The organism is Couchioplanes caeruleus (genome assembly GCF_003751945.1).
GTDB lineage: Bacteria > Actinomycetota > Actinomycetes > Mycobacteriales > Micromonosporaceae > Actinoplanes > Actinoplanes caeruleus.
Genome location: NZ_RJKL01000001.1, coordinates 8110490 through 8304475, shown reverse-complemented (window position 1 = coordinate 8304475; position 193986 = coordinate 8110490). Strand labels below are relative to the sequence as shown.

Annotated in this window: 180 protein-coding genes, 6 pseudogenes and 1 riboswitch (1 of these 187 running past the window's edge); of the genes and pseudogenes, 87 read left to right on the top strand and 99 right to left on the bottom strand. The window is 72.1% G+C overall.

Translation table 11 applies throughout. The annotated features are described in order from the left end of the window. The 4 genes from EDD30_RS37480 to EDD30_RS37465 all read left to right on the top strand — a co-directional run. A partial coding sequence (locus EDD30_RS37480; protein WP_483400371.1) for a Rossmann-fold NAD(P)-binding domain-containing protein occupies window positions 1-403 on the top strand: 403 nt, incomplete at its 5' end. Between the two features lie 80 nt (window positions 404-483). Further along, complete coding sequence (locus tag EDD30_RS37475; protein WP_071807060.1) at window positions 484-1398, top strand: GNAT family N-acetyltransferase; 915 nt, start codon at window positions 484-486, stop codon at window positions 1396-1398. A 47-nt stretch (window positions 1399-1445) separates the two neighbouring features. Further along, entirely contained in the window at window positions 1446-1991 is a 546-nt protein-coding gene (locus EDD30_RS37470; RefSeq protein WP_071807061.1) for a TetR/AcrR family transcriptional regulator, read from the top strand. Continuing rightward, window positions 1991-2656: a lysophospholipid acyltransferase family protein gene (locus EDD30_RS37465; RefSeq protein WP_071807062.1), complete on the top strand. Its 666-nt coding sequence runs from the start codon at window positions 1991-1993 to the stop codon at window positions 2654-2656. Before EDD30_RS37470 ends, EDD30_RS37465 begins: the two co-directional genes overlap by 1 nt. Here the strand turns inward: EDD30_RS37465 and EDD30_RS37460 are convergent. Continuing rightward, window positions 2653-3609, bottom strand: coding sequence for a TIGR03885 family FMN-dependent LLM class oxidoreductase (locus EDD30_RS37460; protein WP_071807063.1), 957 nt, complete (start codon window positions 3607-3609; stop codon window positions 2653-2655). The two genes, EDD30_RS37465 and EDD30_RS37460, sit on opposite strands and share 4 nt — an antisense overlap. A gap of 32 nt (window positions 3610-3641) precedes the next feature. Further along, window positions 3642-4283 (bottom strand): response regulator, encoded by a 642-nt coding sequence (locus EDD30_RS37455; protein ID WP_071807064.1) that lies wholly within the window; start codon window positions 4281-4283, stop codon window positions 3642-3644. Between the two features lie 82 nt (window positions 4284-4365). On the opposite strand from EDD30_RS37455, the gene EDD30_RS37450 reads away from it, so the two are divergent. From EDD30_RS37450 to EDD30_RS37430, 5 genes are all read left to right on the top strand, one after another. Then, a complete protein-coding gene (locus EDD30_RS37450; protein WP_071807065.1) occupies window positions 4366-6015 on the top strand; it encodes a GAF domain-containing sensor histidine kinase in 1650 nt (549 codons plus the stop codon). A gap of 128 nt (window positions 6016-6143) precedes the next feature. Continuing rightward, window positions 6144-7121 (top strand): Acg family FMN-binding oxidoreductase, encoded by a 978-nt coding sequence (locus EDD30_RS37445; RefSeq protein ID WP_071807066.1) that lies wholly within the window; start codon window positions 6144-6146, stop codon window positions 7119-7121. 2 nt (window positions 7122-7123) lie between these two features. Beyond that, the gene (locus tag EDD30_RS37440; RefSeq protein WP_071807067.1) at window positions 7124-8077 is read left to right on the top strand and encodes an Acg family FMN-binding oxidoreductase; all 954 of its coding nucleotides are present in this window, start codon (window positions 7124-7126) and stop codon (window positions 8075-8077) included. A gap of 349 nt (window positions 8078-8426) precedes the next feature. Then, window positions 8427-9989: a hypothetical protein gene (locus EDD30_RS41295; protein ID WP_244945542.1), complete on the top strand. Its 1563-nt coding sequence runs from the start codon at window positions 8427-8429 to the stop codon at window positions 9987-9989. Window positions 9990-10328: 339 nt separating this feature from the next. Beyond that, window positions 10329-10931 (top strand): class I SAM-dependent methyltransferase, encoded by a 603-nt coding sequence (locus EDD30_RS37430; protein ID WP_071807068.1) that lies wholly within the window; start codon window positions 10329-10331, stop codon window positions 10929-10931. A 429-nt stretch (window positions 10932-11360) separates the two neighbouring features. Here the strand turns inward: EDD30_RS37430 and paaE are convergent, their stop codons facing one another. The 9 genes from paaE to paaN all read right to left on the bottom strand — a co-directional run bounded on the left by paaE (window position 11361) and on the right by paaN (window position 19650). Beyond that, window positions 11361-12419: a 1,2-phenylacetyl-CoA epoxidase subunit PaaE gene (gene paaE, locus EDD30_RS37425; RefSeq protein WP_071807070.1), complete on the bottom strand. Its 1059-nt coding sequence runs from the start codon at window positions 12417-12419 to the stop codon at window positions 11361-11363. Window position 12420: 1 nt separating this feature from the next. Continuing rightward, window positions 12421-12912 (bottom strand): 1,2-phenylacetyl-CoA epoxidase subunit PaaD, encoded by a 492-nt coding sequence (gene paaD, locus EDD30_RS37420; protein ID WP_071807100.1) that lies wholly within the window; start codon window positions 12910-12912, stop codon window positions 12421-12423. Window positions 12913-12929: 17 nt separating this feature from the next. Beyond that, window positions 12930-13862, bottom strand: coding sequence for a 1,2-phenylacetyl-CoA epoxidase subunit PaaC (gene paaC / locus EDD30_RS37415; RefSeq protein WP_071807072.1), 933 nt, complete (start codon window positions 13860-13862; stop codon window positions 12930-12932). A 10-nt stretch (window positions 13863-13872) separates the two neighbouring features. Continuing rightward, window positions 13873-14169: a 1,2-phenylacetyl-CoA epoxidase subunit PaaB gene (gene paaB, locus EDD30_RS37410; protein ID WP_071807074.1), complete on the bottom strand. Its 297-nt coding sequence runs from the start codon at window positions 14167-14169 to the stop codon at window positions 13873-13875. Beyond that, entirely contained in the window at window positions 14166-15092 is a 927-nt protein-coding gene (gene paaA / locus EDD30_RS37405) for a 1,2-phenylacetyl-CoA epoxidase subunit PaaA (RefSeq protein WP_071807101.1), read from the bottom strand. The genes paaB and paaA overlap by 4 nt, the downstream gene beginning before the upstream one ends. After that, complete coding sequence (locus tag EDD30_RS37400; RefSeq protein ID WP_071807076.1) at window positions 15089-15955, bottom strand: 3-hydroxyacyl-CoA dehydrogenase family protein; 867 nt, start codon at window positions 15953-15955, stop codon at window positions 15089-15091. The genes paaA and EDD30_RS37400 overlap by 4 nt, the downstream gene beginning before the upstream one ends. Before the next feature lie 101 nt (window positions 15956-16056). Then, window positions 16057-16791: an enoyl-CoA hydratase/isomerase family protein gene (locus EDD30_RS37395; RefSeq protein ID WP_071807077.1), complete on the bottom strand. Its 735-nt coding sequence runs from the start codon at window positions 16789-16791 to the stop codon at window positions 16057-16059. Continuing rightward, window positions 16791-17969: a thiolase family protein gene (locus EDD30_RS37390; RefSeq protein ID WP_071807078.1), complete on the bottom strand. Its 1179-nt coding sequence runs from the start codon at window positions 17967-17969 to the stop codon at window positions 16791-16793. Before EDD30_RS37390 ends, EDD30_RS37395 begins: the two co-directional genes overlap by 1 nt. Continuing rightward, entirely contained in the window at window positions 17962-19650 is a 1689-nt protein-coding gene (paaN, locus tag EDD30_RS37385) for a phenylacetic acid degradation protein PaaN (protein ID WP_071807079.1), read from the bottom strand. Before paaN ends, EDD30_RS37390 begins: the two co-directional genes overlap by 8 nt. Before the next feature lie 84 nt (window positions 19651-19734). On the opposite strand from paaN, the gene paaI reads away from it, so the two are divergent. From paaI to paaK, 3 genes are read left to right on the top strand one after another with little or no spacing between them, the layout of a single operon-like run. Further along, window positions 19735-20139: a hydroxyphenylacetyl-CoA thioesterase PaaI gene (paaI, locus tag EDD30_RS37380; protein ID WP_244945541.1), complete on the top strand. Its 405-nt coding sequence runs from the start codon at window positions 19735-19737 to the stop codon at window positions 20137-20139. Beyond that, complete coding sequence (locus EDD30_RS37375; protein ID WP_071807080.1) at window positions 20136-20768, top strand: TetR/AcrR family transcriptional regulator; 633 nt, start codon at window positions 20136-20138, stop codon at window positions 20766-20768. Before paaI ends, EDD30_RS37375 begins: the two co-directional genes overlap by 4 nt. 21 nt (window positions 20769-20789) lie before the next feature. Further along, window positions 20790-22097: a phenylacetate--CoA ligase PaaK gene (paaK, locus tag EDD30_RS37370; RefSeq protein ID WP_071807081.1), complete on the top strand. Its 1308-nt coding sequence runs from the start codon at window positions 20790-20792 to the stop codon at window positions 22095-22097. A gap of 1 nt (window position 22098) precedes the next feature. Here paaK and EDD30_RS37365 read toward each other — a convergent pair whose 3' ends face one another. Then, window positions 22099-23097 carry a LacI family DNA-binding transcriptional regulator gene (locus EDD30_RS37365; protein ID WP_071807082.1) on the bottom strand — a complete coding sequence of 333 codons (999 nt, stop codon included), beginning with the start codon at window positions 23095-23097 and terminating at the stop codon, window positions 22099-22101. A 100-nt stretch (window positions 23098-23197) separates the two neighbouring features. On the opposite strand from EDD30_RS37365, the gene EDD30_RS37360 reads away from it, so the two are divergent. From EDD30_RS37360 to EDD30_RS37320, 9 genes and pseudogenes are all read left to right on the top strand, one after another. Then, window positions 23198-24367 (top strand): Gfo/Idh/MocA family protein, encoded by a 1170-nt coding sequence (locus tag EDD30_RS37360; RefSeq protein ID WP_211277874.1) that lies wholly within the window; start codon window positions 23198-23200, stop codon window positions 24365-24367. 12 nt (window positions 24368-24379) lie between these two features. Beyond that, on the top strand, window positions 24380-25396 hold the full coding sequence (locus EDD30_RS37355) for a sugar phosphate isomerase/epimerase family protein (protein ID WP_071807083.1): 1017 nt from the start codon (window positions 24380-24382) through the stop codon (window positions 25394-25396). Window positions 25397-25766: 370 nt separating this feature from the next. Continuing rightward, a complete protein-coding gene (locus EDD30_RS37350; protein WP_071807084.1) occupies window positions 25767-26009 on the top strand; it encodes a glycosyltransferase family protein in 243 nt (80 codons plus the stop codon). A 102-nt stretch (window positions 26010-26111) separates the two neighbouring features. Next, window positions 26112-27178 (top strand): annotated as a pseudogene (locus tag EDD30_RS37345) (TadA family conjugal transfer-associated ATPase); the annotation flags it as partial. A gap of 2 nt (window positions 27179-27180) precedes the next feature. Then, window positions 27181-28107: a type II secretion system F family protein gene (locus tag EDD30_RS37340; RefSeq protein ID WP_084556619.1), complete on the top strand. Its 927-nt coding sequence runs from the start codon at window positions 27181-27183 to the stop codon at window positions 28105-28107. Between the two features lie 267 nt (window positions 28108-28374). Then, complete coding sequence (locus EDD30_RS41290) at window positions 28375-28803, top strand: type II secretion system F family protein (RefSeq protein ID WP_244945540.1); 429 nt, start codon at window positions 28375-28377, stop codon at window positions 28801-28803. 224 nt (window positions 28804-29027) lie between these two features. Beyond that, window positions 29028-30767, top strand: coding sequence for an NHL repeat-containing protein (locus tag EDD30_RS37330; protein WP_143162803.1), 1740 nt, complete (start codon window positions 29028-29030; stop codon window positions 30765-30767). A gap of 28 nt (window positions 30768-30795) precedes the next feature. Next, window positions 30796-31743, top strand: a pseudogene (locus EDD30_RS37325) (glycosyltransferase family 2 protein); the annotation flags it as partial. 48 nt (window positions 31744-31791) lie between these two features. Further along, the gene (locus EDD30_RS37320; protein ID WP_123678735.1) at window positions 31792-32076 is read left to right on the top strand and encodes a hypothetical protein; all 285 of its coding nucleotides are present in this window, start codon (window positions 31792-31794) and stop codon (window positions 32074-32076) included. Window positions 32077-32091: 15 nt separating this feature from the next. On the opposite strand, the gene EDD30_RS37315 is transcribed toward EDD30_RS37320, so the two are convergent. Further along, window positions 32092-32349, bottom strand: a complete 258-nt coding sequence (locus EDD30_RS37315) for a hypothetical protein (RefSeq protein ID WP_071807087.1) — start codon at window positions 32347-32349, stop codon at window positions 32092-32094. Between the two features lie 219 nt (window positions 32350-32568). Between EDD30_RS37315 and EDD30_RS37310 the strand changes: the two genes are divergently transcribed. Continuing rightward, window positions 32569-32883 carry a hypothetical protein gene (locus EDD30_RS37310; protein ID WP_211277875.1) on the top strand — a complete coding sequence of 105 codons (315 nt, stop codon included), beginning with the start codon at window positions 32569-32571 and terminating at the stop codon, window positions 32881-32883. 101 nt (window positions 32884-32984) lie between these two features. Here the strand turns inward: EDD30_RS37310 and EDD30_RS42225 are convergent. Beyond that, window positions 32985-33161, bottom strand: a pseudogene (locus tag EDD30_RS42225) (hypothetical protein); the annotation flags it as partial. Window positions 33162-33243: 82 nt separating this feature from the next. Between EDD30_RS42225 and EDD30_RS37305 the strand changes: the two are divergent. Beyond that, entirely contained in the window at window positions 33244-33768 is a 525-nt protein-coding gene (locus tag EDD30_RS37305) for a GNAT family N-acetyltransferase (RefSeq protein WP_071807089.1), read from the top strand. 180 nt (window positions 33769-33948) lie between these two features. Here EDD30_RS37305 and EDD30_RS37300 read toward each other — a convergent pair whose 3' ends face one another. The 11 genes from EDD30_RS37300 to EDD30_RS37250 all read right to left on the bottom strand — a co-directional run bounded on the left by EDD30_RS37300 (window position 33949) and on the right by EDD30_RS37250 (window position 43739). Next, window positions 33949-34317, bottom strand: coding sequence for a Tn3 family transposase (locus EDD30_RS37300; protein WP_211277876.1), 369 nt, complete (start codon window positions 34315-34317; stop codon window positions 33949-33951). A 271-nt stretch (window positions 34318-34588) separates the two neighbouring features. After that, complete coding sequence (locus EDD30_RS37295; RefSeq protein ID WP_143162804.1) at window positions 34589-35356, bottom strand: hypothetical protein; 768 nt, start codon at window positions 35354-35356, stop codon at window positions 34589-34591. Between the two features lie 165 nt (window positions 35357-35521). Then, the gene (locus tag EDD30_RS37290) at window positions 35522-36145 is read right to left on the bottom strand and encodes a carbonic anhydrase (RefSeq protein WP_071807091.1); all 624 of its coding nucleotides are present in this window, start codon (window positions 36143-36145) and stop codon (window positions 35522-35524) included. Window positions 36146-36232: 87 nt separating this feature from the next. After that, window positions 36233-36946 (bottom strand): adenylate kinase, encoded by a 714-nt coding sequence (locus EDD30_RS37285; RefSeq protein WP_084556620.1) that lies wholly within the window; start codon window positions 36944-36946, stop codon window positions 36233-36235. After that, the gene (locus EDD30_RS37280; protein ID WP_244945690.1) at window positions 36931-38478 is read right to left on the bottom strand and encodes a SulP family inorganic anion transporter; all 1548 of its coding nucleotides are present in this window, start codon (window positions 38476-38478) and stop codon (window positions 36931-36933) included. The genes EDD30_RS37285 and EDD30_RS37280 overlap by 16 nt, the downstream gene beginning before the upstream one ends. Before the next feature lie 217 nt (window positions 38479-38695). Beyond that, a complete protein-coding gene (locus EDD30_RS37275; RefSeq protein ID WP_071807093.1) occupies window positions 38696-39034 on the bottom strand; it encodes an ArsR/SmtB family transcription factor in 339 nt (112 codons plus the stop codon). Between the two features lie 288 nt (window positions 39035-39322). Continuing rightward, complete coding sequence (locus EDD30_RS37270; protein WP_071807094.1) at window positions 39323-39787, bottom strand: hypothetical protein; 465 nt, start codon at window positions 39785-39787, stop codon at window positions 39323-39325. Between the two features lie 72 nt (window positions 39788-39859). After that, window positions 39860-40513, bottom strand: a complete 654-nt coding sequence (locus EDD30_RS37265) for a hypothetical protein (RefSeq protein WP_071807095.1) — start codon at window positions 40511-40513, stop codon at window positions 39860-39862. Window positions 40514-40654: 141 nt separating this feature from the next. Further along, window positions 40655-42319: a hypothetical protein gene (locus EDD30_RS39635; RefSeq protein ID WP_170047428.1), complete on the bottom strand. Its 1665-nt coding sequence runs from the start codon at window positions 42317-42319 to the stop codon at window positions 40655-40657. After that, on the bottom strand, window positions 42316-42639 hold the full coding sequence (locus EDD30_RS37255) for a helix-turn-helix domain-containing protein (protein WP_071807096.1): 324 nt from the start codon (window positions 42637-42639) through the stop codon (window positions 42316-42318). The genes EDD30_RS39635 and EDD30_RS37255 overlap by 4 nt, the downstream gene beginning before the upstream one ends. Beyond that, entirely contained in the window at window positions 42636-43739 is a 1104-nt protein-coding gene (locus EDD30_RS37250; protein ID WP_244945539.1) for a tyrosine-type recombinase/integrase, read from the bottom strand. Before EDD30_RS37250 ends, EDD30_RS37255 begins: the two co-directional genes overlap by 4 nt. A 387-nt stretch (window positions 43740-44126) precedes the next feature. On the opposite strand from EDD30_RS37250, the gene EDD30_RS37245 reads away from it, so the two are divergent. Beyond that, on the top strand, window positions 44127-44666 hold the full coding sequence (locus EDD30_RS37245; protein WP_071807098.1) for a DUF2306 domain-containing protein: 540 nt from the start codon (window positions 44127-44129) through the stop codon (window positions 44664-44666). A gap of 147 nt (window positions 44667-44813) precedes the next feature. On the opposite strand, the pseudogene EDD30_RS41860 reads toward EDD30_RS37245, so the two are convergent. The 4 genes and pseudogenes from EDD30_RS41860 to EDD30_RS37220 all read right to left on the bottom strand — a co-directional run. Further along, window positions 44814-44981: pseudogene (locus tag EDD30_RS41860) on the bottom strand (NF041680 family putative transposase); the annotation flags it as partial. A 28-nt stretch (window positions 44982-45009) separates the two neighbouring features. Continuing rightward, entirely contained in the window at window positions 45010-46566 is a 1557-nt protein-coding gene (locus EDD30_RS37235; protein ID WP_071809438.1) for a transposase, read from the bottom strand. Between the two features lie 67 nt (window positions 46567-46633). Next, window positions 46634-47918: pseudogene (locus tag EDD30_RS37225) on the bottom strand (NF041680 family putative transposase); the annotation flags it as partial. Window positions 47919-47996: 78 nt separating this feature from the next. Continuing rightward, on the bottom strand, window positions 47997-48728 hold the full coding sequence (locus EDD30_RS37220; protein WP_071804367.1) for a class I SAM-dependent methyltransferase: 732 nt from the start codon (window positions 48726-48728) through the stop codon (window positions 47997-47999). A 642-nt stretch (window positions 48729-49370) separates the two neighbouring features. Here EDD30_RS37220 and EDD30_RS37210 point away from each other — a divergent pair. After that, window positions 49371-49574 carry an SMI1/KNR4 family protein gene (locus EDD30_RS37210; RefSeq protein WP_071804368.1) on the top strand — a complete coding sequence of 68 codons (204 nt, stop codon included), beginning with the start codon at window positions 49371-49373 and terminating at the stop codon, window positions 49572-49574. Window positions 49575-49621: 47 nt separating this feature from the next. Here EDD30_RS37210 and EDD30_RS37205 read toward each other — a convergent pair whose 3' ends face one another. Next, entirely contained in the window at window positions 49622-50293 is a 672-nt protein-coding gene (locus tag EDD30_RS37205; RefSeq protein ID WP_084556253.1) for a GNAT family N-acetyltransferase, read from the bottom strand. 67 nt (window positions 50294-50360) lie between these two features. Further along, window positions 50361-50759: a transposase gene (locus EDD30_RS37200; RefSeq protein WP_244945689.1), complete on the bottom strand. Its 399-nt coding sequence runs from the start codon at window positions 50757-50759 to the stop codon at window positions 50361-50363. A 54-nt stretch (window positions 50760-50813) separates the two neighbouring features. Between EDD30_RS37200 and EDD30_RS37195 the strand changes: the two genes are divergently transcribed. Further along, on the top strand, window positions 50814-51005 hold the full coding sequence (locus tag EDD30_RS37195) for a hypothetical protein (protein WP_143162614.1): 192 nt from the start codon (window positions 50814-50816) through the stop codon (window positions 51003-51005). Continuing rightward, window positions 50996-51304, top strand: coding sequence for a hypothetical protein (locus tag EDD30_RS37190; RefSeq protein WP_071804371.1), 309 nt, complete (start codon window positions 50996-50998; stop codon window positions 51302-51304). The genes EDD30_RS37195 and EDD30_RS37190 overlap by 10 nt, the downstream gene beginning before the upstream one ends. A gap of 350 nt (window positions 51305-51654) precedes the next feature. Here the strand turns inward: EDD30_RS37190 and EDD30_RS41690 are convergent, their stop codons facing one another. Beyond that, on the bottom strand, window positions 51655-51783 hold the full coding sequence (locus EDD30_RS41690; protein ID WP_280526207.1) for a hypothetical protein: 129 nt from the start codon (window positions 51781-51783) through the stop codon (window positions 51655-51657). A gap of 147 nt (window positions 51784-51930) precedes the next feature. On the opposite strand from EDD30_RS41690, the gene EDD30_RS37185 reads away from it, so the two are divergent. From EDD30_RS37185 to EDD30_RS37175, 3 genes are all read left to right on the top strand, one after another. Beyond that, a complete protein-coding gene (locus EDD30_RS37185; protein WP_071804372.1) occupies window positions 51931-52884 on the top strand; it encodes a GlxA family transcriptional regulator in 954 nt (317 codons plus the stop codon). A gap of 162 nt (window positions 52885-53046) precedes the next feature. After that, on the top strand, window positions 53047-53769 hold the full coding sequence (locus EDD30_RS37180; protein ID WP_143162615.1) for a hypothetical protein: 723 nt from the start codon (window positions 53047-53049) through the stop codon (window positions 53767-53769). Window positions 53770-53940: 171 nt separating this feature from the next. Beyond that, window positions 53941-54984, top strand: coding sequence for an alpha/beta hydrolase (locus tag EDD30_RS37175; RefSeq protein WP_143162616.1), 1044 nt, complete (start codon window positions 53941-53943; stop codon window positions 54982-54984). Window positions 54985-54992: 8 nt separating this feature from the next. Here the strand turns inward: EDD30_RS37175 and EDD30_RS37170 are convergent, their stop codons facing one another. From EDD30_RS37170 to iolC, 11 genes are read right to left on the bottom strand one after another with little or no spacing between them, the layout of a single operon-like run. Next, on the bottom strand, window positions 54993-55853 hold the full coding sequence (locus EDD30_RS37170) for a sugar phosphate isomerase/epimerase family protein (RefSeq protein WP_071804375.1): 861 nt from the start codon (window positions 55851-55853) through the stop codon (window positions 54993-54995). After that, the gene (locus EDD30_RS37165) at window positions 55850-56863 is read right to left on the bottom strand and encodes a Gfo/Idh/MocA family oxidoreductase (RefSeq protein ID WP_071804377.1); all 1014 of its coding nucleotides are present in this window, start codon (window positions 56861-56863) and stop codon (window positions 55850-55852) included. The genes EDD30_RS37170 and EDD30_RS37165 overlap by 4 nt, the downstream gene beginning before the upstream one ends. A 14-nt stretch (window positions 56864-56877) precedes the next feature. After that, window positions 56878-57693 carry an ATP-binding cassette domain-containing protein gene (locus tag EDD30_RS37160; protein ID WP_071804379.1) on the bottom strand — a complete coding sequence of 272 codons (816 nt, stop codon included), beginning with the start codon at window positions 57691-57693 and terminating at the stop codon, window positions 56878-56880. After that, window positions 57690-58754: an ABC transporter permease gene (locus EDD30_RS37155; protein WP_071804380.1), complete on the bottom strand. Its 1065-nt coding sequence runs from the start codon at window positions 58752-58754 to the stop codon at window positions 57690-57692. The genes EDD30_RS37160 and EDD30_RS37155 overlap by 4 nt, the downstream gene beginning before the upstream one ends. A gap of 60 nt (window positions 58755-58814) precedes the next feature. Next, on the bottom strand, window positions 58815-59795 hold the full coding sequence (locus EDD30_RS37150) for a sugar ABC transporter substrate-binding protein (protein WP_071804382.1): 981 nt from the start codon (window positions 59793-59795) through the stop codon (window positions 58815-58817). Further along, window positions 59792-60715, bottom strand: coding sequence for a TIM barrel protein (locus tag EDD30_RS37145; protein ID WP_071804384.1), 924 nt, complete (start codon window positions 60713-60715; stop codon window positions 59792-59794). Before EDD30_RS37145 ends, EDD30_RS37150 begins: the two co-directional genes overlap by 4 nt. Window positions 60716-60726: 11 nt before the next feature. Next, entirely contained in the window at window positions 60727-62223 is a 1497-nt protein-coding gene (locus EDD30_RS37140) for a CoA-acylating methylmalonate-semialdehyde dehydrogenase (RefSeq protein WP_071804386.1), read from the bottom strand. A 14-nt stretch (window positions 62224-62237) separates the two neighbouring features. Further along, window positions 62238-64091, bottom strand: coding sequence for a 3D-(3,5/4)-trihydroxycyclohexane-1,2-dione acylhydrolase (decyclizing) (gene iolD / locus EDD30_RS37135; protein ID WP_071804388.1), 1854 nt, complete (start codon window positions 64089-64091; stop codon window positions 62238-62240). Continuing rightward, a complete protein-coding gene (iolB, locus tag EDD30_RS37130) occupies window positions 64088-64966 on the bottom strand; it encodes a 5-deoxy-glucuronate isomerase (RefSeq protein ID WP_071804390.1) in 879 nt (292 codons plus the stop codon). Before iolB ends, iolD begins: the two co-directional genes overlap by 4 nt. Further along, entirely contained in the window at window positions 64963-65832 is an 870-nt protein-coding gene (locus EDD30_RS37125; protein WP_071804392.1) for a Cgl0159 family (beta/alpha)8-fold protein, read from the bottom strand. The genes iolB and EDD30_RS37125 overlap by 4 nt, the downstream gene beginning before the upstream one ends. Then, window positions 65825-66778: a 5-dehydro-2-deoxygluconokinase gene (iolC, locus tag EDD30_RS37120; RefSeq protein ID WP_071804394.1), complete on the bottom strand. Its 954-nt coding sequence runs from the start codon at window positions 66776-66778 to the stop codon at window positions 65825-65827. The genes EDD30_RS37125 and iolC overlap by 8 nt, the downstream gene beginning before the upstream one ends. A 223-nt stretch (window positions 66779-67001) precedes the next feature. Here iolC and EDD30_RS37115 point away from each other — a divergent pair, with 223 nt between their 5' ends. Beyond that, window positions 67002-67766 carry a GntR family transcriptional regulator gene (locus EDD30_RS37115; protein WP_071804396.1) on the top strand — a complete coding sequence of 255 codons (765 nt, stop codon included), beginning with the start codon at window positions 67002-67004 and terminating at the stop codon, window positions 67764-67766. Between the two features lie 37 nt (window positions 67767-67803). Here the strand turns inward: EDD30_RS37115 and EDD30_RS37110 are convergent, their stop codons facing one another. From EDD30_RS37110 to EDD30_RS37100, 3 genes are read right to left on the bottom strand one after another with little or no spacing between them, the layout of a single operon-like run. Further along, a complete protein-coding gene (locus EDD30_RS37110; RefSeq protein WP_071804398.1) occupies window positions 67804-68388 on the bottom strand; it encodes a GNAT family N-acetyltransferase in 585 nt (194 codons plus the stop codon). After that, window positions 68385-69872 carry an APC family permease gene (locus EDD30_RS37105; RefSeq protein WP_071804400.1) on the bottom strand — a complete coding sequence of 496 codons (1488 nt, stop codon included), beginning with the start codon at window positions 69870-69872 and terminating at the stop codon, window positions 68385-68387. The genes EDD30_RS37110 and EDD30_RS37105 overlap by 4 nt, the downstream gene beginning before the upstream one ends. 33 nt (window positions 69873-69905) lie before the next feature. Continuing rightward, complete coding sequence (locus tag EDD30_RS37100) at window positions 69906-70553, bottom strand: GOLPH3/VPS74 family protein (protein WP_071804402.1); 648 nt, start codon at window positions 70551-70553, stop codon at window positions 69906-69908. A 324-nt stretch (window positions 70554-70877) separates the two neighbouring features. Here EDD30_RS37100 and EDD30_RS37095 point away from each other — a divergent pair, with 324 nt between their 5' ends. The 4 genes from EDD30_RS37095 (at window position 70878) to EDD30_RS37080 (ending at window position 75268) form a co-directional block, all read left to right on the top strand. After that, on the top strand, window positions 70878-72128 hold the full coding sequence (locus tag EDD30_RS37095; protein WP_071804404.1) for a DUF1800 domain-containing protein: 1251 nt from the start codon (window positions 70878-70880) through the stop codon (window positions 72126-72128). A 12-nt stretch (window positions 72129-72140) separates the two neighbouring features. Then, the gene (locus EDD30_RS37090; protein WP_123678733.1) at window positions 72141-73349 is read left to right on the top strand and encodes a DUF1501 domain-containing protein; all 1209 of its coding nucleotides are present in this window, start codon (window positions 72141-72143) and stop codon (window positions 73347-73349) included. 59 nt (window positions 73350-73408) lie between these two features. Next, window positions 73409-74179 carry a dioxygenase family protein gene (locus EDD30_RS37085; protein WP_211277913.1) on the top strand — a complete coding sequence of 257 codons (771 nt, stop codon included), beginning with the start codon at window positions 73409-73411 and terminating at the stop codon, window positions 74177-74179. A gap of 81 nt (window positions 74180-74260) precedes the next feature. Next, window positions 74261-75268 (top strand): TerC/Alx family metal homeostasis membrane protein, encoded by a 1008-nt coding sequence (locus EDD30_RS37080; protein ID WP_071807863.1) that lies wholly within the window; start codon window positions 74261-74263, stop codon window positions 75266-75268. Between the two features lie 67 nt (window positions 75269-75335). On the opposite strand, the gene EDD30_RS37075 is transcribed toward EDD30_RS37080, so the two are convergent. Both EDD30_RS37075 and EDD30_RS37070 read right to left on the bottom strand, forming a co-directional pair. Beyond that, the gene (locus tag EDD30_RS37075) at window positions 75336-75581 is read right to left on the bottom strand and encodes a hypothetical protein (RefSeq protein WP_071807864.1); all 246 of its coding nucleotides are present in this window, start codon (window positions 75579-75581) and stop codon (window positions 75336-75338) included. A 166-nt stretch (window positions 75582-75747) separates the two neighbouring features. After that, the gene (locus tag EDD30_RS37070; protein WP_071807865.1) at window positions 75748-76194 is read right to left on the bottom strand and encodes a hypothetical protein; all 447 of its coding nucleotides are present in this window, start codon (window positions 76192-76194) and stop codon (window positions 75748-75750) included. Window positions 76195-76319: 125 nt separating this feature from the next. On the opposite strand from EDD30_RS37070, the gene EDD30_RS37065 reads away from it, so the two are divergent. The 4 genes from EDD30_RS37065 to EDD30_RS37050 all read left to right on the top strand — a co-directional run bounded on the left by EDD30_RS37065 (window position 76320) and on the right by EDD30_RS37050 (window position 80213). Next, complete coding sequence (locus tag EDD30_RS37065; protein ID WP_071807866.1) at window positions 76320-77258, top strand: methyltransferase; 939 nt, start codon at window positions 76320-76322, stop codon at window positions 77256-77258. After that, entirely contained in the window at window positions 77255-78328 is a 1074-nt protein-coding gene (locus EDD30_RS37060; protein WP_071807867.1) for a carboxylate-amine ligase, read from the top strand. Before EDD30_RS37065 ends, EDD30_RS37060 begins: the two co-directional genes overlap by 4 nt. 67 nt (window positions 78329-78395) lie before the next feature. Next, entirely contained in the window at window positions 78396-79232 is an 837-nt protein-coding gene (locus tag EDD30_RS37055; protein ID WP_071807868.1) for an NmrA family NAD(P)-binding protein, read from the top strand. A 30-nt stretch (window positions 79233-79262) separates the two neighbouring features. After that, a complete protein-coding gene (locus EDD30_RS37050; protein ID WP_071807869.1) occupies window positions 79263-80213 on the top strand; it encodes an AraC family transcriptional regulator in 951 nt (316 codons plus the stop codon). A 9-nt stretch (window positions 80214-80222) separates the two neighbouring features. Here EDD30_RS37050 and EDD30_RS37045 read toward each other — a convergent pair whose 3' ends face one another. The 7 genes from EDD30_RS37045 to EDD30_RS37015 all read right to left on the bottom strand — a co-directional run bounded on the left by EDD30_RS37045 (window position 80223) and on the right by EDD30_RS37015 (window position 88782). Continuing rightward, window positions 80223-80792: a histidine phosphatase family protein gene (locus EDD30_RS37045; protein WP_071807870.1), complete on the bottom strand. Its 570-nt coding sequence runs from the start codon at window positions 80790-80792 to the stop codon at window positions 80223-80225. 25 nt (window positions 80793-80817) lie between these two features. After that, complete coding sequence (locus tag EDD30_RS37040; protein WP_123678732.1) at window positions 80818-81429, bottom strand: FMN reductase; 612 nt, start codon at window positions 81427-81429, stop codon at window positions 80818-80820. Between the two features lie 61 nt (window positions 81430-81490). After that, window positions 81491-82582, bottom strand: coding sequence for an LLM class flavin-dependent oxidoreductase (locus EDD30_RS37035; protein WP_071806416.1), 1092 nt, complete (start codon window positions 82580-82582; stop codon window positions 81491-81493). A gap of 170 nt (window positions 82583-82752) precedes the next feature. Next, window positions 82753-84087: a carbohydrate-binding protein gene (locus EDD30_RS37030; RefSeq protein ID WP_071806415.1), complete on the bottom strand. Its 1335-nt coding sequence runs from the start codon at window positions 84085-84087 to the stop codon at window positions 82753-82755. Between the two features lie 66 nt (window positions 84088-84153). Further along, complete coding sequence (locus tag EDD30_RS37025) at window positions 84154-85227, bottom strand: winged helix DNA-binding domain-containing protein (RefSeq protein WP_071806417.1); 1074 nt, start codon at window positions 85225-85227, stop codon at window positions 84154-84156. Between the two features lie 98 nt (window positions 85228-85325). After that, window positions 85326-86957 carry a glucose-6-phosphate isomerase gene (gene pgi, locus EDD30_RS37020; RefSeq protein WP_071806414.1) on the bottom strand — a complete coding sequence of 544 codons (1632 nt, stop codon included), beginning with the start codon at window positions 86955-86957 and terminating at the stop codon, window positions 85326-85328. A gap of 166 nt (window positions 86958-87123) precedes the next feature. Further along, the gene (locus EDD30_RS37015) at window positions 87124-88782 is read right to left on the bottom strand and encodes an FAD-binding dehydrogenase (RefSeq protein WP_071806413.1); all 1659 of its coding nucleotides are present in this window, start codon (window positions 88780-88782) and stop codon (window positions 87124-87126) included. Between the two features lie 84 nt (window positions 88783-88866). Between EDD30_RS37015 and EDD30_RS37010 the strand changes: the two genes are divergently transcribed. Beyond that, the gene (locus EDD30_RS37010; RefSeq protein WP_071806412.1) at window positions 88867-90081 is read left to right on the top strand and encodes a PucR-like N-terminal domain-containing protein; all 1215 of its coding nucleotides are present in this window, start codon (window positions 88867-88869) and stop codon (window positions 90079-90081) included. Here the strand turns inward: EDD30_RS37010 and EDD30_RS37005 are convergent. Next, the gene (locus tag EDD30_RS37005) at window positions 89985-92705 is read right to left on the bottom strand and encodes a putative bifunctional diguanylate cyclase/phosphodiesterase (RefSeq protein ID WP_071806411.1); all 2721 of its coding nucleotides are present in this window, start codon (window positions 92703-92705) and stop codon (window positions 89985-89987) included. The two genes, EDD30_RS37010 and EDD30_RS37005, sit on opposite strands and share 97 nt — an antisense overlap. Before the next feature lie 186 nt (window positions 92706-92891). Then, window positions 92892-94538: a CBM96 family carbohydrate-binding protein gene (locus EDD30_RS37000; RefSeq protein ID WP_123678731.1), complete on the bottom strand. Its 1647-nt coding sequence runs from the start codon at window positions 94536-94538 to the stop codon at window positions 92892-92894. A 157-nt stretch (window positions 94539-94695) separates the two neighbouring features. Here EDD30_RS37000 and EDD30_RS36995 point away from each other — a divergent pair, with 157 nt between their 5' ends. After that, window positions 94696-95886, top strand: coding sequence for a dipeptidase (locus EDD30_RS36995; RefSeq protein ID WP_244945537.1), 1191 nt, complete (start codon window positions 94696-94698; stop codon window positions 95884-95886). 206 nt (window positions 95887-96092) lie between these two features. Here the strand turns inward: EDD30_RS36995 and EDD30_RS36990 are convergent, their stop codons facing one another. The 3 genes from EDD30_RS36990 to EDD30_RS36980 form a co-directional block, all read right to left on the bottom strand. Next, a complete protein-coding gene (locus EDD30_RS36990) occupies window positions 96093-97004 on the bottom strand; it encodes an AEC family transporter (protein WP_071805161.1) in 912 nt (303 codons plus the stop codon). A 106-nt stretch (window positions 97005-97110) separates the two neighbouring features. Beyond that, on the bottom strand, window positions 97111-97815 hold the full coding sequence (locus EDD30_RS36985) for a response regulator (protein WP_071805160.1): 705 nt from the start codon (window positions 97813-97815) through the stop codon (window positions 97111-97113). Between the two features lie 362 nt (window positions 97816-98177). After that, a complete protein-coding gene (locus EDD30_RS36980) occupies window positions 98178-99440 on the bottom strand; it encodes a sensor histidine kinase (RefSeq protein WP_071805159.1) in 1263 nt (420 codons plus the stop codon). 131 nt (window positions 99441-99571) lie between these two features. On the opposite strand from EDD30_RS36980, the gene EDD30_RS36975 reads away from it, so the two are divergent. The 4 genes from EDD30_RS36975 to EDD30_RS36960 all read left to right on the top strand — a co-directional run bounded on the left by EDD30_RS36975 (window position 99572) and on the right by EDD30_RS36960 (window position 104655). Then, the gene (locus tag EDD30_RS36975) at window positions 99572-100471 is read left to right on the top strand and encodes an ABC transporter ATP-binding protein (RefSeq protein ID WP_071805158.1); all 900 of its coding nucleotides are present in this window, start codon (window positions 99572-99574) and stop codon (window positions 100469-100471) included. A 74-nt stretch (window positions 100472-100545) separates the two neighbouring features. After that, window positions 100546-101274 carry an ABC transporter permease gene (locus EDD30_RS36970; protein WP_123678730.1) on the top strand — a complete coding sequence of 243 codons (729 nt, stop codon included), beginning with the start codon at window positions 100546-100548 and terminating at the stop codon, window positions 101272-101274. 852 nt (window positions 101275-102126) lie between these two features. Continuing rightward, window positions 102127-102393, top strand: a complete 267-nt coding sequence (locus EDD30_RS36965) for a hypothetical protein (RefSeq protein ID WP_071805156.1) — start codon at window positions 102127-102129, stop codon at window positions 102391-102393. 291 nt (window positions 102394-102684) lie between these two features. After that, window positions 102685-104655 (top strand): M6 family metallopeptidase, encoded by a 1971-nt coding sequence (locus tag EDD30_RS36960; protein ID WP_244945688.1) that lies wholly within the window; start codon window positions 102685-102687, stop codon window positions 104653-104655. Here EDD30_RS36960 and EDD30_RS36955 read toward each other — a convergent pair. Continuing rightward, window positions 104631-105338, bottom strand: coding sequence for a cyclase family protein (locus EDD30_RS36955; RefSeq protein WP_071805154.1), 708 nt, complete (start codon window positions 105336-105338; stop codon window positions 104631-104633). The two genes, EDD30_RS36960 and EDD30_RS36955, sit on opposite strands and share 25 nt — an antisense overlap. A gap of 64 nt (window positions 105339-105402) precedes the next feature. On the opposite strand from EDD30_RS36955, the gene EDD30_RS36950 reads away from it, so the two are divergent. Then, window positions 105403-106173, top strand: a complete 771-nt coding sequence (locus tag EDD30_RS36950) for a MerR family transcriptional regulator (protein WP_123678729.1) — start codon at window positions 105403-105405, stop codon at window positions 106171-106173. Beyond that, window positions 106170-108677, top strand: coding sequence for a VIT domain-containing protein (locus tag EDD30_RS41685; protein ID WP_123678728.1), 2508 nt, complete (start codon window positions 106170-106172; stop codon window positions 108675-108677). Before EDD30_RS36950 ends, EDD30_RS41685 begins: the two co-directional genes overlap by 4 nt. A 43-nt stretch (window positions 108678-108720) precedes the next feature. Here the strand turns inward: EDD30_RS41685 and EDD30_RS41275 are convergent, their stop codons facing one another. From EDD30_RS41275 to EDD30_RS36900, 9 genes are all read right to left on the bottom strand, one after another. Next, window positions 108721-109548 carry a DUF4232 domain-containing protein gene (locus EDD30_RS41275; protein ID WP_170208307.1) on the bottom strand — a complete coding sequence of 276 codons (828 nt, stop codon included), beginning with the start codon at window positions 109546-109548 and terminating at the stop codon, window positions 108721-108723. Continuing rightward, complete coding sequence (locus tag EDD30_RS36935) at window positions 109511-110167, bottom strand: protein kinase domain-containing protein (protein ID WP_123678726.1); 657 nt, start codon at window positions 110165-110167, stop codon at window positions 109511-109513. The genes EDD30_RS41275 and EDD30_RS36935 overlap by 38 nt, the downstream gene beginning before the upstream one ends. 72 nt (window positions 110168-110239) lie before the next feature. Then, window positions 110240-110992: an SWIM zinc finger family protein gene (locus EDD30_RS36930; RefSeq protein ID WP_244945536.1), complete on the bottom strand. Its 753-nt coding sequence runs from the start codon at window positions 110990-110992 to the stop codon at window positions 110240-110242. Then, window positions 110985-114002, bottom strand: a complete 3018-nt coding sequence (locus EDD30_RS36925) for a DEAD/DEAH box helicase (protein ID WP_084556498.1) — start codon at window positions 114000-114002, stop codon at window positions 110985-110987. Before EDD30_RS36925 ends, EDD30_RS36930 begins: the two co-directional genes overlap by 8 nt. Then, a complete protein-coding gene (locus EDD30_RS36920) occupies window positions 113999-114442 on the bottom strand; it encodes a DUF5990 family protein (protein ID WP_071806273.1) in 444 nt (147 codons plus the stop codon). Before EDD30_RS36920 ends, EDD30_RS36925 begins: the two co-directional genes overlap by 4 nt. 49 nt (window positions 114443-114491) lie before the next feature. Then, the gene (locus tag EDD30_RS36915; protein ID WP_071806272.1) at window positions 114492-115757 is read right to left on the bottom strand and encodes a cytochrome P450; all 1266 of its coding nucleotides are present in this window, start codon (window positions 115755-115757) and stop codon (window positions 114492-114494) included. Then, window positions 115750-116985, bottom strand: coding sequence for an ATP-grasp domain-containing protein (locus tag EDD30_RS36910; RefSeq protein ID WP_071806271.1), 1236 nt, complete (start codon window positions 116983-116985; stop codon window positions 115750-115752). Before EDD30_RS36910 ends, EDD30_RS36915 begins: the two co-directional genes overlap by 8 nt. Window positions 116986-116996: 11 nt before the next feature. Then, window positions 116997-118019 carry an alpha/beta hydrolase gene (locus EDD30_RS36905; protein WP_071806270.1) on the bottom strand — a complete coding sequence of 341 codons (1023 nt, stop codon included), beginning with the start codon at window positions 118017-118019 and terminating at the stop codon, window positions 116997-116999. A 28-nt stretch (window positions 118020-118047) separates the two neighbouring features. Then, complete coding sequence (locus EDD30_RS36900) at window positions 118048-118398, bottom strand: STAS domain-containing protein (protein WP_071806269.1); 351 nt, start codon at window positions 118396-118398, stop codon at window positions 118048-118050. A gap of 331 nt (window positions 118399-118729) precedes the next feature. On the opposite strand from EDD30_RS36900, the gene EDD30_RS36895 reads away from it, so the two are divergent. Further along, window positions 118730-120190, top strand: a complete 1461-nt coding sequence (locus EDD30_RS36895; RefSeq protein ID WP_071806268.1) for an amino acid permease — start codon at window positions 118730-118732, stop codon at window positions 120188-120190. Next, on the top strand, window positions 120187-121056 hold the full coding sequence (locus EDD30_RS36890; RefSeq protein WP_071806267.1) for a universal stress protein: 870 nt from the start codon (window positions 120187-120189) through the stop codon (window positions 121054-121056). The genes EDD30_RS36895 and EDD30_RS36890 overlap by 4 nt, the downstream gene beginning before the upstream one ends. 29 nt (window positions 121057-121085) lie before the next feature. On the opposite strand, the gene EDD30_RS36885 is transcribed toward EDD30_RS36890, so the two are convergent. The 4 genes from EDD30_RS36885 to EDD30_RS41270 form a co-directional block, all read right to left on the bottom strand. Further along, the gene (locus tag EDD30_RS36885; RefSeq protein WP_071806266.1) at window positions 121086-122063 is read right to left on the bottom strand and encodes a serine/threonine-protein kinase; all 978 of its coding nucleotides are present in this window, start codon (window positions 122061-122063) and stop codon (window positions 121086-121088) included. Between the two features lie 111 nt (window positions 122064-122174). Then, window positions 122175-123026 (bottom strand): hypothetical protein, encoded by an 852-nt coding sequence (locus EDD30_RS36880; RefSeq protein ID WP_084556497.1) that lies wholly within the window; start codon window positions 123024-123026, stop codon window positions 122175-122177. A 3-nt stretch (window positions 123027-123029) separates the two neighbouring features. Beyond that, a complete protein-coding gene (locus tag EDD30_RS36875) occupies window positions 123030-123380 on the bottom strand; it encodes an S-adenosylmethionine decarboxylase (protein WP_071806265.1) in 351 nt (116 codons plus the stop codon). Window positions 123381-123929: 549 nt separating this feature from the next. Next, window positions 123930-124091, bottom strand: a complete 162-nt coding sequence (locus EDD30_RS41270; RefSeq protein WP_244945535.1) for a hypothetical protein — start codon at window positions 124089-124091, stop codon at window positions 123930-123932. Window positions 124092-125101: 1010 nt separating this feature from the next. Between EDD30_RS41270 and EDD30_RS36865 the strand changes: the two genes are divergently transcribed. The 6 genes from EDD30_RS36865 (at window position 125102) to EDD30_RS36840 (ending at window position 133508) form a co-directional block, all read left to right on the top strand. Continuing rightward, window positions 125102-126043, top strand: coding sequence for a glycosyltransferase family 2 protein (locus tag EDD30_RS36865; protein ID WP_244945534.1), 942 nt, complete (start codon window positions 125102-125104; stop codon window positions 126041-126043). Window positions 126044-126115: 72 nt separating this feature from the next. Then, window positions 126116-127081: a glycosyltransferase family 2 protein gene (locus EDD30_RS36860; protein WP_071805356.1), complete on the top strand. Its 966-nt coding sequence runs from the start codon at window positions 126116-126118 to the stop codon at window positions 127079-127081. Then, window positions 127078-128469, top strand: coding sequence for a glycosyltransferase family 2 protein (locus EDD30_RS36855; RefSeq protein ID WP_244945533.1), 1392 nt, complete (start codon window positions 127078-127080; stop codon window positions 128467-128469). Before EDD30_RS36860 ends, EDD30_RS36855 begins: the two co-directional genes overlap by 4 nt. Before the next feature lie 115 nt (window positions 128470-128584). Further along, window positions 128585-131575 (top strand): hypothetical protein, encoded by a 2991-nt coding sequence (locus tag EDD30_RS36850; protein ID WP_143162675.1) that lies wholly within the window; start codon window positions 128585-128587, stop codon window positions 131573-131575. Window positions 131576-131580: 5 nt separating this feature from the next. Then, a complete protein-coding gene (locus EDD30_RS36845) occupies window positions 131581-132465 on the top strand; it encodes a DUF1616 domain-containing protein (protein ID WP_143162676.1) in 885 nt (294 codons plus the stop codon). 61 nt (window positions 132466-132526) lie between these two features. Beyond that, window positions 132527-132608, top strand: a riboswitch (ZMP/ZTP riboswitch). A 15-nt stretch (window positions 132609-132623) separates the two neighbouring features. Continuing rightward, window positions 132624-133508, top strand: coding sequence for a bifunctional 5,10-methylenetetrahydrofolate dehydrogenase/5,10-methenyltetrahydrofolate cyclohydrolase (locus EDD30_RS36840; RefSeq protein ID WP_071805359.1), 885 nt, complete (start codon window positions 132624-132626; stop codon window positions 133506-133508). A 129-nt stretch (window positions 133509-133637) separates the two neighbouring features. Here EDD30_RS36840 and EDD30_RS36835 read toward each other — a convergent pair whose 3' ends face one another. The 3 genes from EDD30_RS36835 to EDD30_RS36825 form a co-directional block, all read right to left on the bottom strand. Continuing rightward, window positions 133638-134714, bottom strand: coding sequence for a glycoside hydrolase family 26 protein (locus EDD30_RS36835; RefSeq protein ID WP_071805360.1), 1077 nt, complete (start codon window positions 134712-134714; stop codon window positions 133638-133640). Next, window positions 134711-135523 carry a polysaccharide deacetylase family protein gene (locus EDD30_RS36830; protein WP_084556388.1) on the bottom strand — a complete coding sequence of 271 codons (813 nt, stop codon included), beginning with the start codon at window positions 135521-135523 and terminating at the stop codon, window positions 134711-134713. Before EDD30_RS36830 ends, EDD30_RS36835 begins: the two co-directional genes overlap by 4 nt. Before the next feature lie 124 nt (window positions 135524-135647). Beyond that, a complete protein-coding gene (locus tag EDD30_RS36825; protein WP_071805361.1) occupies window positions 135648-135878 on the bottom strand; it encodes a hypothetical protein in 231 nt (76 codons plus the stop codon). A gap of 198 nt (window positions 135879-136076) precedes the next feature. Here EDD30_RS36825 and EDD30_RS36820 point away from each other — a divergent pair, with 198 nt between their 5' ends. Both EDD30_RS36820 and EDD30_RS36815 read left to right on the top strand, forming a co-directional pair. Then, complete coding sequence (locus EDD30_RS36820; RefSeq protein WP_143162677.1) at window positions 136077-136319, top strand: hypothetical protein; 243 nt, start codon at window positions 136077-136079, stop codon at window positions 136317-136319. Between the two features lie 66 nt (window positions 136320-136385). Next, window positions 136386-137036, top strand: a complete 651-nt coding sequence (locus EDD30_RS36815) for a hypothetical protein (protein WP_071805363.1) — start codon at window positions 136386-136388, stop codon at window positions 137034-137036. Window positions 137037-137055: 19 nt separating this feature from the next. Here the strand turns inward: EDD30_RS36815 and EDD30_RS36810 are convergent, their stop codons facing one another. Both EDD30_RS36810 and EDD30_RS36805 read right to left on the bottom strand, forming a co-directional pair. After that, complete coding sequence (locus tag EDD30_RS36810; protein WP_071805364.1) at window positions 137056-137334, bottom strand: hypothetical protein; 279 nt, start codon at window positions 137332-137334, stop codon at window positions 137056-137058. Window positions 137335-137370: 36 nt separating this feature from the next. Then, window positions 137371-137631: a hypothetical protein gene (locus EDD30_RS36805; protein ID WP_143162678.1), complete on the bottom strand. Its 261-nt coding sequence runs from the start codon at window positions 137629-137631 to the stop codon at window positions 137371-137373. 109 nt (window positions 137632-137740) lie between these two features. On the opposite strand from EDD30_RS36805, the gene EDD30_RS40140 reads away from it, so the two are divergent. The 4 genes from EDD30_RS40140 (at window position 137741) to EDD30_RS36785 (ending at window position 140624) form a co-directional block, all read left to right on the top strand. Next, a complete protein-coding gene (locus EDD30_RS40140; protein WP_211277779.1) occupies window positions 137741-137995 on the top strand; it encodes a hypothetical protein in 255 nt (84 codons plus the stop codon). After that, the gene (locus EDD30_RS36795) at window positions 137992-138657 is read left to right on the top strand and encodes a nucleoside/nucleotide kinase family protein (RefSeq protein ID WP_071805366.1); all 666 of its coding nucleotides are present in this window, start codon (window positions 137992-137994) and stop codon (window positions 138655-138657) included. The genes EDD30_RS40140 and EDD30_RS36795 overlap by 4 nt, the downstream gene beginning before the upstream one ends. Before the next feature lie 67 nt (window positions 138658-138724). Next, on the top strand, window positions 138725-139369 hold the full coding sequence (locus tag EDD30_RS36790) for a DNA alkylation repair protein (RefSeq protein ID WP_211277782.1): 645 nt from the start codon (window positions 138725-138727) through the stop codon (window positions 139367-139369). 61 nt (window positions 139370-139430) lie between these two features. Beyond that, window positions 139431-140624 (top strand): metallophosphoesterase, encoded by a 1194-nt coding sequence (locus tag EDD30_RS36785; protein WP_071805368.1) that lies wholly within the window; start codon window positions 139431-139433, stop codon window positions 140622-140624. A 58-nt stretch (window positions 140625-140682) separates the two neighbouring features. Here the strand turns inward: EDD30_RS36785 and EDD30_RS36780 are convergent, their stop codons facing one another. Next, complete coding sequence (locus EDD30_RS36780; protein ID WP_071805408.1) at window positions 140683-141258, bottom strand: acetoacetate decarboxylase family protein; 576 nt, start codon at window positions 141256-141258, stop codon at window positions 140683-140685. Between the two features lie 10 nt (window positions 141259-141268). Next, on the bottom strand, window positions 141269-141697 hold the full coding sequence (locus tag EDD30_RS36775; RefSeq protein ID WP_244945532.1) for an aminoglycoside phosphotransferase family protein: 429 nt from the start codon (window positions 141695-141697) through the stop codon (window positions 141269-141271). A 111-nt stretch (window positions 141698-141808) separates the two neighbouring features. On the opposite strand from EDD30_RS36775, the gene EDD30_RS36770 reads away from it, so the two are divergent. The 3 genes from EDD30_RS36770 to EDD30_RS36760 all read left to right on the top strand — a co-directional run bounded on the left by EDD30_RS36770 (window position 141809) and on the right by EDD30_RS36760 (window position 146284). Next, window positions 141809-145267, top strand: a complete 3459-nt coding sequence (locus EDD30_RS36770) for an ATP-binding cassette domain-containing protein (RefSeq protein WP_071805369.1) — start codon at window positions 141809-141811, stop codon at window positions 145265-145267. A 130-nt stretch (window positions 145268-145397) separates the two neighbouring features. Next, complete coding sequence (locus EDD30_RS36765; protein ID WP_071805370.1) at window positions 145398-145880, top strand: DUF732 domain-containing protein; 483 nt, start codon at window positions 145398-145400, stop codon at window positions 145878-145880. Between the two features lie 116 nt (window positions 145881-145996). Beyond that, entirely contained in the window at window positions 145997-146284 is a 288-nt protein-coding gene (locus EDD30_RS36760; RefSeq protein ID WP_071805371.1) for a peptidoglycan-binding protein, read from the top strand. A 25-nt stretch (window positions 146285-146309) separates the two neighbouring features. Here EDD30_RS36760 and EDD30_RS36755 read toward each other — a convergent pair whose 3' ends face one another. Beyond that, complete coding sequence (locus EDD30_RS36755; RefSeq protein WP_071805372.1) at window positions 146310-147263, bottom strand: lytic polysaccharide monooxygenase; 954 nt, start codon at window positions 147261-147263, stop codon at window positions 146310-146312. Between the two features lie 155 nt (window positions 147264-147418). On the opposite strand from EDD30_RS36755, the gene EDD30_RS36750 reads away from it, so the two are divergent. Then, window positions 147419-147787, top strand: a complete 369-nt coding sequence (locus EDD30_RS36750) for an FKBP-type peptidyl-prolyl cis-trans isomerase (RefSeq protein WP_071805373.1) — start codon at window positions 147419-147421, stop codon at window positions 147785-147787. Between the two features lie 120 nt (window positions 147788-147907). Here EDD30_RS36750 and EDD30_RS36745 read toward each other — a convergent pair whose 3' ends face one another. The 5 genes from EDD30_RS36745 to EDD30_RS36725 all read right to left on the bottom strand — a co-directional run bounded on the left by EDD30_RS36745 (window position 147908) and on the right by EDD30_RS36725 (window position 152476). After that, window positions 147908-148762 carry a hypothetical protein gene (locus tag EDD30_RS36745; RefSeq protein ID WP_244945531.1) on the bottom strand — a complete coding sequence of 285 codons (855 nt, stop codon included), beginning with the start codon at window positions 148760-148762 and terminating at the stop codon, window positions 147908-147910. A gap of 133 nt (window positions 148763-148895) precedes the next feature. Then, on the bottom strand, window positions 148896-149780 hold the full coding sequence (locus tag EDD30_RS36740) for a carbohydrate ABC transporter permease (protein WP_071805378.1): 885 nt from the start codon (window positions 149778-149780) through the stop codon (window positions 148896-148898). Then, a complete protein-coding gene (locus tag EDD30_RS36735; RefSeq protein ID WP_071805380.1) occupies window positions 149777-150736 on the bottom strand; it encodes a carbohydrate ABC transporter permease in 960 nt (319 codons plus the stop codon). Before EDD30_RS36735 ends, EDD30_RS36740 begins: the two co-directional genes overlap by 4 nt. A gap of 9 nt (window positions 150737-150745) precedes the next feature. Beyond that, window positions 150746-152119: an ABC transporter substrate-binding protein gene (locus EDD30_RS36730; RefSeq protein WP_071805381.1), complete on the bottom strand. Its 1374-nt coding sequence runs from the start codon at window positions 152117-152119 to the stop codon at window positions 150746-150748. A gap of 147 nt (window positions 152120-152266) precedes the next feature. Then, complete coding sequence (locus tag EDD30_RS36725; RefSeq protein ID WP_071805384.1) at window positions 152267-152476, bottom strand: RNA-binding S4 domain-containing protein; 210 nt, start codon at window positions 152474-152476, stop codon at window positions 152267-152269. An 81-nt stretch (window positions 152477-152557) separates the two neighbouring features. Between EDD30_RS36725 and EDD30_RS36720 the strand changes: the two genes are divergently transcribed. Beyond that, entirely contained in the window at window positions 152558-153376 is an 819-nt protein-coding gene (locus EDD30_RS36720) for a DUF1775 domain-containing protein (RefSeq protein ID WP_071805386.1), read from the top strand. A 145-nt stretch (window positions 153377-153521) separates the two neighbouring features. Here the strand turns inward: EDD30_RS36720 and EDD30_RS36715 are convergent, their stop codons facing one another. Beyond that, entirely contained in the window at window positions 153522-154463 is a 942-nt protein-coding gene (locus EDD30_RS36715; protein WP_071805387.1) for an exopolyphosphatase, read from the bottom strand. A 158-nt stretch (window positions 154464-154621) separates the two neighbouring features. Here EDD30_RS36715 and zwf point away from each other — a divergent pair, with 158 nt between their 5' ends. Beyond that, a complete protein-coding gene (gene zwf, locus EDD30_RS36710; protein ID WP_071805389.1) occupies window positions 154622-156115 on the top strand; it encodes a glucose-6-phosphate dehydrogenase in 1494 nt (497 codons plus the stop codon). Here the strand turns inward: zwf and EDD30_RS36705 are convergent. Continuing rightward, window positions 156112-156591, bottom strand: a complete 480-nt coding sequence (locus EDD30_RS36705) for a peroxiredoxin (RefSeq protein WP_071805391.1) — start codon at window positions 156589-156591, stop codon at window positions 156112-156114. The two genes, zwf and EDD30_RS36705, sit on opposite strands and share 4 nt — an antisense overlap. A 125-nt stretch (window positions 156592-156716) precedes the next feature. Here EDD30_RS36705 and EDD30_RS36700 point away from each other — a divergent pair, with 125 nt between their 5' ends. From EDD30_RS36700 to EDD30_RS36685, 3 genes are all read left to right on the top strand, one after another. Further along, window positions 156717-157049, top strand: a complete 333-nt coding sequence (locus tag EDD30_RS36700) for an STAS domain-containing protein (protein ID WP_071805393.1) — start codon at window positions 156717-156719, stop codon at window positions 157047-157049. Window positions 157050-157608: 559 nt separating this feature from the next. Continuing rightward, on the top strand, window positions 157609-158412 hold the full coding sequence (locus tag EDD30_RS36690; protein ID WP_211277780.1) for a GntR family transcriptional regulator: 804 nt from the start codon (window positions 157609-157611) through the stop codon (window positions 158410-158412). Further along, window positions 158412-159104: a PP2C family protein-serine/threonine phosphatase gene (locus EDD30_RS36685; protein WP_071805397.1), complete on the top strand. Its 693-nt coding sequence runs from the start codon at window positions 158412-158414 to the stop codon at window positions 159102-159104. The genes EDD30_RS36690 and EDD30_RS36685 overlap by 1 nt, the downstream gene beginning before the upstream one ends. Window positions 159105-159236: 132 nt before the next feature. Here EDD30_RS36685 and EDD30_RS36680 read toward each other — a convergent pair whose 3' ends face one another. Then, entirely contained in the window at window positions 159237-159668 is a 432-nt protein-coding gene (locus EDD30_RS36680) for a hypothetical protein (RefSeq protein ID WP_071805398.1), read from the bottom strand. 387 nt (window positions 159669-160055) lie between these two features. Between EDD30_RS36680 and EDD30_RS36675 the strand changes: the two genes are divergently transcribed. Further along, window positions 160056-160568, top strand: coding sequence for an SRPBCC family protein (locus EDD30_RS36675; protein ID WP_211277781.1), 513 nt, complete (start codon window positions 160056-160058; stop codon window positions 160566-160568). A 49-nt stretch (window positions 160569-160617) separates the two neighbouring features. Here EDD30_RS36675 and EDD30_RS36670 read toward each other — a convergent pair whose 3' ends face one another. Beyond that, complete coding sequence (locus EDD30_RS36670; RefSeq protein WP_071805402.1) at window positions 160618-162564, bottom strand: PPC domain-containing protein; 1947 nt, start codon at window positions 162562-162564, stop codon at window positions 160618-160620. Between the two features lie 138 nt (window positions 162565-162702). Beyond that, window positions 162703-163743 (bottom strand): ROK family protein, encoded by a 1041-nt coding sequence (locus EDD30_RS36665; RefSeq protein ID WP_244945530.1) that lies wholly within the window; start codon window positions 163741-163743, stop codon window positions 162703-162705. A gap of 115 nt (window positions 163744-163858) precedes the next feature. On the opposite strand from EDD30_RS36665, the gene EDD30_RS36660 reads away from it, so the two are divergent. Together EDD30_RS36660 and EDD30_RS36655 are read left to right on the top strand one after the other, a co-directional pair. Continuing rightward, the gene (locus tag EDD30_RS36660; protein WP_084556390.1) at window positions 163859-165403 is read left to right on the top strand and encodes a DUF1800 domain-containing protein; all 1545 of its coding nucleotides are present in this window, start codon (window positions 163859-163861) and stop codon (window positions 165401-165403) included. Between the two features lie 5 nt (window positions 165404-165408). After that, the gene (locus EDD30_RS36655) at window positions 165409-166674 is read left to right on the top strand and encodes a DUF1501 domain-containing protein (RefSeq protein WP_071805414.1); all 1266 of its coding nucleotides are present in this window, start codon (window positions 165409-165411) and stop codon (window positions 166672-166674) included. Here the strand turns inward: EDD30_RS36655 and EDD30_RS41260 are convergent. Next, window positions 166667-166810 (bottom strand): annotated as a pseudogene (locus EDD30_RS41260) (sugar ABC transporter permease); the annotation flags it as partial. The gene EDD30_RS36655 and the pseudogene EDD30_RS41260 overlap by 8 nt on opposite strands. A gap of 93 nt (window positions 166811-166903) precedes the next feature. Continuing rightward, window positions 166904-168511, bottom strand: a complete 1608-nt coding sequence (araB, locus tag EDD30_RS36640; protein WP_071807404.1) for a ribulokinase — start codon at window positions 168509-168511, stop codon at window positions 166904-166906. A gap of 165 nt (window positions 168512-168676) precedes the next feature. On the opposite strand from araB, the gene EDD30_RS36635 reads away from it, so the two are divergent. From EDD30_RS36635 to EDD30_RS36615, 5 genes are all read left to right on the top strand, one after another. Then, window positions 168677-170107: a DUF2252 domain-containing protein gene (locus EDD30_RS36635; RefSeq protein WP_084556732.1), complete on the top strand. Its 1431-nt coding sequence runs from the start codon at window positions 168677-168679 to the stop codon at window positions 170105-170107. Next, complete coding sequence (locus EDD30_RS36630) at window positions 170104-170511, top strand: pyridoxamine 5'-phosphate oxidase family protein (protein ID WP_071807403.1); 408 nt, start codon at window positions 170104-170106, stop codon at window positions 170509-170511. The genes EDD30_RS36635 and EDD30_RS36630 overlap by 4 nt, the downstream gene beginning before the upstream one ends. Before the next feature lie 49 nt (window positions 170512-170560). Then, the gene (locus EDD30_RS36625) at window positions 170561-171868 is read left to right on the top strand and encodes an acyltransferase family protein (protein WP_071807402.1); all 1308 of its coding nucleotides are present in this window, start codon (window positions 170561-170563) and stop codon (window positions 171866-171868) included. A gap of 10 nt (window positions 171869-171878) precedes the next feature. After that, window positions 171879-172841 carry a pirin family protein gene (locus tag EDD30_RS36620; protein WP_071807401.1) on the top strand — a complete coding sequence of 321 codons (963 nt, stop codon included), beginning with the start codon at window positions 171879-171881 and terminating at the stop codon, window positions 172839-172841. Window positions 172842-173704: 863 nt separating this feature from the next. Further along, window positions 173705-178303: a hypothetical protein gene (locus tag EDD30_RS36615; protein ID WP_123678721.1), complete on the top strand. Its 4599-nt coding sequence runs from the start codon at window positions 173705-173707 to the stop codon at window positions 178301-178303. A gap of 76 nt (window positions 178304-178379) precedes the next feature. Here EDD30_RS36615 and EDD30_RS36610 read toward each other — a convergent pair whose 3' ends face one another. Genes EDD30_RS36610 through EDD30_RS36600 form a run of 3 tightly spaced genes read right to left on the bottom strand, consistent with a single transcriptional unit; the run spans window position 178380 to window position 181584 of the window. Beyond that, the gene (locus tag EDD30_RS36610) at window positions 178380-179564 is read right to left on the bottom strand and encodes an ABC transporter permease (protein ID WP_071805251.1); all 1185 of its coding nucleotides are present in this window, start codon (window positions 179562-179564) and stop codon (window positions 178380-178382) included. After that, window positions 179561-180247 (bottom strand): ABC transporter ATP-binding protein, encoded by a 687-nt coding sequence (locus EDD30_RS36605; protein ID WP_071805250.1) that lies wholly within the window; start codon window positions 180245-180247, stop codon window positions 179561-179563. Before EDD30_RS36605 ends, EDD30_RS36610 begins: the two co-directional genes overlap by 4 nt. Then, window positions 180244-181584 carry an efflux RND transporter periplasmic adaptor subunit gene (locus EDD30_RS36600; protein ID WP_071805249.1) on the bottom strand — a complete coding sequence of 447 codons (1341 nt, stop codon included), beginning with the start codon at window positions 181582-181584 and terminating at the stop codon, window positions 180244-180246. The genes EDD30_RS36605 and EDD30_RS36600 overlap by 4 nt, the downstream gene beginning before the upstream one ends. A 300-nt stretch (window positions 181585-181884) precedes the next feature. Here EDD30_RS36600 and EDD30_RS36595 point away from each other — a divergent pair, with 300 nt between their 5' ends. Continuing rightward, the gene (locus tag EDD30_RS36595) at window positions 181885-182103 is read left to right on the top strand and encodes a hypothetical protein (protein WP_244945529.1); all 219 of its coding nucleotides are present in this window, start codon (window positions 181885-181887) and stop codon (window positions 182101-182103) included. A 68-nt stretch (window positions 182104-182171) separates the two neighbouring features. On the opposite strand, the gene EDD30_RS36590 is transcribed toward EDD30_RS36595, so the two are convergent. Then, window positions 182172-183092, bottom strand: coding sequence for a CAP domain-containing protein (locus EDD30_RS36590; protein ID WP_170047250.1), 921 nt, complete (start codon window positions 183090-183092; stop codon window positions 182172-182174). Between the two features lie 291 nt (window positions 183093-183383). Between EDD30_RS36590 and EDD30_RS36585 the strand changes: the two genes are divergently transcribed. From EDD30_RS36585 to EDD30_RS36550, 8 genes are all read left to right on the top strand, one after another. Next, a complete protein-coding gene (locus tag EDD30_RS36585; protein WP_084556376.1) occupies window positions 183384-184577 on the top strand; it encodes an acyltransferase family protein in 1194 nt (397 codons plus the stop codon). A 78-nt stretch (window positions 184578-184655) separates the two neighbouring features. Further along, window positions 184656-185147: a chemotaxis protein CheW gene (locus tag EDD30_RS36580; RefSeq protein ID WP_071805246.1), complete on the top strand. Its 492-nt coding sequence runs from the start codon at window positions 184656-184658 to the stop codon at window positions 185145-185147. Further along, window positions 185144-186586 (top strand): CheR family methyltransferase, encoded by a 1443-nt coding sequence (locus EDD30_RS36575; protein WP_244945528.1) that lies wholly within the window; start codon window positions 185144-185146, stop codon window positions 186584-186586. The genes EDD30_RS36580 and EDD30_RS36575 overlap by 4 nt, the downstream gene beginning before the upstream one ends. Further along, a complete protein-coding gene (locus EDD30_RS36570) occupies window positions 186583-187119 on the top strand; it encodes a chemotaxis protein CheW (protein WP_071805245.1) in 537 nt (178 codons plus the stop codon). Before EDD30_RS36575 ends, EDD30_RS36570 begins: the two co-directional genes overlap by 4 nt. Beyond that, window positions 187119-188585 (top strand): methyl-accepting chemotaxis protein, encoded by a 1467-nt coding sequence (locus EDD30_RS36565; RefSeq protein WP_084556375.1) that lies wholly within the window; start codon window positions 187119-187121, stop codon window positions 188583-188585. Before EDD30_RS36570 ends, EDD30_RS36565 begins: the two co-directional genes overlap by 1 nt. Further along, entirely contained in the window at window positions 188582-190723 is a 2142-nt protein-coding gene (locus EDD30_RS36560; RefSeq protein ID WP_071805243.1) for a hybrid sensor histidine kinase/response regulator, read from the top strand. Before EDD30_RS36565 ends, EDD30_RS36560 begins: the two co-directional genes overlap by 4 nt. After that, entirely contained in the window at window positions 190720-191823 is a 1104-nt protein-coding gene (gene cheB, locus EDD30_RS36555) for a chemotaxis-specific protein-glutamate methyltransferase CheB (RefSeq protein ID WP_123678719.1), read from the top strand. Before EDD30_RS36560 ends, cheB begins: the two co-directional genes overlap by 4 nt. Beyond that, window positions 191820-193778: a response regulator gene (locus EDD30_RS36550; protein WP_071805631.1), complete on the top strand. Its 1959-nt coding sequence runs from the start codon at window positions 191820-191822 to the stop codon at window positions 193776-193778. Before cheB ends, EDD30_RS36550 begins: the two co-directional genes overlap by 4 nt. A gap of 40 nt (window positions 193779-193818) precedes the next feature. On the opposite strand, the gene EDD30_RS36545 is transcribed toward EDD30_RS36550, so the two are convergent. Then, window positions 193819-193986, bottom strand: the end of a protein-coding gene (locus tag EDD30_RS36545; RefSeq protein WP_071805630.1) for an ABC transporter permease. The gene runs 2403 nt beyond the window's last position; only the last 168 of its 2571 coding nucleotides appear in the window; the start codon falls outside the window, past its right edge — the gene reads right to left on this strand; its stop codon occupies window positions 193819-193821.

Below are 193986 nucleotides of genomic sequence, written 5' to 3'. Positions count from 1 at the left end.
GCCGTTCATCCTGGTCAGCCGCCTGCGCGCAGCGATGACCCGGTCGACCTTCCCCCGCCGGTACGTCGTCAACGTCTCCGCGATGGAGGGCGTCTTCGAGCGCGGCTACAAGGGTGCCGGGCACCCGCACACGAACATGGCGAAGGCCTCGCTGAACATGCTGACCCGCACGAGCGCGGAAGACATGTTCGCCGACGGCATCCTGATGACCAGCGTGGACACCGGTTGGATCACCGACGAGCGCCCGCACCCGACCAAGATGCGGCTCGCCGACGAGGGTTTCCACGCCCCCCTCGACCTGGTCGACGGCGCGGCCCGCGTCTACGACCCGATCGTCCGCGGCGAGCGCGGCGAGGACCTTTACGGCTGTTTCCTCAAGGACTACGCGCCTTTCGCCTGGTGAGCCCGGGCGCAACTCGGGTCACAGCACACCCCGTGGACCCAAGGGGCGGCCCCGGTCCGGCGACGACGGATAATGGCGGGGTGCAGATCAGCGCGTGGCGCGAGCCCGAGGCCGGACCGTCGTCGTACCGGCTCGCCTGGGTGGCAACCGGCGAGGGCGGGCATCCGCTCGGGATCGCGTACCTGCGGGTGCCGACCGCCGTCGGTACGCTGCACCGCGCCGAGGTCGAGGTGCAGGTGCACCCGGCCGAGCGGCAGCGCGGCGCCGGCAGCGCGCTGCTCGACAAGGCGGTGGAGGCGGCGCGCAAGCTCGGACGCCGCACGCTGATCACCGGGCCGGTGACCGCCGGCCCGGTGACCGGCGGACCGGTGGCCGGCGGACCCGTGGCCGGCGACGCGTCCTTCCTGATCGCCCGCGGGTTCCGGCCGGTGCTGAACCTGACCTTCTCCAGGCTGCCGATGGCCCGGGCCGGCGACCCGCGGCTGGCCGCGCTCGCCGGTGAGCCGCATCCCGGCTACCGGTTGAACAGTTGGGAGGGCACGGTCGCCGGCGACCTGGCGCCGACGTTCGCCGCCTCCCGGCGGGCGATGGACGACATGCCGATGGACGAGGCGGACGTCGCGGCCGAGGAGTGGGACGTCGACCGGGTCCGCGCCATCGCGGCCGCCGTGACCGAGCGCGGCGACATCCTCTGCACCGTCGCGGCGATGCACGAACCCGACGGCGCCATTGTGGGCTTCACGGAGCTGGTGGTGCCGGGCGACGGCACCGGCGACGCGCAGCACTACGGCACCGGCGTGCTGCCCGGCCACCGCGGGCGGGGCCTGGCCCGGTGGATGAAGGCGACCGCGGTGCTGCACGTGCGCGACGCCCACCCGGGCATCGAGGGGCTGCTCACCGACACGGCGGAGAGCAACGTGGCGATGCGGCGGGTCAACGACGACCTCGGCTACGAGCCCACCCACCGGTCGGTGCTCTACCAGCTCGACCTCTGAGAGGTTCGTCGTAGACACTGTCTACACACCGATGGTAGACAGTGTCTATGTCCGATGACCTGAGAGCCCGGCTCGTCGCGGCCGGCGTCGAGCTGGTGGCCGAGCGGGGCACCGCGGCGCTGACGCTGCGGGAGATCGCCCGCCGCGCCGGGGTCTCCCACGGCGCGCCGCGGCGCTGGTTCCCGGCCCACCGCGACCTGATCGCCGCCGTCGCGCGGGTCGGGTACGAGCGGCTGTCCGCCCGTCTGACCGCGCTGGTGCCACTCGGCGAACCGCGCGCCGACCTGCTCGCCCTCGGCAGGCTCTACCTCGGCTTCGCCCGCGACGAGCGCGGCATGTTCGAGCTGATGTTCCGCCACGAGCTGCTGCGCGGCAACCAGGAGGGCCTGCGCGAGGCGGGCCGGTCGGTGTTCGCCGTGCTGGTCGGCCTGTTCGGCCCCGGCCGGTCCAACACCGCGACGGTCGCGGCCGCGTTCTGGGCCAATCTGCACGGCATCGCCCAGCTCTGGGCGTGGGGCAGTCTGGGAGTGATCGGCGACGCCGACGCCGACGCCCTGCTGTGCACCGCCGTCGACGCATACCTGGAGCACTGATGCTGCTGCCCCGCCTGGCCCGGGCCATGCTCGTTCCGCTGACCCACGCCGCCTTCCGCCCCGACGTCGAGGGCCGCGAGCACATTCCCCGCGACGGCGCCGTCATCCTGGCCGCGAATCACCTGTCCTTTCTGGACAGCTTCCTCATCCCCCTGGTGGCGCCGCGCCCGGTGGCGTTCCTGGCCAAGCAGGAGTACTTCACCGGGCAGGGGCCGCGAGGATGGCTGACCCGGACCACGCTGACCGCTGTCGGCGCCGTCGCCGTGCCCCGCGGTGCGCACCGGGCGGCGCAGGAGGCGCTGGAGACCGCCCTGCGGGTCCTCAAGGACGGGCGCGCGTTCGGCATCCACCCCGAGGGCAGCCGGTCCCGCGACGGACGGCTCTACCGCGGGCGGACCGGGGTGGCGTGGCTGGCGCTCGCCTCGGGCGCCCCGGTCGTGCCCGTCGCCGTGCTCGGCACCGACCGGGTGCAGCCCGTCGGCGCCCGGCTGCCGCGGCCCGGCCGGGTGACCGTCCGCTTCGGCGAGCCGCTGCGCTTCGGCCCGCCGGTGGGCACCGCCGCGCGGGCCCGCCGCGAGGCGACGGACCACATCATGGACGCGATCGCCGCCCTGTCCGGCCAGGAACGGGCCGACGAGTACAACGCCCTCTCCGGTACGCACTAACGCAGAACGGGCAGGACCTTGGCACCGAAGGTCTCGACGAACCCGGTCAGGTCCTGCCCCACGTGGTGCAGGTAGATCCGCTCGAACCCCAGGGCGGCATAGTCGCGCAGCCACTGCACATGGCGGTCCAGGTCCGCGGAGATGTTGACGACCTCACGCACCCGCGCGAGCGGGACCTGCTCGGAGATCACGTCGAAGTGCTCGGCCAGCTCGAGGTCCCAGCACACCGGCGGCGCGAAGACGTTGCTGCGCCACTGCTCGTACGCGATCGCCTCGGCCTCGGCCTCGGTCGGCGCCCAGCTCAGATGCACCTGCAGGCAGAGCGGCCCGCGGCCACCGGCGTCCCGGTACGCCGCGATCATGGCACGTAGCTGCTCCTCGGGCGCGTTGACCGTGACGAGCCCGTCGGCCCAGCCGGCGCACCAGGCGGCGGTCTCGGTGCTGACCGCCGCCCCGATCAGCGGCGGCGGAGTCTCGGGCCGCGTCCACAGGCGAGCCCGGTCGACGGTGACCAGCCCGTCGTGGCTGACCTCGGCGCCGTCGAGCAGGTCGCGGATGACGCCGACGCATTCGAGCAGCCGGGCGTTGCGCACCTCCTTGCGCGGCCACGGCCCGCCGGTGATGTGCTCGTTGCTGTACTCGCCGGTGCCCAGCGCCGCCCAGAACCGGCCGGGGAACATCGCGCCGAGGGTCGCGACGGCCTGAGCGATGATCGCCGGGTGGTAACGCTGGCCGGGCGCGTTCACCACGCCGAAGGACAGGTTGGTGGCCTGCAGCGCGGCGCCGAGCCACGACCAGGCGAAGGCGGACTGGCCCTGCCGCTCGCTCCAGGGCGAGAAGTGGTCGGAACACATCGCGGCGTCGAAGCCGGCCCGCTCCGCGGCGACGACCGCGGCGAGCAGCTCGGCCGGCGGAATCTGCTCGTGGGAACAGTGGATGCCGTAGTCCGTCATGGCCGCCTACCTACCCCGCCAGACCCCCGGTCCTAACGTGGGTGCTCGCCGAGCAGCCGGGTGGCCAGCACCGCCGCCTGGGTTCGCCGCTCCAGGCCCAGCTTGGCGAGCAGGCTGGACACGTAGTTCTTCACCGTCTTCTCGGCGAGGAACATCTTGCCCGCGATCTCGCGGTTGGTGAGCCCCTCCGCGACGTACTCGAGGATCCGGCGCTCCTGGTCGGTGAGCGACGCGAGCTCACGCGGCTGCTCCACGCCGTGTCGGATGCGCTCCAGCACCCGCTGCGTCACGGCCGGGTCCAGCAGCGACTGGCCCGCCGCGACCCGGCGCACCGCGTCCACGAGGTCGGTGCCGCGGATCTGCTTGAGCACGTAGCCCGAGGCACCCGCCATGATCGCGGCGAACAGGGCCTCGTCGTCCTCGTACGAGGTGAGGATCAGGCCCTTGATCGACGAGTCCACCGCCCGGACGTCCCGGCACACGTCGATGCCGCTGCCGTCGGGCAGGCGGGCGTCCAGGACGGCGACGTCGGGGCGCAGGGCCGGGATCCGGCGGGCCGCCTCCGGCGCCGACCCGGACTCCCCCACCACCTCGATGTCGCCGGCGGCGTGGAGCAGGTCGGCGAGGCCCCGGCGGACCACCTCGTGGTCGTCGAGCAGGAAGACACGGATCATGTCTCCTTATTACCCTCATCCACCCGGTGCACCCAGGGTCCAAGGTCCCGTGTCGGACGCCGACGCTCGCTAGCATCGGCGCATGAACGAGCCGCCCTCGCTCGGGCTCACCCCGCTGTCCCGGGTACGCCTGGACGAGCTGTTGCAGGAGATGCTCGACCGGGTCGGCGAGGTCGTCGCCAGTCGCGAACGCCTGCGCGCCCTGCTCGACGCGGTCGTCGGCATCAGCACCGACCTCGACCTGCGCAGCACCCTGCAGCGCATCGTCGAGTCCGCGTGCGCGCTGGCCGGCGCCCGCTACGGCGCGCTGGGCGTGCTGGCCCCGGACCGCCGGCAGCTCTCCGACTTCATCACCCACGGCATCGACCCGGCCGACCGGGCGAAGATCGGCGACCTGCCGCACGGCCGGGGCGTCCTGGGCCTGCTCATCAGCGACCCCCATCCGGTACGGCTGCCGGACATCACCCGCCATCCCCGCTCGTACGGCTTCCCGCCGCACCACCCGCCGATGCACAGCTTCCTGGGCGTGCCGGTCCGCACCCGTGACCAGATCTTCGGCAACCTGTACCTCGCCGAGAAGCAGGGCGGCACCGAGTTCACCGACGACGACGAGGAGCTCGTGGTCGCGCTCGCGGCCGCCGCCGGCGTCGCCGTCGACAACGCCCGGCTGTTCGCCCTCGCCCGGCGCCGGGAACGCTGGCTGTCCGCCGCCGCCGAGATCACCTCGGTACTGCTCGGCACCGTCCGCCGCAAGGAGGCCCTGCAGCTCATCGCCCGGCGCGCCCGCGAGATCGCCGAGGCCGAGCTGGTGCTGGTCCTGCTCGCGGACCCGGGCGACGGCCGCTACACCATCGAGGTCGCCGACGGCGCGGACGCCATGGTCGGCCGGGTGCTCGACGTCGACGTCGACGCGCTGGGGGACATGAGCCTGGCGGAGGTCGCCGACTGGCCGGCGCCGGTGCCGGACGGCCCCGCGCTGGCTGCGCCGTTGGCCGGCGCCGACCTGCCGCAGGGTGTGCTGATCGTCGCCGGGGCCTGGTTCGGCGGCCACGACGACGCGGCCCTGCTCGAAAGTTTCGCGGGGCAGGCCGCGCTGGCGTTGGAACGCGCCCGCGCCCAGGAGGAGCGCGAGCTGCTCGTGGTCCTGGAGGATCGGGAGCGGATCGCGCGCGATCTGCACGACGTCGTCATCCAGCGGCTCTTCGCCACCGGCATGCAGTTGCAGGGCGTCGCGCCGCACGCGCTGCACCCCGAGGCCGCCGCGCGTGTCAACGCCGCCGTGGACGACCTCGACGCCACCATCCGCGACATCCGCCGGTCGATCTTCGAGCTGCGCGCGCCGGCCGGCGCGTCGCTGCGCACCGAGCTGCGCGACGCGGTCGAGGCGGCGGCCGGCGCCCTCGGCTTCCGGCCCAGCCTCGACGTGTCCGGCCCGGTCGACAGCGCGGTCCCCGACGACGTGGTGCCCGAGCTGCTCGCCGTGCTCCGCGAGGCGCTGTCCAACGTCGCGCGGCATGCCCGGGCGTCCGCCGTACGCGTATCCGTGCGCGCCGCCGGCGGCGAGGTGACGATCCGGGTCGAGGACGACGGCGTGGGCACCGACCCGGCGGCCGCCCGCGGCGGCCTGGTCAACATGGGCGAGCGCGCCCGCGACCTCGGCGGCACCTTCGATGTCGCGGCCGCTCCCGCCGGCGGCACGGTGCTGACCTGGCGGGTGCCCTTGGGGCCCTGAAGCCGGGACCTTCGGCGCGGGTGCCATCGGGGCCCTGAAGCCGAGACCTTCGGCGCGGGTGCCCTTGGGGCCTGAGGTCGGGACCTTCGGCCCTGACCGGTGCGGCCGCCGCCCGCGACGGTGGTGGGGTGACTATCACCTCTCCGTCCGAGGCGCTGGCGGCCGCGGCCCGCACGGCGCTGCACGCCCCGTCGGTCTTCAACACCCAGCCGTGGCGCTGGCGCATCAGCGGCGACACGATGACCCTGCACGCCGACCGGTCCCGGGCCCTGCCGGTCACCGACCCGGACGGCCGCCTGCTCCTGCTCAGTTGCGGTGCGGCGCTGCACCATGCCCGCATCGACCTCGGCGCGGCCGGGCACCAGGCGGCGGTCGAACGGCTACCCGAGCCGGACGAGCCGGATCTGCTGGCCCGGATCACCTTCACCGGCGGCAAGCCCGCGGATGCCACGGCGGCGCGGCTGGTGGCGGCCGTGCCGCGGCGGCGCACCGACCGCCGGGCGTACGGCGACCAGCCCGTGACCGACGGCCAGCTCACCGCCCTGCGCCGGGCGGTCGAGGCCGAGGAGGCGTACCTGCACGTGGTGCGCCGCGACCAGATGCCGATGCTGGCGATCTCCGCCGACCTGGCCGGCGAGGCCGAACGACTCGATCCGGAATACCTGCGGGAACTCGCCCGCTGGACGAACCGGCCGGCGGACGCCGGGGACGGTGTGCCACCCGCCACCGCGGTACGGCCCGCGCTGCGCCGCGTGCCGGTCCGCGACTTCGTGCCGGACGGCGAGGCCGGTCTCGAGGCCGGCGCCGGATACGACGCCGGCGCCGCGTACGTGATCCTCTTCGGCCTCTCGGACCAGCCCGGCGATCTGCTGCGCGGCGGTGAGGCGCTGTCGGCGCTGCTGCTGGCCGCGACCGCGGACGGCCTGGCCACCGATCCGCTGAGCGACGTGGTCGAGGTCGAATGGCCCCGCCACCTGCTGCGCGGACTGCTCTCCGATGTGGGCGAGCCCTACGTGACCGTACGCCTGGGCTATCCCGAGTCGACCGACCCGCTGCCCGCCGCCCCCCGCCGCGACCCGGCCGGCGTCATCGAGATCGAGCCCTGATCATGGCCGGGTACGCCGACGCCGACCTGCGTCTCGCCGCCGAGGCGGCGGTCCGCGCGCCCTCGCTGCACAACTCGCAGCCGTGGCGCTTCCGGCTGCGCGAGGGCGCGATCGAGGTGCTCGCCGACCGTTCCCGGCAGTTGCGCGTCGCCGACGCCGGCGGCTGGGCGGTCCGGATCGCCTGCGGCGCGGCGACCTGCAACGCCCGGCTCGCGCTGGCCGCCGCCGGGCGCCCCGCCGACGTACTGCTGCGCCCGCACGGCGACCTCATCGCCCGGCTCACGCCGGGACGGCCGCGCCCGGCCACCTACGCCGAGACGGATCTCGCGGCCGCGATCCCCCGCCGGTTCAGCAACCGCCGGCCGTTCTGGCCCGACCCCGTGCCGTCGGAGATCCGGGTACGGCTGATCGAGGCGGCGCGCGCCGAGGCGGCGTGGCTCGACCTGCTCGTGGGCGCGACGGCGCTGAACGCCTTCGGCGAGATCGCGCGCGGCGCCGACCGGGTGCTGCGCCGGGACCCGGCGTACCAGGCGGAGTTCTTCGGCTGGGCACACGCGGACGCGGCGCCCGACGGCGTACCCGTGGCCGCGGGCGCGCCCGCCGTCGAACCCCAGGACCTGCTGCCGCAGCGGGCGTATTCCGAGCGCCGCCGGGCGGCGGGCCGCGACTTCGAGCCGGAGCCGCTGCTGGCGGTGCTCGGCGCGGGCGCGGACCGCCCGGTGGATCAGGTCGCCGCGGGCCAGGCGCTGCAACGAGTACTGCTGACCGCCACCGACGCCGGCCTGGCGACCTCGCTGATCTCCCAGCCGATCGAGGTGCCGCCCGCGCGCGAGCAGCTGCGGCGGTCCCTGGGACGCTCCGGGATGCCGCAGATCGCGCTGCGGATCGGGTACGGCCAGGCCGGGCACCCGGCGCCGCGCCGGCCGGTGGACGAGGTGCTCCAGCCGGACTCCTGATCCACTCCTCTCTCGCTGTCTCGCACTTTCTGAAAGAAATCCGGGCGGGCGTTGAACCCTCCGGCATCATCCGTTCGGAGGATGCCCCCCGGATCGGGGTGCCTCACATATTTCTTCTTTAATTCGGCCATAAGAATGCCTGAAGAATATGGCGGTGAATGGCTTTCCCGACCTCGGACTCTTACCGTCTGGGAGCCAGCTCAGAAGGGGGCCGGAAACGGCGTCGGTCGATCTGCACATGGTCGCTGACGATGAGCGCGAGACTACAGAAGAGGTATCACCCATGCGAAGGTCGTCTTACCGTCGGGCCGCTACCCGCCGGGGCCCCGACCGTCGTGTCATCGCCGCCGTGGCGGTTCTCGTCGCGTTCGGTGGTGTCATCGGCATCACCCAGATCTCGAACGCGGGAGAGACCGAACTCGCGGCGTGCGCACCCGCCGCCGGAGGGCCGGCGCCGGCGGGCACGAAGGCGGCGACCGACCCGAGGGTCGGCACCTACACGGACAAGGACGGCGACGTCCAGCACAAGGGCGACGGCCAGCTCGCCAAGGGTGAGCAGGCCAAGGCGCCGGTGCCGGCCGCCGAGTGCAAGGAAGGCAACACCGTCAAGAAGACGGTCAACAACCTCGAGATCACCACCGACACCTGCGCGGACAGCCGGCTGCAGCCGCACGACGGCTTCCAGAAGGGCGACCGCTGCGTGTCGACCGAGTTCGGTGAGGTAGGCGAGGCGGCGAAGAACCCGACGCTGCTCATCACCGAGTTCCCGGAGCGGGTGCAGGTCGGCCAGCCGTTCACCCTCAAGGTGAGCACCCGCAACCTGGTCCGCGACCGCTTCCTGGCGGCCGGGCAGGGCGGTTACTACGTGGAAAGCTCGGTACTCACCGCGGAGGGCCTGGTCCGCGGCCACTTCCACACCGCCTGCCGGATGCTGCAGAGCACGTCCGAGGCCGTCGACCCGTCGCCGGTGCCGGCGTTCTTCGTGGCCACCGAGGACAAGCAGGGCGGCGCGCAGCCGGACACGGTGACGATCCAGGTGCCGGGCATGCCGCAGGAGGGCATCGCGCAGTGCGCGTCGTGGGCCGGTGACGGCTCGCACCGCGTACCGATGATGCAGCGCGCCAACCAGACCCCGGCGATCGACGCCGTCCGCCTCACCGTCCAGGGCGGCGCAGGCAACGACAACGACGGTGACAATGGCGACGGCCAGGACGGCGACGGCCAGGACGGCGACGGCCAGGACGGCGGCGACAACGGCGACGGCGGCCAGGACGGCGGCGACAACGGCGACGGCGACCAGGACCAGCCGACCACTCCTCCGGCCGACAACGGTGGCGACCAGGGCGACGGCGGCGACCAGGGCGACGGCGCCGGCCAGGGTGACGGGCAGAACGGCGGCGGCGACGGTGACGGCGCGGCCGGTCCCGGCACCCCGACCACGCCCACCACGCCGAAGACCGACGCCGGCACCACCCCGCCGAAGGCACCGACCGTGACCATCCCGCCGAAGACCGGCGCCGGCGCCGATGACGGCCAGGAAGAGGAGAAGCCCGCCACCGCGCCGAAGCCCGCCAAGACGGCCACCAAGCCGGCGGCGTCGCAGGAGCAGGAAGAGGCGGGAGCGCAGAAGCCACCGGCGCAGACCGTCGCGGGCCGCAACGCCAGCCCGAAGCCGAGCAAGTCGACGAAGGCCGCCGAGGCCTCCGGCGACGAGGACACCGGAGCTCCGGACGAGCCGGAGGCGGCGCAGGACAGCGAGGTCACCGACATCCAGGCGTCCGACGACGACCGGCTCGCCCTCACCGGGGCGAACGTGATGACGGTCGGCCTCGGCGGTGCGGTGCTGATTCTGGGCGGACTGCTGGCGCTGAGCGCCACCCGGCGCCGCCGGGCGGAGACGCACCGGGACTGAGCATCGGAACAAGAGCACGGACGAGACGGTCCGGGTCGTCGAACGACGACCCGGACCGTTCCGCTCCCGGCCGCCATGGGGAAGACGGTCCGGGCCGGTCCACCTGCCGTCGCCGTGGGGAAGACGGGCCGGTCCGCCTGCCGTCGCCTGACAGGAGGACGGTCCGGGCCGGTCCTCCGCCTGGCGCAGCGGACGACCCTGGCCGTCCGCCGATTCGGGGGGGGGCGTCCTTTGTGCCCGCCGGGCCGTTCCGCTGCCGCCGGCGGCCGCCGCACGGCGCGTCCGATGAGGACATCGAGGTGATAGATCTCCGTCGGCGCAGAGGGTAGGTTGCGCCCCATGGAGGCCTTCGACCAGCTCGCCGAGCTCTACCAGGGCGAGCACAGCCACAACCCGCACCAGAGCGCGCTCATCGCGAAGATCGAGTCCCTGGTCCCCGCGACCGCCACGATCCTCGACCTGGGCTGCGGCACGGGCGTGCCCACCGCCAAGATCTTCACCGAGTCCGGGCACCGGGTCGTCGGGGTCGACATCGCCGAGGGAATGCTGCGGCTGGCCCGCGACCAGGTGCCGGCGGCCGAGTTCGTCCGCGCCGACATCAGAGAACTGCCCGACAACTTCGGCACCTTCGGCGCCGTGACCGCGTTCTTCTCCCTGCTGATGCTCAGCCGTGCCGACATCGAGAAGACCCTGGGCCGGATCGCAGGCTGGTTGGAGCCGGGTGGCTACCTCGGCCTGAGCATGGTCAACCTCGACGCCGACAGCCTGCCCGTCGAGTTCATGGGCGTGCCCGTCACCGTATCCGGTTATCCGCAGGACGCCCTCGCCGCACGCGTGACGGAGGCAGGCCTCGAGATCGTGAGCATCGAGACGGTCGAGTTCACCCCGCCGAACGGCCCGGCGGAAAGCCAGATCTTCGTCCTCGGTCGCCGACCCAACTGAGACCGCCACCGACTCACCACGCCTACCTCGCCACGACGTCGCCCCGCCGTCGTGGCGGGCAGAAGCCAGGGTGCTTGCGGGATCCTCGGCCACAAGCGGCGCTCGGCAGCAGTGCGTCCGGCTCGGGCTCCCGCACCACTGGGTCGACGTGGCCGAGTCCATGACATCTGGTGTCGCGAAGAGCCCGGCGCGCCATCGACAAGGGCGGCTCAGTTGGCGCCCGCCCACCCCGCGGCCCGGGCGACGACTGAGCACTGTTCACGCGGCCGGGCCGACGGGGTCCCACGCCGGGTGGCGGCGGCCGAACACCGCCGCCGCTCACGCGGCCGGGCCGACGGGGTCCCACGCCGGGTGGCGGCGGCCGAACACCGCCGCCGCTCACGCAGCCGGGCCGACCGGGTCCCACGCCGGGTGGCGGCGGCCGTCCTGTCAGTCGTCGAAGTCGACGATGACCTTGGCTGAGAGCGGCACCGACTGGCAGGTCAGGATGAAGCCTGCGTCGACCTCGTTCTGTTCGAGGGCGAAGTTGCGCCGCATCTCCACGTCACCCTCCACCACGCGGGCCCGGCAGGTGCCGCACACACCGCCCTTGCATGCGAAGGGCAGGTCCGGGCGGGAACGCTGGGCTCCTTCGAGGATGGTCTGGCCCTCGGGAATGCTGGCGGTCGTCGACCTGCCGTCGAGCACGACGGTGACCTCGCTGCTCGGGCCGGACGGTTCGCGCTCGGCGCGAAGCGGCTCGGGCGGCGCCTCGTCCACCCAGAACAGCTCGCGGTGGATCCGCTCCGGTGCCACACCGGCCTGGCCGAGCACCTCGGTCGCGTCGGTGACCATGCCGAACGGACCGCACAGCCACCAGTGGTCCACGGCCGGTACGTCGATCAGGAGCGGCAGCAGGGTCCGGAGCTTCTCCGCGTCGAGCCGCCCGGTGAGCAGCTCGACCTCGCGGGCCTCCCGGGAGAGCAGGTGCACCAGCTCCAGCCGCGACGGATACTGGTCCTTGAGGTCGGCGAGCTCCTCGGCGAACATGACCGAGTCCGCCCGGCGGTTGCCGTACAGGATGCTGATCTGAGCTCCCGGCCGCTGGAGCAGGGACGCGGCGATGGACAGCAGGGGTGTGATGCCGGAGCCGGCCGCGATGAGGACGTGCCGCCCACCGGCTTCGAGGTCGGGCGTGAAGGTGCCGCTGGGCGGTGCCACCTCGACCTCGTCCCCGACACGCACGTCCCGGACCAGCCACGAGGACACCAACCCGCCGGGCACCTCCCGCACGCCGATCCGCGGCCGGGCTCCGGCGGGCGCGCAGATCGAATAGGTGCGGCGTTCGTCGGATCCGTTGCTGCCGTGCCGCACGGTCACCGACTGTCCGGGCTGGAACGCGTACCGCTCGGCCAGGTCGTCGGGCACCTCGAAGGTGACGGCGACGGCATCGTCGCAGAGCCGTTCGACGGCAGCGACCCGCAACGGATGAAACTCGCGGACCACCACGTCAGATCTCCTTCATATGCTCGAACGGCTCACGGCAGGCCGGGCACCGCCGCATCGACCGGCACGCGGTCGCGCTGAAGGCGGCGATCTCCTCGGTCTCCGGGGTGCCGCACCGGGGGCACGGGATCGCCCGCCGGGTCGTCCCGAGCGTCAGCGGCACCGGCCCGGCGGCCCGGCGCGGCGCCGGCCCGGGCGGCGAGATGCCGGCGGCGGTGAGTTTGGCGCGGCCGGCCTCGGTGATCCAGTCGGTGGTCCACGCCGGGGTCAGCACGGTACGGACCTCGACCCGCGGGAACCCGGCCTCCCGCAGCGCCTCGGTGAGGTCGTCGCGGATGGTCTGCATCGCCGGGCACCCGGAATAGGTGGGCGTGATCGTGACGACCACCCCGTCCGCGCTCTCCCGGACATCACGCAGAATTCCCAGGTCTGCGAGCGTGAGCAGGGGAAGCTCGGGATCGGCGACCCCCGCGGCGACCTCGGCGGCGCTCCGCACGCAGGCACCCGCGCCGATCACCAGACACCTCCGGGAACCGTCCGCGCCAGCCCCTGCAACTCGGCAAGGATCTCGGCCATGGCCGGAGTGTGCACGCCATGGCGCCCACCGGGACCGGAGACACCGGCGGAAGGCGCCGGCAAGTTTGCGTCATCGCCATCGCCATCGCCATCGCCGCCGGCCCCAGCCGTCCCGGCTCGCAACGTAGCGGCGTCGAGGACCTGTGCCCACACGGAGTCGAACTCCGGGCGCAGCGCCGACGGGTCCACCGCGACGCCCGATGCGGCCAGACTCAGTTCGATCTCGTGGGACGCGAAGAGCTCCTCCGCCAGCGGCGTCACGGCGTCCATCGCTGCCTGCATGCGGTCGTGGGACAGGGCGGTGCCGTCGCCCAGGCGGACCACCCACTGGGCCGCGTAGTCGCGGTGGTACGTGACTTCCTTGACGCCCTTGGCGGCGATCGCGGCGAGAACCGGGTCCGCCGAGGCGGTCAGCCGGTCGAGCAGCGCGAGGCGCCAGGTCGCGAAGGCGAGGAGCCGGGCGACGAGATGCGCGAAGTCCGCGTCCGCGCGCTCGGCCAGCCGCACATTACGGAAGTCCGCCTCGTCGCGCAGGTAGGCGAGGGCGTCCTCGTCACGGCCCGCGTCCTCGACCTCGGCGGCACGGGAGAGCAGAAGGCGCGCCTGACCGAGCAGGTCGAGGCCGATGTTGGCGATCGCGAGCTCGTCCTCGAGCTCGGGCGCCCGGGTCACCCACTGCTGCAGCCGGTGCGACATGATCAGCGCATCGTCGCCGAGCATGAGGCAGTACGCCGCCAGCTCGGCCCGGTCCACACCCGCCGGCACGGCGGTGTCGACCCCGGCCAGCGGATCGGTGAATCCGGTGCCGTACGCCCACCGCGCATCGTCGTCGTGGTCGGTCAGCGCCTCGTAGGCGGCGTCGAAGGACATGGTGATCGCCTTAGATGTGCGGTACGGAGTCGGGGATCGCGTAATAGGTCGGGTGGCGGTACATCTTGTCGCCGCTCGGCGCGAAGAACGCGTCCTTGTCGCCGGGGCCGGAGGCGGCCACATCGTCGGAACGCACGACCCAGATGCTCACGCCCTCGTTGCGCCGGGTATAGAGATCCCGTGCGTGGTGCAGGGCCATCTGGTGGTCGGCGGCGCGCAGCGAGCCGACGTGGACGTGGTTGAGCCCGCGCTTGGCCCGGACGAACACCTCGAACAGCGGCCACTCGTGCTTGACGTCGTCGCTCATGCCGCCACTCCCGCCTTCTTCGCCGCGTGCGCCGCGGCTGCCTCGCGCACCCACGCGCCGTCCTCGTCGGCCCGGCGGCGATTCTCGATCCGCAGGGAGTTGCAGGGCCCGTCGCCGGAGATCACCCGCTTCAGCTCGTCCCAGTCCGGCGTGCCGAAGTCGTAGTGGCCGCGCTCGGCGTTCCACGTGAGCTCCGGGTCGGGCAGCGTGACACCCAGGGCCTCCGCCTGCGGGACGCTCATGTCGACGAAGCGCTGCCGCAGCTCGTCGTTGCTGTGCCGCTTGATCTTCCAGGCCATGGACTGCGCCGAGTTCGGCGACTGGTCGTCGGGCGGGCCGAACATCATCAGCGACGGCCACCACCACCGGTTCACCGCGTCCTGCACCATCTCGCGCTGCTGCGGGGTGCCGCCCATCATCGTCATCAGCAGCTCGTAACCCTGCCGCTGGTGGAACGACTCCTCCTTGCAGATGCGGATCATGGCGCGCCCGTACGGCCCGTACGAGCTGCGGCACAACGGCACCTGGTTGCAGATGGCGGCGCCGTCCACGAGCCACCCGATGACGCCGACGTCGGCGAACGACAGCGTCGGATAGTTGAAGATGGACGAGTACTTCTGCCGGCCCTCGATGAGCCGCCGGGTCAGATCACCGCGGTCCGCGCCCAGCGTCTCGGCCGCGGAATACAGGTAGAGCCCGTGCCCGGCCTCGTCCTGCACCTTGGCCAGCAGGATCGCCTTGCGGCGCAGCGACGGCGCACGCGTGATCCACTCACCCTCGGGCTGCATGCCGATGATCTCGGAGTGCGCATGCTGGGCAATCTGACGGATCATCGTCTTGCGGTAGCCGTCCGGCATCCAGTCGCGCGGCTCGACCCGCTGATCCTTCGCGATGGTGTCGGCAAAGACCTGCTCGCCGTTCATCGGCCCTCCCCAGACGGTCCGGATGCCCACTCGTAGAAGCCCTGCCCGCTCTTGCGACCCAGTTCCCCGCGGGCCACCTTCTCGCGCAGCAGCCGGGGCGGCGCGAATCGGTCGCCCAGCTCGCGGTGTAGGTGCTCGGCGATGGCCAGGCGCACGTCGAGCCCGACGAGGTCGGTGGAGCGCAGCGGTCCCATGGGATGCCGGTAGCCGAGCTCCATCGCCCGGTCGATCGCCGCCGCGTCGGCGACGCCCTCCTCGAGCATGCGAATCGCCTCCAGCCCGAGCAGCACACCGAGGCGGCTGGTGGCGAAGCCGGGCGAGTCGCGGACGACGATCGCGGTCTTGCCCAGCGCCGTCGCCCAGGACGACGCGGCGTCCCGGACCGCGTCGCTGGTCTGCGGGCCGACGACGATCTCGACGAGGTCGCTGGCCGGCACGGGGTTGAAGAAGTGCATGCCGACGAACCGTGCGGGCCGCCGCAGGCCCTCGGCGAGGCCGGCGATCGACAACGAACTCGTGTTGGTGGCGAGAACGGCCCGCTCACCGACGAGAGACTCGGCGGCCGTGAGCACGCCGGCCTTCAGCCGCGCGTCCTCGGGCACGGCTTCGACCACCAGCTCGGCATCGGCGGGCAGCGCGCCGGCCAGCTCGACCCGCTCCAGGACGGCCGAAGGCTCTTCGCCGAGCTTGCCGCGCTCGGCCGCCCGGCGCAGCCCGGTGGCGACCCGCTCGCGGGCGGCGGTCGCCGCGGCCTCATCGCGCTCCACGACGGTCACGACGGACCCGGCGGCGGCGAAGACCTGCGCGATACCCGCGCCCATGCGGCCACCGCCGATGATGCCGACCCGCTTCGGCACGCTCATCGCCGCTCCCTCATCGGTCGTAGTCGCTCCCTCCCGGGCCGTCGCCGCTCCCTCGCGGGCCGTCGCCGCTCCCGGGCCGGTCATCGCCGCTCCCGAGCCGGTCATCGCCGCTCTCCCGCCAGGAAGGCGTCCATGCGCGAGCGCTTGTCCTCGGACTCGAAGAGGATCGCCTGCGCCAGGTCGTCGGTGACGGGGTGCCCGCCCGGAGCGTCGGCGACGAGCTTGGTGAGCCGCAGTGCGAGCGGCCCCGAGCGCGCCATCCGGTCGAGCAGAGAGTGCGCCCGCTTGAGCAGCTCACCTGCCGGCACCACCTCGGCGACCAGCCCGAGCCGATACGCGTCGTCGGCGTCGAGACGCCGGCCGGCGAGCAGCACCTGCTTGGCCACGGAGGCGCCGACCAGCTCGCGCAGCCGCCAGCAGGCGCCCGCCGCGGCGAGGATGCCCAGCCCCGGCTCCGGGTTGCCGAACACCGCGCCGGACGAGGCGATGCGCAGGTCACACGCGTACGCGAGCTCGGCGCCGCCGCCGAGCGCGTACCCGTCGACCGCAGCGACCGTGGGCAGCGGCAGCCGCGCGATGCGGTCGAAGAGGCGGCTGTTGATGCCCTGCAGCGCCTGCTCCCGACCACGCTCCCGCAGCTCGCCGATGTCGGCTCCGGCGGCGAAGGTGCCGCCGGAGCCGGTGAGCAGCAGCAGCCGCGGCCGCTCCTCGAGCAGGGAGCACACGTCGTGCAGCTCGCGGACCATGGCGGCGTTGATCGCGTTACGCGCCTCGGGGCGGTGCAGCGTGACGACGACCCTGTCGTCGAGCTCCTCGATCCGCAGGGTTTCCGCCATCAGACCCGCTCCACCAGCATCGACACGCCCTGCCCGACCCCGACGCAGAGGGTCGCGAGGCCGCGCCGGGCGTCCTCCCGCTCCATGCGGCCGAGCAGCGTGACGGCGAGGCGAGCGCCCGAGCAGCCGAGCGGGTGGCCGAGCGCGATCGCGCCGCCGTCGGCGTTGACCCGCTCATCGTCCAGCTTGAGCCGGCGGATGACCGCCAGCGACTGGGCGGCGAAGGCCTCGTTGAGCTCGACGGCGTCGAGGTCGCCGACGCTCCAGCCGGCCCGGGCCAGCGCCTTCTCCGTGGCCGGCACGGGACCGATGCCCATGATGTGCGGCGCCACGCCCGCGCTGGCCGAGACGACGATGCGGGCGCGCGGCGTCAGACCGTACCGCGCGACGGCCTCGCCGCTGGCCACCACGATCGCGGCGGCGCCGTCCGACAGCGGCGACGAGGTCCCCGCGGTGACCAGACCGTCCTTGCGGAACACCGGCTTGAGCGCGCCGAGGCGCTCCAGGGTCGTGCCGCGGCGCGGGCCCTCGTCCTTGGTGACCTCACCGTCCTTGACCGGGACGGGGACGATCTCGGCGTCGAAGCGGCCCGCGTCGACCGCGGCCAGGGCTCGCTCGTGGCTGCGCAGCGCAAAGGCGTCGCTGTCCGCGCGGGTGATGCCGTCGAGGGCGGCGACCTCCTCGGCGGTCTCTCCCATGGACAGCGTCTGCTGCGCGCTGAACGCCGGGTTGGTGAAGCGCCAGCCGAGTGAAGTGTCGAAGATCGCGCCCGGCCGGGCCCACGGGGTGCCGGGCTTGGCCATCACCCACGGCGAGCGGGTCATGGACTCGACGCCACCCGCGACCACGAGGTCGGCCTCGCCGCTGCGGATCGCGCGGGACGCGGAAACGATCGCGGTCAGCCCGCTGGCGCACAGCCGGTTGACGGTGTAGCCCGGCACGCTCTCGGGCAGACCCGCGAGCAGCACGGCCATCCGCGCGACGTTGCGGTTGTCCTCGCCGGCCTGGTTGGCCGCGCCGAGAATGACCTCGTCGATCGCCTCGGCCGGCGCGCCGGCACGGCGCACGGCCTCCCCGACGACCAGGGCGGCGAGGTCGTCGGGACGCACGCCGGAGAGCGCGCCGCCGTACTTGCCCTGAGGCGTGCGGGCGCCGCCGACGAGGAACGCCTCAGGCATGGCTCTGCTCGCTGAGGTGGTGACGCGACTGGAGGGTGAAGAAGCGCCCGGTCACGAAGGCGGAGTCGCTCAGCGACGCCGTGGCGGCCGGATTGGCGGCGGTGCCGTGCAGGTCGCTGAACGCGGCGGTCTGGTTGACGAAGACGCCGCCGAGGAGGTTCTGCGAGAGGTGCACGCCGGCGTCGAGCGCGGCCTCGCGGGCCGCCGCGAGCACCTCGTCGGACGTCGAGTAGACAGAGGCCGTGAGGGCACCGTGGTCACGCACCGTCTCCGTGAACAGGCGGAGGCTGTGCTCGGTCGACTCGGTGGTGATCACGAAGGAGATCGGCCCGAACCACTCCCGGGTGTACGCCTTCTCGTCGGCGGCGTCCAGGCGGGCGATCAGGGGCGTGCGGATGGTCGCACCCGGGAACTGCTCGTCGGCGACCTCGGTGGAGGCGTGCACGACGCTGGGCAGCGAGCCGGCCTCGGCGAGGCGGGCGAGCACGCCGTCGTTGACGATCGCGCCGAGCGTGCCGGCGGCACGCTTCGGGTCGCCGAGCAGCTTGCCGACCGCGGCGCCGAGATCGGCGGCGAACTCGTCGGGGCTGCGGTGCCCGGCGTCCGTCTCGATGCCACCGGCGGGCACGAGCAGGTTCTGCGGGGTGGTGCACATCTGGCCGCTGTAGAGCGAGAGCGAGAAGGCCAGGTTGCGCAGCATGGCCTTGTAGTCGTCGGTGGAGTCGACGATGACCGTGTTGAGGCCCGCTTTCTCGGTGTAGACGACCGCCTGACGGGCGTTGGCCTCGAGCCAGTTGCCGAACTCGCTGGAACCGGTGAAGTCGACGATGCGCACATCGCGGTGGGTCGCCAGGGTGGCGGCGATGCTCTCGCCGGGCTCCTCGACGGCGAGCGTGACCACGTTGGGGTCCTGACCGGCCTCGGCGAGCACCTCACGGGCGATCTGCACCGTGATGGCCAGCGGCAGCACCGCGCCCGGGTGCGGCTTGACGATCACCGGGTTGCCGGTGACGAGGCTCGCGAACAGCCCCGGGTAGCCGTTCCAGGTGGGGAACGTGTTGCACCCGATCATCAGCGAGACGCCGCGCCCCACGACGGTGCTGGTCTTCTCCAGGCGCAGCGGATCGCCGCCGCGCTGCGGCTTGGACCACGTGGTGGTGCCGGGGATCCGGGTCGACTCGGCCAGCGCGACCGCGATGGCCTCCAGGGCACGGTCCTGCGCGTGGGCGCCGCCGGCCTGGAACGCCATGACGAACGCCTGTCCGGAGGTGTGCTGCACGGCATGCGCCATCTCGAAGATGCGCGCGTTGATCCGCCGGAGGATCTCGGCCGCGATGCCCGCGCGCCCGTGCGGGCCGACGGCCCGCCAGCCGGGGAGCGCGGCGCGGGCCGCGGCGATCAGCTCGCCCGGCTCGCCCTTGGGGTAACGGATGCCCAGCTCGATCCCGTACGGCGAGCGCTCCGTCGCGACGTGCGTGGTCGCGCCGGGCACCTCGACCGGGAAGTCCTTGCCGAGCAGGGCCTTGAACGCCTGCTCACCATCGGCGGCCGCGGTCTCGCCGTAGATCGACTTGCTCGGCGACTCGGGATAGGCCGACCAATAGTCGCGAGCGCCGGCGGCCTCGATCGCCTTGTCGAGCAGCTCACGGTGCGTCTCGTAGAACTCGGCGGGGGTTGTCACCGGCGCTCCTTTGCGGTTGGGTGTACCTATTATCTACCGTCCGTTCGGTCGGTAATCAAGCCCTCAGCCGTGATCGGGGGACGGATGGCACAGACGGCGGCGCACGACATGTTCGGGCGCGACAAGGCTTCCCAGGCACTCGGGATCGAGCTCGTTTCCGCAGGCGACGGCACTGCGGTAGTACGGATGAAGGTCACCGCCGCGATGGTGAACGGCCACGGCATGACCCACGGCGGGTTTGTCTTCCTGCTGGCCGACACCGCCTTCGCCTGCGCGTGTAACAGCCTAGGCCCGGTGACCGTCTCCGCGGGGGCCGACGTGGCGTTCTTGCGGCCGACGGCCGAGGGTGACGTGTTGGAGGCGCGGGCGCAGGAGCGGGCCACCAGCGGGCGCAGCGGCATCTACGACGTGACCGTGACGCGCGACGGCGACGTGGTCGCGGAGTTCCGCGGCCGCAGCCGCGTGATCAGCCCCGGACGGCCGCAATGAACCCGGAGGAGACCTTCGGCCTGCTGATCGACCAGGAGATCCGCGCCCGGCGGGGACGTCCCGGCCACGACCTCGAGACGGTGCTGAGGGCGGCCGTCCAGCTCTTCAATGAGCGCGGCTACGACGCGACGAGCATGGACGACCTCGCCAAAAGGCTCAAAATCACCAAATCAAGCATCTATCACCACGTACGCGGCAAGCAGGAGCTGCTGCGGCTGGCGATCGACCATGCCCTGGACGGGCTCGACGACGCCATGGCGCAGGTGCTGCGGATGCACGAGGCGACCGCGCTGGCGCGCCTCGAGTCGCTCATCCGGCTCAGCGTGCACGTGCTGGCTCAGCGCCTGCCCTACGTCACCCTGCTCCTGCGCGTGCGCGGCAACTCCGACGTCGAGACGGAGGCCCTGCGCCGCCGCAGGCTCTTCGACCACCAGGTCACCGCGCTCGTCAAGCAGGCGCAGGCGGAAGGGACGGTCCGCGCGGACGTCGATCCCGCGACCGCGTCCCGCCTGGTCTTCGGCATGGTCAACTCGCTCATCGAGTGGTACAGCCCCGAGCGCGGCGGCGCGGACGAGCTGGCCGCCACCGTCACCGCGCTCGCCTTCGACGGGCTGCGCACGAGGCAGTGATGCTCCGTTAGGAGAGACACGATGCGGGATCGTTCCCCTCGCCCCGAGGACCTCGAACCGATCGAACGCGCCTCCGTCGACGAAGTGCGCGCGCTCCAATGGGAGCGCCTGCAATGGTCGGTGCGGCACGCCTACGAGAACGTGCCGCCCTACCGCACGATGTGCCAAGAGCGCCAGGTGCATCCCGGAGACCTGCGCCAGCCGAGCGACCTGGCCAGGTTTCCGCTCACTGACAAGGAAGTCCTGCGAACCACCTATCCGTACGGGATGTTCGCCGTGCCGCGGGAGCGCATCTCGCGGCTGCACGCGTCCTCGGGGACGACCGGCCGGCCGACGGTCGTCGGCTACACAAGGGAGGACATCACGACCTGGGCAGGCCTGATGGCGCGCTCCATCAGGGCGGCGGGCGGACGGCCGGGCGATCGCGTGCACGTCGCCTACGGGTACGGCCTGTTCACGGGCGGACTCGGCGCACACTATGGCGCGGAGGAGCTCGGCTGCACGGTCATCCCGGTCTCCGGAGGCATGACGGAGCGCCAGGTCATGCTGATCAGAGATCTCGAGCCGGACGTCATCATGGCGACGCCGAGCTACATGCTCGCCCTCGTGGACGAGATGCGCCGCCAGGGAGTGGACCCGCGGAGCACGTCGCTGACGGTCGGCATCTTCGGCGCCGAGCCCTGGACCCAGGGGCTGCGGACGGAGATCGAACGGCAGCTCGACATCCACGCGGTCGACATCTACGGACTCTCGGAGGTGATGGGCCCCGGCGTGGCGATGGAATGCGTGGAGACCAAGGACGGCCTGCACGTCTGGGAGGACCATTTCCATCCCGAGATCATCGACCCGCGGACCGGCGACGTGCTGCCCGACGGTGAGGTGGGCGAGCTGGTCTTCACGTCGCTGACCAAGCAGGCCATGCCGGTCATCCGCTACCGCACCCGCGACCTGACCCGGCTGCTGCCCGGCACGGCCCGCCCGATGCGGCGCATCGAGAAGATCACCGGCCGCAGCGACGACATGATCATCCTGCGCGGCGTCAACCTCTTCCCGACCCAGATCGAAGAGCTGATCTTGCGCACGCCCGCACTCGCCCCGCACTTCCAATGTGTCCTGAGCCGCACCGACCGCCTCGACGCGATGACCGTCCGGGTGGAGCGTCGCCCGGACACGGATGCGCAGACGGCGGCGCAGGCGGGCCAGGAGCTGGCGGCACTGGTGAAGAACACGATCGGGATCAGCGTGGCGATCGAGGTGATCGAACCGGGCGGCGTCGAGCGCTCCGCGGGCAAGATGCGACGCATCGTGGACCAGCGCCCGGCTCACTGACTCACGGCGGGGGTGGCGCGGTGCTGCCCCGGACCACGAGCTGCGGGTGAAGAACCATCTCGACACGTTCTCTCCTGCCTTCGTCGAGCCGCTGCACGGCGGCACTCACCGCGAACTTCGCCTGGGCCGGGGCATCCTGGTTGACCGTCGTCAGGTCGATGTGGGCCAGGCGGGCGAGGCTGCTGTCGTCGTACCCGACGATCGACATCTCGCGGGGAACCTCCCGGCCGGCGCGGATCAACGCGTCCATGAGCCCGACGGCGCAGCGGTCGTTGCTGGCGACGACCGCGGTCGGCGGATCGCCGTCGGCGGCGAGCAGCCGACCGGCGCGGACGCCGCCCTCCTCCGTATGGTCGCCAGGAATGATCCTGATCTCGTCGCGCAGGCCTGCGCGGCGCATGGCGTCGCGGTAACCGCGGCGACGTGCGGTCGCGACCGCGCCGCGACCGCCGTCGAGGAACGCGATGCGCCGATGGCCGAGTCCGATCAGGTGGGTCAGCGCCGCCGAAACGCCGAGGTGATCGGCCGAGCGGACGACGTCGACCGGGGCGTCGGCCACCCGCCGTCCGATCGCGACCACCGGCACCTGTGCCGCGAGCGCACCGAGCCGCTGGTCGGCGAAGTCCGGGCCGAGCAACAGGACCGCCTCGCACCGGAAGTCGAGCAGCGTCTCCACCGCTCGCTTCTCGTCGCGGTGGCGGGTCAGGGTGGAGAGCACGATCTCATAGCCCACCAGATCCGCCTCCGCCTGGATCTCCTCCACCAACTCCGCGTGGAAGGGGTTGCGGATGTCGAGCATCACGCCGAGCAGGTGCCGCCGGCGCCGGGCCAGCATGCTCGCCGTGCGGTCCGCGCGATAGCCCAGCTCCGCGGCCGCCTCGAGCACCCGGCGGCGGGTCTCCGCGCTCGGTCCCGGCGCACCGCGCAGCACCAGGGAGACCGATGCCGTGGAGACGCCGACGCGCGCCGCGACGTCGTCGAGCCGAGGCCTTTGATCCACTTCGACACCCCCTTGACACACCACGAGATCGACTTGGATAGTGCTGGCGATTAAAGCGCTTTAAAGCGCTCCGGGCAACCTCTCCCCCGGAGGTCCTCGCATGAATGACCCGTCCATCGGCGTGGCCGTGATCGGGGCCGGCATGGTCGGCCGCGCGCACGCCAACGCCTACCGCAACGCCTCCACCGTCTTCGACCTCGACCTGCCACCCGTTCGCCTGGTCGCCGTCGCCGACGTCCACGAGCCGTTCGCCGCCGACGCGGCCCGCCGCTACGGATTCGAGCGCGCCGAGACCGACTGGCGCGCCGCCGTCGAGGCGCCCGACGTCCAGGCGGTCAGCGTGGCCGTCGCCAACCACCTGCACCGCGAGATCGTCGAGGCCGCCTTCGCCGCGGGCAAGCACGTCCTGTGCGAGAAACCGCTGGCACCGAGCGTCGCGGACGCGCAGGCCATGGTGGACGCCGCCGCGACGTCCGACCGGATCGGTGCCGTGGGGTTCACCTTCCGCCGCTCCCCCGCCCTCAGCGCCATCCGCGAGGAGGTCGTCAGCGGCCGCCTCGGCCGGGTGCGACACCTCGTCGGCAACTACTGGACCGACTACGGATTCGACCCGCAGCGCCCGATGAGCTGGCGTTACCAGGGCGGTCCCGGCTCCGGCGTGCTCGCCGACATCGGCAGCCACCTGGTGGACCTGGCGGAGTTCCTCTGCGGCCCTACCACCGGCGTGCAGGGAACCTCGATGACCACGCTCATCACCTCACGACCGAAACCCCTCGGCGTCGCGGTGGGTCACGCGGGCGGGGTCCCGCTCAGCGACGAGCGGGTCCCGGTCGGCAACGAAGACATCTGTACGTTCACCGCCGCCTACGACGGCGGGACGATCGGCACGTTCTCGCTGTCCCGGGTCGCCTACGGGCACGCCAACACCCTGCGGCTCGACCTCTTCTGCGAGAACGGCACAGCATCCTTCGACATGACCCGCCCCGCCGAGTTCTCCATCGTCGACGGAGCCCGTCAACGGTGCACGGCAGGTGTTCATCGGGCCGTGGCATCCGTATGTCTCCCGCGGTCTGCCCATGGACTTCCCCACGGTGGGGCACGGGCAGAACGACTTCTTCGTCTACCAGGTCCGAGCGTTCCTCGGTCAGATCGCCGGCGAGGAGAAGCTCGCACCATGTCCCGACATGGCCCACGGCCTGCACAACCTGCGCGTGCTGGAGGCGGTCGCCGCCGCCGACAAGCCGGTCCTGGTCTGACCACGTTTCTTTGAGAGGTCCACCTCATGAAGTTCGGCGCGTACACCGCCTGCCTCCACGACCGCCCCCTCGACGAAACTCTCAAGATCCTCGGTGAGCTGGGCCTGACCGGCGCCGAGATCAACGCCGGCGGCTTCATCCCCGCCCCGCACCTGCCCGTCGACGAACTGCTCGGCAGCGCCGGAGCCCGCGAGGACTACCTCGGCCGGTTCGCCCAGGCCGGCATCACCCTCACCGGACTCAACGTCAACGGCAACCCGCTCAACCCCCACCGCGAGGCCGGCCCGAAGCACGCGGCCGATCTGCATCGCGCGATCGACCTCGGCGCCGCGCTCGGCGTCCGACGCGTCGTGACCATGTCCGGGCTTCCTCAGGGCCACCCCGGCGGCACGGCGGCCAACTGGGTGGTCAACCCGTGGGACAGCCAGTTCCTCGACATCCTCGACTACCAGTGGAACGACGTCGCCGTCCCGTTCTGGAAGGACGTCAACGCCCGGGCGGCGGCCGCCGACGTCAAGGTGTGCATCGAGATGCACCCGCAGAATCTCGTCTTCAACCCACCCACCCTGCAACGCCTCGTGGAACAGACCCGAGCCACCCACATCGGCGCGGAGATGGACCCCAGCCACCTGTTCTGGCAGGGCATGGATCCGGTCGCCTGCGTCGAACACCTGGGCGACCTGGTCTTTCACGCGGCCGCCAAGGACACGCGCATCAACCCGGGCAACGTCAAGCTCTACGGGGTGCTCGACGACCGCTTCACCCGTACGCCTGCCGAGCAGAACCCGCTCACCCTCGGCGGCAGAAACACCCTCAACCAGTGGCCGACCAACCCGTCCTGGGAATTCGTGGCGGTGGGCCGCGGTCACGGCGTCGAGGAATTCTGGGTGCCGTTCCTGCGGGCACTGCACGCGGTGGACCCCGAGATGGCGGTCAACATCGAGCACGAGGACCAAGCGTTCGACCACATCGAGGGCCTCCGCCTGGCCGCCGACAACCTGCTGCGGGCGGCCGCGAAGGCAGGGCTCGGCGGCGACCGTTGACCCAGGCTCACGGCCGTCGGCTGCGCAGATTCGCCGCTGTCAGCGCTGGAGTCCGGGCGGGGTCATCCGAGCCCCGGTCGCGTGGGAGGCAATCCAGTCGGGCACGACGGAAGGAGCATTGTCAGCCCCGCTCAGAAACTGTCTTTGATCCTGTTTTCCCAGCTCAGTAGGTATGTCGAGTGATGTTGCTGGTCGGGGTCGTTCGTGGTGGCGTCACGGTGACGGCAGTACGAACGCCAGCCGTAGACGAATGTGGTCGGCAGAACGATCCTGAGACTGTGGCCGCTGTACAACCCCGGAGACGACGCGTGAGCTGCGGCGTTGCTCTCGCCCGAGATGCCAGTACGCGTCAGCGTTACTGCTCGCCGTCGTGTGTGGCTCGCGCTTAGACACCGTCTTCGAACCCGACGCGGTCGGCCGCCTCGTGCAGCCGCTGCGCGGCCGCCGCGTGGGCGCGGTCTCGGGCGACACCAAGGTGGCGAACCGCGGTGGTCTGCTCGGCCGCTGGCAGCACCTCGAGTACGTGATCGGCTTCAATCTCGACTGGTGCGTCCGCACGTGTGGTTTGCCACCCATCAGCTCGTCCTGGGCGAGCCTGCGCAACCGACATTGAAGGCGGACTTCCATGGCACGGACCCGGTGACCTGGCTGCTGTGCCACTGGGTCGGCGGGCGGGACCTCGACGTGGACGAAGAGGGCCCACGGTTCGTTGTCGACCTTCACCGGCCTCGGCGGGTTGCAGCGGTTGATCGACAACCCGGACTACGAGGACGTGTTCGTCAACGGCTACGACCAGGTGTGGGCGCGCACCACCCGCGGCGAAATGATCCAGGTTGAGCCGGTCGCCGGCTCCGATGAGGAACTCGTCGAGATGATCCGCGTCGCCGCGGCCCGCTCCGGCGCGGAGGAACGCCGCTTCGACCGAGGCTCACCTTTTCGCTGTCGCTGCAACTCGCGGGCGGGCGGCGGCTGTTCGCATTGCGCGACGTGTCCAAGCGGCCGAGCCTGTCGATCCGCCGTAACAGCCTGCACCGGGTCAGCCTGGCCGACCTACAGGCCAAGGGCGAACTCACCGCGGGCATGCGCGAGCTGCTCACCGCGATGGTCCGCGGGCGCAAGAACGAGGTCGTCTGCGGCGGCGTCGGTGCCGGCAAGACCACCCTGGTGCGCGCTTTGGCCGGAGAGATCTCCCCGCTCGAGCGCATCGTCACGGTGGAGGACGCCTACGAGCTCGGACTGGATGAGGACACCGCCGCGCACCCGAACTGCGTCGCTCTGCAAACGCGGGAGCCGAACCTGGAGGGCGTGGGCGGGATCGACATGTCCGCGATGCTGCGCTACGGGCTGCGGATGCGCCCGGACCGGGTCATCGTCGGGGAGTCCCGCGGCGCCGAGGCCGTGCCGATGCTGATGGCGATGAGCCAGGGCAACGACGGTTCCATGTGCACTATCCACGCCTCCAGCTCGAAGCAGGCCATGTCGAGGTTGGCGATGTACGTGCTGCAGGCGCCGGAGAAGGTTTCCTACGAGGCGGCGAACATCCTCATCGGCGAGGCCGTCGACTTCGTCATCTTCATCCGCGACGCCATCGACGGCACCCGGGTCATCTCCTCGATCCGGCAGGTGCTGGAGTCCGACGGCAACCAGATCGCCTCCAACGAGATCTACCGCCCCGGCCCTGACCGTCGCGTCATCCCCGGAGCCCCGATGCGCGCCGACACCTTCGACGAACTCGTCGAGGCCGGCCTCGACCCGGACTACCTCGCCCGGGACCGGTGGTGAGAATGAACGCCCTACCGCTGCTGCTCGGCGTCGGCTGCGCAGCCGGGATCACCCTGATCGCCGACGGTCTGCGCCGCCGCGCACCCGGCCCAGCCCCGGCCCGCCGCACCCCGATATCGGCGGCCGACCGCAACCGGCTGCTGCTCGGCGCCGCCGCCGGGTTCGGTGTCGCCGCCGCCACCCGGTGGCCGGTCGCCGCGGTGCTGACCACCGCCGCCGTGTGGACCCTGGCCAAGGTCCTCGGACCCGACCGAGAGCACGCGATCTCGGTGGCCCGCATCGAAGCGGTCGCGACGTGGACGGAGCTGCTGCGCGACACCCTGTCCTCGGCCGCCGGGCTGGAGCAGTCCATCGCCGCCACCGCCAAGGTCGCCCCCGCACCGATCCGCCACCAGGTCCAGGCCCTCGCCGGCGCGGTCCGCGGCGGCGTGCGCCTGCAGGACGCGCTGCGCGCGTTCGCCGCCGACCTCAACGACCCCACCGCCGACCTCGTCGTCCGCGCCCTGGCGCAGGCGGCCGGCTACCACGGCGGGCAGCTCGCCGAGTGCCTCACCAGCCTGGCCGCCACAGCCCGCGAGCAGGCCCAGATCCGGCTGCGGGTGGCCACCAAACGCGCCTCGACCCGCACCGCGGCCCGGGTCATCGCCGGCACCGCCCTGGTGATGATCGCCGTGCTGGTCGTGTTCCACCAGGGCTTCCTCGCCCGGTATGCCACGGTGACCGGGCAGATGGTGCTGCTGTTGGTCGGCGGCCTGTTCGGGTTTGGTTTCTGGTGGCTGGCGAAGGCGTCCAAGATGCCACAACCGCCACGCATCCTCGCCGAGCCTGACGCCTCCGTGCGGGCAGGTTCCCTGACCGCGCCCGCGGTCAACCTGCGTGCAGGCGCCGTCACGGCACCAGCCGACAGCGTCGCGGCGGTGTCCCGATGACCACCTCCGTGCTGCTCACCGGTGCGATCGCCGGGCTCGGCGCGCTGCTGGTCGTCTCCGGCCTCGTGCCGGCGCGGCCCAGCCTGACCGTCGCGCTGGACTGGCTGCGCCGCGGCCCGGCACCCGCCGAGCCGGATCTCGGCGTGCGGACCCGGGTGCTGTCCGCGCCGCTACGCGCGCTCGGGCTGCCTCGCGCGGGCATGCGCCAGGACCTAGCCGTGCTCGAACGCCCGGGTCGCGACCCATCTGGCCGACCAGGCCGTCGCGATGCTGGCCGGCCTGCTGCTGCCGCCGATCGCGTTGACCGTGCTGGATTCCGGCGGCGCCGCGTTGGGCCAGAGCGCGCCGTTGTGGATGTCGCTGCTCGGCGCGGCGGGCGGCTGGTGGCTGGCCGAGCACACCGTGCACGCCGAAGCGCAGCGCCGCCGCGAGGAACTGCGCCACGCCCTGTCCGCGGTCCTCGACCTCGTCGTCGTGGCGCTGGCCGGCGGTGCCGGTCTGGAACAGGCCATCGACGACGCCTGCGCCGACACCAACGGCTGGGCCGCGCACCGCCTCAACCGGGCCGTCACCACCGCCCGCGTCCTGCGCATCGCCCCGTGGCAGGCCCTGGGCGACCTCGGCGACGAAACCGGCGGGGAACCCAGGCGCCCGCGACTCGGGCAGGTAGCCCCATGGAGAACGCCCGCTGTGTAAGGGTTCTGTGAGCGTTTCGCGCCGATCTCAGCCCGCACTGTGCCCGCTCTGTCGGCGTTCGCCGTCATCCCCCTTGGTGGCGCAGCGGCCGGGTTCGCGGCGACGCCGGGCTGTGGGCAGGTCAAACGGGAATCCGAGCTCCATGAGAAGCCGTTGATCTGGCAGGGTCGGCGCTGTCGTAGCGGTGATCGGGACGGTTTAGGTGACCATCTATCGTGCGGCTCATGAAGCTTGATCGAGTGGATGTCCCGCCTTGGCCCGGGGGACGCGCGGCTCTGCCCGCCTTCGGCCGGACGATGGTCGGCGGCCTCGGCATCGGCGCGCTGGCCGGAATGCTGACCAGTCTGGTCTTCCTCGGCACCGCTGGACTCATGGAAGTGCCGCCCGGCGACCGGTTGAAGACCTTCATCCAGCTACCGCTGGTCCTGCCGATCGGCCTGACCTTCGGGATCGGGTGCGGGTTGATCGGCGGGCTGGCGTCCGCGGTAGTCATCGCGGCGTTCGCCCCGTGGTGGGTGTGGCCTGGATGGCCCGCCCGGCTCGCCGGGGCGGTGATCTGTGCCGCGCCGGTCCTCGTGGCCTCGCGGATCGGCACGGTGCTGGCACCGCACATGGGCTCGTGGTGGCCGCACCCGTTGATGGCGATCCCGGCGGCGATCGGGGCGGCCGCGGGAGGCGCCTGGCTCGGTCCCTGGCTGCTGTCCGGCTCGGCCGCGAAGGTCACCCACCACGGCCGGTACTGGGGCGCGGCAGCCGCCGCCATGCTGCTCGTGGCGGTCCTGCCGGGCGACACCCTGGCGTTCGGGCCGGGCCAGCGGATCGAGGTGGTGGCCGGGGCCGGCACCGGCACGGGCACGTCGGCCGCCGACGCGGCCATCCGCGGCCGGCTCGTCGGCCTGGCGATGGACGACACCGCGGCGCTGCGGGTGCTGACCCGTCAGGGCATCGACTACACCCTGTGGACGGTCCGAGACGGGCAGCTCTCCCGCGTCGCGGTGCCAGACCTGCACGGGACCGCCGTCAGCGGGCTGGCCACCGGTCCGGGCGGCAGCGTCTACATCAGTGGCGCGGGTGGCGTGCTGCGGATCGAGCCGGACGGTCGCACGGTCCGCCGGTTCAAGGTGGACCAGGCCACCTACCGCGAGCCGCAAACCCCGGCCGCCGCCGGCGCCCCGACCGAGAAGACGTACACCCCCTCTCTAGACGGCGTCACAGTCTCCGCCGACGACCGGTTGTCCGTCGTCGAGGGCCGCTTCGACCGGAGCTCGTTCCATCTGGTCCGCACGGTCAGCGACGGCAAGGTCCGCACCGTCCTCGGCCGCGAGCCGGACGGCCACTCCGCCAGCCTGAACAAGGGCTTCGCGGACGGGATCCGCGGCACCGACCTGGCACTGGACTCGACCACCCCCGTTCCGCTCGCGACCGCTCCGGACGGCGGCCTGTACGCGGCGGTCGCCGGACGCGGCGTCGTCCGGGTCAAGCCGGACGGCACCGCCCACGCGGTCATCGGCGACTTCGCCGGCGATCACGGCACCGAACCCGAGGCCGAGTGGCAGGGCCCGTGGAAGGACCGCGGGCCGGCCGCGCGGATGCCAATCGTGATCCGCGGCAACTCCGAGCCGTATCGCGGTGCCGACAACGCCAGCCTGGTGACCGCCGCGAACGGCGACCTCTACCTGACGAACGGATGGATCGGAAAGGACCGCCGGCTGCCGGACTCGTTCGAGTGGGAAGGTGCCGCGAACGACACCCAACAAGCCGTACTCGACGAGGCCCGCAGGGACCGCTGGAAGCAGGCCGAGGAGGAGGTGCTGCGGGTCACGCCGGACGGCCGGGTCGCCACGGTGGCCGGATACGCCGACATGATCGCCGTGCACGGCGACTGGCTCTACCTCGCGCAGGGTTTCCTCGACGAGCGTGACGCGGAGCGGGTGGTGATCGTCCGGACCGCGATCCCGAAATAGGCGCGTCAGAGGGGGTTCAGACACCGTCTTCGAACCCGACGCGGTCGGCCGCCTCGTGCAGCCGCTGCGCGACCGCCGGGTGGGTGCCGTCTCGGGCAACACCAAGGTGGCGAACCGCGGCGGTCTGCTCGGCCGCTGGCAGCACCTCGAGTACGTGATCGGCTTCAATCTCGACCGGCGCATGTTCGACGTCGCCGAGTGCATGCCGACCGTTCCGGGCGCGATCGGGGCCTTCCGCCGTGCGGCCATCGACGACGTCGGCGGGGTGTCGGCGCAGACCCTGGCCGAGGACACCGACTTCACCATGGCGGTGCTGCGGACGGGCTGGCGCGTCGTCTACGAACCCTCCGCCGTCGCCTGGACCGAGGCTCCCGCCTCGCTGCGCCAGTTGTGGCGGCAGCGCTACCGCTGGCGCTACGGCACCATGCAGGCGATGTGGAAGCACCGCCACGCGCTGCGCGAGCGCGGCCCCGCCGGCCGCCTCGGCCGGCGCGGCCTCGGCTATCTGCTGCTCTTCCAGGTCCTGCTGCCGCTCACCGCGCCGATGGTGGACGTCTACGCCGTGTACGGCGCGTTCTTTCTCGAGCCGGCCACCGTCATCGCCACCTGGACGGGCTTCACCGCGGTGAGCGCGGCCACGGCCGCGTACGCCCTGCATCTCGACGGCGAACGCTGGACGCCGCTGTGGAGCCTGCCGTTGCAGCAGATCGTCTACCGGCAGCTGATGTATCTGGTGGTCATCCAGTCGACCGTGATGGCGCTGCTCGGCGGGCGGCTGCGCTGGCACCGGATGGTGCGCACGGGCCCGGCCACGGCTCACGTCTCCGAGCAGGACCGCCCGGGTTCTGCGCGGCCGGTTCCCTCGCAGAGCTCCCGGCACCCCGATCAACCTGCCGACCCGGGCGCTGCCGACCATCGCCGCGCAGCCCAGCCGCGAACGGTGGCCGATCAACTGAGAACCCGTCTCGGCAACTGAGTAGATGTACTCAACCGAGGCCATCGAGCCGGCCGTACGCTCTCGATCATGACGCACCCGTGGAGTCCGCCGCCGGGCGGCGGCCGTCCTGACGTCCGGCCGCCGGTGCCGGCCCAGTTCGCCGGGCCGCACCACCCGCACGGTTCTGGCCAGCCCTGGCCCGGCCACCCCGGCGGTCCGCCGCCGGTGCCGCTGACGCCGGTGCCGCGCGTGATGGCGGGACAGATAGTCTGCGTCCTGCTCGCGATCGCGATCCTGGTCCTCATCCTGGTGCCGAGCAGCAGCCGCTATTTCCTGCCGGGGCCCGGCAGATACTTCGTCCCGGACGCCTAGGGAGCGTCTCTCGGATCATGGTCGGGTCCAGAGCAGGATGGCGGCCAGGTCGCCGACTGCGGCGGCCCCACTTGCATCATCGGGTGACGGCCCGTCGGTGGACAGCCCGATCGCGATGGCCAGGGACACGGCCGTCCCGGCGAGCTGCAGCGCAACGAGTTGGGGCCACACCGTTCGCATGATGCGGACGGTGCGGCGCCACCAGCCGGTGTAGTCGCTGCTGATGAGCGGATCGTCAGGAATCGCCGGGACAGGTTCGGGGAACGGCCGCACGAAACGATCATGACAGTGGCTCCGGTTAGACACGGTAGGAAGCGACATTTCCGGGACAGTGGCCGCCGGCTTCTCCTGATGAACGAGAGACCAGCATCCGCGGGGGCCGGTTCTACGCTGGCGAAGTGAGCAGTACCGGGCGGCTGGGGTTCGGCCGGTTGGTGTTGGTGCCGACGCCGTCGGTGGGTTCGCCCGGCCGGGCTGAGCACCCGGCAACTCGTGACCGCGACCGAGCTCAGCGCGTATCAGGTCCGCGCCGGGGTGACCTACCTGCGCGACGTCGCCGCCGCCGAACACATGACCCCGCTGACCTGGAGCCGCCGCGACGGGTACCGGTTCTCCGCCGAGCCGGGCGACTGGATCGCCTACGAGCGGGCCTGCGTGCGCACCGAGCTGACCCGCATCGCCCGCCTGATCAGCGCAACCGTCGAGCCCCACGCGGCCCGGCTACCCGACGACGACTGGGTGCAGCTCGTGCTGGGCCAGCTCACCGGGGTCAAGTCCGCACTCGGTCTGCTCGTGCGCGCCGGCTGACGGCGATGACCGCGACCGTCACCGCGCTGCCGCGGCGGCGCCGCTACCCCAGCGACACCACCGACGCCGAATGGAACCACCGCAGACATCTGATCCCTCGGCTATCGACCGCCAGCACCCAGTCTGGAGCGCACACGGGACCAATCATCGTTGGTCCGCTTCCGCTCGCGCGCGGACTGTCGGCGGCTGAGCATCGCCATATCGACCATGAAGCAGCCGGCGCTGCCGGTCGCCGTGCGACCGATCCAGACGGGATAGCCTCCGTCACCCCAGCCGGTTTCCGCTGCGACGGACGGAAAGGGTCCGTCAGCGCGGCCGGGTGTCTCCCGGCGCCGCGCATCGGACTGCGATCATGCAGCGGTGACGTGCACCCGGCTCGCTACCCTTGACGATGCCCCGGTCCTTGCGAACCTGCTGCGCGCCAACCGGGAATTCCTCGCGCCGTGGGAACCTCTGCGCGAGGATGACTACTTCACCGTCGAAGGCCAGCGCGCAGAGCTGCAGGCAGCGCTGGACAGGTACGAGCAGGGCACCGGACTGCCCCACCTCATCCTCGACGACTCCGCCGGCGTGATCGGTCGCATCACCCTCAACGGCATCGTTCGCGGCTGCTTCCAGTCCTGCAGCATGGGCTACTGGGTCAGCGCCGCCGCGAACGGGCGCGGCCACGCCAGCGCAGCCGTGCGGGAACTCGTGCGCCTGGCCTTCCGAGAGCTGCGGCTGCATCGCGTCCAGGCGGAGACCCTGCTGCACAACGTCAGGTCCCGGCGCGTGCTCGAGCGCAACGGCTTTCTTCGCTTCGGGACGGCCCCGGCCTATCTCAAGATTGCTGGACAGTGGCAGGACCACGCCATGTACCAGGTGGTGAACACCGAGACCAGGTGAGTGAACCAGTGCTGGTGTCGCTTGTAGGTTTCGCCGGGTGAGGGATCTTCGCCTGTTGCCCAAGGCTCACCCGCGCACACCATCAGCCACCTACGCACCTGCGCCACCCCCCGTCATCACATCATCGTGGACTGACGCAGCTCCACGGCGGTGTTACCACCCGGTCCGGCTTTTCACCGGTCATGGCTGGTGCGGCGCGTTCGCCAAGGTCAGCCGGCTACTCATGTCGAGTTTCACCTCGCCGTACGGGGCGACGTGGGTCCAGAACAGCGGCGTGAGGCCGCGCCGGTCGGCGTCGGTGAGCTGGTCGGCCCAGTCCTCGTCGGCGAGGACGTCCTGGACCATCAGGGTGTTGACGTAGACCAGGGCGGCCTGCAGCACGCGCAGGCACAGCACGGACAGTTCCTGCTCGTCGCGGCGGTTGGTGGCGATGTCGCCGCCCTTGCCGAAGAAGATCACGCTGTTGGCCCGGTTCCAGGACTCGACGACGTTCACCCGGATGGCCGACCCTGCTCGGCGGAACGCTCCCGCCTCGCCCGGGTCCGGCACCGCGGCAAACAGAACACCGCCGACCTCTGCCGTAGCCCTGGGCCGATCTTCAGGCCGAGGCCCTCACTGTGCCGGCCAGATGTTCGGCTGACTGTAGCGTTTAGCCCCCGTTATCCGGGCACTTCACCGGGCGGGTCTTACGGGACGCGGTGAGCTGCAGTGCAGCGGGATGTTCTACGCCAGCCGGGCTGCCCGGTGCAGGACCGCCTATCGGACGCGCGCACGTTTGCGGTGCGGGAGCCGCCGCGGCGACGTCGGTCACCGGGCCGGTTCACCCGCCGCGCGGGTGGCGCAGGGCCTGTCGGACCGCCCAGGCGATGTCGTCTGTCAGCGCCGGGTCGAGCGTTGCCAACGCAAAGCCGGGGGCTGTAGTAGTGGCAAGCATCTGGGCTACCGCGGCCAGGACGTCGACGTGCAATCGCGCGGCCTGGGTGTCCGCCAAGGCGGCGAGGAGCCCCGGTAGGACAGCGAGGGAGTCGGCGGGGGCCGGCAGCGGGACGACCAACGGCCTCGTCGGGCCTGGCGTTCGCGGGTTGTGCACTGGCGCTGGGCGTAGATCTACGACAACGTCGGCGTCGTGGGTGGCCCGGGAAAGCGGGAAAGCTACGTCGGCCTGCCGGCAGAAGACCAGATTGCGGACGCCGATGGCCATCAGGAGAGCACCCATGTCGATCAGCTCGTCGATGTCAACGATCACGACGGCGCTCTGGTCGGTCGGGCGTCGCATGCGGCGAAGTTCTGTCAGCACCCGCGCCGCGACCACGACAGCGCGCAGATCGTTGTCGGTGACCACAGCACGTCCCGCGTCCTCAAGGGCCTGGCGAATCTGCCCGGCGTGTTCGGCTCGGGTGTGGACGAGATGGAAGACGGACACGTCGCCGGGTACGGCGCTGAGGGCGACGGTGGGGGTGTCGCGCCCATCCGTGTTCAGGGCCGCCGTTAAGGCGTCGAACCCGAGGTTGCTGAGCCAACGCGCGTGGCCGGACAGCACGGGGTTGAGGTCGGCTCCGTCGGGCAAGGCGCTGCCGTCGCTGATCACTGCGATCAGTTGCGACCCTGACAACCGGTCCACCGACGGCACACTCCCACAGCGGTCACACAGCGGTATTGGGATGATCGTTCAGCGAGGCGGAGCTCCAGGAACGCCGGATGGTGCGTCATCTCGATCCGGCGGCCGATCAGATCCCCCTGACGGATCCGCCGTTCACGGTTCGAGCCCTTGCTGTGCTACGCGGTGGACCGTTCCCTCGGCGAGCCGGTAGGACAGGCCGACGACCGCGCACCGCCCGGCGGACACCTCCGTGGCCAAAAGCAGTGAGCGTCCCACCAGCCCTGTGACAGTTCGCCGGATGTGTTCGTCCACGAATTGCTCGATGTCGGTGAGGCCCTGTGCCCGCGCGGCGAGCACGCTGGGCAAGACTCGTTCCACCACGTCTCCGAGGTAGCCCGCCGGTGCGGTACCTCCGCGTTCCGCGTCGCTGGCTTCGGTAACGGCGCCGCAGGAGTCATGCCCGAGGACGACGACGAGCGGTGCGCCGAGCACGGTGACCCCGTACTCGATGCTGCCCAGCACCTCGGCGCCCGCGACGTGGCCGGCGGTGCGCACCACGAACAGGTCTCCCAGTCCGCGATCGAAGATGATTTCCGCGGCGAGCCGCGAATCCGAACAGCCGAAAAGCACAGCGAACGGGCGCTGTCCTGGCGCCGACTGTGATCGGCGGTCGGCATCCTGGTTCGGATGCAGCCGCTCGCCGCGCACGAAGCGGGCATTGCCTTCCAGCAGCATGGCGTAGGCCTCAGCTGGTGAGGACGCGCTGAAATCCGGCATATGATCAACCTATCCGAGGGTGGTTGCCGCAGGTGGCCGGGCCGAGCGGTGACCGGCTGCCCGGGCCTCTCGTCCGGTGGGCCGTTGTCAGAGACGGCCTGGACCGGTGTGCCGGCGCGTGGACAGTGCTGCATGAGCGGCTCTGGCCGGCGTGGTGGCTGAGATGGTGGCATCGTGCGTGCGGTGTGTGCCACCGGTGCCGGCGAGGCTGATGTCAGGCATGCCGAGTTGCTGGCGTGCCTGGTCGAGGCGGCGGATCGCGGCTTCGGTGACCTGCGACACCGGCTGGTCTCCGTCGATGGTGATCAGGGTTTCGCGGCGGCTGTAGTAGGCCAGCAGTGGGCCTGCGGCCTCGTCGAACACGTCGAGCCGGTGACTGATGACCTGTTCGGTGTCGTCGGTGCGGCCCGTCTGGGCGCCGCGGGCGAGCAGCCGGCGGATCAGCTCGGCGCGTCCGGCTTTGAGGTAGAGCGCGATACGCACGGCGGCGCCGAGGGGCTCGGCGACGCGGTAGGCGGCTTCGGCTTGGGCGACGGTGCGCGGGAAGCCGTCGAGGACGTAACCGCCGCGGCGGCTGGCGGCCTCGACGGGTTTGCGCAGGATGTCCATGACGATGTGGTCGGGCACGAGGTCCCCGCGCTGCATGCACTGTTCGACGGTGCGCCCGATGGTGGTGCGCTCAGCGACATGGCGGCGCAGCAGGTCGCCGCTGGAGATGTGCTCGATGCCGTAGTGGCCGGCGATGCGCACCGACTGGGTGCCTTTGCCGCAACCGGGCGGGCCGATCATGAGTACTCGCATGGCTGTTCTCCGTGGGTTCGGGGGGACGCGTCGAGGGACGGGGTGGTACGCGGGCTGCGGAAGGCGCCGGCGGGGTCATGCGGACGGGGCAGGGTGTGCACCAGGTGTGTCCGCGCGTACTTGATCGCGGTGGGGGTGTCGGGGAAGACCCGTCCGTCGCGGCGCAGCTGCTCGGCGACGCCGAGGGTGCTCAGGACCTGTTCGTGGTCGGGGGCGATGCCGGACAGCAGCACGGTGATGCCGCGTCGTTGCAGCCGGGTGATGGCGTGACCGAGCACATGCGCGCCGGTCGCGTCGATGGTCGACACGCGTGACATGCGCAGGATGATCACCCGCACGTCGGCGACCTCGGTCAGCTCCAGCAGGAAGTGGTGGGCGGCGGCGAAGAACAGCGGCCCGTCGAGGCGGTACGCCACGATGTGTTCGGCGAGCAACTGGTGTTCCTCGGCGGAGTGGTCGCCCGCTTCCAGCGGCACCTGCTGCAGCCGGGCGGTGCGGGCGACGGCGCGCAGGGCGAGGACGACGGCCACGCCCAGGCCGACGGCGACCGCGGTGACCAGGTCCATCGCGACCGTCACGGTGAACGTCAGCGCGAGGACCAGGGCATCGCCGCGGCCCGAGCGCGCCAGGGCGAGCAGGGCGCTGGCCTCGACCATGCGCACGGTGGTGGCCAGCAGCACCCCGGCCAGCGCCGCGAGGGGGATCCGCCCGACCAGCGGCGCGGCCACCAGCACGATCACGGCCAGGGCGATCGCATGGGTCAGGGCGGCCAGTTTCGAGCCGGCGCCAGCTCGCACGTTGACCGCGGTGCGGGCGATCGCCGCCGTGGCGGGGATCCCGCCGAACACCGGCGTGACCAAATTTGCCAGGCCCTGTCCGAACAGCTCGCGGTCCGGGTCGTGCTGCTCGTTGACGCTCATCGCGTCGGCCACGGTGGCCGACAGCAGGCTCTCCAGCGCGGCCAGGGCCGCGACGGCCAGCGCCGAGGGCACCAGCGCGCCGACGGCGTGCAGGCTGAGGAAATCCAATGACGGGGTGGGCAACCCGACCGGCAAAGCGCCGATGCGGCCTAGCGACAGGGGCGCCAGCTGGGCGAGACCCGTGGCGGCCGCCACCGCGATCAGGGAAAACGGCAGGCCCGGGCGCCACCGGGCGCCGAGCAGCATCACCGCGGCCACACCCAGCGCGACCGCGATCGGGGCAGGATGCGGATCGGCGGCGAACCGGGCGGCGGCGTCGGCGGCCACCGCCCACACCTTCTCACCGTGCGCGCCGGTGACCCCGAGCGCGGCCGGCACCTGCTGCAGGGCGATCACCACGGCGATGCCGGCGGTGAAGCCCTCGATCACCGGGGTCGGCAGATAGCGCACGTAACGGCCGAGGCGGGCCAGCGCCAAGCCGATCAGAACGATCCCGGCCATGACGCCGACCATCAGCACCCCGCTCGCGCCGAACTTGGCGATCACCGGCACCAGCACCACGGTCATCGCCCCGGTCGGCCCGGACACCTGCAGGTTCGACCCGCCGAAGATCGCCGCGACCGCGCCGGCGATCGCGGCGGTGACCAGCCCCGCCTGGGCGCCGAGGCCGGAGGTAACCCGAACGCCAGCGCCAGCGGCAAAGCCACCACCGCCACCGTCAACCCGGCCACCAGGTCCCGGCGTGGGCTACGGCGTACCGCCACCCAGTCCGCACGCTGCGGTAACAGCCCACCCAGCCGTACCGCAGCGACGCGGGCGGCGGCAGCGCTCACCGTTCACGTCCGTCGGCCTGCATCTGCACCAACAACCCGCCCCGGTCGGCCAACACCGACCCGAGGATGCGACGGCCGGCGGCCAACAAGTCCGCCACGTCCGGCGTGCTCAACGCATACATCACCGATGCGCCCTCACGGCTGGACTCCACCAGCCCCGCCCGGCGTAATACCGCCAGCTGCTGCGACAGGTTCGACGCCTCCACCTCGATCTCCAGCAGCAGATCACGCACCGGCTTCGGGCCGTCCTGCAACAACTCCAGCACCCGAATCCGCACAGGATGGCCCAACGTGCGGAACAACTCCGCCTTCGCCTGATACAACGGCACCGACACGCCATCACCACCCCATCACGCCCGCCACCAGGCCAGATGTCGACTTTATCAGTTGCAAAAGTCTTCAAGTCTTGGATGTGGCGACTCTCATGGCAGCCGATGACACATGCCGACCAGGAGCCCAGCGGGGGCAGGAGCCCTACATCAACTGATTAGCGTTGTTTTTGCGCTGGAAGCTACCGGCGGCCCTGGACCTCCGTGGGTTCGGGGAAACTGAAGGGACTTCAGCGGGAACCCGAGGATCGAATGACGTGCTTGGTGGGATCGATCCGTGGGTTCGTCTCTAACTCACAGTGAGGCGTCCGGGTGTGCGGGTGTCATTGCCTCATGAAGATGGGTCTCGACCGGACCCAAGTGCTGGTCGTAGGCCAGGACGATTTCGTCCGCGAGGTTGAGGACGCGGATGCTTCCGCTCGTGAACTGCAGTGTGATGCCGATGGCGAAGTCGAGGTTCTCGCCGCGGTAGCGGATCTCCCGGGTGGAGAGAATCCGTTGGCTGACGAACCGGGTCATGGGGAAGTCCGGCGGATCGTCCTCGACTGTGGTGTGGCCGTATTCGTCCATGTCGTAAGGGCCGTGAGGCTGGTCGATCTCCATAGACAATCCGTCGTTCGGCGTGTGGAACCGGACGGGGCCGAGGCCGTCCAGGTGCAGCCACATGTGCAGGAGAGAGGGCTTGGTCTCCTGGTAGTGGTGCCAGGATGTCGTCACCTTCAGCAGGCGTCTGCCGACCAGGCCCTCAGCGTTGATCATTCACCGACGTTGTCATAGCGCTCAACGACTTGGCACTGGTTTCGGGGAGGCGTGACCGCGGGCCTGGCTGGGTCAGAACAAGCCAAGCTGCCCCGGCATCGGCTCATCCGGGCGAACCGCCGGGGGCGCAGGAGGACTTAGAGACGCCAGGACCACCGGGCGCTCCGCTTCCTCGGCGTCTTCCAGCCAAGCCAGCATCGGCCGGAACCGGTCGCCTTGCTCGTTGATCGGCCGGTAGGTGATGTCCGCGGCCGCGGCCTGCAACGACCGCAGGAGTACGTCATCGACCGGTGGCAGTCCGAGAGCCTCGCGCAGGCGATCACGGTCGTCGTCGAGCTCCGGCCGGTCCTCGCGGATCTCGTCGTCGGTGCGGGCGAGAAAGTCGCGCAGGGCCCTGCCGTCGTCCTCGTCGACGGAGAACGTGGTGGCGTCGTGCAGGCTGGAGACGCCGACGACGAGGGCCAGTGCGTCCCGCAGATTCGTGGCGACCAGGCCGCCCTCGCCCTCCGAGCCGACGTAGAGCACCGGCCGCACGGCACCCGCACCGACAAGCAGAAAGGATCCGCCGGTGCCGTCGCCGGCGATCGTCTCCAGAGGCTGGCCGCCGGGCAGGGTTACCGGCTCGATCGGTCCGTCGGCGGCCCGGGCGACCTCGAAGTCGAAAAGGGTGAGCAGGTCGGCGATCCACGGCGTGGCATCGATTTTGTCGAGCAGTTCCCGGTCCATCACGGCGTCTTGAATACCAGGCCGCGGGTCGTCCCGTCGACGAGAGGGGTGGGCTGAGTCTGAGCGCACGGAATCGATCTTGGTCTAGCGTGAGGTGCCAGCCCGTTGGGTTCAGCCAGATTGAACTTTCTTCAGCAGGATCTAAGGGTTTTCAGGCCTATTGGATGGTTTCCGCCCTTGGGTTCGTGGTGAACCACCGGTGTCGTGGTGCTCGGCGGCGGATTCCAGGAGTCGGCGGGCGGTGGTGGCGTAGCGGATTGCGGTCTTGGCGTCGATGCCGAAGACCGCGGCCAGATGCAGCGGGTCGCCGCCGTGGGTGAGGGCTTCTTCGAGTTGCCGGTCGCGGCGCAGGCCCTCCAGGGTTGCGGCGTGGCCGCGTAGCGCTTTTTTGGTCCAGAAGGTGCTGACTGGGCCGGTCTCGGTCGCGGTCTGCTGGTTGATCAGCAGGTAGGGGTTGGTGGTGGCTGGCCAGCGGTGCTGCCGCTGTTCCAGCCATTGGCGCAGGAGTTGGTGGGTGAGGTCGTCCATAGGCCGGATCCGGCCGGCGATGATGATGCGCCGGTTGCCGAGGTCGACGTCGTCGAGGCGGAGGACGCGGATCTGGCTGGTGCGTGCGGCGTGCACTGCGGCCAGGGCGAGCACGAGCCGGGCCGCGGGGGTGGTCGCGGCGGTGACGGCCTGGTCGACGTCGTCGGGATGCAGCGGCTGGAAAACGCCGTAGACGCGTTGGCCGACCTTGATCCGGATGGTCGCGTTGCGGAAGATCGTCCGGGTCTTGGTGCAGTGGCGGAACAGCGACCGCAGCGCGACCAGCAGGTTCTCCCGCTGCACCCCGTTCCGTGCGTCGAGTTCGGCGATGATGTCGTCACGGGTGACCTCGCGCAGGTGTGCGTACCGGTTCGACCATGCGTGCAGGCTGGGCAGTGCCTTGTTGAGGTAGTTCCAGACGGTGGCCGGGTGGCGGGCGCGGCTGCGGGGGCCGCCGTCGTGCAGGGTGCGCAGCCAGGCCTCGACGGCGCTGCGGATGCCCGGGGTGAGGCCGGTGAGCTTACGCTGGAGCCAGACGTCGAAGCCGGGCTGCCTGTCGTCGACGAGCAGGTCCATGTCGGAGAGGACCTCGCAGACGCGTTCGGCGCCGACGCCGAGCCGCTTGCAGAGCGTATGGATCTGGGTGATCGTGATCGTGTCGCCGGGGATGTGGTCGGACAGCAGGATGGTCAGAATCCGATCGACGCCGGTGAGCAGAGCCGGGTGCCAACCGCGGGCCTCGCTGCGGAGGCGGGCCAGATGTCGGGCCCAGGCCAACCACGGTCCCGGCGGGCCGGCGGGGTAGGCCGTGCTGTCGATGATGCGGGTGTAGTCCCGGCCGATGGTGAACAGCGGTGGCTGGATCCACGCGACGTGCGGCGGCCCGGCCGGTGGTGGTGCCGTCTTGCGGGGCCGGCCCCGTCGGTCGCGGGTGTGGACCGGGCCGCTGGCCCGCCGGTACTTCATTCGGTCGAAGAACAGCTGGTGGTGGCGGATCGGCGCCAACTCGAGCTGGCCGTGCAGGTAGGCGGCGTCGGTGCCGCGGCGGCGACCAGCGGCGTTGCCGTCAAGGACAGCCTGATGCCAGCACATCCGGCAGTAGCCGTTCTTGATCGCCAGGACGCGATCGCAGCCGGCGCATCGGTCCCGGTCGGGGTTGTCGTGGCGGAAGACCGAGCAGGCGATGCACCGCCGGCCACCGAGCCGACCCCAGGCCAGGCAGTCGATGCAGCCCCGCGGCCCGATCATGTCGGCGGTCCGGCGCCCGGCCGGGCTCATGCCGGTGGCAGTGAGCGTCCGTCCCGGCGCCGCGGCGCCACCACGATCGTGGCCCCGACCGCGGCCTGCTGCGTTGCCTGCTCCACCACGGGCCGGGTGACCTTGTCCGGCTCCGGGATAAGCACATCGGCCACGCCGCAACCGAGGACGGCGCAGATTACGTCGAGGTCGTCGAGCTTGATGCTGGCCGGCTGCCCGGACCACAGTCCGGACATCTTCCCGGCGGAGATGCTCAGGCCTCGTTCGGCGAGCATGCGCTGCAGTTCGCTGGCCTTCCATATGCCGCGTTGAGCGGCTGCCAGCCGCAGGTTCCATTTCACGGCGTCACCAGTCCCTTCAGCCGTTCGGCCGCCCGTTGCTGCCCGGCCACCCAGGCGTCCTCCACATGGGTGCGGTGGACATGGACGTAATGCAAGGTGGTGGCGATCCAGGCATGTCCGAGGACCTCCTGGATCGCGATCAGGTCCATCCCGCCGGCATACAGCTGGCTGGCGCAGTAGTGCCGCAACACGTGAGGCGTCAGCGCCTCGGGCCACTCCGGTAGGTGGATGCGCGCGGCCACGGCGAGCGAGGTGCGCACCGCGTCGTCACCGACGCGGGCGGCGCTGCCGTCAGCGCACCGGCGTTCGGAGGGAAACAGTGGGGCGCCGGGCCGGGTGTGGTCGTCGTCGAAGTGGCCCCACACGTCCTCGATGAACCAGCGCAGCGTCGCTCCGGCGTTGTTGATCAGCGGGACCATCCGTTCCCGCGGGCCGGAGCCCCGGGCACCTTTGCCCTTGCGCACGTGCAGCTTGCCGAACCGACCCAGGTCCCACTTCACGTCGGCCAGATCGAGGCTGCGCAGCTCGTTGACCCGCAGCCCGACCTCGGCCATCAGCCGCGCCGCGGTGTAGTTCCGCGCGGTCGGCGCGAACTTACGGCAGGTGGCCAGCTCGGCCCGCCACCCGGCGAACAGCAGCTGCTCGACCTGCTCGGCCGACGGCGGGATCCGCAGCCTGGCCTTGCCGGCACCGCGGGGCCGGTTCATCTCGTCGATCGGGCACTCGACCACCCGGCCGGTCAGCTCGTGAATCTCGACCTTGTGCCGCAGCTCCAGGAACAGGAAGTACGTTCTGAGCGCCTGCGCCCGCCCGAGCCGCGTGCCCTTCGCCGCGTCACGTAGCACCTTGCCGAAGTAGGCATCGGCGTCGGCCGGTTCCATCTCCCACAGCGGACGACCGAACCAGGTACGCACCTGGTCGAGATGGCCGACATCGCCGCGGATCGTGTCGTCGGACAGCCCGGCCGCGGACCGGGCCAGCACGAACCCGGCCAGCACGTCGGTCTCGAAAGCCGCGATCTCGTCGGCTGTCGCGGGTCGCCGTGCCTGACGCAGGTCCCGCACCACCGCCAGGGCCAACCCGAGCCACCTCGCCTTCACCAGAGTCGGAATACCGGCGCTGATAACGACAACGGCTCAGGAATCCTGAAGTTACGTCGGCTTGCTCGATCGAGGGACCTGAGAGAGAAAGCCCCTGGCCAGGACGTCGCCGGGGACCGTGCTACTGCAGGGAACTCGCGGGTTGTTTGTTATCCGCCAACTCGCCAAGATCAACTATTTGCCGGCTGGTGACACGTTCGTTACCGGCACCCCTAGAACTGTTCCCGGAATGCCGCCAGCACATCGATCGCATCCGCCTGGTCCGCCATGACCGCGACAACGACTGTCGATAGGCATCGGACGTGGCATGACGGGCCGGGCAGATCAATGAGGGCGCGCGGCACAGCCGTGTTCTCATGTCCGGCCGGGGTTGACCGATGGTGAAGCGTGTCTCCGCTTATCGCTGCGCATGCCTTCGGGGCCTCGCTGGCCCTGCTACTGGGTGCCTACAACCTTCGCCGCGCGGTCAAGGGTGATTCCCTGCACCGCCGAGCAGGAATGGTGTGGACATGCGCGATGTACTGGACGGTGTTGAGTTCTTTCGCCATCCGTGAGCTACGGCCAGGACATCTGAGCTGGATTCATGGGCTTTCGGTGTTCACCTTTGTGACCTTGTCCGTCGGGCTGTGGGCGGGATACACGGGCCATGGACGTGTGCACGGTCGCATGATGGCGGGGTCCTACTTCGGGCTGGTGGGTGCCTTCATCGGCGCGGTGGCAGTGCCGCAACGCGCCGTTCCGCAAATGGTGCTGCACCAGCCGCTGATCCTGGTCGCTGCGGTGGCCGTCTGTCTGGTAGTTGCCGTCGCTATCGTCCGGTGGGCCCGGACAGGACCAAGGCGCCGCCGCACAATGCCGCGGCAGAAGTCCCGTGTCGAGGCGGTCATCCATGCCACAGCGACCAACTCGGCCGGCAACCAGCCCTGACGGTGGAGCGCCGGGACGATGACGCTGTCACGGCTCAGCCTCCGGGCACGTGGCCCAGCCGCCAGGTAACCAGCAGCGCGTTGGCCCTACTCACCCGGTGGCGCTGGGCTGGATCTGGAGGTTAAACGGCAAGCTCAAGTCTGTTCTTTAACCTCTGGCCTTGGGCTTGCGGCGGGGTGGGCCGCCCAGTGAGGTTTCGCGTTTGACGGTTTTGCCCACGTCGTAGCGGGTCGCGCGGCTGTGGTTTTTCGATCCCGGAGGCCGTCCGGGGCCAGGGCGGGAGGGTTTCGGTGCTGCGGCTGGTAGAGCCGGAGGCTGTCGCACAACGTTCGATCTTGGACTGTCAAGACGGACGTTTCGCGTCGTGGCGGAAGAGCTTGTTCAGGTTGTGCACGGCGCCGAGCAGCTTGATCTCGGCGTCGACGCTGGTCGCGCCGCGGTAGTGCAGATGGCGTCCGAAGCGTTGGAAGAGTTGCGCGAAGCCGGGCTCGACCAGGGCGCTGCGGCGGGCGTAGAGCTCGCGGCCGGCGGGGGTGGCCAGGCGGGCGGCCATGTCGCGCTGACCGGCAGGGACGCTGGCGGGCTGCGGTGGGTGCGGGCTGTGTGTCTGGCGGTATTCCTGGGTGACCGATACAAACAGCGGAAGATCGTTTAGTGCTGCGAAGTTGGCGGCGCTGGCGTACCCGCTGTCGGCTAACCATGCTGCCACCTGGCCGTCTATGCCTGCGGCGGCGCAGTTGTGCTGGGTTCGTTTCACGACCGGGACCAAGGCGGTCATGTCCGAGGGGTTGTCCTGCAATTCGATGGTGAGCAGCAGTTGGTTGCGGGTGGAGGCGATCTGCACGTTGTAGCCCTGCACGTAGCCGCCGCGTTTACCGAGCATGAGCCGTGACTGGGGATCGGTGAGCGAGGCGCGGGTCCTCGGCGAAGGCGTCGGGTGGGGATTGCGGATGTTCTGCAGCCCTGCTTGTGCCCTGGCGAGCCGTTCCCGCTGGCGTAGCACTGAGGCTTTGGCGTGCAACGCCACCGGTGGGCGCCCGTTGGCGCGTTGGCGTCCTACGGCCTGGTCCTGCCGTGTCCGACGGGCGTAGGCCTGCAGCGTTGTCGTGTGAGCGGCGGTGACCGCGGCCAGCCGTTGCTCGGCTCGGGCCACCATGCGTTCGGCGGCCTCGACCTTGAGCTGGATCTCGCCCGACGACGGCAACGCCCGCTCATACAAGTTGTCCCGAGCTGTGCGGGCCCGTGCGATCCGGTCACCGAGGCGTGCCAATGGTCCCCACGACAGTTCGTTGCGACCTACTCGCCGCAAGCCTGCGGGCTGGGCCGACGCCGTCGTCGTATCCGGCGCCAGGCCCGTCATTGATCGGGCGATACGCGCCTCGCCGTCAGCGACAACGGCTTCCAACTGCTGCAGCGTGCGGTTCGACGAGCGGGCAGCGTTGGCGTGCATCGGCGAGCCGTCCACCGCGACCGCGGACAGGTCCACCATTCCTCGCCGGCCGCACAACGCCAGCACCTGAAGAAACAGCGACTCCAGGCGGTGGCGATGCCGACGCAGAAACCGCGCGATCGTGGCATGGTCGATTTGCTGGTTGGCCGCGATGATCCGGCAGCCCACATCGTCGAGGCAGGCAGCCTCAATCCGCCGTGACGAACGGATGCCCTTGCTGTAGCAGTACAACACCAACGACAGCACCACATCCGGTGGATACGCTGCGTGGCCCTGTCCATCGGCACGGTATCCGGCCAGGAACGCCGACAAATCCAGTTTCTGCACCGCCGCGAGCACCTTCCCGCACAGGTGCTGCGGTGGTAACCACTGCCGGACATCGGGCGGGAGCGAGAGAACGCGCTCACGATCGCAAGAGATGAAGTTGAACCTCACCCCATAGTCGACCATCTATGGCCATGAAGGCCCTGCTCCGACACGCCTTGACAGCCCAAGATCGAACGTTGTGCGACAGCCTCGCCGATGTCGGGCGGAGGCTCCGAAACCCGCGCCGGACCCGGGCCGGGGTGAGCCGGTCGGGCGGTGACGGTTGTTCCCATGGGCGGCGTAGATCGATGGCAAGGGGCCGGGCGAGCCGTAGTTGGGTGTGGGCGGCGATCATGATCCAGGTCCAGCGGTCGGCTGCCCGCGGGTTGCGTAGCTTCGGCCTGGTCCAGCCGAGGGTCTGCTTGAACAGGCGGAACGTGTGCTCCAGATCGAAGCGTCGTAGGTATGCCTGCCAGATCCGGTCCACATCCGGTGGATCGGCGCCGGTGCCGGACCACCACAGCCACAACGGTTGCGCGTCGCGGTCACCGGGCAGGTACTCGACTTGAAGCCGGATCAGGGTGCCCTCGACGACTGGGAGCTTGCCCTCGTGATCGAGCCAGGCGGCGCGGTGGGTCAATCTCGGGTGAAGCCGGTTCCAGGCTCTGGTGTCGGCTTTTCCGTAGCTGGCCGTCTCGTTGACTGTCGTCACGGCTGGCTCGGGCCAGGAGCCGGGGTCCTTCAGGTCGAACTCGCCGCCGTGTTTCGGCGGGCGACCGCCGTACGGGTGGTACTCGTACGGCGGGGCCGGTACCCGCAGGACCCGGTCGGCGCGGATGCGCCCGGTCACCTCGACCGGCAGATCGCGCAGGACCCAGGCCAGGCGGGTCACGTCGTGGCCGGCATCGCAGACGATCAGGATGTGCGGGTCGCCGGTTTGCTGCTGGCCGCAGGCGATCAGCCGGTCGATCACGTCGCGTAACTGGCTCGCGGTGACCGCCGTGGCGTCGTCGGCGGGGCCGAGACGTAGCACGTCCGGCATCGCTGTCCACGAGGTGCGCCCGGGTTCCAGAGCCACCACGAACGAGTATGGCCAGCCGGGGATGAACTGCGCGGCGCTCTTGGCGCGCCCGTACACGTGGCAGAACAGCCGGTCCGGGCTGCACGCGGCGTCGGAGCGCAGCCACGGTGACACGTCGACCGCGAGGACGATCCGGCCGTCGGCGAAGCGCGGTAGAGGCAGCGTCGTCAACGCCCGCAGCAGCCGCCTCAGATCGATTCGGCCCTGGTTGAGCGCGTCATACAAGGCGCCCGTGTCCGCGCCGGTGCTCGGCCGTCAACGTCAGATCGACCAACGACTTGACCGGTCCGTCCGCGCACAACACCGCGTCGGTCAGCTCGAACAACGCATCCGCCCCGGCGGTCAAGCAGCGGTACAACTCATCCCGGAACCCCGACAGGACACCGGACCCCAAGACCTCATCTGTCACGACCACTACAACGAACTTCGATATCAGGGGATGCGGCTCCCAGCCCTCGGCCAGCGCCAGTGACCACTGCCAGCCGGGTGCGGCTCACCGCAGCACCAGCAGATCGAGGGCGTCCACGACCGCGCCAGACTGCGTACGGGCGGCCTCGTTCAACCTGGCGACGCCTGCCGCGTACGCCTCGTCGCTGATCAGCTGCAGCGGAGTGTGTGCCTCGCGCCGGAGCCCGGCGGCGGCCTCGGCCACCGAGGCGGCAGAGACCTGTGGAACGGATTCACAGCCCGCGGTGGTGAAACCGGCGGTGGCGAACGCAGCCTCGACACCGGCAATGCTCGGATAGCTTTCGAGCACCTCGACGGCTTCCGGGAACCAGCGGAACAGGCTGATGGCCTCGTGCTGGCCGGCGAACGCAGATCGGATCAGTACCGGGGCGCCCGGTTTCAGCACCCGCCGGATCTCCCTAGCCGCCGCCTGCAGGTCGGCAATGTGATGGATAACGGTGGAGATCCAAATCCCGTCGAGGCTCGCGTCCGCAGCGGGGATGTCGTCGGCGGCACCCGGCAAGACCGGCTGGATCACCGCGCGCTCGCGCATCGCCGCAGAGGGCTCCACCGCCACGACGTCGAGTTCCGGCCACCAGATGCGGAACGCCCGTGTCCAACTGCCGGTGCCACATCCCACGTCGAGCAGACGCATCCCCGGCTGGGGGTCGAAGTAGCGGCCGATCGCCGCGCGCCAGGTAGCTAAATCTTCCTCCCGCAGATGACGGGTCTGCTCGAACGCGGCGGCGTCGGCTTCGTCGTACGCAATAAGCGCCATGCCCCGAGCCAACCGGCGGCGATGCCGCCCCGCAAGAGCGAAATGGATCACCTCACACCACAGTCACGCCGGGTCGCATTCAATGGCCGGACCCGGCCCGCCAGGCACCACACTCGTGCAGGGCCGGTGTCTGCATCCCGAGTCGCCCGTCACAGCTGTTCGAAGCCCAGCACCCGCCGCGCTCGTAGGCTGTGCTCACCACTGCGGCAAACCTCGATCGAACGCGGCTCGAACCAAGCCCCAGCGATGCTGCCAGGTTAAGGAACAGGCTCAAGTGGGAGCCACCAAAGCCAGCCCCGCTCGAGCGGACGACACCAAAGCCAGAAGCCGGCGCCTGGCAGCGGTTGCACGAGGCGCTACTCGCCGAGCAGCGGGCCGCCGGGCTGCTGGACGTGGCGCGCGCCGTGGTGGACCCTCGCACCTGCGCGCTCTGGAAGGGAGGACCTCACCGGCGCGGACCCGGTCGGTCGTGGGCGGCGGAGGATGCGGCGTTCGGTCACGCGGTGGCTGCACCGTGTCGCAGAATGCGACCGTGGTAGCAAGCGTGGAGCCCTCCTGGGCGCGCATCGTGCGGTGGCTGTCTGCCCACGCGCCTGAACATGCGAGAGCACGGCATCCGACGGCCTCGCAGGGGAGTCATCGATGCCGTACCTCGACCTCTTCCTCACGATCGCCGACGACCACTGCGGCGGCTACCTCTACGTAGACCTACGAGACGGCCCGCTCAGAGGTGGTGTCGGCTACTGCAGCGGCGAGGAGAACCACTACGAACCAGTGTGGAACAGCACCGCACAGCTTCTGGAGTCCGTCGCCGACGCCGTGGACGCCGCAGTGCCGTGCATGTAAGACGCGTGGCTACCAGAACCAGGTTCTGGCACAGGAAGTGTGGTGGGTCAGCGATCCCCGTGGCGGCGACTACACCCTTGTTGGTCGGAGGCTCGTTCGAGTCGCGCTTCGAGGCCGCGCTTCACCTCAGTCCAGTCATCGTCCAGGATCGAATAGATCACGGTGTCGCGCCACGATCCGTCAGAGCGACGGCGGTGCTTTCGTAGTACGCCTTCCCGCACTGCGCCGAGGCGTTCGATGGCGTTCTGAGCCCGCTGGTTGCGAATGTCGGTGACCAAGACCACGCGCACCGCGTGCAGGGTCTCGAAGGCGAACGTCATCATCAGCAGTTTCGCTTCCGCGTTCGCACCGCTGCCCCACCATCGTTGTCCTAGCCACGTGTAACCGATCGTCACGGTGCGCAGGACGGGATCCGGGTCGGCGAAGGATGTCGTGCCGATGAACTGCCCTGTCGCGGAGTCGATCTGGGCGTAGGGCAGGCGTTCGGCGCGGGCACGTGCCGCCAGGGCAGTGGTGATGTGCCGGCGCGCGTCATCCGACGTGACTGGTTGCGCTAACGCGCCTCCTGCAGGGCTTTGCCAGCGGAAAATCTCGGCCGCTTCGTCGGGCGTCCCGACGGCCGTCAGGTAGCCCTGGGCGTGTTCCACCGCCAATGGCTCAAGCCGAGTCCGGCCGCCTACGAGGGTCGGCATCGCATACCAAAGATCGTCGTCCGTCACGGCATGCATCATGACATTCGGCGGCCTCAGCAAGCTCCGTGCGCGTCGTCGACCAGCCCTGGCTGGGTCAGCCCTCTTGGGTACGGGCCGAAGTCGTCAGCAGCACCCGCTTGCGGAGCAGGTCGAAGCCCGCGCGCCCGTACATCTGACGCTTGATCCTCTTGATGCGGTCGACGTTGCCCTCGACAGGACCGGAGCTGTGGGGCAGGGTCAGGCCGGCGGCGACGGCGTCGAGGTCGTTGGTCAGGCCGGTAGCGAATCCCGTGAGGCCGGGCGGTGCTGCCTGCTGAGCGGTGGCGATCCAGGTGCCGAGTGGGTTGCCGTGCAGGTTGGTCAGCATGTCGGCGAACGAGCGCACGAGGCCAGTTGCGGTGGCCAGTTCTGGGCAGCGGTCGGCCAGGGCTCGGAGCCGGACGGTGTCCCGCTCGACGAGGTGATCGGGGTGGCGGCAGATCCAGCCGGTCACCTCGCGGACCGACGGCGGTTTGACCACCGCGCTCGGATCCGGGCGGGTGCGGTGGTGCTCGACGAAAGCGCGGACGATGCCGTACCCGCCGGTGAAGCTCTGGGCGGAGACCTCGCGGTGCAGGACGGTGGCTTTGAGGCAGGCATCGTTGATGCGCCGGAGAAGGTGACCTTGAACGGGTCGAGGCTGCGCGGGCGTGGTTTCTGCCCGACGGGCATCTCTTGCCAGGTAGCGGCGTGGGCGTAGCGCTGGACGGTGTGCCGTCCCGAGCCCAGGTGCCGAGCGATCTGCCGAATCCCGGCACCTTCAGCGAGCAGGTCATGAACGAGTTTGTGGTGTTCGCGGCGGCGCCGCGCCATCACCCCGCTGGGTTCCGGCACCTCAGTCCCAGCGGGCAGATCGCCAGCCGGTGCGGTGACGGGTTCCCGCAAGCAGTCCTTGTGTCGGGCGACGCACCGCTCGACGGCCTCGGCGAGGTTCTGCACAGATGGAACCGATCCGCGACCTGCACCGCGAATTTCGGCGTGGAGTGGCGCCACGCCTGACGCTCTGCAGCATCGCGAATCATGGCGAACTGTCCTCTTGGCCGAGCACCGGTCGGCAGCGATCCAGCTCGCCGCCTCGCTCCGTCTCCGAGCGGGGCCACTGATGGACGAACAGGTGCTCCAGGTGGTCCCCTCGATGACTCGCCGGCGTCGCGTGCCGCAGGTGCTGGCGCATCAACGGCGCCCGACCGCCGGGAGCCGGCGCCGGCCCTCGATCTGGGTGCTGGTCGGCAGCGGCCGGGCAAGGAGCCGACGCGGACCGCGCCGACTCAGTGCCCTGGCCCAGCCGACCCAAGTGCCCTGGTCCAGCCGACCCAAGTGCCCTGGCCCAGCCGACTCAGTGCGCTAGTTCAATAGCGTCCGGCCCGGAGGCCATCGGTGGTGGGCTTCCAGTCGGCGCTGTCGCGCGAGTCGGCAATCAGGTCCATAGCCGTGGCCAGCGCGATGAACAGGAAGAGGAGCAGGATTCCGAGTCCCATGACAGTCACACCCTTGTCCGGCGGTTCTGAAGCCGGTGCGCACCGGGTTGCTTACGGTCCCAGTCTGTCGCGGCGGTAGCCCCGCAGACAGTGGCAGTAATGCCATACATCTTTAAGATCCTGCCAACCTCCGGGTACGCTGGCGGCATGTTGCGCAAGGTTGCCGTTCTCGCCCTCCCTCCGGTCGCCGTCTTCGAGCTCGGGGTGCTGTGCGAGCTGTTCGGCTACGACCGGACGGACGAGGGCCTTCCTGCCTACGACTTCTCGGTGTGCAGCGTGGGCGGGCGTCCCGTACGGACCCATGCGGGTTTCTCGATCACTCCGACGCACGACCTGGAGCCGGCCGACGACGCCGACCTGGTCGCAGTCATTCCCAACGACACCGAGGAGGGGCCTCCGGAGGAGGTCCTCGAGGTGTTGCGCCGTGCACACGCCCGGGGCGCGTGGGTGATGAGCGTGTGCACAGGCGCATTCGCGCTGGGCTTCGCGGGCCTGCTCGACGGGCGCCGCTGCACCACGCACTGGCGACACACCGACCGCCTCGCCGCGCATTTCCCGACCGCGAAGGTCGATCCCAACGTCCTTTACGTCGCCGACGGCACGATCCTCACCAGCGCCGGCACCGCCGCGGCCGTCGACTGCGGGCTGCACCTCATCCGGGAGGAACAGGGTTCGGCGGTGGCCACGCAGATCGCCCGGCGCATGGTCGTGCCGCCGCACCGCGACGGTGGCCAGGCCCAGTTCATCGAGACACCGCTACAGCCGGTCCAGTGCGACACCCTGCAACCGGTGCTGGCCGCGGTGATGGCAAGCCTCGACCGCCCGCACACGGTGGACACCATGGCGGCGCAGGCACACATGGCCCCGCGGACCTTCGCCCGTAAGTTCCGGGCCGAGACGGGGGCCACCCCGCACGACTGGCTCACGAACCAGCGCGTGCTGCTCGCCCGCCGTCTCCTGGAGGAATCCCCCCTCGGCATCGACGCGATCGCCGTGCACGCCGGCTTCGGCAGCGCCGCCACCCTGCGTCATCACTTCGGACAACGGCTCAGCACCACGCCCCAGGCCTACCGCGCGATGTTCAAGACCCGAGTCGCCTAGGCGGTCGCCCAGGGAAACAGGCAGCCCAGGGAAGCGGGAGAGCGGAAAGCGGACGGTAGCGGAAGACCGCAAAGCGGAAGGCGCGGCACCGAGCAGTCAAGGAAGCAGGAGGCCGAGGCGACCCCATGCTGCGGCGGCGGCACACCCCCGTAGCATGCAGCGGTGCTGACCAGGGATTTCGCAGCGATCATCCGCCGACGACGGCTGGTGATGATCGGCGTCCTCGTGCTTGCCGTAGCGCTCGGAATTGCCACGGAGACAGACCGGGTGCAGATCTGGCTGCCCGCGGCCGCCACCACGCTGGCGCTGACCGGCGTGGCGGTCGCCCTTTACACGCGCGCCTCGCGCCACCGCCCCGCCGCCCTTGTCGTGTCGCGGCGTGAGCGGGCCTTCGTCGCTCCGCCCTCCGCGCCGCCTGTCTTCCAGGCCGCGGCCTTCACCCTCCTGGGCGGGCCCCTCGTCGGCGACAAGGTCGCCGACGTCATCAGCCGTGAGTACTTGTGGCCTGTCGATGCCGCCCTGGGCGCGACGTGGGTGCTCCTCGTCGCCGTCCAATGGCACGTGGCCGCCGGCCGGCACGGTCTGCGCCTGCGACCCGACGGCGTCCTCAACCGCCAGGCCCTGGGCTCGCACTTCATCCCCTGGGACGCCTTCGACCCCGCTCTTCCCCTCGCCGCGGTCGGCCACGGTCTCGCCGCCTCCTACCACCGGCCCGACCTGGTGCGCCGCCGCGGATTGGGCGGCGGCCGCAGGACCCTGCCCGCCGATGTCGACCCGGAATACCTCATCCGGGTCGTCCACGAGTACGTGAACCATCCCGAGCATCGGACCGCCGTCGGCAGCGAGGCAGAGCTGCACCGCGTCGGTGCGGCCACCGGGAGCTGACGCCGGAAGTCCGGTACGAAGAATGCTCACGGGATCCTGACAATGCGCTCCTACGGTCGTTGGCACATCGAACGATCCGACCGCCGGAGGACCTTCATGGCTCGTAGCCGACGCGTACGCATCGGTGTTGCTGTCTTGTCGATCGCGGCCGTGGCCGCAAGCAGCCTGATGATGAACCGATTCCTGACCGCGGGCGCGGCCACCGGGAAGGGCTCGGGGAACGCACTCGCGGCCGTCGCCGTGGCCGAGTACCACCTCGGCGACAAGGCTTTCACCGATAGGCCGGACTGGCCGGGCTATTCGGAGATGAAGGCCGTCGTCCACTATCCCCGCCGGCTCGCGAAGGAGAAGATTCCCCTGATCGTGCTGCTGCACGGTCAGAACAATGCCTGTTACGTCCCGGACGACGGCCCCTCGGGCTGGCCGTGCCCGAAAGGTGTGAAGCCATACCCCAGCTACCACGGCTACGACTATCTCGGCAGGGCGCTGGCGCAGGACGGGTTCGTGGTCGTCTCGCTCAGCGCGAACGGCATCAACCATTTCATGGGAGTCGCCGAGCAGCGCGCGAAGCTCATCAACCAGCACCTCGGCATGTGGCAGAAGCTGACCTCCTCCGGGTCCGGCCCGCTTGCCGGGAAGTTCACCGAAGCGGTCACCGGCAGGCAGGCCGACGTCGACTTCCGGGGCCGGGTGGACATGACCCGGGTGGGTCTGATGGGGCACTCGGTCGGCGCCCAGGCCGTCATGGTCACCGCCGGTGACGACAATCGCGGCAAGGTTCCCGCCGGTGTCCGGATCCGTGGCGTGGTGACTCTCGCCTCCGCCGGCGGCCGGAGCCCGGACGATGAGTCGATCGTCAGCAGGACCTCGTTCGCGGTCGTCTCGTCCGAATGCTGGCGGGAGGGCGATCGGGAGTTCTTCGACAATGCCCGGGGTAGGACCAAGCTGCCGGCGTTCTTCGTCCGGGTCGCCCGTGCCAACCACAACTTCTTCAACACCGCCTGGACCACGGGACCGGGTTCGGTCGACAAGGACGACACGGGTTGCCCGCAGACGCCGAACCGGCCGACCGCCGCGCAGCAGCAGAACTTCGCGGCCACCTACCTCACGGCCTACTACCGGCTGGCTCTCAAGGACGACAAGGGCGGCATGCCCGTCCTCACCGGCGCCCGCCGGATCGCCGGCGTCGACACCAAGGTCGACAAGCTGCCTTAGAGCAAGGTTCAGAAGGCGTGCTTCCGCAGGTACTGGTGGATCTGCGCGAGATTGTGCCGGCAACTGTCGTCGGCCCGCTCCTCCCAGGCGAACACGCACACGGTGGCGATCCCGTCGAAGCCGACCTCGCACAGCGTCCGGAAGAACAGGTCCCAGTCCACCTCGCCCTGTCCGATGTCGAGATGCTGGTGCACCCTGGCCGTCGATCCGGGCGGGTTCACGATGTACCGCAGGCCGGACGACCCGCGGTGGTCGAACGAGTCCGCGAGGTGCACCTGGGTCAGCAGCGGCCCGGCGTGGCGCATCACGGCCGCGAGGTCGCCGCCCTGGTGGAAGGTGTGCGGGGCGCAGTAGAGGAACGACACCAGGTCCGAGTCGATGCCGCGGACCAGGTTCACCCCGGCGACGCCGTCCTCGACGAAGTCGTCGGGGTGGGGTTCCAGGACCAGCCGGACGCCCTCGCGCTCGAAGATCGGGAGGAGCTCCTCCAGGGAGCGCCAGAACTGGGCCTCGCTCGCCTCTGCGGCCGCCGGGCGGCCGTTGAACTCGGAGTTCATCACGGTGACGCCGAGATCCACGGTGATTTCGATGGCCCGCTTCCAATAGCGCACCGCCGCCTGCCGCTCGCCCTCGTCCGGGCCCGACCATCTGTACAGCGGCAGGACCGACGCGATCTCCACGTCGGCCGCGGCGAGTTCCCGCTTGAACGCCGTAATCGTCGCCCGGTCGGCGCGGGGGTGGAGGAAGAACGGCAGGAAGTCGTCCCGGGGGGACAGTTCGATGTGCCGGTAGCCGAGCTCCGCGACGCGGCGCGGCAGGTCGAGCAGGGGCACCGTACGCAGCATGTACGGGTCGAGTGCGATCTTCACGGAGCCACCTCGTACAGGGCCGGGCGCGGCATCAGCGTCACGCCGACCCGGTCCCCGCCGCGCAGGGCCGCGACGCCCGCGTCCGAGACCACCGCCGCGGCGTAGCCGTCCCAGGCGCTCGGGCCCACCGGTGGCCCGCCCGCGGCGATCGAGTCGATCCATTCCTGCAGTTCCACGTCGTAGGCGCGGATGAACCGTTCCCGCCAGTCCGCCGGCACCGGCATGGCGAGCCGGCCGCCGCCGCGCACCATGACCGGGCTCGGTTCGCCGAGCGCCGCGGTGCCGTCCTCGCCGACGACCTCCCCGCGGATGTCGTAGCCGTAGCGGATGTTGACGGAGATCTCGACGTCGACGATCGCCCCGCCGGCCAGCTCGAGCAGGAAGAGCAGCGGGTCCTGCAGGTCGCCGCCGTTGCGGCTCTTGCGGGGTACGAGCACGCGCACCGCCACGATCTCCTCGCCGAACATCCAGCGCACCATGTCGATCTCGTGCACCGCCGTGTCCGTGATAGCGCTCTCCTTCTCGTAGTACGAGGGCACGCCCGGGTTGCGGTGGGCGCAGTGCATCATCAACGGCGCACCGATCCGGCCGCTGTCGACGACCGCCTTCAGCGCGCGGTACGCGGCGTCGTACCGTCGCATGTATCCGACCTGGACCAACCGGCGGCCGTGACCGACCTCGGCCTCGACGATGCGCCGGCAGGCCTCCTCGGTGGTGGCGAGCGGCTTTTCGCAGAACACCTGTTTGCCTGCCGCGATACAGGCGAGCACGTACTGCTCGTGGGTCGGTCCCCACGAGCAGACGACTACCGCGTCGACGCCGGGGTCGGCGATCAGGTCCTCGCCGCTACCGTGCACGACCGCGCCCGGCAGGGCGTCGGCGACCCTCTTGGCGGTCTCCACGTCCACGTCCGTGACGGCGGTGACCTCGACGCCCGCCAGGACGCTGGTCATGCGCCGGATGTGGTCCTGGCCGATCATGCCGGTGCCGATGACTCCGATTCTGAGCATGCGCACGGGTCCTTTCAACGGCCGAGTTCGTGGGAGAGCTCGGCCAGTTCGTCGCCGCCCGCCATCTGGGCGGTCAGCTCGTCGAGGCCGACCTCCTTGCGGGTCTTGTCGAGGACGGTGGCGCCGAGCTTGAGGATGACGAAGTGGTCCCCGACCAGGTACGCGTGGTGCGGGTTGTGGGTGATGAACACGACCCCCAGCCCGGCGTCGCGGGCGGCGGCGACGTACTTGAGCACGATCCCGGACTGCTTGACGCCCAGCGCGGCCGTCGGCTCGTCGAGGATCAGGACGCGGGCGCCGAAGTAGACCGCGCGGGCGATGGCGACGCACTGCCGCTGGCCGCCGGAGAGAGTGCCGATCGGTTGGTCGATGTCCTTGACGACGATGCCCATCTTGCGCAGTTCCTCGTCGGCGATCCGCCTCATGTCGCGGATCTTGAGCCCGGCCAGGGGGAACCGGCCTGAGCTGATCTCGGAGCCGAGGAAGAAGTTGCGCCAGACCTCCATGAGCGGGACCACGGCGAGGTCCTGGTAGACGGTCGCGATGCCGTGGTCGAGGGCCTCCCGCGGGGACGAGAAGGTCAGCTCTCGGCCGTCGACCCGCAGCGTGCCCTCGTTGTGCGGGTGCAGGCCCGACATGATCTTGATCAGGGTGGACTTGCCCGCACCGTTGTCGCCCAGCACGCAGGTGACCTCGCCGGCGTTGACCCGCAGGCCGATGCCGCGGAGCGCGCGGATCGCACCGTACGACTTGCCGACGCCGTCCATCTCGATGAGCGGCTCGCCCTTCTGCAGTCCGCTGTCGGCGTGGTGCGCGAGGGTGTCGGTCATGACTCAGCCCACCTTCCGGAGGTCGACATGCGCTTGATGTAGAGGTTGACGAGGACGGCGAGCAGGAGCATGACGCCGAGGAAGGCCCGGAACCAGTTGGGGTCCCACCCGGCGTAGACGATGCCGAGGCTGGTCATGCCGAAGATGAAGGCGCCGACGGCGACGCCGATCGCGTTGCCGAAGCCGCCGGTGAGCAGCGTGCCGCCGACGACCGCGGCGATGATGTAGAGGAACTCGTTGCCGACGCCGTTGCCGGCCTGCAGGGTGTTGAACCGGTAGAGCGTGTGCATGCCGACGAACCAGCCGAGGAACGACACCGTCATGAACAGGCCGATCTTCGTCTTCACCACCGGCACGCCGACCGCGCGGGCGCTGTCCGGGGCGCCGCCGACGGCGAAGAACCAGTTGCCGATGCGGGTCCGCTGCAGGATCCAGGCGGCGAGCGCGACGAAGAGGGCCCACCAGATCACGGTGATCCAGACGGTGACCGGGCCGATCTTGAAGCTGGACGCGAAGATCTTGTTCAGCGACCCGAAACCGTCGATCTGGCTGATGTCGGGGCTCGAGACCGATCCGGTGACGAGCTTGGTGAGGCCGAGATTGGCGCCCTGCAGCACGAAGAAGGTGCCCAGCGTGATGAGGAAGCTCGGAATGCCGGTCTTCATCACCAGGTAGCCGTTGAGGAAGCCGACGAGCAGGCAGAAGGACAGCGAGAGCAGCGCGCCGACCCACAGATTGACCCCGAAGTACCAGCAGAACATGGAGTTGACCAGGCCCGCGGTGGTGGTGATGACGCCCGCGGAGAGGTCGAACTCGCCGCCGATCATGAGCATGCCGACGCCGACGGCGACGATGCCGATCGTCGAGGACTGGTAGAGCACGGTGAAGAAGGACTCGGCGGACCGGAAGGCCGGCGCCATGGCGAGGAAGAAGATGAAGATGAGTACGGCGGCGACCAGGGCGCCCACCTCGGGACGGCCGAGCAGCCGCTGGGAGAGGCTCCGGGTTATTCGAGACGGCACCGAGACGGGTGGTGGCGCCGTCTGCACGCTGTGGCTCATGGAGGGGACTCCGTTCGATTTCTCCGCGGAGGCCGCCGCGGCGACCCCCGCGGAGGAGGGTCAGCGCGTGTTGTTCTTCGTGAAGGGCAGGATGGTGGCGATGTTGTCCTTGTCGACGAAGGACGGGCCGGTGAGCACGGGCTTACCGCCGCCGATGTCGTTGCCGTTCTTCAGATAGAGATACAGCGAGGTCACGGCCATGTAGCCCTGGACATAGGGCTGCTGGTCGATGGAGAACTCGATCTTGCCATCCTGGATGCTCTGAGCGATCTCGGCGTTGAGGTCGAAGGTGACGAGTTTGGCGGCGCTGCCGGAGGCGTCCTTCGCCTTGAGGGTGTCCTGCGCGATCTGCGCGCCCAGGGTCACGATGGAGTCGATCGACTTGTCCTGCGACAGCTTCGCCTGCAGGGTGGACACGACGGAGGAGTCGTCGGCGCCGTTGACCTGAATGTTCTCCGTGCCCGGCACGGCGCTCTTGACGCCGGCGCAGCGGGCCTCGAGGGCCACCGAGCCGGCCTGGTGGATGACACAGAGCGGGTGCTTGGCGCCGGCCTCGGCGAGGCGCCGGCCCGCGCTCTGTCCGGCGATTGTCTCGTCGGATCCGAAGTACATCAGCGCGCCGAGCTGCTGGTACTGGTCGATACCGGAGTTCAGGCCGACCACCGGGATCTTCGCGTCGGTGGCCGCCTTCACGGCCCCGGCCAGGGCGTTCGGCGTCACCAGCGTGGTGGCGATCCCGTTGACCTTGGAATCGACCGCGTTCTGGATGAGCACGGCCTGCTTGTCGGCGGCCGGATCGTTGGAGTACTTCAGGGTGACGCCCTGGTCCTTGGCCGCCTGGGTGGCGCCGGCCTTGATCTTGTCCCAGAAGGTGTCGCCCGGCGTCTCGTGGGTGACGAACGCGATCGTGTAGCCGGAGCTGCCCGGTGCGTTGCCACCGCCGCCCGTCGTGTCGTCGGTCTGTTCCCGGCCGCCGCCGCTGCACGCGGTGACCCCGAGGGTCACCACTGCCACCAGCGCGACCATTCGGCGCGTTCTCATCGGTTCGCCTCTTCCTCGAAGGTGGACATGGAGTTCAGATAGGCACGGGTACGGGTGGCGATCGGCAGGGGCACGTCGAAGTCGACGGGATACATGTCCTGCTCGACGACCACGAAGAGGTCAGCGTCGAGTTCCCCGAGCGCCGTCAGCACGGACGGGACGTCGGGCGCACCGGCCGGCGGCTCGACGCTGGCGCCCTGCGCGACGGCCTGGCCGAACGGCAGGTCCTCCCGGGCCGCGCGGTCGGCGACGGCCCGGTCCATCTGTTTGATGTGGACATAGCCGATGCGGTCCGGATGCTTGCGGACGAGCGCCGGCACGTCCGCTCCCCGGTAGGCGAGGTGGCCGGTGTCAAGACACAGCGACACCCACCGCGGATCCGTGTCGGCGAGGAACCGCTCGGTCTGCTCCTGGGTCTCCACGTGGTAGTCGGCGTGCGGATGGAACCGCATCGCGAGGCCGTACTCCTCGGCGAGGATCCGGCCGAGGGTGTTGCTGTTGTCCACCAGGGCGCGCCAGCGCTCCGGGCTCAGCTCGGCGGGCTCGTGGTAGGCGCCGGTCGCGTCGTCGCGGTAGCCGGGCACGGGGACGAAGATCAGGTTCTCCGCGCCCAGGGCGCGGGTCAGCTCCGCCACCTTGCGGGTCTCGGCGACCACGTCGGCGAAGTCCTTGTGCGGGCCGCCGACGCCGGCGACCGTGCCGCCGGCACAGGACAGGTCGCGCTTGGCGAGCTCGTCGCGCAGCCGTGCCGGGTCGGTCGGCAGATATCCGTACGGGCCCAGCTCCAGCCAGCGGTAGCCGGCCCCGGACAGCTCGTCGAGGAACCGCTGCCAGGGCGTCTGCCGCGGGTCGTCGGCGAACCAGACGCCCCACGAGTCGGGGCAGCTACCGAGCCGCAGGCGGCGGATCGAGGTGGTCATGGCACCGTCCTTCAGCTCGACGTGGGGAAGTGCAGGGAGGCGCCGTGTGCGGCCTCGACGTGCGGCCACCGGGAGGTGACGACCTTGCCGCGGGTGTAGAACGAGACGCCCTCGGGGCCGTGGATGTGCTTGTCGCCGAAGAGCGAGTCCTTCCAGCCGCCGAAGGAGTAGTAGGCCATCGGCACCGGGATCGGGACGTTGATGCCGATCATGCCGACGTGCACTCCCCGCTGGAACCGGCGCGCGGCCTCACCGCTGCCGGTGAAGATGGCGGTGCCGTTGCCGTACGGGTTGGCGTTGATCAGTGCGATGGCGGCCTCGGCGCTGTCGGAACGGACCACCGAGAGCACCGGCCCGAAGATCTCCTCGGTGTAGACGTCCATCGAGGTGTCGACCTGGTCGATGACCGTCGGGCCGACGAAGAAGCCGTCCTCGAAACCGGGCACGCGATGGCCCCGGCCGTCGACGAGCACCTTGGCGCCCTGCCGCTCGCCCGCGCCGATGAGGTTCTCGATGCGGTCGCGGGCCGCGGCCGTGACGACCGGGCCCATCTCGCTCTTCGGGTCGCGGCCGGCGCCGACCACGACCTCGTGGGCCTTGCGGGTCAGGATGTCCATCAGCGGATCGCCCGCGCCGCCGACGGCGACGGCGGCGGAGATGGCCATGCAGCGCTCGCCGGCCGAGCCGAACGCGGCGGCGGTCAGGTGGTTGGCGGCGAACTCCAGGTCGGCGTCGGGCAGGATGACCGCGTGGTTCTTGGCCCCGCCGAGGGCCTGGACGCGCTTGCCGGTGGCCGAGGCCCTCTGATGGAGGTAGCGGGCGATCGGCGTCGAGCCGACGAACGACACGGCGGCGACGTCCGGGTGGTCCAGGATCGCGTCGACCGCGGCCTTGTCGCCGTGCACGACGTTGAAGACGCCGTCCGGCAGTCCCGCGCGCCGCCACAGGTCCGCCACGAAGTTCGCCGCGGACGGGTCGCGCTCGCTGGGCTTGAGCACGAAGGTGTTGCCGCAGGCGATGGCGACCGGGTACATCCACATCGGCACCATGGCCGGGAAGTTGAACGGGGTGATGCCCGCGCAGACGCCGAGCGGCTCGCGGAAGCTGAACACGTCGACGCCGGTGGAGGCCTGATCGGAGTACTCGCCCTTGAGAAGCTGCGGGATGCCGCAGGCGAACTCGACGACCTCCAGGCCGCGCTGCACCTCGCCGGCCGCGTCGCTGAGCACCTTGCCGTGCTCGTCGGAGATGATCTCGGCAAGCGGGACGATGTGCGCGTTCAGCAGCTCGCGGAAGTTGAACATGATCTTCGTACGGGCGCTCAGCGAGGCCTGGCTCCAGGAGGCGAACGCGGCCTTCGCCGCCGCCACCGCCGCGTCGACGTCGGCCGGTTCGGCCAGCACCACCTCGTGCTGACGCTGCCCGGTCGCGGGATTGAAGACCGCGCCGCGGCGGGTCGCGGCGCCGGCGGTGAGGCGTCCGCCGATCCAGTGCTCGATGGTTGACAACTCGCAGGTCCCTTCTAGAGGTACGGGCGCTGGCCGCGCTTGGCGGTCTCGTAGGCGGCCCGTGCGGTGCGCGTGCTGTCCAAGGTGGAGACCTCGGCGACGGGGACGTCCCACCACGACTCCGAGGACGGCACCGGCGACAGCGGATCGGTCTCGATGTGCACGACGGTGAGCCGGTCGGCCTCGCGGGCCCGCTTGAGCCCCTCGGTGAGGTCGGCGATCGTGCGGCAGCGGATCACCGCGGCGCCCAGGCTCTCGGCGTTGGCCGCGAGGTCGACGGGCAGCAGGCCGCCGTCGTAGTCGTCGTCGGCGCCGCGGTAGCGGTAGCTGGTGCCGAAGCGCTGCGAACCGAGCGACTCCGACAACGCGCCGATCGACGCGAAGCCGTGGTTCTGCACCAGCACCACGACGAGCTTGACGCCCTCGGCCACCGCGGTGACGATCTCCTGCGCCATCATCAGGTACGAGCCGTCGCCGACCAGCGCATACACCTCGCGGCTCGGATCGGCCATCTTGATCCCGAGGGCGCCGGCGATCTCGAAGCCCATGCAGGAGTAGCCGTACTCGACGTGGTACTGCTTCGGGTCCCGGGCACGCCACAGCAGTTGCAGGTCCCCGGGCATGCTGCCGGCCGCCTGGACCACGACGTCGCGCTCGCCGCAGGCCTCGTTGACCGCGCCGATCACCTCGCTCTGCGCCGGCCGCGGCCCATGCCCGAGGTGGTACGCCCGCTCGACGCGGGCCTGCCACGCGGCCACGTCCGCGGCGAAGTCCCGATCGAACCGAGTGCCGCCGAGCGCCTCGGTCAGGGCGGCGAGCCCCTCGCGGGCGTCGGCCACGAGCGCGGTGGCCGACTCCTTGTGGGCGTCGAAGGCGGCGACGTTGAGGTTCACGAACCGCACGTCCGGATGCGCGAACGCGGTCCGCGACGCCGTCGTAAAGTCGCTGTAGCGGGTGCCGACGCCGATGACCACGTCGGCCTCGCGGGCCAGCGTGTTGGCGACCGGGGTGCCGGTCGAGCCGACGCCGCCGACGGAGTTCGGATGGTCCCAGCTCAGCGCCCCCTTGCCGGCGTGGGTGTCGGCGACCGGGATGCCGGTGGCCCGGGCGAAGGCGTCGAGCTCGGCCGACGCCTCGGCGTAGACCACTCCCCCGCCGGCGACGATCAGCGGGCGCTCGGCGGCCCGGATCACCTCGGCCGCGCGCGCCAGCGCGGCCGGCTCCGGCACCGGGCGGGCCACGTGCCAGACGCGCCGGGCGAACAGGGCGTCCGGGAAGTCGTACGCCTCGGCCTGCACGTCCTGCGGCAGGCACAGGGTGACCGCGCCGGTCTCGGCCGGGTCGCACAGCACCCGCATCGCGGCGAGCAGCGCCGACGGGAGCTGCTCCGGGCGCCAGATCCGGTCGAAGAAGCGCGACAGCGGGCGGAACGCGTCGTTGACCGACACGTCGTACGAGCGCGGATCCTCCAGCTCCTGCAACACCGGTGCGGCGGCCCGGGTGGCGAAGACGTCGCTGGGCAACAGCAGGACCGGGATGCGGTTGACGGTGGCCAGCGCGGCGCCGGTCAGCATGTTGGTCGAGCCGGGCCCGATCGACGCGGTGCAGGCCATCGCGGACAGGCGGTTGCGCATCCGGGCGTAACCGACCGCGGCGTGCACCATGGCCTGCTCGTTACGGGCGAGGTGGTACGGCAGGTCCGCGTCGCCGGTGCGCTGCGCCTGCAGCAGGGCCTGCCCGATGCCGGCGACGTTGCCGTGCCCGAAGATGCCGAACATGCCCGCGACCGCGCGCTGCTCGACGCCGTCGCGCTCGGTCCACTGGCTGGCCAGGAACCGCACGACGGCCTGGGCGACGGTGAGCCTCACGGTCGTCTCCTCTCCGTGGTGGAGGTCAGCGGGAGCCGGGGGTCCGTCTGCTGGTGGCCCCACGCGCCCCGGACCCAGGCGTGCGCCGGATCGTCGGAGAAGAGCCACCGGCGCTCCCCCGGCCCGGCCATGACGTTGAGGTAGTAGAGGTCGTAGCCGGGCGCGGCCATCGAGGGGCCGTGCCAGCCGTACGGGATCAGCACCGCGTCGCCGCTGCGCACCTCGGCGCAGACGTCGATGTCGCGGCCCGGGTTGCCGTACACGCGCTGGTAGGCCGACCCGGGCGCGCCCGAGGGCGAACCGGCGACCTCGAAGTAGTAGATCTCCTCGAGGGCGGTTTCACCCACGCCTGGATCGTCGTGCTTGTGGGGCGGGTACGACGACCAGTTGCCGCCCGGCGTCAGCACCTCGACGGCGATGAGCCGGTCCGCCTCGAACGACTCGGGCGTGCAGAAGTTGTTGACCTGCCGGCTGGACTGCCCGGCGCCGCGCAGCTCGACGGGCACGTCCTCGGCGGCGCCGTAGCGGAACGGCAGCCGCCGGGTGGTCCGCGCCGAGGGCAGCGCGAACCGGCCGCCGTTGCCCGCCCGGATGGTGAGCGTGGAGCCCGCCGGGACGTACGCGAAGTCGGTGACGCGGGAGAAGACCGACCGCCGTCCGGTCAGCGTGATCCGCTCGTCGTCGCAGGTGACGTCGCAGCCGCCGGCGAGCGGCAGCACCAGGGTCTCGTGGTCGCCGGTGGTGAAGCTGACCCGCTGCCCGATCGTCAGGTCGAGTACCCGCAGGCCGCTGAACCCCCAGCCCGCGCTCTCCGGCGTGATGATCAGATCGAACGGCTTGCTTCCGGCCTCGCCGCGGCGCAGCAGGTGGCTCATAGCAGGCTCACCGCCCGGTCCACCGCGCCGGCCACGTCGCCGCCGGGTGGATAGAGCAGGCTGCGCCCGATCACCAGTCCCTGCACGGTGGGTAGGGCCAGGGCCTTGCCCCACCGGGAGTACGCGGCACCGACGTCGGCCGTCACCTCGCCGCCGAGGATCAGCGCGGGCAGGGTGGTCGCCGCCATCACCCGCTCCATGTCGTCGACGACCGGCACCTTCAGCCAGGTGTACGCCGAGGTCGTGCCGAGCCCGGCGGCCACGGTCATGGCCCGGATCATCGCGTCCGGGGTGAGGTCGTTGCGGACCCGCCCGTCGTAGCGGTGCGAGATGAACGGCTCGACCATCGCCATGAGCTTGCGTCCTGCGAGATCGCCCACCGCCCGCGCGCAGCCCTCCAGCGTGGTCGCCGTCCCGGCGTCGGAGGGGTCGATGCGCAGCAGCATCTTGCCGCCCTCGAACCCGCAGGCGGCGATGCTCTCCGCGTCGTACGCGGTGAACCGGTCGTCGATCTCGAAGCTGGTCCCGGCCAGCCCGCCGCGGTTCATCGACCCGATGACCACCTTGTGGTCGAGGGCGCCCAGCAGCAGCAGGTCCTCGAGGATGTCCGGGGTGCCGAGCACACCGTTGACGCCGGGGCGCTCCAGTGCGGTGCACAGCCGCCGGAGCAGGTCACCCCGGTTGCCCATGGCGAGCGCGTCGGCGCCGGCGCGCAGCGCGCCCCGGGCGGGATGGTCCGCGGCGATGACCATCAGGCGGCCGTGCTCACCGCGCCAGGACGGGGGCCGGCGGCGCCGTTTCGCGGCCGAGGCGATCGCGTACGGGCGGTCGACGCGGGCGGCGACGATCTCGTGGAGGTCAGTCACGGCCGGCTCCGGTGCTCAGCAGCTCGCCGACCTCGGCCTCGGTGGGCATGGCGTCGGCACAGGCCAGCCGCGAGGCGACGAGGGCGCCCGCGGCGTTGCAGAAGCGCAGGATGCGCGGCAGGTCCCAGCCGGACAGCAGCCCGTGGCACAGCGCGCCGCCGAAGGCGTCCCCGGCGCCCAGCCCGTTGACCACCTCGACGGGAATCGGCGCCGCGTGGACCTCCTCGCCGTTGCGGGACGCGACCACGCCGTCCGGGCCCCGCTTCACGACGGCGAGCTCGACGCCGAGGTCATGCAGGGCGTCGGCGGCCTTACGCGGCTCGCGGACCCCCACCGCCGTGGCGCTCTCGTCGAGGTTGCCGACGGCGACGCTGACGTACGGAAGGGCCTCCTGCAGCCAGCGTCGCGCCTGCTCACGCGACTCCCAGAACATCGGCCGGTAGTCCAGGTCGAGCACGGTGATGCCGGCGCGGTCGCGGGCGTGCAGCGCGGTGAGCGTCGCCGTCCGCGACGGCTCCTGGCACAGGCCGGTGCCGGTCACCCAGAAGATCTCAGCGGCGCGGATCGCCGCAAGGTCCAGCGAGGACTCGTCGATCTCCAGGTCGGGCGCCTTGGGATAGCGGTAGAAGTACAGCGGGAAGTCGTCGGGCGGGAAGATCTCGCAGAAGGTGACCGGCGTGGGCAGCCCCGGCACCGCGCTCACGTAGCGGTCGTCGACCCCGAAGGACCGCAGGGCCTCGTGGATGTACGCGCCGAACGGATCGTCCCCGGTGCGGGTGATGACCGCGCTGCGACGACCGTAGCGGGCCGCGGCGACCGCGACGTTGGTCGGGCTGCCACCGAGGAACTTCTCGAACGTACGGACGTCACGCAGCGAGACACCGACCTGTTGTGGATACAGGTCGACGCCGATACGTCCCATCGTCAGTACCTCGTCTGCGGGCATGCGTCCCCCTTGGGAAAGCGGTCGGAACGTGTGGCCGGCGATAGCGGGGTCTCCGGGCACGATGCGGCGCCCGGGATGCCGTGCGGATTACGGCGCGAGGAGAAGGTGTGTGGCCGGGCTCTTCACGTGCGGGAGGGGGTGCCACGGCCGGATTCGATGTAATAACGTGAGGGCTTCCACGTCAATACTTTGTCCTGACAAACTCACATGGTGAGGAGGGTCCGTGCCACGTGACCGCTCCGCGTCGCGCGGTCCGGTACGCCCGGTCGAGCTGGACCGGAGCAGCCCGGTGCCCCTGTACTTCCAGGTCGCCAGCCGGCTGCAGGAGCTCATCGAGGCCGGCGAGATCGGCGTCGGCGCCCGCATCGAGAACGAGGTCGACCTGGCCGAGCGCCTCGGCGTCTCCCGCCCCACGACCCGCCGCGCGATCCAGTACCTCGTGGAGCGCGGCATGCTCGTGCGCAAGCGCGGCGTGGGCACCCAGGTGGTGCACCCGAAGGTCCGGCGGCCGGTCGAGCTCTCCAGCCTCTACGACGACCTGGTCAGCGCCGACCGCAAGCCGCACACCGAGGTGCTGCGGCTCGAGGTGATCCCGGCCCCGGCGGAGGTGGCCGCCGCCCTCGAGCTGCCCGCCGGCACCGAGGTCACCTGGATCGAGCGGCTGCGCTACGCCGGCGGCGAACCGCTCGCCCTGATGCACAACGCCATCCCGCTCGACCTCATCCGCCTGGAGGCGGACGACCTCGCCGCGCACGGCCTCTACGAACTGCTGCGCCGGGCCGGCTATCAGCCCCGCGTCGCTACCCAGGTGATCGGCGCCCGCACCGCCGGCGCCGCCGAGGCCCGCATCCTCGCCGAGAAGCGCGGCGCGTCCCTGCTGACCATGACCCGTACGGCCTGGGACGCGGGCGGCCGGGCGCTGGAGTACGGCTCCCACGTCTACCGCGCGAGCCGCTACAGCTTCGAGCTCAACCTTTCCGCGGGCTGAGCGGGGGAGGGCGTTCCCACGCCCTCTCCGAGACCTTTCAGGGTCGCCACATGCGGAAGAAGGGCGTGCCGTCGGGCAGGTGGATGTCGAACGGGGACATGTCGGCGTAGCCGTGGCGGCGGTAGAGGCGGACGTTGTCGTCGTTGGTCGCCTCCAGGTACGCCGGCGCCTCCAGGCGGTCGTGGGTGTGCTGCATCAGCGCGCTGCCCAGCCCGGCCCCCTGATGGGTCCGGTCGACCGCGAGGAAGGCGAGGTGCCAGTGCGGTTCCTGCGGATGGTGCTTCTCGAACAGCTCGTCGAGCGCCGCGAAGTGGGGCAGCCAGCGGCCCGCGACCGCGCGAAGCCGCTGTTCGTAGTCGGGAATCTCGGGCAGGTCACGGGTGCGGTCGAACCACACCGCCGTCGCGACCAGGCTGCCCGACGCGTCCTCGATCACATCGACCGCGCCGGCCTCGCGAGCCGATCCGGACAGCAGCGTGAAGAAGGCCGCCATGACCGCGAGGCGCACGCCGTCGTCCGGGACCAGCGAGCGATTCTGCGGGAGGTGGTCGAAGGCGCGCGCGATGAGGCGGCCGACGGCCGGGATCTCCGCGGCGGTGGCGGGGCGGATCGGCGCCGTCATCGGGTGGCCTCCGTGAACGAGAAGGTGGAGGCGCTGCGCGCGCCGAGGCCGATGCCGGCGTAGACGCGCGCCCGGGTGCGGCGCAGGATCAGGGCCCAGAGCACGCCCGCGAGCATCAGGATCCCGTACGCGAGCGGCACCACCCAGGTCGGCGTCGAGCCGGGCGCGACGCCGAAGAGCACCTCGATGTTCGTCACGGCCAGGTACGACATCACCAGCAGCAGCACCGCGCCGATCGCCGGGGCGCCGAGGCGGTGCCAGCCGTCCTCGCCGCAGGGATGGCGGGCGAAGTAGCCGATCACCGCGACCGAGGTGATGGTGATGAGCAGCAGCACGCCGATGCCGCCCGTGGTGCCGCCCCAGAAGAAGAGCTGGACCAGCGGGTCCCAGCCCATGATCGCGTACCCGAGGATCGCGACCAGGCCGAGCGCCGACTGGGCCAGCGACCCGTTCTTGGGCGCGCCCGTGCCGGGCACCGTGCGCCCGAACGCCCGCGGCAGCACCCCCTCGCGCCCGAGCGAGAAGGTGTACCGGGCGATGATGTTGTGGAAAGAGATCATCGCCGCGATCAGCGACGTCAGGAACAGCGCGTGACCCAGATGCAGGGCGGAGTCGCCGAGCCGGGCGGAGGCGAGGTTGAAGAACAGTTCCGGGCCCTCGGCGCCGGCGCGCTCGACGGCCTGCCCACCGGCGGCGGAGATCATCGCCCAGGCGGAGAAGGCGTAGAGGACCGCGATCATCGCGACGGCGATGTAGGTGGCCCGGGGCACGGTCCGGCGCGGGTCGCGCGACTCCTCGCTGAAGACCACGGACTGTTCGAATCCGACGAAGCCCGTGACGGCCATGACCAGCAGCGCGCCGGCGCCCGCACCGGCCAGGCTGCCCGCGTCCAGCGGGGCCGCCGACGCCTCGAAGGTGGGCGCGAGCAGGTCGGCGAAGCTGAAGACGACCACGAGCACGATCTCGGCGACGAGCAGGGTGGCCAGGACCCTGCCGTTGACCGCGACGTCGCGCACGCCCAGGACCGCGACCAGCGCCCAGGCGGCCAGCGCGATCACCCACCACTGGATCTCGACGCCGAACCAGTCGGCGAACAGCGGGGCGGCGATCGCACCGAAGCCGCCGTACGAGGCGAGCTGGAAGCTGTTGTAGGCCACCAGCGCGACCCACGCGGCGCCGACGCCCAGCGGGCGGCCGAGCCCCTGCGCGATGTACGCGTAGAACGCCCCCGCGTTCGCGATGTGCCGGGCCATGGCGACGTAGCCGACGGCGAAGACGGCCAGCACCACGGCGACCGCCAGGAACGCGATGGAGATCGCGGTGAGCCCGGTGACCGCGAGCCCGGTCGGTACGACCCCGGCGACCACGGTGAGCGGCGCGGCGGCCGACATGACGAAGAAGACGACAGCGGCGACGCCCAGGCGGTCGCGGGCGAGAGCGGTCGACAACTGACTGGTTCCGGCCGGGGTGGTGGTTGCGGACACGGGGACTCCAAGGGGGTGGAGGGGAGGGGGTGTTCAGGCCCGGCGGGCCATCACGGCGTCGCCCACGGCGGCCTCTGCGTGGCCGACGATGTGCTGCAACATCGCCGGCAGGCGCCGGCGGAGCTGGTCGAACAGGTGGTCGCGCTCGCCGGGTTCGAGCGTGACCAGCACGTGCTGGTCGAGGCCGGTGGCCAGCACCAGCCCGGTGAGCACGAGGTCCGAGGTGTCCAGGAGCTCGCCGCGGGTCGCGGCGATGCGGATCCGGGTGCCGGGCCAGCCGGCGGTCGAGGAGTCGGACGGGACGAAGCGGACCTTGGTGCCGAGCAGCCCGCGCTTCTCCTTGCGGTGCACCAGCCCGGCCCGGGCGAGGCGGCGCTCGACCAGGTCGGTGGCGACCCCGGTGGCGAGGAACGAGATCCAGTCGCGAATCCGGCGGTGGCCGGGTTCGCGCAGGAGCTGGCCGAGGACCGCGGCGGTGGCCGGGTCCGGGGTGGGTTCGTCGTCGATCACGATGATGTGGTTGTCGCGCAGGTCGAGGCGCCGCCACAGGACGAGCTCGGCAAGCAGGGCGGCGGCGAGGCCGAGGCCGAGGGTGGCCTCGGTGAGCAGGGAGCGGCCGCGCGCCGAGTCATGGGCGGCGAGGTACAGGTCATCGGCGAGCGGAAGCTGCGATGACGGCACGGGATTCCCCTAGCGCATGACGGAATGACCGCCGGTCGCGGTGACCGCCGGTCACGGGAGTACGGGTACTGGCCGTGCGCATCGACCGCAGACCGTCACGGTGAGCGGCGAATGCACGACTCCGCGTAGCTTGCCAGCGCCCGGCCTCCGGGCGCAATGTCCTCAGTGGGCAAACCTGGAATGCATCGACGGGCATGGACCTGACCTGCGGTGGCGCTCGGACCCACAGTGGACGCCTGCGGCAGGGTCGCAGCGCCGGGGTCCCGCACCCGCACCGAACATCGCCCTTACCCGCTTCTGACATGCCACGCCTAGCGTCGAGGCATGACGGACCGCAGCACGGTTTCCCACCTGCTCCGCCGGTTGACGTTCGGGCCCACCGCCGCCGAGGTCGAGGCGGCACTGCGGGCCGGCGTGCCGGCGACGCTCGACAAGGTTCTGGCCCCCGTCGGCCACCCGGCGTCCCTTCCCGAGGTGGGCGCCTTCCGGCCCGGCAGGGAAGGCCGCGCCGACGCCCGGCGGGACGCCACCGAGGCCACCGGATGGTGGATCACCCGGATGGTCACCGAGCCCGGCGCCGCGGAGAAGCTCACCTTCTTCTGGCACGGGCACTGGGCGACCTCGGTCCGCAAGGTGCGCTCGGCCGAGCTGATGCTGGGCCAGCAGGCGACGCTGCGGCGCTACGGCGCGGGCGGCACCGGAGCGCTGGTCCGGGCGATGCTGCGCGACCCCGCCCTGATCATCTGGCTCGACGCCCAGCGCAACACCCGCAAGGCGCCCAACGAGAACCTCGCGCGCGAGCTGATGGAGCTGTTCACGCTCGGCGTCGGCGCCGGCTACACCGAGGCCGACGTGAAGGCGGGCGCCCGGGTGCTCACCGGCTGGCGGGCGGACCGGACGGGCGGGACTGCGACCTTCTCCGCACGGCGTCACGACCCCGCGCCCGTCACCCTGCTCGGCCGCACCGGCACGTTCGACGCCGACGCGTACGCCGACCTGCTCGTGTCCCACCCCGCCCACCGGCCGTTCCTCGCCGGCCGCCTCTGGGCGCGGTACGGCGCCGACACCCCACCGGACGCGGCCACGACCGCCCGGCTGGTGGCGCAGGGCGGCTCCACGGTCGCCATGCTGCGCGCCCTGGTGGGCGACCCCGCGTTCGCGGGCTGCCGCGGCCGGCTGGTGAAGCAACCGGTGGAGTGGATGGTCGGGGCCGCCCGCCAGCTCGGCATCGATCCGGAGCGCGGCCGGTCCCGGATCCTCGCGGGGCTGCGCGCCCTGGGCCAGGTCCCGTTCCGTCCGCCCAGCGTCGGCGGCTGGCCGGCCGGCACGGCCTGGCTGACCACCTCGTCGGCCCAGGCCCGGCTCGCGTCCGGGCGGGCGCTGGCCGCGCTCGCGCCCGAGGCCGTCGGCACGCTCGGCGACACGGCCCGCGCGGACCGCCCCGACGCGCTGGCCCGGATCCTCGTCGTCGACGAGTGGACGGCGCGGACCCGCGCCGTGCTCGCCGGGGCGGCCGGCGATCCCCGCCTGCTGCTGACCCTGGGCCTGGCCAGCCCCGAGTACGCCGTCCACTGAGGAGGAAACGACATGGACACCATCACCCGGCGCCGGCTCCTGACCGCGGGCGGCGTGGTCGCGGCCGGCGCCCTGGCCGCCGGAGCCACGGCGTACGCCCTGCCGGACATCCTCGGCTTCCGCAGCGAGGAGCCGAACGGCCGCATCCTGGTGCTGGTCACGCTCTACGGCGGCAACGACGGCCTGAACACCGTGATCCCGTACGCGGACCCCGCCTACGCCGCCAACCGGCCGTCGATGGCCTACCCGGCGGACCAGGTCCTGCCCCTGGACGACGGCCTGGCCCTGAACCCGGCGCTGAAGGGCCTGCACCGCCTCTACGGCGACGGGCGCCTCGCGATCGTGCAGGGCGTGGGCTACCCGAAGCCCGACCGTAGCCACTTCCGGTCCATGGACATCTGGCAGACCGCGAGCCCGGAGCGTCCCGGCACGACCGGCTGGCTCGGCCGCTGGCTGGACACCGCCGGCAGGGACCCTCGGCTGGCGGTGTCCTTCGAGCCGGTGCTGCCTCCGCTGCTGGCGGGAGCGCGCAGCGCGGGGGCCACCGTGCCCGGCGGGACCCTCGACCTGCCCGCCGGCGTGACGAGCGACATCCTCACCGGCCTGGGCACCCCGTCGGCCGGCGAGTCGCCGGAGCGGGCCCGCGCCGCCGCGTGCTTCGCCGACCTGGTCCGCGTGCGCGACCTCGTCGCCGGGACCGCGCCGGAGGAGGACGAGGAGCCGGACGAGGAGCCGGCCACCGCCACCGGCGGCCAGGCCCCCGCGCTGGACCGGCAGCTCGCCCTGGTGACCCGGTGCATCGAGGCCGGAGCGGCCACCCGGGTCTACTCCGTCTCGCTCGGCGGCTTCGACGTGCACGCCGACGAGAAGGGCGCCCAGGAGGCGATTCTCGCGAGCCTGGACGGGCCGCTCGCCGCCTTCGTGGAGCGGATGGCGGGTCGCGAGGTGGTGGTGGCCGTCTACTCGGAGTTCGGCCGGCGGGTGCGGGCCAACGCGTCGGACGGCACCGACCACGGCACGGCCTCCCCGGTCCTGCTGCTGGGAGCCGGCATCCCGGGAGGCCTGCACGGCGACCCGCCGAGCCTCACGGACCTCGACGACGGGGACCTGCGCCACACCACCGACTTCCGCGACGTGTACGCCATGCTGCTCGCCGACGTGCTGGGCGCGGATCCCGAACCGATCCTGGGCGGCTGGACGGGGCGCCTCACGTTTAGTTGACAGCTCAAGTAAATGGCCGTACCGTGGTGATATCAGTTGAAGCTTCAACGGAGGTCGCCATGAGCACCATGCCCGCGCTCTTCCTCAGCCACGGCGCCCCGCCCCTGGTCGACGACCCGGTCTGGGTTTCGCAGTTGCGCGAGCTCGCCGCCGGCCTGCCCCGCCCCACGGCGATCCTCATGGCCTCGGCGCACTGGGAATCCGCTCCCCTCATGCTCGGCGCCACCGGGCCCGCGCCGCTGGTGTACGACTTCGGCGGCTTCGCGCCGCGCTACTACGAGGCGCGGTATCCGGCGCCGGGCGCGCCCGAGCTGGCCGCGCGCGTCGAGAAGCTCATGCCCGACAACGAGCACGTGGCCCGCACCTCCCGCGGCCTCGACCACGGCGCGTATGTGCCGCTGAGCGTCATGTACCCGGACGCCGACATCCCGGTGCTGCAGATGTCGCTGCCGACCCTGGAACCCGAGCGCCTGCTGGAGCTGGGCGGCCGGCTCGCCCCGCTGCGCGATGAGGGCGTGCTGATCGTGGGCTCCGGCTTCACCACGCACGGCCTGCCGTTCCTGCGCGACTTCCGCACGGACGCGCCCGCGCCCGGCTGGTCGCGCGAGTTCGACGCCTGGGCCGGGGAGACCCTGGCCCGTGGCGCGGTCGACGAGCTGGCCGACTTCCGCTCCCGGGCGCCGGGCATGCCGTACGCGCACCCGACGATCGAGCACTTCGCCCCGATGTTCCTGACGCTGGGCGCCTCCGGCGACCCCGGGCAGACCCCCGCCCAACCCATCGACGGATTCTGGATGGGGCTGGCCAAGCGCTCCTTCCAGACGGCCTGACGGCGCCGCTGTTTTCAGGATTTTCCCAGCGTAGGCAGGGATTCTGGGTGAATCCCCATGACACCTGGAGGTTGCTCGCCGATGCTGGAGGTCACCGCGCTCGGCTGGACGCTGACCATTGCGCTCATCGTCGCCCTGCTCGCCCTCGACCTGACCCTCGGCGTGCTGCGCCCGCACGCCGTGGGGTTCCGTGAGGCAGGCGTCTGGTCGATCTTCTACATTGCCGTCGCGCTCCTCTTCGGCGTCGTCTTCGCCCAGGTCGCGGGATGGAGCTACGGCACCGAGTACTTCGCCGGCTACATCGTCGAGAAGAGCCTGTCGGTCGACAACCTCTTCGTCTTCGTGATCATCATGAGCACCTTCGCGGTACCGGAGAAGTACCAGCAGGAGGTGCTCACCTTCGGCATCATCATCGCGCTGGCGCTGCGGGTCGTCTTCATCGCCCTCGGCGCGACGCTGCTGTCGCTCTTCAGCTTCATGTTCCTGATCTTCGGCCTGCTGCTGATCTACACCGCGGTCCAGCTCTTCCGCCACCGCGACGAGGATCCCAGCGTCGAGGACAACGCCCTGGTGAAGGCGAGCAGGCGGCTGTTCCCGGTCACCGACGAGTACGCCGGGGGCAAGCTGTTCACCCGGATCGACGGGCGCCGGATGGCGACGCCGCTGTTCATCACGCTCATCGCCATCGGCAGCACGGACCTGCTCTTCGCACTGGACTCGATTCCCGCCGTCTTCGGGGTGACCGAGGAGGCATACATCGTCTTCGTCGCCAACGCGTTCGCGCTGCTCGGCCTGAGGGCATTGTTCTTCCTGGTCAAGGGCCTGCTGGACCGGCTCGTCTACCTGTCGACGGGCCTGTCGCTGATCCTCGCCTTCATCGGCGCCAAGCTGGTGCTGCACTGGCTGCACGAGGACGTGTGGAAGGACGCGCCGCAGATCAGCACCCCGGTCTCGCTCGTCGTCATCCTGGTGGTCCTGGTGATCACGACGGTAGCCAGCCTGGCGAAGACCCGCCGGGACCCGGACGCGCGGGCCCACGCCGGCAGCCTGCGGGCCCGCGCGCCACGGGAGGACCGCGCGGAGCACTGATCCCCTCGGACACGACAGAGGCCCCGGCAACGTCGCCGGGGCCTCTGTCGTGTCCAGGATGGAGTCGTCAGCCGCGGTACCCGCCCACGGCCATCCGCGCGCGCTGACGTTCGTAGTCCTGCCGGTTGAGGATCGCGCGGATCTCCGCGGTCTCCGTCTCATCGTGCCGGCCGAGGATGAGGTCGAGCTCGGCGCGCTCGGCGGGCGTCCGGAAGGCCGCAAGCTCGGCGCTCAACTGCCGGTAGGCCCGCCGCTGGGTGCGCCGGTGCGACAGGGCGACGCGGGCGTCGCGGATCGTGTTCGTGAAAGGCATCGTCCGTCTCCTTACGGAAAGTGATGGCGAAAGCCTCATCGCTTCCGCTCACCAGCTTCCGGATCGCTGCCTACCTCGGCAAATTACGCAGGTATCCCAGGTCACTCTCCGTCGCCTTGTTGCTGGTCAACGCCCTCGGTGTTTTGCACCACAGCAGAGCAAAATCTCACGGCACGTTGAGCCAGCGGTCCGCGAGCTGCCGGCGGCGGCACGCCACCAGGTGGCTCGCCAGGATCGCCGGCTGCCCGCCGCGGACGCAGGCGTCCGCTCCGGCCGTCAGCACGGCGGTCACCAGATCCGCCCCGGCGTCCTCGTCGACCAGGGCGACGATCCGGGTACGCCCGGACAGCACCGCCCTCGCGTCGCGCACGACGTCCTCCCGGGCACCGCTGATCAGGACGATCTCGCCGGGCCGCACGGCGCAAGCGGAGGCGGCGAACCGCACCGACCAGCCCGCGGGCAACTGCGCGGCAAGCGCGGCGACGCGCCCCGAGTGGCCCAGCACGACCACGACGGCGTCGCTCCGCTGCCGGTCGAGGCCGGGGACGGGCACGGTCGTCGAGTTCGGCATGAAGGCCTCGTTCCGGTCGCTGCGGTTCAGTTGCACACGCATGACGGACAGCCTTCACCCCGCGCCTGAACTGTTCTTGTGCCGCACCTGTGCGTCCGATGACAATTCTCCGTACCCGGCACCCGCAGGAGGGAATATCCACCGCCGGGCGGGGCACACAGCGGGCCATGATCACGACGACTGCCGGAGCCGCCCTCCGCGAGCTGGGCACCGCCCTCAAAGACCTCGGGTACTCCTTCACCACCGTCACCCCCGCGACACACGCCCGGGTCAACAGCCGCCCCGAGAACGCGCTGGCCCGCGACCTGCGCGACATCTTCGGCTGGAGCCGCCCGGCCCCACCCGAGGTGCTGCCCGCCGGGATCGCCGCCCTGATGGACGCCGCCGGAGTGTGGGCACGCGATGGCGACCTGGTACGCAGCCGCGTGCGATTCTCCACGTACGACGGTGAGCTGTACGTGCACTCGGCCTTCCCGACCACCGCCGCGGACTCGGTCTTCTTCGGCCCGGACACCTACCGGATGGCGGACGCCGCCGCCGCGCACCTCGCCGGCCGCGACCGGCCCGTACGCCGGGCGGTGGACATCGGGTGCGGCACCGGCGCGGGCGCGATCACGGTGGCCAAGCGTGCCTGCGACGCCGAGGTCCTCGCCGTCGACATCAACCCCGACGCGCTGAGCTTCACCGAGGTCAACGTGGCGCTCGCCGGCACGCCCGGAGTACGCCCGTGCCACAGCGACCTGCTCTCCGGCGTCGACGGCGACTTCGACCTGATCGTCTCCAATCCCCCGTTCATGATCGATCCGGCCGGTCGCGCCTACCGCGACGGCGGCGGCCCGGAGGGTCACGAGCTGTCGCTCGCGATCCTCGACGCGGCCGCCGACCGGCTGGCCCCGGGCGGCTCCCTCGTGCTGTTCAGCGGCACGGGCATCGTCGCCGGCCAGGACCCGCTGCGGGAAGCGGCCGCGGCGCGCCTCAAGGAGACCGGGCTGAGCTGGACCTACCGCGAGGCGGATCCGGACGTCTACGGCGAAGAGCTCGACGGCGAGGCGTACGCGCACGCCGAGCGCATCGCCGTCGTGGTCCTCACCGCCACCCGCCCGTGACCGGCGGGCCCACCCTCGGCGTCGAGGAGGAGTTCCTGCTCCTCGACCCGGACACCGGCGAGAACGCGCCCGTGGTGGAGAAGGTCCTCGCCGCGCTGCCCGACGCCGTGCGCGCGCAGAGCCGGCTGGAGTTCCGGCACAGCATGATCGAGATGGTCACCCCAGTCTGCACGGAACTGCCGGAGCTGGCCGGTCGGCTCACCGATCTGCGCCGGGCCGCGGCCACGGCGGCCACGGCGGCGGGCGCCCACCTCGTGGCGATCGGCGCCATTCCGGTCGCCGAGCCGGTGCGCGAGCCGACCGACGACCGCCGGTTCCACGCGATCGCCCGGCACTACGGCCCGATCGCGTACGACGCGGCCGTGTGCGGCTGCCACGTCCATGTCGGCGTGCCGGACCGGGAGACGGCCGTGCGCGTCTGCACTCGGCTGCGGCCCTGGCTGCCGGTGCTGCAGGCGCTGACCGTCAATTCCCCGCTCTACGCGGGCGCCGACACCGGCCACGCTAGCTGGCGCTCGCTGCAGCTCGCCCGCTGGCCGGCGCTCGGACCCGTCCCGGCCTTCGCCTCGGCCGCGGACTACGACCGCACCGTGGCCCTGCTGGTCTCGTCCGGCGCGATGCTCGACGACAGCATGGTGCTCTGGTACGCCCGCCCGTCGGTGGCCTACCCCACGGTGGAGATCCGGGTGGCCGACGTGTGCCCGGCACCCGCCGACACCGTGCTGCTGGCGGCGCTGGTCCGCTCGCTGGTGGCGACCTGCCTGGTGGACGGCGGCGGACTTCCGGTCCCGGACCATCTCGTGACGGCCGCGCACTGGAACGCGGCCCACTCGGGAATGGACGGCACGCTGCTCGACCTGCACGCCGGCACGGCCCGCCCGGCCTGGGACGTGGTCGCGGACCTGGTGACGGCGGTGCAGCCGGCGCTGCGCCGCCTCGGCGACGCGAGGCTCGTCGCGGCCGAACTGGACCGCGTGCGCGACGAGGGCACCGGCGCGACACGCCAACGCCGCGCCCTGGCGAGAGGCGGCATCCCCGCGGCCCTGGCCGAGGTGACCGTCATGCCGTAGACGCTCGCACATGCCCATGAGCCTTCCAGCTATGGTTCGTCTTCGATCGTCCGGCTTGACTGGGGTCATGACCGATACTTCTCCCACCGCCTCCGGCCGGCTCGAGCCCATCCTCGTCATCGGCGGCACCGGCAAGACCGGCAGCCGCGTGGTGCGGCGCCTCGTGGACGCGGGTCGCGAGGTGCGCGTCGGGTCGCGCTCCGCGCAGCCCCCCTTCGACTGGGAGGACCGGACCACGTGGCCGGCAGCCCTCGACGGGGTCGGCGGCGTCTACATCTCCTACTACCCGGACCTCGGCTTCCCCGGCGCGGTGGACGCCGTCGCCGGTCTCAGCGAGCTCGCGGTGGCCGCGGGCGTCGAGCGCCTGGTGCTGCTCTCGGGCCGCGGCGAGGAGGCCGCCCGCGCCGCCGAGAAAGTGGTGGAGGCCGCCGGTGCCGCCTGGACGATCGTCCGGTGTAGCTGGTTCCACCAGAACTTCAGCGAGAGCTTCTTCCTCGAGCCCGTCCTGGCCGGCGAGATCGCGCTGCCGGTCGGCGACGCCGGCGAGCCGTTCGTGGACGCCGACGACATCGCCGACGTCGCGGTCGCGGCTCTCACCGAGGACGGCCACGCCGGTGAAGTCTACGAGCTGACCGGGCCCCGCCTGCTGACCTTCGCCGACGTCGCCCAGGAGCTCTCCGCGGTCACCGGCCGGGAGATCCGCTACACCCGGCTCACCCGCGAGCAGTTCGCGGACATGCTGCGCGAGTACGGTCAGCCGGCGCAGTTCGCCGAGCTGTTCGACACCATCCTCGACGGACGCAACGCCGGCCTCGCCGACGGCGTCCAGCGGGCCCTGGGCCGGCAGCCGAAGGACTTCGCCGGGTACGCCCGCGCGACCTCGGCCACCGGCGTCTGGGGCTGACGGCCTCACCCGACCTCTACACTCGCTGCCGTGGACGCCCTCGCCGGACTGCTGGATCAGCCGCGCGCCCGTGGGGCCTTCCTGCTCCGTTCGATCCTCGACCCGCCGTGGTGCCTGCGGATCGAGGACCGGGCCCCGCTCTCGCTGGTGACCATGGTCCGCGGCACGGCGTGGATCGTCCCCGACGGCGACCACCCGGTCCGGCTGCACCCGGGCGACGTGGCCATCGTCCGCGGGCCGGACCCGTACACGATCGCCGACGCTCCGGACACGCCCGTGCAGATCGTCATCCACCCGGGACAGCAGTGCACCACCGTGCGTGGCGAGGCCATGGCGGAGGACATGAGCCTCGGCGTGCGGACCTGGGGCGACAGCGCCGATGGCGCGGCCGTCATGCTGAGCGGTACGTACGAGATGCACAGCGAGGTCAGCCGGCGTCTGCTGCGCGTCCTGCCCCCGCTGCTCGTCCGCCCCGCCGGCCCGGCGGAGGCGCCGCTCGTCACCCTGCTCGGGACCGAGATCGGCAGGACCGAGCCGGGTCAGGAGGTCGTCCTCGACCGGCTGCTGGACCTGCTCCTCGTGTCCGTGCTGCGCTCGTGGCTCGCCGACGCCGCGACCGCGACGCCGGGCTGGTACCGGGCGCAGCACGACCCGGTCGTGGGCCCGGCGCTGCGCCTGATGCACGCCGACCCGGCGTACCAGTGGACCATCATGAATCTCGCCGCCAAGGTCGGCACGTCCCGGGCGGCCTTCGCCCGCCGGTTCACCTCCCTGATCGGGGAGTCGCCGATGAAGTACCTGACGGACTGGCGCATGGACCTCGCCGCGGACCTCCTGCGCGAGCCGGACACCACCGTGGCCGCCGTCGCACGGCAGGTCGGTTACGGCAGCGCCTTCGCGCTCAGTACCGCATTCAAGCGCGTCCGGGGCTTGAGCCCGCAGGAATACCGGCGAACCGACGCCGGCGCTCAGACCTGCTGAGCGACCGGCTCAGGCGGCGGCGTTCCAGAAGCCGATGACCGGGTTGCCGTGCTCGAAGGCGAGCGCCGAGAGCGTCGCCGTATCGAGACGGAGCAGGCCGCCGCCGCTGGGCGGCAGGCCGATCCACCGCGCGCCCGCCACCCGCAGGCAGTGCCCGTGCGCGATCAACGCCACGTCGCCCCGGTCGAGGTGGTCCCGCGCCCGGTCCAGCACCCGGTCGAGACGCTCGCCCACCTCGGACGGCGACTCGCCGCCGGGGCAGCCGTCGGTCCAGAGCGACCACGAGGGACGGGTCTCGCGGATGGTCGCGCTCGTGATGCCCTCGTAGTCGCCGTAGTGCCACTCGGCCAGGTCCTCGGTCGTCTCGGTGACGGCCAGCCCGGCGAGCTCGGCGGTGCGTGCCGCCCGGCGGCGCGGGCTGGAGATCACCGCCGCGAACTCGCGTCCCTTCAGCCGCTCCCCCGCGCGGCGGGCCTCCTGCTCCCCCACCGGGGTGAGGTCGAGGTCCGTGTACGAGGTGTGCCTGCGAGCCGCGCTCCACTCGGTCTGCCCGTGCCGGACGAGCACGATCTCCGCCATGGTTCCCCCTGTCGTCCCGCCCTTTCTACCCTGCGAGCAGCTCCTCGAACGAGGTGGTCAGCGCGAACGGATCCGCGGGCCGCGCCGTCTCCCGCCGGCCGATCTCGGTGGCGAGCTCGGCCGCCGCCTGGTCGGCGCGCTGGCGCAACTGGCCCTCGGCCTCGTCGCCGCCCCAGTCCTGCGGGGCCGCGAAGACCGCCGTGGGGACGGTCGCCGCCCGCAGGAACGCGAACATCGGCCGCACCGCGTGCTCGAGGGCCAGCGAATGGCGGGCCGTGCCGCCCGTCGCGGCGATCAGCACGGGCTTGCCGACCAGGACATCCTTGTCGAGCACGTCGAAGAACGACTTGAACAGGCCGCTGTACGACGCGTGGAAGACCGGCGTCACGGCGATCAGGCCGTCCGCCTCCGCCACCGCGTCCAGGACCTCGCGCAGGGCGGCCGGCGGGAAGCCGGTCAGCATGTGGTTCATGAGATCGTGGGCCAGGTCGCGCAGCTCGACGACCCGTACCCGCAGGTCCACGCCGGCGCGGGCGGCGTGGTCCACCGCCGCCGCGGACAGCCGGTCCGCGAGCAGGCGGGTGGACGACGGCTTGCTCAACCCCGCCGTGACGACGACAAGAGTCCGCGACGTCATGCGGCAGCCTCCTCGGTGGCATTGCGGCTCAGCCCAGCAATGACGGCAAGGGTGCGCGACGTCATGCCACGGCCTCCTTGCTTGCGGCCTCGGCCAGCAGAGACGCGTGGGTCGGGGCCTCGGGCACGTGCGCCGGCTTGAGCGCGGCGAACTCCTTGCGCAGCACCGGCACGACCTCCTCGCCGAGCAGATCGAGCTGCTCCAGGACGGTCTTCAGGGGCAGCCCGGCGTGGTCCATCAGGAACAACTGGCGCTGGTAGTCGCCGACGTAGTCGCGGAAGCCGAGCGTACGGTCGATGACCTGCTGGGGGCTGCCCACGGTCAGCGGCGTCTCCCGCGTGAAGTCCTCCAGCGACGGGCCGTGACCGTAGACCGGGGCGTTGTCGAAGTACGGTCGGAACTCCCGCACCGCGTCCTGGCTGTTGCGCCGCATGAACACCTGCCCGCCGAGACCGACGATGGCCTGGTCGGGATCGCCGTGGCCGTGGTGGGCGAAGCGCTCGCGGTAGAGCGCGACCATCCGCTGGGTGTGCGACGCCGGCCAGAAGATGTGGTTGGCGAAGAAGCCGTCGCCGTAGTAGGCGGCCTGCTCGGCGATCTCGGGACTGCGGATCGAGCCGTGCCAGACGAACGGCGGGATGCCGTCGAGCGGGCGCGGCGTCGAGGTGAACGACTGCAGCGGCGTGCGGAACTTGCCCTTCCAGTCGACGACGTGCTCGCGCCAGAGGCGATGGAGCAGTGCATAGTTCTCGACGGCGAGCGGGATGCCGGCCCGGATGTCCTTGCCGAACCAGGGATAGACCGGCCCGGTGTTGCCGCGGCCCATCATCAGGTCGACCCGGCCGCCGGAGAGGTGCTGCAGCATCGCATAGTCCTCGGCGATCTTGACCGGGTCGTTGGTCGTGATCAGCGTGGTGGACGTGCTGAGCAGCAGCGTGGACGTCTGCGCGGCGATGTAGCCGAGCAGGGTGGTCGGCGAGGACGGCACGAAGGGCTCGTTGTGGTGCTCGCCGGTGGCGAAGACGTCGAGGCCGACCTCCTCAGCCTTGCGGGCGATCGTGACCATCGCCTTGATCCGCTCGTGCTCGGTCGGCGTCCGCCCGTTCGTGGGGTCGGGCGTGACGTCGCCGACGGTGAAGATCCCGAACTGCATGCCCGCTCCCGGACTCTCGGTCGGGACCCTCGGCCCCGGACTGCCCCGCACAACCTCTTTGACATAGCAATTATTTCATAGTCAAAGATCTTCGCCAACGGGGTGCCGGTCACAGCAGCACGGCCGGCCCCACTCCGGGCGGAGCGGGGCGGGCCGTGCCGTGCCGTGGATCAGCGACCCTGCAGCGACTTCACGTTGTCGCCGAAGGTCCAGCCGCGGGAGCCGTCCCAGTTGGCCGACCAGGTCATCAGGCCCTTGAGGCTACCGCCGACGCCGTTCCAGGACTGCGACACCAGGGCCGGCTCCATGTAGCCGCCGCCCGCTCCCGGCTGGGCGGGCAGGCCGGGGACCTGCCTGTCGTACGGGACGCGGATCGTGGTGCCCTGGACGGTGAGGCCGCCGTCGAGGCACCGGGTCTGAGCGACGAAGCCCTGCACCGTGCCGGCCGGGTACGAGTCGCCCGAGCAGCCGTACATGCTGCCGTTGTAGTACTGCATGTTCAGCCACCAGAGGCGGCCGTTGTCCGCGTACTTCTTGATGATCGGCAGGTAGGAGCCCCAGATGGACCCGTAGGTGACGCTGCCGCCCGTCACGTACGCCGTCTCCGGGGCCATCGTGAGGCCGAAGTTCGACGGCATCCGGGCGAGCACTCCGTCGATGATCCGGATCAGGTTGGCCTGCGAGGTGGACAGGGTGGTGATACTGCCGCTGCCGGTCAGGCCGGTCTCGATGTCGATGTCGATGCCGTCGAAGTGGTATTGCTGCAGGATCGGCACGATGGTCGCCACGAACCGGTCGGCGACGGCGCCGGAGCTCAGGTCGATTCCGGCCGCCGCGCCGCCGATCGACATCAGCAGCGTCGCGCCGTTCGCCTTGGCCTGGCACATCTCCGCCGGGGTGGAGACTTTCACGCCGACGTCCATCCCGTTCTCCCACAGCACCGTGCCGTCGGAGCGGATCACCGGGAAGGCCGCGTTGATGACGTTGTAGCCGTGCTGCTTGAGCCGGCCGTCGGTGATCGGAATCCAGCCCATGCCCGGGTGCACGCCGTTGGCGGCGCCGTCCCAGTTCTCCCAGTAGCCGACGAGGACCTTGCCGGCGGGCCGCGACTTGACGGCACAGGTGCTGCCACCCGGCGGCGAGGTGGGCGGAGTCGTCGGGGGCGTGGTGGGCGGTGGCGTGGGCGGCGTGGTCGGCGGCGTCGTGCCTCCGGTGCACACGCCGAGGTCGCGCCACAGCGAGGGTGTCGAGGCCGGGTTCCAGTTGGCCCCGACGTGGGCGGTGTGGGCGACCAGGGCCGAGTACAGGCGGCTCCCGTAGGTCACCTGCGCGCCGGCCGCATAGGTGGCGCCCTCGGCCCAGGCCGGCGCGGCACACGCCACGGCGGCCGCCCGGACGGCACCGCCGGAGACGGCGGCCATGCCGTCGGGGGCCGCGAGCACGGCCGTCGTCAGGGTCATCGCGGCGCCGGCTACCAGCGCGCACACGGTACGTCGTCTTCTCATGGCGGCTCCTGACGGATCGATGACCCAGGCAGGTCCCCCACAGCTTGACGTTTATGAACTTAAATATCAAGGGTTGTTAACAGATAACCAGCGGACCCGCGGCGGCAGCCCCACGAACTGGGCATACGGCTCGAGGCAGGCCTCCGCGCGCTCGCGCGCGGCCGGCGCGAAAGATGTCAGCGGTGTGACGTCCACAGTGACCGCCTTCTTGCCGAGCGTGCGCTTCCAGGTCGCCACCACCCGGCCCCGCTCGACCAGGGTGGACTTGAAGATGCCGTTGCCGCCCGGAACGATGGCGTCCAGGTGACGCTTGTCGACCATCATCGTGCGGTCCTGGTAACCCAGCATGTACTCGTCGAAGCCGGGCAGTGCCGCCCAGTCGTCTCGGGTGGTGGTCGCGGCGTCCAGCACGGCCGGATCGGCGAACATCTCGACGCCGTCGACCGCGACCGTGCCCAGCGCCGGGCCGGCCGCCGCGATGCCCGCGCGCACGTCCGTCATGGTGAGCCCGGTCCAGCGGGCGAGGTCCGCCCTCGTGGCCGGGCCGTGGCTGCGGAAGAAGCGGGTCGCGATCAGCCCGAGGGCCTCCTCGCGGGACGGCCGGTTCGGCTTCGGCGCCCACTCGTCGAGCAGCACGAACGACTGCTCCTTGCCGATGTGCGGGGCGATGCAGGTGACGCCGCGCTGGCTCGCATACCAGAGCAGGTGGTAGCCCATCTGACCGCTGAGCTCGACTCCCCCGGCGGCGACGGCCGCCAGGCACTCGGCGCGGGTCAGCCGCTTGCCGCCGGCGAGGGCCTCGCCGAGCAGCTCGACGCCGCGGTCGGCCGCCCGCTCGGACAGGCCGATGGTGGCGCGGCGCTTCGCCGCGCCCGCCAGCGCGCGCACGCCCATCAGGTCGAGCATCCAGCGCGCGTCGGCGGGCGGGACGAGATGCACGGTGCCGCGCATCGGCCAGGTGCGGATCGCCTCGCGGCGCTCGAGGGCCGCCTCGACGTCGCCGACGCCCGCGCCGGGCAGGCGGGCGCCGAGCGACCACAGCCCGCTCGCCATGTCCTGCGCCTGCATGGCGCCGAACCACTGGACGATGCCGGCCACCGTGCCGGGGCGGACCTCGGGCGTCAGCAGCAGGCTGTGCATCCGCAGGGCCAGGGCCTGCTCGGTCGTGATGTCCACGGAATGCAGCCTAGGGCGGCCCTCCGACAGAAAAGGGCCGCCCGCGGTGACGGTGGTGGTGGTCAGCGGCCGCGCTGCGAGCGGTACCGGGCGATCAGCGTGTCGGTGGACGAGTCGTTCGAGGCCTCGGGCGCCGCATCCGCAGTCAGCAACGGGGCGAGCTGGTTGGCCATGACCTTGCCGAGCTCGACGCCCCACTGGTCGAAGGAGTTGACCTCCCAGAGGACGCCCTGGGTGAAGGTGATGTGCTCGTAGAGCGCGATGAGCTGGCCCAGCGTCGACGGGGTCAGCTTCTCGGCCAGGATGGTGGTCGTCGGGTGATTGCCCGCCATCACCTTGTGCGGCACGATCGCGGGCTCCACGCCCTCGGCCTCGATCTGCTCCGCCGTGCGCCCGAACGCCAGCGCGCCGGTCTGGGCGAAGAAGTTCGACATGAACAGGTCGTGCATCTCGCCGGTGTCGTGATTGGGCACGCTGAAGCCGATGAAGTCGGCCGGGATGAGCTTGGTGCCCTGGTGAATGAGCTGGTAGAAGGCGTGCTGGCCGTTGGTGCCGGGCTCGCCCCAGAACACCTCGCCGGTCTGGTAGCCCGCGGCGGAACCGTCGAGCCGCACCTGCTTGCCGTTGCTCTCCATGGTGAGCTGCTGCAGGTACGCCGCGAACCGGTGCAGATACTGCGAGTAGGGCAGCACCGCGTGCGACTGCGCGCCGAGGAACGTGTCGTACCAGACGTTGAGCAGGCCGAGCAGGGCCGGCACGTTGCGCTCCAGCGGCGTGGTGAGAAAGTGCTGGTCGACGGCGTGATAGCCGGCGAGCATCTCGGCGAACTGCTCCTTGCCGACGGCGATCATGACCGAGAGGCCGACCGCGGAGGGCAGCGAGTAGCGCCCGCCGACCCAGTCCCAGAAGCCGAACATGTTCTCGGTGTCGATCCCGAAGTCCGCTACCCGCTGCGCGTTGGTGCTCACCGCGACGAAGTGCTTGGCGACCGCGGCCTGGTCGCCGCCGAGCCCGGCCAGCAGCCAGTTGCGGGCCTCGGTGGCGTTGGTCAGCGTCTCCTGGGTGCCGAAGGTCTTGGAGACCACGACGAACAGGGTGCTCGCGGGATCCAGGTCGCGGGTCTTCTGGTGCAGGTCGGTGGGGTCGATGTTGGACACGAAGCGGCACTCGATGCCGGGGTCCGCATACGCCTTGAGTGCCTCGTACGCCATGACCGGGCCGAGATCCGAACCGCCGATGCCGATGTTGACGACGGTCCTGATCCGCTCGCCGGTGGCGCCCCGCCACTCGCCCGAGCGGACCTTGTCGCTGAACGCGCCCATGCGGTCGAGGACCTCGTGCACGTCGCGGACGACGTCCTGGCCGTCGACGACGAGGGTGGCGTCGCGCGGCAGCCGCAGGGCGGTGTGCAGCACCGCGCGGTCCTCGGTCACGTTGATGTGCTCGCCGGCGAACATGGCCGCGGTGCGCTCGCGCAGCCGGGCCCGCTCGGCCAGCGCGATCAGCGCGCCGATCGCCTCGTCGGTGACCAGGTTCTTGCTGTAGTCGACGTACAGATCGGCCACCTGGGCGGTGAGCCGCTCGCCGCGCCGCGGATCGCTGCCGAACAGCTCGCGCAGGTGCACGCCCGCGATCTTCTCGGCATGACCCTGCACCGCCTGCCACTCGGCGCTGTCGGAAACGTGTTCGCTCATTGCCACTCCCGCCTGAACCGAACTATCGGTGCCATGGTGGCACGGATCGCCGCCACCCGCCGTGAATCGCCGGGGCGTGGTCGGTGGGGACGCGATGAGGCCGGTCGACCGGTCCACCGTCTCGAAGTGCAGGTCGTGATGCCGACGAGCGCGAAGAGATGCCGGCCTAGCTCACCGCCTGTGCGGCGGCGCGACCGGCGGTGCGACCCGAGAACAGACAGCCACCGAGGAAGGTGCCCTCGAGCGAGTTGTAGCCGTGCATTCCGCCGCCGCCGAAGCCGGCCGCCTCGCCCGCCGCGTACACGCCGGGCAGCGGGTTGCCGTCCGCTCGCAGGACGCGGGCGTCCAGGTCGGTGTGCAGGCCGCCCAGGGTCTTGCGGGTGAGGATGTTCAGTCGGACCGCGATCAGCGGGCCCGCCGCGGGATCGAGCAGGCGGTGCGGCGTCGCCACCCGGATGAGCCGGTCGCCACGGTAGCGGCGGGCGCCGTGGATGGCGGTCACCTGGGCGTCCTTGCTGAACGGGTTCGCGATCTCACGGTCGCGGGCCTCGACGGTGCGGCGTACGGCCTCGAGGTCGAGCGCCGGGCCGCCCTCGGCCGCGGCCAGCTTGTTCATGCCCTCGACGAGATCGGGCAGGTCGCGGGCGACGACGAAGTCCTCGCCGTGCTGCTTGAACGCCTCGACCGGCGGGGTGGCGCCCGGGCGGATCCGGCCCAGCACCTGACGGATGCTGCGGCCGGTGAGGTCGGGATTCTGCTCGGAGCCGGAGAGCGCGAACTCCTTCTCGATGATCTTCTGGGTCAGGATGAACCAGCTATAGCCGTGGCCGGTCGCCATCAGATGCTTCAGCGTGCCGAGCGTGTCGAAGCCCGGGAACAGGGGCGCGGGCAGGCGCCGGCCCGTCGCGTCGAGCCACAGCGACGACGGCCCCGGCAGGATGCGGATGCCGTGCCCGGGCCAGATCGGGTCCCAGTTGCGCAGGCCCTCGGTGTAGTGCCACATCCGGTCGGGGTTGATGATCTGGGCGCCCGCCGCCTCGGTGATGGCGAGCATGCGTCCGTCCACATGCGCCGGCACGCCGGAGACCATCCGCTGCGGCGCCCTGCCGAGCCGGGCCGGCCAGGCCTTACGGACGAGATCGTGGTCGCCGCCGATGCCGCCGGAGGTGACGATCACCGCCTGGGCGGCGTACTCGAAGTCGCCGGTCTCGGTGCGGGAGCTGCTGCGCCCGCGCGCGACGTCGCTGGGCTCCAGGACGCGCCCGCGCACGCCGGTGACCGCCCCGGCCGTGGTGACCAGGGCGTCGACGCGGTGCCGGAAGGCGAAGGTGACCAGGCCGCGCGCCGCGGCGTCGCGTACCCGTCGCTCGAAGGGTTCGATCACGCCCGGACCGGTCCCCCAGGTGATGTGGAACCGCGGCACCGAGTTGCCGTGGCCGTCGGCGGCCGCACCGCCGCGTTCCGCCCAGCCCACCACCGGGAAGAGCCGGTGGCCCATCGCGCGCAGCCACGCCCGCTTCTCGCCGGCGGCGAAGTTCACGTACGCCCGCGCCCACTGCCGGGGCCAGTGGTCCTCGGGACGGTCGAAGCCGGCGCTGCCGAGCCAGTCCTGCCAGGCCAGGTCCTCGCTGTCGCGCACGCCCATCCGCCGCTGCTCGGGGGAATCGACGAGGAACAGCCCGCCGAAGGACCAGAAGGCCTGGCCGCCCAGGCTCTGCTCCGGCTCCTGGTCCAGCAGCAGCACCCGGCGGCCGGCGTCGGTCAGCTCGGCGGTGGCGACCAGCCCGGCCAGGCCCGCACCCACCACGATCACATCCGCGTTCATGCCCTCCACGCTAGAAGCGGCGGATGGCAGGATGATGCGTCTGGAGCGCACAAAACGGGGGCGTTCTTATCACCGAGGTGACAAATGTTCCAGGACCTGCCCGACGGCGTCGCCGCGCGGCTGCGAGCGCTCAAGCCGCTGCTGCACGAACGCGTGCTGGACACGATACGAACGGTGATGAGCGCCCAGGGCCGGTCGCTGACCGGCGGGCAGGGCCGGGGCCTGGTCCTCGGGGTCGAGACCGCGGTGGACGCCTTCGTGGAGGCCGCGGCGTCGCCGTCGGCCGACCTGACGCCGAGCCGGGCGGTGTTCACCCGGCTGGGCCGCACGGAGTTCCGCGAGGGCCACCGGGTCGACGCGCTGCGCACGATCCTCACCGCCGGCGGCCGGGACCTCTGGGCCTTCCTCGTCACGCAGGACCTGCCGCCCGCCGCGCTGTACGCCCTGGCCTCGGCGCTGTTCGGCTACGTCGACGAGCTCGCGGGCGCGGCCGTCGAGGGCTACCTCGACGAGCAGGAGAAGAACGCCCGCGACTGGGACACCGTGCGGCGCCGGCTGATCACCCTGCTGGTGCAGCCCGACCCGCCGGGCGGCGCGGCTCTGCAGGCGGCCGCGGACGCCGCGCGGTGGCCGCTGCCGGGAACCGTCGCGGTCGTGAGCGTCGACGGTACGGATGCCGAGCACCTCGCCCGCACGGCGGGCAACGGCGTGATCGCCACCGTCATCGACGACGCCACCCGCATGGTCGTGCCTTCTCCCGGGACCGCCGGACGGCTGGCGCACCTGGCGGCGGTGCTCGCGGGGCGGCGGGCGGCGCTCGGGCCCGCGGTGGCGCTCGCCTCGGCGCGGCTGTCGTACCGGATCTCGCGCCGCGCCCTGCGGATCCTGCCCGGCGACGGGCTCATCCGCTGCGACGACCGGCTGCTGGAGCTCGTCACCGGCTGGGAGCCCGGCCTCATGGACCGGCTCGCCGCCCGGGAACTGGCCGCCGCCGGGGAGCTGCGGGAGCCGGAGCTGGAGACGCTGCACGCCTGGCTGCGCGAGCAGGGCCAGGTCGTGGCGGCGGCCGCGGCGTTGCACGCCCACCCGCAGACGGTCCGGTACCGGATGCGGAAGATCCGCCAGGCGTTCGGCGCCACCCTGGACGACCCGGACGCCCGGTTACGGCTCCAGCTCGCGCTGCGGCACCGGCTCGCCGGTGGTCACCGCGGCGACGCCACCGGCTCGCCGAGCGCCGTGGCGAGGCCCTCCTCCAGCACCCGGCCGGCCTCCGCCGCGGGCAGCGGACGCGACAGGTAGTAGCCCTGCGCGTAGTCGCACCGCAGCTCCTTGAGGACGGCCAGTTGCACGGAGTCCTCGATACCCTCGGCCACGGTGGTCATGCCGAGGCTACGACCCAGCCGCACGATCGTGCTGACCAGTGCCTCGTCCTCGTGCTCGCCGCCGAGCCGGTCGACGAACGAGCGGTCGATCTTGAGAGTGTCCATCGGGAACCGGCGCAGGTACGCCAGCGAGGAGTAGCCCGTACCGAAGTCGTCCATGGCCAGGGTGACGCCGAGATCCTTGAGCCGGTGCAGTTGGGCGAGGTTCTCGTCGGTGTCGGTGAGCAGCACGCTCTCGGTCATCTCCAGGCAGAGCTGGTCGACCGGCATGCCGGTCTCGGCCAGCACCTCCGCCACCATCGCGGCGAGGTCGCCGTGCTCGAACTGGCGCACCGAGACGTTGACGGCCATCTTGAGCCGGCGGGTGGTGCCCGCGCCCCAGGCGACCGCCTGCCGGCAGGCCTCCGTGAGCACCCACCGGCCGAGGGGAACGATCAGGCCGGTCGCCTCCGCCGTACCGATGAAGTCCAGCGGGGAGACCATGCCACGGGTGGGGTGGTACCAGCGGACCAGCGCCTCGAAGCCGGTGATCTCGCCGGTGCGCAGGTCGACGGTCGGCTGGTAGTGCAGCGCCAGCTCGTCGCGGGTGAGCGCGACGCGCAGGTCCGCCTCCAGCTCCAGGCGCTCGACCAGGCCGGCGAGCATCGCGGGGTCGTAGGCGGCCAGCCGGTCGCCACCGCCGGACTTCGCGCGGTACATGGCCAGGTCGGCGTTGCGCTGCAACTGCTCGACGTCGTCGGCGTCCGCGGCGCAGGCCAGCCCGATGCTGACCGCGACGTGCAGCTCGCGCTCGCCGACCTCGAACGGCTCCTCCAGGGCCGCGGCGATACGCCCGGCGACCGCCTCCGCGTCGGCCCGGGCGGCGAGCGACTCGACGATCACGCCGAACTCGTCGCCGCCGAAGCGGGCCACCGTGTCCTCCTCGCGGACGGCGGCGCGCAGCCGCGCGGCCACCTGCACGAGCAGGGCGTCGCCCGCGGCGTGCCCGAGGCTGTCGTTGACCTCCTTGAAGCCGTCCAGGTCGAGGAAGAGGATCGCGACCTCGTCCCGGCCGTCGCACCGGGCGATCGCCTCGACCAGCCGCTCGCGGAACAGGGCCCGGCTGGGCATCCCGGTCAGCGTGTCGTGGTACGCCTCGTACATGAGCCGGTCCTGCAGCTCCTTGGCGTCGTGCACGTCGCGGGTGTTGAGCACGAGGCCGTTCACCGCGGGATCGTCGAGCAGGTTGGTGATGGTCATCTCGGCGAGCCGGACCCGGCCGTCCTGGTGACGCATCGGCACCTCGATGACCGTGAACAGCTCCGGGCCGGCGATGACCGACTCGATGGCGGCGCCGATGCGCGGCCCCGACTTGCGCCCGGCGATCTCGACCAGCCGGTGGCCGAGCAGCATCTGCGCCGGCCAGCCGAAGATGCGCTCCACGGATTCGCTCTGGTAGCGGATGGTCGAGTCGGCGTCGACGACCGCGACCGACTCGGAGCTGCGCTGCACCATCGCGCGGAACCGCTGCTCGCTCGCCTGCAGCTCGGCGGTGCGCTCGAGGACGCGCGCCTCCAGGTGGCGGGTGAGGTGCCGGTTCTCCAGGAGGGTGAGCACCTGACGGCAGACGATCAGCAGGATCAGCACCGAGCGGCCCCACGCGACGAAGGCATCGACGTCACCGGTCATCGCGTACGAGAGCGCGCAGCAGATCAGGGCGGCGAGCACCGCCACGTACGGGACCAGCATGGCGAACGCCCGCGGCTCCGCCTGGCCGGGTGCGACGTCCGGCGTGGCCGCGGTCACGGTCTTGCCGGGGTACCGGGCGGCGAGGAACACCACCGCGAAGCCGAGGAACCAGCCCGCGTCCATCAGGCCGCCGGACGTGTACTCGCTGGACAACGAGGCGTACGCGTAGGCGCTGTCGCAGCCACCGACGATCAGCATGGCCACGCCGACCAGGGTCAGCGGGCCGGAGTCCGGGCTGTCGCGGTGCAGCACGGCGAACATGTGCAGCACCACGGTGATCAGCACCACGCCGCTGAGCGGGTAGCCGAGCGAGACGCCGAGGCTCAGCGCGGTGGCGTCGCTCGCGCCGATCAACGGGTCGAGGACGAGGATCCAGCACACCAGCAGCAGCGAGCAGGCCATCATCGCGACGTCCACGAGGCCGCGGATCCGGTTGGCCGCCGACTTGCGGGGAGTCGGGACGAGGAACAGCGCCGCCGCGAGGACGGGCGTCGAGCCGAGGTAGCCGATGTCGGGCAGGCCGGGGAAGGGAACCGCCTCGCCGCGTACCGTCTCGATCCAGGTCCAGGTGGTCTCGCCGAAGGCGTACGTCACCGAACCCAGGCCGATGCCGGCCCAGGCCGCCCGGAGGCGGCCGCGACGGGCCCGGGCACGGACGAGGCAGGCGCTGCTGGCGAAGACCAGAATGATCACCGTGCCGACGTCCGAGACGAAGGCGCCCGTGGGGCCGCCGACGATCATGAACCCGACGAAGACCGCGGTGAGGAGCGCGACGAGTGCGGTGAGCACTCCCGGGCGGCGGCTGCCGACCATCGCTCATCCTCCCCATCTGTCGTCGGTGGCTTGACGAAGTCTTGAGATCGGGCGTACGGCGGCGCACTTGAGGGAATCGGAGCTCAGGCCGGGCGGACGGGACCATTTCCGCGGGCGGCGCTGCCGGCGAAACGCCGCGACGGGCCGCCCGGCAGTCTGCCGGGCGGCCCGTGGTGCGGTGCCTGTTCAGCCGATCTTGACGTTGAAGATCGGGTTGGCGGCCAGCTTGCGGAACGCGGCGAGGTTGGCCTTGGTGCTGTCGATGCTGATGTCGCGGTCGCCCTGGTCGTCGTGCTTGGTGTCGAAGTAGACGATGGCCTTGATGTTCGGACGCTTGACCAGCTCCGGCAGCACGCTCCGGAAACCCGCGGTCTTGTCGGTGACCTTGCCGACCCGGTGGTAGACGCCCCACTCGGCGACCATCAACGGCTTGGACGGGTGCTTGCTGCTCGCCCAGTCGTAGAAGCCGAGGCCACCGCCGGTGGGCTTACGGTCGAGCAGGTCGGCGAACATGCCGTAGTGGTAGTAGCCCTTCTCCGCGCTGACGTAGGAGTCCAGACCCATCCAGTCCACGACGTCGTCACCGGGGTACAGATCGGCCCACCAGGACTGCGCCATCCACTTCTCGTTACCCATGTACGCCATCACGTTGATCGCGTTCGTCACGCCCTTGGCCCGCAGCCGCACGATGGTGTGGCGGTACATGGCGGCGAAGTCCTTGGCCTCCCAGCCCGACCCCTTACGCGCGATCACGTCGTTCTCCGGCTCGTGGTTGAGCACCAGGAAGAACTTCTCCGGGAAGGTGGCCTTGATCCGGGCGGCGAACCGGTCGATGCGGGCGTCCTGCTCACCTCGGGCGACCTTGGCCCAGGTCGACCCGTAGGCGATCTTCCAGTTCAGCAGCAGCACCCGCGGCCGGGTGGTGTCACGCGCCATGGCCATCTCGGACTTGGTCGGGAACGGCTCGTCACCCTTGTGGTAGGCGTGGAAGATACTCGCGGTGCGACCGGACAGCTTCTCCCAGTCCTTGAGCGCGGCATCGCGCGGCGCGTCGGTGAAACCACCCGCGGCGGCACCCCACAACACCCCACACGACGGCACCAGCCTGGCGTCGGTCACGCACTCACCGGTCGCGGGCGCGGGCGGCGGCATGTCCTCCTCGACCGGGGCGACCGGCGGGACGGTGGCGTCGGCGGGCGGCTCGACCGGCGGGGCGACCGGAGCGGCCGGCGCGGCGAGCGTGACGGCCAGCACCGGGCCGCCCTTGGCCTCGCTGGAACGGAAGCGGGTCACGGCGCCGGTCGACTGGATCGCGAACGTGTACGCACCGGGGCCGGAAACCGCGGCGCCGAGGTCGAAGCTCACCTCGGTGGCGTCGGCCACGGGCTTCGCCTTAGCGGCGACGGCGCCGAGCGCGGGCGCGGTACGGGCGGTCAGCTTCGCCTCGGACCACGTCGTGTCGGCGACCCGGTTGACGGTCAGCCGGCCGCCGACGCCCCCGACCGTGGTCAGCTTCAGCTTGGCGCCGGTGACCTGCGCCCCGGCCGGGACCAGGAACTTCAGGAACGCGATCTTGGAGTCGCGCTCGAGGCGACCGACGGAGAGCTTGCCCTCGGCGCCGAAGCCGGCGTTCTGCCGTCCGCTCGACACGTAGGTGTCGTCGGTGGCGGTCAGCTCCAGGTCAGCAACGGCCGGGGCGGCGGTGGCCGGGGCGGCGGCCAGGACGCTGCCGGCGCCCGCGAACAGGGCGGCCAGGGCGGTCACGGACTTGAGCGACTTCGAGCGACGCAATTCTTCTCCCCCGAGTTGTCCGGCCGCGTCTCGGCCGGGCATGGGAGAGACAATCCGGGGCGGGCGGTGCACGAACCGGTCCCGGTCCGGTGCCGCCCGGTTGCGAACGAGCCGAACGGCGGCACTTGAGGATTTCCGCGGCCTTCCGCGGTCATATGCTTCGATCGCGATCATCGACCGTACGGAGGAGCGAGTGCCCGTGAGCGACGTCGGCGCCGTCCTGGCGGCCATGCCCGTGATCGACGGGCACAACGACCTGCCGTGGGCCCTGCGCGCCCGGGCAGGCTACCGGGTCGGCGGTCTCGCCGCGGACCGGCCGCAGTTCCACACGGACATCGCCCGGCTGCGCGCCGGCGGGGTCGGCGGGCAGTTCTGGTCCGTGTACGTACCGTCGAACCTGCCCGAGCCGGAGGCGGTGGTGGCGACGATGGAGCAGGTCGACGCGGTGTACCGGCTCGTCGCGGCGTACCCGCAGGATCTGGCGATCGCATACACCTCGGTGGACGTGGTGTCGGCCGTCGGAGCGGGCAGGATCGCCTCGCTCCTCGGCATCGAGGGCGGGCACAGCCTGGCATCGTCGCTGGGAGTGCTGCGCACCTTCGCCCGCCTCGGAGTGCGGTACGTGACCCTGACCCACAACCACCACACCGGCTGGGCCGACTCCGCCGCCGAGGCGGTGCGCCACGGCGGGCTGACCGGCGAGGGCCGCGCGATCGTCGCCGAGATGCAGCGCATCGGCGTCCTCGTGGACCTGTCGCACGTGGCGGTGCCGACGATGCACGCGGCCCTGGACGTCGCGACAGCACCGGTGATCTTCAGCCACTCGTCGGCCCGGGCTGTCACCGACCATCGCCGCAACGTCCCCGACGAGGTGCTGCGCCGGCTCCGCGCCAACGGCGGCGTGTGCATGGCGACGTTCGTGCCGCCGTTCGTCTCCGCAGAGGTCGGCGCGTGGAGCGCGGCGGCGGAGGAGGAATGCCGGCGGCTGGGCTTGCCACCGGATCCGGAACCGTGGCCCCGGGCGCCCCGGCCCGGCGAGGAGATCCCGGACACGGCCGTACCGGAAGCACCGGCGGCGCTGCGGCCGTGGCTGGCCGACCATCCCCGGCCCTCGGCCACCGTCGGCCAGGTGGCCGATCATGTCGAGCATCTGCGGGAGGCGGCCGGGGTCGACCATGTCGGGCTCGGCGGCGACTACGACGGATGCGATCGGCTGCCGGAGGGGTTGGAGGACGTGTCGGGCTATCCGCGGTTGCTCGGCGAGCTTGCTTCGCGGGGGTGGGAGGCGAGGGAGTTGGAGAAGCTGACCGGCCGCAATGTGCTGCGGGTGCTACGGGCGGCCGAGGAGCACGCCACCGAGCCGATGTGGCCGGGCGCCGTGACCGCCTGATCTTCCCGGTGCCCTCAGCGCACATCGCCGGAGCCTGCTGCTGGTCGCGGCGGGCGTTCTGACGCTCTCATCCGGGTGCGCCCACATCGTCCCGCCGCCCCGGTCACAGCGCCCTCATTGCATGACGCGCGCCCCTCTGGCCGCGCCGCCTCATCCCGCAACCCGGCACAGCGCCCTCACCCATGACGCCGGCCCTCCTGGCACCCTCACCTCGTGAAAAGGATCGCTGCCAGGAGCAGCACCGGCACCGAGGCGAGCGTGGAGAGGAAGATGGCGTCGCGGGCCAAGACCAGCCCGGTCTGGAAGCGCTGCGCGTACAGAAAGATGTTCTGAGCCGTGGGCAGGGCCGCCAGCACGACCACGGCGTAGGTCGCGTCGTCCGGCAGGCCCAGGGCGATGGCCAGGACGAAGGCGAAGGCCGGCATCACCACCGTCTTGAGGACGACGGCCACGATGGTGGCGACGCGGTCGGTGCCGGGCTCGAGGACCCGCCGGCCCGACAGGGACATCCCGAACGCGATCAGCACGACGGGAACCGCCGCCGAGCCGATCGTGGCGACCGGCGCGGCGAGCAACGCCGGCATCCGCAGGCCGGTCACGCCGACGAGCAGGCCCAGAACGACGGCGACGATCAGCGGATTGCGCAGCGGCGCCGTGACGGTGGCACGCACCGACGTCCGCCCCGTAGCGGCGATCTCGAGCAGGGCGAGCGCGACCGGCGTGACGACGAGAAGCTGCCACATCACGATCGGCACGACCAGCGCGGCATCGTCCAGCACATACGTGGCGACCGGAATGCCGATGTAATTCGCGTTCGTGTAACCGGCGGCCAACGCACCCACGACCTTGGCGCCCCGGTCAAGACGGCGAGCGGTCGCCGCGAACGCCGCGAAACACAGGAGCGCCGCGGCGGCCGAGACGAGTAGGGGTTCACTGAGCAGGACGCGGAGGTCGGCGGCCGCCACCACGGTGAAGAGAAGGCACGGCGTCAAGACGGAATAGACCAGTCGGCCGAGCACCGTCTCTGCGTTCTCCGGCAGAGCACCCCACCGGCCGACACCCCAACCGGTCAGCACGATGGCCCCGATGAGCGCGAAACCGGAAAGAGCAGAGATCACGCGACGACACGCTAGCCGAGCGCCCCCTGCGCCCGCGGTCAGCGCGACACTCACCACGCCTGCCTACCGGGGCGAGCCCGCCCGTGCCGGCTGCGGCCGGAAGCGCCTACACCAGGCCGGCGTCGTGGACGAGCAGGGCTATCTGGACGCGGTTGTCGAGGTCGAGCTTGGTCAGCAGGCGGGACACGTGGGCCTTCACCGTCGCTACGCTCATGAACAGCTCGGCCGAGATCTCCGCGTTGGTCCGGCCCTGGCCGACGGCCAGCGCCACGTCGCGTTCGCGCTCGCTCAACGTCTCCAGCAGCCGCCGCGCACGATGACGGCCGGCATTGCCGTCCGGGGCAGCCACGTGGGCGATCAGCCGCCGGGTAACCGTCGGCGAGAGCGTGGCCTCACCACAGGCCACCCGCCGAACCGCCTGCAGAATGTCGATCGGCGGGGTGTCCTTGAGCAGAAAGCCACTGGCCCCAGCCCGCAATGCCCGAAGCACGTCCTCATCGGCATCGAAGGTGGTCAGCACGATCACCTCGGGAGCACCGGCCCGCGAACGCAACGCCTCAGTCGCCGCCAGCCCGTCGACCCGCGCCATCCGAATGTCCATGAGCACCACATCCGGCCGGTGCTCCGCCACGGCCTGCGGCACCTGCGAGCCATCCGCCGCCTCACCCACGACCCGCACGTCACCGGCCCCGGACAAGATCATCGTGAGCCCGGCACGAACTAAAGCGTCGTCGTCGACGATCAGAACCCGGATCGGCGCGGACTCGGGGAGGCTGTCAGCGCCGGGCACTGCTCCGTCCGACGTCTGCATCGCGGCAACACTCCCACGGGCAAGCTCCAATCCGCCACCAGGGCGGAAAACGTCATTCCCGAGCACCGCATCTCCCATCCCTGGCACCACACCTTCTCTCCCGCCCACCGCGCCACCACTCGGCGTCACGCCACCGCTCCTAACACCCGCCACCCACATCCGGGCGCCACGCCACCGCTCCTAACACCCGCCACCCACATCCGGGCGCCACGCCACCGCTCCCGACACGACGCCACCCACGCCCGGCGTCGGACCAACCACATCCGGCGCCACCGCATCCGCCCCGGCGTCGTATGACCTGGTTCGGGCATCGCAGCACGGCACGCCCGGCACGGCGCCGCGCGTTCTCGGCGCGGTGGTGCTCAGTCCGGCCACGGTAGCCATGCCGCCAGTACGAAGTCGCCCTGGGAATCGTGGCCGTGGGTCAGAGTGCCGCCTGCCAGGGTGGCTCGCTCCGTGAGACCGATCAGTCCGGTGCCCGTGCCCGGGATGACCGAAGGCGGGCGGCCCACCGGCGCCGGGTTGCGGATGTCGACGGTGAGTCCCTCGCCTGCCGCGCCGCTGACGGACACGCGGACCACCGTGCCCGGGGCGTGCTTGCGGGCGTTCGTCAATCCCTCTTGCACGATCCGGTATGCCGTGCGTCCTATGCCGGATGGCGTGTCCTCGGGCCGGTCGACGCCCAGCAGCAGGCACACCTTCACCCCGGCCGCGCGGGACTCGTCAGCGAGGGCGGGCAGCTCGCTCAGAGTTGGCTGGGGACGCTCCGGCAGGGCCTCCGCGGCAGGCTCACGCAGCACGCCGATGACCTCGCGCAGGTCCTGTAGGGCCTGGTGGGCGCTGGCGCGGATCACGCCGGCGGCGTTCGCGACCTCGGTGGGCGGCGCGTCGGGGCGGATCTCCAGGGCACCGGCGTGCAGGCTGAGTAGCGAGATGCGGTGGGCGAGGACGTCGTGCATCTCCCGGGCGATGCGGGTGCGCTCGAGTGCACGGGCCTGGGCGACGCGCAGTTGCTGCTCGGCCTCGGCCCGCTCGACGCGATCGCGCAGCGACACCACGAGCTCCCGTCGCGCCCGCACGATCATGCCCCAGAGCTGCACGATGCTCACGATGGCCAGGCTCCAGGCCAGCGACTCCACGATCGGGGTGCCGTGCTCGGGCCGGATCACGCAGAACGCCGCGTTCATCAGCATCGCACCCACGGTCACCACGCCGTTCACCGCAAAGCGGCGGTGCACCGCCACGGAGAACAGGCTGATCAGGGCGACGACGGTGATGGTGATCGACATGGTCCCGAAGATCAGCACGCCGATCCCGAGATGCACCGGCCATCGCCGACGCCACCACAGCGCCACGGAGAACGCGATGCCGATGGTCAGGTCCGTCGCGATCAGCCAGTCCGGGCTGGAGCTCCACTGCGGGAGCACCGTCGGGACCGGGCTGAGCAGGTCGGCCGTCGCCAGGAGCGTCCAGCCGAGACTCAGCATGAAACAGAGGATGTCGATGAGCCAGTCGCGTGTCGAGCGCGGGCCGGGCGGCGCGTCTGCCTCGTCGCGCAGCACGGCCGGGAGCAGCCATCGATATTCCGGCTGCCCGTACGGGCGTACCGGCGCGAGCTCTCCCATGCCGGCCATCGTAGAGTCGCCGCCACAGGCCGCGATACCGACCAAGGTCGAAGCGCGTTGTAGACCAAGGTTCGCCGGAGCCGACCAGTGGCCGACGCGACGGGCCGGCCGGACACGGCACGCTGAGTCACATGATCACGGTCGAGAACCTGAGCAAACGGTACGGGCCCCACCCGGCCGTCGATGACGTGTCGTTCACCTGCACGCCCGGCACGGTGACCGGCTTCCTCGGACCCAACGGTGCCGGCAAGAGCACCACGATGCGGATGATCTGCGGGCTCACACCACCGACGTCCGGCTCGGCAACCGTGGATGGAGTCCCCTACCGGCGGCTGGGCAATCCCGGTCGGCGCGTCGGCGTGCTGCTCGACGCCTCGGCGCAGCATGCGGGACGCACCGGCCGCGAGGTGCTGACGCTGGCCGCGCTGACCATGGGCGTCGACACGCGGAGGGTCGACGAGAGCCTGGAACGCGTCGGCCTCAACCGCGCTGCCGCCAAGCGGCGGGTCAAGGCGTACTCCCTGGGCATGCGGCAGCGGCTCGGGCTGGCATACGCGCTGCTCGGCGATCCGGGCATCCTCATCCTCGACGAGCCGGCGAACGGTCTCGACCCGGAGGGCATCTTCTGGATGCGCGGGCTACTGCGCGACTTCGCCGACCGGGGAGGCACCGTGCTTCTTTCCTCGCACCTGCTACGCGAGGTGGAGGCGGTGGCGGACCGGCTCGTCGTCATCGGCGGAGGCCGTGTCGTGGCGCAGGGCGACAAGGCGGAACTGCTCGCGTCGTCCGGCACGGTGGTGCGCGCGCTCGACGCGGGAGCGCTGGGGGTGGCGCTGCGGCGTGCCGGGCTCAGCGGAGCCGCGACGACCGACGGGGGCGTCGTGGTGCAGGCGGATGCCGAGACCGTCGGCCGTGCGGCCGCCGACGCGGGGCTGGTACTGCTGGAACTGCGTCCCGCCGGCAGCAGTGGCCTCGAGAACCTGTTCCTGACGTTGACCGCCGGTGAGTCGGCGAAGGAGGCCGCGCGATGACCGCCGTCCAGAATGCACCGACCTCGGCGCCCGGTGTTGCGCCTGGCTCGTCCGCTAGCCGTACGGGAGAAGGGGTGTCCTTGGTCCGGCTCACGCAGGTGGAGCTGCGCAAGCTGGCCGACACCCGATCGGGGTTGTGGCTGCTGATCGCGATCGGTCTGGCCGCGGCCGGCACGGCCGTGATCATGATCGCCGCGGCTCCGGACGCCGAGCAGACGTATCGGGGACTGCTCGCGTTCGGCCTGATACCGGCGAGCGTGCTGCTGCCTGTGCTCGGCATCCTGTCCATGACCAGCGAGTGGTCGCAGCGGACGGCGCTCGGCACGTTCACCCTGACCCCGGCCCGCGGACGCGTCGTTGTGGCGAAGCTTGCCGCGGCGGTGCTCATCGCGGTGGCGGCGACGGCCGCGGCGGCCGTCCTGACCGTGGCGGCGAACCTCGTCGCCATCGGTACGGGTGGTGACGGCAGTTGGGAGATCACCGCCGAGCAGATCGGCCGGCTGCTGCTCAACCAGGTCATCTTCGTGCTGATGGGTTCGGCGTTCGGGGCGCTGCTGATGAACTCCCCGGTGGCCATCGTGCTGTACTTCGCCATACCGACGGCGTGGACGGTGCTCGGCGCGATGGTCAAGTGGCTGGCGCGGGCAGCCGAATGGCTCGACGTCAACGTCACGTCGTTGCCGCTGAGCGAAGCGACGATGAGCGGCGGCCAGTGGGGCCGGCTGGGCGTGGCCTGCGCGTTCTGGGTGGGCTTGCCGCTGGTGCTCGGCACTGTGCGGATGCTGCGACGCGAGGTGTCCTGACCGCGGGCGCGGCGCCTCGCGTCGGTGCCGCGGCCCTGGTGGCTGCGGCACCTCACCCGGCGCCCCGACCGCCGCACCACCCGGGACCCCGACCGCCGCACCACCCGGCACCCGACTTATCCGACATCCCGACTGTCGAGGGAGAAGGTGTTGTTGACCGTCCGCCGATGAGATGACCTTGCGACGGAGGGCCGCGGATCTCGGGACTGCTTCTCCACGATGATTGCCGTATGGAAGATCAGCAGCCCTTCGCCGCGGGGCGGGAGGCCGACGTCTACGCCCTGGACGCCCACCGGGTGCTGCGGGTGCCGGACCAGCAGATCTGGACCTGGCGATGACCGCCCTTCTGATCGCTCAGGTCGCCGCCGACCCGGCGCATCCGGCGGCGGCGTCCGCCGACCTGCTGCTCGCCGCGTTCCTCGACCAGGCCGGCGGAGACGCACCGGCACGGCTGACCGACGCCGTGTCCCGGCGTCGCGCCGACCCGAATGTCACCACCGACGAGGTGCGCCGCCTTGATGCGGCGGCCGAGAGGGGTCGTGGCTTGGTACGCAGGCCCGGTGCATCCCGATCGAACCCACACCGGCAGCCCGCCGGCCCACGCCCGGCGGACGCAGGCATGAGCCCGGGCACCAGGGCGACTCGGCCTCACGGACACCGAGACCCCCGACTCGACCGCCCTGGATTCTGCGAGCCGGGCGAACCCGGCGTTCAGCAAGGGGGCGTGGTCGCCACTTCCTCGAAGGCGTCGGCGTCACTGGCCAAGCCGACATCGATGACGACGGGGCCGGGGTCGTTTGCCGGGTCAGCTCGGTCTGGCCCGGGCGGGGGCGGCGGACTTAGGCTGAGGGCATGCCGATCGGTGCGCAACCTCCTGGCCGTCGGGGAACCGTGGACAAGCCGTACAGCGCGCTCAATTTGCGGCTTGTCCTGGCCTTGTTCGGCGTTGTCGTCTGCACGGGGCTGGCCGTCCTGCTGTTCCGGCGAGGGTGGACGGTGCCCGGGTGGTTGCTGGTCGCGTGGGCGGTGGTCGCCGCCGGTGATGCCGTGGTGGTGCAGTTGCGGCGGCGGGCTCGGTCACGGGCGGAGGGCGGACGACACCACTCACTCTTTGAGTAGTCGCGTCTTGCCGCTTTTGTCCGCTATATGGCGGTAGCGTCCTATGCTGTGCGCGCCTCACTTCGTCTTTCCGCCGCTACCCTCCTGACCGCCCCCCTGCTTCTCACGCCCGCGTCCCCGTCCCACGCGGGAAGAGCCGTCGACGCCGGCCTGACGAGCAGCGCGGGCACGACAGCCAACGCAGACGCGAGAGAAGCCGGCACAGCCAACGCAGACGCGAGAGAAGCCGGCACCACAGCCAACGCAGGCATGAGAGAAGCCGGCTCGGCACACACCCCGGTCACGTCCGTGATGGATGACGTCCGCGAACCCTCCCGCAGGACCTACTCCACCACCGGGCTCGGCACTCGCCCACCAGGCTTCGCGCGGCGTGCCGCCCCCACCCCGCCCACCGGCACCGTGCGGGAGTGGCTCGCTCTCGACGATGTCGAAGGGAGGTTCTACCGCAAGGACTACACCCTGCGCGGCATCGGCGAGCACATCGAGGTCTGGGTGGCGAACCACCTCGCCTTTCCGGCCGGTGACTGCCGGCCGGCCGTCTCGACCGAGGTGACCGACGCCCGGATCGCCGACCTGGTCCGCGAGTTCGACACGACGATCTACCCACGAGAGACCGCGGCCTTCAGCACCCCGCCGGACCGCGACGGCACCGATGCGCTGGTCTCCGGCGACTACACCGGGGCCGGCGGGCGGACGGTGACGCTCATCGACAACATCCGCGACGACAACTACTACGACTTTCCCGAGGCGGCCACGTACATCGCGGGCTTCTTCTCGTCGCAGTTCAATGAGCTCGTCGATCGCAATGTCATGACGATCGACGCGTACGACTGGAAGCACCGCACCGGGGCCGCCCCTCCGAACGAGCCGACCGACGATCTCTGCACCAGCCGCCCGGCCCGTCCGCGGATGTACGAGGGGACGTTCGCGCACGAGTGGCAGCACCTCCTGCAGTACTACACCGACCCGGGCGAGGATCTCTGGGTGAACGAGGGCCTGTCCGACTACGCGCAGAGCCTGGTGGGCTACGCCGACGGCACCGCCACCGTGCACCATCCCGGCGCGGACGCCCATCTGGTGTGCTTCCAGGGCTTCGCCGTGGTGCGGACCGCCTTCAACGCCAATCCGCGCGACTGCGGCGGGGCGCAGAATTCGCTGAACTTGTGGAATGAGGGCAAGCCCGAGGAGGTGCTCGCCGACTACGGGCACGCGTACCAGTTCATGCTCTATCTGCGCGATCGATTCGGCCCCGCGGTGCTGTCCCGGCTGCACCGCGACCGCGAACGCCAGGGGTTGGCCGCGGTGCAGGAGGCGCTCGGGTCGGGCGAACCTTTGTACGGCGTGCTGCACGACTTCCAGACGATGACGCTGGTCGACAAGGTCGTGGGCGACGGGACCATGACCGGCGTGCCCCGGGAGCGGGTCAGCGTGCCCGGCCTGCGTTCCACGATCAACCTGGCCAACCCCGCCTCCTACGACCGGCCGGGTGCCGCCCCCAACGGCGCCGACTACGTGCGGCTGCGCGACGCCGCCGGGCGGTCGCTGACCGGAAACGCCCTGCGGTCCGTGCGGTTCCGCGGCGCCCGCACCCTGCCTCCGCTTCCGCTGACGTGGCGGGTTCGTGACGGCGCCCTGTTCTCCGGTGACGCCAGCGACACCGATGCGACCGCGGTGGTGTCCGTGCGGGTGCCCAAGGGAAAGCCCACCCTGAACCTGCGCGCGAAGTACGGCGCCGAGGAGCGCTACGACTACGGGTACGTGACGGTGTCGACCGACGGCGGTCGCACGTACCAGGCGATCCCCGGCGACCGGACCGTCCCCGGCCCGCTCGGCCCCGGCGTGACCGGGCGCACCGACGGCTTCGTGCCGCATCGCTACGACCTTTCCGCGTACGCCGGCACGACCATCCTTCTCGGTTTCCGCTACGTCAGCGACGGCGCGGTGAACGAGGGCGGCTGGTACGTCGACGACGTAGCGGTGGAGACGCGGCAGGTCAGTGACGGTTCGAGCCTGCGCGGTTTCCGGTCGCCGTCGCAGATCCGGCCGGTGGCGGTGCACGCCTGGCATGTCCGGCTGATCGGACTCGACGACGCCGGGCGGCGGGCGCGGCAGGTGCCGGCCGATCAGTTCGCGGCGCTGCGGTCGTATCCGAAGGTGGTCGCGGTGGTGGCGTACGACGAGCCCAGCGGGGAGCTCACGCAGTACGCCCCCTACACGCTGGTGGTGAACGGGGTGACTCAGCCGGGCGGTAGGACGCCGTAGATCAGTGCGGGCGAGCCCGCGCCGCCCCGGACGATCTGGCCGCCACAGAGCAGGGACGCTCCGGTCGCGGGCAGGGCGGCCAGGTTGGCCAGGACCTCGACGCTGAGGCGGTGCTCTCGGTGGACCAGCCGGGAGACCGCGTACGTCGGATCGGCGCCGGGGTCGGGCCCGAAGGTGTCGGTGCCGGTGCCGCCGCGCCGGCCGAGGCGCCCGGTGCCGATCAGCCACCGCACCGCGTCCACGCCGAAGCCGGGCTGGTGCATGACGCCGTCGCGGTCGTAGCCGTAGTAGGCGTCCGTTCCCCATTTCGCGTCCCAGCCGGTCCAGAGCACGACGATCGACTCGGGCGGGATCGGGCCGTGGGCACGTTCCCAGGCGAGCAGGTCGGCCTGCGACAGCGCGTAGTCCGGGTCGGCGGCGCACCGCTCGCGGACGTCGATCTTGACCGCGGGCCGGCAGAGGTCCTGCACGTCGAGGTCGTCGGCGAGCGCGGCGCCGTCGGTGAAGTGCCCGGGCGCGCTCCAGTGGGTGCCGGTGTGCTCGCCCTGCCGCAGGCGGTGCAGGCGGAAGCCGTCCTCGGCGATGGTCGCGACGATCTCCAGCTCGAAGGCGGGATCGCCGGGATAGAGGCAGGTCGTCGCGGGATCGGCGACGTGCGACAGGTTGACCAGATCGAGCCGCATCCCGCCAGTCTGCCGGTCGTCGGCCCGGGTCGCACATTGACACTGTCACGATGACAGTGTCAGGATGGTCGGCGTGTGGACGATGGACGAGCTCGTCGAACAGGTACGCCGGGCACTCGCGGCGGAGTATCCCGGCGCCCCCAACGGCCGGGTCCGCGACGTGCCCGACCGGCGCGCCATCCGGTGGTACACGACGACGGGACTGGTCGACCGCCCGTCCGGCATGCGGGGCCGCACCGCCCTCTACGGGCCACGACACCTGCTGCAACTGGTCGCGGTCAAGCGCCGCCAGGCTCAGGGTCACTCGCTGGCAGCCATCCAGGCGGAGCTCGCCGGCGCGACCGACGCCGAGCTCGCCACCCTGGCGCGGCTGCCGGTCGTCCCCTCGGCCCCGCTCCCGCCACCCGAGCCGGCCCGCCCCCGCTTCTGGGCGGCACCGCCGGCTCCCGCGGCTCCCCCCACCGCCCCCGCCTTCCCGGCCTCTGCGGCTCCCCCAGCCCCTGCGGCTCCCCCAGCTTTCGCGACTCCTCCGATTCCCGCGGCTCCCCCAGCTTTCGCGGCTCCGCCGGCTCCGCCGGCTCCGCCGTTCCCGGCCCCCGTTCCGGTCCGCGAGGTCGGCGGCGTCGCGCTGGGCGGCGGCGCCATCCTGATTCTTCCGGCACGCCCCCACAGCGCCGATCACGCCGCGATCGCCGCAGCCGCCGCGCCCCTGCTGGACCTGCTCGCCACCCGCGGCCTGCTCGACGCCGGCCCGCACACCTCCGCCGGACTACACAAGGCAACCTGCCCGCGCACCCCCGATGAGCAGCACACCGATGATGGGAGCCCGTCATGACCCTGTCCGTCACGCCGATGGAGCCGGCGGAGCTCGGCCGCATCCGCGTCCTGCCCGGCGCGGGCCTCGGCACCCTGCGCACCGACCGGGGCAACCTCCCGTTGGACCGGCTCGACGTCCAGACCCGGATCAGCGGGCTCGTCGCCCGGACGACCGTCACCACCGAGTTCGTCAACGCCTACGACACCGCGCTGGAGGCCACGTACGTCTTCCCGCTGCCCGACCGCGCCGCCGTCACGGGCATGACGATGACGGCCGACGGGCGGACCGTCGAGGCCGAGCTGCAGGAGCGCGGCGCGGCGCGGGAGGCGTACGACCGGGCCGTCGAGGCCGGTCAGCGGGCTTCCATCGCCGAGGAGGAACGTCCCGACGTCTTCACCATGCGGGTCGGCAACATCGTGCCCGGCGAACGCGTCGCCGTCGAACTCACGCTGGTCGGCCCGCTGCCGTGGGAGGACGGCGCGGCGACGTTCCGGTTCCCGCTCGTGGTCGCACCCCGGTACGTGCCCGGCGTCCCCCTGCCCGGCACGCCGGTCGGCGACGGCCAGGCACGCGACACCGACGCCGTGCCGGACGCCTCCCGGATCACTCCCCCGGTGCTGCTGCCCGGCTTCCCCAACCCGCTACGGCTGTCGATCGGCGTCGACATCGACACCGCCGGGTTGCCCCTGAGCGAGGTGCGGTCCAGCCTGCACACGGTCACCACGGCCGGCACCCGGATCGAGATCGCCCCCGGCGAGCGGGCGGACCGCGACTTCGTCCTGCGGCTGCCGTACGCGGGGGACGGCTCCGGGGCGGTGTGCGTGCCGGACCCGGAGGCGGACGAGCCTGGCGGCACGTACCAGCTCGTGGTCCTGCCCCCGGCCGACGCGGACGCCCCCGCCCGGCCCAAGGACGTCGTCCTGCTGCTCGACCGCTCGGGCAGCATGCGCGGCTGGAAGATGGTCGCCGCCCGCCGCGCCGCCGCCCGGGTGGTGGATACGCTCACCGCCGCCGACCGGTTCGCGGTCCTGACCTTCGACCACCAGATCGACCACCCGCAGGACCTCGGCGACGGCCTGGCGGAGGCGACCGACCGGCACCGCTTCCGCGCGGTCGAGCACCTCGCCCGCGCCGACGCCCGCGGCGGCACGGAACTCCTCGCGCCGCTGCGCGAAGGCCTGACTCTGCTCTCCGCCCCGGCGGGAAGCGACCTGCCCCCGACCCCGACGGCCGGACACGACCAGTCCGCAACCGGCGGGCGCGACCGGGTGCTGGTGCTGGTCACCGACGGCCAGGTGGGCAACGAGGACCAGATCCTCGCCGAGGTCGGCGCGCTCGTCGGCAGGATCCGGATCCACACCGTCGGCATCGACCGGGCGGTGAACGCGGGCTTCCTCGGCCGCCTCGCCACCCTCGGGGCCGGGCGCTGCGAACTGGTGGAGAGCGAGGACCGGCTGGACGAGGCGATGGAGCGGATCCACCGCCGGATCGGCGCGCCGCTGGTCACCGACGTCACCGTGACCGGCGTCGACCCGGTCCGCCCTCAGTCGATCTTCCCGGGGGTGCCGCTGGTCCTCTTCGGCCGGTACACGGGAACCGCTCCGGCGTCGGTGACGGTGCACGGCCGCACCCGCGACGACAAGGGCTTCGCCGTCCAGGTGCCGGCCGAGCTCCGCGAGGAGCCGGCGGTCACCGCGCAGTGGGCGCGCGCCCGGCTTCGGGAGCTGGAGGACCGCTACGCCGCCGGTGAGAACGGCCTGGAGAAGGAGATCGTCGCGACGTCGCTGCGGTACGGCGTGCTGTGCCGGTTCACGGCGTTCGTCGCGGTGGACAGCCGGGTGGTGCACGAGGGCGGCGAGCGGCGACGGGTCACCCAGCCGGTGGAGACGCCGTCCGGTTGGGAGATGGCCGACCAGACGGTCTCGCAGCCGTTCCTGATCGCCGGGGCTGCGGCACCGATGCCGTTCGCGGCGGCCGCTCCCAGCGGACCTCCGCCCGGCGGTTTTCCCCCCGTCCCGCCCGCACCGCCCGCCTACCCCGTGCCGCAAGCGCCCGGCACCCCCGCGCCCCCTCTGCCGCCGCCCCCGCCCGCACCCGGAGTCCCCGCGCCGACCGCGGCGCCCGGCGCTCCGCGGTTCGCGCCGGCCCGGGGATCGGTGCGCGGACCGCAGCCGTTCGCGGCCATGCCGTCGGCGGTCATGGCGCGCGGCGGCGCAAGGACGGCGGGCGCCTCGGGAGTGACGCTCGAGAGCCTGGCCTCGATCGTCGCGGTCGAGGCGGCACGGTTGCGCGAGGCGGACGACCGGCCCGCGGCGCAGCGGCGTGACCTGCTCGCCGACCTGGGCAGCCGGCTCGCCGCCGTGCTCGAGGGCGTGACCGGGCCCGAGGTCGCCGCACTGCGCGAGCTGGTCGAACGGCTCCGTGCGCCCGGCGACCTGACCGCGGACTGGGCCTATGCCCGGCAGGTCCTGGACGGCTTCGCCCCGGCCCGCCCGGGGCGCAAGGCCTTCTGGAAACGGTAGGCCGAGGCGGGGGAGCGACCGGCGGCGACCGTGGCGCCGACGCTCACCACGCCACGGTGCCGTCGGTGGCGGGTTGCAGGGTGCCGAGCTGCAGCGTACGCATGGTGATGTGGTGACCCTGCGGTGAGGAGAAGCCCTCCAGGACGGCCACCACGCCCGGGGACGACGTGCCGAGGCTGCCGCGCAGCGTGTTGCCGGCGGGGCAGTCCGCGGCGGCGAGGTCGCACGCCTGCCACTTGATGCCCTGGAAGGCGGCGTTGCCCGGCCGCAGGACGATCTCGGCGGCCGGGCCCGGCTGGTCGACGCCTTGGGTCGGCACCGGCACCGCCTCGTCGGCGGCGTCGTAGAGCTGGATGGTGACCCGGCCGTCGACCCGGCAGGCGGTGGCCGACTCGTTGACCACCGAGACGATCGCTTTCCGCGTACTCGTCTCGGCCGCATTGTCGTTCTGCGCCGCGACCGACACGCGGACGTCGGAGTTGCGGCACGGCCGGACCGCCGGCGACGCGGAAGGGACGGATGGCTCGGTCCGGGTGACGGCCGGTGCGCCGGCCGGTGCCTCCCGGTCCGGCTCCGCACGTCCGTTGGCCGGGCGGTCGGCGGGCGAGGCGCTACCGGTCGGCGGGAGCGCGGTCGCCGGCGTCGATGCGGCCGTCGCCGGTGCGCCCGGCGATCCGGCGTCGGCGTCCCGGCCCAGCACCAGCTCCCGGCTGGGCCCGAACGTCAGCAAGCCGGCGAGCGCGATGCCGCCGATCGCCGCGGCGGCCAGGGCGGGCGCCAACCGCCGCCAGCGCCGCGGGGTCACCCCGGTGCCGCGGCCGTCCGTGACCTGCTCACGGCTCGGGCCGGAGCGCTGTACAACCTGCGCCACGCGTCGCAGCTCCGGCAGGCCCGACAGACCGGCGGCGCCCGCGGCGGCCTGTCCACCCCCGGCGCCCGCCGCGGCCTGTCCACCCCCGGCGCCCGCGGCGGCCTGTCCACCGGCGGCGAGCAGCCGGTCGAGAAGGTCGGCCGCCGACGGCCGGCGGCCGGGGTCCTTCTCCAGGGTCATCGCGACGAGGTCGCGCAACGACGCAGGAAGGCCGCTCAGGTCCGGCGCCGTGGATCGCGGCCAGCACGGTGGCCACGCCGACCGCGACGCTGTAGAGGTTGCCGCTGCTCAACGGCCCCTGCTGCGCGACGATCTCGGCCAGGCTCGGGCCGTCGACGTACTCGACGACCAGGTACGGCGTCTCGTGGTCGGCGTCGGCGTCGAGCACCTCGGCGGTGCAGAACGGAGGCACCTGCCGGGCCCGGGTGACCTCGCTGCGGAAGCGGGCGCGGAACTGCTCCTCGTAGGCATACTCGGGCTTGATGACCTTGATCGCCACCGGGCGGCCGTCGGGGCCGTAGCCGAGGTAGACGGTGCCCATGCCGCCCTGGCCGAGGCGGCCTTCCAGGCGGTATCCGCCGAGCCGCCGCGGGTCACCCGGCAGGAGCGGGCCCCTCACCTGGTCATCCCCTCGCGGACCGGACAACTGAACACCGCAGCGACGATACCCCGCCGGCCTCAGAGGCCCGGATCACGGCGGCTCCTCCGGAGGGAGCGCGAGGTAGGCCGGCCGCAGCAGCTCCGCGAGGGGCAGCCCGCCGTAGTGCAACCCCGGCGGATCGAGCTGGTCGAGCAGCAGGTCGGGGCGCGTCGCCGGCGGGGACGGTGCGGGTGCGCTCGGCGTACCCGTGCCCCAGAAGTCCGCCAGGTCACCGAGACCCGCGGTCCCGTCCCCGGGGGGCACGACGGCAGCGTCCGCCTCGTGCACCGACGTGCCGCGCAACTGGCTGAGCCGGACCAGCAGCTCGTCGCGGCCCCGGCCGCGCCAGGCGAAGACCCCGAAGGGGTCGGTCTCGAACGACGCGGCGAGGGCGTAACAGGTCGCGGCGAGATGGGCGCACGGCATCGGCCACCGCTCGCAGGTGCAGTCCATCGCGACCTCGTCGAGCGACAGCGGCAGCAGCGTCAGGCCGGCGCCGGAGAAGACGTCGTCGATGTCGTCCGGCATGCGGCCCGCGAGCAGGTCGGCGACGTAGCGGGCCTGCGCGGCCAGGTCGTCCTCGACGCGCGCCCATTGCGCCGCGCCGAAGGCCCGGACCGCGATGCGCGCGCGGAAGGGATGGGTGTCGTCGGGGCCGCGGACCTGGGCGACGACCAGGCTGCTGGAGATCGTGAGGCTCCGGACGTGCCCGGCGCGGGCGTCGCGGCGGCCGCGGGCGAAGGTCGGCGCCATCCGCAGCGCCTCGAACATCGCCACGAACGGCGCGGAATACCGGTCAGTCACCGACGGCCTCCGGGTCCAGCCGGGCCAGGTCGCGCAGCTCGTCGGTGGAGAGCGTGGTGAGCCAGCCCTCGCCGTTGCCGACCACCCGCTCGGCGAGCACGCCCTTGCCGGCGATGAGCCGGTCGATGCGTTCCTCCAGGGTGCCGAGGCAGACGAGGGTGTGCACCCGCACGTCGCGGTGCTGGCCGATGCGGAAGGCGCGGTCGGTGGCCTGCGCCTCCGTCGCCGGGTTCCACCACCGGTCCACGTGCACCACGTGGTTGGCGGCGGTGAGGTTGAGGCCGGTGCCACCCGCCTTCAGCGACAGGACGAAGATCCCGGGCCGGTCGTCGGCCTGGAACGCCGCCACCATCTCGTCGCGGGCGCCGCGCGGCGTGCCGCCGTGCAGATAGCGCACCGGTACGCCGAAGCGGGCGGCGAGATGCGGCGTCAGCATCGCACCGAAGCGGGCGAACTGGGTGAAGCACAGCACGCTCTCCCGCTCGCCGAGCGCGGCGTCGAGGATCTCCTCCAGGCGTTCCAGCTTGCCCGAGCGGCGCGGCAGCGGGGAGCCGTCGCCGAGCAGATGGGCGGGATGGTTGCAGACCTGCTTGAGCTTGGTCATCGCGGCCAGGACGAGGCCCTTGCGGCGGGTCTCGGCGGTCTCCTTGAGCCGCAGCAGCATGTCGTCGAGCACGGCGCGGTAGAGGGTGGCCTGCTCGGCGGTCAGGCCGCACAGGTGGCGGGTGTGGCGCTTGTCGGGCAGGTCGCCGACGACCGCGGGATCGGACTTCACGCGGCGCAACAGGAACGGCCGGGTGGCGTGGCGCAGCCGGGCGGCGGCGTCCTCGTCGGCGTACCGTTCGATCGGCACGGCGTAGCGGTTGCGGAAGGTGTGCGCGCCGCCCAGCAGGCCGGGGTTGAGGAAGTCGAGGATGGACCACAACTCCGCGAGGCGGTTCTCGACCGGGGTGCCGGTCAGGGCGACGCGGTGCCGGGCCGGGAACCGGCGCACCGCCCTCGCCGCGCCGGCCGCGCTGTTCTTGATGTGCTGCGCCTCGTCGAGCACGACCCGGTCCCATTGCACGGCGGCGAGCGCGTCGGCGTCGCGGGTCGCGGTCGCATACGTGGTCAGCACGACGTCCGCGCCGTCGGCCAGGCGCGCCGGGTCCGGCCGGTCGGCGCCGTGCAGCACCCGGACCCGCAGCGACGGCGCGAACCGGGCGGCCTCGCGCTGCCAGTTGCCGAGCACCGACAACGGGCAGATCAGCAACGCCGGGCCGTCGGCGCGGTGCAGCAACAACGCCAGCAACTGCACGGTCTTGCCCAGGCCCATGTCGTCGGCGAGGCAGGCGCCCAGGCCCAGGCCGTCGAGGAAGGCCAGCCACGAGAAACCCCGTCTCTGGTACGGCCGGAGCACGGCGTCCAGCCCCGGGGGCGGGTCCAGCAGCTCGAGCCGCTCACCGAGCCGTCCGGCCAGCAGGTCGGCGACCCACCCGCTGCCGCGCACCTCGGTGACCGGCAGCGGCACCTCCTCCGGCGGCAGCAGCCGCACCAGGCGCAGGGCATCCCCGGCGGTCATCGTGCCCCCGCCGCGCCGCAGGAACTCCAGCCCCGCGCGCAGCCGCTCGGGATCGAGGTAGACCCAGCGGCCCCGCATCCGGACCAGGGGCACCTTGACCCGGGCCAGGTCGGCGAGCTCGGTCTCGGTGAGCATCCGGCCGCCGAGCGACAGCCCCCAGTCGTACCCGACGATCGTGGCGAGATCGGCGGCCTCGTCGCGCAACACCGGCGCGGCGGCCGGCGGGCTGCGTACCTCGAGAGCCAGCCCGAGGCGCTGCGGCTCGCGCCACCAGGCGGGCAGCAACACCCCGAACCCGGCCTGCTCGAGCAGCGCGGCGTGCCCGAGGAACCGGTGGGCGGCCTCGGTGCCGAGGACCAGCTCGGCGGGGCGGGCCAGGCGCAACGCGGCGTCGAGCTCCCCGCACAGCCGCGCGGCCCGTCCGAGCCCGGCGATCAGCCGGTCCTGGGGCCGGTGCGTCCACCGCCGCAGCGGGGCGACGGCATCGCGCCACACGTCGGCGGCGGGGACGAGCAGGCTGGGCTCGTCGACCGGCTGGAGCAGGAATTCGAGCAGCCACTCGCCGGTGCTGCCGAGGGGGCCGGGCGCGGTGGTGGCGTCGGGTGCGGTGGTGGCGTCGGGCACGGTGGTGGCGTCGGGCGCGTCGGGCTCGGGCTCGTCCAGGGCGCTGAGCCGGAACACGACCCGGACGGCGGCGCCGCTGCTCGCCTCGGCATGCCATCCGTCGAGCGCGTCGGCGACGGCCTCGAGCTCCCGGGGCGGGGCCTCGACGACGGGATCGCCGTCCGCGGTGAGGGCCGCCAGCCAGGGCGCGCCGGTCAGGGCGACACGGGACTCGGCCAGCCGGGTGCGTACCAGGCCGTCGACCAGGCGTTCCAGGGCCGCGGGCAGCACGTCGGCGGCGGGCAGGCCGTCGGCGGCGCCGGGGCGGGTCCGCTCGGCGCGGCAGGCCGCGGGCATGGCCTCGACCAGCTCCGCCTGCCGTGCGGCGTCCGGCCCGGTCAGGACGGGACGCCAGAGGACCCGGGCCCGCGCGCCGGCGGGCCGCAGCGCGGGCAGCACGCGCCCGCGCGCGACCAGGTCGGCGGCGAAGCCACAGACCTCGGCGAGATAGGTCAGGGAGGGCGCGGGGCGGGCGTCCAGCTCGTCCGCCAGCTCGGCGGTCACGAACGGCACGACGACCGCGGGCACCCGCCACGGCCTCAGCCGTGGCCTCCCCCGCCGCGGCGCCGCCCCGAGCTGCGGCGACGGCAGCGGCCCGGCGGAGGTCGAGGGCAGCAGCAAGGTCGCCGCCCGCGGCTCACCGGCCGCGGGAACCGCGAAGGGATGCGCGCCCCGCTCGCGCCCCGTGGACCCGGCCTCCGGCAGACCGGCACCCTCCAGCCACACCGCCAGGGCCCCGTCGCGGGCGAGGAACCCGTGCAGCACGGTCACACCGGCGCCGATCATTCGAGCTGCCACGCGATGTCGGGCGGCCGCACCCGGGCGCACCGCGGTCCCCCGTCGGGCCCGGTCAGCCCGAGGCGCCCCACCAGCACGCCGCCGCCGTCGTGGGCGGCCCGGAGCACCGCGGTGGGCACGTCACCGAACATGAGCTTGGCCCGCCGGAACATGGCGAAGGCCGGCCCGTCGACGGCGCCCCAGCTCAGGTAGAGGAACCGGGCGCCGGGACGCCCGTGCGCCCAGGGGCCGCCCACGTCGAGCAGCCCGTCGACCTCGCGGCTGGTGACCTCCAGCTCCCACCGCACCGACACCGCGTCCGCGGGGAACCGATCGACGACGTCGGCCTTGCGCTGCACGCCCACGTGCACGTTGCCGCGCCGCAGGGCGTCGGCCTCGACCCCGCCCCGCAGCCCGGGCAGGTCGTCGCCCTCGATCCGGATGAACACGCCTGCACTCTAGGCGGCCCCACCGACATTTCCCGGCACCGGCCGCGGCTCACCGGGCGGACATGACCTTGGCCGACGTACGGACGGGGAAGCTGATCGGTCCGCGGACCGTGCTCGACACCCGCCGCCGCAGCGGACCGGCCCGGCGCAGGTCCGGCATGCGTTCGGCGAGACGTTGCAGGGCGACCGTCGCCTCCATCCGGGCGAGCGGCGCGCCCACGCAGTAGTGGATGCCACTGGAGAACGCAAGGTGCTCGGCGGCCGGTTTGCGGTGGATGTCGAACCTGTCCGGATCGGGGAACGCCACAGGATCGCGGTTGGCCGCGCCGATGAGCGTGACCACGAACTGCCCCTCGCGGATGAGCCGGCCGTTCAGCTCGAGGTCCTGCTGGGCGCAGCGGGCGGTGCGCTGGACCGGCGGGTCGTAGCGCAGGGTCTCCTCGACCGCCAACGGGGCGAGGGCGGCCGGGTCGGCGCAGAGGGCCGCCCACTGGTCGGCGTTCGCGAGCAGGGCGTTGACCGCGTTGCCGATCAGGTTGACCGTGGTCTCGAAGCCTGCCACCAGCAGCAGCATGCACATCGGGACCATCTCCTCGGCCCGGATGCGGTCGCCCTCGGCCGCCACGACGGCGGTGACCACGTCGTCCGCGGGCGCGGCGCGGCGCAGGGCGAAGAGGCGCTCGAAGAGGTCGTGCAGGTCGTTCCTCGCCGCCTGGAGGCGGGCGGCGTGGGTCAGCGACCGGATGCCGTCGAGGGCGCTGCCGATCACCGCGCCGTAACGGGCGAAGCGGGCGGCGTCCGCGTCGGGGACGCCGAGCAGGTCGGTGATGACGGCGATCGGCAGCGGCGCCGCGAAGGCGGGCACCAGGTCGAATCCCCCTGCGGTGGCCGCGTCGTCGAGCAGGCGGTCGACGGTCGCCTCCACGCGGGCGCGGTAACGGGCGATGCGCTTGGGGGCGAACGCCGGCTGCGCCAGGCGGCGTAGCCGGGTGTGGTCGGGCGGGTCCCGGTCGAGGAAGGACATGTCGAAGCCGTCGGTCGGCGGGGTGGGCACGGTCAGCTCCGCGGAGCGTACGCCGAACCGCCGGTCCCGCAGCACGCTGTCGCACAGGGCGTGGCTGGTCGTCACCCAGTGGCCGAGCCGGGTGGGCCCGAGCACCGGCATGCCGCGGTAGATGGCGTACGGGTCGTCGCGTCCCGGCCGCAGGTGCAGCAGCGACATCGGGTCGCGGCGCACGTACCCGTGGTAGACGAAGCCCAGCCGGCGGCCGTGCAGGGCCGCGGCGAAGCGCAGGGTGCCGGCGAGGTCAGCCATTCTCGCGCAGCCAGGCGTCGATGAGGCCGCCGAAGTGGCCGAGGAAGCGTTCGTGCTCGTGCGGCGGGTACATGGCGCGGACCGTCTCGCCGAGCAGGGACCGGAACTCCGGGGAGCCGACCCATTCGTGCACCATCTCGTCGACGTGGGAAAGGTGCTTCTCGCAGAACTCCTCGTAGCGGGCCGTCTCGAAGTAGTCGTCGGCGAGCCGCCGGTAGCAGCCGAGCTTCTCCGCATAGGACAGATCCGGGTCGTCGGCGACGGCGAAGTAGGCCGAGGTGTCCATGTCGAGGCGGGGCCTGCGGCCGGTCACCACGCAGTAGACGGTCCAGCGCAGCAGCGCCGCCATCGCCCACGGGAAGTAGTAGTGCAGCGAGGTCACGGCCACGTCCGGGCAGGCGTTGGCGTAGTCGATCGGGTGCACGTCGTCGCCCTTGACCAGCGACTCGCAGGAGTTGAACTCCCACCGGAAGAAGGCGTTGACCAGCCGCGAGATGGTGACGACCTCCTCGCCGACCGCGGCGCCGAGGAAGTTGTGGTCGACCGCGTAGCGCTCGTGCATCGGCAGGTCGGGACGGAACTTCATCACCATCGTCTCGGGGCCGATGGTGAGCGAGCGCGCGAAGACGTCGTAGTCCTCGACGGCGGCCTGGAGATGCATGAGCCGCTCCCCCGAGGCGTCGTATGCGGCGTGCAGCTCCGCCGGATTGCGGATCTTGGACACGCCGACCCAGGCGCCGCCGTCGTACGGCTTCATGAACATCGGATAGCCGACCGCCGCGGCCAGCGCGTCCAGGTTGAACGGCTGGTTGTAGCGCGCCGAGGTGTAGGCGTACCGGGAGTTGTCGAGCGGGTTCTTGAACGGGACCAGGACCGTCTCGGGCACCTTGAGGCCGAGCCGCATCATCGCGCAGTACGCGGCATGCTTCTCCATGGACTGGAAGGTGAACGGGCTGTTGAGCAGGTACACGTCGTTCATCAGCGCGACCTTCTTGAGCCACTCGCGCGGGTGGTAGTACCAGTACGCGAGCCGGTCGATGATCAGATCGTGCCGCGGCGAGGCGCGCAGGTTGAACGGCTCGATGGTGACCCGCACACTGCGGATGCGATGGGTACGCCCGGTGCCGTCGGTGATCGCCCCGACCCTGCGCAGCAGGGCCTCGTACGCCCGTGGCCAGTCGTCCTCGGTGCCCAGCAGCAGTCCGATGGTGTGCTCGACGTCGGCCATTGGCGCCTCCTTTAGTTGAACACCTTCTGCAGCAGTGCGGTGAGGTGCGGGTCGAGCGCGTCCCGCCAAGCGGTCCAGTTGTGCGCGTCCGGCACCTGCGCGAACGTCACGGCGTACCCGTGATCGCGCAAAGCACGCGCCATGTCCCGGTTGTTGGCGAGGTTCTCCTCCACGGTGCCGCATGTGAGCGCAACCGGCACGCCGGGACCGTCGGCGGCCCGGACCACCCGGCCGGTGAAGCGCACGATCCGCAGGTAGCGGCGGAAGCCGGACTCCTGCCGGTCGTGGCGCGGCTGGAAGAAGCTGCCCGACTGCAGGAACAGGCCGCCGAACCCGGCCGGGTGCCGGCGCTGGGCGTGCAGCATGGCGAGCCCGCCGAGGCTGGCGCCGACGCCCACCACGGGCCGGGTGGTGCCCAGCTCGGCGGCGATCTTGGGCAGCACGTCGCCGGCGAGCGCGCGGGCGTACGCCGGGCTGGCCGAATACCACTCGAGCCGCTCCCCCGGCGGAAGCAGCACGAGATGGTACGGCGGCACGCGCCCGGCACCGATCATGGCGGCGCTGTAGCGGCCGAGCTCTCCGTGCCGGTGGTAGTCCGGACCGTCGTGGGCGACGACGACGCGGTCGGTGGGCAGGTCCGGCGACCAGATGCGGGCGACCATCTCGCCGTGCACGGGCGGCAGCGGCAGGTAGACGTCACGCCAGCGGCCGGCGCCGTGGGGCAGGCTCAGCCAGCCGGGTTCGCGGTAGTCCGGGCAGCACAGCACCGACGCCTCGCCCTGCCGGCGCGGGTTGTCCGGGTCGGCGACGGTCTCGACGCGGCCGTCGGGGTGGGCGAGCGTCAGCCGGTATTCGACGCGCTGCACCGCCGGCCGGGGCAGGCGCAGCTCCCAGGTACGGATCTCGTCGCGGTAGTGGAAGTCGCCGCCGGTGACGCCGGACTCCAGCCGTGCGCCGGCCAGCCGGTGTTCGTGGTCACGCAGCCGGAACCCGACCTCGGTCGCGGTGCACCATGCTCCGGCCGCTGGCTCCATGTCGGAACCTTAACCGGTATGCGGTCGATCAGGGGGTGTACGTCTGCGGGCTGGACGGGGCGGCGTCCAGCCCGAACATCTCGGCGAGGCCGGTGACGCGGAGCTGCCGGTGCACGAATTCGCTGGGATTGCGCAGCACGAACCGGGTGCCGGTCTCGCGGGCGGTGTTGTAGCCGGTGACCAGCACCCCGACGCCCAGCGAGTCCATGAAGGTCACGAAGGTGAGATCGACGATCATGACGGCGGGCCGTTCCGCGTGCAGGGCGCCGACCAGGGCGTCCCGCAAGGCGTCCACCGTGGCCGCGTCCAGCGTGCCGCGCACGTCGACCACGATGGCGCCGTCCGCCTGGCGCCGGGTGGTCATGACGGCCTCGCCCATGCATCCTGCCTCGTGAAGATCGTGCCCGTATGCCCACGGTACCCCGTGGGCCATCGCGTCCGCAGGCTGCCGCACAACTGGGTGAGCGCAGCGCACAGCCAGTCCGCCGGCACGCCGACGTCACCTACGCCGGGCGGGCGCGGATCGGCAAGCGGAGCGGGCAAGTTTGGAGGATAACGCAGATCATCTTGCGGTCCGCGCAGGTGGGCGCCACGGTGACAGCGGCGGTCGACAATGTACGGCGCCGGCGTCGGCCGCCACCCGGGGGTGCCGCCGGGTGTGGTGACACGCGGCGGACACGGCGCGGCCGCCGCCCTGCGAAGGGTGCGTCATGGCAACGACTCCGGGCCGGAAACCGGGCATCTTCGCGGTGCGCGACGTCCGCTCGCTGATCACCGAGACCGCCGAGGAGGGGCACGGCCTGAAGAAGGCCGTCGGGTCCTGGCAGCTCACCGCCATGGGCGTCGGCGCCATCATCGGCACCGGCATCTTCGTCGTCATCGGCGAGGGCGCCGGGGTGGCCGGGCCGGCGGTGATCCTGTCCTTCGTGCTGGCCGCCGTCGCCTGCGCGTTCTCGGCCCTGTCGTACGCCGAGCTGGCGTCGTCGATCCCGGTCTCCGGCAGCGCGTACACGTACACGTACGCCACGCTCGGCGAGATCGTCGCCTGGATCATCGGCTGGGACCTGATCCTCGAGTACGGCGTCAGCGTGGCCGCGATCGCGGTGGGCTGGGGCGGCAACCTCAACGCCTTCCTGGGTGCCGCGTTCGGCTGGACCCTGCCGGACGCCATCGCCAAGTCGCCCGAGGACGGCGGCGTCTTCAACCTCCCAGCGGTGATCATCGTCCTGGCGATCACACTGCTGCTGGTCCGCGGCGTCACCGAGAGCGCGCGGGTCAACCTGGTCATGGTCGTGGTGAAGCTCGCCGTGCTGTTGTTCTTCATCGCGGTGGCGATGGTCAACTTCAGCACCGGCCACTTCCAGCCGTTCGCACCGTCCGGCGTCGACGGGGTGACCGCGGCGGCCGCGATCATCTTCTTCGCGTACATCGGCTTCGACGCGGTCTCCACCGGCAGCGAGGAGGCGCGCAACCCGGCCCGGGACCTGCCGAAGGCGATCATCGGCTCGCTGGCGATCTGCACGGTGTTCTACGTGCTCACCGCGGTCGGCGCGATCGGCATCGCCAGCCCTCAGACGCTCGAGGGCAGCGACGCTCCCCTGGCCGCCGCCCTCGACCAGGGCGCCGGGCTGAGCTGGGCGGCCGCGGTCCTCGCGCTCGGCGCGGTCGTGGCGATCACCAGCGTGGTCCTGGTCATCATGTACGGCCAGACCCGCATCTTCTTCGCCATGTGCCGCGACGGCCTGCTCCCCCAGCGGCTCGCCACGGTCAACCCGCGCTACGGCACGCCGGCGAAGCTCACCGTCGTGCTGGGCGTGCTGATCGCGATCCTGGCCGCGCTGGTGCCGCTCTCCGAGATCGTCAAGTTGGTCAACATCGGCACGCTGTTCGCCTTCGTCCTGGTCAACATCGGCGTGATCATCCTGCGCCGGACCCGGCCCGACATGCCGAGGCCGTACCGGGTGCCGTGGTCGCCGGTGCTGCCCGTCCTCGGCGTCCTGTTCGCCGTCTACCTGATGAGCGACCTGCCGTGGGACACCTGGGTCCGGTTCGTCGCCTGGCTCGCGGTGGGCCTGCTCATCTACTTCCTGTACGGCTACCGCAACTCCCGGCTGCGCCACGAGGACACCGGCACCCCGGGCTGGGCCCGCGGGGAAGGAAGGAACCCGTGACCGGCCCGGTGATCGTGGGGGTGGACGGGGGTGCCACCGGCCGGGACGCCCTGGTCCTGGGCCGGTGGGCGGCGTCGGTGCTCGGCGTTCCGCTGGTGGTGGCGGTGGTACGCCCGGCGCCCGCGGCGCTGGGCTCGGGCCGGGTGGACGCCGAGTGGATCGCCGACCGCGACCGGGCCGCCGGGGCCGTGCTGGAGGACGCCCGCGCGCTGCTCGCCGGGGCGCCCGAGGACGCGCAGTTCCGGATCGTCGCCTCGAGCTCCGCGGCGCACGGCCTGCACGACCTGGCCGAGGAGCTGCGGGCGGAGCTCATCGTGGTGGGTTCCGGGCGGGCGGGTCCCCGGCACCGGCTCTTCACGGGCAGCACCGCCGACCGGCTCCTGGCCGGCAGCGTGTGCCCGGTGGCGGTGGCCCCGTCGGGCCTGGAGACGCCGCCGGGGGCGTACGGCCGCATCGGCGTCGCGTATGTGGACACTCCCGACGGCCGCGCGGCGCTGGAGGCGGCGGCGCGGCTGGCGGTGCGCACCGGCAGCCGCATCCGGCTCTCGACGGTGGTGGCCGGGGCCGACGCGGCGCTGCCGTTCCTCGTCGGTCAGGACGCCGAGCGCGCCTTCCTCGACACCGCCCGCGAGACCTACGAGCAGTCGCTGGCCCGGGCCGCGGAGTCGGTGCCCGACGCACGCGTGGACTGGGAGATCCGCGTCGGCGACGTGGTCGACCAGCTCGCCGAGCTGGACGACGTGGACGTGCTGTTCTGCGGTTCGCGCGGCTACGGCCCGGCACGGCGGGTGCTGCTCGGCGGCGTGTCGGCGCGGCTGCTGCGCCGGGCCCGCCGTCCGGTCGTCGTCGTTCCCCGCAGCGGCTGAGCCGCCGCGGTGGAGCCCCGGAACGCCGATCAGGCGCGGTGACGGCCGGGGCGTTCCTGCACGATCGTCTCCTGGTCCACCGGCAGCGCCATGTCCGTCGACGCCTGCGCCGCCCGCTCGTCCCACGGCGACAGCGTCGACGGGCGGGGCATCCGGGTGCCCAGGTCGGCCAGCGGGACGTAGACGCGGGCGTCCACCGCCTCGGCCAGCAGCAGGGCCGCGACCAGCGCGGTCGGTCGCTCCGCCGGGTCCTTGTGCAGGCACCGCGAGCACAGGTCGACCACCTCGGTCGCGAGGCCGTCGACGGGCGGCAGCGGGTCCGGGTCGCGGTAGCGCTGGGCGTACACGAGCGCGGTGCCGGACTCGGCGTTCCAGGGCAGCCGGCCGGAAAGGCAGTGATAGAGCAGCACGCCGAGCGAGTACATGTCGGAGGCCGGGGTGGCGGGCAGGCCCTCGAAGCGTTCCGGTGCGACATAGGCCGGCGTACCCATGACCGGGCCGTCCGGATCGGGGTCGGGGGTGCCGGTGGAGGCCGCGATCCCGAAGTCGAGGACCTTCGCCCCGGACGGGGTGAGCATGATGTTGGCGGGCTTGACGTCGCGGTGCACGACCTGCTCGGCGTGCGCGGCGGCCAGCGCCGCCGCGACCTCGGCGCAGATCCGCACGGCGATGCGCCAGTCGAGCCGGCCACCGGCGAGGTGCTCCATGAGGGTCTGCCCCTCGACCAGCTCCATGACGATGTACGGGACCTCCCGGCCCGGCGCCGGCGACGTGCCGAAGTCGTGCACGCCGGCGACGTTGGGATGTGCCAGCCGGGCCGCGGAGCGTGCCTCGGTGCGGACGAGCTCGACGCCGTTCACGTCGCCGAGCGTGCCCTCCACGGCCGGCGCCATGATCTTCACGGCTACCGGCCGGTCCAGCACCCGGTCGTGGCCGCGCCACACCTCGGACATCCCGCCGATGCCGATGCGCTGTACGAGCTGGTACCGCCCGCCCAGCGTGCGCATCGGCCACCTCCTGAGGCTGTTGCACGGCGCCCCGCCCGCGCCGTGATCTCCGTCGGGTACCCCGGCATCGGTGAGCACAAACGCCTCACCCACCGATCGAGGAAGCGGGGGTCACAGGTGTATCGCGCCGTCCGGGACGACGATGAGGCGGTCGAGGTCCTGGCCGGTGCCGACGCGCCGCGAGACCGTCGCGGCGACGCGGCGGGTCAGCATCCGGCGCAGGCCACCCGGGCGCAGCGTGGCCAGGCCGGGCCGGGCCGCGCGGCGGTGCACGGCGGCCTGCGCGGCGACGGCCGGGGCGATCGCCGGGAAGTCCATGTACACCGCGCGGTTCTCGGGCGAACCGAGGTAGGCGAACGGCCCCGATCCGGCGAGCGGGCGCAACGGCGTGCCGAGCATCCCGATGTTGCGGTACGCGCCGCGGTCGAGCATGGCGACCGCGTGCCGGACCCCGCGCCGCCCGCCGATGACCAGGAAGGTGCGGTAGAGCAGGGAGCTGACGATCAGCGACGAGCGGCTGCCGCGGTACTCCGGCAGCACGGCCAGGGTCGCGCAGTCCCAGACGCGTCCGCCGTCCATGCCGTGCGCGGCCAGGATGTCGGCGGTGCCGACGCCGATGTGCCGCGGCGCGTCGTCGATCGTCTTGACGCCCCGGCCGGTGCTCTCGATCATGCGGGCCACCCCGGCCGGGACGCGGCGGCGGCGGTCGAGCACGACGAAGAAGATGCTGTTCGCCTCGTACGGGCCGTACTCGCCCGCCATGACCGCGGCGTCGTTGCCGAAGGTCCGCTCGAAGACCTGCCGTTCCAGCGCCCGTCCGACGTCGGCGAGCTGGGTGCCGGGGCCGACGACCGCGCTGACGAAGCGCCCGCGTGGCGTCGGGTGCGCGTCGAGGAAGTCGGCGACGATCCAGCGTGCCGTGGTGGGGCTGATCTCATAGCGGGTGCCGGTCACGGCGGTCACGGCTCAGAACTCCTTCGCGACGATCTCGGTGGTGCGGAAGTACTCCCGGGTGAAGTCGACGACCGCCCGCGGGTCGAACGCCTTGCAGGTGTAGATGTCGACGCTGAAGAAGGAGATCGGCCGTTCCCAGGAGTAGAAGTGGGCGCCGGAGGTCTCCCAGTGGATCCAGCCGGCCCAGCCGTACAGCTCGCTGACGTGCGTCACCGGGTCGATGATCGTGATCATGTCGGTCACGTCCGAGAGCTGGCGCAGGTAGTCCTTGATGTGCGCGTCCGTGATAACGAACGTCGGGTATCCCTCGACGACCAGGCGCTGACGGGTGATGGCCGGGGCGAGGTCCTTGAAGTCCAGCATCCGCTTCCTTGTCGGGGGAATCAGGGGTCCGATTTGCGTGAGACAGGCGGTACGCCCGCCTCGTACCAAATGTAGCTAGTTACTACGGAGCGTCAACCGGCGTCGGCGCCGCGGCGAGGGCTCAGCGCCTCGCCGAAACGGCCAGGATCGCACCCCTGCGCTCTCAGAAATCCCGGCAGTCCCGGCAGATCAGGACTTCTCACGCTTCGGCGGCATAACAGCGCAGCCGGCAACGGCATGCCCCGACGTCGATGGAGTGGCACAACTCACGTCACCAGGCGTCACAGTGCGTAGCTGATCTTTGACGAAGCGCGATATCGCCCCGGAGGGTCCGGGAACAGGCATGGCGGAGGCCGTCCTTGTGGGACGGCTCCGCCATGGGAGGTCACTCAGGTCGCGGCCCGCCGAAGGGTAGGGGCGGTCGAAGAGAGGACCGAGCGCGATGGGAGCGACGATAGGACGAAGTGGATCAACGCCCGTCGCCGGGGGCGGGCGGGGTGACCGCGCTCTCAGCCGGCGGACTCCGTGCGCAGATCGTGCGCGCCGTCCTTACGGGGTGGCCTCGTAACAACTGCGGCGGCGACCGTCCGGGAGCGTCACCAGGCTCAGACAGCGCAGGCCGCGGGGCGCGTGGGGACTGCCCAGCGGCTCGCCGTCCGCCGCGGCCAGTGCGCCGAAGCTGCCGTCCGGCCGCCGGGCGCCCCGGGACACACCGGTGCGCTCCTCCCAGTTCTCCCCCGCCGTCGCCCGGCCGTCGTACGTGGCCTGGATGGTGTCGCGTCGCCGGCCAGGACCGTCCGGGCCGGCGCGGTAGCCAGGCCCTGCGGGGTGGCCACCCCGACCAGGTCGACGCGCCAGTGCTTGGTGCCGGGGGTGGCGGCGCCGACATAGAGCCGCCACCGACCCTCGGGCGTGCGCACCACGCCGGGCGTTCTGCACCTGCCGGCCGTTACAGGCCGAGGCCGACGTAGTGCCAGAAGTCGGCCCAGCCGGCGGCCTTGCGGCGGCCCTAGGACCGACGCCACCACGTGCGGCGGCGGAAACGCGAGCAGATTTCGGGGCCACAGAGGGCGCAGTCGGTGCCCCGACGGTGGTGCTCGTGGGCCGCCCGCTCATGGCCGCAGACACAGAGCGCTGTCGTGGTCGCCACCGGTTCACCCACCGTGCCGGTGACCTGCTGCGGCGGCGATGAGCCGGCGATTCGTCACGTGATCAGCCTAGGCATCGACGGCCGCTCCGGCCGCCGCCACGCCGATACAACCGTCCGGCAACCGTCACCCTACGCACTGTCACATTACACCGCGTGAGGTGGATCACCACTATAAGTCGGACATTACATTTTTCCGTGAGTACCTTCCCGCGACAATTGCATTCGACGCTAATGCCCATTCTTCGCCATTCTGAGTCGATCACTGCCTCAATGCCCGTTACGGAGTGTGACGGATGAGACTTGTGATCACTGCTGTTGTCCATGGGCATCATCACTGCTCATACGTATGGTGGGGGTTCACCGCACGGGCCTCGTCACCCTGGCCCTTCGGTTAGTTGACGCTACGTAGCGTGCGGCTAGATTTGTCGGCAGAAGCGAACGAGTCGGTTTCAGCCCCCGGAAACCGCACGCTTCCCCCGCATCTGCCGCGCCCGGAAGGACCGACATGCCGCACAACACGACTCCCGGCAATACACCGAGTAATGACAACTCGTCACCGACCGTGAGTGTCGTGATCCCGGCCCTGAACGAGGAGCGGAATCTTCCGCACGTCTTCGCGAAACTGCCCGCCGGCATCGACGAGGTGATCGTGGTCGACGGCGGCTCCAAGGACCGCACCGTCGAGGTCGCTCGTGAGCTGCGCCCGGACGTCGTGATCGTGCAGCAGACCCGTACGGGCAAGGGCAACGCACTGGCCTGCGGCTTCGCGGCCTGCACCGGCGACATCATCGTGATGATCGATGCCGACGGCTCCACCGACCCGGCCGAGATCCCGCTCTTCGTCGAGCAGCTCATCGGCGGCGCCGACTTCGTGAAGGGCTCGCGGTTCTCCAAGGGCGGGCACAGCCACGACATCACCAAGCTGCGCAAGCTCGGCAACGACGGCCTCAACCTCGTGGTGAACGTGCTGTTCGGCACCCGCTTCACCGACCTGTGCTACGGCTACAACGCCTTCTGGCGCCGGGTCGTGCCGGTCCTGGACCTGCCGGAGACCACGCTGCCGCGCCCGACCGACGGCTCCAAGCTGTGGGGCGACGGGTTCGAGATCGAGACGATGATCAACATCCGGGCCGCGGCCGACGGCATGAAGGTCGGCGAGGTCGGCAGCATCGAGCACGAGCGCATCCACGGCCAGAGCAACCTCAACACCTTCCGCGACGGCTTCCGGGTGCTGCGCACGATCTTCAGCGAGTACGGCCGGATGCGCCGGACCCGCCGCAGCGGCGCCCGCCGGGGCGGTGTCGTCGTGCACCAGCGCCCCTCGGCCGTGACCCCCGACGCCCCGCCCGCCCCGACCCGCAACAAGGTCGTCAACCGCGCTCCGGCCGCCGCGGTCAGCCCCGCCGCCGACCGCCAGCACGTCGCGCACCTCAACCGGGGCCTGCGCCGCGACGAGGCCGGCAGCCGCCGCGCCGACGGCGCCCTGCAGAGCCGCGCCACCCGCGAGGACTGACCGGCGCGCAGGTCGTCCCGCCTGCGACCGCCGCCATCCCCCGCTGCCCACCCCGCCCGAGGAGCACCACCCGTGGAAGCCACCCCCCGCCCCGCCGTCAGCATCGTGATCCCCACCCACACCGAGCAGCGCTGGTCGTCGCTCGTCCGCACCGTCGCCGCGGTGAAGTCCCAGCAGTACACGCCGGCCGAGATCGTCGTCGTGGTCGACCACAACCCGGCGCTGTACCGCCGGGCGCGCCGCGACCTGGGCGGGGTGACCGTCCTGGAGAACCTCTACAGCCAGGGCGTCTCCGGCAACCGCAACACCGGTGCCTTCCACACCTCGACGTCGCTGATCGCGTTCGTCGACGACGACGTGATCATGGACACCGACTGGCTGGGCAACCTGGTCGCCCCCTTCGCCGATCCCCAGGTGATCGGCGCCGGCGGCGGGATCACGCCGGCGTGGGAGGGCCCCGAGCCGCGGTGGATGCCCGAGGAGTTCCTCTGGGCGGTCGGCGGCTCGTACGCCGGGCTGCCCACCACCACCAGCCGGGTCCGCAACGTCTGGTCGGCGGGGATGGTCGTGCGCCGCGAGGCGTTCCTGGCGGTCGGCGGCTTCCGGACCGGTTTCGGCAAGCTCGGCAGCCAGAACCGCCCCGAGGACACCGAGCTGTGCCTGCGGATGAGCGGCCTGAACGGCGGCCACTGGATGTACGTGCCCGACGCGGTGATCCGCCACGAGGTGCCCGCCGAGCGGTCCACCTTCGGCTGGTTCGTGCGCCGCTGCTACGCCGAGGGCCGCGGCAAGGTCGCGATGGCCGGCCTGCTCGACGGCTCGGAGAGCCTCGGCTCGGAGCGCGACTACCTGCGCTCGCTACCGAAGGCCGTGATCCGCAACCTGCTCGCCGCCGGTCGCGGCCGGGGGTTGCACCACGCCCTGAAGGCCGGCGGGGTGCTCGCCGGCGTCGCCGCCGCCGGCTGGGGCGGCGTGGTGGAGACGGTGACCGCCCGGCGCGCGCAGAGCCGGCTCGAGACTGTGGGAGCGACCCGATGACCACCGGACTGAACGGCACCGGAGTGAACGGCACCGCGTGGCAGCCGCCGCTGCGGGCCGACGAGATGATCACCGCACCCACCTTCGAGCCCAGCGGGGCCGAGCTGCCCGCCGTGGTCCTCGACGTCGACCTCGCCGAGCCGCTGCCGACGGTCGCCGCGGTCGGGTCCGACGGGCGCCGGGTGCTGCAGGCCTGGGTGCTGGTGCGCCTGTTCACCGAGCCGCTCGGCACCGTGCTGACCGACGTACCCGCCCAGGGCCTGAGCCCGGCCGGCCTGGCCGCCGCCATCGACGGCGAGCTGCGCGCGACGCTGGCGCCGCGCCTCGCCGGCCTGGGGCTGACCGAGATCCCGGTGGACGGCGTCACCCCCGCCACCGAGCCGGCCTTCCTCGCCCGGCGCCGCGAGGTGCTCGCCGACGCCCCGCCGATCACCGTGGTGATCTGCACCCGGGAGCGGCCCGGCGCGCTGGCCCGCTGCCTCGACAGCCTGCTCACCCAGGAGTACCCGGACTTCCGCGTGCTGGTGGTGGACAACGCGCCGGTCACCGACGCCACCGCCGAGGTGGTCCGCTCGGCGGCCCGCCGCGGCCCGGTCACCTACCTGAAGGAGCCGAAGGCCGGCCTGTCGTTCGCCCGCAACGCCGCCGTCGCCGCCGCGCCGGGCGAGATCCTCGCCTGGATCGACGACGACGAGTACGCCGACCCGCACTGGCTCGCCGAGGTCGCCCGGGCGCTGGCCGACCACCCCGAGGCCGACGTGGTCTCCGGAGTGATCGTCCCGGCCGAGCTGGAGACGCAGGCGCAACTCTGGTTCGAGCAGTTCGGCGGGCACAGCAAGGGCCGCGGGTTCAAGCCGGACGTGTTCAGCCCGGCGACGGCGCACATCCAGAGCCCGCTGTACCCGCTGCCGCCGTTCGGCACCGGCGCGAACATGACCTTCCGCCCCGGCGTCATCGAGCGCATCGGCGGCTGGGACACCGCCCTGGGCGCGGGCACCCCGGCCATGGGCTCCGAGGACACCCTCGCCTTCACCCAGGTGCTGGTCGGTGGCGGCACGATCGTCTACCAGCCCACCGCGGTCACCCACCACTACCACCGGCGTGACCTCGAGGGGCTGCACAAGCAGATGGTCGGGTACGGCGCCGGGCTCACCGCCGCGTACACGAGCCTGCTGATGAAGCGCCCCGGCCTGCTGTGGCCGCTGCTCAGGCTCGCCCCGGGCGCGCTGCGGGACCTGACGAGCAAGGACAGCCTGCGCGTGTCGACGCTGCGCGAGGACTTCCCGCGCGAGCTGCTGACCGCCAACCGGCGGGGCATGCTCGCCGGTCCGCGGGCGTACCTGAAGGGACGGCGGGCGGCTCGGGCCAAGGCCCGGAGCGGCCGCTGATCGTGGTGACTCCGCCGTTCCCCGGACAGTCGTCCGCCCACCGGGCATTCTCGGTACATATATGGCGAACGGCGGGTGTCCGGCACGCCGCCGGCTCGCGGGGCGGGGCGGGGGCATGCTGACCGCGCCCGACCCGAGACCGGAGGGGCCGGTGCTGCGGCCGGCCGTACCCACCACGACCCCGCACCCCGCGGCCCCGAGCGACGAGAACCGGTCGTCCGGGGCCCCCGACCACGCCCGGGAGGCCGCAACCATGGCTGACCAGCGCGCGGCCGAGCCGGCGCGAGCCACGGACGACGACCGCTCGCGACCCGCCACGCCTCGGCTCCGCCCCGGCGTGCCCGAGAAGGCGGGCCACCCGGCCGACCTCCAGACCACCTCGGGGGTGCCGAAGAGACCCATCTCCACGGTCGAGGCATCCCAGAAAAAGGACACCGAGGGACAGAAGGGCGCCGACCCTGCACCTGAGGTGAAGGTTGAGGGTGACAAGTCTCCACCTGAAGTAGAGGGTGAGAGCGACCCCGACGAGACCGTCCTGATCACGCTGCCTACGACCCCGGAGAAGACCACACCGCCTCCGTCCGGCGACGGCGACCAGGACGAGCCGGAAACCCCGGACAACGCCGACGAGGCGGACGAGGCAGACCAGCCGGAGGACGCCGACGAGGCGGACAAGCCGGAAGACGACGCCGACGACGCCGACGAGGCGGACGAGGCGGACAAGCCGGAAGACGCTTCCGTAGCCGACGCCGACGACGCCGACGAGGCGGACGAGGCGGACAAGCCGGAAGACGCTTCCGTAGCCGACGCCGACGAGGCGGACGAGGCGGACAAGCCGGAAGACGACGCCGACGACGCCGAGGCGGACGACGCCGGTGACGCGGACAAGCCGGAAGACCCGGACGAGACGATGGTGCTGAGGACGCGGCCCGGGGAGCCGGCGTCCGCCGCGAAGGACACACCGACCGCCTCCGCCGACGACACCATCGTGCTGCCTCCTTCGAAGCCCGCCGCGCCACCAGAGACGGACAAGGCGGCGGAACCGGAGAAGGCCGGCGACAAGGAAGCGCCGCGGAACACGGCCGACGACACGGTGGTCGTCCTGTCTCGGCCCGCCGACGAGACCGTCGCGATTCCCGCCGCGGTTCTCGCCCCGCCCGCCGACCCGACGGTCACCGCGATCATCCCGGTCGTGCCGGGACGCAAGGGCGGCATGCGCAGTTGGCTGCCCGGCGGGCCCAGCCCCGCCCGGGCCCCGAAGCCGGCGCGCCCCCGCCGGGAACCGCTGGACCTCGGCCACGCGCCGGCGGTACTGATGATCTCGGCGCTGGGCGTGCTCATGGTCGCCCTCGCGTACGCCGGCGGCCGGATCGGCACCGGCAACGCGCAGTTCGCGTACTGGGTGGGTCAGGTCGTGGTCTTCACCCCGGTCGTGGTCCGGCTGCTCAGCCGCCGCATGGCCGGCGTGGCCGAGTCGTTCCTGCTGGTCATGGGCCTGGCACTGCACCAGTACCTGCTGAAGTGGATGTACAGCCCGGACCAGTTCCGGTTCCCGGACGAGCTGCAGCACTGGCTCGCGACGACGATCATCGTGGAGTCCGGCGACCTGTTCCGGCCGAACCCCGCCCTGCCGCCGGCGGTGCACTTCCCCGGGCTGGCCGAGATGGGCGCCGCGGTCACCTCGATGACCGGCCTGTCGGTGACGGCGGCCGGGGTCGTCGTCGCGGGCGTCGCGCATCTGGTCTTCGTCGCCGTGCTGTTCGCCGCGGTGCTGCGGGCGAGCAACTCCCCCGCGGTCGCCGGAGTCTGCTGCGTCACGTACGCGACCGCGCTGCACTATCTCTTCTTCAACTCGATGTTCCTGTACCAGACCGCCGCGCTGCCGTTCTTCATGCTGACGATCTGGGCGATCCGGCGGTGGCGCACGGGGGGCGGCCCGGCGTTCGTGGCGCTGGCGGTGGGCTCCATCGCGCTGACCACGGTCAGCCACCACATCACCGCCTTCGCGCTGGTGCTCACGCTGCTCCTGCTCGCCGCGTCCGAGCTGATCGTGCAGCGGCCCCGGCGCTGGAGCGCGCTGATCATGCCCGCGGCGGCGGTGGTCGTGGTGGCGGCGTGGATGCTCACCGTGGCGCAGGACGTGCTCGGCTACCTCGAGGCACCGATCGAGCAGGTCGGGCAGACCATCTCCAACCTGCTCAGCGGTCGCGAGGAGGCCTCCTCCACCACGGCGGCGGTCAGCATCGGGCAACTCGTCGTGCAGGGCACCGGCCTGCTCGGGCTCTTCGTGCTCTACGTCGCCCTGGTCCGCGACATGATCCACCGGCACGACCGGGACCACTGGCGGTGGGCGGCCGTCGTCGGCGGCGCCATCTTCTTCGCCGGCAACGGGGTGCGCTTCCTCGGGCAGAACGGCCCCGAGATCGCCGGGCGGCTCTCCACCTTCACGTACGTGCCGATATCCATCCTGGCGGCGATCGCCCTGGTCCGGGGAGTGCAGCTCATCCCCGCGAAGGACGCCGAGGGGCACCGGTGGCGGGCCGCCGCGCCCGCGATCGACGTGGTCGCCCCGAGTAGCTGGAACCTCTACAGCCGGGTCGCCGCCGGCTCCGCGATGATCACCCTGCTGATGATCGGCGCCAGGGCGGGCGGCTGGCCGCCACTGCAGTCGATCCTGCCGGGGCCGTACCTGGCCGGCGGCTTCGAGCGGTCCGTCGACGCGTACGGGATGGACGCCGCCGAGTGGCAGCGTCGGGCGCTGGGCCCGGGCAACCGGGTCGGCGGCGACGTCACGTCGGTGTCGCTGGCTTCCACCTACGGCCGGCAGGATCCGGTGCGCGAGGTCGGACCGCTCTACTACGCCGACGAGTGGGGCCTGGCGCAGGAGCAGTTCGCCGACGGCCTGGGGCTGCAGTACCTGGTCGTGGACCGGCGGCTGTCGGAGCAGCTTCCGGAGGGCGAGGCCTACTTCGAGAACGACCCGAACGCGGGCTCCATCACCCGGCCGCTGACCGCCACGCAGATCTTCAAGTTCGACGCGCTGCTCGAGGTCGACCGGCTCTACGACAACGGCACCGTTCGCGTCTACCGCATGGGGGTCCAGTGAACGCGATGCTCACCCGCGTGCTCGCGGTGCTGACCGTGGCGGCCGGCGCCGCCGTGCTCGCCGGGCCGGGCCCGCTGCCCGTGGCCGGCGGGCTGCTGCTGGGCTTCGTGCTGCCCGGCATGGCGCTGACCGGGGCGCTGTTCTCCGGCCGTGCGCTCTCCTCGGTCGAGCGCACCCTGCTGGCCCCGGCGCTCAGCCTGGGCGTGCTGGTCGTCGCCGGGCTGGCGATCCATCTGACGGGCGCCGACCTGGACCGGTTGTCGTGGACGCTCGCCACGGCGGGCGTCACGCTGGCGGCCCTGCTCGTGACGGTGCTGCGGCCGGGACAGGCCGCCGTGGCGCCGCCCGCCGAGGAGGAGACCGCGCCGGCAGGCGCGACGGCGCCGAGCCTGCGGCTCTCCGCGCAGGACGCGGAGGCGGCGGCCGAGCAGCACACGATCGTCATGACCGTGGCGCCGGCCGGGACCGAGCTGGAGACGGCCGCGACGGAGAAGTCCCGGCGCCTGCGCCTGGTGCGGCAACTCCTGCCGCTTTCACTGGTGCTGGCGATCCTCGTCGGGGCGAGCTGGCTGTCCTTCGGCACGTCGCGGGAGCTGTACGACACGGCGGTGACCGCGCTGTCGGCGACGCCGTCGGGGCCGGTGGACTCACGAGGCAACCGGACCGTGGCGGTGTCGGCGACGGGGCTGCTCGCCGAGGACGCCCCGTACACGCTGACGGTGACCGGGACGCGCGGGACCGCGCCGTCGCGCCTGGTCGTCACGGTGGGCGCCGACGGCACCTGGAGCGAGAGTCTGAGCCTGCCGGGCGACCAGCGGATAACCGTGAACCTCTTCCGGGCCGGTGACACCACGGCCTACCGGACACTGCACATCAGCGCCGTCGAATAGGGTCTCACCGCCACCGCGGGGTGACTCGTTCCGAGCCGCTCGCCGGGGCACGGCATACTGGTCCGCGTCACGCGACTGGCGGCATCGAGGATGGACCACCATCGGGGAGCTCGTCGTGGGCGCCGTCCGCCTGGGTGCCCACGGTCTGGGAGACGCGCATGTCCGAAACCCCTCCGGCGCCCGCTCACGAGGCACGGTCGCTGCCCGGCAAGCCCGTCGCCGACGCCGTCCTGGCCGACGTGGCACGGCGGGTGGCGAAGCTGCGCGAGGGTGGCGTACAGCCCTCGCTGGCCACCATCCTGGTCGGCGACGACGACGCCAGCGCCGGCTACATCCGGATCAAGCAGCGCCAGGCCGCCGAGCTCGGCTTCGTCTCGCCCCACGAGCACCTTCCGGCCGGCGCCACCCAGGACGACCTGCACCGGGTGATCGACCGGCTGAACGCCGACCCGGCCGTGCACGCCCTGCTGATCCAGTACCCACCGCCGGCCCACATCGACTACGACACCGCGCTGATGACCGTGGACCCCGACAAGGACGTCGACGGCATGCACCCGCTCAACCTGGGTCGGCTGTCCGTCGGACTGCCCGGGCCGCGGCCCTGCACACCGGCCGGCATCGAGGCGCTGCTGGCCCACTACGAGATCCCGGTGGCCGGTCACGAGGTGGTCATCCTGGGCCGGGGCGCCACCATCGGCCGTCCGCTGGCCATGCTGCTGTCGCAGAAGCGCCCGACCGCCAACGCCGCCGTGACCGTGGTCCACACCGGGGTGCCGGACTGGCAGCGCTACACCCGGCGCGCCGACATCCTGGTCGCCGCCGCGGGCGTGCCCGGCATCATCCAGCCCGAGCACGTACGGCCCGGTGCGACCGTCATCGGCGCGGGGGTGCGCTACGAGGGCCGCAAGCTGCTGCCCGATGTGGCGGAGGAGGTCGCCCGGGTGGCGGGCGCGCTGACTCCGCGGGTCGGCGGCGTCGGCCCGACGACGGTGGCGATGCTGTTCCGCAACGCGGTCGAGGCGGCCGAGAAGGCCACCCGCTGAGCAACGCCGGCCCCGGTCGCCGCAAGCTCGGGCCGTCAAGGCCGTCAAGGCCGTCAAGGCCGTCAAGGCCGTCAAGGCCGTCGGGGCCGTCAAGGCCGTCGGGGCCGTCAAGGCCGTCGGGGCCGCTTGTCAGCCGCTGAAGCGGGCGCTCTTCGCCATCGCCACGTACGCGGCCAGCGACGCGGCGTCGGTGTCCACGCGCCACTTCTCCGTGTACCCGGGGTGGGTGTCGGTGTCGAACCAGGCCACGCCGCCCACCGCCGGGTGCCCCTCGACCCAGCGGGCGAACAGCGAGATCCAGTCCGCCTTGGTCCGGCCACCGCGGTCCACCGAGCCCACCTCGGTGATCAGGATGGGCTTGCGGGCCGCGTACGAGCGGTAGATCGGGCTGAACAGCGTCTCCGGCGTCTCGCGACGCAGGTTGTAGCCGGAGACGCCGACCCAGTCGACGTACTTGTCGCCGGGGTACAGCGCCGCGATCGTGTTCCAGTCGGCGATCGGCGAGGAGTTCCAGTTCGGGCTCCACACCCAGGCGACGTTCGTGGCGCCCTCCTTGGCGAAGATGTCGTGCATCCGCCGCCAGGACTGGATGTAGCCGGCCGGGTTCTTGCCGTTGCGCGCGGGTGACCAGTCGTACCAGTCGCCGTTCATCTCCCAGCCCCAGCGCAGGAGCACCGGCCGGCCCAGGCTCTTGAGCCGGCGGGCGGCCCGGGCGATCAGCTCATCGCTGGCACCGGAGGTGATGTCGCTGTATGCGGTCCCCCGCCAGGAGACCATCGGAACCGCCTGGGCGGGCAGCCCCTCGATGGAGGTGGGCAGCAGGTCGGGCCAGTCGTAGAAGACGTGCACGATCCGCTCTTCCCGGCCGGTCTGCTGCCGGCGCAGCGCCTGCGACTGGGTCGCGGTCTTGCCGGACAGGGAGAGGTACGCGCCCAGCATGGCCTTGCCCGGCACGAACGGCACCGGCCCGCCGCCCTCGGTGACAACCTTCGGCGGGGCGCTCGCCGAGGCCGGCGTTCCTGCGGTCCGCCCGGGCGAGGTGGTGGCCTCGGCCGCGGTGTCGTCCGAGCGGAACTGCTGCGCGCCGACGATCGCCGCGGGCACCGCCGCCAGGCCGACGAGGCCGAGCAGGTGCCGCCGGGTCAGCGTGCGGCCGGGGGCGCGGCGTGTGCCGCGGTGGGTGGGATTGCGGTGGACCGGGCTCATGTCAGGTTCCGTCCGGCGGCGCGGGCGATCCGGCGCACCACCCGCCATCCGGGCTGGGCGAGCTGCTTGAGCCGCGGCACCAGCGGCGAGCCGCCCCCGGCCACCAGGGCCACGAGGTCGGCGCCGGTCATGTCCGGGGTCGGCTGCAACCGGGGTACGGCGAACCGCCGCTCGCCCGGCGTGTGCAGGCGCCGGCCCACCTCGGTGGCGTTGTCGTGCCCGGCGGCCAGCACCGCGGCGCGGACCTTGGCGCCGTTGTAGCCGTGCGGGTAGGCGAAGCTGCGCACCCGCCGGCCGAGGCGCTGCTCCAGCTCGTCCTTGCTGCGCGTCGTCTCCTCGCGCAGCTCGGCGGCGCTCAGCACGTCGAGCGGGTGGTGGATCAGGCTGTGGTTGCCGATCTCGATGCCGGCCTCGGCCACCTCGGCCAGCTCGTCCCAGGTCAGCAGCTTGCCGAAGTCGGGCGACCAGCGGCCCAGCCAGTCGGCGTACGCGCCGAGGTGCCCGACCGAGGCGTAGAGCGTGGCGCCCGCGCCGACCTCGGCGAGCACGGGCACGGCCTCGGTGAGGAAGTCGCGGTAGCCGTCGTCGAAGGTCACCGCGAGAAGCTTGTCGGTGCATCCCTGTTCGAGCAGGTCGAGAGCCTCGGTGAGCCCGACGAGCCGGTAGCCGGCCGCGGTCAGCGCGGAGAGCTGCTCGGCGAGACGCTTGCGGGGCACCGCCAGGTCGCGCATCGGACCGGCGACCGCGGACACGGAGTGGTACATCAGCGCCGGCATGGTCTCCCATGCCGGCGGCACCGTGACGGTCACCGCATTTCCTCCCCCACGCGCTGCCGGACATGACCATTATCGGTCTGCTCCCCAGCAAGCTTCGTGGTTCGCCGAACTCTTCCGCGGGGGACGGCGGCGCCACGTGCGCGCCGCTGGCGCCACGTTACGGGGCAGTTTCGGCAGTGTCCAGCACGACTGCAGCGACAACGGCGGACATATCGGCGACGGTCATTCGGACGGTTCCGCCCCGGGTCGCCAGGCCCCGGTCCGCCCCGTACGCGACGACGCCCGCGTGCTCCAGCTCGTCACAGAGCACGGCGAGGCGCCGTTCGATCCGGGCGGCGAGGTGCTCGGCGAGGTCTTCCTGCCGGGCGGAGGGGATCTGCACGGTCATGGGGTCACCTTTCGCCGGTGGCGGGTTGTCGCCGCCGGATAGCGGCGTCCTGTCCCACGCTAGGCGGCTCGCGTGCGGAATGGGGCATTTCACGGTTTTCAACCCCGTGAGACGACCGTCCCTCTGCCGAAAGTCATAGGAGTTGATCCGGCTGCGGAGGGAAGCGCGCACACCGTCGGTGACGGCAGGGTGGGGACCATGACCTCAGACCGCGCGCGCCGGCTCGTCGAGTCCGCCTGCGAGGCGGGACTCGTGCTCGGCGTCACGGCGCTGCCGGCCGCCTGGCGCGCCCTCGACGGCGAACTGACGGCGGTTCTCGCCGGCGTGCTCGCCGCGCTCACCGCCGCGACCTACGCGCTACACGCAGTGACGTTCGACTGCTTCAGACTGACTGCTCAGCGCCAGAAGGGCAGCTTTTCTTATACCCAGCGTAGGGAATGAACCGCCGGACCCTCTGGCTCGTATCCCGGGATGCACCGTCCTTCAACACCCCCGGGAGTGACCAGGATGTTCCGACTCATCCAGCTCCACGCGCAGCACGGCGTCCCGCGCATCGGCGTGGATCCCGACGGCTACGGCAGCGAGCGGGCCGCCCTTGCCCGTTACCGAGAGACACCGGCGATGTTCTCCGGTGTGGGGCGCTTCGACGAGTCGGGACGGCTCGCCGAGATCATTCTGGACACCGCCTGCGGCACCCCCGCCGGATGCCCGCGACCGGCGGCCGTCGTGCATGCCGAAAGCTTCCAGCGGCTCTGCGACAACTGCGCCTTCGGACTGGCGGTGCTCACCCTGCCCGAGCTGGCGCTGCGGCTGGGCGTCGCGGTACGCCCGGCGCCGGTGCTCGCCCCCTCCGGCCGGCACGCCGCACCGGAAGAGGGCTGCCCGGCGGGGAACCGGATCGCCCGGGAGTTCGCCACCCACATCGACGACCCGGTGTGGCGCATGGAGCTCTGCGCGGAGCTGGCCCGCACGCCGAACGCGGTCAACGGACTGCTGATCGGCGTCGGCGCGCTGAGCCACCGCGAGGTGCTCGACCACTACCCGGCGCTGTGCGCGCTCGGGACGCAGCTTCCGGTCAGCATTCACGCGGATCTCGTGCGGGCCACCGCCCGGCCGCTGTCCCCGGCGGGGGTGACCGCCCTGCGGCTCGGGCTGTGACCCGCACGCGGGTCCCGTCCTACAGGCGGATCTTGACCACGGTGCCCGTGCCGGCGCAGATGCCGCAGGTCGTCACGTCGGCGTCGCGCCCGCGGATGGCGACGCCGCCGGGAGCGCACAGCCCGCTCGAGGCCACGTAGAGAGTGCCGTCCTTCGCGAAGGCCAGCCCGCGGGGGGGGTTGTTCAGCCCCTCGGCCACGACGAGCGGCGGCGGCTTCGGCTGATGGCCGGCCGTGGCGAGCGGTGCCGCGCCGCGGGGCGCGGTGGCGACGGGTGCGGACGCGGCGAGGGCCGGCACCGTGGTATCGGGTGGGACCGGCCATGGCCGGGGTCGTCAGACCTGGCCGATCAGGGCACCCACCCGGTCCGGCGCGAAGATACCGTCGGCCAGCAGCAGGGCGGGGCCCACCAGTCCGGAGCGGGTGTGCAGCATGATCATTCCCGCGCCGATGCCGGTGCCGGCCTGGAGCATGAGTAGCTGGCGCACCTCGGGGTAGACGCTGCGATGCTCGCCGAACGCCACCAACCGCTCGCCGTCGGCGTCGTCGTGGTGCTCGCCGCCCTGCTCACGAGGTTCCAGAGTCGTCGCCCTCATCACCGGCGCCAAGAGCGCCTGACCACGAAGGACACGCCATGCAGCTCCGCAATCCCCGCGGCGTGCGCGCCCTGGTCTGGGCCGACAACCCGCCCGCCTCCGCCTGTCGGTGGCCTGCTCGCGCGGGCTCGCCTTCGACGCCGACGTCTCCAGCACCGACCCGGCCGTGGTCGACCGGGGCGCCAAGCTCCAGCACGACTCGCTCGTGATCACCCACGAGCTGGGCGGCACCCATTTCACCGGCGCCCTCTCCAGCGCACGGGGCTACCTCGCGATCTGGCGCAACCTGTGGCACGACGGCGAGGACCTGGCCCGGCACGCCCGCGGCTTCATGGCCCACCACCTCACGGCCCGGCCCGCATGACCGCACACACCCTCGACGATCTGGCGCGGCGGGCCCGGGCGCTGGCCGACGGCGGGCGCCGGGCGATCCTCGGCATCGTCGGCGAACCGGGCGCCGGCAAGACCACCCTCGCCGAGGAGCTCTGCGCGGCGATCGCCGCGCAGAGCCGGCCGGGCTGGGTCGCCCACGTGCCGATGGACGGCTTCCATCTTGCCGACGTGGAGCTCGAGCGCCTCGGCAACCGCGACCGCAAGGGCGCCCCGGACACCTTCGACGCCCTCGGCTACGCGGCATTGCTGCGCCGGCTGCGCGAGGACACCGACGAGATCGTGTACGCGCCCGGCTTCGAACGCGTCATCGAGCAGCCGATCGCGGGCACGATCCCGGTGCCCCGCACGGCCCGGCTGATCGTGACGGAGGGCAACTACCTACTGGTCGAGGACGGCCGGTGGTCGCCGGTCCGGCCGTTGTGCGACGAGATCTGGTACGCCGACCTCGACCGCGCCACCCGCCTCGACCGGCTGATCGCCCGGCACATCCGCTTCGGCAAGGACGCCTCCGCGGCGACCGCCTGGGCCACCGGCACCGACGAGCGCAACGCGGTGATCATCGCGGCGACCCGGGACCGCGCCGATCTCGTCGTCCCGGCACCGCTGATCCGCGCTCTCGGCCGCCCCTCGTAGGCTGGTATCCCCGACGCGACGAGGGGCAGGAGGCCGCCGGGTGACTGACACGACGGTGACCGAGGTGATGGCCGAGCTGTCCGCGCTCGAGGACCCGAAGATCCGCGCGGTGAACGAGCGGCACGGCGACGACCACGGCGTGAACCTCGGCAAGATTCGGGAGATCGCGAAGCGGCTGAAGACGCAGCAGGACCTCGCGCGCCGGCTCTGGCAGACGGCCGACACCGCGGCGAGACTGCTGGCGCTCCTGATCTGCCGCCCGAAGGCGTTCGAGCGGGACGAGCTGGACGCCATGCTGCGCGAGGCACGCACTCCGAAGGTGCACGACTGGCTCGTGAACTACGTGGTGAAGAAGAACCCGCATGCCGAGACGCTGCGCCTGGCCTGGTTCGCCGATCCGGATCCGGTCGTTGCGAGCGCCGGCTGGGCGCTGACCACCGAGCGCGTCGCCAAGAAGCCCGAGGGCCTCGACCTCACGGGACTGCTCGACGACATCGAGACGCGGATGAAGGACGCTCCTGACCGCCTGCAGTGGGCGATGAACCACTGCCTGGCGCAGATCGGGATCGAGCACCCGGGGCACCGCGCCCGCGCCATCGCGATCGGCGAGCGCCTGGAGGTACTCAAGGACTACCCGACTCCCCCGAACTGCACGTCGCCGTTCGCACCCGTCTGGATCGCCGAGATGGTGCGGCGACGGGACGACACGTAGGACGGATACGCTTGCCTGGCCCGCGTCGCACCTGACGATCACACCGTGAGACGGAGCGTCCGTGAGCCAGCCAGCGTCGGTCGGAGAGGCCGTCGAGACCGAGCCGCGACGTCGGCGCGGCCGGGTCGTCCGCTTCGGCCTGATCGTCACCGCCGTCGTGCTGCTGCTCTTCGGCGTACCGTGGTGGACCCTGGTCTGGTCCGGCAACCGCTGGCCCGGCGCCGTCCTCGCCGCCGGCACGGCGCTCTTCGCGGTCCTGGCCGCCGCCTTCCCCGTGCTGATGTTCAGCGGCCACGGCCGCCACCACCGCGACGCCGCCGCGCGCCTCGCCGACACCCTCCTCGGCGTCGTGTGGGTGCTGTTCGTGTGGTCGCTGCTCGGCGGTGTGCTCCGCCTCGGGCTGGCCGTCGCGGGGGTCGCCGATCCGGTCCGCTCGCGGATCGTCACCGCGACGGTCGCGCTCATCGCGCTGGTCCTGCTGCTCTGGGGGTACGCCGAGGCGATGCGCGTCTCGCGGGTCCGCCGCGTCGAGGTGACGATTCCCCGCCTCGGCCCCGGGCTCGACGGCCTGCGCATCGTCCTGCTGACCGACACGCACTACGGACCCATCGACCGGGCTCGCTGGTCACGAGGCGTCGTCGACGTCGTCAACTCGCTGGAGCCGGACATCGTCGCGCACACCGGCGACATCGCCGACGGTGAGGTGGCACAGCGGCGCGAGCAGGCCGCCCCGCTCGGCGACGTCCGTGCCCGCCTGGCCCGGGTCTACGTCACCGGCAACCACGAGTACTTCAGCGGCGCCCAACGCTGGGTCGAGCACATGGCGTCACTGGGCTGGGAGGCGCTGCACAACCGGCACCTCGTCGTCTCCCGCGGCGGCAGCGACCTGATCGTCGCCGGGGTCGACGATCGCACGGCGGCGGGATCGGGCGTACCGGGGCACCACATGGACCACGAGGCCGCCCTGCGCGGCGCCGACCCGGACCTACCGGTCCTGCTCCTGGCCCACCAGCCCCAGCAGCTCGCCGGGGCGGTCGCGCACGGGGTGGACCTGCAGCTCTCCGGCCACACCCACGGCGGGCAGATCTGGCCGTTCCACTACCTCGTCCGGCTGGACCAGCCGGTCCTGCAGGGACTCAGCCGGCACGGCGAGCGCACGCAGCTCTACACGTCCCGGGGCACGGGCTTCTGGGGGCCGCCGTTCCGCATCTTCGCGCCGAGCGAGATCACCCTGCTCACCCTGCGCTCCGGCTGACCAGGCGCGCGCCGGGCCGGGTCTGCCCGGCGGCCTCCCGATCCGGGCATGGCGGCCGTCAGGCGCCGAAGCGCATGCGGAAGTCGGCCAGGGTCAGCGACACCAGGGGGCGGCGACCGGCCAGATAGGAGAGCGGGCTGCCGGGTTCGATCTGCCAGGTCATACGGGCCGGGCGCAGCGTCGCGCGGCCCTGGACCGGCGTGCGCACGAGCGCGCCGTCGCGGCCCTGCACGAGCGACAGCGGGGTGGGCCACCGGCCCGGTAGGCGGCGGCCCGGCGCGACCGTCGCGCGGGCGATCCCGGCCGCGGCCGCCGCGGGTGGCGCGATCGTCAGCTCCGCGAGGTCCTTCGGGATGGCCCAGAGAGCGCGGCCGCCCTCGCACGACTCGGGGCTGTCGACCCAGATGTTCATGATCGTGCTGCGCAGCGAGCGGTTCAGGACGGCGGCGAGCAGCTCGCGGTAGTGCAGCGTGCCGCCCGGCTCGTAGACGACCCACGCCGCGCCGACCAGGGCCCGGCCGGCGACGGTGAGCGGCCGGATGCCGGCCGGCAGCGCGGGCAGCTCCTTGCGGGGTACGGCGAAGACCGACACATGGAGTTGTCCGCGCAGATGCCACGGCGACGGTGGGTACATCAGCCGCACGCTACCCGCCGCTGATCGCGTCCGCCGCCGCCGGCATGTCGTCGCCGACGGGTTGCAGGCCGATGCCCACCGCCAGCAGTCCGGTCGACACGCGCTCGACGACGCCCCACTCCCAGATCGCCGTGACGTCGAGGCCGGTCCGGCCGGCGAGCAGGCGCGCGCGGTCCCACGGGTCGCCCGCCATCAGCTCCCGCGGGTCCTCGCGCATGAGCACGCCGAGGTCGTACTCCGCCTCGGCGAGCATGCCGTCCGGGTCCACGAGCTTCCATCCACCGCTCGCGCGCAGGGCGTTCCACTGGTGCACGTCGCCGTGGACCAGGACCGCACGACCGTCCCCGCTCAGCGCGGTGACCAGCGACGGCAGCCCGGCGAGCCAGTCATCCGCCCCCGCCGCCCGGGCCTTGGCGGCGACCACCGTCGGTATGTCCACGGCCGTGATGGTGGCACGGGCCACCGGGACGGGCCACGTAATTGCGTTGAGCCCTCCCGGCCCGCCCCGCAGGATGGGTGCACCGCTTCCCTCCTGCCTTGAGGATCTTCGATGCTCCTGCTTCGCGACTTATGGGGCGTTTCCCCCCGTCGCACCGCCTTCATCGCCGTCCTCATCGTGCTCGGGGCCGGCGGTCAGGCCGCCTCCCTGGGCCTGGCCGGCGCCGTCCTGGTGGACCGCTCGGAGCCGCTGTTCGCCGTGCTCGCGGCCGCCCTCGTGGTGTCGGTGCTCGGCGACGTCCTGGTCGGCCTGGTCGCCGCGCGGCTGACCGCCGACTGGGCCGCCGCCGCACGCCGGGGGCTGTGCCGGGTAGCCTTCGGCCAGGACGTGCCCACCCTGGAGAACACCCCGGTCGGCGAGCTGCTCGACCGCATCGACAGCGACGTCTACCAGGTCGGCGCCGAGCTGCGCGGCAGCGGCGTCCGGCTGGCCCAGTCGCTGGCCGTGGCCGCCCTGTCGATCGTCACCGCGTTCTTCGCCTGGTGGCCGGCCGCGGTCGCCATGATCCTCGTGTCGTTCCTGCTCGCGGCCGTCATGACCAAGCCGATCCAGCGCATCTCCCCCGCCCGCATCCACGAGGAGGAGGCCTGGTCCGATCTCGCCGCCGTGATGGAGGAGGCCATCCACGGCCAGGACGACGTCCGCACCAGCCTGGCCGCGCCGTACGTGCGCCGCCTCTACGCCCAGCGCGCCCGGGAGGTGCTCGAGCGCGGGCGCCGGGTGTGGCGGATGTCGGCGCGGGTCACGATGGGGGCCGGGGCGATCACCCGCACGCTCATCGCGGTCCTCGTCGTCGGCGGCGCCTGGGCGCTGGCCACCGGGCACATCGACGGCGCCCGGCTGACCGCCGTGTGGCTGCTGGCGCTGGGCTTCGGCGGCACGCTGGAGCACGTCACCCGGATGGTCCCGGAGCTGCAGAACGCGCTCGGTGCCTGGAGCCGGGTGCGGCTGCTGCGCGAGGTGCCCCAGGAGCCGGCCGGCGGCCTCCCTCCCGCCACCGGCGATCTCGTGGTCCGGGACCTGACCTTCCGGTACGGCGAGTCCGACTCCGCCCGTCCGCCCGCGCTGCGCGACATCAGCCTCGCATTCCAGCGGGGTCGCTCGTACGCGCTGATCGGGCGCACCGGATCCGGCAAGTCCACTTTGGCCAAGGTGCTGACCCGCGCCGTCGACGTCCCGCGCGGCACCGTCTTCCTCGGCGGTCACGACATCAACGACCTCGACGTCGAGGGTCTGCGCCGGTGGACGGCGATCGTTCCGCAGCGCACCGAGATCCTGGCCGGCACCCTGGCCGAGAACATCGCGCTGTTCGACGAGAAGCTGCTGCCCCAGGTGGCGGACGCCCTGGCGGAGCTCGGCCTGAGCGGGTGGGTGGACAGCCTGCCCGACGGCGTCGGCACCAAGCTCGGCGAGGGCGGCTACGTCCTGTCCGCCGGGCAGGAGCAGCTCGTCGCCTTTGCCCGCATCCTGGTCCGCGACCCGCACGTGGTGATCCTCGACGAGGCCACCGCCCGGATGGACCCGGTCACCGAGGCCTGGGTGCAGCGCGCCACCGACCGGCTGCTGAAGGACCGCATCGGCGTCATCGTGGCGCACCGGCTGTCGTCGGTCCGCCGCTGCGACGAGGTCGTGGTGCTGGCCGACGGCGAGGTGCTCGAGGCGGGTCCGCTCGCCGAGTCGCGCCGCTTCGCGGAGCTGCTGGCCACCTCCACCGTGGCGGCACCGGCCCGCAGCGGCGGCGGCGTCGTGCTCCTGGAACGCGACCCCGAGCCGGTCGGCACGGAGCTGGGCAACAACCTGCCCCTGGCCGACCCGCCGCCGCTGCCCGAGCCGCCGCCGGCCCGGACGATGCGCGAGATCTTCCGGCTGACCACCAACGACGCCCGGTACGGCCTGGGCGCCGTGGCGCTGTTCGTGGTCCTGATCCTGCTGGGCCTCGACGGCGCGATCCTGCCGCTGCTCTGGTCGCAGGTCGTCGACGGCGTCGGCGACCCGGTGTGGCCGGCGGTGGCGATCGCGGCCGCCCTGATCGTCGCCATCCCGACGCTGTACTACACCGGCGCCTGGTTCCCCGAGTGGTGGGTCCGGCAGATGCTGCGGATCAGCATGCGCCTGGTGCACGGGCAGATCGGGCCCCGCCGGATCAGCAAGCACACCCCGGCCGAGGTGGTGGCGCAGGGCGGCGACACCGAGCGCGTCGTCATGCTCGCCGACAACCTCATCGACACCGCCGTCAGCCTCGTCATGATCGTGGCGATGACGCTGGCGTCGGGGTCCTGGGTGCCCGCGCTGTTCTTCGCCGGGACGATGGTCGTCTCGGGGCTGGCGGCGACGCTGTTCGGGCCCCGGCTGGAGCGGGCGGCCCGGCGTACGGTCGCCGCCCGGGCCTCCTTCGCCACCGCCCTGGTGTCCTCGCTGTCGGCGGCGCGCACGGTGAAGCTGGCCGGTGCGACCGTGCCGGTCCTCGAGCATCTCGCCAGGCTCGACACCGCTCGCAGCGAACTGCAGCGCCGGGAGATCGCCATCCAGGTGTGGGCCCGGTCCACCCCGTCGGTGCTCAGCGGCCTGCTACCGATCGCCGCCTGGGCGATGTACCTGTCCGGCAGTCTGTCGGCGGCGGCCACGCTGATCGCGGTGGCGGTGCTCGGGGCGGCCCGCTGGTTCGCGTGGACCACGGCCTCGCTGGTGTCGCACTTCCCGTCGGCGCGGGTCTGGACCCGCCGGACGGCGGCCATGGCGGGTGAATCGGCGTACTCGTCGTCGGTGCCGGGGGTGGACATCGCCGCCGGCACGGCGGACGCTCCGCCGGTGGCGCCGCGCAACCCGCTGCGCCGGTTGGAGCTCGCCGGCTTCAGCGCGGTCCACGAGAACGGTACGGTCGGCGCCCAGGACATCGACCTGACCGTGGAACGCGGCGAGCTCGTGCTGGTCGTGGGCCCGGTGGGCTCCGGCAAGTCCTCGCTGCTGCGGGCGCTGGCCGGCATCGTGCACCACACCGGCACGCTGGCCTGGAACGGCCGGCCGGTGGACGAGCCGGAGACGTTCCTGCGCCCCAACCAGGTCGGCTACGTCGCCCAGTTGCCCCGCGTCCTGTCCGGCACGGTCGCCGACAACATCGCCCTCGGCCATCAGGTGGACGCCGCGGACGCGGTGACGACCGCCCAGCTCGAGCATGACTTGGCGGCGGCCGGCGGCGGCTTGCAACTGCTGATCGGCCACAAGGGCACCCGCCTGTCCGGCGGCCAGCTCCAGCGCCTGGCGCTGGCCCGGGCCCTGGCGCCGCGCACGGAGCTGCTGATCGCGGACGACGTGTCGTCGGCGCTGGACGTCACGACCGAGCTGGAGCTGTGGCGGGCGCTACGCGAGCACGGGATCACGGTGGTGGGCTCGACGTCGAAGCGGGCGGCGCTGTCGCGGGCGGACCGCGTGGTGGTGCTGATCGGCGGCCGCGCGGTGGCGCAGGGCACGTGGCGGGAGCTCGAGGACCGCTACGGCGACCTGGCGGGCTGAGACGACCCGGGTGTGTCCGCCGAACGTCCGGCGTTCACCCGTGCGGGTAGCGTGCCCGGCGGTCCGTCCCCCCGGCGCGCGTCGCCCGTTGAGCCTGCGGCAGCACAACAGGCGAGAACGGGGTGTACCGATGATGACGAAGTGGCTGGCCGCGACGGCGCTGCTGCTGGCGATGGGCGGATGCGGCGACGACGCCGCGGCGGAGCCGGCGACGGTGCCGGTCCCGGCGACCAGCAGCGGCGGCACGGCGTCGACCCGGACCATGGTGACCGAGAGCACGACGGCCGGAGCCCGGGCCGCCACGACCGCCGCGCCCCGCGCCCCGCAGACGCCCACGCAGGCACGGGCCGCCGCCGGCACCGGCGCCTTCGTCGAAGCCGTCCGCGACAAGCTCCCGCGGATCGCCCTCGACCACCGCGACGAGGAGATCGCCGCCATCGCCGAGCAGGCCTGCTCCTCGCTGGCCGGGGGCGACGATGCCGGCGCGATCGTCGCGGCCACCCGCGATCTGGCCGGTGCCGCGGCGACGGACCGAGCCACCGCCCGCCGGCTGGTCAAGCTGGCGATCGACACGGTCTGCCCGGACCAGGACCGCCGCGTCGACGAGTTCTAGCCCGGATCCGCCGAAAGTCATAGCGAGTGCACAGCAGGTCAGGACCACGGTCCGATGCCAGGCACAGGCAGCTCGCGGATTCTGGGAGACACCGCCGAGATCCCCAGGAGGAACGCATGTCGGCACGAGGAATGCTCAGCGTGGTCGGAACGGCCGTCGGCGGCCTGATCGGCTGGACCGGCGACCCGGCCCCCGCCGCCGACCCGGCCGCGGTCCGCGACCTGTTCGCCCAGCTCGGCCTGACGGTCGCCGCGGACGACGACGCCCTGACCACCGCCGTCCGCCGCTTCCAGGCCCGCGTAGGCCTCGACACCGACGGCGTGGCCGGCCCCCGCACGGTGCATCTGCTCGCCCGCTACGCCAAGGAAGCCCACGAACTACGCCGCTTGGAGTACGCCGCCTGACCGAGCCTTCGACCGTGCGCGAACGTCACCGGGGCCCGCTGTCCGGACCCGGGTCGTCGCGCCGGGTACGGGCCGCGCGCAGGCGCAGGAAGCCGGCGCCCGCCGCCACGCCCGTCATGACGATCAGCGCCGCGATGACGATCTGGTGGGCGGGCTTGACCTCGTCCTCGCTCTCGACAGCGGCCGGGCGCAGCCAGGATTCGCGGGCCGCCACCGGCGCCGCCGCGGACTTCTCGGTCTGGGCGTCCACCGGGGTGGCGACCGCGCCCGGCTCGGCCGAGCGAGTGACCTTCGGGGCGGGCTTCTTCGCCGCCTTCGCCGCCGGGGCCGCCTCCGTCGGCGCCGTGGCCTTCTGGATGACCAGGTCGGAGCACGAGTAGTAGGTGTCCGGCGTGCTCGAGGTTTCCCAGACCGTGTAGAGCACATGCCGGCCCGCGCGGTCCTCGGGCAGCCTCACGCTCATCCGGTATGCGCCGTCGCGCAGCGGTGGGTCAGTGATCTCCGCGAGCGGCGAACCCAGGTCGCCCCAGCCGAGCCGCTTCGCGGGGTCGTAGCCCCGGCCGGTCAGGTAGAGCCGGAAGGTGCCCCGGTGCGGGATCGTTCCGACGTACGCGACCTTCAGCGTGGCTCCCGCGGTGACCTTCGTGGCGGGCCAGTCGTCGCGGGGCAGGTCGAGGCCGCGGAAGTCGGGCAGGCCACCGCTGCAGAGGCGGCCGTCCGGGACGACCTGGCGGTCCCGGCCGCCGACACCGGGCACCCGCAGGTTGTCGAAGCGGCCGAACGGCAGGCCGTTGGCGTCGAGCGCCGCCCGGCACACCGCGGAGCCCGCCCGGTCGCCGCCGGAAGCGCAGGCGGCCGTACGGCTGACCGGCGAGGTCGGCGCGCCGTGCGCGAGGGCCGGCGCGGCCGGGAGCAGGGACGCGGCCGCAACGATCCCGCCGGCGACGGCGAGAGCCGCGGTGCGGCGGACGGAGCTCATGCGACCTCCCGGAGGTACCCGTGTGGGCGCCGGCGGCCCACGCGGAACAGTACGCAGGCCGGTCGCGGATCGTTCATCACGATGGGTGGCGCTGCGGATAAGTTCCCGCCGCTGTGGTTGCATGGCCGTGCAGGCAATTCGACACAGGAGGACACATGGAGAAGCCCGACGTCGGCCCCATCACCGGTGAGCCGCCCGCCGAGCTGGTCACGGAGGACCTCGTCGTCGGCGACGGCGACGAGGCCAAGCCCGGCCACCAGGTCAGCGTCCACTACGTGGGCGTCGCGTTCTCCTCGGGCAAGGAGTTCGACGCCTCCTACAACCGTGGTACGCCGTTCGAGTTCGGGCTCGGCGGGGGCCAGGTCATCGGCGGATGGGATCAGGGTGTGGCCGGCATGAAGGTCGGCGGCCGCCGCAAGCTGACCATTCCCCCGCATCTGGGGTACGGCGCGCGCGGCGCCGGCGGCGTGATCAAGCCGAACGAGACCCTCATCTTTGTGGTGGATCTGCTCGGCGTGCGCTGAGCCACGGACGGCAGGCCGTACGGGCCGGGACGGGTGTCGCCTGTCCCGGCCCGTTGCCGTCTTCCTCCACGGCGGGGCGGGGGGAAAGCTGCGAAGGCTCGAAGGGTTCGCCGATCGGGCTCATCGGGCCGCCTTCAGGTCGGCGCATCCGCTCTCCCCGGGCAGCAGCGGCCGGAAGGTGACGGCCCACCGGTTGCCGCCGGAGACCCACGGGGCGCCGGCCTTCGCGTTCTTCGCGGAGGCGAGGATCGCGTCGCGCTGCGCGCCGGTCGCGGTGACACAGCTGATCTTCTGCACCGTGGTGAGGGGCTCGCCGGGCAGCGCCGGGCCGGGCCACTGCATCTCCTTGGGCCGGGCGGGCAGGTCGTCGCCGGGCTCCACGTACGGCCGGACGACCGCGGCGAGGACCTCCGGCCGGTACGGCCGCGCCTCGGGGCCGGACGCGAGCTGCTCCGCCCGGTCGAGGAAGGCGCGCAGCTTCTCCCGGGCCTGTTTCTGGGCCGGGGTCAGCAAGGGGTCGTTCGCCTGCGCCTCGTGCAGCGCGTTCGCACCGACCGTACGCTCGCCGGCGTCGGTGACGACGGTGACCTCGGTGGTGCTCGCGTCGGCGACGCCGGGCTGGCCGAAGTCGGTGCCCTCGCGCACCCCGGCGGCCTCGGCCTCGCCGGTGAGCTGCTTCACCTGCTCCGGCGGGACCACCCGCTCCAGGACGTTGGGCAGTGCGGGGCCGGGGTAGTCCGCCGTCACCGGGCCGTCGAAGATCACCCTGCCGTCGGCGTACACGCTGAGGCCGGGCAGGCGTGCGGCGATCGCGTCGGGGCCGGCGAACCCGCCGGTCTGTGTGATCCGCAGGACGAGACCGCCGTCGCCGCCGGCCGGCGGCGCGGACGACGGTGAGCCGGCGCCGGGACCCGTACCGGGCTGGGCGCAGGCGCTGAGCAGGACCACCATGGCGGCGGCAGCGGCCGTGGGCAAACCGCGAAGTGTCGTCATAACCGTTCGGACGTACCCTCGCGGCGGCCGGTTCCACCAACTACCGCGGATTTGCGGAAATGCGGTGGCCGGCCCCGGGTCGCGGGGCCGGCCACCTCTCAGGGCGGGGCGGAGGCTATTTGACCGAGCCCAGGGACAGCCCCTGCACGAGCTTGTCCTGGGCGGTGAAGCCGGCGATGAGCACCGGCAGCGAGACCACGAACGCGGCCGCGCAGAGCTGGGCGAGGAAGAGACCCTGGCTGGTGACGAAGCTGGTCAGGAACACCGGGGCGGTCTCCGCGACGGTGGCGGTGAGGACCCGGGCGAAGAGCAGCTCGTTCCAGCTGAAGATGAAGCAGATCAACGCGGTCGCGGCGATGCCGGGCATGACCACGGGCGCGACGACCGAGCGCAGGGTCCTGGTCAGCCCGGCGCCGTCCATCGCGGCGGCCTCCAGCATCTCGACCGGCACCTCGGACAGGAACGAGCGCATCATCCAGACGGCGATGGGCAGGTTCATCGAGGTGTAGAAGACGATCAGCAGCCAGATGTTGTCGAGCAGGCCGGTGCTCTGCGCGAACAGGTAGAGCGGCAGCAGGCCCGCGACCACGGGGAGCATCTTGGTGGAGAGGAAGAAGAACAGGACGTCGGTCCACTTCTTCACCGGCTTGATGCTCAGGGCGTACGCCGCGGGGAACGACAGCAGCAGGACCAGGGCGGTCGACACGATGCTGGCGGTCAGCGAGTTGAGCAGCGGCGGCCACGGGCTCGCGCCGCCGGAGAAGAACTCGCGGTAGCCCTCCAGGGTCAGCGGGGCGAGCACGGACGGCGGGTTCGTGGCGGCGTCGGCCTCGCTGTGGAACGAGGTCAGCACCATCCAGACCACGGGCAGCACGAACAGGATGCCGACGGCCCAGGCGAGCAAGGTGAGCCAGACGCCCGCGCGCTCCTTGCGCTTGACGACCGGTGCGCCGCGTTCGTCGCGGGTGGCCGGGACCGGTGCGGTGTCGGTGATGCTCATCGGCCCGATTCCTCCCTGAACAGCGACGACACGGTACGCAACGCGAATGTCGCGATGAGAATCGTGCCGAGGACCACGACGACCGCCGCCGCGGAGGCCCGGCCGTAGTCGTGCGCCTGGTAGAAGATCTGGTAGATCGTGTACGGCAGGTTCGCCGTACCGAGGCCGCCGGACGTGATCGTGAAGACCGCGTCGAAGTTCTGCACGATGTAGATGGAGCCGAGCAGCGCGCCCAGCTCGAGGTACTGGCGCAGGTGCGGCAGGGTCATGCTGCGGAAGATCTGCCAGTTGCTCGCCCCGTCGATGCGGGCCGCCTCGATCACGTCGAGCGGGCGCCCCTGCAGACCGGCGAGCAGGATCAGCATCATGAACGGGGTCCACTGCCAGACCAGGGCGAAGATCACCGACCACAGCGGCCCGTTGGTGATCCAGTCGGGCTGCGGCGGGTTGTCCGAGCCGAACAGGCCCCAGATCCGGGTGAGGGCGCCGTTGAGCAGGCCGTACTCGGGGTTGTAGAGCGCGTGCTTCCACAGCAGAGCGGCGGCGACCGGCACCACCAGGAAGGGAGCGATCATCATCGTGCGCACCGCGCCGCGGCCGCGGAACCTGCGGTCCAGCAGCAGGGCGATGCCCAGGCCCAGCAGCAGGCTGATCAGCACGACACCGGCGGTGAGCAGGATGGTCGTCCAGACCGCGTCGCGCATGTTGACGTCGGTGAAGACCCGCTTGAAGTTGTCGAATCCGGCGAAGCCCACCTCGTCGGGGTAGTACGCGTTCCAGTCCATGAAGGAGATGACCAGCGTCGCGACGAACGGCAACTGGGTCACGACGATCATGAACACCAGGGCGGGCAGCAGGGGCGCCCGGCGGGCCCAGCCGGCGGCGCGGCGGGCGACGCCGGGCGGGCGCGGGGGCGTGCCGGGGCGAGCGGCGGTCTGTTCGGCGACGGACGTCATGACGACACCTCAGCCTTCCTCGCGCGACCGGTAGCGTTCGGCGACGTCCTCGGCGAGGCGCTGGCCGCGCTCCAGAGCCTCGTCGACGCTCATCCGGCCCGCGATGGCGGAGCTGACGTACTGCGAGACCTGGGTGCCGAGGTCGGTGAACTCCGGGATGTCGACGAACTGGATGCCGATCGCCGGGCGGGGCTGCACGCCGGGATTGCGCGGATCGGCGCTGGAGATGGCCTGCTCGGTCGGTGCGGCGAAGGCGGACGCCTCCTTCAGGTAGTCCGGGTTGGCATAGGTGGAGGCGCGTTTGCCGGCGGGCACCCGGGACCACCCGAGCTCGGCGCCGACGAGTTCCTCGTACTGCCGGCTGGACGCCCAGGAGATGAACTTCCAGGCGTTGTCCTTCTTCTCGCTGGCCTGCTGAATGCTCCAGGCCCAGGCGTAGAGCCAGCCGGAGCTGGCGGTCTTCAGCACGGGGGCGGCGACGTAGCCCATCTTGCCCTTGACCGGGGAGCCGGCGGCCTCGAGGGAGCCGGCGGCGCTGGTGGCGTCGTACCACATGGCGACGTTGCCCTGGATCAGGTTGTTGAGGCACTCGGTGAAGCCGGCCTGCGGTGCGCCGGTCTCGCCGTGCGCGCGGACCAGGTCCACGTAGAACTGGGTGGCCGCCCGGAACTCCGGGGCGTCGACGCGGGCGTTCCAGTCGGCGTCGAACCACGTACCCCCGAAGGTGTTGACGACCGTGGTGAGCGGGGCGAAGATCTGGCCCCAGCCGGGCTGGCCGCGCAGGCAGATCCCCGCCATGCCGGGCTGGACGCCGTCCACCCGGGCGGCGATGTCGGCGACCTGCTGCCACGTCGGCTTCGCGGGCATCGTGATGCCTTGCGCGTCCAGGACGTCCTTGCGGTACATCAGGAACGAGGACTCGCCGTAGAAGGGCTGACCGTAGAGTCTGCCGTCGTCAGCGGTCAGCGACTTCGCCATCGAGGGCAGGATGTCGGCCTGGTCGAACACGGTGTCGGCGGCCACGTACCCGTCGAGCGGCGCGATCCACTTCGACGTGGCGTAGATCGGGATCTCGAAGTTGCTCAGCGAGGCGACGTCGTACTGGCCGGCCTGGCTGGAGAACTCCTGGCTGATCTTGTCACGGACGTCGTTCTCCGGCAGCACCGTGAAGTTGACCGCGATGCCGGTCTGCCGGGTGAAGTTCTCCTCGGTCAGCCGCTGCAGATCGATCATCTGCGGGTTGTTGACCATCAGGACGTCGATGCTGTTCGCGCCCCCGGAGCCGGCGGTGGTGCCACCCCACCCCGCGCATCCCGCCAGGGCCACGGCGAGAAGGGCGGTGACGGTCCCGGACAGGGCCACGCGGACGCGTGCACGAGACATGGGGCCTCCCCGGCGAGGCGGACATCGAAACCGGCATCTGTGACGCCGGTGACACTCCGGACCCAGTAGATGCCTGAGATCGACACGATGTCAACAGCTCGTCACGCACCGCTGCATAAACGGACGTCGAAGCCTGTCCGGGTGTCCTCAGGCGACCACCCGCGCCGCCCGGTCGCCGACGGCGACGACGTCGCCGGGGTGCAACTGGCGGCCACGCCGGGTGTCCACCTCGCCGTTGACCGTCACGTCGCCCACCGCGATCAGCACCTTGGCCTCCCCACCGGTGTCGATGAGATCGGCCAGCTTGAGAAACTGTCCGAGTCTGATCATGTCGCCGCCGATCGCTACCTCACGCATGCGACCATCATGCGCCACGGCCGGAGAAGAAATTTCTCCGCGGTGTTGAACCATTCGCCTCGCTGAAACGAACTACCGGGCGTGAGTCGACTGGAGAAGCACCGCCGGGCGGGGGTCCTGGCCGCCGCCGTCGCCGCCGGCGTGCTCGGCGTCGCGGCGCCCGCGGCCGCCGGCGTGACGGTCAGCCCGCCCAGCGCACCGCAGGGCAGCGGGCAGAACGTCGCGTTCAAGGTCACGAACGCCGCGCGCAGCCCGATCACCAAGATAAAACTCGTGCTGCCGCGGGACATGCCGATCGCCGAGTTCTACGCCCTGTCGGCACCGGACTGGGCGCCGCAGTTGGAGTACCGGAAGCTGGACACGCCGCTGACCAGCATCCACGGCGGGTCGCCGGTCACCGAGGCCACCTCCGCGATCACCTGGACCGCCATGCCGGGCAAGGCCCTCGCCCCCGGAAAGTCCGCCGACCTCTCGGTCGCGATGGGCCCGCTGCCGACGACCGGCGACAAGATGAGCTTCACCCTGTCGCCCACGTACGCCGACCCGGCCAAGGGCGCCCCGATCCCGCCGGTCACGCTGGCGCTGACCCCGGCCACGGCAGGCGGTACGGCGGGCCACCCGGCGCACGGCACCACGCCCGGCGGGGGTACGAGCGCCGACGACGCGGCCATGTTCGCGGCCCTGGCCGAGGCGGCCGACGACGGCCCGGGCTTCTGGACGGTCGCGGGCTGGGTCGTCGCGGGTCTCCTCGCGGCCGCCGGCGCGGTCATGGTGCGGCGCGCGCGCCGCAGGCCCGCCCCGGACGCCGCGGACGAGGCCCCGGCCGGCGAGGCGAAGGAACTGGTTGCGACCGGGCCGCGGGTCACCGCCTGGAGCTACAAGGACGGCCCGGAGGAATAGAGGATGTCCCGCGCAGGTGGGCGCGGGCTGGTCGTGAAGACGCGCGTGGGGCGCTGACCACGACATGCGGGTGGGGTCCAGGGCAAGACCCACGACCTGCGTCCGGCGGGGTGGAGAGGTTCGGCTCTCCACCCCGCCAACATAGTCAGACCGAAACCGTACGGGGCGTCTTGAGGGCCTGGATGATCTCGTACTCGGCGCGCTCGGCGTCCTCGTGCTCGACCTGGCAGGTGCCCGCCGCGAGGTGACCGCCGCCACCCCACTGCAGCATCACCGAGCCGATGTCGACGGGCGAGGTGCGGTCGAGGATCGACTTGCCGCAGGCGAACACGGTGTTCTGCTTCTTGAAGCCCCAGATGATGTGCACGGAGACCCGTGCCTCGGGAAAGAGCGCGTACACCATGAAGCGGTTGCCCGCGAAGATGGTCTCCTCCTCCCGCAGATCCACGACGACGACGTCGCCGTCCACGCGGCTGACCCGCTTCAGTTGCTCGACGAACAACTCGGAGGAGTCGCGGTACATGTCGACCCGCTCGGCCACGTCCGGCATCTTGAGGATCTCCTCGATGCCCATCTGGATGCACGCGTCGATGAGCGTCCGCATGAGGTCGAAGTTCGCGACCCGGAACTCGCGGAAGCGGCCCAGCCCGGTGCGGCTGTCCATGATGAAGTTCAGCAGGGTCCAGCCGCTGGGATTCAGGATGTCGTCGATCGTGTAGTCGGCCGAGTCGGCCTGGTCGACGGCCCGCATGAGGTCGTCGGGGACCTCCGGGAAGCGCTCGGCGCCCCCGTAGTACTCGAAGATCACCCGGGCCGCGGACGGCGCGCTGGCGTTGATGATGTGGTTCGGCAGCTTGTCGACATTACGGAGCGTTTCCGAGTGGTGGTGGTCGAACACCAGATGAGCCTTGGGGTGGTACGGAAGATTGGTGAGAATGTCACGCTCAGTGATATCGGCCGTGCCGTCCTGGACGTCCTTGGGGTGCACGAACTTGATGTCGTCGATGTCGATGACGTTCATGAATTTGAGCAGCACGGCGCAGACCAGGCCGTCCATGTCGCTGCGGGTCACGAGCCGGTACTTCACGGGATCTCCCTCATGCGGATCGGCGGCTTAGGCCCTAGTTTGCCACTTTTGCGGGTGCCGGCCCGGGCGCATCGACGGACAGGTTTGATCCGGGGACTGGTCGCGCTGCGTAAAGTTCAGGCGGAAGCCCACGCACGCGGTCGGAGGATGACCAGACGATGGACAACGTTCCCCAGCTCGCACAGGACCGCAACGCACCGCCCGCCACACTGGTGATCTTCGGCGCGTCCGGCGATCTGACCCGCCGCAAGCTGCTGCCCGCCGTGGAGAGCCTGGCTCGGCACAACCGGCTGCCGGCGGAGTTCGCCCTCGTGGGCGTCGCCCGCACCCCGATGGAGGACCACCAGTTCGCGCAGAGCGCGCTGGGCGGCCGCAGCCTGGCGGACAAGCCGCAGCTTCAGGGCGGAATCAGGTACGTATCGGGCGGCTACGACGACGCGGAAACGTACAAGCGGCTCGCGGAGACCCTCGACGACCTCGACGCCACCCGCGGCACCGCCGGCAACCGCATCTTCTACCTCTCCACCCCCGCCGAGGCGTTCGAGCCGGTGATCAAGGGCCTGGCCGGCGCCGGGCTGAACCAGGCGGGCGACGGCAGCTTCTCCCGCCTGGTGATCGAGAAGCCGTACGGCAACAACCTGCGCACCGCCCGCGAGCTGGACGCCATCGTGCACGCCGCGTTCGACGAGCCCCAGGTCTTCCGCATCGACCACTACCTGGGCAAGGACACCGTCCAGAACGTGCTGGCGCTGCGCTTCGCCAACGCCATCTTCCAGCCCATCTGGAACCGCTCGTGGGTCGACCACGTGCAGATCACGGTCGCCGAGACGCTGGGCGTCGGCACCCGCGGCGGCTTCTACGAGCACGCCGGCGCCATGCGCGACATCGTGCAGAACCACGTGCTGCAGGTCCTCGCACTGGCGCTCATGGAGCCGCCGGCCTCGTTCAACGCCGAGGACCTGCGCAACGAGAAGGTCAAGCTGCTGCAGGCCATCCGGCTGCCGACCGACCGCGACATCGCCGAGCTGGCGGTCCGCGGCCAGTACACCCGCGGCGGCACCCGCGAGGACCTGATGGCCGGCTACCGCGACGAGGCCGGCGTCGATCCGCTGTCGCGCACCGAGACGTACGCGGCCATGCGGCTCAACGTCGACAACTGGCGGTGGGCGGGGGTGCCGTTCTACGTGCGGACCGGCAAGCGGCTGCCGGCCCGGCTCACCGAGGTGGCGCTGCAGTTCCAGCGGCCGCCGCACCTGCCGATCCCGGCCAACCAGCTCACCGACCTCGAGACCGACGCGCTGATCCTGCGGATCCAGCCCAACGAGGGCATCTCGCTGCGCTTCGGCGCCAAGGTCCCGGGCCACTCCTTCCGGGTGCGCACGGCCAGCATGGACTTCTCGTACGAGCAGACGTTCGCCGAGGAGTCCCCGGAGGCCTACGAGCGGCTCCTGCTCGACGCCCTGCTCGGCGACCCGACGCTGTTCATCCGCACCGACGAGGTCGAGCAGTGCTGGCGCATCGTCGACCCGATCATCGAGCACTGGGAGAACGACCCGTCGCCGATCCCCACCTACGAGGCGGCCTCTTGGGGCCCCACGGACGCCGACCGCCTCATCGGCCGCGGCGGCCGCAAATGGCGTAACGCCCGCTAAGCGACATCTCGCGCGGACCGGGCCCGAAGGACCTCCAGGGCCCGGTCACCGTGTGCGTTCATGTCCAGCTCGGAGTGGATGACGTCGAGCACCGTACGGTCGGTGTCGATCACGAAGGTCATGCGCTTGATGCTGAGCGGGCCCAACGGCAGCCGGCGCTTGACGCCGTAGGCGGCGGCGACCGCGCTGTCCGCGTCGGAGAGCAGCGGATAGTCGAAGTTGTGCAGGTCGGCGAACTGCTTCTGCTTGGCCACCGCGTCCCGGCTGATCCCGACACGCTGCACACCCGCCGCCGCGAACTCCGCGGCCAGATCGCGGAAGTTGCAGGCCTCGACCGTGCAGCCGCTGGTCATCGCGGCCGGGTAGAAGAACAGAACCACCGGTCCGGAGGCCAGCAACTCGCTCAGCCGCAGCGTGGTGCCATCCTGGTCGGGCAGCGCGAAGTCGGGCGCGAAGTCACCCTTGTCGATCGTCACGGCGTCAACGGTACGCGACTGAATTCGCCCATGCGGTACCGCTCGCCTAGGGTGGAGGTCACCACCGCCGTCGCCCGTCGACCCATGGCTGACCCGTGCCCGCCACCGACGAAAGTGACACCCCTATGCAGGTCTCGGTCGCGCACCACCCACCGAACACGGCCGTCCTCACCCTGCGCGGCTCGCTCGACATCGACACCGCGCCCGCCCTGAAGGCCAACCTGAGCCGCCTCGTGGAACGCCCCAGCCCTCACGTCGTCGTCGACCTGTCGGGCCTCGACTTCTGCGACTCCATGGGCGTCGGCGTGCTGGTCACGGCGCACGGCCGAGCCATGGAACGCGGCGGGTGGGTCCGGCTCGCCGCGCCCTCGGGCTTCCTGCGCCGGCTCCTCGACACCCTCGGCCTCACCGGCTACCTGTCCCTGCACACCGACGTCGAGACCGCCCTCAAGGACTGATTCTCCCCGCCGGGAGGAGCCGGAGGCAGAGACGGTGGCGGCCGTTCGCGAGACCAGCATGGGCAGGATCCGACGCTTCCCCGACCGCTGCCGTGCCCGGGCGGAGGTCCACATCCAGTACTGCCGGTGTTCCTCACCGCCACAAGGCAGGCGGCCCCAGCGTCGCCGGACCATCGACGACCGAGGCGTCGACCCATACGAGCCGTGCCCGCGTGCGGCCTGCCGCCGGGAACAGGCGAAGGAGCTTCGGCCCTCACCCGCATGCCACCACACACCGAGACGACCTCGGCGCGATCCTCGAACGCCAGACCCCACGCTGCGATCCGACCGTCCACATATTCCTTGTGTATCTGGACGATCGCGAACAGGCGAGGCGACTCGTGAACGACGAACGCTGCCAGCGCGGCCTCGAACTGATTCTCACGGTCGAACGTCGCTGCCATGTGGACGGCCCCCTGACGCCGTGTCGCTCCGGAGTTAGTCTTGGGACAATCTTTGGAGCTGCACTCCCGCCGGTCAAGGATTGTCCCAAGACAATCTGGCGAAAGGGAAAGTTGGCATGCCTATGCATTCGCGCTACCGCGACATAGCGGCCCGGATCCAGCAGCGCATCGAGGCCGGCGAGTGGAAGCCCGGTGCGCGGCTGCCCCGGCTCGACGACCTCGCCACCGAGTACGGCGCGAACCGGGACACTGTCGGTCGCGCGATCGCCCTGCTCGAGACCGAAGGGTTCGTCTGGGCTGTCCAGGGCCGGGGAATCTCCGTGCGCTACGGCACGATGCGCCCCAGGCGGCCGCGGGGCAACCTGGTCAAGCGGAACGCACAGGCGCTCGGATACTCGTTCCCGTCGGCGTCCGGCGCCGAGAAGTGGGTCCGGCACGGCGAGGCGGTCAGCGCTCCCGCTCCGTTGGACGATCCTCGCCTCGCCCGGCTGCTCGGCGTGGCTCCGGAAACCGAGGTGTTGCGCCGGGTCCGGGTCACCGGGCCCGCGTCGGAAGCCCCTTTCCAGATCGCGGTGAGCTGGATCGCGCCGCGTGTGGCCGGCGCCGTGACCGGCGTCTCCGCGGAGCCCGCAGCCGGCGACTGGCTTTACCGCATCGAGCGCGCCGGTCACTGGCCGATCTCCTGGACAGAGTTCCACCGCGCCCGGATGCCGTCCCTGGAAGAGGCGGACCTCCTGCAGATCCCGGTGAGCCTGCCGGTCCTGGAGATCGTCCGTCAAGGATTGTCCGGAACCGACGGCAAGCCCGTCGAGGTGACCGAGTACGTCATCGCCAGCGACCGGGTGGAGACCGTGCACGTCCTGCAGCGTGCAGGCGATGCCGTGGAATCGTGGCCCGAGAGGGAGGGCGATGCGTCATGATGACGGTGACCGCTGACGGGCGTACTCATGTGGGCCTTGTTCGCAAGCGGAACGAGGACGCCCACCTCGTCGGACGACACCTCCTCGCCGTAGCCGACGGGCTGGGCGGCCATGTGGCCGGCGACGTCGCGAGCAGCACGGCCATCGACGCCGTGCGGGCCTTCGATCGCCCGATCGCGCCGGCCGATCTGGCGGTCCATCTCGGACGCGCCGTGGCGGCGGCGAACGACGCCCTCTTGGAGGTGACGAGCGCTCGCCCCGAGTGCGCCGGGATGGGCACCACGCTCGTGGGACTCGCCTGGGCCGGCAACATCGCCATAGTGGTCAACATCGGCGATTCCCGCGCCTACCTTCTGCGCGGCGGTGAGCTGCGGCAGATCAGCGAGGACCATGTGTACGGCAACCTGGTGGGCGGTGCCGAGCGGGTGCCGGAACTGCCCGGGCGGCTTTCCCGGTTCCTGGATGGGCGCCGCGACGGGCGGTCCCCCGACCTGGTACCGCTCGTGGTTCTGCCCGGCGATCGGTTGCTGCTGTGTTCGGACGGGCTGAGCAATCCGGTGCCGGACGGCACGATCGCTGCGGCGCTCGGCCGGCCGGCGCGAGCGGGCGACGTGGCGGAGCGGCTTGTGGCGCTTGCGTTGGAACGGGGCGGGCCGGACAACGTCACGGTCGTGGTGGCCGACGTGGAGTGACGTGCTCGCGACGAACGTGATCGAGCCGAAGTGCGGCGGCGAGGTCTTTCGGCAGCAGGCCTTGCCGGCGACCGGGCCTCGGGCTGCGTGACAAGGCGTCCGAGGCCGGGTCGGCGGGTCAGTCGTTCATGGTCAGTCGGCGACCGGGGTGAAGGTGTCGCAGGAGGTGCCCCGCTCCGCCTTCTTCACGCTGGTGCCCTTGCAGAGGCGCACCTGCGGCTGGAAGCCGCCGAACAGCATGTTCGAGGTGGTGGTGTAGTTGGTCTTGCCCTTGCCGCAGAGCTGACCGAACGTGCGCCACTCGATGCCGTCGGCCGGGCCGTTGTAGGCGATCTGGACGACGCCGCACCGGTTGGCGGAGTTGACGGCCAGGGTGCCGCTGACGCGGATCGGCGGCACGGGCCGCTCCGGGATGCTCATCATGCGGTCGTACGTGCCGTACGCGCTGACGCTTCCGGTGGCGAGCTCGAACGTGTTGTCGGCGGCGGACGCGGGGCCGGCGAGGGCGCCGACGGCGATGCCGGCCATCGTGACGATGACGCAAGCGCGGGCGAGAGACTTCATTGTCGTTCCTTCGGGTAGCTCCGCCGATCGGGCGGAGTGTGGATGGTGCTCGGCACCGTCGGCGAACGTGCTCAGCGCAGACTCGTGGCCGGGCCGCGGGTCGACGCACCAGAAGGGACGCTCGCTGTGGGTTGTGCCCACCTGACGGTGCGTGCGAGATCCAATGTCATCGCGCCGATGCCGGTCAAGTCGGCGCAGGGACTGGGAGCAGCGTTCTCGGCACTCTCGGTAGACAATGTCCAGCTCACGGGCCGCGGACCGCCCCGAGTGGTCACTCGGAGCGTGAGATCATTCACTTTCAGTTGTCTCGCCGGGCACCCCAATGACCACAGTGGAGTAAAGTGCCGCCGCAAGGTCACCGATGAGAAGAGGTGCATCGTGCGGTACGTGGACGCTCCGTCGGTCGTCGATGCCGTCGTCGTGCCGGAGCCACCGGCTGCCGTCTGGGCGATCGTGTCCGACATCGCCCTGCCGACCCGGTTCAGCCGGGAACTGCAGAGCGTGCGGTGGCTGGACGGCGCGGAGGGGCCCACGGTCGGCGCGCGGTTCGAGGGGCACAACGAGCATGCGATGCTGGGACGCTGGCGCACGGTGTCGCAGGTGCTCGCCTGCGAGGAGCCGTCGTTGTTCTCCTGGGCGGTCCTCGACGCCGACGGCCGTTACGGCGCGCCCCAGGACGACCCGGCCCACGCCCTGGCCCGATGGTGGTTCGCGGTGCAGGAGCAGGGATCGGGCAGCCGGCTGGAGCACGGCGTACGGCTCGGCCCGTCGCGGTCGGGCCTGAGCCTGGCGATCGACCAGATGCCCGACCGGGAGGAAGAGGTCGTCGAGTTCCGGCTGTCGGAGCTCCGTGCCGCCATCGCCGCGACGCTGAAGGGCATCAAGGACTCTCTGGCGTGAGTGGGCCACCGCGAGTGCGGTGGCCCACCGGTCCTTCAGGGACGCTCGTTCAGCTGGTGACGCCGAAGACGATGCGGCCCAGCGTGTCCTCCGTGCCGATGAAGCCCTCGGCCGGGCTGAAGGCGTCGTGGCCGAAGTCGACGTCCGCGTCGTCCGCCGTGCCGCCGATGCCGTCCGGGCCGACGCCGAAGAGCACGTGGAAGTTGGCGCCGCCCGCGTCCATCAGGTTCGGGGAGGCGTCGGAATTGTCGGTGTGCCAGTTGCCGAAGAAGTGGCCCGCCTCGTGGGCGGTCACGTTGCCGATCGCCTGGCCGACGAAGGCGACCCGGTCGCTCGCGTCGGTCAGGTAGGTGTTCAGCGATGCCGGGCCGCCAGCCGGGTCGCTGAGCACGTCCTGCAGCACCAGAGCGGTCTCCTCGGTCTCGAAGTTGCCCGGGTCGATGCTCTGCGCGATGCCGATGGTGCCGATGCCGGACTCGGCGATGGTGCCGCCGATGATGACGCGGCTGACGTTCTTCTGGCCCCACGGGTCCGCGTGGTCCCGGCTGTTCAGGATCTTCAGCCTGAACCGGCTGTTGAGGCCGCTCGCGGCGAGGTCCGCCTTGAGGCTCTCGGTCGCGCTCGCGATGACGGCGTCGACGAGTGCGTTCTCCTGGGCCCGCGCGATGCCCCACTTGGCGACGAACGCCGAGAACGGGCTCAGCTCGACGTTGCCCGTGCCGCCGAAGACGCCGGTGTTGACCCGGGCGCCGTCGAAGTCGAGGAACAGCGTCTGGGTGGGCTTGTCGCCCTGCAGCGGCGGCCGGTACGCCTCCACCGTGATGTCGTAGCTGCCCTTGCCCTCGGCCACACCGAGGTAGTGCCAGCCCGCCTTGGTGGCGACGTAGTCGGTCACCGCGCGGCCGCCGCCGGGCAGCTTGCTGTCCATCGGATAGATGAACGTGACGTTCTGGCGGGAACCGTGCGCCTCGCGCGGGTCGGTGTCGTACACCGTGACGTACGCCGGCGCGCCCTTCACCGACGCGCCGAGCACGTCGCCGGGCTTGAGCTGCACGGCGAAGTAGTCGGTGTCCGCCGAGGTCGCCGAGATGGTCACCGCGTACGGCCCCTCGCTCGCCCCGCCGTCGCCGCTGGCCGGGTTGAACGGGTCGGCCGGCAGGCCGCTGTACGCCGCCACGATCACGTAGTAGGCGCCGGCGGACGGCACGCTGTACGTGAGGAAGCTGTCGAAGCCGTCCGCGTCGTCGTTCGACGCGACGATGGTGCCGTCCGGGGTGTACACGGCGACCAGCGTGTCGAGATCACCCGTGGGGGTGTCGGTGTCGACGGTGATGGTCTGCCCGGCGGTCGCCGTCAGCTTGTAGAAGTCGAAGTCGTTGGTGCCGGTGCCGGCGGAGCCGTGCGGGCCGTCGCCGATCTGGGCCTCGGTGATGACGGCCGTGGTGCCGGCACCGATGCCGGTGTCGCCCGCGAGCGGGATGGCGCCGTCGTCCTCCGGGGTGGCCGCGCGGGCGGCCGGAAGGGCCGACTGGGGGTCGAGCGAGCCGAGGATCCGGATCGCCGAGTTCTGCCGGGAGCCGGTCCCGAAGGTCTGGATGAGCTGCGCGGTCGTCGGGCTCTCGTTGGAGCCGTACGTGCCGTCGGGCTCGTCCTCGTCGACCACGACGGCCGCGGCGGCCTTCGCCTCGGCCGAGGGCGCACCCTGCGCCTTGAGCCGGGCCGCGGCCTTGGCGGACGCCTGCTTCTTCAGGTACGCCGCCCAGCCGCTGTAGTCCACCTTGGACGCGTCCGGCGGCAGGGACAGGAACGGGTTGGGCCCGGTCGGCTTGGCGCCCGGGGCGGCCTTCGGCGCCACCGGGATGCCGGCGGCCAGCGAGGCCTGATCGGCGGGGCTGAGCCCCGGTTCGGACGGTTGCGGAGCTGCTTGGACCACGCCCGGCAGGAGTGTGGCGAGCCCGAGCACGAGGGCTCCGACGGTCGCGATGCTTCGTCGCATCAGGTATCCCCCTTCAGCGCGTCCGGGCCCCAGCCTCGGACGGCATCCAGGACGCTACTGAAGGTGGCGGTCGATATCCAGGTATGTCGATGGCCCTTAATACCTGTGGCGGTGCGCGCCCGGGTCCACTACGGACGGTCAGCCGGAGACGGTTTCCAGGGCCGCGACGGCCGCGCCCCGGGCGCCCGCCATGTCGAGGTCGGGCACCAGGGCGAAGGTCGCCGCCTCCTGCTGCTCTCGGCGCAACTGGGTGTGCTCGCGCACGGTGTTGAGGAACCACTGCCGGAAGTGCGGCGCGGCTTCCACCACTCCCCCGCCGAGGAAGTACGCGGCCGGGTCGGTGAAGTTCGCCGCGATCGTGAACAGCTTGCCGATGGCCCGGGCCTGCTGCGCAAAGACGGCCAGCGCCAGCGGGTCCTCCTTCTCGCCGTACCCGCGCAGCATCTTGGCCGCGGAGCCGATCGGTTCCGCGGCGAGCGGGTGGTCAGGGAACCTGGTGAACCAGTACGGCAGCAGGTTCTTGGCGATGCCGGTGAGCGAGGCGATGCTCTCCACGTCGCCTTCGAAGCCGCAGTTGCAGACCGGCACCGGCTGGCCCTCCTCCAGCACGCCGTGCAGCGGGATCTGCACGTGGCCGAGCTCGCCGGCCATGCCGGCCGCGCCGCTGATCACCTTGCCGCCCTCCACCACGCCACCGCCGAGCCCGGTGCCGACGATCGCAGCCACCGAGGAGCGGCGTGCGGCGTCGGCGCCGAAGTGCCGGTGGTGGGCGTAGAGCGCGGCCGCGTTGGCGTCGTTGTGGTAGATCACCGGCAGGCCGATGCGCGCCTGCAGGGCGCCGCGGATGTCGAAGCCGTGCCAGGAGACCTGGGAGAAGTTCGTCGAACCCTTGGAGGAGATCACACCGTCGGCGCTGGCGGGCCCCGGGGTGTCCAGGCCGACCGCGCGCACCAGGCTCAGCGGCGTGCTGGTCATGGCGAGGATGCCGGTGAAGGCCTCCGCGAGCGCCTCGACGGCCGACTCGGGACCGTCCTGGACCCGGCTCGGGTTCTCCACGAGCCGGTCGACGAGGAACTGGCCCGTCGCGTCCAGCACCGTGGCGTTGTTGCACGTTCCACCGTTGTCGAGACCCACCACGACCCAGGAGGCCGGGGTCCGCACCGCATCGATCTGATCCACGGATCCGAGCGTACGTCCCGGAGAGCGCTCCAGCGACGGGTGCACGCGGATTGCGCGAGGTGAGCATCCGGTTGCCGCGGCGACGGCGAGCGCCGCACCCGTCGAACTGCCCGGTATGCAGACGACGCCTCAGCCGACCCGCCGTGCCGTCCTGGGCGGTGCCGCGGCCGTGGCCGTGGCCGCCGCCGGGGCCTTGGCCCTCGACGCGGCGCTGGCCGTGCCCGCCGCCGCCGCGCCGGCCGCCGCGACCGACCTCGTCTCCGCCGACCCGATCGCGCATCTGCTGCGCCGCGCGACGTTCGGACCCACCCCGGCCGCCCTGGCCGAGGCCACCCGACTGGGCGTCGCCGGCTGGCTCGACCGCCAGCTCGACCCCGCGAGGATCGCCGACGGCGAGCTGGACGCGCTGCTCACCCGCCTGCCGCTGGCCGGCGCGAGCATCGCGACCGTGCGCGCGAAGCTGCCGAAGCACTCGTACGAGGCGTTCGGCCAGCTCGGCCGCGCCGCGGTGGCCCGGGCGATCTGGAGCAACCGGCAGCTCTTCGAGACCACCGCCATGTTCTGGGCGAACCACCTGCACGTCGCCGCGCCCTCCAGCGGTGTCTGGGACAGCCGCGCCGACTACGACGCGTCGGTGATCCGCGCGTTCACCTTCGGGCGCTTCGCCGACATGCTCAAGGCGTCGGCCCGGCACCCGTCGATGCTGACGTACCTGGACAACCGCAGCTCGACCAGGAAGCAGCCGAACGAGAACTACGCCCGCGAGCTGATGGAGCTGCACACCGTCGGCATGATCTACAGCGAGGCGGACGTCAAGGCCGCGGCGCGGCTGCTCACCGGCCTGAGCATCGACGCGAACGGTGAGTACGCCTACAGCGCGGCGAAGCACGCCACCGGCGCGGTGTCGATCCTCGGCTTCCAGCACGCGAACGCCACCGCCGAGGGCGGCGAGGCGGCCGCGCTCGCCTTCCTCGACCACCTGGCCCACCACCCGGCGACCGCCGAGCGGATCGCCACCAAGCTGTGCCTGCGCTTCGTCGCCGACGAGGCCCCGGCGTCGCTGGTCACCCGGCTCGCCCGGGTCTACCTCGACCACGGTACGGCGATCGCCCCGGTGCTGAGGGCGCTGTTCACCTCCGCCGAGTTCGCCGCGTCGGTGGGCCGCAAGGTCCGCACGCCGTTCGAGGACCTCGCCGCGACGGTCCGCGCGCTGGGCCTGGGCCCGGAGACCTCGGGCGTCGCCGGACTGGACGCGCTCTACAACAGCCTCGTCAACGCCGGCAACGCCCCGTTCCGCTGGGCCCCGCCGAACGGCTTCCCGGACGTGGCTTCCGCGTGGGCGTCACCCTCGGCGTTCCTCATGCGCTGCAACAGCCACCTGAACCTCGCCGCCGGCTGGTACCCCAAGCAGCTCACCCGCCCCACGAACATGCTGAAGGCGCTGGTGCCCGTCCTGCCCCCGACGTACGGCGGCCTGGTCGACGCGCTCGCCGTGCGGCTGGTCGGCACCGAACTTCCCGCCGCCCACACCGCCGCCGTGCTCAGTGTCGCGGGCAAGGTGCCGACCAGTCCTCTGACCAGCACGGACAAGGCGGTGGCCGGAAGTCTGCCGTACCTGATCGCCCTCGTCCTCGACTCGCCGTCCTTCCAACTGAGGTGACCTTGATGACCGCGACCGCCTGCTGCGACGAGAGCAAGACCCTGACCCGCCGGGGAGTGCTGGCCCGCGGCCTCGCGGCCGGTGCCGCCGGTGCGCTGGCCGGGCTGGTGGGCGAGGGCCTGTCCACGCGCCTGGCCTTCGCCGCGGGCGCCTACACCGGCGACACCCTGGTCGTGCTCTCGCTGCGCGGCGGCTTCGACGGTCTCTCGGCGATCGCGCCGATCGGCGACGCCGACTACTACCGGGCGCGTCCCTCGATCGCCGTGCCGAAGAGCCAGGTCATCGGGGGCAACGCGATGTTCGGCCTGCACCCGGCCCTGGCCCCGCTGCTGCCCATGTGGAAGAACGGCAGCCTGGCGGCGGTGCACGCGGTCGGCCAGCCGAACCCCACCCGCTCGCACTTCGCGGCGATGGAGGAGATGGAGCGCGCCGCCGCGGGTACGTCGCTGCGCAGCGGCTGGCTGGACCGGATGCTCGGGGTGACCGGCGCGACCGGCCCGCTCGCCGGGGTGTCGCTGGGCACCGCGATGCCGGCCCGGCTCTTCGCCGGCGCGGCCACGGACGTCTCCATGGCGACCGTCGACGGCTTCACGCTGGCCGGCGAGAGCGCCACCCGCCCGATGGCGGCCGCCCTGCGCGCGATGTACGGCTCCGCGCCCGGCCCGCTCTCCGGTCCGGCCCTGGCCGCCGACGCCGCGCTGACGGCCACGGTCGCGCCGCGTGCGGCGTACACCCCGGCGAACGGGGCCGTGTACCCGAAGACGCCGCTCGGCACCGCACTGCGCGATGTCGCCCGCCTGATCAAGTCCAGGTCGGGCCTGGTCGCGGCGGCGGTCGACTCCGGCGACTGGGACATGCACGAGGGCCTCGGCACCGCGGTCAAGGGCCAGCGGATGTACGACAACCTGGCGCAGACCGCGGCGGCGCTCGCCGCGTTCGCGGCGGACCTCGGCCCGTCCGGCATGGCGCACGTGACGGTGGTGACCGTCAGCGAGTTCGGCCGCCGGGTCGCCGAAAACGCCTCCAAGGGCGTCGACCACGGCCACGGCAACGCGATGCTGCTCATGGGCGGAGGCGTGCGCGGCGGCACGGTCTACTCCGCCTGGCCGGGCCTGGCACCGGGCGCCCTGGTCGACGGAGACCTCGCGGCGACCACCGACTACCGCGCGGTGATCGGCGAGATCCTGCAGAAGCGCTGCGGCTTCGGCTCGCTGGCGGACGTCTTCCCGGGCGTGGTCCCGGCGTCGTTCGGCCTCGCTACCGCCCGGTGATCGAGCCGACCACCTTGCCGACGCCGCCCTGCACGGCCGCGCCGCCGAGGAAGGCCGCCGCGATCGCGTCCAGCTCGAAGGCGTTGCCGGCGGTAGGGTTCGCCTGGTTGAGCCGGCCCGCGAAGACGATCCCGGCCGCCGGCCGTCCACACCACCAGTTCGTTGCGCGGGAGCTCGGCGTGCAGCTCCGCGACCTGCCTGCGGAGCGCCGCGAGCGCGCTCGTGACGATCATTGCCGCACCGCCCGGCGCCGGATCGCGCGCAGCCTCCGCATCACGGTGTTGCCGCCGCGGCCGAAGTAGTCGTGCAGCCGGGTGTACTCCGCGAACAGCTCGTCGTAGACGGCGCTCGCCCGTGGGTCAGGACGCCACACCGCCTCGCTCTTGCGGCCCATCGCCGCGGCCGCCGCCCGCACGTCCGGGTACGCCCCGGCGGCGGCTGCCGCGTGGATCGCCGAGCCCAGCGCCGGACCCTGCGCCGAGCCGATCACCGACAGCGGCCGCCGGAGCACGTCCGCGTAGATCTGCATGATCAGGGCGTTCTTCGTCAGGCCGCCGGCGGCCACGAACTCGTGGACCGGCACCCCGGCGCGCTCGAAGGTCTCGACGATCGTCCTGGTGCCGAAGGCGGTGGCCTCGACGACGGCCCGGTAGACGTCCTCCGGCCGGGTCGCCAGCGTCTCGCCGAGCACCAGGCCGGACAGCTCATGGTCGACCAGCACCGACCGGTTGCCGCTGTGCCAGTCCAGCACCAGCAGGCCGTGCTCGCCGGGGCGCTGGGCCGCGGCCAGCTCGGTCAGCCGCTCGTGCGTGGACGTCGGCGGGACGTAGTGGGCGAGGATGTCGCCCGCCCCGCTCTGCCCGGCCTCGTAACCCCACAGCCCGGCCACGATGCCGCCCTCGACCACGCCGCACATGCCGGGCACCGCGACGGCCTCGTCGCCGTTCACCACGTGACAGGTCGAGGTGCCCATGATGGCCACGAGCTGCCCGGGCTCCAGCGCCCGGGCGGCGGCCGAGGTGACGTGCGCGTCCACGTTGCCCACCGCGACGGCGATGCCCTCCGGCAGCCCGGTCCATCCGGCGGCCGGGGCGCCGAGCGTGCCGGCGGCCTCGCCGAGCTGCCCGATCGGCTGGTCCAGCTTGTCGGCGACGAAGCCGGCGAAGCCCGGGTGCAGCTCGGCGAGGAACTCCGGCGACGGGTAGCGCCCGTCCTGGCGGATGCCCTTGTACCCGGCCGTGCAGGCGTTGCGGACATAGCGGCCGGTCAGCCGCCAAACGATCCAGTCGGCCGCCTCGACCCAGCGGTCCATGGCCGCGTAGACCTCGGGATCCTCCTCGAGCAGTTGCAGGCCCTTGGCGAACTCCCACTCGGAGGAGATCAGTCCGCCGTAGCGATCGAGCCACGGCTCGTCCCGCGACGCGGCGAGCCGGTTGATCCGGTCGGCCTGCGGCTGGGCGGCGTGGTGCTTCCACAGCTTCACGTACGCATGCGGCCGGTCGGCGAAGGCGGGAAGCTCGCACAGCGGCGTGCCGTCCGCGGTCGTGGGCACCATCGTGCAGGCGGTGAAGTCGGTGCCGACGCCGACGACCTCGGCCGGCTCGATGCCGGCGGCGGCCACCGCGGCGGGCACGGCATGCCGCAGCACCCCGATGTAGTCGGCGGGCACCTGCAGGGCCCAGCCGGGTCCGAGCCGGGTGCCGCCCGGCAGGGCGCTGGTGAGCACACCGTGCGGGTAGTCGTGGACGGCGGTGCCGAGCTCGGCACCGTCGGCGACCCGGACCACGACGGCCCGGCCCGAGAGGGTGCCGAAGTCGATGCCGATCACGCAGGACATGGGTACCTCCGCGGGGGTATACGGTGTCGATTCAGCGTGATCGTTAACATTTTCGATGTCAACGTGCGGAGGCAGACGAACTGTGAGCGATCACAGTGGTGGTTGCCACCCAGGGCCCGACACCTGTGCATCCGGGTCCGCCGGCAGTGCGTACGCTCGGCGGTGATGGACGCGAGCCCGGCCTTCCCGCCGCCGAACGGCCACGTCGTCTTCGACTCCGGCCAGGACGACGGCTTCACCTCCCTGCGCCGGCCCGGCCGTCCCCGCGCCGAGCGCTACGAGCTCGGCCGCTCCCTGCGCGAGCGTTCCCCCCGCTCGGACCTCGCGCACTGGACACCCCCGCCGCACCGGGCCGACCCCGTCGACCAGCTCGTCGCCGCGCACGAGGGCCGGCTCGACTGGCTGATCCCCGTGCGCGTCGCTCGGATGATGGCCTCGCCGTACGCGTTCCTGCGCGGCTCGGCGAACATCATGGCCGACGACTTCGCCGCCCTGCCGTCCACCGGCATCACGCCGGTCATCTGCGGCGACGCCCACCTGGGCAACTTCGGGTTCTACGCCTCCCCGGAACGGGCGCTGGTCTTCGACCTCAACGACTTCGACGAGGCACACCCCGGCGCGTTCGAGTGGGACCTGCGGCGGCTCGTGACCAGCGTGTGGGTCGCCGGGCGGCAGAACGGCTTCCGTGAGGGCGCCTGCGGCGAGGCCGTACGGCACTGCGTCCAGGAATACCGCGAGCAGATCGCCCACCTCGCCGCCCAGCCGCTGCTGGCCCGCTCGTTCGCCACCGTCGACGTCGACTACCTGCGCAAGGCCGCCAGCAAGGCGAGCTTCCGGGAGGAGATCGAACGGGCCGCCCGCCGGGCCCGACGGCGCACCAGCGACCGGGCGCTGCCCCGCTTCACCGAGCAGCGCGACGGCACCGTCCGGCTCATCCAGGAGCCGCCGCTGATCACGCGGCCGAGCGACGCCGACCTCGACCACCTGGCCGCGGCCCTCGACGGCTACCTGCTCACGCTGCCGCCGCACTGGGCCCGGATCCTGGCCGGCTACCGGATCGTCGACATCGCGCACAAGGTCGTCGGGGTCGGCTCGGTGGGGCTGCGGGCGTACGTGGCGCTGTGCGAGGGAAGCAGCCCCGACGACGTGGTCTTCCTGCAGCTCAAGCAGGCTCGGCGATCCGTGGTGGCGCCACACCAGCACGGGGTGCTGGCCTGGCACCGGCACCAGGGGCAGCGGGTGGTGGAATACCAGCAGGCACTGCAGACGGTCAGCGATCCGTTGCTGGGCTGGACCACCGTCGGGCAGGTGCAGTATTACGTGCGCCAGTTCCGCGACATGAAGGGCGCGGTCATCGTCGAGGACATCGACGCCTCCGCGCTGGAGGACTACGCCGGGATCTGCGGCTACCTGCTCGCCAAGAGCCACGCCCGCACCAGCGGCGCGTCGATGATCGCCGGCTACATCGGGGGCAGCGACAAGCTCGACGAGATGCTGTGCCGGTTCGCCCGGGCGTACGCGGACCAGGTGGAGAGCGACCACGCCCGGCTGGTCGACGCCGTCCGCACCGGGGCGCTGCCGGCGGAGAAGGCATGAGCGGGCCGGTGCACCTCGACTCTCCCGGCCTGCGGGAGTTCTGGCGGGAACGGCATCTCTGCACGCTGACCACGCTGCGCGCCGACGGCACGCCGCACGTCGTGCCCGTCGGCGCGACGCTCGACATCGAGGCCGGGCTGCTGCGGGTCACCGCGTCGCGGACCTCGGCCAAGGTGCGGCACGTCGCCGCCGGGGCACGGCGGGTGGCGGTCTGCCAGGTCGACGGCGCGCGGTGGTGCACGGTCGAGGGGCTCGCCACCGTCCGCGACGACCCGGAATCGGTGGCCGAGGCCGTCCGCCGCTACGCCGAGCGGTACCGCGCGCCCCGGCCGAACCCCGAACGGGTCGTGCTCGAGGTGACGATCACCAAGGTGCTCGGGTCGGCCCGGCTCCGCGGAGTTTGAGCACGCGGGCTCATCCACCCCCATCGCGATCGCGGCAGCATCTGGTGTCATGACATCCGCCTCGTTGTCTGCCGCCCGGCTCGCCGTGCACACTCCGCCCGGCCGCGACCGCTATGTCGACCTGCTCCGGGTCGTGTCGCTCGGCGTCGTGATCGCCGGGCACTGGCTCATGGCCGTACCCGAGCCGGGCGGCGACCGGATCACCAACGTCCTGGCGATCGTCCCCGTCCTGCAGCCGCTGACCTGGTTGTTCCAGGTCATGCCGCTGTTCTTCCTCGTCGGCGGCTTCGCCCACGCGACCGCGTGCGCATCGCTCGCTCGCCGTGGCGGCGGCTACGCGGACTTCGTCCGGTCCCGGATCGCTCGCCTGCTGCGCCCCGCGGCGGTGTTCCTGGTCGTCTGGCTGGTGGTGGCGCTGGGCGCGGCGCTGGCCGGGCACGACCACGGCATCGTGCGGGTGGCGCTGCGTACCGTGGTGCAGCCGTTGTGGTTCCTCGGCGTCTACCTCGCGCTGGTCACGCTGGCGCCGGTGATGCTGCGGCTACACCGCCGGTTCGGCGCCCGGGTCCCGGTCGCCCTCCTCGTCGCGGCCGCCGTCGTGGACACGCTGCGGTTCCACGGGTACGGCGGAGCGGCCGTCCTCAATCTGCTCTTCGTCTGGCTCGCGGTGCACCAGCTCGGCTACCTGTACGCCGACGGCACGCTGCAGCGGTGGGGCGGGCTCCTCGCCGGGGGCGGCCTGGTGGCGTTGCTGGTGCTGACCACGGCCGGGCCGTACCCGGTGTCGATGGTGGGTGTTCCGGGCCAGGCGATGTCCAACATGTCCCCGCCGACGCTGGCGCTCGCCGCGCATGCCCTGTGGCTCACCGGCCTGGCGATGCTGCTGCGCGGGCCGGCGACCCGCCTGCTCGCCCGGGCCCGGGTCTGGCACGCCGTCGTGGCGGCGAACGGACTGGCGATGACCGCGTTCCTGTGGCATCTCAGCGCGGCGTTCCTGCTGCTGGCAACATTCCGGTCCGGCGTGGGCGCCGCGGCCGGCACGACCACCTGGTGGCTGACCCGGCCGTGGTGGCTGGCCGCCGCCGCGGCCGTCACCGCCGTCCTCGTGGCGGCCTTCCGGCGCTTCGACACGGTACGGGCCGCGACGGTACGGCCGGGAGCGTCACGGGCGGCGGCCGCGGCCGGCGCGGTCCTCTGCACGGTGGGGGTGCTCGGCGTATCGGCGGTCGGGTTCGGCGGACTGCTGGAGGGACGGACGGCGGACGTGGCCGGGGTGCCGATGACCGCTCCGGCCGCGCTGGCGCTGGTGGCGCTCGGTGCCGTGCTGCTCAGGGGAATCGTCGGCGGCCGGGAGTAGCGTCGGGCACGTGAGCAGTCTGGAAGCGGATCCCGAGGTTCCCGGGCCGGCCCGGGCCTCCTCCGAGACGGAGCTCTTGGAGGGAGCGCCGGTCGCCCTGGGCGGCCCGCGGGGCATGGGCGTGGTGCGGACCCTGCCCAGCAGGCACCGGCGCATGGTCGGCGCCTGGTGCTTCCTTGATGCGTACGGGCCGCACGACCTGACCGGGTCCGCCGGGATGCGGGTGGGTCCGCACCCGCACATCGGGCTGCAGACGGTGAGCTGGCTGGTCAGCGGCGAGATCCTGCACCGCGACAGCCTCGGCCACCGGCAGGAGATCCGGCCCGGCCGGCTCAACCTCATGACGGCCGGGCGGGGCATCTCCCACTCGGAGGAGACGCCGCCGGTGCACGGTGCGGTGCTGCAGGGCGTGCAGTTGTGGGTGGCGCTGCCCGGCAGCGACCGCGACGTGGCGCCCTCCTTCGACCACCACGCCGACCTGCCGGTCCTGACCGAGGGCGGCCTGACGGCGACGGTGCTGATGGGCGATGTGGCCGGCGCGGCGTCCCCGGCCCGCTGCTACACCCCGCTGGTCGGCGCGGAGATCACCCTCGCGGCCGGCGCAACGTCACGGCTACCGCTGAGACCCGACTTCGAGTACGCGATCCTGACCCTCGACGGCGCGGTCACCGTGGCGGCCACGACGCTGACGCCGGGGCCACTGCTCTACCTGGGCTCCGGGCGGGCGGAACTGTCGCTGACGGCCGGGCCACCGGCCCGTCTCATGCTGCTGGGTGGCGAGCCGTTCGCGGAGAAGCTGGTCATGTGGTGGAACTTCGTCGGCCGCGACCACGACGACATCGTCGACGCGCGCCGCGCCTGGGAATCGGACGACGACGGGCGGTTCGGCACGGTCCACGGCTATGCCGGACCACCGATCCCGGCGCCGCCGATGCCGATCACCCGGCTGGTGCCTCGCGGCCGGGTGCGCTGACCAGCCTCTCGATCCCGGCCCCCGGCCTCCCGGGCGAGGGGCGCACCCACCGCCCCGAGCCGTGCCCCGGACGTCGGGACGCGGCCCCGGCGCTGCCACCCGCACGTCGGGCGGGCCACCCGCCACGTCCGGCAGACCACCCACCACGTCGGGCGGGGCGTTCACCAGTCGGGACCGTGACACGGTCCACTCCTGTCGATCGTGTCGGGTATCCGTCTTCGTGCCGGGTTGCTTCCGGGGCCGGCGCGTGCCAGAGAGGCTTCACGGCTCGACATCGGGCGGTTGCTGCGGCGGGCCGGCCCGGCGCCCTCCCCGCTGCCCGCGGGCGCCGCCGTGATCGGCGTGCTCCGGATGTGACCGTCGACACGGTCACTGTCGGTAGCCGTACTTATCAAAGCGGCGGAGGCATCCGCCGGCGCATGCCTTTTGGCCGACTGTACGGATCTTGAAGATTGGCTTAAATTACCGGGAGATTCGGTCAACGGATATGATCGATGCGCCGCGGGAAAGCATATGCTGCACGGCGGCAACAATTACTCTGCGTATAGCTCGACGGACCAACGGTACGACCTGGGCCGGGGAATGAACCGCTCGGCGCTCGAATGCGTACTCTCCGTCGAGGGCCCTGTCCGGCGGGCCGCGACGCCGGGTGGTCGGCGGACGTCAGGGGCGTCCGTGGGTCGAGTGACGCACCTCCGCGGACGGTAGCGCCGCGGGCAAAGCCGTGGTTAACCTTCCAACTCGACCGCGTGGAAGGTGGTAACGGGCGCGCGGGCAGCGTACGTGGCGAGGGTGGGGGGACGAATGCGGCGACCGGCCGGCTCGGCGCATCCCCGACGGCGACCCTGGGCCCGGGGTGCCCGATGAGCTACGAGGACGACGAGTACTGGGAAGCCGAGTACGACGAGGACGATCGTCCCGCGCCGAATGCGGACACCACGGTCACGGCGCGTGATCCGTACGCCGATGCGGCCGTCCTTTCGCGGTGGGGTCCGGACAATCGACGCAAGCCGGAACCGCAGCGGCCGGTGGCCCGCGCGCAATACATCGAAGACGATGATTTCGAGGCGGCGCCGCGCATTTCCCGGACACCGGAAATGGCCGCCGTTCGCCCACAGGAACCGCCCGTCGACGAGCTCGCCGAACGCAGACAGCGACGGCAGGCCGGAAACCAGCGGTCACCCGAGCGCGAGAACCGGATCAGCTCCGCCTTCGACGGCGAGCGCCCGAGCTGGCTGGACGATCCGGACTTCGAGGAGGCCGACCTCGACACGGCGCCGGTCTCCCCCGGGATGGAGGGCTGGGCGGTACGCAGCCTCGACTTCGACGAGCTCGAGTACGACGACCGCGACTTCGATGCGTCCGACTGGGAGGCCCAGCGCCGGTACGTGTCGGCGCAGCGCGCCCGCCGCATCGAGACGTCATCGTTCTGGGACGGCGACCAGGCCGACGACGAACCGGCACGCCCCCGCCGAGGCCGGCGCAAGGACCGCGAGACACCGGTCAGCGGGCGGGCGCGGGTCACCCCACCGGCCGACGAGCGGGGCCGCCCGTCGCCGGACCGGCGCTTCCCGGACGTGCAGTCCCCAGACCGGCGTTTCCAGGACCGTCCTTCCGCCGACCGTCCTTCCCCGGATCGACACTCCCCGGATCCGCGCATCTCGGACCGGCGTTTCTCGGCTGACTGGGACGAGGCCGCTTCCGGCCCGTCGCGGGGCCGCCGCGACGTCGAGGCAGACCCGGCCGCGTTCGGGCGCGACGAGCGCTGGGACGCGGGCCGGCGCGACGGGAATCGCCAGCGGGACGACTTCGGTCAGCCGCGGGACGACTTCGGTCAGCCGCAGGACGACTTCGGTCGGCCACGGGACGACCGCCGCCGGCAGGATCGCCACCGCGCCGAGGAGCCCGCGGCCTTCCGCCGTGAGGCCGACCCGGCCGCGTTCCGGCGCGACGTTCCCGGCGGAGAGTTCCGGCCCGGCGGGGCGCAGCCCGCCCCGTTCCCCCACGACGGCCGGCCCGGCGACCGCCGGCGCGACGTGGAGCAGCCGGCGGCGTTCCGGCAGGGTCCGCAGCCCCCGGTGGAGTTCCCGGACGGCGCAGGCTCGCCCGCGGCGGTGCGGAGTCCCCAGCCGAGGCCCTTCGGCCCCGGCAACGACACCGCGCCCGCGGCGGGACGCGCCAAGGTGCGCCCCGCCGGTGCGGACCCGGCAGCCTTCCGGCAGGAGCCGGCGGCCAGGTCCGATCAAGCCGCCTTCGGGCAAGAGCCGGCCGCCTTCGAGCGCGACCCGGCGGCGTTCCCGCACGACCCGGCAGCGTTCCCGCACGACCCGGCAGCGTTCCCGCACGACCCGGCAGCGTTCCCGCACGACCCGGCAGCATTCCCGCAGGAGCCGGCGGCCTTCGAGCCCGCTGCCTACCGTCCGCAGGACGATGCGGCCACCACGCCGGGCGGCGACTCCACGCCGGAGCCGGAAGGTAACGGCCCGCGCGTCATCAGCCGCGCCACTCCCCCGGCCGCGCCGAGAATCCTCAGCAAGGCGACCCCTCCGCCGGCTCCCCGGGTCATCAAGAAGGCCGACCCTCCGGTGCAACCACGCGTGGTCGCGGCGCCGCCGCAGACGGCACCGCCCCGGGTGGTCACGCCCGCGCCGCCGACGCTCCCCACGACGCCGGCCGCGCAGCACCCGGACGGCGTTCGCCCGACGGGTACGCCGGCGGGCCGGCGTCCCACCCCGGACGGGCGTCCGGCTGCGTTCGATCAGGACGCCGCGCCGCAGCGGCCGTCCCGGGTCGGCTATGTCACCTCGGAGGGGCCGATCATCCCGGCGGCTCCGAACCACGGCGCCCGCCGTGCCGGGCAGGGGACGGCCGCCGTCCCGCCGGTCGTGCCCGGCCACGCCGTGCAGCCCCCACCGGAGGTGCAGGGTCCCGTCAGCCCGGCGGCCTACCTGCCCGGGCCGCAGCGCGCGGACGTGCCGGTCAGTCCGGCGGCCTACGCGCCCCGCCAGGACGGACCGGTCAGCCCCGCCGCGTTCCAGGCACGCCCGGACGCCCCGGTCAGTCCCGCCGCCCACCGGCGGAGCGAACCGGTCAGCCCCGCCGCCCACCGGCAGAGCGAACCGATCAGCCCCGCCGCCCACCGGCAGCACCCGGACGCCCCGGTCAGCGCACCGGGCACCGCGCCCGGCCAGCAGGGACCGGAGTGGGCGCCGCCGGTGCCGGCTGCACCGCAGAGTCCGGCGTCGGAGTCGGCTGCGGCGCAGGCTTTCCCGACCGGGGCACCGCTTCCGCTCCCGGCGGGTCAACCGGCCGCGCAATCCGTGACGACGCACGGCGCGCCGCCGGCGCAGCCATTCGCACCGCCGTCGGCGCAGCCGGCCCCGCCATCCGCGCAGCCGCCCGCGCCAGCCGTGCAGCCCTCCGGACCGCCCGAGCAGGCGTTCGCGACACCGCCCGGCCAGCCGTCCGCGCCACCTGGGCAGGCGTCCGCAACCTCCAGGCAGGCGTCCGCACCCTCCAGGCAGGCGTCCGCTCCGCCTGCGCAGCGGTCCGCGCCCCCGTCGGTGCCGCCGGTTGCGCCGCCGCCGATGCGCCGGCCTGCGGTTGCCGCGCCGCCGCCGCAGAACCGGGGGGATCGGCCCTCGTTCGAGACGCCGCAGGGGCCCGCGATGCTCGCTCCCGGGGCCGAGCGGTCTGCCGCGCCGGCCGAGGGCGCGCGCTTCGCGTCGCAGCCGGCTCCGGTCTCGGACGACGACATGGCCACGGCGGAGCGACCGATCGTGAGCGGGCCGCGTACCGCGATGATTCTCGGTACCGGTGTGCCCACCCCGGTGCCTCCCTCGCAGCGTCCGCCGTCCCGGATCGCCCCGGTCAGCGCCGTGCCCGGGCACGAGCGGCCCACCAGCGGCGGACCCGGGCACGAGCACCCCACCAGCGGCGGACCCGGCCACGAGCGCCCCACCAGCGGCGCGCCCGGAGACGAGCGGCCCACCAGCGAGCTGCCGAGCATTACGGCCCGCTCGGCAGGCCCGGCCCGCGTTCCGGCGCCGCGCCACCCGCAGGCCCCCACACCCGACCAGCACGCCGAAGCCGCTCGAATGGCGGAGGAAGCACGCCAGGCCGAACAGGCACGCCAGGAAGAAGCAGCACGCCAAGCCGAACAGGCACGCCAGGAAGAACAGGCACGCCAGGAAGAAGCAGCACGCCAAGCCGAACAGGCACGCCAGGCCGAGGAGGCCCGGAAGGCGGAGGCTGCCCGCCAGGTGGAGGCCACACGCGCGCTGCAGAAGGACGTGCCCGCACAGCCGATCTCCGTCGTTCCTCCCGCGGCCCGGCCCGGCCCGAACCCGGCCGCGAACGCCGAGCCCATCGGGCGGTTGCTCACCTCCGGTCCGGACGGCCCGCGCAAGTACGCCGATGCCGACCTCGGTCCCACCTGGTTCAGCCCGAAGGTCGCCCCCAAGGCCGAGCCGGAAGCCGCGCCGACGGACGACCCGAAGGCGCCCGCGGCCTCGGACGCCGGTCAGGCACCGACGCCCGCGACGCAGGATGTGCCGGAAGACCCGGCCGGCCAGGAAACGCCGGACCGGAACGGCATCTCGATTGACCTCGACCTCGCCGACCTGATGAGCGGCAAAGTCCTGGCCGCAGGCGCCCGGGACGAGACGGACGACAGTCCGCAGCACACCGCCGAGACTGCGAAGACCGCCGCCGCGACGGGCCCGTCGAGCGACGAGAAGCCCGACGAAGCCGACCAGCGCGCGGCGGCCCAGCGCCAGCCGGTAGAGCAGCGCCAGCCGGTAGAGCAGCGCCAGCCGGAGGAGCAGGACGACAAGCGCAGGCCCGTACGCCCGGAGGATCTGGCCGCGATTCGGTGGCGGCTCGACGGTGGCACCCTCAAGGAGGTCGTCGACGATCGCGACGCGTTGCGCGCGCTCGGGGAGCGGCTGGACGGTCCGCTCGCCGAGGAGGACGACAACGTCGCGAAGGCCGGGTTGCTCAGTGTGCGGGCCGAGGTGTACCGGCTGCTGGACGAGCTCGGGCTCGCCGCCGCGGCCAGCCGGCTCGCGCTGGCGCATGCCGAGTCCGCCGGGGATGTGCAGGCGATCGTGATCGCTCAGGCCGAGCTGGCCCATGTGCTGCGGCTGCGGGGTGACTACCAGGAGGCGGACCGGCTGTTCGAGCGGGCCGCCAGCTCCGACGCGCCCGAGGTGGTGCGCAGCGTCGTGCACGAGAACGCCGGGCGCAGCGCCTTCGACCAGGGGCGGTACATGGAGGCGCTCGATCATTTCGCCCGGGCGGTGCGGCTGGGTGCGCCCGACGACGAGGAGTTGGCGCAGCGGATCGATGTCGCGCTGGAGGCCGTCTACATCCACGTGCTGCGGGACGGGTGGGGACCCTATCCGCGGCTACGCCGCGAGATTCTGGGGTTGGTCAAGTCCGCGGCTGCGCCAGCAGAGTGAGATCGGGTACGCGGTCCACGTTCCGCCGTCGGGGCGCCACCGAGATCCGGCCTCGCCCGGACGCCTTGGCGTTCGCCTACTCCGTGCGCAGGGCCACGACCGGGTCGAGCCGCCCGGCTCGCTGCGCGGGCACGACGCCGAACACGATGCCGACGATGGCGGAGACGCCGAACGCCAGCGTGAGCGACCACCAGGTGATCGCGGCGGGCACCGGGGAGAGCCGGTCGACGAGCAGGGCCGCGGTGATCCCGAGCGCCATGCCGAGAATTCCGCCGAGCGTGGTGAGCAGGACCGCTTCCAGCAGGAACTGCAGGCCGATGTCGCGCGGCCGGGCGCCGACCGCCTTGCGCAGGCCGATCTCGCGGGTCCGCTCGCGCACCGAGACCAGCATGATGTTGGAGACGCCGACGCCGCCGACGAGCAGGCTGATGCCGGCGATGGCGGCCAGGACGCCGGTGAGCACGCCGAGGATGTCGCCGAGCACGCCCAGGATCTGTTCCTGGGTGACCGCGCTGAAGTCGGTGCCGGGATGGCGTTCGCCCAGCGTGGCGACGATGGCGGCGCCGAGCGCATCGATGCGTTCACGGTCCGGGGCGCGGACGGCCAGCCCGTCGATGCGGTCGGTGCCGAGCAGTCGCTGCGCCGCGGTGACCGGGACGTGCACCTCGTTGTCGCGGTCCACGCCGAGGCTCTGCCCGAGCGGCTCGAAGGTGCCGACGACCCGGAACCGGACGCCGCCGACGGTGATCTGCCGCCCGACCGGGTCGCGGTCGCCGAACAGCTCGGTGGCGACCCGCGCGCCGAGCACGGCGACGCGACGGGCGGTGTTGACGTCGGAACGGGTCAGGTAGGTGCCGCGGTCCAGCCGGCGGACGAACACGCCCGGAGTCGTCTCGAGGACGCCCTGCATGCTGGAGAAGATCGTGCGGCCGCCCGCCCGTACGGTCTCTCCGGAGGCCACGGTGACCGCCACCCGGGACCGGTCGCCGACGATCCGGCCGACGGCGTCGGCGTCGTCGAGCGACATCGTGGAGACCGAGGGGGCGGCGCCGGCCTCCAGCCGGCCGGGCACGACGATGAGCAGGTTCGAGCCGAGGCCCTCCACCTGCCGCTCGATCTGCTGCTTGGTCCCGGTGCCGATCGCGACGAGGGCGACGACGGCGGCGACGCCGATGACGATGCCGAGCATGGTGAGCACGCTGCGCAGCCGGTTGGCGCGCAGCGCGTCGAGGGCGACCCGCCAGGCCTCGGCGAGCCTCATGCGGCGGGCTCGTCCACGACGACGCCGTCGCGCATGACGATCCGGCGGTGGGCACGGGCGGCGACCTCGCGGTCGTGGGTGACCAGGACGACCGCGACGCCGTCGGCGTTCAGCGACTCCAGCAGCGCGAGCACCGACGCCCCGGTGGCGGAGTCGAGGTTGCCGGTGGGCTCGTCGGCCAGCAGCACCGAGGGTCCGGTCACCAGCGCCCGGGCGATCGCCACGCGCTGCTGCTCGCCGCCGGACATCTGGTTCGGCCGGTGGTCGACCCGGTGCGCCAGGCCGACGCGCTCGAGCATCTCGGCGGCGCGGGCCCGGCGTTCCCGGCGGCCCACGCCGCGGTAGACCAGGGGCAGCGCGACGTTGTCCCGGGCGGTCGTGCGCGGGAGCAGGTGGAACGACTGGAACACGAAGCCGATGACCTCGTTGCGCAGCCGGGCCATCTCGGGCGCCGACAGCGTGGCGACGTCCCGGCCGCCGATGACCAGGCTGCCCGCGGTGGGCCGGTCCAGGCCGCCGAGCAGATGCATGAGCGTCGACTTGCCCGAGCCGGAGGCACCGACGATCGCCAGGTAGTCGCCGTCGTCCACGGTCAGGGAGACACCTCTCAGGGCCGGCACGGAGACGCCGTCCAGCTCGTACGTGCGGGTCACGCCGGTCGCGACGACGGCCGGCGGGCTCACGGCAGGTCCTGCCCCGGGCTGACCTGGTCGGCGCCGGCGACGACGATCCGCTCGCCGGCGCCGAGGCCGGAGACCACCTGCACGAGGTCCTCGCCCTGAACGCCGAGGGTGACCGGCACCCGCTCGGCCTTGCCGCCGCGCACGGCCCACACCCCGTCACGGCCGTCGCGCGACACCACGGCGCCCGCGGGTACGGTGACGGCGTCGGTGGCCTGGCGCACGCGGAGCCGGACGATGGCGCTCATGCCGGGCCGCGGCACCGGGGCGGCGGTGCCGTCGGCGTAGGTGCCGCGGCCCAGCGTCAGCCGTACCCGGTAGGAGACGCCGCCGCGCGCCGAGGTGCTGGGCAGCAGGTCAACGGCGCGGACCCTGGCCTCGTACGTGGCGCCGGTGGCCGCGTCGAGCTCGACCGTGCCGGACCCTCCGGCCTTGACCAGCAGCACGTCGGTCTCGTCGACCTCGGCGGCGACGCCGAGGCCGGCGGTGTCGACGACGGTGAGGATCGGGGTGCCCACGCCGACGGCCGCCCCCTGCGGCACGGCCACGTCCACGCCGGGCGGCGGTGCCGCGGCGGGGGTTCCCACGGCGGCCGGGTCGGCGCTGGAGAGCAGGTCGGTCAGCGAGGGCGCGGCCGCGGAGGCGGTGCCGCCGAGCTGCACCACGCCGGAGACGGGCGCGCGCAGGGTCAGCGCGTCGACCGCCGCCTCGGCCAGCTCGTACGCCTGCCGTGCCTGCACCCGCTGGGCCGCGGTGAGGGCGTCGACGGCGGCGGCCACGCTCGCGACTCCGCTCTCCAACGACCGCACGGCGGCGCCGGCCGCCGCGGAGACGGCCGCGTACTGTTCCTCGGCCGCGGTGACCTGGGCCAGCAGGGCCTTGCGCAGCGTCGCGTCGGTGACCTCCGCGGCGGCCTTGCGGGCGGCGGCGAAGGCTCTGCCCGCGTTCGCGTCGGTGCGCCTGCGGACCGCGGCGAAGGCTGCCGCGCCGCCACCGGGGGAGACGCCGCCGCGGGAGACGGCGTCCAGGGCCTCGGTCGCGTCGTCGAGGCGCTTCTCGGCGGCGGGCGAGTCGACGACCGCGACGACCTGGCCCTTGCGGACCCGGTCACCGGCGTCCACCCGCAGCTCCTCGAGGGTGCCGTCGGCCGGTGAGGTGACGGTGCCGGCCGCCCGTACGGTCACACTGCCTGCGGCCTCGACGATCTCGTCGACGGTGCCGCGTCCGGCCGTGCCGACGGTGACGCCGGAGGGCTCGTCGCCGCAGGAGGCGGCGGTCAGCGGCGGCAGCAGCAGGCAGGCGAGCAGCAGGACGGTGGCGCGACGGGGGGATCGGGACACGCACGCCACTCTATGCCGCGGCGCGGCCACGACCAGGGCCGCACGGCACGGCCGGCGCCCGCCACGATCGATACGACTGACCGATATCGGACGGGACCGTGGATACCGGGCTGGTGTCGACTATCGGCACGGCGGCTGGCGGGAGGGCGACAGCGCCTCCCACCACGACGTGTCACCGTGGGATGTGGTCCTGCCGAACGGGCCCGCGCCGATGACAATCGGCCGTCGTCGTGAACCGCGCGCCCCTCCGCGTCCGTATCCCCAGCACGGTGCCCCACTGCGTACGCGAAGGAACGTGACATGACGCTCCACGGACTTCCCACTACCGCGATGATGCGCGCCGACGAACTGACCGTCGTGCACCACGACGACACGGTGAGCACGTTCACCGACGTCACCTACACGCTGAGCCGCGACGGCCTGCGGGTGCTGACCGCGAACGGGGATGAGAAGGCGCTGCCGAGCTTCGACATCCTGACCACGCACGCCCGTTTCGCCCATCCGCCGCTGGCGGCCTGAGCCGGAGCCCATCCACCGCCGGCGGCCTGAGCCGGAGCCCATCCACCGCCGGCGGCCTGAGCGGTCCGCTACTGGGGCGTGGCGAAGTTCTGCACCCAGTACGGCGTACGGTCCGCGGAGAAGGCGAGCCCCAGTCCGACCTCGCGCAGGCGGCAGTCCAGGATGTTCTCGCGGTGTTCGGGGCTGTGCATCCAGCCGTCCACGACCTCGAAGACGCTGTCCTGACCGCGGGCGATGTTCTCGCCGTAGCGCGACCACTCGTAGCCCGCGTCGCGCACCCGCTCGCCGGCCCGCTCGCCGTTCGGTGCCTCGTGGGCGAAGTAGCCGCGCCGCGCCATGTCGCTCGCGTGCCGGTTGGCGGCCACGATCAGGCGCCGGTCGACGCCGACGCCGTCGCAGCCGGCCCGCCGCCGGTGCTCGTTGACGAGCCGGAGCGCCTGCTGCTGGTAGTCGGCGCCCGGGTCCGCGGAGAGTGCCTGGCTCGACGTGACGTCGCGGTGCGCGGACGCATGCGTCCGCTGCGGCTTGGTGTCGCGGTCCGCTCCCCCGGCCGCGGCCGGTGCCGCGCCGTCCCCGGGCCGTGCCGGTACTGCGCCGGAATTCCCGGGCCGTGGCGGCGCCGGGTCGTCGGTGGGCACCCCGGGAGCATCGGATACGCCGGAAGTCGCCGCAGGGGACTCGGCCGGAGCATCGGGTACGCCGGGAGCGGCCGGCACGGAAGCGGCGGGCGCCGCGGCGCCGGAGGGCGCGGCCACGTCGGAGGGCACAGCCACGTCGGAGGGCACAGCCACGTCGGAGGGCACAGCCACGTCGGAGGGCAGGCCGGCGTCGGCGGGCAGTTGCGGAATGGCCGGCACGTCGGGGAAGACGGCCGACGGCAGCGCCGGTGTGTCCGACGTGGTCTCCGCGCCCGCGGTGGTCGCCACCATGACCCCACCCACCAGAACCGCCGACACCGCGACGGCCACCACGACAGCAGGCTTGCGCACTGGTGTCCCCTTTTCCGTACTCGTGGCGTCGCGCCCCGTGCACACGCCCTCGAGGGGGACCAACGCGGCGGCGAGCGGCCCGGTGACTCGCGACCAGGCCCGCAACCCGCTTGCCGATCGCCCGTAAGAGCCGCCCTGAGCTGGGGTTTCGACCGTCCACAAGGGGAAGCCGGCAGCGCACAGTCGCACGGACAAATGCGACACTTCATCCCTTCGGGGTAATCCGGCCGGGCGTACTTGCCGGCCGCGCAGCCGGTCCCCCGCGCCCAGGGACATGGCTACCGTTTCGCGGTGCGCAACCGCTACCTGGATCTCCTCCGGGCCGCCGCCATCGCCCGTGTCGTCCTGTACCACCTGTTCGGCTGGCCCTGGTTGTCGATCCTGCTGCCCGCCATGGGCATCATGTTCGCCCTGGCCGGATCGCTGACCGCCGCCTCGCTGGACCGGCGTGCGGCGGGCCGGGTCGTCGCCTCGCGCATGCGCCGGCTCCTGCCGCCGCTGTGGCTGCTGGGCCTGATCGCCGTGCCGGCGATGATCTATGCGGGCTGGGCCGATCAGGAGGGCGGGGTCCGCCCGTGGAGCTGGAAGCTGGTCCTGTGGATCCTGCCGCTGGGCGACCCACCGGGCAGCATCGCGGCCACCGACGTGTGGGAACCACTGTGGTACGTCCGGGCGTACCTGTGGTTCGTGCTGTTGTCGCCGGTGCTGTACCTCGCGTACAAGAAGCTCGCCTGGGCCGCGGTCGCCGCGCCGATCGCGCTGATCGCGGTGCTGGACAAGACCGGGTTCGCGCTGCCGTTCGGCCGCGCGGACGCCGCGATGTGGGACTTCGCCACGTACGGCGCGTGCTGGATCGCCGGCTTCGCGCACCACGACGGCCGGCTGCACCGGACCCGCCCCGGCGTGGTGGGCGCGGCGGCCGCCACCCTGGGTGTCGCGGCGCTCTCCTGGCTGCACGAGCACCCGGGCGAGGGCGGCTACGACGTCAACGACGTGCCGGAGGCCCAGGCCCTGTGGTCACTGGCGTTCGTCCTGCTGGCACTGCGGTGGCGCCCGGACATGACCTGGCTGTCCCACGCTCGCCCGCTGGACCGCGCGATCAACCTGCTCAACGCCCGGGCCGTCACCGTCTACCTGTGGCACAACATCGCCATCGCGGCGATCTGGCCGGCGCTGACGGTGGTGGCGCTCGACGACCTCGGCCCCACGTTCGAGGGGCCGGTGTCGCTCGGCGCGACGATGGCGCTCACGGCGGTGGCGATCCTGGCGTTCGGCTGGGCCGAGGACCTTGCGGCGCGCCGCCGCCCCCGGCTTTGGCCCGTCACCGCCTCACCCCCGCCGGCCACACCCGAGCCGCACCCGGCCGCACCCGAGCCGCACCCGGCCGCACCCGACCACCAGGGCGCGGCGACCGGGCCGGCGCGGCGGACGGAGGCGCCCGAGGAGTCCGCGATCTCCTGGTTCGGCGGTCCGGACAGGGAGTGACCGCGCGACCCGGGGCCGGCCCGGGATGAACTGAAACATTCTCGCCGATGCGGGTGAGATGCCCGCTAGCCTGAGCGAATGGGGCAGCCCGGACAAATAGCTCCACCGGCGGAGACGTCCGCCGGTGCGGCGTCACTCGTCTTCCGGGCCGGCCCCCTGCTGTGCGCGTTGCGGATCGAGGACGTCATCGAGACGATGCGCCCGCTGGCCACCCATCCGCTCGCCGGCACTCCCCCGTTCGTCAGCGGCATCTGCATCATGCGGGGCGCGCCGACGCTGGTGATCGACGTCGCCCGGCTGCTGGGCGGGGCCACCGCGCCGGTGGGCCGGTTCGTCGCGGTGCGCACCGGGCGGGGACCGGTGGCGTTCGCGATCAGCACCATCCTCGGGGTGCGCCAGGTCGGCGCCGGTGCCACGCCCGGCCACGAGGCGCTGCTCGGGGACGCGTCGGCGCGGCTGGTGGCCGCCGTGGGGACGATGGACGCCGAGCCCGTGCTGGTGCTGCGCGGCATGCGCCTGGTGCCGGACGAGGTCTGGGCGGCCGCCGCGGACCTGGCGGTGCCGGCGTGACGACCGACCTGACGCAGGCCGGTGACGTCACGCGCTTCCGGGTCCAGCTCGCCGCGCAGCTCGGGTGGGCCTTCGACGACAACGACGTGGCGCAGCTCGCCGACGTGCTGCGGCGCCGGGTGGAGGCGGCGGAGCTGCGCACCGGGGCGTACCTGCGGCGGTTGGCGGCCGGCGGCTGGGAGACGGAGCTGACCGCGCTCGCCGAGGAACTCAGCATCAACGAGACGTACTTCTTCCGGCACGGCGAGCAGTTCCGGGCGCTCGCCGAGGTGGTCCTGCCGGAGCGGATCCACGACCGCGCCGCCCAGCGGGTGCTGAGCATGCTGTCGGTCGGGTGCTCGTCCGGCGAGGAGGCGTACTCGATGGCCGTGGTCGCCCACGAGGCGCTGCCCGGCCCGGATTGGATCGTGTCCGTGCTGGGCCTGGACGCCAGCGCCGCCGTGCTGCGCCAGGCCGAGCGGGCCCGGTATTCGGGCTGGTCGCTGCGGGAGACGCCGGACGCGATCCGGCAGCGCTGGTTCCACCCGCACGACGGCGACTACGAGCTCGACGACCGGATCCGCATGGACGTGCGCTTCCGCCGCTACAACGTGGCGAGCGAGGACGCCGGCCTGTGGCGCGCAGGCCAGTACGACGTGATCTTCTGCCGCAACCTGCTCATGTATCTCACCCCGGCGCTGCAGGAGAGCCTGGTGAGACGGATGACCCGGTCCCTGGCCGGCGGCGGCTACCTGTTCCTGGGCCACACCGACTCGCTGGGCAGCCGGCCGGAGGGGCTGGAGCCGCGGCACTCGCACCAGACGTTCTACTACCGGCGCTCGTCCGTACCGGAGATCTCCGCGCCCGTACCACGACCCCAGCCGCCGGCGATGGTCCCCCGCGTGCCGGTACGGGCGGCGACGACGCCGCCGCGCCACGACCAGCGACCGGACCCGGCGGCGAACGTCCACGACCGGGCCATGCGGCTGCTGCGCGACGAGCGATTCGCCGAGGCCCTGGCCGTGGTGGAGGGCGGGCTGTCCGCACACCCCGCACCCGCCGAGATGCTGCTGCACGGCGTCCTGCTGGCGCAGGCGGGCCGGCTCGAGGACGCCGAGATGGTCTGCCGCCGGTTGCTCGACGCGGACGGGCTCCACGCCGACGCCCACCATCAGCTCGCCGTCTGCCTGGAGGGCGGCGCCGCGGTGGACGTGGCGATCGGCCACTACCGGTTGGCCGCCCACCTCGATCCGGACTTCGCCATGCCCCGGCTGCGGCTCGGCCTGCTGGCGCGGCGCCGGGGCGAGAACCAGGCAGCCGGCGTCGAGCTGGAGCGGGCGCTGACCCTGCTGCGCCGCGAGCGCGAGGACCGCCTGACGCTGTTCGGCGGCGGCTTCGGCCGGCTCGCCCTGACCAACCTGTGCCGCGCCGAACTGGACGCCTGCGGGGTACGCCGATGAGCCCGAACGACGTCGCCGAGCGGCTGGCCGGACTACGCGCGGACTTCGACCGCTCGTTCGCCGAGCCGGCGCGCCGTCACGACGAGGAGTACGCCGAACTGCTGGCCGTGCACGCCGGCGGGCGCCCGTACGCGCTGCGCCTGTCCCAGGCCTCGGGCCTGCACCAGGACCGTGCGGTGACGCCGCTGCCGGGACCCCAGCCGGCGCTGCTCGGCGTGGCGGGCTTCGGCGGCGCGATCGTGCCCGTCTACGACCTGGCCGCCCTGCTCGGCCACGCCGTCCCGGACCGCCCGCGCTGGCTGGTGCTGACCGCCGGGGCGCCCGCACTGGCGCTCGCCTTCCACCAGCTCGACGGCCATGTGCGGGTGACCGCGGCGGAGATCGTCGAGGAGCCCGGCGCGGACGGTGGGGACATCCTGCGCGGCATGGTCCCCCTCGCCGGCGGGACCCGTCCGATCGTCGACCTGCCGGCGGCCCGTGCCGCGGTGCACCGGCTCGCCGGCCACACCGAACATGCGGAGAAGGAGCGATGATGGCCCGACGCACTTTCGGCACCAAGCTGGCGGGCGGCGTCGGCATCACCGTGCTGCTCACCCTGCTCATGGGTGCCGCCGCGGTCGCCGCGCTGTCCGTCGTGGTCGGCGCCAAGGACGACGCCATCCGGGTGGCTGCGGAGGATCTGGTCAACGCGGAGCGCCTGACCACCGCGGCGGAGACCCGGATCTCGGACTACCGCGCCTTCCTGCTCAGTAACAACCAGACCAGCCTCGACGCGACCATCAAGGACCGTGAGGAGTTCCTCGCCCTGCTGACCGGGTTGCGCGCGACGCTGACCGACCCGGCGGCGCTGAAGCTTCTCGACGCCGTCTCCGCCGCGGAGGCCAACTACGCGGCGGTGCTGCAACCGGTCATCGAGCGTCGCAAGACCATCACCGATCTGCGCAACGTCAACGAGCTCAGCTCGAGCGCGACGGGGCCGGCCCGGGAGACCTTGCGCAAGGCCATCGACGACCTGACGTCCCGGGTACGCACCGAGGTCGAGGCCACCCGCCGGGAGTCGTCGTCGAAGGCGACCCGGTCCATCGTGGTGATCGTCGGGCTCGGCGTGCTGGCGATGGGCTTCGGCATGATGGTGGCCCTGAAGCTGAGCCGCGACCTGCGGCGCGAGGTTGGCGCGGCGGTCGGGCACATCCAGAGCTCGTCGGCGCAGCTCGAGGCGGCCGCCGCCCAGCAGGCCAGCGGCGGGCAGGACCAGGCGAGCGCCATGAACGAGATCACGACCACGATCAGCGAGCTGCTCATCACGTCCCGGCAGATCGCCGACAGCGCGCAGCGCGTGTCCACGATCGCGGAGGAGACCGCGGAGGCGGCCCGCACCGGCGACGCCACCATCGACCAGACCCGGGCGTCGATCTCGGCTATCCGGACGCAGGTGGACCAGATCGTGCAGCACATGCTGGCGCTCGGCGAGAAGTCGCAGCAGATCGGCGGTGTCGTCGAGCTTGTCTCGGAGCTGGCCGAGCAGACCAACATCCTGGCGATCAACGCGACCATCGAGGCGAGCGGCGCGGGCGAGTGGGGACGCCGTTTCGCGGTCGTCGCCGAGGAGATCCGCAAGCTCGCGGACCGGACCGCGGGATCGGCGAAGGAGATCCGGGCCCTCATCGAGGACGTCCGCGGCGCGGTCAACACCACCGTGATGGCCACCGAGATCGGGGCAAAGTCGGTGGACGCGGGCGCGCGGCAGTTCGACGACGCCACCCATTCGTTCCGGCGCATCGCCCAGCTCGTCGCCACCACCAACGACGCGACCCGGGAGATCGAGCTCTCCACCAAACAGCAGAGTACGGCGGTCGAGCAGGTCAACGTCGCGGCCTCGGACACCGCCCGGGTCACCCGGGAGACCGAGGCGAGCGCGGTGCAGACGCGCCAGACGGCGGCACACCTGTCGAATCTCTCCGGCGACCTGCTCGACCTGGTGGGCACCGGCCGCCGATGAGCCAGGATCCGCTGCGCTACTTCCGGGTCGAGGCGCGGGAGCTGGTCGATCAGATCAGTGCCGGCGTGCTCGACCTGGACCAGCGCCCCGGCACCGAGCTGGTGGCGCGGCTGCTGCGTTTCGCGCACACCCTCAAGGGCGCGGCCCGGGTCGTGCGGCAGCAGGAGATCGCCGATCGGGCGCACGCGTTCGAGGAGGTGCTCGTCCCGCACCGCAGCGACGACGGACCGCTGCCGGCCGCGGAGATGCGGGAACTGCTGCGGCTCAACGACGAGATCGAGCGGTACGTCGCCGCGCTGGAGCCCACCGCGGACGGCGCCGTCCCGCCCGCGGACCGCGCCCCGCCCGCCACGGCACCGGCGAAGGAGGATCCGCGCGCGCCGGAACCGGCAGCGGCCGTACCCGCCGCACCGGAGCCGCCCGCCGCACCGGAGCCGCCCGCCGCACCGGTCGAACCGGTGCCCGCCGCCCGCACGGCGACCGCCGACGTCGACGACCTGCTCGACGCGGTCGGCGAGGCACACGCGCGGTTCGCCCCGCTGCGCACCGGCTACGCCGCCTTCGACAAGCTGCACCGGGCGGCCGAGGCCCTCGCCGACCAGTTGCGCGCCGGCCGGAGCGCCGAGCAGACCGCGACGACCCGCGCGGCGGCGGTGCGCCTCGCCGCGGACCTCGGCGCCTTCGGCCGCCAGCTCACCGACACGGTGGAACAGGTCGAACGCGAGCTCGACGAGGTGCGGGGCCGGGCGGAACGGCTGCGGCTGGTCGCCGCGTCCAGCATCTTCACCGCGCTGCGCCGGGCCGTCCGCGACGCCGCCGAGGCGTACGACCGGCGGGTGCGCTTCGACGGCCGCGGCGGCGACCTCCGGATGGACCCCCACGTGCTGACCCTGGCCAGCGGTGCGCTGCTGCACATCGTGCGCAACGCGGTCGTGCACGGCGTCGAGCCGGAGGCCGACCGGCTGGCGGCGGGCAAGCCCGCCGAGGGCACGGTGACCGTCACGGTCGAGCGCCGGGGCAGCTACGCGGCATTCCTGTGTACGGACGACGGCCGCGGCTTCGACCTGGCGGCGGTCCGGCGCACCGCCGAGGCCCGGGGCCTGCTGGTGCCGGGCGGGACCGAGCCCGGCGAGCAGGCGCTGCTCGACCTCGTGCTCCGCGGCGGGATCAGCACCTCCCCCACGGTCACCGAGGTGGCCGGCCGCGGCATCGGCATGGACGTGGCCCGCGACGTCGCCGACCAGCTCTGCGGCGATGTCAGGATCCGCACGAACACCGGCCTGGGCACCACGGTCGAGCTGGTCCTGCCGCTGGCGCTGCTGTCGCTGCACGGGCTCATCATGGAGGCGGCCGGTTCCGTCGCCACGGTGCCGCTGGACTCGGTGCGCACCTGCGTACGCCTGCACCCGGAGCAGGCGACGACGGCGGTGGTGACCGGCAAGCTGGCCCACGACGGCGAGGCCCTGCCGTTCCTGCCGCTGGCCCGCGCGCTCTACGCCGGGACCACGGTCGACCAGGAGGAGGGCGGCCCGGGCGTCGCCGTGGTCGTCACCGCCGACGGGCGCTCCGTCGCGGTCGGGGTGGACCGGCTCGCGGGCACGTCCACCCTGGTGGTCCGGCCGCTGCCGGAGCTGGCCCCGGCGGCGCCGGTGATCGGCGGGGTGTCGATGGACCTCGACGGCAATCCGCGCCTGGTGCTCGACGCGCAGGGCGTGATCGCGGAGGCGTCGCGCGTCGGCGGCGGCGCGGCACCGCCGGAGCCCGCCATCCGACTGCCCATCCTGGTGGTCGACGACTCGCTGACCACCCGCATGCTCGAGCGCAGCATCCTCGAGTCGGCCGGCTACGAGGTGGACCTGGCCGCCTCCGGCGAAGAGGGGCTCGACAAGGCCCGCGCGCGCCGGTATGGGCTCTACCTCACCGACATCGACATGCCCGGCATCGACGGGTTCACCTTCGTCGCCGAGACCCGCGCCGACCCGGAGCTCGCCGAGGTGCCCGCGATCCTGGTCAGCTCCCGGGCCAGCGCCGAGGACCGGGCCCGCGGCGCGGCGGTCGGCGCGGCGGCGTACGTGGTCAAAGGCGAGTTCAACCAGGAGGAGTTGCTCGCCCACATCCGAAGGCTGGTGCCGGCATGATCCGGGTACTGCTCGTGGAAGACTCGGCGACCATGCGCGCTCACCTGCGCGAGTCTCTGGCCGCCGATCCGGAGTTGCAGGTGGTGGGCGAGGCGCTGGACGGCCCTCAGGCCGTGGAGCTGGTCGGCCGGCTGCGCCCCGACGTGGTGACGATGGACATGATGCTGCCGACGATGAGCGGGCTCGCCGCGACCGAGCACATCATGGCCGAGTTCCCCACCCCGATCCTGGTCGTCTCCTCGGCCGACCGGCAGGAGCTGTTCAGCACGTACAACGCCCTGGCCGCGGGCGCGGTCGACGTGCTGGAGAAGCCGCGCGGCGACGCCTCCGACGCCAGTTGGGGGCTGCGGCTGTGCTCGGCCGTGCGTTTGGTGTCGCGGATCCGGGTGATCACCCACCCACGGGCCCGGCTCGACGGCCGCAACCGCGGCGCGGGCCCGCCGCCGTCCTCCGGGCCGCCGCCGGTCGCGGCCGCCCCGGTCCAGGCCGCCCCGGTCCCGGTGCGCGAGACGGCGCTGCAGGCGGTCGCCGTGGGCGCCTCGACAGGAGGTCCCGGTGCCCTCACCGACCTGCTGCGGGCCCTGCCGTCCGGGTTCCGCGCGCCCGTGCTGTGCGTGCAGCACATCGCCGCGAGCGAACCGTTCGCGGTGGCGTTCTCCGACTGGCTCGCCGGGCAGACCGGGCGCGACGTCGCCTACGCCCGCGACGGGGTGCCGCTGCGCAGCCTCGGCGGGCGGGTCCTGCTCGCCCCGCCGGACCGCCACATGCTGATCGCCGACGGCCTGGTGCGGCTCAGCGGCGCGCCGCCGCGGCACTCCTGCCGGCCTTCGGTCGACGTGCTGTTCGATTCGGTGGCGGCCGAGTGCGGGGCGGCGGCCGCCGGATGCCTGCTCACCGGCATGGGTCGCGACGGCGCGGAAGGGCTGCTGCGGATGCGGTCCCGCGGTGCGACGACGTTCGCGCAGGACGAGGCGAGCTGCGTCGTCTACGGCATGCCGCGGGAGGCGGCGCTGCTCGGCGCGGCCGCGTACATCCTGCCGCCGGCGCGCATCGCCGCCCGGCTGGAAGACCTGGCTCCGGTCGCGGGGGTGCGGCGATGACACCGACCGTGCTGATCGTCGACGACAGCCTCACCGTCCGCATGGACCTGCACGAGGCCTTCGAGGCGGACGGCTTCGCCACCAGGCTGTGCGCCACCGGCGAGGAGGCCCGCGCGGCGTTCCGCGACGGCGGTTTCGAGGTGGCCGTGCTGGACGTGCTGCTGCCCGACGCCGACGGCGTGGAACTGCTGCAGGAACTACGTGCGCTGCCGGGCCGCGAGCAGACCGTGACGGTGCTGCTCTCCAGCGAGGAGGAGGTCGCGGACCGCCTGCACGGACTGCGGACCGGCGCCGACGAGTACGTGGGCAAGCCGTACGACTCCGAATACGTCGTCGCCCGCTCCCGTCAGCTCCTCGGCGAGGACGGCACGCCCGCCGAGCCGCGGCCGACCGTGCTGGTCATCGACGACAGCCTGACCTTCCGCGAGCAGCTACGGCAGCTCCTCGAGCCCGAGGGGTACTCGGTGATCACGGCCGCGTCCGGCGAGGAGGGTCTGCGTACCGCGGCCGACCGGCGCCCGCAGGCCGTCATCGTCGACGGCGTCATGCCGGGCATCGACGGCGCCACGGTGATCCGGCGGCTGCGCCTGGACCCGACGCTGCGCGACACGCCCTGCCTGCTGATGACGGCCGCGGACGACTACGCGACCGAGGTGCAGATGCTGGAGGCGGGCGCCGACGCGTTCGTCCGCAAGCAGCAGGACCTTGCCGTGGTGCTGGCGAAGCTGGCGGCGGTGCTGCGTACCAGTGCCGAGCAGCTCCCCATCGAGGTGATCGGCAGCCTGCACGGGCCCGGGAAGGTGCTGGCCGTCTCCGCGGACCGGCGGCGGCTCGACGAGTGGGGCGACACCCTGCGCGCCGACGGGTTCGACGTGGTCTCGGCCACCGGCGGCGACGAGGCGCTCGACCTGCTCGCCGCGCAGCCGGTCGACTGCGTCGTGCTGCACCTCGACCGTGAGGCCCTCGAGACGTGTGCGCGGATCAAGGAGGCGCCGCAGATCGGCGACACCCCGCTGGTGATGACCGGCGACCAGGACGACGCGCTGCTGGAGAGCCTGGCCGCGGGCGCCGACGACTATGTGCGCTCCGACGGCGCGGACACCCTGCGAGCGCACGTCCGCGCCCAGATCCGCCGCAAGCAGTCCCTCGACGAGAGCCGGCGCATCCGGGAGGAGCTCATGCGCCGCGAGCTCGATGCCGCCGGCGAGCGCGCCGCCCGCCAGCTCGCCGAGACCCGGGCGGCGCTGGTCGAGGAGCTGGAGTGGCGCAACCGGGAGCTCGAGGCGTTCAGCGGCTCGGTCTCGCACGACCTGCGCGGACCGCTGCAGGTGATCAGCAGCTACGCCGAGACGATGCTCGACGAGGACGACGAGGACGAGCCGCTCGGCCCGGAGGTGCGGCACCGGATCGAGCGGATCCAGGCGGCGGCCACACGGATGGCCGATCTGGTCGAGTCGCTGCTGATCCTCTCCCGGGCCAGCCGCGGGGAGCTGCGCCGCCGGCGCTTCGACCTGACCGAGACCGTGTGGCAGGTGATCCGCGAGGTCGAGGCGCGGGAGCCGGACCGCGAGATCGAGTTCCGCGTGGACGAGGCCATGTCCGCCGACGCGGACGAGGGCCTGGTGCGGGTGATCCTGGAGAACCTGATCAACAACGCCTGCAAGTTCACGCGCAAAGTCGAGAAGCCGGCCGTCGAGGTGGGCTGGAACGGCCCCGGCGAGGATCCGCGCTACCACGTCCGCGACAACGGCGCCGGCTTCCCCGCGGGCAAGGCGAGTGCCCTGTTCCGCCCGTTCGCGAGGTTGCACAGCGCCGAAGACTTCCCCGGCACGGGCATCGGCCTGACGACCGTGCACCGGGCGGTGGAGCGCCACGGCGGCGAGATCCACGCGGAGGGCGAGGACGGTCGTGGTGCGACGTTCTGGTTCACCCTCCCGCCCGCGCGCCGCGCCTGAGCCCCGGCCGGTGACCCGGCCGGGGCCGCACCGCTTGCGGTCAGTCGGTGGCGAGCGCCGCGACCGGGCTGACCTTCGCGCCCCGCCGGGCCGGCAGCACTCCCGCCAGGGCGGTGAAGGCCACCAGGGCGAGGAACACCAGGGCGAGCTGGCCGACCGGCAGTTCCAGCGGGAGGTTGACGCCGAGCGACTTCATCATCAGCCACGC

What these genes read in the sequence shown, in the direction of transcription:
- EDD30_RS37470 (WP_071807061.1), top strand. Translation starts at nt 1,446, where the DNA reads ATGTCCGATGACCTGAGAGCCCGGCTCGTCGCGGCCGGCGTCGAGCTG.
- EDD30_RS37465 (WP_071807062.1), top strand. Translation starts at nt 1,991, where the DNA reads ATGCTGCTGCCCCGCCTGGCCCGGGCCATGCTCGTTCCGCTGACCCAC.
- EDD30_RS37460 (WP_071807063.1), bottom strand. Translation starts at nt 3,609, where the DNA reads ATGACGGACTACGGCATCCACTGTTCCCACGAGCAGATTCCGCCGGCC.
- EDD30_RS37455 (WP_071807064.1), bottom strand. Translation starts at nt 4,283, where the DNA reads ATGATCCGTGTCTTCCTGCTCGACGACCACGAGGTGGTCCGCCGGGGC.
- EDD30_RS37450 (WP_071807065.1), top strand. Translation starts at nt 4,366, where the DNA reads ATGAACGAGCCGCCCTCGCTCGGGCTCACCCCGCTGTCCCGGGTACGC.
- EDD30_RS37440 (WP_071807067.1), top strand. Translation starts at nt 7,124, where the DNA reads ATGGCCGGGTACGCCGACGCCGACCTGCGTCTCGCCGCCGAGGCGGCG.
- EDD30_RS37430 (WP_071807068.1), top strand. Translation starts at nt 10,329, where the DNA reads ATGGAGGCCTTCGACCAGCTCGCCGAGCTCTACCAGGGCGAGCACAGC.
- paaC (WP_071807072.1), bottom strand. Translation starts at nt 13,862, where the DNA reads ATGTCCTTCGACGCCGCCTACGAGGCGCTGACCGACCACGACGACGAT.
- paaB (WP_071807074.1), bottom strand. Translation starts at nt 14,169, where the DNA reads ATGAGCGACGACGTCAAGCACGAGTGGCCGCTGTTCGAGGTGTTCGTC.
- paaA (WP_071807101.1), bottom strand. Translation starts at nt 15,092, where the DNA reads ATGAACGGCGAGCAGGTCTTTGCCGACACCATCGCGAAGGATCAGCGG.
- EDD30_RS37400 (WP_071807076.1), bottom strand. Translation starts at nt 15,955, where the DNA reads ATGAGCGTGCCGAAGCGGGTCGGCATCATCGGCGGTGGCCGCATGGGC.
- EDD30_RS37395 (WP_071807077.1), bottom strand. Translation starts at nt 16,791, where the DNA reads ATGGCGGAAACCCTGCGGATCGAGGAGCTCGACGACAGGGTCGTCGTC.
- EDD30_RS37390 (WP_071807078.1), bottom strand. Translation starts at nt 17,969, where the DNA reads ATGCCTGAGGCGTTCCTCGTCGGCGGCGCCCGCACGCCTCAGGGCAAG.
- paaI (WP_244945541.1), top strand. Translation starts at nt 19,735, where the DNA reads ATGGCACAGACGGCGGCGCACGACATGTTCGGGCGCGACAAGGCTTCC.
- EDD30_RS37375 (WP_071807080.1), top strand. Translation starts at nt 20,136, where the DNA reads ATGAACCCGGAGGAGACCTTCGGCCTGCTGATCGACCAGGAGATCCGC.
- paaK (WP_071807081.1), top strand. Translation starts at nt 20,790, where the DNA reads ATGCGGGATCGTTCCCCTCGCCCCGAGGACCTCGAACCGATCGAACGC.
- EDD30_RS37360 (WP_211277874.1), top strand. Translation starts at nt 23,198, where the DNA reads ATGAATGACCCGTCCATCGGCGTGGCCGTGATCGGGGCCGGCATGGTC.
- EDD30_RS37355 (WP_071807083.1), top strand. Translation starts at nt 24,380, where the DNA reads ATGAAGTTCGGCGCGTACACCGCCTGCCTCCACGACCGCCCCCTCGAC.
- EDD30_RS37340 (WP_084556619.1), top strand. Translation starts at nt 27,181, where the DNA reads ATGAACGCCCTACCGCTGCTGCTCGGCGTCGGCTGCGCAGCCGGGATC.
- EDD30_RS41290 (WP_244945540.1), top strand. Translation starts at nt 28,375, where the DNA reads ATGCTGGCCGGCCTGCTGCTGCCGCCGATCGCGTTGACCGTGCTGGAT.
- EDD30_RS37330 (WP_143162803.1), top strand. Translation starts at nt 29,028, where the DNA reads ATGAAGCTTGATCGAGTGGATGTCCCGCCTTGGCCCGGGGGACGCGCG.
- EDD30_RS37320 (WP_123678735.1), top strand. Translation starts at nt 31,792, where the DNA reads ATGACGCACCCGTGGAGTCCGCCGCCGGGCGGCGGCCGTCCTGACGTC.
- EDD30_RS37290 (WP_071807091.1), bottom strand. Translation starts at nt 36,145, where the DNA reads ATGCCGGATTTCAGCGCGTCCTCACCAGCTGAGGCCTACGCCATGCTG.
- EDD30_RS37285 (WP_084556620.1), bottom strand. Translation starts at nt 36,946, where the DNA reads ATGCGAGTACTCATGATCGGCCCGCCCGGTTGCGGCAAAGGCACCCAG.
- EDD30_RS37270 (WP_071807094.1), bottom strand. Translation starts at nt 39,787, where the DNA reads ATGATCAACGCTGAGGGCCTGGTCGGCAGACGCCTGCTGAAGGTGACG.
- EDD30_RS37265 (WP_071807095.1), bottom strand. Translation starts at nt 40,513, where the DNA reads ATGGACCGGGAACTGCTCGACAAAATCGATGCCACGCCGTGGATCGCC.
- EDD30_RS39635 (WP_170047428.1), bottom strand. Translation starts at nt 42,319, where the DNA reads ATGAGCCCGGCCGGGCGCCGGACCGCCGACATGATCGGGCCGCGGGGC.
- EDD30_RS37235 (WP_071809438.1), bottom strand. Translation starts at nt 46,566, where the DNA reads ATGGTCGACTATGGGGTGAGGTTCAACTTCATCTCTTGCGATCGTGAG.
- EDD30_RS37220 (WP_071804367.1), bottom strand. Translation starts at nt 48,728, where the DNA reads ATGGCGCTTATTGCGTACGACGAAGCCGACGCCGCCGCGTTCGAGCAG.
- EDD30_RS37210 (WP_071804368.1), top strand. Translation starts at nt 49,371, where the DNA reads ATGCCGTACCTCGACCTCTTCCTCACGATCGCCGACGACCACTGCGGC.
- EDD30_RS41690 (WP_280526207.1), bottom strand. Translation starts at nt 51,783, where the DNA reads ATGGGACTCGGAATCCTGCTCCTCTTCCTGTTCATCGCGCTGGCCACG.
- EDD30_RS37185 (WP_071804372.1), top strand. Translation starts at nt 51,931, where the DNA reads ATGTTGCGCAAGGTTGCCGTTCTCGCCCTCCCTCCGGTCGCCGTCTTC.
- EDD30_RS37175 (WP_143162616.1), top strand. Translation starts at nt 53,941, where the DNA reads ATGAACCGATTCCTGACCGCGGGCGCGGCCACCGGGAAGGGCTCGGGG.
- EDD30_RS37165 (WP_071804377.1), bottom strand. Translation starts at nt 56,863, where the DNA reads ATGCTCAGAATCGGAGTCATCGGCACCGGCATGATCGGCCAGGACCAC.
- EDD30_RS37160 (WP_071804379.1), bottom strand. Translation starts at nt 57,693, where the DNA reads ATGACCGACACCCTCGCGCACCACGCCGACAGCGGACTGCAGAAGGGC.
- EDD30_RS37155 (WP_071804380.1), bottom strand. Translation starts at nt 58,754, where the DNA reads ATGAGCCACAGCGTGCAGACGGCGCCACCACCCGTCTCGGTGCCGTCT.
- EDD30_RS37150 (WP_071804382.1), bottom strand. Translation starts at nt 59,795, where the DNA reads ATGAGAACGCGCCGAATGGTCGCGCTGGTGGCAGTGGTGACCCTCGGG.
- EDD30_RS37145 (WP_071804384.1), bottom strand. Translation starts at nt 60,715, where the DNA reads ATGACCACCTCGATCCGCCGCCTGCGGCTCGGTAGCTGCCCCGACTCG.
- iolB (WP_071804390.1), bottom strand. Translation starts at nt 64,966, where the DNA reads ATGAGCCACCTGCTGCGCCGCGGCGAGGCCGGAAGCAAGCCGTTCGAT.
- iolC (WP_071804394.1), bottom strand. Translation starts at nt 66,778, where the DNA reads ATGCCCGCAGACGAGGTACTGACGATGGGACGTATCGGCGTCGACCTG.
- EDD30_RS37110 (WP_071804398.1), bottom strand. Translation starts at nt 68,388, where the DNA reads ATGACGGCGCCGATCCGCCCCGCCACCGCCGCGGAGATCCCGGCCGTC.
- EDD30_RS37095 (WP_071804404.1), top strand. Translation starts at nt 70,878, where the DNA reads ATGACGGACCGCAGCACGGTTTCCCACCTGCTCCGCCGGTTGACGTTC.
- EDD30_RS37090 (WP_123678733.1), top strand. Translation starts at nt 72,141, where the DNA reads ATGGACACCATCACCCGGCGCCGGCTCCTGACCGCGGGCGGCGTGGTC.
- EDD30_RS37085 (WP_211277913.1), top strand. Translation starts at nt 73,409, where the DNA reads ATGAGCACCATGCCCGCGCTCTTCCTCAGCCACGGCGCCCCGCCCCTG.
- EDD30_RS37080 (WP_071807863.1), top strand. Translation starts at nt 74,261, where the DNA reads ATGCTGGAGGTCACCGCGCTCGGCTGGACGCTGACCATTGCGCTCATC.
- EDD30_RS37075 (WP_071807864.1), bottom strand. Translation starts at nt 75,581, where the DNA reads ATGCCTTTCACGAACACGATCCGCGACGCCCGCGTCGCCCTGTCGCAC.
- EDD30_RS37070 (WP_071807865.1), bottom strand. Translation starts at nt 76,194, where the DNA reads ATGCGTGTGCAACTGAACCGCAGCGACCGGAACGAGGCCTTCATGCCG.
- EDD30_RS37065 (WP_071807866.1), top strand. Translation starts at nt 76,320, where the DNA reads ATGATCACGACGACTGCCGGAGCCGCCCTCCGCGAGCTGGGCACCGCC.
- EDD30_RS37055 (WP_071807868.1), top strand. Translation starts at nt 78,396, where the DNA reads ATGACCGATACTTCTCCCACCGCCTCCGGCCGGCTCGAGCCCATCCTC.
- EDD30_RS37045 (WP_071807870.1), bottom strand. Translation starts at nt 80,792, where the DNA reads ATGGCGGAGATCGTGCTCGTCCGGCACGGGCAGACCGAGTGGAGCGCG.
- EDD30_RS37040 (WP_123678732.1), bottom strand. Translation starts at nt 81,429, where the DNA reads ATGACGTCGCGGACTCTTGTCGTCGTCACGGCGGGGTTGAGCAAGCCG.
- EDD30_RS37035 (WP_071806416.1), bottom strand. Translation starts at nt 82,582, where the DNA reads ATGCAGTTCGGGATCTTCACCGTCGGCGACGTCACGCCCGACCCCACG.
- EDD30_RS37030 (WP_071806415.1), bottom strand. Translation starts at nt 84,087, where the DNA reads ATGAGAAGACGACGTACCGTGTGCGCGCTGGTAGCCGGCGCCGCGATG.
- EDD30_RS37025 (WP_071806417.1), bottom strand. Translation starts at nt 85,227, where the DNA reads ATGCACAGCCTGCTGCTGACGCCCGAGGTCCGCCCCGGCACGGTGGCC.
- pgi (WP_071806414.1), bottom strand. Translation starts at nt 86,957, where the DNA reads ATGAGCGAACACGTTTCCGACAGCGCCGAGTGGCAGGCGGTGCAGGGT.
- EDD30_RS37015 (WP_071806413.1), bottom strand. Translation starts at nt 88,782, where the DNA reads ATGAACGCGGATGTGATCGTGGTGGGTGCGGGCCTGGCCGGGCTGGTC.
- EDD30_RS37010 (WP_071806412.1), top strand. Translation starts at nt 88,867, where the DNA reads ATGTTCCAGGACCTGCCCGACGGCGTCGCCGCGCGGCTGCGAGCGCTC.
- EDD30_RS37005 (WP_071806411.1), bottom strand. Translation starts at nt 92,705, where the DNA reads ATGGTCGGCAGCCGCCGCCCGGGAGTGCTCACCGCACTCGTCGCGCTC.
- EDD30_RS37000 (WP_123678731.1), bottom strand. Translation starts at nt 94,538, where the DNA reads ATGCCCGGCCGAGACGCGGCCGGACAACTCGGGGGAGAAGAATTGCGT.
- EDD30_RS36985 (WP_071805160.1), bottom strand. Translation starts at nt 97,815, where the DNA reads ATGCAGACGTCGGACGGAGCAGTGCCCGGCGCTGACAGCCTCCCCGAG.
- EDD30_RS36980 (WP_071805159.1), bottom strand. Translation starts at nt 99,440, where the DNA reads ATGGGAGAGCTCGCGCCGGTACGCCCGTACGGGCAGCCGGAATATCGA.
- EDD30_RS36975 (WP_071805158.1), top strand. Translation starts at nt 99,572, where the DNA reads ATGATCACGGTCGAGAACCTGAGCAAACGGTACGGGCCCCACCCGGCC.
- EDD30_RS36965 (WP_071805156.1), top strand. Translation starts at nt 102,127, where the DNA reads ATGCCGATCGGTGCGCAACCTCCTGGCCGTCGGGGAACCGTGGACAAG.
- EDD30_RS36960 (WP_244945688.1), top strand. Translation starts at nt 102,685, where the DNA reads ATGGATGACGTCCGCGAACCCTCCCGCAGGACCTACTCCACCACCGGG.
- EDD30_RS36955 (WP_071805154.1), bottom strand. Translation starts at nt 105,338, where the DNA reads ATGCGGCTCGATCTGGTCAACCTGTCGCACGTCGCCGATCCCGCGACG.
- EDD30_RS36950 (WP_123678729.1), top strand. Translation starts at nt 105,403, where the DNA reads ATGGTCGGCGTGTGGACGATGGACGAGCTCGTCGAACAGGTACGCCGG.
- EDD30_RS41685 (WP_123678728.1), top strand. Translation starts at nt 106,170, where the DNA reads ATGACCCTGTCCGTCACGCCGATGGAGCCGGCGGAGCTCGGCCGCATC.
- EDD30_RS36925 (WP_084556498.1), bottom strand. Translation starts at nt 114,002, where the DNA reads ATGATCGGCGCCGGTGTGACCGTGCTGCACGGGTTCCTCGCCCGCGAC.
- EDD30_RS36915 (WP_071806272.1), bottom strand. Translation starts at nt 115,757, where the DNA reads ATGGCTGACCTCGCCGGCACCCTGCGCTTCGCCGCGGCCCTGCACGGC.
- EDD30_RS36910 (WP_071806271.1), bottom strand. Translation starts at nt 116,985, where the DNA reads ATGGCCGACGTCGAGCACACCATCGGACTGCTGCTGGGCACCGAGGAC.
- EDD30_RS36905 (WP_071806270.1), bottom strand. Translation starts at nt 118,019, where the DNA reads ATGGAGCCAGCGGCCGGAGCATGGTGCACCGCGACCGAGGTCGGGTTC.
- EDD30_RS36900 (WP_071806269.1), bottom strand. Translation starts at nt 118,398, where the DNA reads ATGGGCGAGGCCGTCATGACCACCCGGCGCCAGGCGGACGGCGCCATC.
- EDD30_RS36895 (WP_071806268.1), top strand. Translation starts at nt 118,730, where the DNA reads ATGGCAACGACTCCGGGCCGGAAACCGGGCATCTTCGCGGTGCGCGAC.
- EDD30_RS36885 (WP_071806266.1), bottom strand. Translation starts at nt 122,063, where the DNA reads ATGCGCACGCTGGGCGGGCGGTACCAGCTCGTACAGCGCATCGGCATC.
- EDD30_RS36875 (WP_071806265.1), bottom strand. Translation starts at nt 123,380, where the DNA reads ATGCTGGACTTCAAGGACCTCGCCCCGGCCATCACCCGTCAGCGCCTG.
- EDD30_RS36855 (WP_244945533.1), top strand. Translation starts at nt 127,078, where the DNA reads ATGACCACCGGACTGAACGGCACCGGAGTGAACGGCACCGCGTGGCAG.
- EDD30_RS36850 (WP_143162675.1), top strand. Translation starts at nt 128,585, where the DNA reads ATGCTGACCGCGCCCGACCCGAGACCGGAGGGGCCGGTGCTGCGGCCG.
- EDD30_RS36845 (WP_143162676.1), top strand. Translation starts at nt 131,581, where the DNA reads ATGCTCACCCGCGTGCTCGCGGTGCTGACCGTGGCGGCCGGCGCCGCC.
- EDD30_RS36840 (WP_071805359.1), top strand. Translation starts at nt 132,624, where the DNA reads ATGTCCGAAACCCCTCCGGCGCCCGCTCACGAGGCACGGTCGCTGCCC.
- EDD30_RS36835 (WP_071805360.1), bottom strand. Translation starts at nt 134,714, where the DNA reads ATGAGCCCGGTCCACCGCAATCCCACCCACCGCGGCACACGCCGCGCC.
- EDD30_RS36825 (WP_071805361.1), bottom strand. Translation starts at nt 135,878, where the DNA reads ATGACCGTGCAGATCCCCTCCGCCCGGCAGGAAGACCTCGCCGAGCAC.
- EDD30_RS36820 (WP_143162677.1), top strand. Translation starts at nt 136,077, where the DNA reads ATGACCTCAGACCGCGCGCGCCGGCTCGTCGAGTCCGCCTGCGAGGCG.
- EDD30_RS36815 (WP_071805363.1), top strand. Translation starts at nt 136,386, where the DNA reads ATGTTCCGACTCATCCAGCTCCACGCGCAGCACGGCGTCCCGCGCATC.
- EDD30_RS36805 (WP_143162678.1), bottom strand. Translation starts at nt 137,631, where the DNA reads ATGAGGGCGACGACTCTGGAACCTCGTGAGCAGGGCGGCGAGCACCAC.
- EDD30_RS36795 (WP_071805366.1), top strand. Translation starts at nt 137,992, where the DNA reads ATGACCGCACACACCCTCGACGATCTGGCGCGGCGGGCCCGGGCGCTG.
- EDD30_RS36790 (WP_211277782.1), top strand. Translation starts at nt 138,725, where the DNA reads ATGGCCGAGCTGTCCGCGCTCGAGGACCCGAAGATCCGCGCGGTGAAC.
- EDD30_RS36780 (WP_071805408.1), bottom strand. Translation starts at nt 141,258, where the DNA reads ATGTACCCACCGTCGCCGTGGCATCTGCGCGGACAACTCCATGTGTCG.
- EDD30_RS36770 (WP_071805369.1), top strand. Translation starts at nt 141,809, where the DNA reads ATGCTCCTGCTTCGCGACTTATGGGGCGTTTCCCCCCGTCGCACCGCC.
- EDD30_RS36765 (WP_071805370.1), top strand. Translation starts at nt 145,398, where the DNA reads ATGATGACGAAGTGGCTGGCCGCGACGGCGCTGCTGCTGGCGATGGGC.
- EDD30_RS36760 (WP_071805371.1), top strand. Translation starts at nt 145,997, where the DNA reads ATGTCGGCACGAGGAATGCTCAGCGTGGTCGGAACGGCCGTCGGCGGC.
- EDD30_RS36755 (WP_071805372.1), bottom strand. Translation starts at nt 147,263, where the DNA reads ATGAGCTCCGTCCGCCGCACCGCGGCTCTCGCCGTCGCCGGCGGGATC.
- EDD30_RS36750 (WP_071805373.1), top strand. Translation starts at nt 147,419, where the DNA reads ATGGAGAAGCCCGACGTCGGCCCCATCACCGGTGAGCCGCCCGCCGAG.
- EDD30_RS36740 (WP_071805378.1), bottom strand. Translation starts at nt 149,780, where the DNA reads ATGAGCATCACCGACACCGCACCGGTCCCGGCCACCCGCGACGAACGC.
- EDD30_RS36735 (WP_071805380.1), bottom strand. Translation starts at nt 150,736, where the DNA reads ATGACGTCCGTCGCCGAACAGACCGCCGCTCGCCCCGGCACGCCCCCG.
- EDD30_RS36730 (WP_071805381.1), bottom strand. Translation starts at nt 152,119, where the DNA reads ATGTCTCGTGCACGCGTCCGCGTGGCCCTGTCCGGGACCGTCACCGCC.
- EDD30_RS36725 (WP_071805384.1), bottom strand. Translation starts at nt 152,476, where the DNA reads ATGCGTGAGGTAGCGATCGGCGGCGACATGATCAGACTCGGACAGTTT.
- zwf (WP_071805389.1), top strand. Translation starts at nt 154,622, where the DNA reads ATGGACAACGTTCCCCAGCTCGCACAGGACCGCAACGCACCGCCCGCC.
- EDD30_RS36700 (WP_071805393.1), top strand. Translation starts at nt 156,717, where the DNA reads ATGCAGGTCTCGGTCGCGCACCACCCACCGAACACGGCCGTCCTCACC.
- EDD30_RS36690 (WP_211277780.1), top strand. Translation starts at nt 157,609, where the DNA reads ATGCCTATGCATTCGCGCTACCGCGACATAGCGGCCCGGATCCAGCAG.
- EDD30_RS36685 (WP_071805397.1), top strand. Translation starts at nt 158,412, where the DNA reads ATGACGGTGACCGCTGACGGGCGTACTCATGTGGGCCTTGTTCGCAAG.
- EDD30_RS36680 (WP_071805398.1), bottom strand. Translation starts at nt 159,668, where the DNA reads ATGAAGTCTCTCGCCCGCGCTTGCGTCATCGTCACGATGGCCGGCATC.
- EDD30_RS36670 (WP_071805402.1), bottom strand. Translation starts at nt 162,564, where the DNA reads ATGCGACGAAGCATCGCGACCGTCGGAGCCCTCGTGCTCGGGCTCGCC.
- EDD30_RS36660 (WP_084556390.1), top strand. Translation starts at nt 163,859, where the DNA reads ATGCAGACGACGCCTCAGCCGACCCGCCGTGCCGTCCTGGGCGGTGCC.
- EDD30_RS36655 (WP_071805414.1), top strand. Translation starts at nt 165,409, where the DNA reads ATGACCGCGACCGCCTGCTGCGACGAGAGCAAGACCCTGACCCGCCGG.
- araB (WP_071807404.1), bottom strand. Translation starts at nt 168,511, where the DNA reads ATGTCCTGCGTGATCGGCATCGACTTCGGCACCCTCTCGGGCCGGGCC.
- EDD30_RS36635 (WP_084556732.1), top strand. Translation starts at nt 168,677, where the DNA reads ATGGACGCGAGCCCGGCCTTCCCGCCGCCGAACGGCCACGTCGTCTTC.
- EDD30_RS36630 (WP_071807403.1), top strand. Translation starts at nt 170,104, where the DNA reads ATGAGCGGGCCGGTGCACCTCGACTCTCCCGGCCTGCGGGAGTTCTGG.
- EDD30_RS36625 (WP_071807402.1), top strand. Translation starts at nt 170,561, where the DNA reads ATGACATCCGCCTCGTTGTCTGCCGCCCGGCTCGCCGTGCACACTCCG.
- EDD30_RS36615 (WP_123678721.1), top strand. Translation starts at nt 173,705, where the DNA reads ATGAGCTACGAGGACGACGAGTACTGGGAAGCCGAGTACGACGAGGAC.
- EDD30_RS36610 (WP_071805251.1), bottom strand. Translation starts at nt 179,564, where the DNA reads ATGAGGCTCGCCGAGGCCTGGCGGGTCGCCCTCGACGCGCTGCGCGCC.
- EDD30_RS36595 (WP_244945529.1), top strand. Translation starts at nt 181,885, where the DNA reads ATGACGCTCCACGGACTTCCCACTACCGCGATGATGCGCGCCGACGAA.
- EDD30_RS36580 (WP_071805246.1), top strand. Translation starts at nt 184,656, where the DNA reads ATGGGGCAGCCCGGACAAATAGCTCCACCGGCGGAGACGTCCGCCGGT.
- EDD30_RS36570 (WP_071805245.1), top strand. Translation starts at nt 186,583, where the DNA reads ATGAGCCCGAACGACGTCGCCGAGCGGCTGGCCGGACTACGCGCGGAC.
- EDD30_RS36565 (WP_084556375.1), top strand. Translation starts at nt 187,119, where the DNA reads ATGGCCCGACGCACTTTCGGCACCAAGCTGGCGGGCGGCGTCGGCATC.
- EDD30_RS36560 (WP_071805243.1), top strand. Translation starts at nt 188,582, where the DNA reads ATGAGCCAGGATCCGCTGCGCTACTTCCGGGTCGAGGCGCGGGAGCTG.
- cheB (WP_123678719.1), top strand. Translation starts at nt 190,720, where the DNA reads ATGATCCGGGTACTGCTCGTGGAAGACTCGGCGACCATGCGCGCTCAC.
- EDD30_RS36550 (WP_071805631.1), top strand. Translation starts at nt 191,820, where the DNA reads ATGACACCGACCGTGCTGATCGTCGACGACAGCCTCACCGTCCGCATG.